Origin of the sequence: Dactylosporangium sucinum (genome assembly GCF_014647515.1) — a bacterium.
Lineage (GTDB): Bacteria > Actinomycetota > Actinomycetes > Mycobacteriales > Micromonosporaceae > Dactylosporangium > Dactylosporangium sucinum.
The window spans coordinates 57,672-288,357 of the sequence record NZ_BMPI01000001.1; the positions used below are offsets into that span (position 1 = coordinate 57,672).

139 protein-coding genes, 2 pseudogenes and 1 riboswitch (1 of these 142 running past the window's edge) are annotated in these 230,686 nt (G+C 72.8%); of the genes and pseudogenes, 57 read left to right on the forward strand and 84 right to left on the reverse strand.

The features are described from left to right. Nucleotides 1-115: the 3' portion of a ligand-binding sensor domain-containing protein gene (locus IEZ31_RS00240; protein WP_190247611.1), read on the forward strand. 1,931 nt of this gene lie to the left of the window's left edge; only the last 115 of its 2,046 coding nucleotides appear in the window; its start codon lies beyond the left edge, outside the window; its stop codon occupies nucleotides 113-115. Then, nucleotides 112-1,809, forward strand: a complete 1,698-nt coding sequence (locus IEZ31_RS00245) for a polysaccharide deacetylase family protein (protein ID WP_190247612.1) — start codon at nucleotides 112-114, stop codon at nucleotides 1,807-1,809. Before IEZ31_RS00240 ends, IEZ31_RS00245 begins: the two co-directional genes overlap by 4 nt. 63 nt (nucleotides 1,810-1,872) lie before the next feature. Here IEZ31_RS00245 and IEZ31_RS00250 read toward each other — a convergent pair whose 3' ends face one another. The 7 genes from IEZ31_RS00250 to IEZ31_RS00280 are packed head-to-tail and all read right to left on the reverse strand — an operon-like array spanning nucleotide 1,873 to nucleotide 10,632. Further along, nucleotides 1,873-2,751 carry a fumarylacetoacetate hydrolase family protein gene (locus tag IEZ31_RS00250; RefSeq protein ID WP_229833856.1) on the reverse strand — a complete coding sequence of 293 codons (879 nt, stop codon included), beginning with the start codon at nucleotides 2,749-2,751 and terminating at the stop codon, nucleotides 1,873-1,875. Then, nucleotides 2,751-4,304, reverse strand: coding sequence for an amidohydrolase family protein (locus IEZ31_RS00255; RefSeq protein ID WP_190247613.1), 1,554 nt, complete (start codon nucleotides 4,302-4,304; stop codon nucleotides 2,751-2,753). Before IEZ31_RS00255 ends, IEZ31_RS00250 begins: the two co-directional genes overlap by 1 nt. After that, nucleotides 4,304-6,460 (reverse strand): hypothetical protein, encoded by a 2,157-nt coding sequence (locus IEZ31_RS00260; RefSeq protein WP_190247614.1) that lies wholly within the window; start codon nucleotides 6,458-6,460, stop codon nucleotides 4,304-4,306. The genes IEZ31_RS00255 and IEZ31_RS00260 overlap by 1 nt, the downstream gene beginning before the upstream one ends. Nucleotides 6,461-6,464: 4 nt before the next feature. Then, complete coding sequence (locus IEZ31_RS00265; RefSeq protein ID WP_190247615.1) at nucleotides 6,465-7,301, reverse strand: carbohydrate ABC transporter permease; 837 nt, start codon at nucleotides 7,299-7,301, stop codon at nucleotides 6,465-6,467. Then, on the reverse strand, nucleotides 7,301-8,176 hold the full coding sequence (locus tag IEZ31_RS00270; RefSeq protein WP_190247616.1) for a carbohydrate ABC transporter permease: 876 nt from the start codon (nucleotides 8,174-8,176) through the stop codon (nucleotides 7,301-7,303). The genes IEZ31_RS00265 and IEZ31_RS00270 overlap by 1 nt, the downstream gene beginning before the upstream one ends. A gap of 20 nt (nucleotides 8,177-8,196) precedes the next feature. Beyond that, nucleotides 8,197-9,552 (reverse strand): ABC transporter substrate-binding protein, encoded by a 1,356-nt coding sequence (locus IEZ31_RS00275; protein WP_190247617.1) that lies wholly within the window; start codon nucleotides 9,550-9,552, stop codon nucleotides 8,197-8,199. A 6-nt stretch (nucleotides 9,553-9,558) separates the two neighbouring features. After that, nucleotides 9,559-10,632, reverse strand: a complete 1,074-nt coding sequence (locus tag IEZ31_RS00280; RefSeq protein ID WP_308429332.1) for a Gfo/Idh/MocA family protein — start codon at nucleotides 10,630-10,632, stop codon at nucleotides 9,559-9,561. Between the two features lie 128 nt (nucleotides 10,633-10,760). On the opposite strand from IEZ31_RS00280, the gene IEZ31_RS00285 reads away from it, so the two are divergent. Continuing rightward, nucleotides 10,761-12,047: an aspartate aminotransferase family protein gene (locus IEZ31_RS00285; protein WP_190247619.1), complete on the forward strand. Its 1,287-nt coding sequence runs from the start codon at nucleotides 10,761-10,763 to the stop codon at nucleotides 12,045-12,047. A gap of 40 nt (nucleotides 12,048-12,087) precedes the next feature. Here the strand turns inward: IEZ31_RS00285 and IEZ31_RS00290 are convergent, their stop codons facing one another. From IEZ31_RS00290 to IEZ31_RS00320, 7 genes are all read right to left on the reverse strand, one after another. Next, nucleotides 12,088-13,194 (reverse strand): mandelate racemase/muconate lactonizing enzyme family protein, encoded by a 1,107-nt coding sequence (locus tag IEZ31_RS00290; RefSeq protein WP_190247620.1) that lies wholly within the window; start codon nucleotides 13,192-13,194, stop codon nucleotides 12,088-12,090. A 143-nt stretch (nucleotides 13,195-13,337) separates the two neighbouring features. Then, the gene (locus IEZ31_RS00295) at nucleotides 13,338-14,579 is read right to left on the reverse strand and encodes a DegT/DnrJ/EryC1/StrS family aminotransferase (RefSeq protein ID WP_190247621.1); all 1,242 of its coding nucleotides are present in this window, start codon (nucleotides 14,577-14,579) and stop codon (nucleotides 13,338-13,340) included. A gap of 82 nt (nucleotides 14,580-14,661) precedes the next feature. Then, on the reverse strand, nucleotides 14,662-16,029 hold the full coding sequence (locus tag IEZ31_RS00300; RefSeq protein WP_190247622.1) for an L-serine ammonia-lyase: 1,368 nt from the start codon (nucleotides 16,027-16,029) through the stop codon (nucleotides 14,662-14,664). A gap of 236 nt (nucleotides 16,030-16,265) precedes the next feature. Further along, on the reverse strand, nucleotides 16,266-16,748 hold the full coding sequence (locus IEZ31_RS00305; protein WP_190247623.1) for a hypothetical protein: 483 nt from the start codon (nucleotides 16,746-16,748) through the stop codon (nucleotides 16,266-16,268). 2 nt (nucleotides 16,749-16,750) lie between these two features. Further along, on the reverse strand, nucleotides 16,751-19,900 hold the full coding sequence (locus IEZ31_RS00310) for a CHAT domain-containing protein (RefSeq protein ID WP_190247624.1): 3,150 nt from the start codon (nucleotides 19,898-19,900) through the stop codon (nucleotides 16,751-16,753). Continuing rightward, nucleotides 19,897-20,934: a hypothetical protein gene (locus IEZ31_RS00315; protein WP_190247625.1), complete on the reverse strand. Its 1,038-nt coding sequence runs from the start codon at nucleotides 20,932-20,934 to the stop codon at nucleotides 19,897-19,899. Before IEZ31_RS00315 ends, IEZ31_RS00310 begins: the two co-directional genes overlap by 4 nt. 98 nt (nucleotides 20,935-21,032) lie before the next feature. Further along, nucleotides 21,033-21,506 (reverse strand): hypothetical protein, encoded by a 474-nt coding sequence (locus IEZ31_RS00320; RefSeq protein ID WP_190247626.1) that lies wholly within the window; start codon nucleotides 21,504-21,506, stop codon nucleotides 21,033-21,035. 195 nt (nucleotides 21,507-21,701) lie between these two features. Between IEZ31_RS00320 and IEZ31_RS00325 the strand changes: the two genes are divergently transcribed. Then, nucleotides 21,702-22,871, forward strand: a complete 1,170-nt coding sequence (locus IEZ31_RS00325; protein WP_229833865.1) for a zinc-dependent alcohol dehydrogenase family protein — start codon at nucleotides 21,702-21,704, stop codon at nucleotides 22,869-22,871. On the opposite strand, the gene IEZ31_RS00330 is transcribed toward IEZ31_RS00325, so the two are convergent. Beyond that, nucleotides 22,868-23,431, reverse strand: coding sequence for a TetR/AcrR family transcriptional regulator (locus IEZ31_RS00330; protein ID WP_190247627.1), 564 nt, complete (start codon nucleotides 23,429-23,431; stop codon nucleotides 22,868-22,870). The two genes, IEZ31_RS00325 and IEZ31_RS00330, sit on opposite strands and share 4 nt — an antisense overlap. 101 nt (nucleotides 23,432-23,532) lie before the next feature. Here IEZ31_RS00330 and IEZ31_RS00335 point away from each other — a divergent pair, with 101 nt between their 5' ends. Continuing rightward, nucleotides 23,533-24,603: a saccharopine dehydrogenase family protein gene (locus IEZ31_RS00335; protein ID WP_190247628.1), complete on the forward strand. Its 1,071-nt coding sequence runs from the start codon at nucleotides 23,533-23,535 to the stop codon at nucleotides 24,601-24,603. A gap of 58 nt (nucleotides 24,604-24,661) precedes the next feature. On the opposite strand, the gene IEZ31_RS00340 is transcribed toward IEZ31_RS00335, so the two are convergent. Beyond that, complete coding sequence (locus IEZ31_RS00340) at nucleotides 24,662-25,663, reverse strand: LacI family DNA-binding transcriptional regulator (protein ID WP_190247629.1); 1,002 nt, start codon at nucleotides 25,661-25,663, stop codon at nucleotides 24,662-24,664. Between the two features lie 136 nt (nucleotides 25,664-25,799). On the opposite strand from IEZ31_RS00340, the gene IEZ31_RS00345 reads away from it, so the two are divergent. From IEZ31_RS00345 to IEZ31_RS00365, 5 genes are read left to right on the forward strand one after another with little or no spacing between them, the layout of a single operon-like run. Continuing rightward, nucleotides 25,800-27,050 (forward strand): ABC transporter substrate-binding protein, encoded by a 1,251-nt coding sequence (locus IEZ31_RS00345; RefSeq protein WP_190247630.1) that lies wholly within the window; start codon nucleotides 25,800-25,802, stop codon nucleotides 27,048-27,050. Nucleotides 27,051-27,106: 56 nt separating this feature from the next. Next, nucleotides 27,107-28,033: a carbohydrate ABC transporter permease gene (locus tag IEZ31_RS00350; protein WP_190247631.1), complete on the forward strand. Its 927-nt coding sequence runs from the start codon at nucleotides 27,107-27,109 to the stop codon at nucleotides 28,031-28,033. Further along, nucleotides 28,020-28,901, forward strand: coding sequence for a carbohydrate ABC transporter permease (locus tag IEZ31_RS00355; protein ID WP_190247632.1), 882 nt, complete (start codon nucleotides 28,020-28,022; stop codon nucleotides 28,899-28,901). The genes IEZ31_RS00350 and IEZ31_RS00355 overlap by 14 nt, the downstream gene beginning before the upstream one ends. 11 nt (nucleotides 28,902-28,912) lie before the next feature. Next, nucleotides 28,913-30,442, forward strand: coding sequence for an arabinosylfuranosidase ArfA (gene arfA / locus IEZ31_RS00360; protein WP_190247633.1), 1,530 nt, complete (start codon nucleotides 28,913-28,915; stop codon nucleotides 30,440-30,442). Nucleotides 30,443-30,476: 34 nt separating this feature from the next. Then, complete coding sequence (locus IEZ31_RS00365) at nucleotides 30,477-34,391, forward strand: alpha-L-arabinofuranosidase family protein (protein WP_190247634.1); 3,915 nt, start codon at nucleotides 30,477-30,479, stop codon at nucleotides 34,389-34,391. A gap of 78 nt (nucleotides 34,392-34,469) precedes the next feature. On the opposite strand, the gene IEZ31_RS00370 is transcribed toward IEZ31_RS00365, so the two are convergent. The 8 genes from IEZ31_RS00370 to IEZ31_RS00405 all read right to left on the reverse strand — a co-directional run bounded on the left by IEZ31_RS00370 (nucleotide 34,470) and on the right by IEZ31_RS00405 (nucleotide 44,020). Next, a complete protein-coding gene (locus IEZ31_RS00370; protein WP_190247635.1) occupies nucleotides 34,470-35,219 on the reverse strand; it encodes an endonuclease/exonuclease/phosphatase family protein in 750 nt (249 codons plus the stop codon). A 6-nt stretch (nucleotides 35,220-35,225) separates the two neighbouring features. Continuing rightward, complete coding sequence (locus IEZ31_RS00375; protein ID WP_190247636.1) at nucleotides 35,226-36,020, reverse strand: ABC transporter permease; 795 nt, start codon at nucleotides 36,018-36,020, stop codon at nucleotides 35,226-35,228. Beyond that, nucleotides 36,017-36,817 (reverse strand): ABC transporter permease, encoded by an 801-nt coding sequence (locus tag IEZ31_RS00380; RefSeq protein ID WP_190247637.1) that lies wholly within the window; start codon nucleotides 36,815-36,817, stop codon nucleotides 36,017-36,019. The genes IEZ31_RS00375 and IEZ31_RS00380 overlap by 4 nt, the downstream gene beginning before the upstream one ends. Next, nucleotides 36,810-37,778, reverse strand: a complete 969-nt coding sequence (locus IEZ31_RS00385) for an ABC transporter ATP-binding protein (protein WP_190247638.1) — start codon at nucleotides 37,776-37,778, stop codon at nucleotides 36,810-36,812. The genes IEZ31_RS00380 and IEZ31_RS00385 overlap by 8 nt, the downstream gene beginning before the upstream one ends. Before the next feature lie 67 nt (nucleotides 37,779-37,845). Next, nucleotides 37,846-39,264, reverse strand: coding sequence for a glycosyltransferase 87 family protein (locus IEZ31_RS00390; protein WP_190247639.1), 1,419 nt, complete (start codon nucleotides 39,262-39,264; stop codon nucleotides 37,846-37,848). 191 nt (nucleotides 39,265-39,455) lie between these two features. Further along, complete coding sequence (locus IEZ31_RS00395; RefSeq protein WP_190247640.1) at nucleotides 39,456-40,781, reverse strand: alpha/beta hydrolase; 1,326 nt, start codon at nucleotides 40,779-40,781, stop codon at nucleotides 39,456-39,458. A 13-nt stretch (nucleotides 40,782-40,794) separates the two neighbouring features. Continuing rightward, complete coding sequence (locus IEZ31_RS00400; protein WP_229833916.1) at nucleotides 40,795-41,955, reverse strand: bifunctional glycosyltransferase family 2/GtrA family protein; 1,161 nt, start codon at nucleotides 41,953-41,955, stop codon at nucleotides 40,795-40,797. A gap of 82 nt (nucleotides 41,956-42,037) precedes the next feature. Further along, complete coding sequence (locus IEZ31_RS00405; RefSeq protein WP_190247642.1) at nucleotides 42,038-44,020, reverse strand: glycosyltransferase family 39 protein; 1,983 nt, start codon at nucleotides 44,018-44,020, stop codon at nucleotides 42,038-42,040. Between the two features lie 272 nt (nucleotides 44,021-44,292). Beyond that, nucleotides 44,293-44,436, forward strand: a riboswitch (cyclic di-AMP (ydaO/yuaA leader). Nucleotides 44,437-44,697: 261 nt separating this feature from the next. On the opposite strand from IEZ31_RS00405, the gene IEZ31_RS00410 reads away from it, so the two are divergent. Beyond that, nucleotides 44,698-45,603 carry a hypothetical protein gene (locus tag IEZ31_RS00410; RefSeq protein WP_190247643.1) on the forward strand — a complete coding sequence of 302 codons (906 nt, stop codon included), beginning with the start codon at nucleotides 44,698-44,700 and terminating at the stop codon, nucleotides 45,601-45,603. Nucleotides 45,604-45,648: 45 nt separating this feature from the next. On the opposite strand, the gene IEZ31_RS00415 is transcribed toward IEZ31_RS00410, so the two are convergent. The 4 genes from IEZ31_RS00415 to IEZ31_RS00430 are packed head-to-tail and all read right to left on the reverse strand — an operon-like array spanning nucleotide 45,649 to nucleotide 53,023. Then, nucleotides 45,649-47,109, reverse strand: a complete 1,461-nt coding sequence (locus IEZ31_RS00415; RefSeq protein ID WP_190247644.1) for a phospholipase D-like domain-containing protein — start codon at nucleotides 47,107-47,109, stop codon at nucleotides 45,649-45,651. Continuing rightward, on the reverse strand, nucleotides 47,102-48,271 hold the full coding sequence (locus IEZ31_RS00420) for a hypothetical protein (protein WP_190247645.1): 1,170 nt from the start codon (nucleotides 48,269-48,271) through the stop codon (nucleotides 47,102-47,104). The genes IEZ31_RS00415 and IEZ31_RS00420 overlap by 8 nt, the downstream gene beginning before the upstream one ends. Then, complete coding sequence (locus tag IEZ31_RS00425) at nucleotides 48,268-51,567, reverse strand: DEAD/DEAH box helicase (protein ID WP_190247646.1); 3,300 nt, start codon at nucleotides 51,565-51,567, stop codon at nucleotides 48,268-48,270. The genes IEZ31_RS00420 and IEZ31_RS00425 overlap by 4 nt, the downstream gene beginning before the upstream one ends. 1 nt (nucleotide 51,568) lies before the next feature. After that, nucleotides 51,569-53,023, reverse strand: a complete 1,455-nt coding sequence (locus IEZ31_RS00430; RefSeq protein WP_229833919.1) for a TIGR02710 family CRISPR-associated CARF protein — start codon at nucleotides 53,021-53,023, stop codon at nucleotides 51,569-51,571. Nucleotides 53,024-53,398: 375 nt separating this feature from the next. On the opposite strand from IEZ31_RS00430, the gene IEZ31_RS00435 reads away from it, so the two are divergent. From IEZ31_RS00435 to IEZ31_RS00450, 4 genes are all read left to right on the forward strand, one after another. Then, on the forward strand, nucleotides 53,399-53,938 hold the full coding sequence (locus IEZ31_RS00435) for a DUF3887 domain-containing protein (protein WP_190247648.1): 540 nt from the start codon (nucleotides 53,399-53,401) through the stop codon (nucleotides 53,936-53,938). A gap of 2 nt (nucleotides 53,939-53,940) precedes the next feature. Beyond that, the gene (locus tag IEZ31_RS00440) at nucleotides 53,941-55,074 is read left to right on the forward strand and encodes an ATP-binding cassette domain-containing protein (protein ID WP_190247649.1); all 1,134 of its coding nucleotides are present in this window, start codon (nucleotides 53,941-53,943) and stop codon (nucleotides 55,072-55,074) included. Next, nucleotides 55,071-55,826: a hypothetical protein gene (locus tag IEZ31_RS00445; RefSeq protein ID WP_190247650.1), complete on the forward strand. Its 756-nt coding sequence runs from the start codon at nucleotides 55,071-55,073 to the stop codon at nucleotides 55,824-55,826. The genes IEZ31_RS00440 and IEZ31_RS00445 overlap by 4 nt, the downstream gene beginning before the upstream one ends. Before the next feature lie 222 nt (nucleotides 55,827-56,048). Next, nucleotides 56,049-57,098, forward strand: coding sequence for a cellulose binding domain-containing protein (locus IEZ31_RS00450; protein WP_190247651.1), 1,050 nt, complete (start codon nucleotides 56,049-56,051; stop codon nucleotides 57,096-57,098). 63 nt (nucleotides 57,099-57,161) lie between these two features. Here the strand turns inward: IEZ31_RS00450 and IEZ31_RS55950 are convergent, their stop codons facing one another. Together IEZ31_RS55950 and IEZ31_RS00465 are read right to left on the reverse strand one after the other, a co-directional pair. Beyond that, nucleotides 57,162-59,147, reverse strand: a complete 1,986-nt coding sequence (locus IEZ31_RS55950) for an ABC transporter ATP-binding protein (RefSeq protein ID WP_229833866.1) — start codon at nucleotides 59,145-59,147, stop codon at nucleotides 57,162-57,164. Next, nucleotides 59,144-59,605 carry a GntR family transcriptional regulator gene (locus tag IEZ31_RS00465; RefSeq protein WP_229833869.1) on the reverse strand — a complete coding sequence of 154 codons (462 nt, stop codon included), beginning with the start codon at nucleotides 59,603-59,605 and terminating at the stop codon, nucleotides 59,144-59,146. The genes IEZ31_RS55950 and IEZ31_RS00465 overlap by 4 nt, the downstream gene beginning before the upstream one ends. 126 nt (nucleotides 59,606-59,731) lie before the next feature. Here IEZ31_RS00465 and recD2 point away from each other — a divergent pair, with 126 nt between their 5' ends. Further along, a complete protein-coding gene (gene recD2, locus IEZ31_RS00470; protein WP_190247653.1) occupies nucleotides 59,732-61,957 on the forward strand; it encodes an SF1B family DNA helicase RecD2 in 2,226 nt (741 codons plus the stop codon). Nucleotides 61,958-62,216: 259 nt separating this feature from the next. On the opposite strand, the gene IEZ31_RS00475 is transcribed toward recD2, so the two are convergent. Continuing rightward, nucleotides 62,217-62,783: a hypothetical protein gene (locus tag IEZ31_RS00475; RefSeq protein WP_190247654.1), complete on the reverse strand. Its 567-nt coding sequence runs from the start codon at nucleotides 62,781-62,783 to the stop codon at nucleotides 62,217-62,219. Between the two features lie 189 nt (nucleotides 62,784-62,972). Here IEZ31_RS00475 and IEZ31_RS00480 point away from each other — a divergent pair, with 189 nt between their 5' ends. The 6 genes from IEZ31_RS00480 (at nucleotide 62,973) to IEZ31_RS00505 (ending at nucleotide 69,040) form a co-directional block, all read left to right on the forward strand. Next, nucleotides 62,973-63,710 carry a hypothetical protein gene (locus IEZ31_RS00480; RefSeq protein WP_190247655.1) on the forward strand — a complete coding sequence of 246 codons (738 nt, stop codon included), beginning with the start codon at nucleotides 62,973-62,975 and terminating at the stop codon, nucleotides 63,708-63,710. Between the two features lie 136 nt (nucleotides 63,711-63,846). Then, nucleotides 63,847-65,046, forward strand: a complete 1,200-nt coding sequence (locus IEZ31_RS00485) for a CdaR family transcriptional regulator (RefSeq protein ID WP_190247656.1) — start codon at nucleotides 63,847-63,849, stop codon at nucleotides 65,044-65,046. 216 nt (nucleotides 65,047-65,262) lie between these two features. Beyond that, nucleotides 65,263-66,207, forward strand: coding sequence for a substrate-binding periplasmic protein (locus tag IEZ31_RS00490; protein ID WP_229833873.1), 945 nt, complete (start codon nucleotides 65,263-65,265; stop codon nucleotides 66,205-66,207). Between the two features lie 75 nt (nucleotides 66,208-66,282). Next, nucleotides 66,283-67,038, forward strand: a complete 756-nt coding sequence (locus IEZ31_RS00495; protein ID WP_190247657.1) for an amino acid ABC transporter permease — start codon at nucleotides 66,283-66,285, stop codon at nucleotides 67,036-67,038. Continuing rightward, nucleotides 67,035-67,919, forward strand: coding sequence for an amino acid ABC transporter ATP-binding protein (locus IEZ31_RS00500; protein WP_308429334.1), 885 nt, complete (start codon nucleotides 67,035-67,037; stop codon nucleotides 67,917-67,919). Before IEZ31_RS00495 ends, IEZ31_RS00500 begins: the two co-directional genes overlap by 4 nt. Next, nucleotides 67,916-69,040: an NAD/NADP-dependent octopine/nopaline dehydrogenase family protein gene (locus IEZ31_RS00505; RefSeq protein ID WP_190247658.1), complete on the forward strand. Its 1,125-nt coding sequence runs from the start codon at nucleotides 67,916-67,918 to the stop codon at nucleotides 69,038-69,040. Before IEZ31_RS00500 ends, IEZ31_RS00505 begins: the two co-directional genes overlap by 4 nt. 29 nt (nucleotides 69,041-69,069) lie before the next feature. Here the strand turns inward: IEZ31_RS00505 and IEZ31_RS00510 are convergent, their stop codons facing one another. Together IEZ31_RS00510 and IEZ31_RS00515 are read right to left on the reverse strand one after the other, a co-directional pair. Then, nucleotides 69,070-69,957 carry a pyridoxamine 5'-phosphate oxidase family protein gene (locus tag IEZ31_RS00510; protein ID WP_190247659.1) on the reverse strand — a complete coding sequence of 296 codons (888 nt, stop codon included), beginning with the start codon at nucleotides 69,955-69,957 and terminating at the stop codon, nucleotides 69,070-69,072. A gap of 27 nt (nucleotides 69,958-69,984) precedes the next feature. Continuing rightward, on the reverse strand, nucleotides 69,985-70,437 hold the full coding sequence (locus IEZ31_RS00515; protein ID WP_190247660.1) for a VOC family protein: 453 nt from the start codon (nucleotides 70,435-70,437) through the stop codon (nucleotides 69,985-69,987). A gap of 97 nt (nucleotides 70,438-70,534) precedes the next feature. On the opposite strand from IEZ31_RS00515, the gene IEZ31_RS00520 reads away from it, so the two are divergent. After that, nucleotides 70,535-71,146 carry a CGNR zinc finger domain-containing protein gene (locus IEZ31_RS00520; protein ID WP_190247661.1) on the forward strand — a complete coding sequence of 204 codons (612 nt, stop codon included), beginning with the start codon at nucleotides 70,535-70,537 and terminating at the stop codon, nucleotides 71,144-71,146. 43 nt (nucleotides 71,147-71,189) lie between these two features. Here the strand turns inward: IEZ31_RS00520 and IEZ31_RS00525 are convergent, their stop codons facing one another. Both IEZ31_RS00525 and IEZ31_RS00530 read right to left on the reverse strand, forming a co-directional pair. Next, nucleotides 71,190-72,266 (reverse strand): glycoside hydrolase family 16 protein, encoded by a 1,077-nt coding sequence (locus IEZ31_RS00525; RefSeq protein WP_190247662.1) that lies wholly within the window; start codon nucleotides 72,264-72,266, stop codon nucleotides 71,190-71,192. A 129-nt stretch (nucleotides 72,267-72,395) separates the two neighbouring features. Next, nucleotides 72,396-75,404: an ATP-binding protein gene (locus IEZ31_RS00530; RefSeq protein WP_308429335.1), complete on the reverse strand. Its 3,009-nt coding sequence runs from the start codon at nucleotides 75,402-75,404 to the stop codon at nucleotides 72,396-72,398. Here IEZ31_RS00530 and IEZ31_RS00535 point away from each other — a divergent pair. After that, a complete protein-coding gene (locus IEZ31_RS00535; RefSeq protein WP_190247664.1) occupies nucleotides 75,388-76,146 on the forward strand; it encodes an SDR family oxidoreductase in 759 nt (252 codons plus the stop codon). The two genes, IEZ31_RS00530 and IEZ31_RS00535, sit on opposite strands and share 17 nt — an antisense overlap. A 15-nt stretch (nucleotides 76,147-76,161) precedes the next feature. Then, nucleotides 76,162-79,053 carry an ATP-binding protein gene (locus IEZ31_RS00540; RefSeq protein WP_190247665.1) on the forward strand — a complete coding sequence of 964 codons (2,892 nt, stop codon included), beginning with the start codon at nucleotides 76,162-76,164 and terminating at the stop codon, nucleotides 79,051-79,053. Between the two features lie 27 nt (nucleotides 79,054-79,080). Here IEZ31_RS00540 and IEZ31_RS00545 read toward each other — a convergent pair whose 3' ends face one another. Next, nucleotides 79,081-79,614 carry an LPXTG cell wall anchor domain-containing protein gene (locus tag IEZ31_RS00545; RefSeq protein WP_190247666.1) on the reverse strand — a complete coding sequence of 178 codons (534 nt, stop codon included), beginning with the start codon at nucleotides 79,612-79,614 and terminating at the stop codon, nucleotides 79,081-79,083. Between the two features lie 203 nt (nucleotides 79,615-79,817). On the opposite strand from IEZ31_RS00545, the gene IEZ31_RS00550 reads away from it, so the two are divergent. Beyond that, nucleotides 79,818-80,381 (forward strand): sigma-70 family RNA polymerase sigma factor, encoded by a 564-nt coding sequence (locus IEZ31_RS00550; protein WP_190247787.1) that lies wholly within the window; start codon nucleotides 79,818-79,820, stop codon nucleotides 80,379-80,381. Between the two features lie 45 nt (nucleotides 80,382-80,426). Here IEZ31_RS00550 and IEZ31_RS00555 read toward each other — a convergent pair whose 3' ends face one another. Both IEZ31_RS00555 and IEZ31_RS00560 read right to left on the reverse strand, forming a co-directional pair. Then, entirely contained in the window at nucleotides 80,427-80,945 is a 519-nt protein-coding gene (locus tag IEZ31_RS00555) for a sigma-70 family RNA polymerase sigma factor (protein WP_190247667.1), read from the reverse strand. A gap of 128 nt (nucleotides 80,946-81,073) precedes the next feature. Then, nucleotides 81,074-81,883 carry a zf-HC2 domain-containing protein gene (locus tag IEZ31_RS00560; RefSeq protein WP_190247668.1) on the reverse strand — a complete coding sequence of 270 codons (810 nt, stop codon included), beginning with the start codon at nucleotides 81,881-81,883 and terminating at the stop codon, nucleotides 81,074-81,076. Between the two features lie 321 nt (nucleotides 81,884-82,204). Between IEZ31_RS00560 and IEZ31_RS00565 the strand changes: the two genes are divergently transcribed. Continuing rightward, nucleotides 82,205-83,002 (forward strand): discoidin domain-containing protein, encoded by a 798-nt coding sequence (locus tag IEZ31_RS00565; protein WP_190247669.1) that lies wholly within the window; start codon nucleotides 82,205-82,207, stop codon nucleotides 83,000-83,002. A 34-nt stretch (nucleotides 83,003-83,036) separates the two neighbouring features. Here the strand turns inward: IEZ31_RS00565 and IEZ31_RS00570 are convergent, their stop codons facing one another. Continuing rightward, nucleotides 83,037-84,575, reverse strand: a complete 1,539-nt coding sequence (locus IEZ31_RS00570; RefSeq protein WP_190247670.1) for a S8 family serine peptidase — start codon at nucleotides 84,573-84,575, stop codon at nucleotides 83,037-83,039. 290 nt (nucleotides 84,576-84,865) lie between these two features. On the opposite strand from IEZ31_RS00570, the gene IEZ31_RS00575 reads away from it, so the two are divergent. After that, entirely contained in the window at nucleotides 84,866-85,744 is an 879-nt protein-coding gene (locus tag IEZ31_RS00575; RefSeq protein WP_190247671.1) for a hypothetical protein, read from the forward strand. A gap of 82 nt (nucleotides 85,745-85,826) precedes the next feature. Then, nucleotides 85,827-88,367 (forward strand): ATP-binding protein, encoded by a 2,541-nt coding sequence (locus IEZ31_RS00580; protein ID WP_190247672.1) that lies wholly within the window; start codon nucleotides 85,827-85,829, stop codon nucleotides 88,365-88,367. Nucleotides 88,368-88,371: 4 nt separating this feature from the next. Here the strand turns inward: IEZ31_RS00580 and IEZ31_RS00585 are convergent, their stop codons facing one another. Further along, on the reverse strand, nucleotides 88,372-90,210 hold the full coding sequence (locus IEZ31_RS00585) for a chitosanase (protein WP_190247673.1): 1,839 nt from the start codon (nucleotides 90,208-90,210) through the stop codon (nucleotides 88,372-88,374). Between the two features lie 379 nt (nucleotides 90,211-90,589). Between IEZ31_RS00585 and IEZ31_RS00590 the strand changes: the two genes are divergently transcribed. Both IEZ31_RS00590 and IEZ31_RS00595 read left to right on the forward strand, forming a co-directional pair. After that, nucleotides 90,590-92,200 (forward strand): hypothetical protein, encoded by a 1,611-nt coding sequence (locus IEZ31_RS00590; protein WP_190247674.1) that lies wholly within the window; start codon nucleotides 90,590-90,592, stop codon nucleotides 92,198-92,200. 57 nt (nucleotides 92,201-92,257) lie between these two features. Continuing rightward, nucleotides 92,258-93,502: a cytochrome P450 family protein gene (locus tag IEZ31_RS00595; protein ID WP_190247675.1), complete on the forward strand. Its 1,245-nt coding sequence runs from the start codon at nucleotides 92,258-92,260 to the stop codon at nucleotides 93,500-93,502. Here IEZ31_RS00595 and IEZ31_RS00600 read toward each other — a convergent pair. The 18 genes from IEZ31_RS00600 to IEZ31_RS00685 all read right to left on the reverse strand — a co-directional run bounded on the left by IEZ31_RS00600 (nucleotide 93,493) and on the right by IEZ31_RS00685 (nucleotide 169,324). Beyond that, complete coding sequence (locus IEZ31_RS00600; RefSeq protein WP_190247676.1) at nucleotides 93,493-145,893, reverse strand: WXG100-like domain-containing protein; 52,401 nt, start codon at nucleotides 145,891-145,893, stop codon at nucleotides 93,493-93,495. The genes IEZ31_RS00595 and IEZ31_RS00600 overlap by 10 nt on opposite strands. A 9-nt stretch (nucleotides 145,894-145,902) precedes the next feature. Then, on the reverse strand, nucleotides 145,903-146,238 hold the full coding sequence (locus IEZ31_RS00605; RefSeq protein ID WP_190247677.1) for a hypothetical protein: 336 nt from the start codon (nucleotides 146,236-146,238) through the stop codon (nucleotides 145,903-145,905). Between the two features lie 70 nt (nucleotides 146,239-146,308). Continuing rightward, nucleotides 146,309-147,130 (reverse strand): hypothetical protein, encoded by an 822-nt coding sequence (locus tag IEZ31_RS00610; protein ID WP_190247678.1) that lies wholly within the window; start codon nucleotides 147,128-147,130, stop codon nucleotides 146,309-146,311. Next, nucleotides 147,127-148,944 carry a hypothetical protein gene (locus IEZ31_RS00615; RefSeq protein WP_190247679.1) on the reverse strand — a complete coding sequence of 606 codons (1,818 nt, stop codon included), beginning with the start codon at nucleotides 148,942-148,944 and terminating at the stop codon, nucleotides 147,127-147,129. Before IEZ31_RS00615 ends, IEZ31_RS00610 begins: the two co-directional genes overlap by 4 nt. Then, nucleotides 148,941-152,267 carry a right-handed parallel beta-helix repeat-containing protein gene (locus tag IEZ31_RS00620; RefSeq protein ID WP_229833880.1) on the reverse strand — a complete coding sequence of 1,109 codons (3,327 nt, stop codon included), beginning with the start codon at nucleotides 152,265-152,267 and terminating at the stop codon, nucleotides 148,941-148,943. Before IEZ31_RS00620 ends, IEZ31_RS00615 begins: the two co-directional genes overlap by 4 nt. A 13-nt stretch (nucleotides 152,268-152,280) precedes the next feature. Further along, nucleotides 152,281-152,802, reverse strand: a complete 522-nt coding sequence (locus IEZ31_RS00625; RefSeq protein WP_190247681.1) for a YbaB/EbfC family nucleoid-associated protein — start codon at nucleotides 152,800-152,802, stop codon at nucleotides 152,281-152,283. After that, a complete protein-coding gene (locus tag IEZ31_RS00630; protein ID WP_190247682.1) occupies nucleotides 152,786-155,173 on the reverse strand; it encodes a hypothetical protein in 2,388 nt (795 codons plus the stop codon). The genes IEZ31_RS00625 and IEZ31_RS00630 overlap by 17 nt, the downstream gene beginning before the upstream one ends. Then, nucleotides 155,163-155,513, reverse strand: coding sequence for a DUF2563 family protein (locus IEZ31_RS00635; RefSeq protein WP_505661121.1), 351 nt, complete (start codon nucleotides 155,511-155,513; stop codon nucleotides 155,163-155,165). Before IEZ31_RS00635 ends, IEZ31_RS00630 begins: the two co-directional genes overlap by 11 nt. Nucleotides 155,514-155,555: 42 nt before the next feature. Beyond that, nucleotides 155,556-157,685: a hypothetical protein gene (locus tag IEZ31_RS00640; RefSeq protein ID WP_190247684.1), complete on the reverse strand. Its 2,130-nt coding sequence runs from the start codon at nucleotides 157,683-157,685 to the stop codon at nucleotides 155,556-155,558. Further along, nucleotides 157,666-158,844, reverse strand: coding sequence for a hypothetical protein (locus tag IEZ31_RS00645; protein ID WP_190247685.1), 1,179 nt, complete (start codon nucleotides 158,842-158,844; stop codon nucleotides 157,666-157,668). The genes IEZ31_RS00640 and IEZ31_RS00645 overlap by 20 nt, the downstream gene beginning before the upstream one ends. Next, entirely contained in the window at nucleotides 158,841-159,233 is a 393-nt protein-coding gene (locus tag IEZ31_RS00650) for a hypothetical protein (RefSeq protein ID WP_190247686.1), read from the reverse strand. The genes IEZ31_RS00645 and IEZ31_RS00650 overlap by 4 nt, the downstream gene beginning before the upstream one ends. Nucleotides 159,234-159,299: 66 nt before the next feature. Next, nucleotides 159,300-159,593 (reverse strand): WXG100 family type VII secretion target, encoded by a 294-nt coding sequence (locus IEZ31_RS00655; protein WP_190247687.1) that lies wholly within the window; start codon nucleotides 159,591-159,593, stop codon nucleotides 159,300-159,302. 36 nt (nucleotides 159,594-159,629) lie between these two features. Then, nucleotides 159,630-159,926 carry a WXG100 family type VII secretion target gene (locus tag IEZ31_RS00660; RefSeq protein ID WP_190247688.1) on the reverse strand — a complete coding sequence of 99 codons (297 nt, stop codon included), beginning with the start codon at nucleotides 159,924-159,926 and terminating at the stop codon, nucleotides 159,630-159,632. A gap of 53 nt (nucleotides 159,927-159,979) precedes the next feature. After that, the gene (eccB, locus tag IEZ31_RS00665) at nucleotides 159,980-161,425 is read right to left on the reverse strand and encodes a type VII secretion protein EccB (protein ID WP_190247689.1); all 1,446 of its coding nucleotides are present in this window, start codon (nucleotides 161,423-161,425) and stop codon (nucleotides 159,980-159,982) included. A gap of 10 nt (nucleotides 161,426-161,435) precedes the next feature. Further along, nucleotides 161,436-162,872: a type VII secretion integral membrane protein EccD gene (eccD, locus tag IEZ31_RS00670; RefSeq protein WP_190247690.1), complete on the reverse strand. Its 1,437-nt coding sequence runs from the start codon at nucleotides 162,870-162,872 to the stop codon at nucleotides 161,436-161,438. Then, nucleotides 162,869-166,855 (reverse strand): type VII secretion protein EccCa, encoded by a 3,987-nt coding sequence (eccCa, locus tag IEZ31_RS00675; protein WP_190247691.1) that lies wholly within the window; start codon nucleotides 166,853-166,855, stop codon nucleotides 162,869-162,871. Before eccCa ends, eccD begins: the two co-directional genes overlap by 4 nt. Next, nucleotides 166,852-168,165 carry a type VII secretion-associated serine protease mycosin gene (gene mycP / locus IEZ31_RS00680; protein WP_190247692.1) on the reverse strand — a complete coding sequence of 438 codons (1,314 nt, stop codon included), beginning with the start codon at nucleotides 168,163-168,165 and terminating at the stop codon, nucleotides 166,852-166,854. The genes eccCa and mycP overlap by 4 nt, the downstream gene beginning before the upstream one ends. A gap of 70 nt (nucleotides 168,166-168,235) precedes the next feature. Further along, nucleotides 168,236-169,324, reverse strand: a complete 1,089-nt coding sequence (locus IEZ31_RS00685; RefSeq protein WP_190247693.1) for a hypothetical protein — start codon at nucleotides 169,322-169,324, stop codon at nucleotides 168,236-168,238. A 215-nt stretch (nucleotides 169,325-169,539) separates the two neighbouring features. Between IEZ31_RS00685 and IEZ31_RS00690 the strand changes: the two genes are divergently transcribed. After that, nucleotides 169,540-170,730 (forward strand): hypothetical protein, encoded by a 1,191-nt coding sequence (locus tag IEZ31_RS00690; protein WP_190247694.1) that lies wholly within the window; start codon nucleotides 169,540-169,542, stop codon nucleotides 170,728-170,730. Nucleotides 170,731-170,763: 33 nt separating this feature from the next. Here IEZ31_RS00690 and IEZ31_RS00695 read toward each other — a convergent pair whose 3' ends face one another. Further along, a complete protein-coding gene (locus tag IEZ31_RS00695) occupies nucleotides 170,764-171,423 on the reverse strand; it encodes a hypothetical protein (protein WP_190247788.1) in 660 nt (219 codons plus the stop codon). 266 nt (nucleotides 171,424-171,689) lie between these two features. Between IEZ31_RS00695 and IEZ31_RS00700 the strand changes: the two are divergent. Continuing rightward, nucleotides 171,690-172,856, forward strand: a pseudogene (locus tag IEZ31_RS00700) (glycoside hydrolase family 5 protein); the annotation flags it as partial. Here IEZ31_RS00700 and IEZ31_RS00705 read toward each other — a convergent pair. Then, on the reverse strand, nucleotides 172,805-174,178 hold the full coding sequence (locus IEZ31_RS00705) for an alginate lyase family protein (RefSeq protein ID WP_229833881.1): 1,374 nt from the start codon (nucleotides 174,176-174,178) through the stop codon (nucleotides 172,805-172,807). The pseudogene IEZ31_RS00700 and the gene IEZ31_RS00705 sit on opposite strands and share 52 nt — an antisense overlap. 154 nt (nucleotides 174,179-174,332) lie before the next feature. Between IEZ31_RS00705 and IEZ31_RS00710 the strand changes: the two genes are divergently transcribed. Both IEZ31_RS00710 and IEZ31_RS00715 read left to right on the forward strand, forming a co-directional pair. Beyond that, nucleotides 174,333-175,061 (forward strand): discoidin domain-containing protein, encoded by a 729-nt coding sequence (locus IEZ31_RS00710; protein WP_190247696.1) that lies wholly within the window; start codon nucleotides 174,333-174,335, stop codon nucleotides 175,059-175,061. Between the two features lie 389 nt (nucleotides 175,062-175,450). Next, a complete protein-coding gene (locus tag IEZ31_RS00715) occupies nucleotides 175,451-175,780 on the forward strand; it encodes a hypothetical protein (RefSeq protein WP_190247801.1) in 330 nt (109 codons plus the stop codon). A 138-nt stretch (nucleotides 175,781-175,918) separates the two neighbouring features. On the opposite strand, the gene IEZ31_RS00720 is transcribed toward IEZ31_RS00715, so the two are convergent. From IEZ31_RS00720 to IEZ31_RS00765, 10 genes are all read right to left on the reverse strand, one after another. Beyond that, on the reverse strand, nucleotides 175,919-176,680 hold the full coding sequence (locus IEZ31_RS00720) for an SDR family NAD(P)-dependent oxidoreductase (RefSeq protein WP_190247697.1): 762 nt from the start codon (nucleotides 176,678-176,680) through the stop codon (nucleotides 175,919-175,921). 91 nt (nucleotides 176,681-176,771) lie between these two features. Beyond that, nucleotides 176,772-177,614, reverse strand: a complete 843-nt coding sequence (locus IEZ31_RS00725; RefSeq protein WP_190247698.1) for an amidohydrolase family protein — start codon at nucleotides 177,612-177,614, stop codon at nucleotides 176,772-176,774. Then, nucleotides 177,611-178,864 (reverse strand): M20 family metallopeptidase, encoded by a 1,254-nt coding sequence (locus IEZ31_RS00730; RefSeq protein ID WP_190247699.1) that lies wholly within the window; start codon nucleotides 178,862-178,864, stop codon nucleotides 177,611-177,613. The genes IEZ31_RS00725 and IEZ31_RS00730 overlap by 4 nt, the downstream gene beginning before the upstream one ends. Continuing rightward, on the reverse strand, nucleotides 178,861-179,832 hold the full coding sequence (locus IEZ31_RS00735; protein ID WP_190247700.1) for a Gfo/Idh/MocA family protein: 972 nt from the start codon (nucleotides 179,830-179,832) through the stop codon (nucleotides 178,861-178,863). Before IEZ31_RS00735 ends, IEZ31_RS00730 begins: the two co-directional genes overlap by 4 nt. Next, entirely contained in the window at nucleotides 179,825-180,811 is a 987-nt protein-coding gene (locus tag IEZ31_RS00740; protein WP_190247701.1) for a DUF4432 family protein, read from the reverse strand. The genes IEZ31_RS00735 and IEZ31_RS00740 overlap by 8 nt, the downstream gene beginning before the upstream one ends. Continuing rightward, entirely contained in the window at nucleotides 180,808-182,247 is a 1,440-nt protein-coding gene (locus tag IEZ31_RS00745; protein WP_190247702.1) for an amidohydrolase family protein, read from the reverse strand. The genes IEZ31_RS00740 and IEZ31_RS00745 overlap by 4 nt, the downstream gene beginning before the upstream one ends. Then, the gene (locus tag IEZ31_RS00750; RefSeq protein WP_190247703.1) at nucleotides 182,244-183,419 is read right to left on the reverse strand and encodes an aminotransferase class V-fold PLP-dependent enzyme; all 1,176 of its coding nucleotides are present in this window, start codon (nucleotides 183,417-183,419) and stop codon (nucleotides 182,244-182,246) included. The genes IEZ31_RS00745 and IEZ31_RS00750 overlap by 4 nt, the downstream gene beginning before the upstream one ends. Before the next feature lie 22 nt (nucleotides 183,420-183,441). Then, entirely contained in the window at nucleotides 183,442-184,293 is an 852-nt protein-coding gene (locus IEZ31_RS00755) for a carbohydrate ABC transporter permease (RefSeq protein ID WP_190247704.1), read from the reverse strand. Continuing rightward, the gene (locus IEZ31_RS00760) at nucleotides 184,290-185,186 is read right to left on the reverse strand and encodes a carbohydrate ABC transporter permease (RefSeq protein WP_190247705.1); all 897 of its coding nucleotides are present in this window, start codon (nucleotides 185,184-185,186) and stop codon (nucleotides 184,290-184,292) included. The genes IEZ31_RS00755 and IEZ31_RS00760 overlap by 4 nt, the downstream gene beginning before the upstream one ends. A 76-nt stretch (nucleotides 185,187-185,262) precedes the next feature. Beyond that, nucleotides 185,263-186,600: an ABC transporter substrate-binding protein gene (locus IEZ31_RS00765; RefSeq protein WP_190247706.1), complete on the reverse strand. Its 1,338-nt coding sequence runs from the start codon at nucleotides 186,598-186,600 to the stop codon at nucleotides 185,263-185,265. Nucleotides 186,601-186,823: 223 nt separating this feature from the next. Between IEZ31_RS00765 and IEZ31_RS00770 the strand changes: the two genes are divergently transcribed. The 9 genes from IEZ31_RS00770 to IEZ31_RS00810 all read left to right on the forward strand — a co-directional run bounded on the left by IEZ31_RS00770 (nucleotide 186,824) and on the right by IEZ31_RS00810 (nucleotide 195,459). Then, on the forward strand, nucleotides 186,824-187,672 hold the full coding sequence (locus tag IEZ31_RS00770) for a creatininase family protein (protein WP_190247707.1): 849 nt from the start codon (nucleotides 186,824-186,826) through the stop codon (nucleotides 187,670-187,672). Nucleotide 187,673: 1 nt separating this feature from the next. Continuing rightward, complete coding sequence (locus IEZ31_RS00775) at nucleotides 187,674-188,225, forward strand: CGNR zinc finger domain-containing protein (protein ID WP_190247708.1); 552 nt, start codon at nucleotides 187,674-187,676, stop codon at nucleotides 188,223-188,225. 8 nt (nucleotides 188,226-188,233) lie between these two features. Further along, nucleotides 188,234-188,992, forward strand: coding sequence for a hypothetical protein (locus IEZ31_RS00780; RefSeq protein ID WP_190247709.1), 759 nt, complete (start codon nucleotides 188,234-188,236; stop codon nucleotides 188,990-188,992). Between the two features lie 40 nt (nucleotides 188,993-189,032). Beyond that, nucleotides 189,033-190,205 (forward strand): hypothetical protein, encoded by a 1,173-nt coding sequence (locus IEZ31_RS00785; RefSeq protein WP_229833882.1) that lies wholly within the window; start codon nucleotides 189,033-189,035, stop codon nucleotides 190,203-190,205. Further along, nucleotides 190,202-191,389, forward strand: coding sequence for a hypothetical protein (locus IEZ31_RS00790; protein ID WP_190247711.1), 1,188 nt, complete (start codon nucleotides 190,202-190,204; stop codon nucleotides 191,387-191,389). The genes IEZ31_RS00785 and IEZ31_RS00790 overlap by 4 nt, the downstream gene beginning before the upstream one ends. After that, nucleotides 191,379-192,794, forward strand: coding sequence for an MFS transporter (locus IEZ31_RS00795; RefSeq protein ID WP_190247712.1), 1,416 nt, complete (start codon nucleotides 191,379-191,381; stop codon nucleotides 192,792-192,794). The genes IEZ31_RS00790 and IEZ31_RS00795 overlap by 11 nt, the downstream gene beginning before the upstream one ends. Further along, nucleotides 192,794-193,495 (forward strand): SDR family NAD(P)-dependent oxidoreductase, encoded by a 702-nt coding sequence (locus IEZ31_RS00800; RefSeq protein WP_229833884.1) that lies wholly within the window; start codon nucleotides 192,794-192,796, stop codon nucleotides 193,493-193,495. The genes IEZ31_RS00795 and IEZ31_RS00800 overlap by 1 nt, the downstream gene beginning before the upstream one ends. Nucleotides 193,496-193,745: 250 nt before the next feature. Next, on the forward strand, nucleotides 193,746-194,543 hold the full coding sequence (locus tag IEZ31_RS00805; protein ID WP_190247713.1) for an alpha/beta hydrolase: 798 nt from the start codon (nucleotides 193,746-193,748) through the stop codon (nucleotides 194,541-194,543). A gap of 127 nt (nucleotides 194,544-194,670) precedes the next feature. Next, nucleotides 194,671-195,459, forward strand: a complete 789-nt coding sequence (locus IEZ31_RS00810) for an oxidoreductase (RefSeq protein ID WP_190247791.1) — start codon at nucleotides 194,671-194,673, stop codon at nucleotides 195,457-195,459. Between the two features lie 579 nt (nucleotides 195,460-196,038). Here the strand turns inward: IEZ31_RS00810 and IEZ31_RS55965 are convergent. The 3 genes and pseudogenes from IEZ31_RS55965 to IEZ31_RS00820 all read right to left on the reverse strand — a co-directional run. After that, a pseudogene (locus IEZ31_RS55965) lies at nucleotides 196,039-196,761 on the reverse strand (AfsR/SARP family transcriptional regulator); the annotation flags it as partial. A 175-nt stretch (nucleotides 196,762-196,936) separates the two neighbouring features. Next, entirely contained in the window at nucleotides 196,937-199,681 is a 2,745-nt protein-coding gene (locus tag IEZ31_RS58105; protein WP_190247714.1) for an ATP-binding protein, read from the reverse strand. 168 nt (nucleotides 199,682-199,849) lie between these two features. Beyond that, nucleotides 199,850-200,563 (reverse strand): GntR family transcriptional regulator, encoded by a 714-nt coding sequence (locus IEZ31_RS00820; protein WP_190247715.1) that lies wholly within the window; start codon nucleotides 200,561-200,563, stop codon nucleotides 199,850-199,852. Nucleotides 200,564-201,005: 442 nt separating this feature from the next. On the opposite strand from IEZ31_RS00820, the gene IEZ31_RS00825 reads away from it, so the two are divergent. From IEZ31_RS00825 to IEZ31_RS00865, 9 genes are read left to right on the forward strand one after another with little or no spacing between them, the layout of a single operon-like run. Continuing rightward, nucleotides 201,006-202,121 (forward strand): mandelate racemase/muconate lactonizing enzyme family protein, encoded by a 1,116-nt coding sequence (locus tag IEZ31_RS00825; protein ID WP_190247716.1) that lies wholly within the window; start codon nucleotides 201,006-201,008, stop codon nucleotides 202,119-202,121. A 48-nt stretch (nucleotides 202,122-202,169) separates the two neighbouring features. Then, complete coding sequence (locus IEZ31_RS00830) at nucleotides 202,170-203,729, forward strand: ABC transporter substrate-binding protein (protein ID WP_190247717.1); 1,560 nt, start codon at nucleotides 202,170-202,172, stop codon at nucleotides 203,727-203,729. A 4-nt stretch (nucleotides 203,730-203,733) separates the two neighbouring features. Further along, nucleotides 203,734-204,735 carry an ABC transporter permease gene (locus IEZ31_RS00835; protein WP_190247718.1) on the forward strand — a complete coding sequence of 334 codons (1,002 nt, stop codon included), beginning with the start codon at nucleotides 203,734-203,736 and terminating at the stop codon, nucleotides 204,733-204,735. Beyond that, entirely contained in the window at nucleotides 204,732-205,622 is an 891-nt protein-coding gene (locus IEZ31_RS00840) for an ABC transporter permease (protein ID WP_190247719.1), read from the forward strand. The genes IEZ31_RS00835 and IEZ31_RS00840 overlap by 4 nt, the downstream gene beginning before the upstream one ends. Then, nucleotides 205,619-207,502, forward strand: a complete 1,884-nt coding sequence (locus IEZ31_RS00845) for a dipeptide ABC transporter ATP-binding protein (RefSeq protein ID WP_190247720.1) — start codon at nucleotides 205,619-205,621, stop codon at nucleotides 207,500-207,502. The genes IEZ31_RS00840 and IEZ31_RS00845 overlap by 4 nt, the downstream gene beginning before the upstream one ends. Before the next feature lie 2 nt (nucleotides 207,503-207,504). After that, complete coding sequence (locus IEZ31_RS00850) at nucleotides 207,505-208,629, forward strand: aminotransferase class V-fold PLP-dependent enzyme (RefSeq protein ID WP_190247721.1); 1,125 nt, start codon at nucleotides 207,505-207,507, stop codon at nucleotides 208,627-208,629. Next, nucleotides 208,626-209,618: a C-terminal binding protein gene (locus IEZ31_RS00855; protein WP_190247722.1), complete on the forward strand. Its 993-nt coding sequence runs from the start codon at nucleotides 208,626-208,628 to the stop codon at nucleotides 209,616-209,618. Before IEZ31_RS00850 ends, IEZ31_RS00855 begins: the two co-directional genes overlap by 4 nt. Then, on the forward strand, nucleotides 209,618-210,730 hold the full coding sequence (locus IEZ31_RS00860) for a zinc-dependent alcohol dehydrogenase (RefSeq protein ID WP_190247723.1): 1,113 nt from the start codon (nucleotides 209,618-209,620) through the stop codon (nucleotides 210,728-210,730). Before IEZ31_RS00855 ends, IEZ31_RS00860 begins: the two co-directional genes overlap by 1 nt. Beyond that, nucleotides 210,723-212,588 carry a S9 family peptidase gene (locus IEZ31_RS00865; protein WP_190247724.1) on the forward strand — a complete coding sequence of 622 codons (1,866 nt, stop codon included), beginning with the start codon at nucleotides 210,723-210,725 and terminating at the stop codon, nucleotides 212,586-212,588. Before IEZ31_RS00860 ends, IEZ31_RS00865 begins: the two co-directional genes overlap by 8 nt. A gap of 50 nt (nucleotides 212,589-212,638) precedes the next feature. On the opposite strand, the gene IEZ31_RS00870 is transcribed toward IEZ31_RS00865, so the two are convergent. Then, nucleotides 212,639-213,496, reverse strand: a complete 858-nt coding sequence (locus IEZ31_RS00870; protein ID WP_190247725.1) for a fumarylacetoacetate hydrolase family protein — start codon at nucleotides 213,494-213,496, stop codon at nucleotides 212,639-212,641. Nucleotides 213,497-213,692: 196 nt separating this feature from the next. Here IEZ31_RS00870 and IEZ31_RS00875 point away from each other — a divergent pair, with 196 nt between their 5' ends. Genes IEZ31_RS00875 through IEZ31_RS00885 form a run of 3 tightly spaced genes read left to right on the forward strand, consistent with a single transcriptional unit; the run spans nucleotide 213,693 to nucleotide 218,945 of the window. Next, on the forward strand, nucleotides 213,693-215,042 hold the full coding sequence (locus tag IEZ31_RS00875; RefSeq protein ID WP_190247726.1) for an amidohydrolase: 1,350 nt from the start codon (nucleotides 213,693-213,695) through the stop codon (nucleotides 215,040-215,042). After that, complete coding sequence (locus IEZ31_RS00880) at nucleotides 215,039-217,345, forward strand: thiamine pyrophosphate-binding protein (RefSeq protein ID WP_190247727.1); 2,307 nt, start codon at nucleotides 215,039-215,041, stop codon at nucleotides 217,343-217,345. The genes IEZ31_RS00875 and IEZ31_RS00880 overlap by 4 nt, the downstream gene beginning before the upstream one ends. After that, nucleotides 217,338-218,945: an N-acyl-D-amino-acid deacylase family protein gene (locus tag IEZ31_RS00885; RefSeq protein ID WP_229833886.1), complete on the forward strand. Its 1,608-nt coding sequence runs from the start codon at nucleotides 217,338-217,340 to the stop codon at nucleotides 218,943-218,945. Before IEZ31_RS00880 ends, IEZ31_RS00885 begins: the two co-directional genes overlap by 8 nt. Here IEZ31_RS00885 and IEZ31_RS00890 read toward each other — a convergent pair. From IEZ31_RS00890 to IEZ31_RS00935, 10 genes are all read right to left on the reverse strand, one after another. Then, nucleotides 218,902-220,080, reverse strand: a complete 1,179-nt coding sequence (locus IEZ31_RS00890) for a metal-dependent hydrolase family protein (protein ID WP_190247728.1) — start codon at nucleotides 220,078-220,080, stop codon at nucleotides 218,902-218,904. The genes IEZ31_RS00885 and IEZ31_RS00890 overlap by 44 nt on opposite strands. Continuing rightward, nucleotides 220,077-220,766: a FadR/GntR family transcriptional regulator gene (locus IEZ31_RS00895; RefSeq protein WP_190247729.1), complete on the reverse strand. Its 690-nt coding sequence runs from the start codon at nucleotides 220,764-220,766 to the stop codon at nucleotides 220,077-220,079. The genes IEZ31_RS00890 and IEZ31_RS00895 overlap by 4 nt, the downstream gene beginning before the upstream one ends. After that, nucleotides 220,759-221,970, reverse strand: a complete 1,212-nt coding sequence (thrC, locus tag IEZ31_RS00900; protein WP_190247730.1) for a threonine synthase — start codon at nucleotides 221,968-221,970, stop codon at nucleotides 220,759-220,761. Before thrC ends, IEZ31_RS00895 begins: the two co-directional genes overlap by 8 nt. A gap of 137 nt (nucleotides 221,971-222,107) precedes the next feature. Further along, nucleotides 222,108-222,578 carry a PPOX class F420-dependent oxidoreductase gene (locus IEZ31_RS00905; RefSeq protein ID WP_190247731.1) on the reverse strand — a complete coding sequence of 157 codons (471 nt, stop codon included), beginning with the start codon at nucleotides 222,576-222,578 and terminating at the stop codon, nucleotides 222,108-222,110. After that, on the reverse strand, nucleotides 222,575-223,645 hold the full coding sequence (locus IEZ31_RS00910; protein ID WP_190247732.1) for an ABC transporter ATP-binding protein: 1,071 nt from the start codon (nucleotides 223,643-223,645) through the stop codon (nucleotides 222,575-222,577). The genes IEZ31_RS00905 and IEZ31_RS00910 overlap by 4 nt, the downstream gene beginning before the upstream one ends. Further along, nucleotides 223,642-224,616, reverse strand: a complete 975-nt coding sequence (locus tag IEZ31_RS00915) for an ABC transporter ATP-binding protein (protein WP_190247733.1) — start codon at nucleotides 224,614-224,616, stop codon at nucleotides 223,642-223,644. Before IEZ31_RS00915 ends, IEZ31_RS00910 begins: the two co-directional genes overlap by 4 nt. A gap of 1 nt (nucleotide 224,617) precedes the next feature. Next, a complete protein-coding gene (locus IEZ31_RS00920) occupies nucleotides 224,618-225,445 on the reverse strand; it encodes an ABC transporter permease (RefSeq protein WP_190247734.1) in 828 nt (275 codons plus the stop codon). Beyond that, a complete protein-coding gene (locus tag IEZ31_RS00925; RefSeq protein ID WP_190247735.1) occupies nucleotides 225,442-226,377 on the reverse strand; it encodes an ABC transporter permease in 936 nt (311 codons plus the stop codon). The genes IEZ31_RS00920 and IEZ31_RS00925 overlap by 4 nt, the downstream gene beginning before the upstream one ends. After that, entirely contained in the window at nucleotides 226,374-227,960 is a 1,587-nt protein-coding gene (locus IEZ31_RS00930) for an ABC transporter substrate-binding protein (RefSeq protein ID WP_190247736.1), read from the reverse strand. The genes IEZ31_RS00925 and IEZ31_RS00930 overlap by 4 nt, the downstream gene beginning before the upstream one ends. Before the next feature lie 408 nt (nucleotides 227,961-228,368). After that, complete coding sequence (locus IEZ31_RS00935) at nucleotides 228,369-229,295, reverse strand: hypothetical protein (protein WP_190247737.1); 927 nt, start codon at nucleotides 229,293-229,295, stop codon at nucleotides 228,369-228,371. Nucleotides 229,296-229,614: 319 nt separating this feature from the next. On the opposite strand from IEZ31_RS00935, the gene IEZ31_RS00940 reads away from it, so the two are divergent. Next, entirely contained in the window at nucleotides 229,615-230,661 is a 1,047-nt protein-coding gene (locus IEZ31_RS00940) for a glycerophosphodiester phosphodiesterase family protein (RefSeq protein WP_229833891.1), read from the forward strand. Nucleotides 230,662-230,686: the final 25 nt, after the last annotated feature.

Genomic DNA, 230,686 nt, shown 5'->3' on the forward strand with positions numbered 1-230,686 from the left:
CAGCCTCACCACCCTCGCCAACGTCGGCGGCAGCTACTACCGGACCATCGCGTTCGACTCGTCGGGCCGGGTCTACTGGGGTAGCGGCGCCTCGCTCATGAGATGGACACCGTGACCGATGTTGCTCAGCCGCTCGGCGTCGTCCTGGATCCAGTCCGGGGCGGCGCCGAGCCGGCGTTCTCCGGCTACCTGACCGAGATCCTCGCCCATGTCGGCCTGCCGTACGAGGTCGTGCCCGCACCCGATCCGCGCTTCGCGCTCCTCGTGGTCACCGCCGCGGGCGACCTCGACGCCGACGCGCTGCACCCCTGGCTGAGCCACGGCGGCCGCCTGCTCCTGCTCGGCGACCCCGGCCCGCTCGCCGAGCTGGCCGCGGTCCGCGTCACCGCCCCGGTCACCGAGGGGCGTGTCGTCTTCGGCCCCGCTCCCGCCTGGGGTACTCCGCCTGACGTGCCGCTGCGCGCCTTCGGCGGTGTCCGCATGGCGCCGGCCGCAGCGGCCTCCGTCGTCGCCCGCTGGGACGACGGCAGCGCGGCGGTCACCGTCCGCCGGGTGGGCGCCGGCACCGTCATGGTGATCGGGGCCGACCTGTGCCAGTCGGTGGTCCGCATCCAGCAGGGGTGGCCGGTGCACGGCGACGGCGCGCCGCCCTCGGACAACACGTCCCCGGTCGACGACGGGGTACTCAAGGTCGACGACGGGATCGCCCTCTCGTACGAGCAGGACCGTGCCCTGCCGCCCGGCGAGGTGCTCGAGCCCGGCTTCGCGCACGCCTGGCCGCCGGAGGCGGTGGCGCCCTACTTCCACCGCCCGCACGCCGACCTCTGGCGGCACGTGCTGCTGCGCACCCTGTGGTGGCTGGCCCCGGCCCTGCCGTGGCTGGGCTACTGGCCGGCCGGCGTGCCCGCGGTCGGCCACCTGTCACACGACACGGACGGCAACGCGGACCCGGACGCGGCGGTGGCGCTCGAGACGTTCGCACGGAGCGGCGCCGCGGCGACGTGGTGCCTGCTGCCGCCGGCGCCGGGCGGCGGTCCGGCACTGTCTCCGGAGACCACCGCCCGGATCGCGGCCGAGGGGCACGAGCTCGGCCTGCACTTCGACGCGCACTCCCCCGGCCGCGGCTTCACCGAGGCGGAGCTGGCCGCCCAGCTCGCCTGGGCCCGCGCCGCCGACGGTCCCGTGACCACGAACAAGAACCACTACCTGCGCTGGGAGGGCTGGGACGACTTCTACCGCTGGTGTTCGGCCATGGGGATCCTCGTCGACGGGTCCCGCGGCCCGGGAACGCAGGGCAACGTGGGCTTCCCGTTCGGTACCTGCCACGTCGCGTATCCGCTCGGCGCGCTCCCGGTCCTCATGCTGCCGCTGCACTTCCAGGACCTGGCGTGGACGATTCAGCCGGCGATCGCGGAGGCCGTGCTCGGGCAGGTGCTGGCGCACCACGGCGTCCTGCACTGCCTGTTCCACGGCGCCAACATGCGCCTGTCCCCCGAGACCCGCCGGGCGGTCGGCGCGATCGTCGGGCTCGGCCGCTCGCTGGGCCTGCACTGGTGGACCGCGGCGCGGATCGGCGCGTGGGAACGCGCCCGCCGGGGCGTCACGCTGCGGCCCGGGCCGGGCCTGCTCCACATCGACGCCGAGCTTCCCCTGCAGGACGCCGCGATCCTGATTCCCCTCGGCGACGCCCCGGTCCCCACCGTGACGGGCGCCCCGCTGCGCCGCTCCGTCGTCCAGCGGCACGGTATCGCCCATCTGGAGATCGCGCTCACCCTGCTGCCCGGCCGCACCACGCTCCGCCTGACCTGAGGCCGGCGACACGCGGCCGGGTGCACCGGAACATCCGGTGCACCCGGCCGCGGCACCCCCCGGCTAAGGCGCTGGGACGCGGGCGTAGGCGACCGGGTTGGTGAGCGTACCGACGGATTCGACGGTCGCGACCATGACGCCGCCGTCGGGGACCGGGCCGATGCCGGAGGGCGTGCCGGTGGCGATGATGTCGCCGGGGACCAGCGTCATGCCGTCGGAGATGACCTCGATCAGCTTGCCGATGGAGAACACCATGTGCTTCGTGTTCGACTGCTGGCGCACCGCACCGTCGACGGTCAGGGTCAGGTCCAGGTTCATCGGGTCGGCGATCTCGTCCGGTGTCACCAGGTAGGGCCCGCAGGGGGCGAACGTGTCGAACGCCTTGGTCAGGTCCCACGGCTGGTTGCGTTCGATCGCCACCAGCTGCAGGTCCCGGGCGGTCACGTCGTTGAGCACCGTGTAGCCGAGCACCACCCGCTCCCAGTCCGCCTCCGGCACGTCGCGGGCGGTGGTCCCGATGACCACGGCCAGCTCGATCTCGTAGTCGAGCCGCTGGGACCGGGCCGGGCAGTGCACGGTCGCGCCGTGCCCGGTCAGCGAGGACGGCGGCTTGAAGAAGACCACCGGCTCCTGCGGTACCGCCTGCTCGCCCTCCTCGGCGTGCGCCACGTAGTTCAGCGCGACACAGACGATCTTCGACGGCGCGGGCACCGGCGACTCGAAGGTGACCTCGTCCACCCGGAGCAGCCGGTCGGCGGGGATCCCGGCCTCCACCGCCTCGCGCACCATTTTCGTGAGCGTGTCGAGGCCGAGCTCGGTGAGGACGGAAACCGGATCGTCGCCGGTCACACCGAGCCGATCCAGCCGGAGCAGGGAGTCCGGCGAGATCCGGGCGGTGAGGACCACCGGGCCGGCCCCGACCCGGACGCGGGCTAGGAACATCAGTCTCCTCCAGATGAGCATGGAATGTTGAGCAATCGGCGGGCATTGCTCGCCAGGATCAGGGCGCGTTCCGGGCCGGTCAGCTCGGCGCCGAGCACGCGCCCCAGGCCGTAGCGCTGGTCGATGACGCACGCGTCGGTGCCGTGCACGATCCGGTCGGCGCCGAGCGCGTCGACCATCCGGCGCAGCCAGCGGCCGGTCATCCACGAGCCGCAGGTCTCCGCGTAGACGTTGGGGTGCGCCCGGCAGACCTCGATGGTGCGGCGGAACCCGGTCACGGTGGCGCCGCTGTGGCCGATCAGCAGCCGCAGCCCGGGGTGGCGGGCGGCCACCTCGCCGAACAGGCGCGGATCACTGTGCCAGGTGTCGGCGAACCCGTGCCCGAGCACCGTGACGTCGTGCCGCTGGGCCAGCCGCCAGATCCAGTCGTAGCGCCGGTCGTCCATCGCGCACTCGTGTGTGTGCGGATGCACCTTGAACCCCACGACGCCGGGCAGCCCGAGCTGGCGCTCCAGCACGGCCTCGTCCTGCGGCCGGTGCGGGTCGGCGACGAGGTAGGCGTAGACCCTGCCGGGGTGCCGCCGCGTGGCGGCGACGGCCTGCTCGTTGCCCGCGATCGGGTCGGCCCAGATCCCGAGCAGGTGGGAGACGACCGTCTGCCGGGTCCCGGCCCGGTCCATGGCCGCGACCAGCTCGTCCGCTTCCTGCTGCGGCAGCCACGTGCCCGGCCACGCCCCGATGTGCGCATGCGCGTCGACGATGTCGTCCACCTGCGGGAACGTGTCGCTCACCGGGTCCGTGCCCGCGCTGGTGCCGCCGGCGGCGCCGGACGGCAGGATGCGGCGGGCGTTGGCGCCGGCGACGGCCGCGCGTTCGGGTTGCGTCAGCGCCGCGCGATGCAGCAGGAACACCGGGGCCGCGTCGTCGCGGACCGGTGCACCGGTGCCGAGCAGCACCCGGCCGGCGCCGTAGCGTCCCGCCAGCAGTTCGAGGCCGTCCTGGCCGGCGAGGTAGGAGAGGTCGACGTGCACCCGGGGACGGCGGTCGAGCACGGCGATCAGCTGGCGCAGGGTGCGGTAGCCGACACCGCAGACCACGACGTCCAGCTCCGGCGCGGCTTCGGCCAGCCGGTCCACCTCGGCCCACGACATCTCATCCTGCTCGACGAACACCGGCAGCCGTGCCGCCCGGAGCGCCTCGACCAGGCCCGCCGCCTCCGGGCCGTCCGGCGACCACGTGTGGCTGCGCGGGTACAGCCACACCGCGGCCACGCCTTCGGCGGCGAGCCGCGCCGGCAGGTCCTCCGGCGGTCCGAACTCCCCGCAGTCCAGCGGCCCGAGCACGTAGGCCGGCAGCAGGCGTTCGTCACCCGCGAGCGCTTCGCGCAGGGCGCGGTTGCCGGTGACCGGGTCGTAGCGCACGGCGAGGCTGTGCCGGACCAGGGCCGCGTCGAGACCGTGGCGGTCCAGGTGGGCCAGGACGTCGGCGGCGGTCCAGGCGGGATGGTCGTCGGTCGGCCACGGCCCGACGGTGACGTTGACGTCGACGGCCATCACGCCTCCCGCAGGTCGGTGAGCAGGCCGGCGTCGTGCGCGCGGGCCAGGAACGGGAGGTGGCCGCGCCACTCGGCGATGTCGTTGCTCAGCGCGGGGGCGGCGCCGCGGGGCCGGTACCAACGGCCGCCGCCCTGCAGCCCGGCGGCCAGCAACCGCTCGTCGCCGGTCAGGTCGAACCCGAGCGCCAGGGCCTCGCGGATCTGCGCGGACCGGTTCGCCCAGCGGTAGTCGAACCGCTGCAGGTAGATGAACGTTCCGTCGGGGTTGCGGCCGAGGTCGACCAGGGAACGGCAGCCGGCGGCGACCGCCGCCCGCACCGCCGGGTCGTCCTGCAGCGCCAGCAGGTTGGCCAGCCCGGTGAGCAGGACGGCGTTCTGCCAGGCGCAGTAGTCGTCGTGCAGGCCCAGGCGCATGAGCCAGCGGCCGTCGGCGGTCTGCGCCTTGAGCGCCTGCCGCGCGATCGCGGCCGCGGTGTCCAGGTAGGACGACTCGCCGGTGGCGCGGGCCAGGGCGGTGAGGGCGATCAGCGGCCAGCCGCTGTTGCGCGGTCCGGGTTCGGGGCGGGTCCAGCCGATGCCGTGCAGCCGGATCAGGCAGTCGCCGATCTGGCGGGCGGCGTCGAGGTACCGCTGCTCCCCGCTGATCTGGCCGAACAGCACCAGGCCCTCGGTCCACATGTGGCCGGTGTCGATCGAGGACCACACCTCGCCGGACGGGGTGCGGGCACGGACGTAGTGGACGTGGGCGCGGCCGTGCGCCCGGACCCCGCCGGCCTCGAAGGCGTTTCGGGTGCTGTGGTGGATCAGGTCGATGTCACACAGGTGGTCGGCGTAGGCGCTGGCCGAGTCGAAGTAGGCCCGCTCGCCCGAGCGCAGGTAGTGCAGCGCGAGCGCGTACAGCGCGTCGTGCTCGTTGTTGGCGGAGTAGCCGGTCCGCGGCCCCGTGGTGATGCCCTGCACGCTGTCGCCGAGGTCGTGGAAGCCCAGGGACTGGCCCGACTGGTACCACCCGAAGAGCTCCTCGCGGATGTGTGCCTCGAGGTTCGGGTAGCGCTCCGGCAGGTAGGGCAGGATGCTCGGCGCGCCGGCGGGGTCGAGCGGGTGTCCCACCAGCGGGTGGTCGAGTCGCAGCCCGCCGAAGCGGTCGGCGCCCTCGATGACCCGCACCCGCCGCGTTTTCGCCGCCCCCTGCGTGAACCGCAGCTCGCCCGCGGCCCGCGGCCAGAACCGGACGCTGACCGCGGACCCGCCGACGGCAAGGTCCGCCGGATGGTTCTCCCCGAAGCGGTGCACGACGACAGTCACCGGTCCGGTCGCGGTCTCGGCGATCACCCAGTTGGTGCCCTGCCGCCCGTGCAGCTCGGCCCACTCCCAGCGGTCGTGATACCCCGGGGAGCTGGCGTCGGTCCAGTCCGAGCCGCCGGAGACCTCGGACGTGGCGAAGATGCCCCGCGCGTGCCCGGCGCCGCGGTGCCGCAGCGTGAACGGGCCGGTCGACCGGTGCGCGGCGTCGAACGCCCCGCACAGGCCGCCGCTGATCGGCGCGGTGCCGAGCACCGCCGCCCACTCCGCGACGGCCGCCTCTTCGCCGTCCGTGTCGTTGATGAGCCGCAGGTCCACGTCGAGGTGCGGTGCGCCCGCGGTCGCGGTGACCGTGGCTGCGAACGCCCACGAGGTGCCGTACCGGCCGGTGACCTCCGCCCGGGCCAGCAGCGGTCCACTGTGGACGATCCGGACCGCGGCGCTCGTCGCCGCGTGCACCACGCCGTCGCCGTCCACCAGCTGGACGCGGTTCTCCCGCAGGCCCGCGAGGCCGCCGAGGGGGTCGAACGCGTCCGGCCGCACCGTCGCCCGTACCCGTCCCGTGTCCAGCAGCACCGAGTCGCCGTCCGCGACCGCGGTGGCCGCACGGGCCGGCGCCGCGCCGGAGCCGGTGCCGACGGTGAGGTCCGCCGACGCCATGGCGTCCAGGGTGACCGGGAAGGCCAGGGCCACCCAGCCACCCGAACGCCAGAGTTCCTGCGCGGCGACGACCGCGCCGGCGGGATCCCGGACCGTGAACGGCCCGGTCTCCCCGGCTGCCATCGGCACCCCGGCGACGACGATCTCGCCCTCGCGGGCGACGCCGACCTCCTCGCGGACGCGCAACCTCATGCGTTCATCCCTTCAACGCGCCCGCGGTGAGACCGCGGGCGATCCGTTCCTGTGCCACGGCGAACAGCACCAGCACCGGGACCATCGTGATCACCAGGCCGGCGAAGAGCTGCACCCAGTTCGCCGCGTACTGCGCGTTGACCTGGAGGCCGAGAATGCCGACCGGCACGGTCTGCGCGTCGTCGCTGGTGAGGAACACCAGGGCGAAGAAGAACTCGTTCCAGGTGGTGAGCGTGTTGAGCACCGCGACGCTGGTGACCGCCGGCATCGCCTGCGGCAGCACGACCCGGAAGAAGGTCCGGCTCGCCGAGGCGCCGTCGACGTAGGCCGCCTCCTCGATCTCCTTCGGCAGGGACGTGAAGAAGCTGATGAGAACGAACACGTTGAACGGGATCTGCGAGGCGATGTAGACCAGGATCAGGCCGTTGAGCGACCCGAGCAGGCCCAGGTCACGCAGCACGAAGTAGAGCGGGACGACGACCAGGAACCCGGGCATCATCAGCCCGCTGAGGAGGGTCAGCCGGACCAGTTGCCGCCCCGGGAAGGAGACCCGGGCCAGCACGTAGGCGGCCATCACCGACAGCAGCAGCCCGACGGTCACGCTGACCGATGTCGTGTAGAGGCTGTTGACGAAGAACCGGCTGATCTTCGCCGTGCTCCAGGCGTCGGCGTAGTTGCCGAACTCCGGCGACTTCGGCAGCGACCACGGGCTCGTGGAGAAGAACTCCGGGTTGGTCTTCAGCGAGATCATGACGCACCAGACGAAGGCGCCCACCGAGCCGAGGCAGTAGGACACCAGCGCCAGGTGCAGCGCAATGCGCCGGGAACGGACCGCCGCCATCAGTACTGCTCGCTTTCGCGCCGGGAGAACCGGTTCACGGCCAGGGTCAGGACCAGGATCGCGCCGAAGAGGACCACCGCGATCGCCGCCGCATAGCCGAACCGGCCCTCGCTGAACGCCACACCGTAGAGGTAGGTGCCGATGACCTCGGTCGACTTGAGCGGTCCGCCGCCGGTCATGGCGATGATGAAGGCGAACGTCTGCAGCCCCTGGATCATCCAGAGAATCAGCAGCGTGCGGGTCACGTCCCAGATCAACGGCCAGATCACGAACCGGAAGGTCTGCCAGCCCGACGCCCCGTCGAGCATGGCGGCCTCCCGCAGCTCCGCCGGCACCCGCTCCAGCGCGGCGGCGAACAGCATCGTCCAGATGCCCACCCCGTGCCAGACCGTGGCCAGCACCACCATCAGCATCGCCGTCGAGGTGCTGCCCAGCAGTTCGAAGTCGGCCAGCCCGTCGAGTCCGACCAGCCGCAACGCCTCGGGAACGAACCCGAACGTGGGGTTGAGCAGGAACTTCCACAGCAGGGCCGCGGTGGTGACCGACAGCGCGACCGGCGCCAGGATCAGGAACCGGTAGAACTTGCCGCCGCGGAGCTTCTGCGTGACGGCGGCGAAGAACAGCGCCGCCGGGAAGAGGATGAGCGCGCCGAGCACGGTGAACATGAGGGTGTTGCCGATGGTGGACCGGAACAGCCGGTCCGACGCCAGCTCGGTGAAGTTGCCGAGCCCGACGAAGTTGGGGACCTTGACCCCGTCCCAGTCGGTGACGGCGACGTAGAACGTGCTGAACGCCGGATAGAGCATGAAGAACCCGTAGACGGCGAGAACCGGCAGCAGGAAGGGAATCACCAGACGCCGTTTCTGGCGTTCCACGATCCCTGCCCGCTGCCGTCTCATCGCCATGAACCCCTTAACCGCGGGCCTTCTTCAGTCCGTCGTTGATGCTCTGAACGGTCGCCGCCGCGTCGGCCTGGCCGAAGAAGAGCTTCACGACCGCCTGGCCGTAGGCGTCCTTGACCTCCGCCGGCTCCGACAGGATGCCCAGGTAGCTCGGCGCGAAAGGCGTTCTCCTGCTTGAGCATCTCGGCCTGCGCCTCGAAGCCCTTGGGCGCGGCGACGCCTTCGTAGGCGGAGATGTTGCCGGTCGCGGAGACGAAGGCTTCCTGGTTGGACTTCTCCGACACGAACCGCAGCCACTCGACGCCGAGCGCCGGGTTCTTGGACTGCTTGGCCACCGTCTGCACGTTGACCCCGCCGTAGACGCCGGTCTGGTCGCCGGCCGCACCCGGGACGGTCGGGAACGCGAAGGTACCCACCTCGAAGTCGGCCGGGATGCTCTCCTTCATCTCACCGATCAGCCAGGATCCCATCAGGATCATGGCGGCCTTGCCCTGGAAGAAGGCGAGCTGCGCGGCGGTGAAGTCGGTCGACTTGAACCCGTCCATGAAGTAGCCGGAGCTGACCATCTTGTGCAGGTCCGCCACCGCATCGGCGGCGCCGGGAAGCGACGCGAAGTCCTTCTTGCCGGCGATGACGTCGAGCATGTTCTGCGTCCCGCTGCGCCGCATCAGCAGGTAGTCCAGGTACAGCTGCAGGTACGGCGCGAAGGTGCCGGTGACCGCGAAGGGCGCCACCCCGGAGGCCTTGACCTTGTCGGCCGTCTCGAACAGCTCCGGCAGCGTCTTCGGTGCGCTGAGGCCGAGCTGCTGGAAGATCTTCTTGTTGTAGAAGAACTGGATGGTGGTCACCGCTTCCGGTGCGGCGTAGTAGGTGCCGTCGGTGCTGGTGATGATCGTGCGGACCGCCGGCAGCACCGCGTCCTTCCACGCCTTGTCGAATCCGGTCAGGCTCTTGCCCATGGCGTCGCTGAGCGGCTGGACCTGGCCGGCCTCCACGTACTTCATGCCGTCCGGGTTGCCCGCCATCCGGCCGAAGAAGCCGTAGTTCACCTCCGGCGGGTCGCCCGCCCGCCACCTGGCCTGAATCTTCGGGACGTCCTGCCCGCCGCCGAAGACGAGCTTGACCTTCGCGCCGGGGAAGCGGCCCTCGAACTCCTTGGCCAGACCTTCCAGGCGCTTGTAGTCCGGCGAGCCCTCCGGGTAGAAGCTGACGACCTCGAACTCACCGGTCAGGTTGGCCGGCTTGTCGTCGCTGCTCTTCGCGTTGTTGCCCTGGGTGAAACAGCCGGTCAGCGTGAGCGACACGGCTACGGCCGCGGCGCCCAGGCGTACAAGCTTTCGTAACCTCATCGGGTCTCACTCTCCAATGTCGACAGTTACCGGCTGCCCGGTTCGCCACGACGTGTCGATCGCGGCCAGTACCTCGGTGACGTGCACCGAACTGTCCACGGTGACCAGTGGCGGGGTCTTGTCCAGCACCGCGTCCACGAAGTGCGTGACCGCGGCGGCCACGGAACCGGACGGCTTGCCGCCGACCTGGCCGGCGAGCTGGTTCCGGGGATAGCTGAAGCGGTCCGGGGTGGCGATCTCGATCTGCTCCCGCTTGCGGTCGAGGTGCACCACGGCGTCGGCGAAGATCAGCTCCAGGAACGAGTCAGTCATGGTGGGGAAGGTGTCGGGATACGTCCAGCACGCCTCGAGGGTGGCGACCGCGCCGCCGGCGAACCGGATCTGCGCCTGTACCGCGTCCGGCGTGTCGATGCCGTGCTCGCGCAGCACACCGTGCACAGCGCTGGCGTACACCCGCTCGACGCGGTCGTCGAAGTACCACAGCAGCAGGTCGAGGTCGTGGCTGGAGAGGAAGAACGACGGAGTCGTCTCGCCGGCCCAGCCGATCATCTGTGTGGGAACGAACAGGGTGTCGTTCTTGCGGGCGTAGGCCAGCACGGGACGGCGGCCGGCGGTCTGCTCGTGCGCCTGCCAGTAGGCGGGCACCCAGCGGTGGTTGAAGAGGGTCATCACGGTGACCCCGGCCGCGTTCGCGGCGTCCCGGATGCGCCGGGCGTCCGCCACCGTCGTCGCCAGCGGCTTCTCGATGAGCACGTGCTTGCCGGCCTCGATGGCGGCCAGCGCGGGCGCGGTGTGCAGGTGATCCGGCGTGGCCACGAGCACCGCACCGATGGCCGGATTCGCGGCCATCGACGGCACGTCGGAGTAGACCGGCGCGTCGCCGAGCCCGGTCACGCGGGCCGGGTCGCGGCTGACCCAGCCACCGACGGCACTGCGATGGTACGAGTCCAGCACAGCGGCATGTGTGCGCGCCATGATTCCTGTCCCCACAACGCCGACGCTCAACCGGTCCACGCCCCGCCTCCTCACTCCGCGTGCTGTCCGATGACCGTAAGTTGTGATCAACAAATGGACAAGCACGCATCATGTGATTCCAGGCGCTTTGTTGTCCTGCTGGTCCGGAGTCTTTTGCCGACCTTGACAGTTCCTGCCCGGTCCGGCCTACGGTCATCCGGCGGATATCGCGACGTAGACGGAGAGTGACATCAATGGACAGCACCGAACTGTACGAACGGGCACAAAAGGTTCTTGCCGGTGGTGTCTCCAGCGACGCCCGTCGCAGCCAGTTCGTGCCCCTGTACGTGGACCGGGCCCACGGCGCGCACCTGTGGGACGCCGACGGCGTCGAATACGTCGACTACGTGCTCGCGCAGGGCCCGATGGTGCTCGGCCACTCCGCACCCGCCGTGGTGGACGCGGTGCACCGGCAGCTCACCCGGGGTCAGGCCTACGCCGCCCAGCACGAGCTGGAGGTGACCGCCGCCGAGCTGGTCTGCCGCCTGGTCCCCTGCGCGGAGCTGGTCCGGTTCAACACGGTCGGCTCCGAGGCGGTCATCGGCTCCTGGCGCATCGCCCGGGGCGCCACCGGACGGCAGAAGATCCTCAAGTTCGAGGGGCACTACCACGGGTGGCTCGACGCGGCGCTCTGGAGCCTGCACCCGGCGCTCGACAGCGCCGGGCCGGCCCGGTCCCCGCGGCCGGTGCCCGGCAGCGGCGGCCAGCAGCTCAGCGCCGGCACGGACCTGATCATCGCGCCGTGGAACGATGCCGAGGCGCTGACCGCGCTGATGTCCGAGCACGGTCACGACGTCGCCGCCGTGGTGATGGAGCCCGTGCTGTGCAACACCGGCTGCATCGCCCCGGTGCCCGGCTTCCTCGACACCGTGCAGCGCCTCTGCCGCGAGCACGGTGCGCTGCTCATCTTCGACGAGGTGATCACCGGATTCCGGCTGGCGCCCGGCGGCGCCCAGGAGCACCTGGGGGTCGTCCCGGACCTGGCGGTGTTCGGCAAGGCCATCGCCGGCGGGCTGCCGGTCGCCGCCATCGCGGGCAAGGCGTCCGTGATGGACCTGGTGACCCGGGGCGAGGTCGGGCACGCGGGCACCTTCAACAGCAACCCGCTCGGGATGGCGGCCACGGTCGGCAACCTCACCGTCCTGGACCAGGACCGGGACCGGATCTACCCGCAGCTCTACGCGACGGGACGACGCCTCATGGCGGGCATCCGGTCCGCCGCGGCCGACGCCGGCGTGCCGATGCTCGTCGACGGCCCCGGCCCGGTGTTCCAGACCTACTTCACGGCAGCCGGCTCGGTCCGCGACTACCGCGACTTCGCCGCCACCGACCGGGCCGCCGCCGCCCGCTTCCACCGGGCGCTGTTCACCCGCGGCATCAACATCGTGCCGCGCGGTCTGTGGTTCCTCTCCGCCGCCCACACCGACGCCGACGTCGACCGCACCCTGGAGATCGTCGCCGAGGCGCTGCGCGAGGTGTGAGACCGCGGGCGGCGCGTCGCTGCGCCGCCCGCGGCACCGGCTACTCGATCCGCAGCGCGTCGAGCGCGCTCTCGTCGATCTCCACGCCGAGCCCGGGACCGTCCGGCGCGTAGAGGAACCCGTCCTCGATCCGGGGCGGGTTCAGCACGATGTCACGCGGATAGCGCAGCGGCCCGACCACGTCCGACTCGTACGCCAGGTTCGGCACGGCCACGCCGACGTGGGCGCACGCCGCCGTCGCCAGGCCCATCTCGCACTGGCTGCCCAGCAACCCGGTCAGCCCGGCCGACTCGGCGGCCGCGAACGCCTTCCACGCCTGCAGCGGCCCGCCCATCTCCACGACGTAGACGTTGAGCACGTCCGCCGCGCCCCGGCGGACGATCTCGCCGATGTCCCGCAGCTCCCAGCACGCCTCGTCCAGCAGCAGCGGTGTCGCCAGGCGGTCACGCAGCCGCGCCAGCTCGTCCAGGTCGCGCGCCGGCAGCGGCTGCTCGATGAGCTGGAGCCCGAACTCCTCCAGCGGTCGCAGCGCGGCGAACGCCTCGCCCGCCGAGCGGTAGGCCATGTTGGCGTCCACCTTGATGGCCACCCCGTCGCCGACCGCGGAGCGCACCGCCGCCACCGCCTCCCGGTCCGCTCCCCCGGGCCGGCCCACCTTGAGCTTGACGGTGCGGAACCCCTGTTCCACCGCCCACGACGCGGCGTCGGCGGTGTCGGCCGGCGCGCCCCACGGGATCGGCCACGCCATCGGGATCCGATCCCGAACCCGTCCGCCCAGCAGCCGGTACACCGGGACACCCGCCGCCTTGCCCGCGATGTCCAGCAGCGCCATCTCCACCGCGGCCCGCGCCGCGTGCGCGCCGTCCGGGGTGATGTGCAGGATTCGCTGCATCGCCAGCGCGCACGCCGACACGTCCCGCGGGTCCAGCCCCACCAGTACCGGCGCCAGGCTCCGCGCCACATCGCCGCAGAGTGCCCGCCCGACCCGGCCCCAGGACATCGCGATCTCGCCCCAGCCGACGACGCCGGCGTCGGTGTCGACCCGCACGACGCCGAACTCGCTGACGCTGATGGCGCCCTGGCTCGCCACCATCGGCACCCGCCTGGGCACCCGCACCGCGACCGCGGTGACCTCAGTGATCCGCATGCGCACCGACCCTAATCGCAGCTCCCGGCGGTGCGGCGGATTCCGTGGCACCCGCACAAGGCCCGACCCTGTGCACGACAAGAACGGTGCTCAGCCGTCCGGCACTCCGACGGTCTCAACCGCACGCGCGTCGTAACAGCTCGTCACCGGGCGGACGGCAGCGCCGCGTGCACCTTGCGCACCGCCGCGGCGATGTCGTCCACGTCGGACGTCGTGTAGCGCTCGTTCCACGGCAGCATCACCAGCGTGTGCTCGATCAGCCGTTCCGCCTCCGGGCACAGCCCGGGCGCGTAGTGCCATTCGTGCCGCGCCGGTGGGCTGGTCAGCGGGAAGCCCGACCGGCCGTAGGTCCGTCGCTGCGCGAGCGCCGGATACCGGTACACCGGCATCTTGAGCCAGCCCGCGTGCGCCGTGACTCCCTCGGCCGTCAACGCCTGTGCCCACCGCTGGTTGCCGCCGCCCGGCAGGATCAGCGGCACGACCCACCAGGCGTGCTCGTGCGGGTTCTCGGGTATCCGCACGCCCGCCAGGCCGGACACCGCGTCGCACAGCCGGGCGGCGAGCTGCTGGCGCTGCCGCACCACGCCGGGCAGCCGGCGCAACTGGACGCCCGCCACGGCCGCGGTCAGGTTGGTCATCCGGTAGTTCATCGCCAGGAAGAGATGGATCCGCCCGTCCTCGCGCGGCCACGCCTTGTCCGCGAAGAGCCGCATCCGCTCGGCCAGCCCCGCGTCCGACGTGATCACCAGTCCGCCATCGCCCGAGGTCACATGCTTGTACTGCTGCAGGCTGAAGCAGCCGACGTGCCCGTAGCCGCCCACGGGCCGGCCGCCGCCGGGCGGCCGCGCCAGGTACGCCTGCGCGCAGTCCTCGATGAGCACGATCCCGTGCTCATCGGCGAGCGCCCGCAGCTCCCGCACCGGCGCCGCCGCCCCGAAGAGGTGCACCACCACGATGGCCCGGGTGCGCGGCGACAGGCAGGCCCGCACCGACTCCACCGTCAGGTTGCCCGTCGCCGGGTCCACATCGGCGAAGACCGGCACCGCGTTCTGGGCCAGGATCGCGATGACGGTCCCGAAGTCCGTCAACGGCGTCGTGATGATCTCGTCCCCCGGCTCCGGGTCGACGGCCGCCACCGCCAGATGCAACGCCGCGGTCCCCGAGGAACAGCCCACCGCGTGCGGCACCCCGTGCAGCCGCGCCATCGTCGATTCCAGGTCCTCGAGCCACGGCCCGCCGCAGGTGGCGTTGAGCACCGCACTGTCCAGCACGGCGAGCACAGCCTCCCGCTCCTGCTCGCCGAACGTGCGCCCGCCGGGCTCGAGGACACCGGGAAACGGCCGGGTCCGCACCGGCGTGCCCCCGTCGATCGCCAATCGCTCCACCCACGGCAGGCTAGTCGCGCGCCCGTGCCCCGACAGGAGGCTTTCTTGTTCTCCGGGTGACCCTGGCTGCACCGGTGACGGCTCAGCACTCCACGACGTTCACCGCAAGCCCGCCGCGGGCCGTCTCCTTGTACTTGACCTTCATGTCGGCCCCGGTCTCCCGCATCGTCTTGATCACCTTGTCCAGGCTGACGATGTGCCGGCCGTCGCCGCGCAGCGCGATCCGAGCAGCGTTGATCGCCTTCACCGCCGCCATCGCGTTGCGCTCGATGCACGGCACCTGGACCAGCCCGCCGACCGGGTCGCAGGTCAGGCCGAGGTTGTGCTCCATCCCGATCTCCGCTGCGTTCTCCACCTGGGCCGGCGTCCCGCCCAGCACCTCGCACAGCGCGCCGGCGGCCATCGAACAGGCCGACCCGACCTCGCCCTGACAGCCCACCTCGGCCCCGGAGATCGACGCGTTCTCCTTGTACAGCGCGCCGATCGCGCCCGCGCACAGCAGGAAGCGCACCACCCCGTCGTCGGACGCGCCGGGGCAGAACCGCGAGTAGTAGTGCAGGACGGCCGGCAGCACCCCGGCGGCGCCGTTGGTCGGGGCGGTGACCACCCGCCCGCCGGCCGCGTTCTCCTCGTTGACCGCCAGCGCGAACAGGCTCACCCAGTCCATGACGCGCAACGGGTCGGTCGCGAACGGCTCCGAGCACAGCTGGCGATACAGCTCGGGAGCGCGGCGCGGCACCCTCAACCCGCCGGGCAGCGTCCCCTCGCTCGTCCAGCCGTTCTGCACGCACTCCTGCATCACGGCCCAGATCTGCAGCAACCCCGCCCGCACGTCGGCCTCCGGACGCCCCGCGGTCTCGTTGGCCAGCATCACCCCGCTGATCGGCAGCCCGGTCTCGGCGCAGTGTTGCAGCAGCTCGGCGGCGGTCGAGTACGGGTAGGGCAACTCGGTGTCCCCGGCCGTTGCCCGGTCGGCGCCGACCGCCGACTCGTCGACCACGAAGCCGCCGCCGACCGAGTAGTAGGTGCGCTCGCGCACCAGCCGGTCACCGGCGAAGGCGGAGAAACGCATCCCGTTGGGGTGATAGGGCAGCGCCTGACGCCGGTGCAGGACGAGGTCGTCCCCGGCGAACGCGACCAGGTGCCTGCCGAGCAGCTCCACCTGCCCGGCGGCGCGGACCGCGGCCGCCCGGTCGACGGCGGTGCGGGTGTCGACGGTCTCCGGACGCGCACCCAGCAGGCCGAGCACGACCGCCCGGTCGCTGCCGTGGCCGTGACCGGTGGCGCCGAGCGAGCCGAACAGCTCGGCCCGCACGCGCGTCACCTCCCCGAGCGGCCCGTCGTCGGCCAGCCCCTCGACGAACGTCCGCGCGGCGCGCATCGGCCCCACCGTGTGCGACGACGACGGACCGACACCGATCGAGAACAGGTCGAAAACGCTGATGGCCATGAGCTACGTCCGGGGCGGGATACGTCCCCGCCAGGCGGCGAGGATGCCGTCGAGTTCGGCGCCGCGACGCATGCGGGGAAGGCATTCACAGGGCGGCACGAACACTCCAGGAGGGCGTGGCGGTCGCACACACCGTATTCCAGAACCGCACCGCGGGGCGGGTCGTTCCTTGCGGTGATCGGCCTCAGGCTTGCGGTTCCGGGCTGCTGCCTGGCATCGCCCTGTGCGAAGACTGCTCAGCCGCTCCCGTCCTGGCGGAGGTACCGCAGGATCGCGGCGAGGATCGCGTCCAGGCTCTTGATGCCGCCGGCGTCGAAGCGGACCTCGAGGCTGCGGTCCTCGCCCTTGTTCGACTTCTTCACGCTCAGCCGCGGGCGCAGGATCGCGGCCGCGGCGGCGATGGCGAGGATGTCGCCGGCCAGGTCGCCGATCGGCAGGGTGCCGAGCCGGCGGACCTGCCGGGCCGCGTCGTCGACGACCGGCGCGGCGTCGGGCACCTCCGCGGCGAGGGCGGCGACGACGCCGCGCAGATCGCCGCCGGCGGCCGGCCGCACGCCCCGTGCCTCGGCCAGCTCCAGCAGGAACTCGCGGTCGGCGGCGACCTTCGCGGCCACCTCCTCGTCGGTGATCGCCACGTCGTCGGACTCGTCGAACCGGCTCACCAGATGCTGCAGCACCTGGCCGAGCTGCGCCTCGTCGAGGTCGTCCAGCGTCTCCATCGTCAGGCTCCCATCAGCTTGAACGCGGCCCAGTGGTACATGTGCCGCCACGCGTCGTCGCCGCCGGCGAGGTACAGCTCCCGCTGCGCCTCGGTGAACGCCTGGGCCTTGGACCGGCCCTCCGGTTGGCCCGGGCCGAGCCAGCGGCGGTAGAACGACTGCAGCAGGCGGGTCGAAGAGTGCAGGTCCACGTCCCACATCGGGGCCAGGACGCTGTCGGCGCCGGCCAGGAACGCCGAGCGGGTCAGGCCCCACAGCTCGTCGCCGGTCGAGGCGACCAGCCGGCCGGTGGAGCACGCCTGCACCGTGAGGTGCGTGCCGCGCATCTGCGCCTCGCCGAGCCCCGCGCCGGTCAGCAGCCCGTACTCGGCACCGGTGGCGCCCGGGGACAGCGCCAGGCCGGAGTCCATGACGTCGGCGGAGCGGCGGCGGAACTGGCCGTGGGCGAGCACGTGCAGCAGGTCGGAGCGCTCCAGCATCGAGCGGACCTCGTCGGGCGTGACGTCGCGGCCGAACCGGTCGTCGACGGCCGGACCGCACTCGCGCAGCGTGTCGGCGGCGGCGCGGTGGCACTCCAGGAACAGCGGCTCCTCCGCGGCGGCCCGCGGGAAGGTGGCGATGGCCGCGGTGGCGGGAACGGGGGCAGCGCGGGAGAAGAGGTCCACGGCCATGCTGAGGCTCGGCATGTAGCACAGCGCCGGGTTGCGGCCGGTGTCCCAGAGCTGCGGCAGGATCAGCGCGTGGACGGGGATGTTGTGCCAGGCGCCGTGCGGTGCGACGACGACCATCGGGCAGTCGCGCAGCACCGCAACGGCCGCGGTGAGCCGCCAGTTGAGCGACCGCACCGGGTCGATGAACCGCTCCGGCAGGTCGAAGGGGCGGTCGGGGTCGATCCGGCCGTACAGCCCGGTCCCGGAGAACCCGGCCTGCAGCGCGGCGACGGCCCGCTCCAGCTCGGCCCGCTCGACGGGCAGCTCCATGGAGAGCGTCTGGGCCGGGCTGTACACCGTGACGTACGTCGCGGTCCGGGTGGCGTAGAACGACATGAAGCCGCTGCCCTCGGGCAGCTGTTCGCGCAGGTCGGCGATGCGGCCGCCGACCGGCCCGCCGGCCGTGGTCATGATCTCGGCGTCGGCGCCGAACGGCTCGTCCCAGCGGTGCCGCCGGGCCGGCGAGTCCTCCCGCATCCGGCGCGTGACCTCCGCGAGCCGCCCTGCATCGGCCTCCTGGTCGAAGTCGCCCGCGGTGGCCCCGTACGTCACGACCGGGGCGCCGGTGGTCAGGTCGTGGGCCAGCCAACGGCTCTTCGCGCTCTCCACGGCGCCGGTCAGCAGCACGACCATCGGCTGCAGATGCGGATCGTCGGGCGCGTCCGTGAGGAGGCCTCGCCAGGCGCGGCACATGCGGGCGAGCGCGTCGATCGCCTCCGCGCCGCCGTGCCGCTCGCCCGGGACCGGGGTGCGCGCCTGCCGGTCGGTCATGGCGGCGATGAGCCGGCGCAGGCGGTCGGCGACCGCGAACGCGCCGAAGTGCTCGCCGTGGCGGGCCCGTTCGTCGCAGTCGAAGGCGAGCAGCGGCATGAACCGGTCCACGCCCCACTGCCCGTCCTCGGCCAGGGCGTCCGCCACGGCCCGGTCGAGCTCGGCGTAGGGCTCCTCCCCCGTCGACTCGTCGGCGGCGTTCTTGAGTGCCGCGAGCCGGAAGACGACGGCGCTGCCGCGCAGCTGCTCGTGCGCCGCCATCCGCGGGTCACCGGCCAGCCCGGCGAGGGCGTCGGCCGCCGCCCGGTGCTCGCCGAGCAGGTCCCGCAGCCGCCACCGGTGGACCGCCGAGGCCAGCACGGCCCACTCGGTGACGCCCTCCGGGTGCCGCTCCGCGAGCCGATCGGCCTCGTCCAGGTGGGCCAGCGCGCGGGTCACGACCGCCCGGTCGGCGGCGGCCAGCGGCTGCCCGGGCGGGTTGTCCGGCTCGTGGCCGGCCAGCATCGCGGCGCAGGTGGTGGCGTAGCTCAGGTGGAGGTTGCGCTCCAGCCACGGGTACCCGAACGGTGCGTCGCGGTCCAGTGCCCGCTGGTAGTGGGCCAGGGAGCGGTCGAACAGGCCGAGGTACTCGCACGCGATCGCCGCCTTGCGCAGCATCCCGCGCTCCTCGTCGAAGAGCCCGAACCGGGCGGCCAGCGCGGCGCACGCCTCCGCCACCCACTCGGCGGGGTGCGGGAACTGGTGGCGCAGCAGCGCGTCGCACACGGCCAGCCCGTCCTGCACGACGGCCCGGGCCTGCTCCGGGCCGGCCGGGCGGACCAGCCGCACGTAGTAGGAGAACGCGTCGAAGGCGTCCGCCAGGCGGCCGGGGTCGCCGCCGCCGGCGTCGTCGTCGAGGGCGTCGAGCGCGTTCGCGCGGTACCGCGGCACGTAGAAGGCGTCGCCCTCGTCCCAGTCGCCGGCGTCCTCGGCGGCCTGCTCGGGCGTCGGCGGCCACTCCACGGAGCTGACCCGGCGGACCGGCTCGTCCAGGCCGCGGCGCACGGCGATCGCGTTGCCGAGCACGTCGTCGGGTGCCACCCAGAAGTAGGTGAGCCCGTCGAACCGGTACCGCGTCAGCGACTCCAGCAGGGCCCGGCCGTACTCGGCGGTGGTCAGCCCGTCCAGCGTGGCGCGGTGCAGCGGGCTGCGCTCCCCCGGCGCGACCACGGTCTCGTTGAGCAGCACGACGCCGTCGGGGTCGGCGGCGGCGAGCGTCTCGTGGAACAGGACCCGTCGGTACTCCTCGTCGGCGTGCTCGTACCGCTCGACGGTGACGATGCCGAGCCGCCGGGTTTGGCCGGCGAAGTGGCCGACGAGCACGTAGGCGAGCAGCGGCGTCCAGGACACGCGGTAGGGCCCGCGGACCGCGACCGGGTCGCGCAGGCACCGCAGCGCGTCGGCGGCCAGGTCGGCGACGCCGCCGGGCGGGAGCCGGTACGGCAGCACACCGAAGCCGTCCTCGTCGCCGGCGACGAGCAGCAGGACGGGCGCGTCGTAGAAGCCCTGCCGCCACAGGCCGTCGAGGAAGTCCGGGGGCAGCTCGGGCGCCGGCGGGCGGGTGACGAGCACGGCGTGCCGGTCGCCCTCGGAGAGCACGACGGCGATCCGTTCGGCGGCGGCGCCCGTCATGCGCTCACGGCCCGACGCTTGGCGATCGCCTCGGCGGCGCGCGACACCAGCGGCCCGTACGGGCCGCCGTCGCGGCCCTCGGCCCGGGCGAACACGGCGCCGGCCTCGTCCAGCAGGGCCGGATCGCCGGTGTCGTCGTAGGCGACGGTCAGCGCCTGCACGAGCCCCCACGCGTGCAGCGGGAACGTCGGGTAATCGGGGTCGCTGACCGCGACGGCCGCCCGCGCCGCGTCCAGTGCCGCGGACCGGTCCCGCGGGTCGCCGCCGGCGGCGTAGCGGGAGATCAGGGCGATGCCCAGGTTGTGCCGCGCGCCGGCGAGGAACGGGTTGTCCGGCGCGATGCCGTCCACCGCGAGCCGGCTGAGCGTCACCGCGGCGTCGAGCGTCGCCGGATCCTCGTCCTGCTCGTGCCGCCGCAGCATGAACTGCCCGGCCTGGGACAGCAGGAACGGGTCTACGCCGCCCGGCCGGGCCGCGAGCGCCGGCGCCGCCCCGGCCGCCAGCTCGGTCGCGTGGCCGTCCTCCCCGCCCAGCAGCAGCGCGACCGCGAGCCGGACCTGCAGCGCCGGCCGGGCCTCGTGGGCGCGCGGGAGCATGGCGAGGGCCGTCTCCAGGGCGTTGATCGCCAGCGCGCGGGCGGCCTCGGAGAAGTCCGTCGCCGCGGCCGCCCGCAGCGACAGCGTTTCCGGGTCGGACTCGACGAGGCTCAGCTCCAGCAGCAGTCCGGTGTCCAGGGTGCGCAGCAGCGGCCAGAGCGGCTCCGGCACCAGGCGCCGGTCGGCGGCATACGGGCGGGCCAGGAGGACCGCCGCGGCGCCCAGGCCGACCTTGTCGGCGCTGGTGGTGAGGTGGCGCCGCCAGTAGAGCTGGCCGGCGAGGGCGAGCGCCGGCAGCGGGTCGGGCAGCGTGCCGGCCCGGACCCCCTCGACGATCTCATACGCGGCGACGGTGGCCTCGTCGCCGAGGACGCCGGCCGGGTCGCCGGTCCGCGCGAAGTCGTCGAGGCGCCGCCGGAGATCGTCGAGGGCGCTCACGGATGTGACTGTGCCAGATGTCGCGGCCGCTGCACAGTCACCGAACCGTCACGTTCCGCGCGCTGTCCAGGGTGGTGAAGACCGCGGCGGTCGGGGCGTCACCCTTGCAAGGTCCCCCACCGGATGTCGAGGTGGCGCAGCGGCTCAATGTGCGCGCGGTGTCGAGCGCTGGCGAATGTGAACCAGGTGCCGTCCTCGCGCGGGGTGAGCTGCGCGACGAGGCCGTTGCCCACATGGAACTCGGTCTCGGTCGATGGGACCCACCGGTTTCGCAGCGGCACGCGTCGGAGTCCATGGGTGAGCCGCCGTGCCTCCTCGGTGCTGAGGTTGGCGTTGGCGAGGTACGGTCCGCCGAACGACGCTTCGTACAGCGCGAAGAGCAGGAGGAAGGTGCTCAGGGGGATGGGGGTCGATGATCGGTTCGTCCGTCCAGTACCGATACGACACTGCCGGGTCGGTCGCAGTCGGATCGATGGCGAGCACGAAGCCGCCCTGGTTCTCGGCGCCGAACTCCAGCCAGCCGTCCTCGTCCAGGCGCAGCTCGTGGAGCGGAAACAGCGGATCTTGCTCACCGAGGATCTCCTCGCGTCCGGCCGCCGTGGCGTGGAACGCGGCGAGTGGTGCGGGAATCAGTATCCGCGGCGCCGCTGCGTGACTCTCGTCCGGCGGCACGTCGGCGTACCAGTCGGTGACGAACTCGCGGGTGGCGGCGACCGGGTCGTCCGGCAGCAGGTCCAGCCAGCTCGTCCGGGGCGGGGGTGATGGCGGTGACGGCCGCGCCGGGAGCCGGCTTCTTCGACTCCGCCACCGGTTTCGCCATGATCCGCGGCGGGAAGATCGACGTGGCGATCCTCGGCGGCACTGCTAGGAGGCGACGGAAGATGCGAGCGCTGGTATACCACGGTCCGGGCCACAAGAGCTGGGATGAGGTCGCGGACCCCACAGTTCAGCAGGACACCGATGCCATCGTCCAGGTGGACACGGTCACCATCTGCGGGACCGACCTGCACATCCTGAAGGGGGACGTGCCGGCGGTCACGGACGGGCGGATCCTGGGCCACGAGGCCGTCGGCACCGTGGCCGAGGCCGGCGCCGGCGTGAAGAACGTCCGCGTGGGTGACCGGGTTCTCGTGTCCTGCATCACCGCCTGTGGTCGCTGCCGGTTCTGCCGTGGCGGTCACTACGGGCAGTGCGTGGGCGGGGGTGGCTGGATCCTCGGTCACCGTGTCGACGGAACCCAGGCGGAGTACGTGCGGGTGCCCTTCGCCGACAACTCGACCTACCCCGTGCCCGCCGGGGTCAGCGACGATCAGGTCCTCATGCTCGCCGACATCCTCCCCACCGGGTATGAGGTCGGCGTGCTCAACGGTGCCGTGCGCCCAGCCGACACCGTCGCCGTCGTCGGGGCCGGCCCGATCGGGCTGGCCGCGATCCTCAGCGCCAAGCTGTTCACGCCGAGCCACGTGGTCGCGATCGACCTCGCCCCCGCACGGCTGGAGGCGGCCGAGCAGTTCGGCGCCGACGTGGTGGTCAACAGCGGCACCGAGGACCCGGTCGCCGAACTGATGCGGCTCACCGACGGGCTCGGCGCGGACGTCGCCGTCGAGGCCGTCGGCCTCCCCGAAACGTTCGAGCTGTGCACCCGCCTGATCCGTCCCGGCGGGCGCGTGGCCAACATCGGCGTGCACGGCAAGCCGGCGACGCTGCACCTGGAAGATCTCTGGATCAAGAACGTCACGATCACGACCGGCCTGGTCGACACGTACTCGACCCCCACCCTGCTCGGGCTGGTCGCGGCGCACCAGATCGACTCGGCCCGGCTCATCACGCACCACTTCGCCCTCGGCGAGTTCATGCAGGCCTACGACACCTTCGCCCGGGCCGGCGACACCGGCGCGCTCAAGGTCGTGCTCAACCGCACGGGGAAGGCGGCCTAGCCCGCCACTTCCGCGCGCAGCGTCGCGAGTGCGGCGTCGATGATGTCGCAGAGCCGGCGATCGTCGTCGGTGTCGAGCCATTCGGTGACGGACACGTACATCAGGGTCACCGCCGTCTCGGCGAGCAGGCCGGCCCGGAGCGGGTCGAGGCCGTGGGCGCGGAAGCCGTCCCGCGCCACCTGGGCCAGCGTCGCGCGCTTGTGCTGGTCGCGTTCGCGCAGTCCCGGGTCGGATGCCACGATCGCGCGCCGCTGCCGCAGGGCGTCCTTGCGGCCTTCGAAGTGCGTCTCGGCGACCATGCGCAGGCCCGCGACGATCATCGTCAGCGGTTCGCCGGTGGGCGCCTCGGCCATGAGCTTCGCGGCGAAGGCGGGGATCTCGGCCTCGTCCGCGAAGAGCACCTCGCGCTTGTCGGCGAAGTGCCGGAAGAACGTGCGCGTCGTCAGGCCGGCCCGCGCGGTGATCGCCGGCACCGTGGTCGCGGCGAAGCCCTGCTCGGCGAAGAGCTCGAGCGCCGCCTGCTGCAGGCGCTCGCGAGCGTCCGGTCGCCATCGGGCCATGACGGCAGTCTAGCGTGATGACATCCCGTGTCGTCGGAGGTATGGTGATGACACGGCGTGTCGTCACTGGGGCGGGCGCCGCACCAGGGCGGAGCTGTGCCATGACTGACGTGTGGATTCTCGGCGGCACCGGCCGCAGCGGGCGTGCGATCGCGGCCGAACTGCGGCGCCGGGGCATCGAGCCGGTGCTGGTCGGCCGCGACGCCGAACGGCTGCAGGCGGCGGCCGGCGGCCTGCCGACGGTGGTGGCCGGATCGGTCCGCGAGACCGCGGACGCGATCCGCAGGGAGCGGCCGGCCGTGGTCGTCAACACCGTCGGACCGTTCATCGAGACGGCCGCGCCGCTGCTGGGCGCGTGCCTTCCGGCCAGCCACTACCTCGATCTCGCCAACGATCTGGCGGCGGTGTCGGCGATCCTCGGCCGGGACGGGGAGCTGACGGCAGCCGGGCGCACGGCCGTCACCGGCGCCGGGTTCGGCGTGACCGCCACCGAGAGCGTCGTGGTGCAGCTGTGCGAGGGGCGACCGGCACCGCGGCGGGTCCGGGTCGACATGGTTCCCTCGCTAGCCGCCGAGGACGGCATCGTCGGCGACGCCCTGGCCGGCAGCATCGTGGAGGGCATCCCCGGGGTTGCGGGCGGCGGGCGGTTCCAAGGCCGCCGTTACCGCAACGGACGGCTCGCACCAGCCCGGCTCGGCGGTGACCCGATGCAACTGGTCCTGCCCGACGGCTCCACGGTGACCACCGCGAGCATGCCGCTGGGTGAGCTGATGGCCGCCCAGCGGGCCAGCGGCGCCGCGGACGTGCTCGCGGCGTCGAGCGAGGCCCCGTCCTCCCCGATCGCCCGCGCGGTGCTGCCCGTGGCGACCGCCCTGCTCGCGATCGGCCCGGTGCGCTCCTTCGCCCGGCGACGGCTGGCCGCGGTAGCGACAAAGGCCCGGCCGAAGCCCCGTGAGCACTCCTGGGGCCACGCCGTCGTGGAGTGGCCGGACGGCAGCATCCGCGAGGGCTGGCTGCGGGTCGGCGAGGCCCAGTCCTGGACGGCGACGGTGCCGGCCGAGGTGGTCCGGCGGCTGCTGGACGGGCAGGGCAAGCCCGGCGCGTACACGCCGGCGGCGCTGTTCGGGCCGACGCTCGCCGAGGCGTGCGGCGGCGAATACCAGCTCCGGTGAACCGCTGCGGGCGTTGCCGGGAGGCGAGCCACGAGCAGGCGGAACGAGCTCGCGCCGGTCAGGCCACCGTACTTTCGCGAACGACGAGGGTGAACGGGGTGACGATGTCCTGCGGGTCCTGGGCGCCGTCGTGGACCGCGGCCCGGGCGAGATTGATCGCCGCTTCGGCGATCGCCGCCTTGTCGGGGGCGATCGTGGTCAGCCGCGGCGCGGTGTAGTTGCCCTCATCGACGCCGTCGAAGCCCACCACGGCGAGGTCGCCGGGAACGCTCAGGCCGCGGTCGCGGGCGGCGCTGAGCGCGCCGACGGCGAGCAGGTCGTTGAAGCAGAAGACGGCGTCCGGGGGCTCGGGCAGATCGAGCAGGCGGCGCATGGCTGCGGCGCCTTCGGCTCGGCTGTAGGCCTCGGCCCGCACGGTCAGCGCGGGATCGGGCGTGATCCCGGCGGCCTGCAGGGCGCCGAGGTATCCGTTGCGGCGCAGCGCGGCGGTGCCGTGCCGGCCGGGCTGGTCGCCGATGGCCGCGATCCGGCGGCGGCCGAGGTCGACGAGATGCCGCGTCGCGGCGGTCGCGGCGGCCACGTTGTCGATGGCGACGTGGTGCGCCGGCGCGTGCAGGGCGCGTTCGCCGAGCAGGACCAAGGGCGTGCCCGCGGCGGCTTGCGCGAGATCGGTGGGGTGCAGGTCGATCGGACTGAGGATGATGGCGTCCACGAGCGAGCGGTGCGCCATGTTGATGACGGTCATCTCCTGATCCCGCACGCCGCCGGTCTGCTCGATGAGGACCGTCCAGTCGTGCCGTGCTGCGGCGCTCATCACCAGACCGCAGAGCTCGGCGAAGTACGGGTTGACGAGTTCGGGCACGGCGAGGGTGAGGAACCCGGTGCGGCCCTTGCGCAGGTTGCGGGCGCCGATGTTCGGGACGTAGCCCAGGTGGTCGATGGCCTCCTGAACCCGGCGGCGGTTCTCCTCCGTCACGAACGCGTATCCGTTGACCACGTTCGACACGGTCTTCACCGAGACGCCGGCGCGCGCGGCGACGTCCTTGAGCCTGGCGATCATCAACCATCCTCGCTTCCGGAACCCTGCCGAGGCCACGGTACAACGTTGTAACGAACTTCTCCAAGGGTCTTTACAACGTCGTTCCAACGATGGAACATCGCTGCAATCTCCCGAGCTGGGACGGAAGGTCGACCCTATGAGATCACCATGGAAGATCGCGGCAGTCCTCGTCGCGGGGTTGCTGACGGCGGCCGGATGTGGCTCGAACGCGGCAAGCACGGACGACGGTGCCGTCTCGCTGAGCCTGTGGACCGGGTTCACCGGCCCGGACCGCCCCGCGTACGAGGCGCTGGTCAAGCAGTTCAACGACAGTCACCCCAAGATCAAGGTCACGATGGACGTGCAGCCCTGGGACGCCATCGGGCAGAAGCTGCCCGGCGCCTGGGCCACCGGCCAGGGCCCGGACCTGGCCACGCCGAACTTCGACCCCGGCGTGCTGTTCACCTACGCGAAGACGAACTCGCTGCTGCCGTTGGACGAGGCGGTCGGCGACGGTGACGGCAAGCTCAACACCACGCTGTTCCCGAAGGCGGTCACCACCGCGTTCACCATCGACGGCAAGCTGTACGCGGCACCGGCCAACATGGCCACTCTCGTCCTCTACTACAACAAGGCGATGCTGGCCACCGACGGCGTCGCGGTACCGACGACGGCCGACGAGTTCGCCGCCGCGGCGAAGAAGCTGACCAAGACCGACGCCGGCAAGGTCACTCAGTACGGCATCTCGCTCGCCGATCACTCGACCATCCAGATGTGGCCGATCCTGCAGTGGATGAACGGCGGTGACATCGTCGACGCGAAGGGCTGCGCCACCATCGCCCAGGCCCCCAGCGTTCAGGCGCTGCAGAAATGGGCCGACCTGGTGGCCAAGGACAAGGTGAGTCCGGTCGGGCAGACCGGCTCCGACGCCGACACGCTGTTCTCAGCGAAGAAGGCCGCGATGGAGATCAACGGTCCGTGGGCAGCGGCCGGGTTCAAGGCGGCCGGGATCGACCTCGGCATCGCGGCCATCCCGGTCGGCGCCGGTGGGCCGGTCACGCTCGCCTCGACGGTACCGCTGGCGATCGGCAAGTCCACCAAGCACAAGGCGCAGGCGCTGGAGTTCCTGGCCTGGTGGACCGGCAAGACGGCGCAGGCCGCCTTCAGCGACGCGTCCGGGTTCCCACCGGTGCGCACCGACGTCACGCCGAGCAACCCGGTCGTGGCGCCGTTCGCCGCCGGGCTGCCGCACGCCCGGCTCTACCTGCCCGGCCTGAGCACCTCCGCCAAGATCGATGCCGATGTCTACGTACCGCTGATCGGCAAGATCACGCGAGGGGAGCCGGTCGAGGCGGCGGCGCAGGCCGCCGCCGAGGCGATCAACAAGATCACCGGCTGCAAGCCCTGACACGCGGGCCAGTCCACCGCGTTCGCGGTGGACTGGCTCCCCACTGGAAGGACGGCATGACCACCGCCACCCTGACCCCGGCCACCGGGCGTGCGGCGCCACCCCGGGTCCGACGCTGGATGCGCTTCAATCCGGCGTACCTGTACGTCGCGCCGAGCCTGCTGCTGATCGGCGTCTTCATCGCCGAGCCGATCGTCCGCTCGGGCTGGATGAGCCTGCACGACTGGACCGTCGGTGAGCAGACCCACACCTGGGTCGGCCTGGGCAACTACCGCGAACTGCTGGGCGATGAGCGGTTCCGCAACAGCCTGATGGTCACCGGCCTCTACACGGTGGTCGTGACGACCGGGCAGGTGCTCGGCGGTCTGGCCCTGGCGCTGTGGCTGCGGCGCACCACCTGGCTGACCTCGCTGCTGCGATCGGCGTTCTTCTTCCCGACCATCGCCTCGTTCGCCGTCGTGGGCGTGGTCTGGAAGTTCCTCCTGGACCCGCAGGTGGGTCTCGTCAACGCCTGGCTGGAGGCCGCCGGGCTGACCGGTCCGGGCTGGCTGACCGACACGAAGCTGGCGCTGCCCACCGTGATGGCGGTCGGCGTCTGGAAAGGCGTCGGCTTCGCGATGATCGTGCTGCTCGCCGCCGTGCAGGGGGTGCCGCACACGCTCATCGAGGCGGCCACGCTGGACGGCGCGGGTCGCTGGCAGCGGCTGCGCGCGGTGGTCCTGCCGGAGCTTCGCCCGGCGCTGCTGTTCACCACGGTGATCTCGACTGTCACCTCGCTGCAGCTGTTCGACCTGGTCTATGTGATGACCGGCGGCGGGCCGCTGTTCCACACCGAGTCCATCGTGGCCTACCTGTATCAGCGCGGGTTTGTGGAGTTCCGGCTGGGCTACGCCAGCGCGATCGCCTGGGTGCTGTTCCTGCTGATCCTTGCCGTGTCGCTGGTACAGCTGCGGATTGCGAGGCACGACGATGACGACCAGTGAGACGACGGCGCCGGCCGCGGTACCCGCGCGGGTGCAGGACGCGCTGCGCGTCCTGCGGCACGTTGTCCGGTACGCCGCATGGGCGGTGCTCGCCGTCGCCGCCGCCGCCACCGTCCTGCCGTTCATCTGGATGGTCGGGGTCTCCCTGCGTACGCCGGCCGACCTCTACGCCGACCCGGCCCGGCTGTGGCCGGGCCAGTGGAGCCTGGCCGGATTCCACGCGGTCCTCACGCAGTTGCCGTTCGCCCGGCTGGTCCTCAACACGTTCGTCTTCGCCGGGGGAACCACCGTCCTGCTCGTCTTCCTGGACTCGCTGGCCGGCTACGCCCTGGCCCGGCTGCGCTTCCGCGGGCGCCAGGCGATCTTCCTGGTCATCCTGGCCACGCTGATGGTGCCGTTCCAGATCACCATCATCCCCGTCTTCCTCACCCTGTTCGACCTGGGCTGGCTCAACACGTTCGAGGGTCTGATCATCCCGCGGGCCACCAGCGCGCTGGGCATCTTCATGCTGCGCCAGTTCTTCCGCACCCTGCCCCGGGAGCTCGACGACGCCGCCCACATCGACGGTGCCAACAGCTTCCAGGTCTACTGGCGGATCATTCTGCCGCTGGCGCGGCCCGCGCTGGTCTCGCTGTTCGTCATCCAGTTCATGGCCTTGTGGAACGACTTCCTCTGGCCGCTGGTCGTCTCCAGCACCATCGACATGCGGACGCTGCCGTCCGCGCTGACCCTGTTCTCCAGCCAGTCCGGCGTCGACCACGCCGCACTCATGGCCGGCGCGGCCATTTCGCTGGCGCCGCTCGCCGTGGCGTTCCTGCTCGCCCAGCGCTTCTTCGTACAGGGCATCGCCACCACCGGCCTGAAATGACCTCGAACCAGATGGGAAGTACCGTCGTGCTCAGCTGCACCGTCACGCTCGACCCCGCCTTCGGCGTCGCCGCCGTGGACCCGCGCCTGTTCGGCTCGTTCGTCGAACACATGGGCCGGTGCGTCTACGGCGGTGTGTTCGAACCGGGCCACGCCGACGCCGACACCGACGGGCTGCGTCTCGACGTGCTCAACCTCGTCCGGGAGCTCGGCATCACCGTCGTGCGCTACCCCGGCGGGAACTTCGTCTCCGGGTACCGGTGGGAGGACGGCGTCGGCCCGGTCGCCGACCGCCCCCGCCGGCTGGACCTGGCGTGGCGGTCGGTGGAGACCAATGCCTTCGGGCTCAACGAATTCATGACCTGGGCCCGTCGCGCCGGCGCAGAGCCGATGATGGCGGTCAATCTCGGTACCCGTGGCATCCAGGAAGCCTGCGACCTGCTCGAGTACGCCAACCACCCGGGCGGCACCTACTGGTCCGATCTGCGCCGGTCGCACGGCGTCGCCGACCCGCACGGGATCAAGCTTTGGTGCCTGGGCAACGAGATGGACGGCCCGTGGCAGGTCGGCCACAAGAGCGCCGACGCCTACGGAGCCCTCGCCGCCGAGACGGCCAAGGCGATGCGGCAGGTCGACCCCGGCATCAAGCTGGTCGCCTGCGGCAGCTCCAACGACCGGATGCCCACCTTCGGCTCCTGGGAGGCGACCGTCCTCGACCACACCTTCGAGCACGTCGACTTCATCTCGCTCCACGCGTACTTCGAGAAGCACGGCGAGGACCGGGCCGGGTTCCTCTCCTCCGGCCTGGCCATGGACCGGTTCATCGACGGCGTCATCGCCACCGCCGACCACGTCGCCGCCAAGCGGCGTTCCCGCAAGCGGCTGAAGCTCTCCTTCGACGAGTGGAACATCTGGTACGAGAGCCGGTTCGCCGGACACACCAACCTCGAATGGGCGCAGGCGCCGCGACTCATCGAGGACGAGTACACCGTCGAGGACGCGGTCGTGGTCGGGTCGCTGCTGATGAGCCTGCTGCGGCACGCCGACCGGGTCGGCGTCGCGTGCCTCGCCCAGCTGGTCAACATCATCGCCCCGATCCGGGCCGAACCCGACCGCCCGGCGTGGCGGCAGACGATCTTCCACCCGTTCGCGCTCACGGCCCGGCACGCCCGGGGCACCGTCCTGCGCGTCGAGCCGGTCACCCCGACCTACGACACGGCGCAGCACGGTGACGTGCCGGTCGCCGATGTCGTCGCCACCCACGACCCCGAGACCGGTCACGTGACGGTCCTCGCGGTCAACCGCAGCGAAACCGACGCCGTCACGCTCACCGCTCACCTGCGGGCACTGCCCGGCCTGCGGATCGTCGAGCACCTCGTCCTCGGCGGTGTCCCCGGCGAACTGCTGCACACCAACAACGCCGCCGACCCCGACCGCATCCAGCCGCGAACCGGCAACGCCAGCACCCTGACCGACGGCGAGCTCACCGCCGCGCTCCCGCCGGTCTCCTGGACCATGCTCCGCCTCGCACCCGCCGCCTGACCCAGGGCAGCGGACTCCCAGCGAAGGAGACGCCATGCACCGCCACCGCCCGCTACTGCGCACCCTGTCCGTCCTGTGTCTCGTCGCGGCCGTGACCGCGATCCCCGAATCGGCCGCCGCCGTCGGCGCCAACGTCATCTCCGTCGACGCGAGCGCGCCGATCGGCGTGGTCCAGCCCGGTGTCACCGGCCAGATGATGGAGTGGGCGTCCGACGAGATGAACGGCGCCTGGGCCGAACGTGTCGCCGACCGCTCCTTCGAGACGGAGCGGGTGACGTCGGCCCGCAGCACCCTCTACGACGGCTTCAACGGGTCCGCATTGGATGCCTCCCGCTGGACGCCGATGAGCCTCGACGGCGCGCCCGCCGGCACCGTCGCCGTGACCGGCGGAAGTGCGCTGGTCACCGCGGGTGCGCCGGGCCGGTACGGGATCATGAGCAACCCGGTCCCGGAGAGCCGGTACGCGACCGTGAGCGTGGAGACGAGGATCATCTCGTACACCGGAGCCAACGCCATCATGAGCGTCTACGGCGGGACCGGAGCCGGCGACTTCAGCCACTTCGCCGAGTTCGCGATCGAGGGCGGCGTGCTGAAGGTCTTCGCCGACGGCCAGCCCGCCTGGACCGGCGGCGCCGCAACGACCCCGGCCACCCTGCGCGTCGACGTCTCCGGGCTGGCCGGCACCGCCCGTACGCTCGGCTTCTACTACAACGGTACGCTCGTGCACACGCTGTCCGGCTTCACCGGCCTGCCCGGCACCTATCGCGCCTTCCTCTACGGCTGGAGTGGCGCCGTTACCGCCGACTACCTCACCATGACCCCGGACGCGACCTATGACGCGTTCGAAGGAACGGCCCTCTCCCCCCGGTGGACACCTACGCGGCTGGAAGGGGCCACCAACGGCACGGTCGCCGTCGGCGGCGGCACCCTCACCGTCACGGGCGGGCCGAACTCCCGCTACGGGGTGCTGTCGGACCACATCCGCAACAGCTCGACCGACTGGACCACGATCGACGCCCGGCTGACCGGCCTCAGCGGTACCAACGGGCTGCTGGACATCTACGGCGGCACCGGCGCGGGGGACTTCAGCAAGTTCATGGAGTTCGGCGTCGAGGCCGGCGTCGCCCGCGTCTTCACCAGCGACGGCACCGGCAACTTCACCGGCGGCGCGGTCACCCTGCCCGCCACGCTGACCGTCCAGATCAGCCCGTACTGGTCGAACGGGCGGCTGTTCCGGTTCTACCTCAACGGCACCAAGGTTCACGAACTGGCCACCCGGTTCGACGTGCCCGCACCGGACTTCCGGCTGTTCCTGTACGGCTACGGCACCTCGACGACGACCTGGGACTCCGTCAGTGTCCGGCAGGTGCACATGCTCGACCGCTGGGACAACCATTTCGAAGGCGGGCCGGGCATCAGCGCCGCATGGACCAACTCCACCCTCGCCGGCGGCTGGGGCACCTCCAGCATGTCCAACAGTGAGATGGTGATCAACGGCGCCGCGAACAGCCGCTACGGCATCATGTCCCAACCGGTCGCCGAGGCCGACGCCTACGACTACACCGTCGAGGCCAAGCTCGACTCGTACACCGGCACCAACGGCCTGCTCAACATCTACGGCGGCACCGGGCGCGGCGACTTCTCCAAGTACGTCGAGTTCGGCGTCGAGGGCGGGACGCTGCGCGTCTTCGGCGACGGTGTCGCCCCGTGGACCGGCCCGGCGATCAGCCTGCCCGTGGTCCTGCGCATCGAGGTCGGCCGGTGGACCGGCGGCGGGCGCACGCTGAACTTCTTCGCCAACGGCCGGCTCGCATACAGCCTCACCGCCACCACAGCCGTCCCGAACGGCGACTACTCGGCCTTCCTCTACGGCTGGGGCACGTCCGTCACCAAGTGGGACTACCTCACCTGGTGGCGCACCGACGGCTGGGCCGAGGACGGCTACGCCGACCAGGCCGTCTACAGCCAGGACCGGACCGGCTACAACGGCACCTACGCCCAACGCATCGACATCACCCAGCACACCACCGGCCGCAAGGGCCTCAGCCAGGGCGCCATCGCCGTCACCGCCGGCCGCGCCTACCAGGTGAGCGCCTATCTCAAACAGACCGCACTGAGCAGCCCGGTGACCGTCACGCTCGGCCCGGACGTCGGCGACAGCGCGAGCTATCCGGCGTACGCGTCCGCGACGTTCAGCGGAGTCGGCTCCGGCTGGACCAAGTTCACCGCGACCCTGACCCCGACCACCACCGACGCCTACGCGAAACTGTTCCTCGGCACCGCCGGCACCGGAACGCTGTGGATCGACATGGTCAGCGTCATGCCGCTCGACCCGGCCGAGGTGACCCTGGGCGGCTGGCGCAAGGACTTCGTCGACGCGCTGACCGCGCTCAAGCCGGGCGCGATCCGCTGGCCCGGCGGCATCATCGCCGACAGCTACACCTTCACCGACGGCATCGGCCCGCGCGACAACCGCCCGCCCATGCACTACAACCAGTGGGACGCGCTCTGGCTGACCAACGACGTCGGCACCGACGAGGTCCTCGCGCTGGCCGCAGCCCTCGCGATCCCGGTCTATCTCAACGTGAACTGGGGCCGCGGAACCCCGGCGACGGCCGCGAACTGGGTGGAGTACACCAACGGCAGCGCGGCCACGACCTACGGCGCGCAGCGCGCCGCCAACGGCCGCAGTCAGCCGTGGAACGTCCACACCTGGGAGATCGGCAACGAGGTCTGGGGCTCGTGGACGCCCGGCTGGACGTCGGCGGCGAACTACGCCGCCAGCTACAACACCTTCCGGGACGCGATGGCCGCGAAGGACCCCACGATCGCGTTCATCGCCGAGGGCGGCGACGGCACCAACAACGACCAGACCTGGAACACCACGGTCCTGACCACCTCGGGCAGCCGGATGGACCACCTCTCGGTGCACTACTACAGCCCGCAGCCGCTGCCCGCCAACTACGACAACCTGACCGTCTACCGGGCGTCGGTCGGTGCACCCACGGTCATCGGCGACCGCATGGCCACCGCCACCGACACCATCCTGGCCAGCGGCGGCGGCCGCGACATCAAACTCGCCGTCACCGAGCACAACGCGATGTACTTCAACGAGGAGCACCGCCGCACGCGGACCCTCGAAGGCGCCCTGCAGGAGGCCGGACTGCTCAACCTGTTCATGCGCCGGGCGGACGCGAACGAGCTCAACGGCGCGTCGGCGCTGGTGAACTTCTGGGACGGCAGCGCGATCCGGCTGGCCAACCGCGGCAGCTTCGTCACGCCGGGGTACCTGGTGCAGCAGCTGGCCGCCACCAAGCGCGGCCCGCTGCTGCTCGACACCGCCGTCACCGGCCCCACGTACAACGCCCCCGCGCTGGGCAACCTGCCCGCCCGAAGCGGCGTTGCGATGCTCGACGTCACGACCACACGGTCGGCCGACGGCACGAAACTGTACCTGTCGGTCGTCAACCGCGACCCCGCCGCCGTGCAGACCTCGACGATCAACCTCGCCGGCGCCGGCACGATCGGGTCGACGGCGAGCGTCGCCACGGTGACCTCGCCCGGCTACCTCGACCAGAACACCTGGCAGAACCCCGGTCTCATCCAGACCGCCACCAGCACGATCACCGGCGTCGGGGCGAGCTTCGACTACACGTTCCCGGCACACTCGTACACCGTCATCACCGTCACCATCGGCGCGAGCCCGGTCAGCGCGCCGACGATCATCGGACGGGTCACCACCACCGGCGGCGCGCCGATCTCGGGCGTCACGGTGAATGCCGGCGGCGGGCTCACCGGCACGACCGACGCCGCGGGCTACTACCGCATCACCGCACCCGTCGGTACCTACACGTTGACCGCGTCCAAGGCCGGCTACACCACGAAGGTCCGCACCGCGGTCGAAGTCTCCACCCTCGGCGCCACACCGCTACCGCTCCGGCTCAGCTGACACCGCGCCGGTGCTGTGCCGCGGCGTGCGGCACAGCACCGGCCGAAGTTGTTGCCGGCGTGCGGAGAACCGGCTGGGTCAGCTGACCGCGAAGACGGTGAGGACGGCGGCGTGGTCGGAGGGCCAGGCGTTGCCTGACGGGTCGGACTGGGACGGGGTGCCTTCCCAGAGCGCGTCGGAGGACAGGACGGTCAGCGGGCCGCGGTAGTGGATGAAGTCGATGCGATCCTGTGGTTCCGGCTCGCCCTTGTGGGCGTCGTATCCATACCCGCCGGCGAAGGTCTTGTCGACCGCGGACCAGGTGTTGCCCGGGTCGCGTGCCGGGTCGGGGTGGGCCTGGCGGTAGGAGTCGGTGAGGCCCGCGTTGGCGGGCGCTGTGGAGGTGGGCCAGGGGACGGCGCCGTACCCGCAGCGGGCGTTCGCGGCCGTCCAGTCCAGGTGTGACGGCGCGTTGAAGTCGCCCGTCAGCAGGACCGGGGTGCTCGCGGACGCGGCGAGGTCGGGTGCCATCGCGGCGAGGATGTCGTTGATCTGCCCGGTGCGGCCGGAGTAGGCCTCCCGGTCGAGCAGCTGCTGCACCGTCAGGTGGCCGAAGCACGCGTCGTAGGGGCCGTAGGGTGTGTACCCGAGGTGGGCGCTCCACAGCCGTAGCGAGCGGGAGCCGAGGTCGATCCGGGCCGCGAGCGCCGAACCGGCGACGGTGGGCGTGGTGGCGGTGATCGGGTAGCGGCTCAGCATGGCGGTGTCGGCGTTCTGGAAGTACGACCACCCGAGCGCGGTGGCGAGCGCCTGCGCCGGTTCTGCACTCGCAGCGACAGGGCTGGCCATCGCCCGCTAGGCGCTCGCGCCGGTGTACGAGCGCAGGCTGCGGCGCCAGGCCAGCGTGGCTGCGACGACCGCGCAGGCCGCCACCGCCGGGGCGAGCAGGAGCAGGTACGCGTCGAGCCGGCCCAGCAACGCCGCGGCCGGGTAGGTGGTGAGGAACGCGATCGGCACGACCGTCAGGACGGCCTGCACCGGGTTGCGGTACAGCTCCACCGGGAAACGGGACAGCTCGAGGAAGGCGAAGGTGACCCGGCCGAGCTCCTCGGCGCCCACCAGCACCACCGAGAGCGCCATCATCGTCACGGTCAGGGCATACATCAGCAGCACGGCGCAAGCCAGCAGCAGCAGGAACGAGGCCAATGCGGCCACCGACACGCCGCGGCCGGACAGCACGACCCCGGTGGTGGCCAGGCTCAGGCCCAGTACCGGGTCGAGCAGGTTGTTGACCCTCAGATGGCGCAGGCTCACCAGCAGTTGCGCGTCGAACGGCTTGGTCAGCAGGAAGTCGAGCGTCCCGAGGCGCACGTAGTCGGTCATCCGCTCCAGGTTGGGCTGCAACAACACCTGGCGTAGGCCGTTGAGAGCGAAGAACAGGCCGATGACGACGAGAACCTCGGCGTGGGTCCAACCGGCCACGGCGCCGGTGAACCGGAAATACACCGACGCGCCGGCTGCCGCCCACAGCATCCAGAACATGCTGAGCGCGACGTTGGAGACAAAATTCAGCCGGTACTCCGCCTCGCCGGCCACCGCCGCCCGCCAGCAGATCCCCAGGATGCGCGCGTGGCGTGTCCACCCGCTCATCCGGCCACCGCCTGGTAGCGGCGCACGCCGCGCCGCCAGACAATCCGGTACAGCAGGGCGAACGCCGCGAGCCAGCCGAGCCCGACGATGAAGCCGTACGCAGTCTGGCGGGCGTCGAGGCGGCCCATCAGCAACTCGATCGGGAAGCCCATCGCGGTGCGGAACGGCAGCACCACCGCCACTGTGCGCAGCCAGTCCGGCATCAGCGCCAACGGGGCGACCCAGCCGGAGGTGAACGAGCCGAGGCCCCACCACAGCAGCCACACGCTGGACGTCTGGGTACTCCAGAACCCGATCAATGCGAACGTCGACGCCATGAGCAGGCCGACCGCGTACGCCAGGACCAGCGCGACGGCGACCGCGGCCAGCCGGACCGGACCGATCGGGTAGTCCAGGCCCGGCACCAGCAGCGCGGCGATCGCCAGGGCCGGCACCAGCACCGTCAGGAACACCACCCGGTGGCCGAGGTCGCTGGTGGCGTACTGGTGGAAGGGGTGCACGGGGCGCAACAGCCGCACGGACAGATCACCGCTGCGCATGTCCGCGTCCCACTGCCACACGACGCGATCGCCGGAGAGATTCCACAGCAGTGTCGCCGCCCCGTAGTACGACAAGAAGTCTCCCGTGGTCCAGCCCGCCGGTGGGCCGCCCTCGGCCACCACGGTGAGCCACACCGCCATCGTCAGCAGCGGAAAGAAGCCGGTGAGCACCGACAGTGCGACCCGGCCCCGGTAGGTGGCTGCCACCAGCGTCGCGCTGCGCACCAGTGCGGGGTATGCGGCGAGCACGTCACGCATGGGTGAACACCGCCCGGATGATGTCCTCCACCGGAGGGTCCTCGATCGCGACGTCCTCGACCGGCAGGGTGGCCAGCAGCCGGGCCGCGACCGCGGCCGTCTCGGCGCGCGGCACCACCAAGGTGACCACCGCGCCGTCGGCGGCGGACACCTCGCCGAAGCCCACCCAGGTCTGCGCCGGGACGGCCTCGCGGAGGGTGACCCGGATCAGTCGGTGCGGCGAGTGCGCCTCGACCAGTGCGGCAAGGTCGCCGTCGAAGCGCAGGGTGCCGCGGTCGATGACCAGCACCCGGCGGGCCAGCGCGGTCACGTCGCCCATGTAGTGGCTGGTGAGCAGGACGGTGGCGCCGTATCGGGCGTTGTAGTCGCGCAGGAACGCGCGCACCGCCGCCTGGCCGTTGACGTCCAAGCCGAGCGTCGGCTCGTCGAGGAAGAGCACGTCCGGCCGGTGCAGCAGCGCTCCGGCGAGCTCGCAGCGCATCCGCTCGCCGAGGCTGAGCACCCGGACCTGCTTGGTGAGCAGCGGCTCCAGGTCCAGCAGGGTGACCAGTTCATCGAGGGCCGAGCGGTAGGCCGCCCCGGTGAGGCCGTAGATCGCCCGGTTGACCTCGAAGGCGTCGGCGGCGGGCAGGTCCCAGAACAGCGCGTTGCGCTGGCCCATGACCAGTGAGATCCGGCGCAGAAAGGCGGGTTCCCGGCGGTGCGGGGTGTGCCCGAGCACCCGCACGCTGCCGACGGTGGGATGCAGCAGACCGGTCAGGCACTTCAGCGTGGTCGTCTTGCCGGCACCGTTGGGGCCCAGGAAGCCGACGACCTCGCCCGTGGGAATCGTGAAGCTGACCTGATCAACCGCGTGGACGGTGACGTGCTCGCGATGGACGAGGGCGCGGAACGCGGCGCGCAGCCCTGGTTGTCGCCGATGCACCCGAAAGTGCTTGGCCAGGTCACGCACCTCGATCACCGCTCGACTCTATACGCGGGTGCACACCGGTCGAATCGAATTTTCCCGCTCCGACGTGGGCGGCAAGCTACGGCGTTCGGCGACCTCGCCACCGCCAACCGGAGGCCGGCGCCCGTTGGCTCCGACGTGCCTTCCGATCGGCCGGCGCAACAGCGCCTCCGGTGCGGCGCAGCAGCACCGCGCACACGATGAGGAAGAGCAGACCCACGATCGTGTACGCCTCGCCGATCAGGTGCTGCGACCACGTCCAGTGCAGCTCCGGCGCCTTGCCCGGCAGCGGAGAGTTGAGGTTCGGGGCCAGGAACACGAGTCCCTGTGGTGCCGGTCCGCCGAGCCGGCCCGACGGGGCGGGCCACGCCAAGAAGACGAACGGGACGAGAACCGCGAGGCATGTGTACCATGCCCGCGCGGACCGGCGGAGGGGGCTGGACCACCGCCGAACGGCGTCCGCCAGCACCAGCACGAGCAGGATCGCGAACACCCAGTGGTGCGTCCACGAGACCGGTGACACGAGCGCGCCGCCGAGGCACACGAGCACCGTTGCCAGGAGCTCGTTCTCAAGTGCGTGCGCGCGGGCAGCGAGCCACACCGCACTGGCGGCGACGACGACCGCACTGACCAACCAGAGTCGATCAGCCCCGTGCGTCGCGCCGACGGTTCGCAGCAAGAGACCGTGCACCGACTGGTTCGCGACGTACCACAACTGCGTTGCCTCGCCGATGCGATCGGCCGACGCGCCGATGCTGGACCAGTACTCGATCGAGTCGTGCGGCGTGGCAACGAAGCCGACGGCGATGCTCACGGCGAAGGCTCCGGTGGCGACCGCGGCCGCGCGCCACCGCCTGGTCGCCAGGAAGTAGACGATGAACAAGCCCGGGACGAGTTTGACGCCGGTCGCCAGCCCCACGCCGAGACCCTTGTACCAGCGGCGGTCCGATGTCGCCATGTCGCCGATCACCAACAGCAGCAGGACCATGTTGATCTGGCCGAACTGAAAGTTGTTCATCGTCGGCTCGAGCCACATGGCGGCCGCGGTGACGCAGGCGGCTAGGCCGGCCCGTCCCCGCCCCTTGGCGACACCGAGCATGCCGAGGCCGATCCACACAATCAGGAGCAGGCAGCACAATGACGCCGCGCTCAGCGCCTGCGCCGCCAGGTACGGCGACAGGAGCCGCATGGGTGTGAAGCAGACCGCGGCCACGGGAGGGTAGGTGAATGGGAGGAAGCCGTGCTTCAGTTCGTAGAGCGATCGCCCGTGCCACAGATCCTCGGTGCCGCGCCGATAGACGAGCGCGTCCATCCCGTTGAAGATTCTGAAATGCCTGTTGGCCCAGAACAGGGCGGCTGCCGAGACAACCAGCGCCGCGCAACCGACCGGCAACAGCCAACCGGGCGGGCGATAGACGACTCGGCGAGGTGTCGATCCCGACAGCTCGGCGGGCTCTTCGGCGCGAATGCCCGTGGTGGCAAGCTCCGCTGCGCTCACAACTCCTCCCGTTCGGCCTCCGCATCGAAGTGGCCGTGTTCCGTTCCGCCGATGAGTGCCGGGCGACCCGTCCAGCCGCCGTGCAGCGCTCGGCGACCCTTCCCGCGGACGAATGCCGCGAAACAGCGGTAGAGGATGAACGGGGCCGGGGTGAGCTTGACACCGCCGGCGATGCCGATGAGGGCGTCCGGTCAGCGAATCCCGAGGTCCTGTCCGAGCTGTGGCAGGACCCGCGCGAAGGCCGTGCGGGCGAACTGCCAGTTGTGCCCGCCGTCGCCGGTGAACTCGTGGCACGTGACACCCGCCGCGGCCGCCGCCCGCGCGAGCTGACGGGCGGTGACGATGCCTCCGGGGTCGTCGGCGCCCGCGGCGAACCAGGCGCTGACCTGGTCGTACCGGCGAGTGGCGAGCAGGTGCACGGGGTCATGGGCGCGCTCGGCGGCCGCGGAGCCGTCGAACAGTGTGTGCAGGGTCAGGCGCGGGCCGCGCAGGGTCGGCCGCGCCTCGCCGCCCAGGTCGACGAGGTGCCGGAAGACGTCGGGGTGGCGGAGCACGAGATCGGCCGCGCAGGTGCCGCCCTCGGAGAAGCCGACGACGGCCCACGTCGCGGCGTCGTGCCGGAGGTGCAGCGCTCCGGTGACGAACGCGGGGACGTCGGCGGTGAGGAAGGTCTCGGCGTTGCCGAGCGTCCCGTCGACGCACTCCGTGTCCCGGTGCGTCCCGCCGTTCTGGTCGACGAAGACGAGTACCGGCGCGACTCCATGGTGCGCGGCGGCGTAGCGGGCGGCGGTGGTCACCGCATCACCCGCCTGCGGCCACTGGCTGGTCCAGCCCGGCACGCCGGCCAGCATCACCACCACCGGCAGGTTCGGGCGGTCGGCGGTGAAGTAGGCCGGCGGCAGGTACACGTATCCGGGGCGGTGCTGGAAATGTGAGACCGTCGCCGGCATGTCGTACGAGCCGAGCACGCCCCTCTCGCGTACCTGCGGCGGTGGCGCCCGCAGCGTCCGGTCGAGTTCGCCGTCCCCCAGCGCATGCGTGTGGCCGAGGAGGTCGCCGACATTCGGCCAGACGGCGTAGGCCTGGTTGACGACCAGCAGACCGCCCGCGATGGTCAGCGGCACCGCGCACACGGCGGCGATCCGGCGGAGGAGGCCCGGGCGGGACAGCGCGAGCGGCACCCCGGCGATGGCCGCCACCGCGAGGGCGAACCAGGCGGCGAAGACCGGCGGGTAGCGGTCGCGGATCGTCGCGGTCACCCGCAGTGTCACCACCGTCGCGACGGTGAGCACCAGTGCGAAGCCCCACAGCAGCGGCAGGGTGCGCGACAGCCAGCGCGGGTCCCGGCGCGCCCACGAGCCGACCAGGGCAGCGAGGGCGAGCAGCTCGATCGCGGTGGCGGCGGCCGGGCTCAGCAGCGGTACGCCGTCGAAGAGTCCGGCGCCGGTGCCGAGGACGAGGGCGAGGAGCACCGCGACCACGGCCGCGATACAGATGGTGCTGCGGTTCAAGCTCATGGGTCACCGCCTGTCAGTGCGCGGCGCGGAATACCCACCCACGCATGAGGACGAATCGCGCCAGGGTGGCGGCGAGATTGGCCACGACGAGCACGCCCATCTCCAGGACGCGGGTCGGATGCTGGCTGACCTGGTTGAGCACGGCGAGCGATCCGCTCGTCATGCCGAGTCCCAGCACGAAGAGCAGCAGGCCCTGGAACTGGTGGCGCACGGCGTGTGCCCGGCCTCGGACGCCGAACGTCAGGCGCCGGTTGACGGCGGTGTTGCCGACCGCCGTGATGAGCAGTGCCGCCAGGTTCGCCGCCTGCGCCCCGGTGTCCGGGCGCAGGACGGCGTACAGCGCGAGATAGGCGAGCGTGCTGAGCACGCCGACGATCGCGAACCGCGCCAGCTGACGGGGCAGCCCTCGCGGTACGCCGGGGATGGGCAGCGGCAGCGACCCGCGGCCGAACTGGGCCCGCAGCGCGGTGAGGGAGGGCCGGCCGGTGATCGCCCCCTCGACCAGCCGCGCGATGCCCCTGAGGTCGGCGACGGCGGTGGGGAGGATGTCGACCCTGGAGTCCGCGTCGTCGACCCAGTCGACGGGCACCTCGTGGATGCGCAGGCCGGCGCGCTGGGCCAGCACGAGCAGCTCGGTGTCGAAGAAGAAGCCGGTGTCCCGCACGAGCGGGAGCACCTGGTCGGCCACGTCCTTGCGGATCGCCTTGAACCCGCACTGCGCGTCGGAGAAGTGGGCGGCCAGCGTGCCACGAAGCAGCAGGTTGTACGAGCGGGAGAGCCACTCACGCTTGGCGCCGCGGACGACGCGCGCGCCGTCGGACAGGCGGGTGCCGATGGCCAGGTCGGAGTGGCCGGTCAGCAATGGCGCGACGAGGGGCAGCAGCGCCGCCAGATCGGTGGACAGGTCGACGTCGGTGTAGGCCAGCACCGCGGCGTCCGACGCCGTCCACGCCGCCCGCAGCGCGCCGCCACGCCCCTTCTCGGCCACGTGGAGGACGGCCACCTCGGGCAGCTCGGCGGCCAGCGTGCGGGCGACGTCGAGCGTGGCGTCGGTACTGGCGTTGTCGGCGACGGTGATCCGGAACGGGTACGGGAACGTCCCGGTGAGGTTCGCGTGCAGCCGCCGCACGCCCGGCCCCAGGTCCGTCTCCTCGTTGTACACGGGGATGACGATGTCGAGGACCGGCGCCTGGAGGCCGGACCGGGTGTCGCGCGTCTGGGTGGTCGCGCGCGGAGGTCGGACATCGGTCACCGTCTCACCTCGACAGGTCGTAGATGGTGACGCCGTCGGTCGTGGTGGCCGGGTAGTTGTGCTGCACCCAGTCGGCGATCCGGGCGCTGTCGCTCGGGCGGGTGCCGGCCAAGACGCGGGCGAACGGATCGGCGATGAAGTAGTGGATCCGCTTGGCGGCGACGTCGCGCTGGAACTGGGCGAGCGTGGGCGTCGGGTCGGTACCGCTGAAGCCACCGACCGCCATCGCGGGCCGCCCCGTGGCCAGCTGATAGGTCGCCGCACCGCGCGAGCCGATCGTCGCGACGACCCAGGTGTACGCACCGGCATCGCGCGTCAGCAGCGCGCGCACCCGCGGGTCGGGTGCACGGTCGGCGAGCAGTCGCGCCATGCTGATCGCGCCGGTGGTGCGCCCGCCGCCTCGGATGCCCACGTCGGGCCAGGGACCGTCGATGCCGCCGCCCCGCCCGCCGCGGATGCCGGGCATAACGGGCCCCGCGGACACGAGCGGCCCGGATCGGGGCGCCGCGACGGTCTGCAGGGAGTACGCCGCCGGACCGGCGAGGACGGCGACGAGGGCGGCGGCCGCGGCGAGCGCCGGAAGCACTGCCGTCGAGCGGCGGTCGTGCCGAGCCGGGCGCGCGGACCAGGCCAGCGCGGCCGCCGCCAGCAGACCCGTCACCACGACCACGGCCCGCAGCCACGGCTGGAAGGCGGCGCTGCGGTCGAGGAGCACCCAGGACCAGGCGGCGGTGCCGGCGACCACCGCGGCCAGCAGGCGCGAGCCGGCCCGGTCGCAACGCAGTCGCCACAGGGTGTGTACGCCCATGCCGGCCAGCGCCGCGACCGCCGGGGCGAGCGCCAGCGTGTAGTACGGGTGGAAGATGCCGTGCATCAGGCTGAGGACCAGTGCGGTCACCACCAGCCACCCGCTCCACAGCACGTACGCGGCCCGCCACCGTCCGGCCTGCGTGGGTGCCGCGGCGCTCCTGCCCGCCAGCACGAAGCCGGCCACGCACAGCACCAGGGCGGCGGGGAGCAGCCAGGCGATCTGTCCGCCGGTCGTGGCGTCGAACATCCGGCCCCAGCCGGGCCCGTCGAAGCCGAGGCGCCGCCCGTCGAATCCGGCGATCTCGTTCCCGGTGAGCCGGCCGAAGCCGTTGTACCCCAAGGCCAGTTGCAGGACGTTGTCGTCGGTGGAGCCGCCGACGTACGGGCGCAACCGTGCCGGCGTCAGCTCGACGATCGCCACCCACCAGCCGGCGGACGCGACCATCGCGGCCCCGCCGAGCAGCAGCTGCCGGACCCGGCGCCCGACCGGGGTCGGCGCGAACATCAGGTAGGTGAGGGCGAACGCCGGCAGGACGAGCAGCGCCTGCAGCATCTTGGTGAGGAAGCCGAAGCCGACGCAGGCCCCGGCGAGCACCAGCCAGCCGCTGCGCGCGTCCTCCACCGCCCGCACGATCGCGTATGCGCCGGCGACGAGGGCCAGCATCAGCAGGGCGTCGGGGTTGTTGTACCGGAACATGAGCGTCGCCACCGGAGTCGTCGCGAGCACCGCCCCGGACAGCAGCGCCGCGCCCGGCCCGAACCACCGGCGCACGACCGCGTACAGCAACGCGACCGTCGCCACGCCCTCCAGCGCCTGCGGCACGAGGATGCTCCACGGGTTGAGCCCGAACAGCCGTACCGAGAGGCCGGCGACCCACAGCGCGCCCGGGGTCTTGTCTACGGTGATGAAGTTCGCGGCGTCGAACGACCCGAAGAACCACGCCTTCCAGCTGGTCGAGCCGGCCTGGGCCGCCGCCGAGTAGAACGAGTTGGCCCACCCGGACGCGCCGAGCCCCCACCCGTACAGCAGCGCGGCGACGACGAGCAGGATGGCGAGCGCGGGCCTGGCCCAGATCGGGTCCCCCTCCCGGCCGCGCAGCACGCGGCGGAAGGTCGTTGACCAACGGGATCCGACGCCTCGAGCTGTCTCGTCGACCGGCGGGAGTGCCGTGGACATGGCTCAACGGTAGCCAGCCCGCCTGTCCACACGGCCGCCGTCGCCCGTGAAGTTACTGTGAGGCAGGCCGCGATTGCACCGCTCGCCGCTGGGTATGGGAGTGGCTGGACCGCATACCCTGCGACCGGCGTCGATGCCGGCGTCCGCTGGCGCAATGCCTGCCCGCCGCGTGCCCGCTGGCACTTCCCATCAGGGGGTTCTCCTGCCGATGCAGAAACGTTATGGTCAGTGGGCTCACCGTGGATGGCCGTCGCCGCTCTCAGGGCGACGTCACGATGGGCCCGCTGAGTCGTGCTCGCACGAGCCGGGGAACCAAGCACAACTGGGGTGAATCCACGAGGCGCTCCGCCTCGAGGTAGGGCGATCTTCCCGCCCGAATCCGTCAGCTAACCCGGTAGGCGGTTTCGGAAGGAGCATCGAGTGCAGACCCTCGCCCGGCGCAACAGTCGCCGCCCCGTCTCGACCCGCGGCCAAGGAGCCGATCCGCCGGCGTAGTCCGGTCACGAGTTTCCGCGGTAGCCGCCGCGGCACCCGACGCCTCTCGTTCGGCACGCCCACAGCTCCCCCTGCACGACTGTCCATTCTGGACAGCCGGTGGATGCTGCCGTCCTCTCATGCCGAGCCCGGCTTGCCGCCGGGCCGGTGGCTGCTGCCCGGATCGGCCTGTCGAGGTTCCCGTGACGTACCCAAACCCTGATCATTCAACCACCGCACCGGCCGGCGAGACCGACGATGAGCGGCCCGGCGCCGCGCACCGGCGCGGCCCCCGTCACCTGCGGCGCGACCACCGCGGCCGGCACGCCGGGGCGGGCCGGCCGCGCATCGCGCTGTACTCGGCCGGGGCGGCCATCGCCGCCGCGGCGATCGGCGCCGTGTTCGTGTCGATGTCGTCGGCCAGCCGGCCGGATCCCGTGATCCGGGCCGACACGGTCGCGGTGGGCGAACCGGACCGCTCGGCGGCCACCGAGAACCGCGCGGCCCGCGGCGAACAGCGCAGGGCGGACCCGCCCAGCCCGCAGCCGGCGTCCTCGGCCGGCGCCCAGCCGAAGGCGTCGGCGACGCAGGCGCCTACAACGGCGGTCCCGAAGGCGGCGGTACCGACGCCGAAGGCGACATCGGCGGCACCGGCGCCCGCCGCGTCGAAGCCGACCGTGCACGCACCGGTCGGCGGGCTGACCCAGGCCGAGATGAACAACGCGGTCGCCATCATCGAGGCCGGCCAGCAGATGAACCTGCCGTCGCGCGCGTTCGTCGTGGCGATCGCCACCGCGCTGCAGGAGAGCCACCTGCAGGTGCTGGCGAACCCGAACGTTCCCGCGTCGCTGAAGCTGCCCAACGAGGGTGTCGGGACCGACCACGACTCCGTCGGCCTGTTCCAGCAGCGGCCCAGCTGGGGACCCGTCGCCCAGCTCATGGACCCGCACCAGTCCGCGCGCCTGTTCTACGCGGCGCTGGTGAAGGTCAACGGCTGGGAGCAGCTGGCCGTCACCGTGGCGGCGCAGACCGTTCAGGTATCGGCGTTCCCGGACGCCTACGCCAAATGGCAGTCCCTCTCCGAGCAGATCGTGAACGCCGTCGTGTAGGACCCGGTGCGGGACGGTCGCATTTGCCGATCGGAGGGCGGCACATCAGCGAGCGAGGAGGCGGGCCGGGCACAAGCCCCGCTTCGCCTTGCCCGCGGGCAAGCGCATCCACTGGGCGAGGTCCAGCATCGCGGCGCCGTCGCTCACCGAGACGCCGTCGGGTCGCACGGTCAGGCGCAGGGTGCCGAGCGCGACCTCGACCGGGGCGCCGGGCTGCTGGAACCACAGCGCCGGGCCCGGTGCGGCGGCCAGGGCGCGCCACAGGTCCGGCGGGCACGACACCTCGAGGGTCTCGCCGTGCGACCACGGGGTCTGCCAATGCGCGGCCAGGCCGTCGTGGAGCTGGCGGGTCGTGGGCGTCGGGATGTACCGCCGCGTCGCGCAGTCCATCGCGTGCTCGAGATAGCGGGACAGCTCCGGCAGGGCCGGCGTGCCGTCCAGCCGGGCGCCGACCTCGATCCCGGTGCCGGGGCGCAGGCCGTGCTCGGCGTCGAAGTTCGCGGAGAACAGCAGGCCGCGCTCGCCGTCGGCCACCGCGGCCTTGGCGTGGTTCAGATCGTCGGCGACGAGCTCGACGCCGAGGTCGTGCAGGAGACCGGCTTGACGGCGGTGGCGGTCGCGGTCGTTCATCGCGCGGACGAACAACCGCACCCGCACGCCGCGCGCGACGGCGGCGGCCAGCGGGTCGAGGAGCAGGTCGGGGTGCTCGTCCAGGCGGTTGAGGGAGAACGAGGCGAGCACCAGGTCGCGGCGGGCGCCGGCGATGACGTCGAGGAGGTTGCGGTGCAGGCCGGCCGCCGCAGGACCGTCCGTCCACACGACCGACGACGCCGGGGCGGTGAACGCCGCCGGTGAGCGCTCGCCGCCGCGGTCCCTGACGCGGTACCCGCTGTCGAACGACGGCAGCTCGTAGCGGCAGCCAACTGTCCACATGTGCGCGAACATCCGCGCCAGCGCCGCGACGGAGCGCGGGTCGTCGAGCACGACGCCCGCCTCGCCGACGAGGGTGAACGCGCGGGTCTCGAGGTTCGCGCTGCCGACCCAGGCAACCTCGTCGTCGACGACCACGAACTTGGCGTGGCAGTTCTCGTGGCCGCGCACCGCGATGCCCTGGTGCACCAGGGAGACGAAGCGCTTCTTCTCGGCCTCCACCTTCTGGCCGACGTCGCCGCGCTCGGCCAGCTGCGCGAGGCCCCGGCGCAGGCTGTCCTCGCTGAGCTCGCTGATGACGTACACGCCGCCGGTCAGCCTGCGTGCGGTCTCGGCGAGGGCGTCGATCAGCTCGTCGTCGCCGAGGATGAAGCTGGTGACGAAGACCTTCCGCCGGGCGTTGCGGATGAGGTCGAGCACGGCGTCACGCAGGGACGGCGGCGAGTCGCGGAAGGTGCCGCAGAAGCGCCAGCCCGACCCGTTGCCGGCCGGAGGCTCGAAGGGCCGCTGGCCGGCGCCGCGCAGCAGGAAGAAGCCCTCGTCGGACCGGGTCGCGCCCAGATCGAGGTCAGGCATAGTCGAAGTCCTCGGCCTCGCGCATGGCGTGCACCAGCGGGAAGTACCGCAGCTGCCAGGCCCGGGCCATCAGGCGTCCGCGCTCGGCCGCGTCGTGGGCGGGCACGCCGTCCTGCAGCGCCTTCTGCAGCGCGGCGTCGAGATCGATCATCGCGGCGGCCTCGGCGTCGCCGGGCGCGAGCCGCACCGCCGCCACGATGCGGGCGTGCGTGTGGCGCACCTCCAGGCCGATCGGGGCGGTCAGCAGGCCCGTCCCGGCCAGCGCGCGGGCCTGCGCGCCGTCGACGGTCACCCGCCAGCGGCCCGGCCCGTCGCGGCGCGGCGCCGGCCAGGGCGGCTCGGTCAGGCCGATCGCCCGCATGGCCGCCTCGGCGTCGCCCGGCTCGGCGGCGAGGTCCGCGGCCAGCGCCGACCACCGCGCCACGAGCCCGGCGGCGCCGCTCAGGTCGACGGTGACCGCCTTGCCGGAGCCGCAGGCGACGTCGACGCGCACGGTCGGGCGGGCGCCGTCCTGCAGTACCGTCGCGGCAACCTCGACAACTGGACACATCGGCAGGGGTGGGGTCCGGTCGGCGCCGGCCATCGCCGTCAGGGGCTCGTCGGCGCCGTCGGGCAGGCCGACCACGTTCTCCGGCAGGTTCGCCACCCGCCGCGCCGCGATCCGCTCGGACAGCAGGGTCCGCACGCTGACCCGGTGCAGGCGCTCGGGCAGCGGCGCGGCGACGGAGACCTTCGGGACCCGGCGTTCCCACTCGCCCAGCCCCTCCCCCACGACCACGAGGTCATCGGTCGTGGGCAGGTACAGCAGGTCGATGGTCGCGGTCCCCGACCGCGCGGGAGCCTCGGTCGGCCGCGCCGCACCGGTGAACGGACGCAGCGCCCCGTCGCGCCAGTCGAGCAGCGCCAGGCTGTGCAGGCGCCGCGCGATGCCGGCGAAGATCAGTGGCGGCAGGCCGGTGAACGCCTCGAACGCCTCGGCGCTCAGCCGGCCGAGGCGCTCGACCGCCGCGATCGTGAACGTGTCCACCTCGTTGAGCTCGACGGGCTCGCGGGTGGTCACGGCGACGTCGCGCCACCACAGGACGGGCAGCCGGGCCCACGTGACCTGCACGCCGGGGCGGTCGTCCGGCGGCGCGGCGGCCGCCCGCGCGTACCTGGTCACGAACCGTCCCAGTCGACGTTGACCTCCAGCACGTCCGGTGGCAGGCCGAAGAGGCCGCGGTAGAACGCCTCCGCCTCCGGCACGCCGTTGAGGGCGCGCAGGGTCGGGCGGTGGCCGACGAGCACCAGCGAGCGCCGCGCCCTTGTACAGGCGACGTTGAGGCGGTTGATGTTCTGCAGCCACGGCCCCCACCTCGGCGGCGGCACCGCCCGCGGGTTGGGCCGGCGGGTGCGGTCCTTCGGCCGGCCGAACGTGCGGCAGAACGAGATGACGACGATGTCGCTCTGCTGGCCCTGGATGCGGTCGATCGAGTCGACGACACGGAACTCGAGGTTGGGGAAGCCGGCGTACCGCGGATGGCCCAGCCGCCCGCGGATGAGCCGCGCCTGCGCGCCGTAGAACGCGAGCACGCTGATGGTGGTGCGGCCCGGCACGCCCAGCGCGCCGAGTTCGTCGTTCCAGGTGCGGCAGACCCCGGCGACCCAGTCGGCCTCGAGATGGTTGACGAAGCTGGTGGTGCCCTCCGGCAGGTCGTCCCACGGCCACGACTGGCTGGAGGTGTCCAGGAAGACCACGGGTGCGCGGAACGACGGGGTGAGCAGCGGCTGCGGCAGCAGCGGGTCGTCGGCGGGCGGCGAGACGTACTCGCCGTCGTACACCGGCATCCGCACCAGCTCCGCGATCCCGGGTGTCATGCGCCGCTGCTCGACGAGGCGCCGCCGCGGCCCGGTGTCCTCCGGCGTCCGAGCCACGCACCGCTCGAAGAGACTGCTGACCAGGTGCTCCCGCATCGACGCGAGCAGCGTGCGCTCGGGGTCGTCCGCGGCGCCGGCGACGTGCGAGATCTGGTCGGCGTACACCTTGCGGTGCGCCTCCGCCCACGCGCCGCTCGACAGCAGCCGACGCGCGATGCGGTCCACGGAGTCGACGCGGAACGGGTGCTGCTCGCGGTCGTCGAGGGCGTGCCACAGCGACGCCAGGTGCTCCACGGCGCCCCGCGGCGTGGGTGCGGCGTCCCGCTCGGCGAGGTGGATCGCGGCCATGGCGTGCACGTGGTGCTCGACGGCGGGCTCGACGTACGGCGTGAGCTGCTTCTCGTCACCGACGAGGATCCAGCGCCGCGCCCGCTGCGCCGGGATGAGAAACTCCCCGACGGTCACCTTGCTGGCCTCGTCGACGATGAGCGTGTCGTAGTCGAGGTCCCGGAAGGGCCGCGCCCCGCCGAAGCCGACCGTGGTGGTGCAGATGAGATTGGCGGCGCTGGACACCGCGCGGCGCGCGACCTCGTGTGCGTCGCTGGCCCCGATCGTGTCGAACCACATCTGCTGCACCTCGATGAGCGTCTCCAGCGCGCGCTGCGACTCCTCCAGCGCAGCCGCGGTGGCCGGGTCCGCGCGCAGGCCTTGCTCGGCCAGGCGCCCGGCCGCGCGCGTCAAGGCCCGCTCGAGCTCCGCCTCGTCCCGCTCGGCCGCGGCGATCTTCTCCCGGTCGGCGCGCTCCCGTTCGGCCATCGGCGCGAGGAACGACCCGCGTGCGGCCGCGCGCCGGTCGGCCTCCCGCTGGGCACCCTCGTGCCGGGCCCAGGCCTCCGCGCGCAGGCGCCCGAGCCGGCGTTCCCGGCCGAGCAGCCGGGCCGGCTCGCCGAGGCCGAGCGCGTCGAGGAACCGGCCGAAGGCACCCCGCGAGCGCTCCACGGCGACCCGCCGCTCGTAGGTGGAGCGCTGCTCGGCGCCCAGCCGCATCGCCTCGGCGTAGTGCATGCCGGCCGTGTGCTTCCAGTGCTCGAGGTGGGCGTCGAAGGCCCGGGTCTGGTCGGCGTGCCGCGCGGCCCGGTCGGCGGCGGTGCGCCGGGCGGCGACGGTGGACTGGCGGGCCGCTTCGTGTCGCGGTACCAACGACAGCCACGAGGCGACCGCCTCACGCTGCGCCGTCACCTGACGCAGCCGGTCCCGCCACTGCGCCATCCTGCTGTTCTCCGGCGTGCGGACCCCGGCGACCGCGCCGTCGTACCCGCTCAGCGTGAAGCGCTGCACGTCGGAGGCGACATACCGGTCGTTCCACGACAGCCGCAGCGGCAGCACACCCGGCTCGTCGGCCAGCCGGCGCAGCACCTCGTCGAGCGCGACGTGGGTCGGGGCGGTCAGCAGCACCCGCTCGCCCCGGGCGATCAGGCGGCGCGCGACCTCGGTGATCACCTGCGTCTTGCCGGTGCCGGGCGGCCCCTGCACGAGGAACGCGTGTGGCGCCGCGAGTGCGCCGGCGACCGCCTCGCGCTGTGCCCGGTTCAGCGGCCGCCCGGTAACCTCGGCGACCGGCTCGTGCGGCGGGTGCAGCAGGTCCTCCGGCCGGCACAGCAGGGTCGCCAGGGCCGTCCAGTTGCCGACGGTGCGCTCGTCCAGGAACGTGTGCAGCGCCTGCGCGTGGCGCCCGTACCGGAGTTCGCCGGTCTCCGACACGACCACCCGGGTGCCCGGCCCGAGCCGGCGGCGTGCCGTCTCGGCGTCGCGGTGCCGCTCGGGGCGGGTGAGTACCACGAGGTCGTCGACGACCTCCGCCGCTTCCAGGGTCATCGCGGCGTCCTGGTCGTCGGACGGCCACACGGTGAGCCGCCCGGCGTCGTCGCCGACCGCGAACGGCGCCGGCGCGTCGAGCCGGACGACGAGCTCGCCCGCGGCGGGGTGCTCCGCGCCGAACCACGCCGCGCCGTCGACCACCTCGCCCCGCGCGGTCGCCTTGTCGCCGAACCTGGCCTGCTGCCGGGCCAGCTCGAACAGCGCGCGCAGCGACCCGTACCGGCGGCGCGCGTCGTGGCGCAGCTCGGCCTGCCGGCGCGGGGTCAGCCGCACGCGGGTCAGCGTCCGCTCGGCCTCCCGCCGCAGCCGCCGCCGGTCGAGCTCCTGGATGAGCACGGTGAGATCGCACCGCGGCGCGGCGGCCGGGTCGTGCAGCGTCACCCGGGCCGGCTTCACCGGCACGTACCGCTCGGGCAACCGATCCCGGCGGAACGAGGCGTGGTCCAGCACCGTGATGTCGGTCCCGGTGCGCCGCCATCGCTCGACGTGCAGGCGGATCTCCAGCCGCTGCGTGCTCAGCCGGAACACGCCCGAGTCCTCCGCACGCCCGCCGAGCACCCCCTTGTGCAGCTCGTCGACGACGTCCTCGGTGGTCAGCCGGAACTGCCGCAGCCGGTGCGCAAGCGCGTCGAACGCCGCGAGGTCGAGCGCCGGCTCGACCGGCTCGCCGAACACGGTGTGCAGCTGCTCACGGAACTCGCCCAGCCACGGCCCGGCACCCATGTCAGCTCGCGCCCCGCACGAACGCCAGCTCACTCCGCGCCGCGCCCAGCTCCTCGCCCGGGCGGTGCGCGCGCCAGTAGGCCCGCAGCACCTCGTTCGCCTTGGCGTTGAGCTCCTCGGACTGGTGCTGCGAGATGAACTGCTCACCGTGCGCGAGCACCGACGCGTTGCGCGCCTTGGCGAGCCGCTCCAGCTCGCGCAGCCCGTCGACGGTGTCGAGCCCCGCCGCGGCGGCGAGCGGATCGTCGATCACCTTGAGGAGCACCGCGGCCGCGAACGGCCCAGGATTCGACGGCAGCGAGGGCCGCCCCTGGACGTTGCGGACGGCGTTGACCGTGTCGCGGTACCGCTGCGCGAGCGCCGCCCGATCGCCCGTGAGCCGGGCGTAGTCCGGCGCGTCGCACGCGAACCCGTACTTGCGCTTCAGGTGCGCCGACAGGCAGTGCTCGATGGTGCGGTACGAGAACAGGGCCGCGAAGTCGTGGCGCCCGACCCCGCGGTAGTGCTCGTCGAGCAGGCTGAACGTCAGCAGCAGCGCCCGGCTGTCCCCCGTCGCCAGCTCGCTGAGCAGCTGCAGCTGGGCGTGCACGGTGCGCACCGTCTCCTCGCTCACGTCCCGCCGCGCCGACCCGAGCGCCGCCCGCACCTGCGCGACGGCTTTCGGCATCGCGTCACGGTCGAGATCACACCAGGCCCGATACAACCCGGAAAGCGCCGCCATGAACCGCGCCAGCCCGGGCTGCACGAGCCGCTCCGCCAGCACCGCGAACCGGCTCCGCGCGACTTCGAAGTTTCCACTGGCAAACGCCTGCGTGGCGACGTCCATCTCCTGTTCGCCGAAGAGCGAGGTCGGATTGTCGAGCACGAGCATCCGATCCGACCCCGGCACGGCCTGCCGCAGCACCGGATCGTAGTCCCCATCGACATAGGACAACCCGAGGTTCAACTGCCAGGCGGCCAATGCCGCACTGGCCCCCATGACCTTTCGCCCGCCGGTAATGTCGATGTAGGCGGCGACCGGCCCGTCATGCCGCCGGGCCACGATGTCAACCTCTTCACGCACGATCCGGTAGATGCTGAGCGGATCGGTGGACACACAGGGCCGCGCAGAAAACTCCGAGGCACGCAACAATCCCCTGGCCACGACGTTCTCGTGCACGACATCGATGGTGTCCTGCGCGGCGTCGGACGTGATCAGCACCAGCCGCGCCGGCCGCAGAATCTTGAACGCCAGCACGACGGGCCGCGGCGACATCCCGGTCATGCAGATCAGCAGATCGACGCGCGGCGGCAGATCAAGCCGACTGTCCCGAGCCTGCTGCGCACAGGCATCCGCGAGGTGCTCGAGATAGTAGCGGGTGGCCTGCTCATAGGCCGATCCGTCGCCGTGCCCGGCACGGCCTTCGCTGATCTCGCGCATCTGCCGCACGTGCGACTCGATGTCACCATCGACCATCACCAACATAGCCTGCCATCAAACCTACGGCGATTCAAAACCAGTTGGATCTCACCGGCCACCCGGTGTAACCGGATCTTGATGGGCTTGTGCCGTGCCACTACTCGGCGCACGGATTGGGGGAAGCCGTGATTACGTGCGCCGCGCGTTCCTTTTCGTGCTAGAGTTCGCACGAAAAGGCGGGTGATCATGGCAGACAGCGACGCGGCGGCGTGCGAGGTGTGCGGTCGGCCCCTGGAGTCCCGGTCGGGGCCTGGGCGTCGGCGCCGATACTGTGGGGCGACCTGTCGCAGTGCGGCCCGGCGGCAGCGAGCGAATGAGACTGTCGTCAAGACCTCCTTGACAACGGAATCGCGTAAAGAGAAGCTTGACGACATGGATGTCGAATCGCCGTTGCAGGCGCTCCGGCAAGCCCTCGACGCCGTGCGTGCGGCCGAGAGCAGGCTGCGCGGCGCCGTTGACGCCGCTCGCGAGGCCGGCCACACCTGGTCGGAGATCGGCGAAGTGCTCGGCACGACGCGGCAGGCCGCCTTCCAGCGCTTCGGCCGGCCGATCGACCCACGCACCGGCACCCCGATGAACGCCGCACTGCTGCCCGGCGCGACCGAGGCCGCGGTCGCCCTCTTCGTCAACCTCGCCGAGGGCAACTGGGAGGAGGCGCGCCGCGACTTCGACGCCAAGGTCAGCGAGGCGCTGCCCGACGCGGCCTCCGTCGCCGCGACGTGGGCCGCGATCGCCGGCCGGTGCGGGCGATACGAGCAGCGTATGGGCGAGCCGATCGCCCACCAGCTCGGCGACTACACCGTCGTCGACATACCGCTGCAGTTCGAGGTCGGCGAGCAGGTGGGACGGGTCAGCTTCAGCCCCGACGGCAAGGTCGCCGGCCTGTTCGTGCTGCCTCCCGAGGCGATCTGAGGATGCGCAACCCCGCCGTCTGGCTCCCGATCGCCGCGCTGCTGCTGGCGTTCATCGTCGTCTGCTACGCGCAGCTGATCAGCAGGCCGGCCAAGTATCTGCCCAAGGCTGTCTGGGCGCTGATCATCCTGGCGCAGATCCCGATCGGTGGTGTGCTGTATCTGATCATCGGGCGCTCCGAACGGACGACTGCTGAGCCGCCACCCACCGCCACCCCGGCCCTGCCTGAGGTGGACCGGCCGCGGCCGGTCGCGACGCAACCCCCGGCCGTGCGCACCCATGCCATAACGAAGCTCTTTCCCGGCGACGTCGGCCTGCACGCTGTGGACCTGACCGTGCCGGCCCGCGGGGTGTACGGACTCGTCGGCCCCAACGGTGCGGGCAAGACGACACTGCTGTCCCTGCTCGCCGGGTTACGCCGCCCCGACGCCGGCCGGCTGTCCACCACGGCCCAGGTGATGCTGTGCCCCGACACGCCGGCCTTCGAGCCGTGGCTGACGGCGGCGGAGACGGTCGAACTGTTCCGGCGGCTGAGCCCGAACGGGACGACCGGCACCGACCACGCCCTCGCACTCGCCGGCCTGACCGCGGCGCGCGACCGGCGGGTCGGCGGCTTCTCCCGAGGCATGGCGCAGCGGCTCGGCCTCGCCGTCGTGCTCGCCTCCGGCGCCCAGGTGCTGCTGCTGGACGAGCCGACCAGCGCCCTGGACCCGCAGGGCCGCGCCGAGATCCTGAACCTCATCACCGCGCTCGGACGCGACCACGCGGTGGTCTTCTCCAGCCACATCCTCGCCGACATCCAGCGTGTGGCCGACACGGTCGGCGTCCTCCGCGAGGGCCGGCTCATCTACCAGGGCCCGGTCGACGAGCTCCTGGACAGGCACACCCGACCGAGTTGGCAGCTGCACCTCCGCGCGGGCGCCGACCGGCTCGCCGATCGCCTCGGCGGGCTCGACTGGGTGGCCGCGGTGCGGCGGCACGAGCAGGGGCTGCGCGTGGACACCACGAGTGTGCACGCCGGCGAAACGCTGCTGCCGGCGGAGATCAGCGCGAGCGGTGCGGAACTCATCGCGTTCAATCCGGTCGGCGCGGACCTGGAGACGGTATTTCTGAACCTGGTGGAGGTGCAGCCGTGAACCTGTGGCGGCTGGAGTGGCTGAGGCTGTTGCGGACCGGGCGTTGGATCGGCTTGGCTGCGGTCTTCCTGCTGCTCGGCTTCGGCGAGCCCCTGGCCACCCGGTACCTGGGAGAGCTGCTGAGCGGCGCCGCGGGCAACGGCTACATCCAGGTCACGGTGACCAAGCCGCAGCCCTCCGACGGGATGGGCGCCTACTTCGGCAACATCACCACGCTCGGCACGCTCGTCATCGTCGTCATCGCCGGCCTCGCCTTCTCGGTGCGTGCCAACCCGCCGCTCGCCGCGCTCTATCTGACCCATGTGCCGGGTCGGATCGGACTGCTGGTCCCGCGACTGGTGACGATGGCGGCCGCGGCCGCGTCGGCCAGCGTCGTTGGCGGGGTCGCGGCGGCGTACGAAACGACCCTGCTGCTCGGCGCGCCGGCCGTGCGCGCGACCGCCACCGGCATCCTGATCTCCAGTCTGGGCGCGGTCTTCGCCGTTGCGGTCACCTTCCTGGCCGCCATGTTCCTGCGCGGACAGGTGGGCACGATCGCGGTCGCGCTCGGCGCGACCTTTGTCGCGGTGCCGTTCGCCAATCTGATCCCCGGCATCCGCAACATCGGGCCCGCAGCCTTCATCGCACTGCCCAAGCAACTGCAGCTCACCGAGTGGCGCACCGACGATACCCGGGCAACCGTGGTGACGCTGCTGCTCGCCGCCGCGTGCGTGGCCGGTGGGCTGTGGCGAGCCAGCCGCTGGGAGCTGTAGACCGCCCGCGCTGGTAGCGCCGACCCGTCTTGCCCCTGCGCTGACTGTGATCAGCCTCGATCCGATGGCCGGCGTGGCGACCGGACACGGCGCTGACACCCGCGAAAGTTTCATCCCCCGGCCGTGAAAGGTTTTCGGACCGGCCTCGCCATCTTGCCGAAAAGGTTTTCGTGAACCATCCTGGCCGCACCCATCGGAGCTCGTGGATGAAAGGGGATGAGCATGCGGCGTGAACGGGTTCGCGGGCTCGTGGTCGTCGCGGCCACGGTCAGCCTCGCCGCGGCCGGGGCGACCGTCGCGACGACGGCCGGTGCCGCCGCGGCCGGCTGCCGGGTGACGTACACGGTCAGCTCGCAGTGGCAGGCGATCAGCGGCTGGACGCTGACCTGGAGCTTCACCAACGGCCAGACCGTCACCCAGGCCTGGAACGCGACCGTCACGCAGAGCGGCGCGGCCGTGACGGCGGTCAACGTGGGGTACAACGGCGCGCTCGGCACCGGCGCCAGCACCTCGTTCGGGTTCAACGGTGCCTGGAGCGACGCCAACCCGGTGCCGGCCTCGTTCCGGCTCAACAACGTCGCCTGCACCGGATCCGTCAACCCGTCGGCGAGCGCCTCGCCGTCGCGGTCGTCGTCGCCGTCCCCGTCGCCGTCGTCGACGGGCGGCACCGGCCTGGCGAACCGGACGGTCCGGGTCCTGTGGCTCAAGCCGACCGACGTTGCGTTCAACCAGCGGTACCCGGACGGGATCGCGAACGTGATGCGGGAGGCGCAGCGGTACTACCAGCAGGAGCTCGGCAAGACCTTCACGCTCAACACGACGGTCGTGGAGGTGGTCAACGGCGAGCGTGACACCAACTTCTACATCAACAACAACTGCACGTCCGCCGACCGCTACTGGTGCGTGGTCTTCAACATGCAGGCCGAGCTGCGCCGCCGACTCGGCATCAACAACCCCGACAGCCGCTGGCTCGTCGTCGGCGAGATCAGCGCCGAGGACGTCGGCAAGTCCGGCGGCGGGGCGAGCCCGGGCTGGGTCCTGCTCAGCGGTCACGACGCGGACGGCGCGGCCGGCGTCAACGGGCCGATGAACCGCTGGTACGGCGGGATGGTCCACGAGCTCGGCCACGCCTTCGGGTTGCCCGACTCGACCTCGACCGACGGCACGCCCATGTCCGCGTCGTTCTACAGCTACCCGAACACCCACTTCAGCCAGGCGCAGAAGAACGCCATCCTCAGCGGCCCGTACGGCAGCTTCCTGTCCTGGCAGTGAGGCTCGGTGGCGGCGTCCGGCCCCGGACGCCGCCACCCCGTGGCCACGCCCGGGTTCGCGTTGTCAGCCCGCGCTGAGGTCGGTGCGGCGGACGATCAGCCAGGCGGCGGCGAGGGCCACTGCGGCCAGGCCCAGGTAGCCGGCGCCGATGATCAGGTGGAAGTCGGGGATCCTGCTGCTCGGCTGATACATGATGTGCTGCTGGAGGTGGTTGTCGACGTAGCAGGAGAGCGCCGTGGTGGCACCGTTGTCGGGCGGGCAGAGGCGTTCCAACTCGGCGCCGGTGAGCTGGTGCCGGGAGGCGTCGTACAGGCCCGACGGCTGGTCGGCGCTGTAGTTGACGAAACCGCCCTTGACGATCAAGGCGTTCTTGTCCAGCAGATCGTCCGGCACGCCGAGCTGCCGGTAGCCCGACAGCGGCTCAATGAGCGTGGGAAAGCGCCACCGGACGAGCAGCATCAGGCCGATGAAGCCCGCGGCGACGCCGAACACGGCCGGGAGTGTGCGCTTGACGGCGGCGCCGAGCGCGACGCCGACCGCGAACCAGCAGATGCTGACGGCGAGCGGGAGCATCCCGGTGTCCAGGAACGTCCTGTACTGGAACAGGCTCCCCTTCGAGACGCTGGCCAACGCGTGTTCCAGGTGGTCGCTCGCGCCCGCGACGGCCGCGGTCACGGCTGCCACGAACAGGCCGAGCAGGCTCAGCTTGGTCCACAGCCAGCGGGCCGGGGAGACGTCCTGGCTCCAGGCCAGCAGCAGGGTCCGTTGCTCATGCTCCCTGGACAACACCGGGACGCCGATGAACACGCCGATCAGCATCGGCATGTACTGCACCAGCGTCAACAGCGAGGCGAGGGTGAGGGCCAGGCTGGAGGTCCCGGCCAGTCGGTCGCCCTGAGGGGACTGTTCCGGGCACAGCGTGTCGTGGCACTGGTGATACAGGTCCGTCAGCTCGTTGGACAGGTAGGTCATCCAGCCCACCAGCACGGCGGCCAGGACGAGCGTGCCGAGGAGGGTCCAGCGGTGCTGGCGCCAGGTCAGCCAGATCAGACCGGAGGCGTTGCCGTCCGGCGCGGCGGTGTGCTCCGTGCTGTCCTCGTGGTGCGTGGCGAGCCGCGGTCGGGTGGTCGGGGTCATGCTGCCGCCTCCAGGTCCCGGTGCGTCTTGGCCGATGCCTTGAGGTAGGTCAGGATCAGCTCGTCCAGGGCGACGGGTTGGGTGGTCCATCCGGGGGCGACGACGGCGTGCACAGCCGGTCCGGCCGGTCGACGAAACGACGAACGTCGACTGCCGGTCGGTGTGCTGCGCCTGGACGATCGCCCCTGGGCCCGGCGGCCGCTCCGCGCGGGGTCCGGTGAGCCGCAGGTGGCTGTCGAGCAGCTCCTCGACGTCGCCGGTGAGCAGCGGCCGTCCTGCGTCGAGCAGCAGCAGGTGGTCGCAGACGCCGCTGAGCTCCGCCACGATGTGGGTCGACAGCATCACCGTCATGTCGCTGTCGGCCGCCTCGGCCATCAGCTCGCCGGTGACGTCGGTGCGGGCCACCGGGTCGAGGTTGGACAGTGGTTCGTCGAGCAGGAGCACGGCGGGGCGGGATCCCAGGGCGACCGCGAGCGCGACCTGGGTCCGCTGTCCGCCGGACAGCTTGCCGCAGCGGCGGTCCAGGGGCACGTCGAAGCGTTCCAGCCAGGACAGTGCCCGTCGCTGGTCCCACTCGCGGTTGGTGGCCCGTCCGAAGCGGAGCATGTCGGCCGCGCTGAAGTCCCGGTAGAGGGGCTTGTCCTGGGCCAGGATCGCGACTCGGCTCCCGGCGTCGGCGGTCCCGGTCCTGCCCTTCACCATCGGGCGGCTGTTGACCAGCAGCGAGCCGGAGGTGGCCGCCAGCATGCCGCTGATGATGCTCATCAGGGTCGACTTGCCCGCGCCGTTGGCGCCGACGAGCGCGATGATGCGGTTGGCGGGCAGCCGGAAACTGCACTCCCGCAGCGCCCACACGTTGCGATAGCGCTTGCTCACGTCGCGGGCCTCCAGGGCGATGGACTGCACGCTCACGCGACGCCTTCCTTGCGCCGGGAGGCAGCGCCCGGCGCCGGCCTCCCCTGTGGCTGATCGCCGCCGGCCTGCGTCCTGCGCGCCGGGTGCTCCACGAGCACCGAGGCGAGCAATGCCTGGACGTCCTCGTCCTCCAGACCGGCGTCGCGGGCCTGGTCGAGCCATCGGGCCAGGCCGCTGCGCAGGCGGGCCAGGGCATGGGGATCCGCGTGGCCGAGCGTGCCGCTGACGAAGGTGCCCGCCCCCTGCCGCGCCTCCACCAGGCCGGACAGCTCCAGTTCCCGGTAGGCCTTCAGCACCGTGGTCGGGTTGACCGTGCATGCGGTCACCACACTGCGCACGGTGGGAAGTTGGTCCCCGGGCCGCAGCGTCCCGATCCGCAGCCCCTCGCGCACCTGCCGCACCAGCTGGGCGTACGCGGGGACGCTGCTGGACCGGTCGATATGAAAGTTGATCACCGCACGGGTCCTCTCCATCCGTCCCCGAACAGGGGCCAGATTGTTCTGGTTGAGTAGAACACTCGCTAACCAGTACCGCAAGATCCCGCACGGCCGCCTGGCGAGCCGGGCGGGTGAACAGGCACGATGGTCGCCGTGACTGCGACCGCCGCCTCGACCCGTCCGACAGGAGCCGTCCTCGAGGCGGTCCTGGAGCGGCTGACCTACGTCAACGAGGACACCGGCTACACCGTGGCCCGGGTCGCGACCAGTCGCGGCGGGGACGAGCTGCTCACCGTGGTCGGGGCGCTGCTCGGCGCCCAGCCCGGGGAAAGCCTTCGCCTCGTCGGGCGGTGGTCGAGCCACCCGAAGTACGGGCGGCAGTTCGAGGTCGAGTCCTACACCACGGTCCTGCCCGCCACGATCCAGGGCATCCAGCGCTACCTCGGCTCCGGCCTGGTCAAGGGCATCGGGCCGGTGTTCGCCGAGCGGATCGTCGCGCACTTCGGCCTGGATACCCTGCGGGTCATCGAAGAGGAACCCGCCCGGCTGGTCGAGGTCCCCGGCCTCGGCCCGAAGCGCACCGCGAAGATCACCGCCGCCTGGGAAGAGCAGAAGGCGATCAAGGAGGTGATGGTCTTCCTGCAGGGCGTCGGCGTGTCCACCTCCCTGGCGGTGCGGATCTTCAAGCAGTACGCCGACGAGTCGATCACGGTCGTGCGCACCGAGCCGTACCGACTCGCCGCCGACGTGTGGGGCATCGGGTTCAAGACCGCCGACACCATCGCCCAAGCCGTCGGCATCCCGCACGACAGCCCGGAACGGGTCAAGGCCGGCCTGCAGTACACCCTGTCCGAGGCCACCGACGCCGGGCACTGCTACCTGCCCCAGGCCCAGCTCATCGCCGACGCGGTCAAGATCCTCGACGTGCCCGCCGCCCTCACCGGCACCTGCCTCGACACCCTGGCCGCCGAGGAAGGCGTTGTCCGGGAACAGTTACCGGGCCCGGCCGGGCCGGTGACCGCGGTGTATCTCGTGCCGTTCCACCGCGCCGAGACCGCGCTCGCCGGTGCGCTGACCCGGCTGCTGCGCGACCGGGCCGACCGGATGCCACACTTCGCCGACGTCGACTGGCCCAAAGCCCTCACCTGGCTGCACGCCCGCACCGACGCCACCCTCGCCCCGGAGCAGGAGCAGGCGGTCCGGCTCGCGCTCACGTCGAAGGTCGCCGTGCTCACCGGCGGCCCCGGCTGCGGCAAGAGCTTCACCGTCCGCTCCATCGTTACCCTCGCCGCCGCGAAGAAGGCCAAGGTCACCCTGGTCGCCCCGACCGGCCGGGCCGCGAAACGCCTCGCCGAACTCACCGGCCACCCCGCCGCCACCGTCCACCGCCTGCTACAGCTACGCCCCGGCGGCGACCCGTCCTACGACCGGGACAACCCTCTCGACGTCGACCTGCTCGTCGTCGACGAAGCCTCCATGCTCGACCTCATCCTCGCCAACAAGCTCATCAAAGCCGTCCCGCCCGGCGCGCACGTGCTGCTCGTCGGGGACGTGGACCAGCTGCCGTCCGTCGGTGCCGGCGAAGTCCTGCGCGACATCCTCGCCGCCGACAACGTGCCGCAGGTTCGGCTCACCCAGGTGTTCCGGCAGGCCGCCCAGTCCGGGGTCGTCACCAACGCCCACCGCATCAACGCCGGAAAACCCCCGCAGCTGCAGGGCATGACCGACTTCTTCCTGTTCCCCTGCGACGACACCGAGGCCACCGCCGCGCTGACCGTTGACGTGGCCTGCACCCGAATCCCGGCGAAGTTCGGCCTCGACCCGCGCCGCGACATCCAGGTCCTCACCCCGATGCACCGCGGCCCCGCCGGCGCCGGCGCCCTCAACGGCCTGCTCCAGCAACAGCTCACCCCCGGCCGCGACGGACTGCCCGAACGACGCTCCGGCGGGCGGGTGTTCCGCATCGGCGACAAGGTCACCCAGATCCGCAACAACTACGACAAAGGCCAGGCCGGGGTGTTCAACGGCACCCTCGGCGTCATCACCGCCTTATCCACCGACGAGCAGACCCTCACGGTGCGCACCGACGAGGACGAGACCATCGACTACGACTTCGACGAACTCGACGAGCTCGCCCACGCCTACGCCATGACCATCCACCGCTCCCAGGGCTCCGAGTACCCCGCCGTCGTCATCCCCCTGACCACCAGCGCCTGGACCATGCTGCAACGCAACCTGCTCTACACCGCCGTCACCCGAGCGAAGAAGCTCGTGGTCCTCGTCGGGTCCCGCCGCGCCCTCGCCACCGCCGTACGCACCGTCGGCGCCGGCCGCCGTCACACCGCCCTGACGCACCGCCTCACCACCTGACCGACCTGACTGCCCCGGACAGCCGGGCTCGGGGCTGCCGGTCCTCCGCGACGCCCATCGCGAGTGGGCTGCCAACCCCGGCGCCACCGGTCCGACGGGGCTCGATGCGAGGCTTCTGTCGTCAGCGCAGCAGGTGGCGGTCAGGCTGGTCGCTACGCAGGATCAAGCTGGCAATCTTGCAAACCACTTGGGGCCCCCGGGATGCACCGCCCGCGAGCCCCAACCGGTCTACCGACGCCGTCCAACGGGTCCAGTGATCTCAGGCATTGTTGTTGATCCATGGTGCGTCGTTGATGCTGCCAGGGTTGCACGTCGTTGCCCAGGGTTGCCGGCGGCAGATTTGGAAGCGAATCTTACTGCCCTTGCCCCCATAGAAGTTCTTGCTGGAGGACTCGTAATAGTCCTTGTTGCATTTACCCCAGTTGGGAGCGCCCAGGTTGTTGTTGCACCAGCCGGATCGGTACGGCTGCCATGAGGAGCCGGTCCAGAGCCAGTTCTCCCAGTAGATGAAGGTCTGGTATGTGTCGCCGAAGGAGTCCTGGATGGCCCAGACATCGCCATTCCTGGTGAAGCAGCCCTTGGCGACCATGGTCCACAGGAACGGGGGCGGTTCCATGACCCAGTTCTCTTGGCAGTACTCGCCATTTGGGTCTTCGACATGGGCCGCCACGGCCATGTTGTCTTCGAACGGTTTCTCGAAATCCGCGGCGGCCAGAGCCTCGCCTTGCCCTCCCACGAGGACCATGAGCATGACTGCCGCTACAGCAAGTATTTTCTTCATGGCAATCGATGAAACCAGCAGGCCTCGCAGAATAGCAATGGACATCGATGTTCGGGACTGTCCGGGATTGTTCGGAACAGGCTCCGGCGCAAAGGGAACGTAGGTTCAGCGTGAGGCGCTGTCCGTCCGCTGTCCGCGGCTGTTCAAGGTCGGTCAGCCGCCGGCCAGCGCGCGGAAAGCCGCCGCACCGACACTCGGCCCTGACCGATTCCCTCCCCAGGTCAGGAGCGCACCATGACCGCTGAAACTCCCTCGCGCCGCCCCGGCCGGCCACCGATCGATCGGACGTCGCTGCGGCTGCCGGCGACGCTGCTGCTCGCGGGACAGCTGCTGTTCATCGTGATCACCCAGTTCCACGCCGGTGGGCCCGCCAACGACCACCCCGCGGTGTTCGCCGGGTACGCCGGCAGCCGGACCTGGACGGCCGTGCACCTCGGTCAGTTCGCCGCCATGGCGGTCCTGCTCGCGGGGCTGCTCGCCCTGTTCTCCGCCCTGGAGGTCCGGGCCGGCACGGCGAGATGGGCGGGTCGCTTCGGCGCCGCTTCGGCGGTGGCGACGCTGGCGCTGTACGGCGTCCTCCAGGCGGTGGACGGGGTCGCCCTCAAGCAGGCCGTGGACGCGTGGGCCGGCGCCCCGGACGCCGCACAGGCGGCCCGCTTCGCCGGCGCCGAGGCTGTCCGGTGGCTCGAGTGGGGGGTGCGCAGCTACCAGGACGTCGCGCTGGGCCTCGCGCTGCTGTTCGCCGCCGCGGTCGTGCGGGCAGCGGGACTCCCGGGGCCGATCGCCTACCTGATAGTGCTCTGCGGCCTGGCCTACCTGGCGCAGGGCTGGGTGGCCGGCGCCGAGGGCTTCACGGAAACGCAAACGATCCTGATCGTGCTGGCCTTCGCCCTGAACCTGGCCTGGATGACCTGGCTGGTCATCGTCGCCTGGCGGGTGCGGGATCGCCAAGCCCCGTCGCCGGCCGGCTGAAGGCGCAGACCGCCGGCCGAGACAATCGGGCACCCTGTGCCGGGTGATCGTGATGCAGACTCCTTCGTATGGAACGTACGAAGGAGTCCGCATCGCAGGTGACCTGGTTGTGCGGCGCGAACACCCTGGCCGCACGATGCTCACGCCGGAGCTAGCCCAGGAGATCGCCGCCAGCATCACCGCGGCGATCGGGTTCAACGTCCTGGTCACCGACCGGCAGGGCCGGGTGATCGGCAGCGCCGACCCGACCAGGGTCGGCACGTTGCACGAGGCGTCGGTGTCTGTGGTGCGGCGCCGCGCGGAGGCGTGGCACAACCCCGCGGCCGCCCGCCGGCTCTCCGGGGTGCGGCCGGGCATTACCCTGCCACTCACGCTCGGGCAGGAGGTCGTGGGTACGGTCGGCATCACGGGCGATCCCGCGGTCGTCCGGCCGTTCGGCGAGATCGTGCGGCGGCAGACCGAGATCATCCTGCGGCAGACGGCGCTGCTGCGGCTGGAGCTGCGCCGGGAGCGCGCAGTGGAGCAGTTGGTCGCCGACATCGCCAGCTACGAGGCGGGCGTGGTCGACGCCGAACCGTTGCGAACCCGCGCCGAGGAGCTGGGCTTCGTCGTGGACGTGCCGCGTGCCGTCGTCGTGGTGGCGGTGGAGCCGCAGGCAGCGGCACCGGGCCGGGAGCCGGGCGCCGACCCCGATTCCCGGCAGCTGCCGGTGCGGCTGGCCGCGGAGGTCTTCCACGCCGCCGGCGATCTGGTCGCTCCGGTCGGCGCCACGGCCGTCGCGGTGCTCGCCGACCTGGTTCCGCGGGGTGGCCCCGAGCGCTGCGTCGACGTGCTGCACGAGCTCGGCGGCGCGCTCGTGCGCCGGATCGAGCAGCGGCTGGGCGCCGGCTCCTGGGTCGGCGTCGGCGCCCCGGCCTCGGGCCTGGCCGAGCTGCCGCGGTCCTACCACGAGGCGTGGAGCGCGCTGCGGATCGGCCGGCGGATGATGCCCGGCGTGCGGGTGCACGACGCCCGCGACTTCCGGGTGTGGGACCTGCTCATGGGGATTGCCCCGAGGCAGCGCCACGACTTCCGCCGGGCGATGCTGGGCACGTTGAGCGCCCAACGCGGCTGGCCCGAGCTGCGGCGCACGGTCATCGCGCTGGTCGAGCACGGCCTGCGACTGACCGAGACCGCCGAGGCCCTGCACATCCACCGCAACACCCTGCTGTACCGGCTGAAGCGACTCTCCGCGGCGGTCGGCGCCGACAGCCGCGCCCCGCGAGTCGCGATCGCCCTGTACCTGGCGTGCCTGCTGGAGGAGATCGATCAGGTCGACGCGGCGCCGGACGGCTAGGCCCGGCACGGGCACGTTGGATCAGTCGTACAACCTCTGCCCCTTCTGAGGGAGCAGTTTCGTATCGATCGCACAATGACCGGTCGGCGGCCTGCTCATACTGTGTGCCGAATCACGCAGGCAGGTCGCCGTCGGCTCCGCCGGGATGCGACCGGACCCCGGCCACCGAGGTTCGCCTGACGTTCTTCATGCGGCAGTGGCGAGGAGTTGAGTTCGGTGACGTTGCGACGAAACAGATTCTCCCGCGCGACGATGGTCGCGGCGATGATGGGTGCTCTGCTGCTCGGCGGGTGCGGAGGGAAGGATTCCGGCGGCGCCGGCGCGGCACCGGCCGGCTGCACGCCGGCGGATGTCGACACGGTCGAACGCGGCAAGATCACCGTCGGGACATTCGCGTACCTGCCGTACATCGGCCTCACCGGGGGCAAGCTGGACGGCCTCGACGGCGAGATCCTCGCCGAGGCGGCCAAGAACCTCTGCCTCGGAGTGGTCGCCCGGGAGTCGGACTGGGACGGCGTGCTCGGCAACGTGCAGTCGCACCGGGTGGACCTCGGCATCGGCGGCATCGGCTGGGGCAAGGAGCGCTCCCAGAAAGGGCTGTTCACCGACCCTGTCTACTACTCTCCACCAGCGATCGCGGTGGTCGGCGACGCGAAGTACGCGACCGTCGAGGACTTCAAGGGCAAGAACGTCGGGACCATCAGCGGATATCTCTGGGAGAAGGCGATCAAGGCCACGGCCGGGATCGGCGCCGCGAAGACCTATCCGGACGCGGTGTCGATGTTCTCGGACCTGAACAACGGCCGACTCGACGTCGGGTTCATCGACCCGCTGGTGATCCCGTACGAGGCGAAGAAGAATCCAAGCTCGAAGTTCAAGATTTCGTACTTCGCGGAGCCGACCGACGCGCAGGTCGCCGCAGCGCCTGACCTGATCAACTACCGGCAGCTGCAGATCAGCTTCTACCTCGCCAAGGAGGCGCCGAAGCTGGAGGCCGCGCTCAACGCCGAGATCCGCAAGATGTACAGCAACGGCAAGTTGCAGGAACTGATCACCAAGTACGGCGGTGACCCGGGGCAGTTCCTCAAGCCGGCCACCTACCAGGCGCGGCTGCGCGCCGGTGTGGACCGCGATGCCGGATGGACCCCGCCGACCATCTGATCCGGTCTGCGGATCGGTTCGCCGCGCCGCCGCCGGCGCGGCGAACCGCCCACCCGGGTCTGGAGAGGAACCGACATGTTCGACTGGCTTGACGACGTGTTCCAGGTCGACTGGTCGCAATACCGCGGCGATCTGCTCGTCGGCCTGCAACACACCCTGGAGTACACCGCTCTCGGCTTCACCGGTGCCGCACTGCTCGGCCTCCTGCTCGCCCTGATGCGGACCAGCAAACGCCGGCTGCTGCGGATACCGGCCAGTATCTACACCGAGGTCTTCAAGAACATCCCGCTCATCGTGATCATCTACATGGGCTACTACGGGTTGGCCGGCGATCCCGTCAACGTCAACCTCGAGGTGCCGCAGGCGGCCGTGCTGAGCCTCGCGATCTTCTACGCCGCGTACCTGTCGGAGATCTTCCGGGCCGCCCTCGTCGGCGTCCACCCCGGGCAGCGAGAGGCCGCACAGGCGCTCGGGCTGAGCCGGATGACCACGTTCGGAAGCGTGATCTTCCCGCAGGGCGTCCGGCTCGCCCTCGCCGGCACGAACACGATGATGGTCGACATGCTCAAGTCGAGCTCGCTGCTCGTCATCATCTCCGCTGCCGAGCTGTTCCAGGTCGGCAAGTCGGCCTCCTCGGCCACGTTCCGGACCATGGAGGTCATGATCGTCATTGCGGCCATCTACTTCGCGATGTGCTACCCCCTGTCGCAGGGGCTGCTCTGGCTGGAACGGCGCATGCACGCGGGAGCCCCGCTCTCACCGCGTCGCGCCCGCCGGCTTCGCAAGGCCCGGGCCATGCTCGGCACCGCACAGGTGGGCAACGCGTCATGAACGCTGGGGAGAGCCTCACCGCGTCGAGCGCGTCGCCGTCCGGCGCGGCGCCCGCCGCCGGTACGCCCTTGGTGACGGTCGAGGGACTGGTCAAGTCCTTCGACGGCCGGGTCGTTCTCGACAACGTCGACCTGCGGGTGTGGCCGGGAAAGATCGTCAGCATCATCGGGCAGAGCGGCGGCGGCAAGACCACGCTGATGCGCTGCATCAACCTGCTGGAGCGACCGGATCGGGGCAGCATCCAGATCGCCGGCGAAACGGTGTTCTCCGGCACCAGGATCGTCTGCCGTGACCTGGCCCGGCTGCGGCAGTCGGTCGGCATGGTGTTCCAGCGGTTCCACCTGTTCCCGCACCTGACGGCGGTCGAGAACGTCATGCTCGCGCAGCTCAAGGCCGGCCGAATCAGCGAGGACCAGGCGCTGGAGACCGCGGTCCGGCTGCTGCGGCGGGTCCACCTCGCGCACCGGGGACTCGCGTTCCCCGAACAGATGTCCGGCGGCGAGCAGCAGCGGGTGGCGATCGCCCGCGCCCTGGCCCTGCAGCCCAAGGTGCTCCTGTTCGACGAGCCCACCTCGGCGCTGGACCCCGAGTCGACCCGCGAGGTACTTCGAGTGATGCGGGAACTGGCCGACGACGGCATGACGATGATCATCGTCACCCACGAAGTGCCGTTCGCCCGCCGCGTCTCCGACTGGGTCGTCTTCATCGACGGCGGCGTCATCGTCGAGCAGGGCCCACCCGCGGACGTCCTGGGCCGGCCGGCCGAGGCGCGCACCAGGGCGTTCCTGACGGCGTTCGACGAACCGCCCGCCGACGCACATTCCCGGGCGGTGGGCCCGCCGCCAGCCGCTGTCACCCGCATCGACGAGGGAGCCCAATGAAGCAGACAGTTGCCATCCTCGGCGGCGGTCACGGCGCGCACGCGATGGCCGCCGATCTCGTGTCGCGCGGCTTCTCGGTCAACATGTTCGAGATGCCGCAGTTCCGCGACGGCGTGCGCGACCTCTTCGCGACGCGGCGGATCCACGCCACCGGCGTCATCCAGGGCACCTTCGCGCTGGACAAGGTGACCGACGACATCGACGAGGCGATCGACGGAGTACGGTACATCCTCGTCGTGACGCCCGCGTTCGCCCACGCCGAGTACGCGCGGCTGCTCCGCGGCAGCGTCAGCACCGACCAGGTGGTCCTGCTGTACCCGGGCGCGTTCGGGGGCCTGCTGTTCCGCACCGTCTTCGGCGACGGCGAGTGCCCGATCGTCGCCGAGGTCAACAACCTGCCGTACGACACCAGGCTGACCGGGCCGGCCCAGGTCGCGATCTACGGCTTCAACAAGGTCAACATCGCGTTCATGCCGGCCGATCGCGGCGCCGACCTGATCGGGGAGGTACGGGCGATCCACCCCTTCGACAAGGTCTACACCGACGTCCTCGAGGCCGGCCTCAGCGTCGTCAACCCCGGCGTCCACTCTGGACCGTGCTTGCTGAGTGTCACCGCCATCGAGAACGCCGCGAAGCGGCCCTTCTTCCTCTACGAGCACGGCGTGACCCCGGCGTCGTGCCGGCTCAACGTCCAGGTCGACAACGAACGCAAGGCGATCGGCAGGCGCCTCGGCTACGCGCTCACGCCGATCGAGGACTTCAGCGGGTTGCCCGAGGGCTACTCATGGCAGGAGCTCTACATGAACCTGCACGGCAACATCGCGTTGACCCCCATCTCCGGCCCGCACGACCTCAACAGCCGGTACTTCACCGAAGACGGCCCGTACGGCCTCGTACCGTGGAGCATCATCGGCAAGGCCGTCGGCGTCGAGACCCCGGTGATCGACTCCATCATCAACATCTACAACGTCATCCACGAGCGCGACTGGTGGGCGCACGGGCGCAGCTCCGCCGACCTCGGGCTCGACGGGCTGTCGGTCGATCAGATCATGACCTACGTTCGTACGGGCAACCGCACCGCGAGCGAGGCGGATCAGTTCGGCGCGGTCGCGACCGGTTGACGCCACCGGCGGGCCGCCGCGCAAGATCCTCATGAGGGCGGGGGCGGGTTGAACCGGGAGTACCCGCCGAACGACCAGCGCATTCCGAGGCCGGCGGTGACATCGACGACCTGCTCGACCTCGAAGTCGACGAAGCGTTGGGCGCCGGGGGTCGTCGCGGCGCGGTCGGCGTCCCAGTCGACGCGGGCCCGGCCGGTCAGCTGGAGGGTGTGGCCGTGCTCCCAGTCCACGAAGAGCAGCCCGCAGCGCCCGTCGAGCTCAAGGTTGCCCAGCGTCGAGAACATCGCGTTGCCGGCGTAGTCGGGCCAGCTCAGGTGGCGCGCGCCGGTGACGGTGACAAAGCCGGGGTTGCCACCGCGGTGTGCCGCGTCGGCGCCCAGGTCCGGGGCGGTGCTGGCGATGAAGAAGGTGTCGGCCGCGGCGACCCGGCGCCGCTGCGCGGCGGAGAGCGAACCCGTGCGCCGGGCCGCCCGGGCCGTCGGGGCCGAGGGCGCGCCTTGCGGGTACCTGGTCTGCAGGTACTTCAGGCAGTTGGCGTACACCTGGTCCGTGTCGATCACCAGTCGGTCGGCGGTCCGGCGGGCCCGGCCGTTGGCTCGCATCCGCCGGCGGGTGGCCGGGTCGATGGCGAGCAGGCCGATGTCGTGCTCGGCGCCGAACCGACCGGCGAGCGGGTCACCGGCGCCGGGCAGCCGGTCGACGACGATGGTGCGCTCGCCGTCTGTGGCGACGAAACCGGGCGGGCCGGTGAGCGGGCTGGCCCAGACCGCGCCGTCGCCGTCCGCGGCGCCGATCACGACCAGCCGCTGCTCGCCGAGGAAGCGGGCGGCCACCGCCGGGACGGCCGCGCCGACCTCGCGGGCTTCGACGGCGGCGCCGGCCCGCAACCGAACCGCGCGCTCACCCGCGTGCTCCATCGCCCCTCCCGGCGCCGGCGGCGCGGGCTAGAAGAACCCGCAGGTCGGTACGGCCGGGGTCGGCGCCGGCGTGCCGTCGGCGCCGGTCAGCGCATAGATCTCCAGCCGGATGCCGTCGGGGTCGGTGAAGAACACGCCGCCGGACGAGGCGCCCTCGCCGTGCGGTACCACACCCTCGTAGACCAGGGTCGCGCCCAGTTCCCGCAGTGTGGCCTCGGCGCGCCGGACCGCCGCGATATCCGGTGCCTGGAACGCCAGGTGGTGCAGGCCCGGCAGGGCCGCCGGAAACTCACCCGTGCTCTGCTGCCACAGCGTCACCACCGGCCGGCCCTCGCGACCGAGAAAGGCGAACTGCCGCTCGCCCGCAGGCTGCTCCGCGATGACGTCGAGCTCGAAGACCCTGGTGTAGAAGGCAATCGAGCGGGCCAGGTCGGTCACGTTCAGCCCGACGTGACCGGTGTCGAGGGTGGGCGTTGCCATGCGCTACCTCCGCCAGCTCTAATGGGTCCGACCCGCAATATCCGTTAGATACGATGACATGGCTCATCGCACGCCGTCAATGGGTCACTATGGTCCTATGCAGTCGATCCGCCTCAGCGCGGGTGGGGCGCCGCTGCTGGGCGAGCCGCCCCCCATCGAGTTCGCCAACACCACCTTCGCCATCCGCGGCCGGCTGCGCGAAGGGCTGGACACGACCGGCCACCTCGCCGCCTGGCTGCGGGACATGCGCACCCGCCTTGCGGTCGCGCTCACCGACGACGATCTGGACGGCCTCACCGGCGACGACCTCGCCGCGGCGCACGACCTGCGCACCACCATCCGGGCCGTCGCCGACGCCATCGTGCACGGGCGGGCACCCGACGCGGGCGCCGTCGCCGCGCTCAACGGCCACGCGCGCCGGGCGCCGCGCTGGCGCGAACTGAGCTACGACGCCGAGCCAGGAACCGGTGAGCCGCGAATCGAGGTCCGCAGTCACGCGCGGCCCGTCGCCGCGGCGCTGTCCGCGCTGGCCGAGGAGGCCGCCGAACTGTTCGCCGGCCCGGCCCGACCCGAACTGCGCATCTGCCCCGGCCCGAACTGCGTGCTGTACTTCCTGCGCGGCAACACCCGGCGCGAGTGGTGCACACCGGACTGCGGCAACCGGGCGCGGGCGGCGCGGCACTACAGCAAGACCCGGCGACCGCGCTGACCTGAGCTACCGGCCTCGCCCAGACACCGGGACGGGCTCGCGGCTACAGGGTGTCGACCAGCGTGCGGCCGGCGGCCCGGTAGGCGTCGACCTGAGCCTGTACGGCGGCCGGTGCGACCACGTGGCCGCCGACGTAGTACACCCAGTCCACCTCCTGCCGGTAGCTGCGGACCGCCCCGGGCGGACCGATCTCGCCGTCGATGTACCAGATGTTGAAGCACAGGAGCATCGGCTGCCTCGGGTAGTACTTCCCATCGGTGGCGAACACCGCGACACCGTCGACGAAGTAGGTCACGGTGCCGGCGCCGACCTGCATCACCAGGGTGTGCCAGCCGTCGTAGCTCTGCGCCCGCACGGCGGACCTGGAGTCGCCCTTGCCCGAGCTTTCGCTGAAGGTGTACCACGTGGTCAGGTCGAGCTGCCGGCGGTTGTCGCCCCAGCCGCCGGCGGGCAGGTACTCGAAGTCCATCTCGCTGTAGGACGGGTCGTTGTCCCGGGCGAGCGGCGTGATGGTGAAGAAGGTCTGGTAGACGTGGGCGCCGGTCGGCCCGGCGGGCGCGTCGGTGAAGCGGATGCGGGTCGCGTAGGTGCCGTCGAAGAATCGTTGCCGCGTCGAGTCGATCTCGGCGTGCTCGGTCTTCGCCGCGGTGCCGTCGGTCGACGCGGTCATCAGCATGGTCCGGCCCGCGCCGCCGCCGTTGAACGTGATGGCGCTCGGCGACCAGCTCGCGCCCTGCACGCCCGGTCCACCCCTGCCGGTACGCACCGACCACACGCGGGTGAACCTCGGGTCGGACGGCCCGGTGTAGCTGAAGTCGTCGAAGAGCACGGCCGAGCCGATCGGCGCCGGGGCGGGGCCGGTCCGGGTGGCGGTTGGCCTCGCGGGCCCGGTGGTGCTGGCCACCATCGCAGGCGACGGGCCGGTGGAGGCGGCCGGTGCGCTGGGACTGCCCGATGCGCCCGTGGGGACCCGTCCGGTGCTCATCGCCCCGGTCGTCCCGCTGGGTTGCGGGGCGCCGGCGCTGTCGACCGCCATCGCACAGCCGGCCAGGCATGCGACGGCGAGCACGGTGGCGACACTTGCGGTGACGAGCCGGTGCTCGGTACTCAGACGGGACATCGACACTCCAACGACGCAGGACACTCGAGGGAGGCCACGGCCGCGCCCCAGGCGGCGACAGTGGCCCGCGCCCTTTGGGGACGAGCGCGGGCCCGCGTCGTTCAGCGCAGGCCGAAACTGTTACAAAACTCAGTCCGTTGGGGACGGCAGCCGGGACACCGCGACCGCGATCTCCACCCGCGAGGTGATCCCCAGCTTGGTCAGGATCTCGGAGACGTGGGTCTGGACGGTGCGGCGGGACAGGAACAGCCGGGTCGCGATGGCCGGGTTGGACAGCCCCTCGGCCACGAGCATCGCCACCCGGCGCTCGGTGCCGGTCAGCGCCGCCCATCCGGTGCGCGGGCGCCGGCGCTGACCGCGCACCCCGTGTCGGATGCCGAACGGGCGCAGCGCGGCCAGGGCGCGGGCGGTGTCCCAGCTCGCGTCGAGCGTCGCGTAGCCGGACAGGGCCTCGTCCGCCGCCAGCCGCGCACCGGTCAGATCACCCTGCCGAGCGAGCAGCAGCGCGACGATCTCGTTGGCATAAGCCTGATAGAGCGTGAATCCGGCGGCACCGTACGCCTCGGCCGCCTGCCGGGCCTTGCCCGCGTCGGCTTCGGCCACGCCCTCGCAGAACAGCAGCGTGCCGCGTTTGCTGGCGATCCGGGTGGACCGGAACGGTGCGAGCGCGGCCGTCACGCGCCGGATCCCGGCACGGTCGTCCACGATCGCGCCTAGCCGTGCGACGTCGGGACAGATCCGGTGCAGCGCCTGCTGCGTCAGCGGCCCGACGCCGCGCTCCCACGACTCGTACAGCAGCCGGTAGGCCGGCTCGACGCGCCCCTGCGCCTCCCACATGAGCGCCCGGGCCCAGCGCCGCCGGTAGTCGAAGAAGCCCGGGTCGATGGATTCCAGCTCGGCGCGGTACCGGTCGGGAGCGCCGCGATGGATGGTGATCAGCGCCGCCGAGCTGATCAGCCCGGGCGCCACGCCCAGGCTGTCGGCGCCCTGGTTCGCCTCGATCTCGGCCAGGGCGTCGTCCCACCGGCCGTCGAGCAGGCGGAGCGTCACCTTGCCGTTCACGTACCAGTGGTAGTAGATCCCGCCCAGTCGCTCGCTGAGGCGCATGCCGGCGTCGAACGCGTCATCGGACGCGGCGATCGCATCCAGTTCCATCAGGCAGTGTGCGCGGGTCAGGTGCGGCGCCATCGTCAGGTCGGCGCGCACCTCCTGGCCCTCCATCAGGGCCACCGCCCGGTCGGCGAGCTCCAGCCCCTCCTCGGTGCGGGCCTCGAAGAGCCGCGCGTTGGCGAGCATGTCGAACCCGTGCGCGGCCGCATACTGGTCACCGCTGCGCTGGCCCGCCGCGATGGCCCGCTCGGCCGCCTGCTCGAGCGCCGGAATGTCACCGAGGAAGAACAGGCACTGCGCGGCGAACCCGTACAGCCGTGCCGCATCGACCTCGGACCGCTGCGCGAGTGTCAACGCCGCCTCGGTCTCGGCCAGCGCCTCTTGCAACCGCCCCTGGTTGAACTGGGCATGGATGGCGAGCCAGCGCAGCTCCACCTGCTCGGGGCTGTCCGGTGCGGTGACCGCGACGGCGGCTCGCACCGCCGCTTGGGCCTCGGCGGCCCGGCCGGTCAGCAGCAGTGCCCGGACCCGCTCGACGCGGAACGCGGTGGCGAGCCGACCGTCCAGGTCGGGCACCCGCAGGGCACGATCCAGCAGTACCTCGGCCTCGTGCGGCGCTCGGGACACCAGCGTCGGGGCGGCGCCGCGGATCCAGTCGATCATCGAGCCGTCGAGGTCGCCGCCGGCCAGCAGGTGCTGTGCCACCCGTTCGGCGGGCGCTCCCACGTCGGCCAGCGCCTGCGCGGCCCGCAGGTGCAGCGCCTCCGGCACGGTCGCCGGCAGGTCACCGACGAAGGCCTGCCGGATCACGTCGTGCCGGAAGGTCAGCACGCCGGCGGAGTCGGTCAGCACCCCGGTGCCGACCGCCTGCCGCAGCACCGGGAGCAGCTCGACGACCGGTTGCTCAACGACCAGCGACAGTTCCCTGGTGGTGAAGCCGGCGTCGAAGACAGCGGCGACGGCGAGCAGGTCACGCGCGGCAGGGTTGAGGAAGTCCAGCCGGCGCAGCACGGTGTCGCGCAGCGACGAGGGCATGGTGGCACGCGCTTCCTTGGTCGCCTCGGCCACGCCGGCCGCATACCGCACGCGTCCCGCACCGCGCAGCGCCTCGGTCAACTCCCCCACGTAGAGCGGGTTGCCACCCGCCGCCGCCAGCAGCTTGAGCAGTGCGGGGCCCGGCCGGGCGGCCAGGACGTCGCCCGCGAGCCGCGCGACGGCCGCCTCGCTGAGCGGCCCGAGCCGCAGCACCCGCGCGCCGCCCACCGACAGGCTGTCGGCGAGGCTGGTCAGATCGGCGAGCCCCGCGCCACCGCGGTAGGCGAGGACCAGCAGCAGCGGCAGCTGCGCGGCCACCCGGCCGAGCCGGTGCACCATGAGCAGGCTGGACGGGTCGGCCCAGTGCAGATCGTCGAGGAACACGGCGACCGGACCCTCCGCGCACCACTCCTCCAGGACGCTCAGCATCTCCTCGACGACCAGGAACTCCCAGTGCGACATCGCCGAAGCGACGGCGCCACGCAGCGCACCGTCGCGGCGCAGCAGCTCCGAGATTCGGCCGGCCGCGGGCGCCGGTGCCAGGTCCCGCACCCCCAGGCAGGCACTGGCCACGCCGAAGGGCAGCCGCTGCTCGAGCCGCTCGGCGGCGGCGCGCAGTATCCGGTGCTGGCCGTCGGCGCACTCCACCGCCAGCCCGTCCAGCAGCGAGGTCTTGCCGGCCCCGGGCTCACCGTCAAGCAAGATCATCTGCCCCTTGCCCGAGGCTGCGTCGACGGCCGCCTTCCGGAGGAGCTCAACCTCAAGATCGCGGCCAATCAGCGCGTCGAGCGACAACCGACCCACCGTCCGCGCACAGAGACCCGCACACGGGGGCGACCGCGGTGAAGCCTCATGCAGAAGATGATGTACGCCGATAGTATGTCTGTCTACAGAAAAGTGAACTCGGAGCGTCCAGTTGGCGGATGTTTCGGCCGGACCACCCCCACACACTGCTGGAATGTCAAGCACCCCTGATATGACGCCGCAGCGCACATCACGTCATCTGGACGGCAAGGTCGCCCTGGTCATCGGCGGCAGTGGAGACATCGGCGCGGCCATCACCGGCGGACTGGCCGCGCAGGGCGCCACCACCGTCGTGGGCTTCGCCCACGACGAGGAGGCCGCGGCCGCCGTCGTCGCGAAGTCGGAGGACCACGGGGTCAAGGCCGCCGCGATCCGCGCCGACACGACCGACCCGGCCGGCGCCGCCCGCCTCGTCGAGCAGGTGGTCGAGGAGTACGGCCGCCTTGACGTGCTGGTCAACGTGCCCGGCATGGTCAGGAAGCAGTGGCTGACCCAGCTGACGGACGAGGAGTTCGACCGGCTGGTCGCGCTCAACCTCCGCACCGCCTTCCACGCGCTGCGGGCGGCCGGGCAGCATCTGGCCGACAACGGTCGCTGCATTCTCCTGTCGACCACGCTGGCGTCCGTGTGGCCCGGGCCGTACGGTGTCTACGCCGCGACCAAAGCGGGTGTGGAGACGATGGTCCGCGCGGCCGCCACCGAACTCGGCGGGCGCGGCATCACCGTCAACGCGGTCGCGCCCGGACCGATCGACAACGCGTTCTTCCGGGCCGAGGAGACGCCGGAGTCGATCACCGCGGCCGGCGGCTTCAGCCCCCTCGGGAGGCTGGGCCAGGCCGGCGACGTCGCACCGGTGGTCTGCTTCCTGGCCGGCCCCGATGCCGGCTGGATCAGCGGACAGACGATCAAGGTCAACGGCGGCATGGCCTAGGCGGCGGAGGGCGGCATGAGCTACACGGAGGTGCAGCCGGTCCTCACCGGCCGCAAGGCGGAACTGGCCGTCGTCGAGCGGCTCGTGCGGCGACTCGCCGCCGGAGCGGGCAGCCTGCTCTGGGTCGGCGGCGAGCCCGGCATCGGCAAGTCCAGCCTCGTCTCCGCCACGCTCGACACGGCCCGGGGCAGGAACTGCCAGGTCTTCGCCGCGCACGCGGTCGAGACCGGCGGCCGGTTCCCGCTCGGCGTCCTGCTGACCGCGCTGGGGATCCAGCTGCGGTCACCGGACCCGGACCGGGCCGAGATCGCCGCCCTGCTGGTGAACCGGGCGAATACCGCCACGCAGGTCTCGCGCGACGTGACCAGCGCCGTCGCGATGCGGCTCATCGCACTGGTCGAACGAGCATGCAGCACCACGCCGGTCGTGCTGGCCGTCGACGACCTGCAATGGGCGGATCCAGCCACCCTCACGGTCTGGCGCCAGCTGGCGGAACTCACCGGACAACTACCCCTGCTGCTCATCGGCGCGCTGCGCCCGGCACCCCACGCGGCGGACGTGGACCGGATGATGGCGGAGCCAGCGTCGGGGGCCGAGGTCATCACCCTCGGCCCACTGCCCGAGGACGAGGTGGCGGAGCTGGTGGCCCAGCTGGTCGGTGCGCGTCCGGGGCCGGAACTGCTCCGGCAGACCGGCCGCGCCGACGGCAACCCGCTCTACGTCCGCGAGCTGGTCGACGCGCTGCGCCGGGACGGCGTCCTGCTGCGGACCGGCGAGACGGTGGAGCTCGCCGACGCCGGCACCGACCCCCCGTCCCTCGGGGCCGCCATCGCCGACCGGCTCAGCTTCCTGTCGGCGACGGCCCGCGAGGCGCTGTCGATGGCCGCGATCCTGGGCGCCGAGTTCACCGTCACGCACCTCGAGGCGTTCGTCGGCTGGACCGCCACGGACCTGGAAGCGGCGCTGGACGAGGCGAGGTCGGCCGGGGTGCTGGTGGAGTCGGCCGATGGCCTGATGTTCCGGCACATCCTCATCCACGAGGCGCTGTACCTGACGCTCCCGAGTAGCCTACGCATCGCGCTGCACCACCAGGCGGCGCGCGTGCTGTCGGACGCCGGCGCTGCGCCGGAACGCGTGGCCGAGCACCTGCTTCTCGCCCCCGAGGCGACCGACGCGTGGGTGGTCGCGTGGGTGGACCGCTGGGCGCGGAGCCTCACCGACCGGGCCGCTCCGGTCGCGGTGGAGCTCCTCCGGCGCGCCCGCGAGGCGGCCGCCCCGGGCGCCCAGGCGGAGTCGATCGACGCCAAGCTGTGTGTGGCGCTCTACCAGATCGGCGGCCACGACGACGAGGTCCGCGACCTCGGTCACCCGCTGCTGACCCACGCCGCGGATCCCGAGATCCGGGGCCGGCTGGGCTGGATCGTGGGGTATGCCCGGCTCCGCTCCGGCCGGCACGACGACGCGCTGGCGATCGTCGAACGGGCGCTGGCCGACGAGGCGCTGCCCACGATGTGGTCGGCCCGGCTGCAGGCGCTGCGCGCGCTGGTGCAGATCACGATGGGCCGGACGGCGGATGTCGGCACGAGCGTCGAGCGGGCCGCGGACGCCGCCGCCGCGGCCGGGGACGCCTTCGCCCTCGGATACGCGCTGCACACCAGATCGCTCCTGCACTACCAGCACGGCAACCTGGCGGGGGTGCTCGACGCAGCCGACGAGGCACTGGCGATGCTCGACCAGGAGCCGGCCACCGCAGACCTGCGTCTCATGCTGCTCAGCAACCGCGGGCCCATCCTGGACTCGCTGGAGCGGCCGGTCGAAGCGGAGCGGGCGTACGCCGAGATGATCCGGGCCGCCGAGCGGTACGCGAGCCCGCCCCGCCTGGCGCAGCTGCGCCTGACCACCGCCGAGCGCTGGTACGCCAACGGCCATTGGGACGAGGCGCTGGCCGAACTGCACGCCACGGACGCCACCCTGCTCAACCGGGCTCGGCAGATCCTGCGCGACGGGCTGCTCGCACTCATCGCGATCCACCGCGACGACCGCGGCACCGCGAAGCAACTGCTGCGTGACGCGGACGACCTCGTGCTGCTGCCCGGCGAGGAATCGGACATCGGGCGCTACCTGCTGGTCGCCCACGCGCTGGCCGCGGAGCGCGACGGCGACCACAGCGCCGCGTCTCGCCGGATGCGTGCCGCCCTGATCCATGTGCTCGCCGATCCGGACGCCAACGAGCACGAGCTCTTCTTCATGCCCGACCTGGTCCGGCTCGCGCTCGCCGACGGCGACCGCGACACCGCGGCGGCCGCCGCCCGCGCCTGTTCGAGCGGCGGCGACCCCGGGGAGTACACCGCCGGGGTGCGTGCCCTCGTCGACGACTGCCGCGGGCAGTTGGACGCCGACCCCGAGTCGCTCCTCACCAGCGCCGAAGCCTACCTGCGGGTCGATCAGCCGTTCCGGCGGGCACTGGCGCTGGAGGGTGCGGCGGTGCTGCTGGCCGAGCGCGGCGAGGACACCCGCGCCCGCGACGTCGCCGCGTCTGCCCATGACACGTATCAGACCCTCGACGCCGCCTGGGACATCCTGCGGCTGGACGCCCGCCTGCGCGCGCTGGGCATCCGCCGCGGGCCGCGCGGTCCTCGCGCGCGGCAGACCACCGGCTGGGAAGCGTTGACCCGCTCCGAGCTGCGGATCGCCCGCGAGGTGGCGGCCGGGCGGACCAACTCGGAGATCGCGAACGAGCTGTTCCTGTCCAGGGCCACGGTCCAGAGCCACATCTCGCACATCCTGACGAAGCTCGGCGCGACCTCCCGGCTGGAGGTGGCGCGCGAGGTCATGCTGCGCGAGCGTGAAACGGTGTCCCCGCCGGTCGCGGTGCCCGGCACGACCCGACGGACCGCCGGCGACTGAACCCGGGCGCCCGCCGCCCCGGCCGCCTCAGGCGGTCTCGGACCGCCGCCGGCCGAAGAGCAACAACGCGCCGCCGGCGGCGAGCAGCGTCCCGCCGATGACCACGGAGACCGCCGGGGACGAGCCGGTCACCGGGAGCGTGGGCCTACTCGACGCGGGCGGCGCCGAAGCGGCGGCGCAGCTCGAACGGCCCTCGGCCGCCCCGTGAAAGCCCTTCGTGTAGCCGTCCGGCCAGGTGCCGACGTACGAGATCGACACACTGCCGTTCTTGGGGGACAACGGGTAGCTGAACGTCACCTCGCCGGGCTTGTCACCGTGCTTGGCGGCGATGGTCTTCGGCGACCGCACACCGTCGACCTCCGGCGACAGCGTCACCTTGCTGAGCGTCGCCACCTGCGGGTACAGGTTGCGCAGCGTCCAGGTGACGGTCAGGGACCCCGTGCCGATGTCGCACACGACCGCGCCCTCGACCTCGGACACGTGGGCGGACGCGGCTGTCCCCGGCACGAGCATCGCCACACAGGCCGCAGCCGCCGCGGCGGCCGCCTTACCAAGCTTCACTGGGGTCCTCCCATCGGTGGTGCCTCGAAACCGGCACCCGGACGACGGGGAACGCGACGGCGAGGTTCACGGCGATCGGGCTGAACCCCGCCGGCGTCCGGCTCGTAAAGCCGGGGACGGAGCGGCGGGCGCCGTGAGCCAGGGAGGCAGGAGACGATGGCGCGCACAACCACGATCACAGCTGCGGTGCGGCCGGCGTGAGCATGCGAAGCTCGCCGGACGACCCGCTCGTGGAGCCGTCCCCGCTGCCCGTCGCCACCGACTCGGTGCTGCGCGACCTCTACGACGCGCACGGTCCGGTGCTGCTGAACTACCTGCTCCGCCTCACCCGGGGGGACCGGCATCTGGCCGAGGACATCCTGCAGGAGACCATGCTGCGCGCCTGGCGCAACCTGGACACCCTCGTCACCGAGGTGCTGGCGGTGCGCGCATGGCTCTACACGGTGGCCCGGCGCATCGCCATCGACCACATCCGGGCGCAGCAGAGCCGGCCGATCGAGCTCGGCGACGACCGTCTCGACCAGCGCGCCGACCCGGACGACGAGGTGGAGCGGCTGCTCAATGCGGAGTCGGTGCGCCAGGCGTTGGCCTCACTGCCGGACCGGCTGCGAATCGCGCTGATCGAGGCGTACCTGCGTGAGCGCCCGGTCGCGGAGATCGCCGCGGCGCTCGGCATACCGCAGGGTACCGTCAAGTCACGCACGTTCTATGCGCTGCAAGCACTGCGCCGCGCCCTGGAGGGGCGCGGCTTCACGTTCCCCGACTGAGTCTTCCCACCGAACCGTGCTCGCCGGGGAGCCGCGGCGCGCCCGCTATGCGCCGGCACCCTCGATCGCCTCCCGCAGCGCGCGCAGCGCATAGTAGGTGCGGGACTTGACGGTGCCTTCGGGGATACCGAGAACCGCCGCCGCGTCGGCGGCGGACAGACCGCGCCGGTACACCAGGGCGATGACCGACCGGTGCTGCTCGGACAGCATGGTCATGGCCTGGCGGACGGTCTGCACCGCCACGACCCGCTCCATTTCGTCGTCTCCCGCCGCGAAGGTGGTGAGATCGGTGACCACCACCTCCTGCGGCCGGGCCGCCTTGGCCCGCGCGCTGTCGATGGCGACCCGCCGAGCGACGGTGTAGAGCCACGGCCGCAGCGACCGCACGTCCTCCGCGAGTACGTCGAGGTTGCGCCAGGCTCGCAGCATCGTCTCCTGCATGAGGTCGAGGGCGGTCTCACGGTCACCGAAGGTCAGCCGCATCAAGAACTGGAACAGCGCAGCGGCGTGCGCGTCATACAGCGCCTGCATCTTCGCGTCGTTCGCCTTCGCGGCGGTCACCATGGCGGGCCCTCCTCCTGACGGGTCGGTGTCGACCTGAGCCTCGTCGGTGAGGGGCGCGGAATCATCGGCCAACTCACGGATGTTTCCGCCTCGTTGCGGCGTGGCGGCGCGCCGTGCCCGTCCCCGGGTCACCGGCTCGACGCCGGCGGCCGCGGCTGGCTGGTCGTCGATCCCGAGTTGAACGGCACCGTCACCACGACCCCACCGTCGGTCTTCACCACCGTGAAGAAGCCGAGCCGGTCGGCGGTGACCGGCGCCTCACCACGGACCACCTGGCTGCCGCCGCCGGCGCCGGTGAACGCCGCCACGGTGAACGTCTGGCCGTCGCCGGTGACCACCAGCAGGTGGTACTGCTGCCCGGCGGTCATGCCGCGCAGGGTGGCCTGGACCGAGACCGAGGCGCTGCGGGGCGTGACCGAGATGGACGCGCTGGTGCCGAGGTTGCCGCCGGACGCCTCGGCGATCAGCTTGTGCGGCACGGGCCCCGGCGTTTCCTGCCGGCCGACACCGGCCAGCCAGAGTCCTCCCCCGGCGACCACGACCACCGCCGCCGCCACCGCCGCCGAACGCAGCGCCCACCGCCGCCGCCTGGTGTCGCGGGCCTGGCGCACCTCGGCGAGGGATACCGGGTCCGCCGTGCCGGACGGCCTCGGAGGACTCGGAGGGTCTGGCTCCGCGGACGCCGGCGCCGCCGTGAACGCCGCGGCCAGGTCCGGCGGCAGTAACGCGGCGAAGTCCTCGTCGGAGAGTAGGTCGAGGTAGCGCGGCACACCCTTGACGTAGTCGAACTCCGCCCGGCAGCCTGCGCAGACGCTCAGGTGGGCGATCACGATCGTGTGCTCGTGCTCGTCCAGCGCGTTCAGGGCATGCATCCCGAGCAGCGACGTGACATGGCCGCCGCCATCCACGACGTTCACGTCGTCGCTCCACTCATCCACGGCTACCTGCCTCCCACGAAGAGTCTTCCCGTCCTTACGATCCCCGGGCGGCACAAGTTCACGACAGGCACAGAAAGACCTCAAGAGCTTTACGTTCATCCAGGCGGTCCGGTTCGGTAGCGGTCGCACTGTTCGGCAGGCGGCGTCAGGCGTCCGGGTTTCCGGCACGGGCGAGCGCGGACCACGTCGCCCTCCGCACCGGGGACGCACGGCGGGTCCCGTGCGTTCACGAGGACGAGTCCGGTTCGGAGCTGAACCTCGGGCGCGCACCGCACGTAAAGGCTCCGGAATCGACGGAGGGCGAAACGGAGAGCGGCGGCGATGTCGACGAACCTGTCCAAGCACCGTGCCTGGAGGGCCGGGAAGGCCGGCAACCGCGTCATCGGCGGGCTGATCGTCGCCGGGGTCCTGCTGGCCGTCGGCGGTGCGTTCGGCATGGACGATCCGAAGACGCCGGCGACGAGCACCGGCCTCGAACCGGGCACCACCGACCCGGCGAACCTCGCGGCCCCGTCCGGGCCCGACCTGTCCGAGGTCGTGCCGCTGGTGCCGAGTGATGCCGCGCCGGGCGAGTCGCCCCAGCCCGGCGCCTCGCCGAACGGCGGCCCGAGCACGCCGGCCAAGCCGAACCCGACGGCCGCGCCGGCCACCACCGTCCCGACCAGCACCGCGCCGGCCACCACTGCGCCGCCGGCCACGGGGAACCTCGCGCTGCACCGGCCGGCACAGGCCTCCAGCACCATACGGAGCGCGCACGCCGCCCTCTACGCCACCGACGGCAGCGCCGACACCTACTGGGAGGGCGCGAACCACGGGCTCCCGCAAACTCTGACGGTGGACCTCGGCACGGCCGCCCGGATGGGCCGCGTGGTGCTCAGGCTCCCGCCGGCGAGCGGCTGGCCCAGCCGCACGCAGACCATCGCGGTGCTCGCCGGCCTCGACGGGTCGACCTTCAGCACCGTGACCGGCCCGGCGCAGTACACCTTCGATGCGGCGAACGGCAACGTCGTCACCCTCACCCTGCCCGCGCCGACCGCGCGGTACCTGAGGCTGAGCTTCACCGCCAACTCGCAATGGGACGCCGGCCAGGTCAGCGAGGTGGAGGTGTACGCGGCCTGACCGGTCGCCGGGCCAGGACGGACGCGGGCACCGGCTACCGGCGGAGCAGGCGCCGGCCGACCCGTCGCGCCACCGCCGCAGCACCCGTGCGGTTGCCCGCCGAGCGCCGCCGCAGCCTCACGCTGACCAGGATCGAGCCCAGGAAGCCGGCGCCCAGCACGGCCACCAGCAACAGTCCGTACGGGTCGACGCGCGTCGACGGGGGCGGCGTCGCGTCGCCCGGCGCCGCCGCGTCGAGCGGCGGGTTCAGCGCCGCGGCCGGCTGGAGGATGCCCCAGCCGTACTGCGCATGCGGCGCCTGCCCGGCGGCGTGCTGGGCGCTCTGCTGGACGCGGCGGACCACCTCGGCCGCGTGCAGGTCGGGCTCGGACGAGCGCAGCAGCGCCACCACACCGGTCACGAACGGGGCGGCGTAGTCGGTGCCGCTGCACTGCACCTGCCCGGGACCGCCGGTGCCCAGCGTGGTGATGTTCGCTCCCGGCGCGACCACATCGACGGTCCCGGGCACATATGTGGCGATCGGTTTGTCGTTCGCGTCGATACCGCCCACGTTCAGCAGGCCCGGTTGCGCGATGACGGGCGTGGCCGGGGCGCCCTGGTCGACGGTGCCCGCGTCGGCGGTCGGTGCGGGGGCGACCACCACCACGTCGTGGGCGTAGGCGTCGCTCAACGCGTCGACCACTGCCGGATCGCCGAGATCCAGCGGCCCGGGCACGTTGATCACCTGCACTCCGGCGGAAGTCGCGGTCTGGATGCCGGCCGCCACGTCATCCGGGCGCGGCCCGGCCAGGGTGGTGGAGATGCGGACCGGCATCACCATGGCATCGGGGGCGATGCCGACCAGACCGGTCCCCGGCTGCGGCTGGGCGGCGATGATGCCGGCCACCGCCGTGCCGTGGCCGAGGCAGTCGGTCCCGCTGGTGCCCCGGCCGGAGATGATGTCCGCGCCGGCCACGACGTGTCCCTTCAGCTGCGGCACCTGTGCGTCGACACCGGAGTCGAGCACCGCGACCGTGACACCTCGCCCGCGGCTGCTCGCCCACGCCTGGTCCGGCGCCAGTCGCAACTGCGCCCACGGGGCCTGCTCGATCACCACGCTCGACGGCGCGGCACAGTCGCCGGCCGGCGGCAACGCCACCGGCGTGGACGGCGCCGGGCCGGGTGAGCCCTGCGGACCGCCGGCCGGGGCCGCGCCGCCCTGTGCCGGCGGACCGAACTCGACTCCGCTCCCCGCCGCGTCCGGTGGCAGGATCAACACCCAGCCGGGCTTGATGACGGTGGGGTCGGCGAGCCGCCCTCCGTCGGGCTGCGGTCGCCCCTTGTTGAGATTGTAGATGTCGACATACCGGCGGCCGTCGCCGAGGAAGCGGGCGGCGATCGCGAGCAGGTTCTCCGGCTCGCCGCGATAGGCCGTCTGGACGACGTAGTACTTGACGCTGGCGCCCGGGGCGGCGGCCGCACCCCGCGGCCCGCTCAGCGCGCCGGCCGCGCAGCACAGCAGGGCCAGCAGCACGAGCCGAAGCCCCGGCCCGACCCGGCCACCCGATCCTGCGGCCACCGCTTCCTCTTCCACGTGCTGTATCTACCAGTCTCCGGCGCGCCGCACCACGCGGTCCGGCACCGGGCTCCCCGCTCCCGCGGCTGAGCCTCGGCGTATTGGTGTATGACGTGGCCGGCCACCCTGCCGCTCACGCCGGATCGTTGCGATGGGATAACGAACACGAGTCCGCCCGGCCGGTGACGGCCGTCGGCCCGTCGGTGAACCGAACCGCTCCCCGCACCGTCCACCCGGGCGTCGCAGATCCGCGCCGAAGGGGATGCCTCATGTTTCGCCACCCGTTGCGCTCAAGCACCTCCCGGATCATGGTGACCGCGGTCCTCACGATCGGCGGCCTGACCGGGCTCGCCGCCGTGGCCATCAGCCACGTGCTGGGATCGGCCGCCGGCAGAACCCCGGTGGACAACCGCGCGGCGGCCGATCCGTCGACGCCGTGGCGGCGCGTGGAGAAGCAGCCTGTGCCGCTCGCCGACGCGGAGCCCAGCGCCACCGCCGGCGGGGCCGGAGACCCGGGACCACCCGGTGCCCCGGTCAGCGTCGACGGCGGGTTCCCCTGGCTGCTGCACTACGGCGGCGACAACTGGCGCACCGGGTGCACCGCGGTACTGATCGGGCCACGCGCCGCACTGACCTCGGCGTCGTGCGGCACGTCCAGCGTGGCGTACCTCGGCGGGCCGCCCGGGCTCCGGCTCACCGTGGTACGGCACAACGTCATCGCGGACAGCAACGTCCAGGTCCTGCTGCTCGACCGGCAGGTGAACGCGCCGCCGGTGCCGCTCGTGCCGGACTCGCCGCCACCGGCCGGCGACATGGTGACCGCCATCGGCACCGGCTGCGAGCCGGGCGTACCGTGCCCGACGCAACCTCCGCCCCGGCTCGCCACCGGATTCGTCGTCGGGCAGAACGGCTCCACCGACCCGTGCGGCGGGGCACGGGGCGTCGGCGGCGGGCCGGTGATCTGCCTCGGCTTCACCAGTGCACCGGCCGCGCTGACGGCGTCCTCATTGGGCGGCCCTGCCCTGGCCGCGACCGCCTGGGGATGGATCCTGGTCGGGATCCAGCAGGCGACGTCCGGCTCGCCGGCCGCGGGCGGGGCCGAGCCGACCGGTCCGCCGGCGCCGTGGTTCGCCGCCTACTCCGACGTGACTCGGCTCGGCCTCGAGCAGTACGTCTCCCTGCGGTGACCCGCCGCCGGGGTCGCTGTGGAGCGCAATTCAGCCGACCGGCGGGCGGTACGTATCGGGCACAGCGCATACGATCACCGCCATGGACGAGTTGGTCTCGCGTGATGCCGAGATCGACCGCCTACGCAGCTGCGTGGCCGGCCTCGTCGACGGGGTGGGCGGGTGCGTGTGGATCGACGGTGAACCGGGGATCGGCAAGTCCGCCCTGGTGCGCCGGCTCCTCGAGATGGCCGCCGCGGCCGGCTGCCGGTCGCGCACCGGCCGGGCCCGTCCGGCGGACCACACCGCCGCCTACCGCTCGCTGGCCCGGTGCCTGTCCGCGCGGCTGCCTGCCGGCGACGCGTCGGTGGCCGCCGAGCAACGGCTGCTCGACCTGGTCGAGCGGCTGTGCGCCGGCGGCCCGGCCGTGGTGGTGCTCGACGATCTGCAATGGGCCGACGACGCGAGCCTGCTGACCTGGCGCAGGCTGGGTGAACGCACCGGGACGGCGCCGTTGCTGCTGGTCGCCGCGTGCCGGCCGGTGCCGAGGCGGCGGGCCGTCACGCTGCTGCGCCAGCACCTGGCCGACCGCCGGGCCATGATCCTGGAACCGGCGGCCCTGGAACCGGTCGCCGCGAGCACGCTGGCCACCGCGCTCGCCGGTGCGGTGCCCGGCGGGCGGTTGCGGAGCCTCGTCGACGCGGCCGGCGGCAACCCGCGCTATCTGCGGGAACTGATCGACGGCCTGGTCCGGGAGCATCGGATCCGCATCGCGGACGGCACCGCCGACCTGGTCGACGCGGGTGCCGAAGCCGGGACGACAGCGGCCGCCGTCGCCGCGCACCTCGGCTTCCTCTCCCCCGCCGTGCTGGACGCGCTGCGCGCCGCGACCCTGCTCGGCAGCGAGTTCTCCGTGCGTGATCTCAGTTTGGTCACCGGGCAGCCGGCGACCAGCCTCTCCGGCGTGATCCGTGAGGCGTTCACCGCCGGTGTACTGACCGAGCGAGGTCAGCTACTCACGTTCCGGCACCCGATCCTGATCAACGCGCTGTACGCCACGATCCCGGCCTCCGAGCGGGCCGACCGGCACCGGCGGGCAGCCACCGCGATGGCGCGCGCCGGTCTGCGCCCGGTGCTGATCGCTGCCCAGCTGAGGGCCGCCGGTGCGCCGGCCGACGAGTGGGTGCCCGGATGGCTCGGCCGGGTGGCGCCCGCGCTGACCGCGCAGGCGCCGGTCGAGGCCGTACCCGTGCTCGAGCATGTCCTGCAGCGGCCGGATCTCGACGGCGCACTGCGGTCGGAGTTGCGCTGGGCGCTGGCCCACGGACTCGTCGCGGCGGGGCGGACGCCCGACGCGCTCGGTGTCGTCGCCGAGACGCTGACCGCCGAGGCCCTGGAGCCGGTCTGGCGGGCACGCTTCGACGTGCTGCGCGCCGGACTCGCCGGGACCGCGGAGGTGCAGCCCCCGGACGGTTGCGACGACCCGCTGACGGCCGGCACCGCCCTGCAGTTCACCGCCCTCCGGCAGTTCCAGCGAGGTGCGCTGGACGCGGCTCGGGAGAGCACCGCCCAGGCGCTGCGGCTGGCCGGCGACGACGTGCGGTTGAGCGGCGTCCGGGCGGCCGCGCTCGCGGTGCGGATCCACGTGCTGACGGCGCTGGGCCAGATCGGGCCGGCCCGCGAGCTGCTGGCCGAACGTCACCCGGACACCGCGGGCCCGGTCGTCGCGGCCGGGGCCGAGCATGACTTCTGGACCGGTCGCTGGGAACACGCCGCCGGTGCACGCCTGCCCGAGCCGGGCGACGTGCCCTCACGGTTGCAGTGCGCGGGCGTGCGGGCGTTGATCGCGCTGTACCGCGACGAGCCGCTCACCGAACCGCCGCGGCTCGATCCCGGACCGGCGGACGACGACCTGGTGACGATCGCGCCGCGGCACCTGCATGCGCAAGCGCTGTGGGCGCAGCGGCGGGGCCGCCCGGACGAGGCGCTGGGCCGGCTCGCGCCGCTGGTTCGCGACGGCACCGCAGCGGCGCTGCGTCAGGTCTTCCTGCCCTGGCTCGTCCGCCTGGCCGGTGAGCACGGGGAGCCGGGCCTGGCCGAGGCGGCCGTCCGGGCCGCCGCCGCGGACGCGGCCGACGCCGCGATGCCGGTCCTGCCTGCCGTCGCGGCGCACTGTCACGGCCTGCTCGGCACCGAACCGGGCGAGGTCGCCCGGGCGGCCGACGACTACGAGCGGCTGAGCATGCCGATCCGGGCCGCGGACGCGCTGCTCGACGTGGCGCTCCTGCATGCCCGCCGCGACGAGCGCGATCCGGCGCGGGCGGCGTGGCGCGACGCGGTCACCGCGTACACCGCCGTCGGCGCGGCCGGGGCGATCCGGCACGGCAGCGCCCGGCTGGCCGAGCACGGGGTCCGCCTCCCGCCCCTGCGGCGGCGCAAGCGACCGGAGACGGGCTGGGCCGCGCTCACCCCGACCGAGGTGACCATCGCCCGGCTGGTCGCCGCCGGCCGGTCGACCCCGGACATCGCGACCGAGCTGTTCCTCTCCCGGCGTACCGTCGAGTCGCACCTGTCGCACATCATGAGCAAGCTCGCGGTGCGGTCACGCATCGAGGTGGCCAGGCTGGTGCCGGCCGAGCCCTGAGGCCTCACCGCTGCACGGCCACGTTGGTCAGGCCGCTGCCCGCGTTGAGCGCCACGTTGTCGGCGGAGACCGTCGTGGCGCAGCCCGCCTCCGTCTTGACCCAGATGCCGTATCCGGCCGCCCGCACGTCCAGCCGGTTGCCGCGGAACACCGTGCCGCAGCCCCACTGCCCTGGCTGCTGGCGCACCTGGTAGCCGTCGGACGGCGAAACCGAGCCCGAGTTGCTGGTCACCTGGTAGCCGTTGCCCCGGATCAGCACCCAGGCGCCGCCCTGGGTGATGCCGGCGCCGTTGAACGAGTTGCCGCTCAGCGTGCCGCCGGTCGTCCCCTCGTACACGGTGATCGCGCCCCGGGCGGTGTCCGGGCCGAACGTGTTGGCGGTGATCGTGTTGCGGTCGCTGCGGTCCGGGTTGCCGCCGGTGTACTGCGGCCACGCCGCCGCCGCGTTGCCGATCACCAGTCCCTGGTCGCCGGTCCGGCCGACCCGGCTGCGTTTCACCACGTTGTCCGTGCTGTTGGTCCGCAGGTGGATACCTTCCTGCCGGATGTCCTGCACGGTCAGCCCGTCGATGACGTTGCGATGCGCGCCGTCCAGCACGAGGCCCTTGGCCGCGCCGGCGATGGTGAAGCCGGTGAGGTTCCAGTGGTCCGCGGTCAGGTGGAAGCCGTACCCGCCCGAGGTGAGCACGGCGCGCGGCGAGCCGGTCAGCGTGATCGGTGCCTGGGCGGTGCCGCTGGTGGCCGCGGTGAACGCCCCGGCATAGGTGCCGTCGGCGAGTTGGATGGTCTGGCCCGGCCGGGCCGCGGCGAGCGCGGTGCGCAGGCCCTCCACGGTGGCGACCTTGACCACGTTCTGCGCCGCGCTCGGCGCGGCGGACTGGGCCGGCGCCGGCGGTGCGGTGCTCGGCGCGGAGGGGCCGGTGGACGCCGTCGGGCTGGTCGCGCCGGCCTGGCTGGGCATCGCCTCGAGCAGCACCCGGTCGTCCGCGGCGCCCATCGCCAGCGGGAAGATGACGTGGGTGACCCCGTACGGGCTGACCGCGAACGGGGTGTGCAGCTCGAGGTTGCCGCTGTTGAGCAACCCGTTCAAGGCGTCGATCCGGCCGGCCGAGGCGATCCAGCCGGCGGTGCGGCGCGGGTCGTGCGGCTGGCGCAGGCTGGCCGCCCGGGCACTGAGGAACGCGGTCAGCCAGGCTCGCTCGGTCACGCCGGTGTCCGGGGTGCCGCCCGCGGCGGCCGTTGCGGTGGTGATCAGCGCGTCCACTCCGTCCGGATCGTCCTGCGTGCCGTGCTGGATCACCGCGTCATAGAGCGCCGCGTAGCCCAGCGGGGTGCGAAGCCCCAGCCTGTGGGCACGATCCAGCGCCGGCGACGCGTGCCGCTGCTCGCCGATGTGATCCTGCGCGGCCCGGAACACCGGGTCGGCGGCGGCCTGCCGCCACGCGTCCTCGAATCCGTCGAGGTCGTTGACGTCGTCGCTGCGCGCCGCGCCCAGTGCCCGGATCGCCGGCAGATATCGAACCAGGGCGCTGGCCGGCCGGGCCCCGGTGAACTCGGCGAGCACCTCGGCGACCGCTCCACCGGCGGTGGTGAAACCGTTGCGGCCGGCGGTGAAGCCGGCACCGTCGCGGCGGTCCTCGACGTAACCGTACTGCAGCAACGCGTTGTCGAACTGCAGCACGCTCACCAGCTCGTCGATCACCGCACGCTGCTCGGCGGTGAGGGCCAGCGGAGCCGGGCGGGGCTGCCAGCGCCACAGTGTGAACGCGCCGGCTACCGCCAGGGCCAGCGCCACCAGGCCCAGCACCAGCGAACGTCGGCGCGAAGCCGGGGCGTGCGCCATCCCATGCCTCCCTCCGTACCGGCCGCACCAGGACCGAGGTGCATTACGTGGCGCGGGCCGTCCCGGTTCACCCGAGGTCGTACTCCATCGCCGGCCGGGGGCAGCAGTCCGTGCCGCTCGAGATAGTACGTGCTGGCATCGGTCCAGATGAAGACACCGGCTCTCGTCGTCCGGCACGATGACTCCCCTCACGGTGCGCTGCCCCGCTTGACGGATGCGGGGACCGAAGGTTCACAGATCACCGCGGCGTAACGATTCGCGCGGTGGCCGCCCGCCGCGGTGAACTCCCGCTCGCTCCCGATCGTCAGTCACCAGGACGGGTGCCTGTCCCGCGGAAGTGGAGGAACGGCATGAGCCGACTGTCGCCGGCGGCGACCGGATGAGAGCGGCACCCTTACCCCGATGGGCGGCGACCGCGACCGCCGCGGTGGTCCTCGCCCTCGGTCCCGCGCTGCCCGGGTACGCGCAGCCGTCGCCGGGCCCGTCCGCCGCCGTCACGAAGTACTACGTGGTCGGTCCGCCGGTCGACGGACACCGCGAGTACCTCTTCGACATCGCCGCGAGGACGCTGGGCGACGGCCGGCGCGCCGCGGAGATCTTCAACCTCAACCAGCACCGGCCGCAGCCCGACGGCGGCCGGTTACAGGACCCGACGGTGCTGCAAGAAGGCTGGATCCTGCTGCTGCCGCCGGACGCGGACGGCCCCGGGGTGCACGAGGGCGAGCCGCCGGCGATGCCGACGAGCGCCGAGGCCGACAACGCCCGCCAGGTGGCGGAAGCGACGCGGCCGGCGAGCTACGTCTCCGAGGTGAACGCGCGGGTCACGACCATTCGCATCGGGCTGCTGATGGCGACCGTCGGACTGCTCGCGGCGAGCGTGCGCCTGCTGCGCGGCGCCCGTCGCAGGCCGGACGGTGCCGCGGCCGGCCGGACCTCCGCCGGGCCCGCGCGGGTCTCCCCGCCGGTCGTGACCGAGACCGTCTCCGTCCCCGCCGCCAGGCCGGCCGACGCCGGTATCGCCGTGCCCGCCGATGTCGGCTGGGAGGCCGCACCGCACCGACCCGTGGTGCCCCGGGAGGCCGCCGCCGGGGCGACCGCCGGCCGGCCACCAGCCGTCCCCGAATGGACGCAACTGGTGCCGATGGTCGTGCAACCGGCTGCGGCACCGCGGACGGAGACGGCCGACCGGCGCGCCCCGAACCGTGCTGCCGAACATGCCGGCCGGCGCGCGGTGGAGCCGCCGGTCCTGAGCCGGCCGGGCCGTCCGCCGCTGGCGTCGGCCGGATCTGCGCCCGCCGGAGACACCCCGACCACGCCGCGCCGCCCCGCCGGACAGCCGCGTCCGCACCCTCCGGCCGAGGTACCGGCCGAGATACCGGCTGGCATGCGGGCCGCGACCGGCAGGCCCGGCTCCGCCCGCGCGGACGGGATCGACGCCGAGCTCAGCCTCGGCGACGACGTCATCCGGGTACGGTTGGCCGGCGGCCGTGGATCGGCACCGGCGATCACCTGGAGCACCGCCGGGGAGGAACCGGCCGGCGCCATGGCACCGGTCTACCTCGGCCAGTCCGAGGGACGCTGCCTGTACCTCGACCTGGCCCAGTGTCCGGACGTGGTCGCCGTGACCGGTGAACCGGACTCCCGAGAGCGCCTGGCACTGGCCATGGTCGACCAGCTGTCGGCCGGCATCCGCGCCTTCCGGGTGACCGTGGTGGGCCGGGCGATCGGCGGCCGGCCGGCGATGCACCCGTCCGGCTACCGGAAGGTGCGCCGGCTGGCCGACGTGCGCACGGAGACAGCCGGATCGGTCGAAGCCCATCTGGTGTTCTGTGACCTCGCCGAGCCGGGCGACCCCGGCCTGCTGCGCGACCTGATGGCCGGCTGCAGCGGCGTGTTGGTGCCGGTGATCGTCGGCGACGTGCCGCGAGCGCGATGGTCGCTGTCGGCCGCCCCGTACGACCGGAACATGCCAGGAATCTCCGCCAGTTAGCCGAATCTCCGCCGGCCGCCTTGCCCTGACCGGGACCGCCCCTCGATCGTCCTGGTCATGCAGGAACCGTCACCGTTCGAAGCGACCACCTCCGCCGAGCGCCACGCCCGCTACGCCCAGCTCCGCGACGCCGCCCCGGTCCGGCGGATCAGCCTGCCCGGGGGCGCCGAAGGCTGGCTGGTCACGTCCCACGACCTGGTACATCGCGCACTGACCGATCCCCGGCTCGCCAAAGGCGGCATGGTGCGCGCGGACATCCCCGCCGGCCGGCTCTCGCCCGCGACGCTGGCGGCCATCAACACCCACATGCTCAACGTGGACCCGCCCGAGCACACCCGGCTCCGCCGCCTGGTGTCCCGGGCGTTCACCGCGCGCCGGGTGGAGGCGCTGCGTCCACGGGTACAGCAGATCGCCGACCGGCTGCTCGACGACCTGTCCCGGCACGAGACGGCCGACCTGCTCGACGCCTACGCGGTACCGCTGCCGGTCGAGGTGATCTGCCAGTTGCTCGGTATCGGCAACGAGCACCGCGATCAGCTCCGGTCCTGGGCCACGGTGGTGATGACGGGGGCGTACGCGCCGGACGACTACGTGCGGGCGATCACCGAGTGGAGCGACTTCATCCGCGACCTGCTGGCGCAGAAGCGCCGCACGCCCGGCGACGACCTGCTGTCCGACCTGATCGAGGCCCGGTACGAGCAGGACGCGCTCAGCGACGACGAGCTGACCTCCACGGCATACCTCATGATGATCGCGGGATTCGACACCACCACGAACCTCATCGCCAACGGTGCCTGGTTGCTGCTGACCCATCCTGATCAGCGGGCGCTGCTGGCCAGGGAACCGCGGTTGCTCGACGGCGCGGTCGAGGAGTTCCTGCGGTACGAGAGCCCGGTCCAGAACTCCTCCATCCGTACCGCCCGGGAACCGGTCGAGCTCGGCGGCCACCGCATCGCGGCCGGCGACATCGTGGTGCTGTCGCTGCTGGCCGCCAACCGCGACCCGGCCACCTTCGCCGACGCGAACGGGCTGGACATCGCCCGGCCCCGCAACCCGCACGTGGCCTTCGGCCACGGACCGCACTTCTGTCTCGGCGCCCCGCTGGCCCGGATCGAAGGACAGATCGCCCTGCGGGCGCTGTTCGGCCGGTACCCGGATCTGCGGCTCGCGGTGGACCCGGCGGAGCTGCGATGGCGGGTCGGCTTCGCCGCCCACGCCCTGGCGGTGCTGCCGGTGCGACCGGGCACGCCGGCCGCCGCGAACCTCGTCGCCGTCGCTCCCGAGACCGGTGCTCAGCCATGACCATCGCCCTGGGCCAGCCAACCGGCGTCCGGGTGCAGCAGCGCCGGCTGCCACACCGGCGTGTGCGCGACCGGCGGAGCACCGGCGGTCGCGGGGAACCGCCGCATGGAGGTGGTCGGCCGACCGTTCAGCAGCCGGGGGCGCGGCACGCCGTACGGGTTGAACTCGACCGCGCTGAACATGCTCGTCCCGTCGCGCGGGTTCAGCCAGTACGCCCCGGGGCTGGCGAGGACCTCCGCGCCGAGGCGGTCGCGCAGCGCGGGCGCGAAGGCATGCCCGACCGACGCACCCGCCTCGCCCATGAACAGCTGGACGGCGGGGAACCGGCCCAGCTTGACCCGCAGCACGTACGCCAGGTCGGCCGGGTCGACCCGGATCCCGTCCAGGCCGTCCACGAAGCCGGTGCCGCCGTGGCCTTCCAGGTGTACGCCGACCTTGCCCGGCTCGAGCCTGGCGTTGCGGATCAGCTCCCGGCGCAGGGTGGTGCGTGACTGTGCCGCGCCGCGAACCCAGACGTGGGTGCCCCGCGGCGTCTGGATGACCTCGGTGAGCGCGAGCAACTCCTGGCGGGACACGGTCGACACCACATGCGGGACCGACTCGGCCAGCCCGGTGCCCCGGCGCACCATGCCGACCACCGGCGTGGGCCGGCCCGGGCCGGCGGGGAGCACCGCGCCGACCGCGACCGCGCCGACCGGTACGGACACCAGGTCACCGCCGGCGTCGGTGCCGACACCGGTCGGCAGCTCGACCACGATCGAGCCGGAAATGCCCTGCGGCGGCGGCCGGCGGCCGGCGAACACCTTGCCGTCCGGCCGGCCGAGCAGCCAGCGCCGCACCTGTTCCGCCGGGTCGGTCCCATCGTCCCGGATGACCACGTAGCTCGGCTCGTACACCGGCGGGACCGGCGGCTGCGGGTGGCGGACCGCGTGCATGAACGCGGTGCCGCCACCGAGCGGTGCCAAGGTGCGGATCGGTGGCAGGCCGGGCCGGTGCACCACCAGGTCGACGATCTTCGGTGGGCCGACGGTCACGCTGTGGTCGACGTACGCGAGCACCATCAGGTCCACCGCGCGCAGCAGCAGATCGGGGAAGTCGGCGCCCGGCACGCCGACGGTCACCTGCGGCACGCCGGGGCGGCTCCGCGGGGAGGGTCGCAGCGGGGCGAGGTGGTTGGCGGCCTGTGCCTGGGTCCGGATCCACAGCCCGTACGGCCGCTGGCCCACCAGCCAGTCGGCGAGCAGGTCGATCGTGCGGTCCGGCCCAAGCGTCGGGTCGGTCGGCGGCTGCGCCCCGGGCGGCCTGGCCTGCAGGCCCGACGCGAGCGACCGGAGCACCTGCCGGCCGGCCCGGTCCACCGGGTGCACCTGCCCGGCGAGGCCGGCCTCGTCCATGAGCGCCGCGGGTTCGATCTCCACCGGCCCGGTCTGCCCCAGCGCCCACCAGGCCCGGGCGAGCTGCGCGAACTCGGTCGCGGGCACCCGGGTCGGCAGCAGCGGATGCAGGATGGCCGGGCCGTACGGCAGGCCGGCCAGCCAGGGCAGCACGGAGCCCAGGTCCTCGACGTTGGCGTCCACGGTGATCCGCGGGTAGCGCGGGTCGGGCAGCCAGGCGTCCGCAACGCCGGCCAGCGGCGCCGCGACGCCGGCCGCCACCGAGAAGAGGTGCACCCCGGCCGGCGTCCGCCGCCAGGCGAGCCGGCCGAACGGCGCCGGGATCGCGGGCAGCACCGCGGGCAGCACCCCGTACCAGGCCGGTCGGACGGGGCCGCCCTTCAGCAGCCGATGCTGCGCCGCGAACGCGTCCGCCTCGACCGGGATCTTGAACCGGTACGCCGCGTACGCGACCCGTTGGCGCACCTGCCAGGATCTGGCCGCGGCCGAGCGGGCGGCCCGGTGCGGGCTGTTGGCGGGGGTGGCGGCCAGCGCGGCTTCCGCGCGCGCCGACCCGGCGCCGGCCACGTGCAACGCGTCCATCAGCGACCGCTCAACGCCCTGCCGCGGGCCGAACACCCAGCTCCACCACAACGTCGCGGCCCGGTAGCCGGCCTCGCCGGGCAGCAGCGGGCGGGCGGCGGCCGCCTTCAAGACCTCGGGGCGACCGAGGGGGAACAGCACGGCGAGGGTCGACGGGTCGCCGCCCAACCCGAACACCATCCGGTGCATCAGGTGGTGCTGCTCGGCGTGGCGCAGCTCGTGGTAGAGCGAGGACAGCACCTGCTCGACATCGATGACCTGGGCGATCGCGACCCGCCACGGTCCGCCCGAGAAACCGGCCCGGGCGTACGCCACCCCGCCCAGTTCGACGTCGACGGGGGGCACCCCGGCCCGGGCCAGCGTCTCGGTGGCCAGCTGGCGCAGCACGGCCAGCCGTGCGGCCGGAGCCATGCCCGCCCAGCCGGCGACCAGCACCGCCGCCCGTGACCGGTACCAGGCGGCGAACTCGTCGGTGTGCATGCCGACGCCGGAACCCACCTCCTCCAGCTCGACCGCCGGCGTGCGCTGGGTGACGGTGACCGTGGCCCAGCGCGCCCGGAGCCGGTCCAACAGCTGCTGCCGCGCGTCGGTACCGGCCGCCACCACACCGGCGGCGAAGCCCGGGTTCGCCTGCCAGGGCCCCAGCGCCAGCACACCGCTCACCGGATCCTCGTACAGCACCTCGAACGCGCCGGCCACCAGCGGACGCTGGACGCCGCCCTGGATCAGAACGTCCGGCGCCCCGGCGGCAGCCGCCGGCCCACGGGTGGCGGTGGCCATCGCCGGTGCGTCGATCCCGCCCCGCACGAAGGTGGCGTAGACGTACTCCCTGACCCGCGGCGCGCGCGGCGGCAGCTGCTCGTACAGCTTGAGGAATCCCGAATCGGGCCGCTCGTTGTGCCCGAACTGCAGCTCCCGGTCGAGGTCGGCGTCGGCCGCGTTCGGCGCCAGCAGGCCGAACTCGAACGCGACCTGCGGGTCGGTGGCGTCGTACCGCACCAGCGTGCGCCGGTACCAGTCCGGACGCTGGCTGGTGAGCCAGGTGTGCCGGTCCGCGGCGATCGTATGGCCGTCCGGCGCGGTCGCGGCCGGCAACTGATCCTCGGTCAGCCGGTTGACCTGCTGCCAGGTCGTGGGGGTCGGTATCATCCACTGCTTTGCCGGCTTGCGCAGCCAGCCGAGGTCGGAGAACTCCGGTCGCAGCAGGACGTGGTTGACCACCCGGTGCACGCCCTGGCCGGGCCGGAACACGGTACGGATCGTGATCCCGGCCAGCTTCTCCGGCGGTACCAGCAGGTCCGGGCCGCCCCGGCGCCGGGCGGCGCGCAGGTCCGGGCCGGGCCGGTTGCCGGGCACCCGGTCCACCTTCAGCGCGTGCCCGACCGGCACGTGCACCTCGTACAGGTGCTGGTTGGCGGCGACCGCCGGCTTGACGCTGTACAGCGGCATTGCCTGCACGCCGGCGTGGAAGCCGGACCACCGGATCGCCCGGTCCAGCAGGAGGAACGCCGTCGACGCAGCGGCCACCGGCCACGTCGGCGTGCTGTCCGGGAGACCGTCGATCTTCCACAGGCCGTGCCGGGCGCCGGCCGGGCCGGGTCCCCCGCCGCCCACCTGCCGGGCGGGAGCGGGCGGCCGGGCGGCCCGCACGGGCGCCGGGGCGGACGGGCCGGCCGTCGCGTTGACCCGGGGGTTCAGCCGGGGCAGCCACGGCCCGGACGCATCCACCGGCCCCGGCTCGCCGGGCTCGTACGGCACCGCGGCGGCGCCCTGCTCCGCCGGGTACCGCAGCATCTTCCCGGCCGACCCGGCCGGCGGGGCCAGCCGCGGGCGGGGCACCCCGAACCGGTCCAGCGCCAGGCCGGCGGCGACGCTCCTGCCGGTGCGCAGGTTGAGCCAGGTCACGTCGGGGCGGACCAGTACCGCACCGCCGGTCACGTCCCGCAGCCGGCCGCCGAAGTCGGACAGCCCGAGCTCGCAGCCCAGCAGGTCGTAGGAGACGCCGGGGCCGAGCGCCCAGTGTGCCCGCAGCACCCGGCCGAGCGTCGCCGGGTCGACCGGCCGGCCGTCCAGCAGCACCCGGCCGCCGCGCGCCTCGACGTGCAGCGGGACGTATCCGTCGCGGTACCGCGAGCGCCAGACCGCGTGCCGCTGGACCCAGCTCGACGCCTCGCCCGGGGTACGCAGCCAGACCCGCGGCCGGCCGTCGTACCCGGGCAGCACCTCGACCATCGCGGCCAGTTCGGTTTCGGTCCAGGGGCTCGCCTGCTCGTCGCGGGCGGGTGCCTCCGCCGAGCGAACCACGTAGGCCAGGGCCGCGTCGCCCAGCAGCGGTACCTCCGAACCGGACAGCACGCCGGACAGCACGACGCCGTCCAGCGGCACGTCGAGCAGGTGCGACTGCCCCGGCACCGGGACTCCGACGCCGGCCGGGAACTCGATCACGATGTCGGCGGCGGACAACTCCTCCGCCCGCGGCGGCCGGCGGGTGGTCCGCACGGTGCCGACCGGCGCCCGGAGTGCCGCCCGGACGTCCGCCTCCGGGTCGGTGCCGGTCCGCCGGACCACCCGGTAGCTCGGGCCGTCCGGCGGTACCTCGGACCCGGCCGCCCACCAGGCGCTCGCCCGGCTGCCCCGCGGCTCCCAGGGCGCGTTCGGGTCCATCGGGGACGACGGGCCGTGCGGTTCGAACGGTCGCGGCGGCCGGGTCGGGTCCGGGGAGAACAGCCGGTACCGGCCGGTCGGCCGGCCCTGCGCGTCGCGGATCGGCCGCAGCTTGCCGTCGACCAGGCCGACCTTGGTGACGACCGAGGTGCCGACGTACCGGTGGATCAGCACGACATCCTCGGGCCCGGCCGTCTCCCGCTGGTTGTGCACGGCCAGCCGCTGGGCGAAGGAGTCGTCGCCGAGGCCGGCCTGGCACACCGGCAGGATGTACTTCGAGTCGAGCTTGAGCTGGTGGCGCAGGTAACGCACCATCTCCCCGGCGTCGAGGAACCGGTTCCCGGCGAACGCCTTGCCGGCGAAGCCGTGGAAGTGCAGCCCGATGTACCCGGCCGGCGGCACGTACGCGGCCACCGCCGTGCGTTCGTTCTCGAACCTCCTGTACGCATCGGCCAGCCCCTCGGACGGCCCGTTCTGTTCCGGCAGCGTGCGAAACCAGATGGACCTGACCTCGCCGGAGGGGTTCGTGAAGATCTCTACGAGGCCGGCCAGCTCCTCCGCGCGGTACGGCGGCTGGTCGGGGTCGGGCAACGGGGTGAGGGTCGGGCTGATCGCCCGGTCGTTGACCAGCAGCGCGGCCATCGCCTGCACCTGGGCCGCGGGTGAGGAGTAGTGCCGGGTGACGTGGTCCAGCAGCGCCTGCCGCTCCGCCGGGGTCGGGTTGCTCACCCGCCACCGGCCGGCCCGCACCTCCGGCGGCTGCCACTGGTCGTGCACGCCGGTGGTCGCGGCACCGTGTCCGGTTACCGGCTCGGCCGGTGTCGCCGCGGTCCCGGCCTGCTTGACCAGGCTCAGCGCGGCCAGCATCCGGGCCTGCCAGACGGCCGGCTCCAGGGTGCCTCGGAACACCCGGATCTCGGCGGTACGGCGGTCGGGCGGGTCGAGTTGGGGCCGCCTGAGGTTGAGCGCGACGGACCGGGAATAACCGGAGGCTCGCAGCAGCCCGTGGTCGGTGGCGAAGTCGGAGCGCGGGGCCGCGTCCCACAGCGGCTGGGCATGCGCCAGGCTGGATATCCGGTTCACCTGCGGGTTGGCCGCCAGCCGCAGCAGCTGCGGCATCGACGCCTCGGCCAGCTGGTGCAGCCTGACGAACGAGCCCTTGCCCGGCTCGAACTGGCCGGTGCTGACGTGCACGTGCGCGCCGGTCAGCGCGGAGGCGACCGCACCGTACCGGTGCAGGACGGCGAGGCCCCGGGCGAAGCCGCGGCCGGTGCGCTGCCAGTGCGTCGCCGCGTTCGGGCCGCCCGGTGCCCAGTGCTGGATCGGCGAGACCAGCTCGCCGCCGCGGGGGACCGTCCAGTCGCGCTGGAACGACCAGGTGCCGGGGTGGTCCGAGTACGTCGACACCGCGTGGTACCGCTGCTGCGTCGTGCGGTTCGTCAGCCGCTCGCGCAGCAGGTCCCGCGCGATGAGCTGGATCCGCACCCGTGAGTCGATGCTGGCGAACGGATTGTCCGGCCGGCCCGGCTCGTTGGTGTCGACGTCGATCAGGTCGAACTCGATCTCCCCGCCGTACCGGATGTCCTCGGTCGGGTACTCCTCCGCGGGCAGTTCGCCCAGCAACGGGATCGGTGACAGCCCGCGCGCGATCCGGCGCAGCAGCCACTCGGTCGTGACCTGCTCCGGGCCGGCGGGCAGCTCGTCCTGCTCGTCGGCGACGCCGTCGAAGTCGGCGGTCGGCCGCTCGATCCAGTCCGGAAAGCCGGTGATCGGGTCGAGTCCCGTTCCGTCGCCGCCCGCCGGCACGGTGCCCGGTCCGTCGTCCGACGACAGGATCTCGTACGCCCGGTCCGGGGAGAGGAGTACCAGCGGCAGCACGCCGTGGTCGGGATCGGTCACGAAGAGGTCCCAGTCGTAGGCGTCGTCCCGGATCTGCTCGGACCGATCGTCGACCAGGACCGGCGACGCCTGCTCGCCCAGCTCGGCAAGGGTCTGCTGGAGGCTCTGCCGCGCCCGCGGCGGCAGCGCCATCAGCCCGCCGGCCAGCCGCCGGTACGCGTCGGCCGGCAGCATCCAGGGCCTCACCTCGGCGAGCTCGGCCAGCAGGTCGTGCCAGTTCACCAGCCGCAGGTCGACCTCGAACGGGTTGAGCGTCGGGTCCTCCTCGGCCAGCCGCCGCGCCAACGCGCTCGGCTGCGCCACCACCGATTCCGGACCGGCCGGCCAGTCCGGCTGGTCGAGCAGGTGACCGAAGCCGGCGAACGGCATCCGCCGCCAGGGCGTCGGCACCCACTCGGTGGCGAGCAACAGCTCGGCGTACCGCTCCCAGTCGGCCTCCGAGGCGGCCACCGCATCGAGCAACCGCACCGCGTTCATGATGTCGCCGGCGCGCCGGGCGTGGTCGCCGGCCGCCTCGTACGGGAACGAGCCGATCGGGGTGCCGGTCGCGGCGCGCCCGGCCGCGGCCCGTACCAGCCCCCGCGCCAGCGCCACCCGGGACCACAGCAGGCCCGGGTCGAGGCTGCCGGCGAGCGGTACCCGCAGGTTGTCGTCCGGCTGCCAGTTCACCTCCAGCGTGTACAGCCCGGGCACGTCGTGCAGGCCGCGCACCGCGTCGACCGGGGACGCGTCCGGCGCCGGTTGCCGACCCATGTCCCGGGGCGCGCCGCCCGGCGCGTGGTGCAGCAGCCGGGTCAGCGTGTCCTCGTACCCGTGCAGCAACTCGCGCAGGTGCAGGTAGGGCAGCAGCTGCGTGCCGTAGCCCGTGGTCAGGTCGAGCTCGCCGTCGGCCAGTTCCAGCCCGGCCGCCGCGACCAGGCGCAGCACCTCCGCGAAGCCGGCCCGGTAGGTCGCGGTGTCGCGCAGGTCGAAGAAGGCGAGCCGGTCGTCGGACAGGGAGGCGACGCCGGTCGCCTCGATCGCCGCCGCGATGCCGCGGTCGACCACGCCGGCCCCGCCGGGCCGTCGGACGGTGAGCTCCAGCGCGACGCGGCGATCGACCCCGTCGGCTTCGGAGTCGTCCGCCGGGCCGGACAGCTGTACGGCCGGGCCACCCGCCGCCAGCCGCTGCCGCACCCGCTGCGCGACCCGCTCCAGCCGGGGCCGGCCCGGGTCCAGCCCGGCCAGCGGCAGCCCGGCGAGGCCGTGCGTGACCACCTCGACCGGGCTGCCGACGAGCCACACCCCCAGGCGACCGACCAGCCGGGCCACCACCCCGTCGGGCACCGACAACCCGGGCACGCCCACGGTGAGCAGCGGCGACCGGGAGTACTGCCGGGGCTGCGGGGCCTGCGACCCGTGCGGGAGCAGGCGCGGCCGGACCCACAGGTTGTTCTCCCCGACCACCGACAGGACCCAGTCCTCGCCCAGGTCGTACCAGCCGGGCCGGTGCTCGACCTCGACGAGCCCGTCGGCGAGCAGCCACCCGGGCGGCTGCGGCGCCGGGTAGAAGTGGAACTCGGTGGCGACGGCCTCCGGCATCGGCCGGCCCCGCCCGTCCACGGCGTGCACCCGCGTGCCGGCGGCGGGGCGCCGGGTGAGCCCGGAGACCGGCACCGCGACCGGCCCGGCACCGTGCTCCCGGCCGCGCCGCGCGGCGAGGGCGGCCGCCTGCCCCGGGGTGATCGGCGTGGTCGGGCGCAGGTCGAGGATGGCGTGGTCGCGGACGAACGCCGGGAGCTGGGCGAGCACCGTGAGCGCGTCCTCGGCGCTCACCCCGACCGCGGTCAGCCGCAGCCGCGACAGGTGCGGTACCGCCGGTACCGCCGGCACCGGCGCGCCGTCGGCGACGAGCAGCAGCCCGGACCGGTGCACGGTCAGGGTCGTCCCGCCCGGCGCGGACACCGACCCGTCCGGGACGATCCGTTCCCATCGGGGCGCCAGCGGGCCGGCCACCAGCAGCCGGCGCATCAGTGCGTGCGCGTCGGCGGCCCGGACGTCCACGCTGGACAGCGCTTCGCGGGCGGCCCGGCGCTCGCGAAGCGCGCCTTGCAGGTCCGCCTCCGCCGCGGTGTCCGAGCTTTCCGTGGCCTCCGTGGTGTCCACGGTGGACATCAGCCGGTCGACCCGGTCCTGTGCCGTGGCCAGCCGCCGGACGGCCTGGCTCACGGCCCTCCCCGCGCCGGTCCCGGACGGCGCCGCCGCCTCCCACCAGTCGACCGCGGCGGCGTACCCGGGCGCGCCGCCGTACAGCGGTGCGGCGAACGCGGCGCGGACCACCGCGCGGGTGGCGGGCGAGCCGTCGCCCCACCCGGCGAGTGCGGCCAGCTCGGCCGGGCTGCCCGCCCAGCCCGCGAGCAGGCGCAGCACCGCGAACCGCTGCTCGGCCTGGCGCAGCGCGACGAGCAGCTCGGCGACCAGCGCGCCCGCGTCGAGGCCGCCCGGCCCGCCGGACCGGGCCGGCAGCACCAGCTCCCAGCGCTCCTCGTCGAAGGCCACCGTCCGGTCGCCGCGCCCTCCGGCCCGGACCGCGGGCGCCGGGATCCCGGCCAGTGCGGCGGTCTGCGCCGTCAGCGCCCGCACGGCCGCGATGCGGTCCGCGTCCGGCGACCGGTGCAGCGCGTCGAGCGTCTCCTGGGCGAGCTGCCGGTACCAGGCCAGGGCCTGGTCGCTGCCGAGCCCGACGGCCCGGCCGTGGTCACCGCCGGGCGCCGGGGCCTGCGGCGCGACGGTCACCTGGTAGCCGGCGCTCGCCAGCCGCCCGATCAGCCAGGACTGCCAGTCGACCGGCGCCGTGGCGGTGCCGGCCGGCGCCGGGTTGGCCTGTGGCGGGTCGAGCACCAGCCGGGACCGGCCGTGTGCGTCGGGCGGGCCGACCTCCCGGACCACGAACGCGCCGTCGATCCGCTCGGCGGGCTGCGCGGCCCCGGTCAGCGCGTCCGCGACCGGCGGCCCCGGCGGCAGGTCCGCTTCCCGCTCGGCCAGGTCGCGCCGGGTCAGCCGGCCGTCAAGGGCCTCGTGCGGGCGGCCCACGTACAGCACGTCGCCCGGGGCCAGCGCGGGCAGCGGCATCCGCCAGTACCAGTTGAGCAGGCCGGTCCCCGGGGTGGCCGCGGGCCCGGCGCGCAGATGCCCGGCCAGGTCGGCGTCCGGCTTGCCGCGCAGGCCGGCCTGGAACGCCACCCGCGGATCGGTGCGGCTGACGTGCAGCATCAGCCCGAGGTCGGGGCCCAGCCGGCGGGACGGCCGGTCCGGTGTCGCCGCCCCGGCGGTCGCGGGCCGGTGCAGCTCGTCCAGGGCACTGCCGATCAGCGGGTGTTCGGACACCAGCTCGTCGGAGCTGCCCGGCTGGTACACCTCGGTGATCCTGACCTGGCCCAGGGCGGCGCGCGGCACCAGCAGGTCCTGCCCGGCGCGCCGGGCGCCGGCCAGGTCGGCTTCGGTGTGCTTGGCGGGGCCGGTCCGCGCCGCCGGCCCGACCGGGTCGGCCGCGCCGGGCTCGACCCGCACCTCGTACAGGTGCCACGGCCCGTCGCCGGTCATCCGCTGTACCGGCTTGGTGGAGTACAGCGGCAGGGCGTCGGTGCCCGTGCGGAACCTGGTCCAGTCGTCGATCGGCGCCCGCAGCAGCAGGAACGCCCGCTCCGTGCGGGCGGAGCCACCGCGGGCGCCGGCCCGTCCGGGGAAGACCCGGTGGGCACGCTGGTTCGACGTCGAGGTGCCGCGCGGTGTCCAGCGCAGCCCGGCGTCGATCGACGCGGTGTGCGGGTGGATGCCTTTGTACCGGCGGACCGGCGCGCCCGGCCGGGCGGGAAGGTCGACGAACCCGCCGGACGGTTCGCCGTTGCTCAGCCGCGGTCGCAGCGTACGGCCGATCACGTCGTACCGGGTGACGAGTGTGACGCCGCTGCCCTCCGCGATGAGCGTGATGCCGTCGGCGGCGACCACCCGCCGGCCGCGCGCGTTGAGCTGCTCGGCGAACGACGGCCCACCGCCCGGCGGCGGCGCGGCGATCTCGCACACCGGCAGGAAGATGTCCTCGGTGATCCCGAGCTCGGCCAGGAACCGGTGCACCACCTCGGCCGGCAGCGGCCGCCCGGCCAGTGACGCCGCGCCGTCGCCGCCGTCCATGTGCACCGCGACGAAACCGGCCGGGACGTGCGCGCCGGACACCGCGCCCAGCGCCCGGTCGTACTCGACCGGGTCCTCCGCCCGGGCCAGCCGGAGCCAGACCGCGCGCACCGACCCGTCCGGGTGAAGGAACACCTCGTACGCGCTGTGCAGCTCGCCGACCGTCCACGGCGCCGCGCCCGGCTGGGCGGGAACCGGGCCGGTTGCCGGCGTCGTCCGGCTCGACCGGCCGGCCAGGCGGGCCAGCCGGTCCAACCCGTGGAGCGCCCGGCCCCAGGATGTCCACTGTGGATAGTGAAACACCTTGGCCCGGGGTTTGCCGGACATGCCGACGGAACCCAACGTACCGACGGCAGCCTGCGGTATTGCGGTGCCGCCCGCCCGGTGCGGCCGCTCGATGGTCGGCGCCGGCACCCGGCTGCCGCGCGGGTAGACCGAGCCCGCCGGCACCGACGGCGCGTCGCGCTCCGCCGGGTAGTAGTCGAAACCGCCGGTGAGCCAGCCGTCGCGCTGCTCCCACCGCACCGGGAGCAGCGGCTTGCCGGAACCGTCGAACTGGACCCGGGCTGAGCCGTGGCCCCGGCCGCCGGCGAACCCCCACGAGTCAAACTTGGTCGCGAGGGTCGGCGCCCCGATCCGGTTGCGGAACCGCGCCGCGAAGGAGGTCGGCCCGCCGCCGACCCCGCACATGTCGAGCAGGTATCCGGCCGGGTTCAGCCGCAGATCGTGGCGCAGGTAGTCGGCGAGGAGCTCCGGCGACACCTCGCGCCCCTGGATGACCGCCTTCCCGTGTCCAGCGTGCCCGGTGACGACCAGGACGCCGGGCAGCCCCGCGGTCGCCACCAGCGAAGACGACCGCTCGGCCAGCCTGACCGCCTCGGCCGGGCTGCGCAGCCACACTCCGGTGACCTTGCCGGTCCGGTCCCGGATCAGCTCGACGAGGCGGGGCATCTCCGCCCGGGTCCACGGCGAGCGCCGCACCTCCCGCCAGGTGGCGATCCCACCGGTCCCGGTCGCCACCAGCGTGCCGGCCGGCACGTGCGCCACGGCGCCGGTGGTGACGTGGACCGGACCGTCGGCAGCCAGGACAGGCCAGCTGGCGGCGTGCGGGTAGCGGCTCATGAACGAGCCGGGTCCGCCGGTCCACAGGGAGCCGCCCAGCCCGGCCAGCCGGACCCGGGCCACCGGCTCAGGCGTCGTCGCGGCGAGCCGGTCGATGACCCGCTGGAGCATGTCCGGGGCGACCGCCCGCCCGCCGATCAGCGGCGCGGTGGTGCCGTCCGGCAGGGTGGTCACCGGGAAGACGAGGGTCAGCGTCTGGGGCTCCTTGCGGACCTGGCGCACCGCGGCCCGCTGCGCGTCGACCTCCGATGCCGGCTGGCCGGGCCGCCAGAACCAGCGGCCGGCGCCGATCGGTTCACTGGCCGCCAACAGCAGTTCCTCGACCTCGCGGTCGGTCAGCGCCCACCCCGGCGGCAGTGGCGGCCGGTCCTGCCGGCGGGGCGCGCCGGTCACATAGTCCGCCAGCGTCCCGCTGTACCGGGTGTCGGTGCCGGTCAGGTCGCGCAGCAGCAGCGCCGACACCGACCGGTCGGTCGAGTTCACCGCGATGCGCCACAGTGCGTTGGCCGGCAGCAGCACCGCCGCGTCGTCGCCGTCCGGCAGGATCGCCGCGCCCGGCGGCACCGCGACCTGCAACAGGATCCCCGGCCGGAGCCGGGCGGCCACCGGCGGGCGCAGCGAGCCGCGGACGTACCCGCCCGGCGGCAGGTCGAGCCGGCGTCCCCGGCGCACGCCGTCCGCCGACAGGCCGGGCAGGAACACGTACACCTCGGGCAGCGTCCGGCCGTTGACGCTCACCTCGCGGGGCAGCCGGGCGCCGTGGTCGAGCTCGACCGTGCGGCGGGTCGGCTGGATGGTCTTGGCCCACCACGGCAGCTGCGGCGGGGCCTGGTGCTGCGGCAGCGCGGCCGGCGCGGCGGCGGACTGTACCCCGGCGATCGCGAAGCTGCCGTTGACCAGGTGCAGCGCGGCTGCCTCGGTGGCCGCGTCCGACTGTCCGGCGACCATGATCTCCAGCGCTCCGGTCGCCTCCGGATCGAGCTGCATGAGGAGGCGATAGGCGTGCTGCCAGGCATCCCGCGGCACGGGCTCGCCCGGGGTGCCGATCACGATCGTCGCGCCCTCGGCCCGAGCCGGCAATTCGGTGATCCGGTCCCGGGCCGCCGCATCGGGGTCCGGTTCGTGGATCCAGATGCCTGCTCCGACCAGCTCTGCCACCGTCGCCGGCTCGTCCGGTTCGTCGGCCAGCCGCACCATCGACGGGTCGGCCTCATCGACGCTCGCCCCGGCGAACAGCCAGGTCGACTGCGGCAGCGTGACCGCCACCGCGCCGCTGTCGTCCCGGTACTGTACGTAAGGCTGCCAGGGCGATTGTGGCTCGCCGCCCAGATCCTGCCGCAGCCGCTCGCGGGTCGACCGTTCGGCCTGCTCCGCCGCCAGCCGGGCCACGTCGGCCACGCCGCGCGGCTCGCCGTCCACGACAATGCGGGCGCGGTCGCGCGCGTCGGTCAGCACCGCGTCGTGCACCCGGATCGCGTCGGCCCGGGCCTCCGCGTCCACCCGGTCCCGGGCCGCCTCGGCGGCCTGGACCTGGCCGACGAACCCGGCCACCATGAGGAGGTCGCGCTGTCCGCCGGGGTCGGTGGGGACCATGCGCAGCGCGTCCCGGCGCACCCGGTCGAGCCAGGACCGCGCCCGGCGCAGCGCGGCCCGCGCCCGGCCCGGGTACCCGCCGCCGGCCGCGACCAGCGCCTGTTCCGCCTGTTCAGCCGCGAGCTGGGCAAGTCGCAGCCGCTCGCGTACCGCGCTGGTCGTTTCCCGCCCGGTGTGCCTGAGCCAGGCCAGGTGCACGATGAGATCCTCGTCGCGGGCGGCGGCCTCGAGCGCTGTCGCGTCGCCACCGCCGGTCAGCGCCGCCACCTGCCGGGCCTCGTGGGCGGCATCCCGCATTTCCGTGGTCTCGCCGCCGGCGAGCACCTGCCGGGCGATGGTTGTCACGTCCGCGGTGAGCACCGTCAGCCGGACCAGTTCGGCCAGGTCCTCCCAGGATGCGGTGCGCCCGCGCGGGCCGGTGACCCGGGTCAGCAGGGCGGCGACCCGTTGCCGCTCCCGGGCGCCGGCGAGGACCGCCCGACCGCCGCGCCAGTTCACCGCGTCCTTGACGCCGTCCAGATAGGCCACCCGCTGCACGGCCTCGGCCAGCGGGCGGACGGGGCGGTACACCGACTCCAGGACCGCCGCTTCGGCGTCGGCGCGGCGCTGCCGTACCAGCACCTCGGCCGAGCCCTGACCGGACGGGCCGTCGTCGCCGGTCAGGGTGCGCAGCACGGCCGCCTCGTCGGCGCGGCGCTGCACGGTCTGCACCCGCAACCGCACCGCCGGATCGCGCTCCGCGTCGTCGAGCACCCGCCGGTACGCCTCGTGCCAGGCGACCGCGGCCTCGCCGGCGGCCGCCTGGAAGGCGTACCACCGGGAGAGTGCGGCCGTAACCAGGGCGACCGCGTCGAGGTGCGCGACCGCCCCACCGGTCAGCCGCCGCCTGACCCCGGCCAGCTCCCGGGCGGCTTCGGCCCGCACCGGTGGCGTGCTGTCCGGCGCGGTCTGCCGCCGCCGCAGGCCGACGAGGTGCTGCCAGACCTCCAGGACGTCGGGGGTGAGCACCAGCCGGAGCAGCGCCAGGTCGATCGCGCCCCGTTCGGCGTGCGCGACGGTGGTGCCGGCCGCGCCGGAGACGGCGGCCAGCTCGGCGACCTCGTTGTGCGCCTGTTGCACGAGCCGCTGGTACCCGCCGTCGCCCAGCGCTTCGCGGACGGCGTCCACCTGGGGCGTGGCGGCGAGCGCCTCGACCAGGTCGGCGGGCAGCCCGTCGGCCAGTGGCTGCTGGGCGAGGATCGCGGCGAACTCCGCTGCCGCCTGCTCGCCCGCCTGCGCGCCGGTGTCGTTCGGCCGATCGGCGGTCAGGTCGCCCAGCGTACCGTCGAGCGGCGCCTTGACCAGCCGGTGCGGCAGCGGGCCGCGCTGCAGGCCGCGGACCACGAACACCTCGTCCAGCCGGTCCAGCGGCAGCCGCACGCCGTGCCGCTGCGGTTGCGGATCGGGCACCGGGAGCCCGCCCGGCACCCGTACCTCCAGGACGATGTCGAACCGGCCCACCGCCTCCGGCTTGACGAAGCGAACCGGCACCCCATCCGGATCCGCCGGGACCCGTACCGCCCGGTGCCGCAGATTGTCCACAGTGGACGGCAGGTGCCGGTCGCCGGATACCACCACGTACCCGGTGAGGTACCCGCTGCGGGTGGGCGTCGCGGCGCCGTCCCGTCGCAGGGTGACGGTGAAGCCGTACCCGTTGGCGGCGGCGAGCTCGGCCAGCTCGGCCGCGGCCCGTTCGGCCCGCTCGCGACCGAGCGCCGGGTGCAGCCGGGCGAGCCGGGCCTTGGCCGCGTACGTGCGGGTGTGCCAGTCGATCGTCACTTCGGCGACCCGGTGCCAGTCGCCGTCCGGCGCCGGTACCGGGAAGGCACCCGCCGGGGCACCGCCGCCGGCGGCGGCGAAGACCGCGCCGAGCAGCTGCGGGGTCCCGGTGGCCAGCAGCTCCAGGCCCCGCTCGCGCAGGACGCTCGCCGACCAGCGGACCTGGTGCCCGCTCGGCAGGCCGGTGGACTGGGTCCGGTGCCGCAGCACGGTACGGCCGGGCCGCAGCCCGGTGCCGGCCTCGATCGAGCTGGCCAGCTCCCACTGGTCCGCCACGTGGGCGAGCACGTCGTCGATCAGCTGGTTCAATGCCCAGCCGTCCAGCCCGGCGTACGCGGCCGCCCACGGCTCGGTCCGCAGCCGGGCGACCAGCGCGCCCCGGTGCTCCGGCCGCTCGGCGGTGCCGGCGGCCGGGGTGGGCGCGGCCGTCGCCGAGTGCGGCTTGTCCGTCGCGACCGGCACTGCGCCGGACGGTCCGGGCGCGAGGTCGAGCTGCCGGCCGTACGCCCGGTGCAGCGCCGCCAACTGGTCGAGCCGTCCGAGCGCCCGCGCGATCGGCTCGGTGGCCGCGCGGACCGGGGCGAGCACCCGCTGCTTCGCCGCCTGCATCGCGGTCCACGCCTGCTCCGCCGCCGGGTACGAGTCCGCGAGCGTCTCCTCCGCGGCGGCAGCGGCCGCGCGCAGGTCCGCGTCGGTGGCAGCGGACAGGGCGAGCTTCGGGTGCGTCCGCAGGTACTGCGCGCGGGCCAGGTCGGCGGCGGCCCGGGCCGCGTCCTGGTGCCGGGCCAGGAATTCGTCGATCTGCTCGCCCAACGCGCTCTGGCTGATGAGCCAGGCGGTCGACCGCAGCGCGGATCCGGTCAGCGCCTCGGGCGGCAGCATCTCGTCGCGCTGCGCGAGGTACGCCGCGCGGGCCTGCTGCTCCGCCGCCGCGGCGGCCGGGTTCTCGGTCGCCCGTGCGGTCGCCGCGGTCCAGGCGTCGTGCTTCGCGGTCAGCTGCGACGCGGCCAGTTCCGCGTCGCGCCGGGCGTCCCGCTTGGCCTTCGCCAGGTCCTCGCCGAGCGCGAGCGTGGTGGCCGCCGACGTCAGCTCGTCCAGGTCGCCGTACCCGGCCCGGGCCAGGCCCTGAGCCTCGACGCGGGCCTGCGCCATGGCCGGCGAGTCGGCGCCGAGGTACGCCCCGGCCAGCGGCTGCACCGGAGCGCTCAACGCGCGCAGCCGGACCAGCTCGACCACCTGCGCGGCGTCGTCCACGTCGAACGCGGCCAGCCGGGCGAGGGCGTCGCGGTAGAGCTGCTGCAGGACGGACGGGCCGGCGAGGTCGGCGAGGAGGGGCCCGAGGTACGTCAGGTACGCGGCCCGGGCGACCTTGTCCGCCGCAGCGTCCCGGCGCTGGTCGAGGATCCGCCGCAGCGCGTGGTGGGCGGCCGGATCGGCATCGGCGACCGCGGGATCGCGCTCGTCCGCGCTGGTGACCGAACTGATGTCCGAGCCGATGTCCGAGCCGATGTCCGAGCCGGTGTCGCGGCCGAAGAGCGCTTCACCCACGACGGACATCGCCGCGATGGCATCGCTCACGGCCGATGCGATGGTCGCCTTCCACCCCCGGTGTTGCCACGGGCCGGGGTGCGCCGCGGCGCGGGCGGCGCTGAGTCCCTCGAGGGGCGGCTGGGCCGGCTGGTCGGCGTCCGGCTGACCGCCGGCGGGCAGGTACAGGCGGAGGGTGCCGGTTGCCTGCGGTACCAGCCGCAGGCCCTGGGTCACGGCGGCCTGGCCGAAGTACATCGCACCGTCGTGCGGGCTGACGAACAGCGGTTCGCTGGAGGCCCAGGTCGGGATGGTGTGCGCGTCGGCGAACGCCTGCGCGGCGGACTGCTCGCACGCCAGCAGGACGGCCGTCGTGGCACCGTCGGTCCGGGCCTGCGCGATCGCGCTGTGCAGCTGCGCCCCGCCCAGGGCCACGCCGCCGTCGACCCCGTGGCCGTGCACCACGACCACGCGGCTCGCGTCGGGCACGGAGACGGCGAGCCGGCGCTGCACCGCGGCGGCGATCACCGGGTCCGGCGACATGCCGACCCACAGCTGCACGGCCTCACCCGGCCCGCCGGTGCGGGTCACCGCCGTCTGGGTGGTGCCGCCGACGGCGGCGGCCGCGACCGCGTCCAGCAGTGACTCGATCCGTTGGTGCAGGTCGCTGAGGCGATCCAGGTCGGGCGCCGCGAACCCGGACTGCCCGAGCCGGTCGGTCATGTCGTCGACGAGGCCGCGCATGCGCGTGGTGAAGGCCGGGACGAGGCCTGCGCTCAGTCCCCCCGACAGATCCTGGAAGCGGCCCAGCTGCCGATCGAACACGGCCTGATGGGCGGCGACCAGCGCATCGAACTCCGGCTGGGACAGCTGCGCGGCGGGTGCCTCGCCCGGCATCAGCAGCTGAGCCACCGACCGGGGCGGGTCACCCGTCCGCAGCGGCAGCACCATGTAGTGCGTGCCGGTGTAGAACACGTAGCCCACCGGGGGCCGCGCGGGGCCGATGTGGTTCGGGGCATCCGGCCCCAGCACCGTCAGCGGCAGGTCCCACAACCACGCTGCCAGCATCGGCACGCGGTCGCCGGTCTCGCTGTTCCACGCACCCAGCCGCCGGATCAACGCCAGGTGGGCCGCCTGCCGTTGCCGGCGCAGCTCGGGGGTCGCCGCGTCGACGACGTCCGGGAAGAAGTGCGCCAGCGCGGCATCCCCGTGCCCGGGGTCCACGTCGAACGCGTCGAAGGACCGCTCGAGCGCGTCGGCCAGCGCGTCGCGGGCACCTTGAATGTCGTCGGCCGACGGGGTTACGAGGTCGCTGATGCCGGTCAGCGGCAGCCGCGAGCCGAAGCCGATGAGCATCGTGCGGAAGAAGCAGTCACCGTCGGCGGGAACGTCGACGGTGTCGGCCCGGTACCGCTGCCGGAGCGTCCGGTACGCCCGCAGGTTCGCCTCCCGCGCCATGGCGTGGCGCCGCAACCGGCCGGCCCGCTCGGCGGCGAAGTTGGCCACGAGCGCCGCGGCGGTCCGGCCGGCCTCGTCCGCCGGCCCGTCAGGCCGACCGGCCGAGGCGGACTGCGCAGACGACGACGGCAGCGCAGACGACGACGGCGGCGCGGACGAGGACGGCGGCGCGGTCGGCGGCGGCGACGGGCTCGGTTCGGTCGCTGCCGGGAGCGGCCTGATGCGCGCGGGCTGCGAGAGCTCGCCGAGCCACCATCGACCGCCGCTGTCGCCGATGCTGAGCAGGGCGGCCGCCTCGGGCGGCAGGCTGACGACGTGGTTGGTGACCGCGTCGCCGTCACGCTCGCGGCGGAGCCTGGTCACCGTGGTGACGCGCCGGGCGAACTCGGGATCGGCGGCGATGTGCCGCAGCACCGCGTTCCACACCGCCGCCGGGTTCTTCTGCCGGCGCACGACCGGATCGACGAGGTTCAGGTAGAGGTCGCCCTTGCGGTTGTGCAACTGCCCGAAGAGCGTGTTCACGATCTGCTTGACGACGAGGAGGGTCTGCTGCCGGGTCGGCGCCGGGCGGACGCGGGTGTGCCCGGGATCGCCGATCCAGCTCTGCGCATTGAGCGACGTGATCCGCAACATCGGCAGGTGCGCCACGCTCGGCAGGCCCAGGACGGACGCCAGCGTCCGGAACACGGCCGGGCCGGTGCGGACGATGGTCTCGTACCGATGGGCGGCGTTCTTGGCCGCGAACGTGGCGGCCTGCGCGTCGGTGTACCTGTTCGGGGTGGCGTCGACGTCGACCCAGACGTACTTGTAGAGGTCCCGTTGCGGCAGGCCGTAGTGGCGGCGCAACTGGTGCAGGACCAGGCGCGCGACGGGGTGAAGGGGCGGGAACACCAGCACCCCGTTGTTGACGATGGGTTGGGCGTTGTCGCTGCGGTTCTGGGCCGCCCAGCCCTGCTCGGAGTTACCCACCTGCTGCAGGTAGTGGGCGAACCGGCGCAGGAAGACGTTGTCGCCGTCGGTGTAGATGCCACCGAACACGAACATGATGGCCTTGCGGAGGATGTCGCTCGCCGCGGCGAAGGCCGGCCCGTCGTTCTTGTCCATCTCGAACCAGAACAGCTCCCGCAGCCACGGCTCGGCCATCAGCGGCAGGAGCTCGTGCACGCTGACCAGCAGTACGCCGCTCCGGTCGGCCCAGGTGACCATGTCCCTGATCTCGGCCCAGCGGTCGACCCCGTTCGCGGGAGGCCCGCTCGACCTGGCAGCCTCGATCTCTTCGGCCGTCACGTCCGTCCACAGCGCGACGCGGCCCCAGCCCCGGACCCGCCGGGCCCAGGCGGCCAGCGACGCCCGGAAGGCACCCATCCTGCCGCGCCCGGTCAGGGGACCGCCGAGCCAGATGCTGTGCACGAGGTGCGGGTACGTCAGGCTGTCGGGCAGTTGGGTGGACGCGAACCCGGCCACCGGGTTGTCGGCCCAGCGCCGGTTGCGGCGGGTGGCCACGGTGACGGTACCGTCGTCCGCCAAGAGCGCGTCGGGCGTGATCCGGCCGGGGCGCCGCCGGCCGTGGTTCACCGCGACCGCGTCGAAGAACGCGACCGACTTCTGCGGTGGCAGTGCCTCCAGGTTCACGCCCGTCAGGTGGTCCGGCACCCGGTCGCGGCCCCGCAGCCCGAACAGGTCGTGCCCGACGGACGCCTGCCGCTCGGCCCCGGTGAGCGAGTCCGGCCCGCCGGGCTGCTCGGGCACCCGGGCGCGGGTCAGTTCGGTGCCGAGCCAGTCGGCGGTGGCCGGGGTCGTGTCGGGCGCCGGCCGGGTCTCGGTGACGTCGGTGACCTGCGGGCCGACGACGGTGAACGCGGTCCACAACCGCGTGTCGGACCCGTCGGCGGGTTCGACGCGCGGGTGCCCGCCGGCGCCCGGCCGCACCCGGCCGACCGCGCCGATGACCGTCTCCGTCCCGCCGGTGAGGCGGGCCAGCTCGCGCCCGACCTGCGCCGCGTGGGCGTCGACCCCGCCGACGCCGGCGTTCGTCGTCGTCAGCAGCACCGGCCGGCCGGGCGTGAAGGCCGGCGCGGCGACGACCGCCAGCGCCACATCGCGGGGCGTCAGGTTCTCGGCCTCGACCACCGTCGGCGGCGACGCCGTGCCGGCCAGTCCGGCGCTGGCCAGGTCGAACTTCAGGGGGGTGGTGAAGCGGGACCGGTCGACCAGGACCAGCGGCGCCGAGGTGGCGGGAACGGTCAGCCTGGTCCCATTGACCACTATGGACGGTGACAGGTGGTCGGGCAGCGGGTCCAGCAGCCGGTCGACGTGGTCGCGCAGGGAACTTGGTAGCTCCGCGCCGGCGGTAGCCGCGCCGGTCGTCACCAGGATTCGCGGCGAGTGCGAGCGCGCAGGCAGGTCCGCGGCGACGGCCCGGCCCGGCGCACGGTCCGGGCCCGTGGTCGGGTGCAGCCACAACCCGTCCGGCAGCTGGGTCGCCGCCCAGCCTGGGGCGATCTCGAACTCGCCACCAGCGACGCCGCTGATGTTGCGGGCGGGCGGCAGGCCCAGCGGGGTCTGCTGTTCGGGCGGGACGTACAAGCCTCGCTGGAAGTGGAACCAGACCGCCAGCTCGGGGAAGGTGGGCGTGTCGAGGCTTCCCCCGGCACCGACCGCGAACGCCTCGGAGCTGGCCGGCAACGTCGCCATGGCGGTCCGGGGCACCGAGACCACCGGCCCGCCGGGGCCCAGGTCCGGCCAGATGGCCTCGCCCCGCTCGCCCGTCCACCCGGCCAGCGCGGTGGCCCAGCGCTCGGCCTCGGCGACGGTCACGGTCCCGGTCGTCGGGTGCAGTTCGAGCGTGATCGCCCGGGCCAGCCAGGCCGGCAGGGTGGCGTACAGCTGTCGCACGGTGTCCAGACCGACGGCCGGATCGACCGTCAGCAGCAGCCGGGCCGGGTGGCGGGCGTCGGTCGCGCCGACCGTGGCCGGCACGGCGCCACCGTCCGCGGTGAGGTGCCAGCCCAGCGGGGTCTCCGACAGCGCGTACCCGGCCGGCGCGGACAGGGTGGGCAGGACCCGCTCCGCGCGCAGCACCGCGGCCGGCAGCGGCGGCAGCGGCAGGGAGCGCTTGCGGGCGATCAGCGTCCGTGCCCGGACCTCGGCCTCCGCCGGGTTCACGGACAGCCCTTGTACGAGCGCCGTGATGTCGGCGTCGGACGCCCGGTGCAGGCGCTGCGCCTCCCGCCACCACGCCACGGCGGGCATCCCGTTGAGCAGCTTGGCCAGGCCGTCGCTCGTGCTGACCTTCGTCCAGTCCGCCGGCCGGCGCAACCGTGGTCCGAGGGTCAGCGTGTCGCGTGGCTGCGGGACCCGGACGGCGCCGTTGGACGACGTGACGAAGGCACCCGGCCCCACCACCACGCCCGCGTCCAGCAACAGATCGACGCCGACGCCGTCGTACACCGACCGCAGCAGTGCGGGATCGTTCTGCAGCTCCTCGACGTCCAGGTCCGCGTGGCCCGGTTCGGCCTGGATGGCCAGCGCCACCTGGTGGTCCGGTGCCGGACCCTCGCCGTCGAGGTCCACACCGCCCGCGCGGACGGCCTGGGCCTGGAGCGCCGGTACTCCCGTGAGCGCGTACAGTCCGGCGACGACGAGGGCGTCCACGACGAACTCGCGGTGCGGCGACGCGACGACGTCCCAGCGCCGCAGCTGCTCGTCCTGGTAGGTGCCGTCGGACCGGGGAGTCATCTGCCGGGACAGCTGAACCAGGCCGCCGTCGTAGTCGGAGAGCTGGCCGTCCAGCGACGTGTCCAGCGCCTCGCCGGGCGCCTGGCCGCCCTCGACCACCACCTTCGACCAGTGCTCGTGCGGCAACCAGACGCGGGTGCCGTCCGGGTCCTCCGTGCCGGCCCCGACCGGCACGGAGACCATCAGCCAGTACCCGGGCTGTGCCGGATCCGGTGGCTGGAGCTGGGCGTACACGCCGTTGCCTTGGACCGTCCGCTCACCCCGCAGCAGCCCGCCCGCGGTGACCGGCGTCGCGGCGTTGCCGTCGACGCGCACCCACACGTGCGGGTACGCGTACCGGCGCAGCGGCCGGTCGCCGACCCGGTGCAGCTCGACCGGAAAGTCGAAGCCGTTGTCCTGCTTGAACTTCTCGACAAGGGCGCGGCGCTGCCGTGCCGCGGTGAGGTCGAGCGCGTTCTGCGTCGCGACCTGGTGCCAGTTGATGACGAGCCGCTCGACGTCCTGCCAGGAGCGTTGGTGGTGCTGCTGTACCTCCATCACCATGTTGGCGTTGCCGTTGGTCTCCTGGCCCTTGACCGCGGCCTGTCTGCGGTCGATGCCGTGCCGGTGCCCGGTCACGGCGGCCACGCCCAACTCGACCAGTTCGGTGTGTCCCTGCGCCACCAGCCAGAAGAGGTTGGTGGCCGCCCGCACCGGACCCTTGTCCATCCCGGACTTCGGCGCGTAGGTGGCGTAGGCCCTGGACCTGGGCCTCCAGTGCACGACGTAATCGCCGTAGTGGGCGTCGGACCCGCGCTGCTGGAACGGTGAGATCAGCGCCGCGTAGCCCGGCAGCACGTCCGGATGCTCCGGCACGTACGTCAGCCCCGTCGCGCCGGCCTGTCCCTTCGGGGTGAGGGCCGACGGGTAGCCGAGCTGCCACTCGGCCTTGCCCCGGTGCCGTTGAAGGTAGTTCTCGCCAGGGGCGCCCGCCAACTGCCATCGGTTGATGAAGCTGGCCCGCGGCAGCATCGCGGCGAGCTGCCACCCCGTGAGCCGTACCTCGTCCGGTTCCCGGGGGTGCTCCGGCGGCAGGACGTCGCGGACGCGGATCACCTGGCTGCCGTCGCGGACCAGCACCTCGTCCAGCCGGAACCGAATCGGCTCGTCGAACTGGAAGTTGCTGACGAGCAGCGTCGAGTTGCGCAGGTAGTGGACCGTGTCGTCGACGATCTCCTCGATCCGGTCGTCGTCGAGCTCGGAGAGTGCGGGCGACATCCCTTCGACCTGCCGGAGCGCGGCCTCGTGTGCCTTGGCGTAGTCGTCCACCCCCTGCCAGAACGCGTACGTCATCGCCCACAGCTGATCGGGCGTCAGGCTCGCCGGGTCGGGCACGCCGGAGCCGAACGCACCCAGCCAGTGCAGCGCCCGGCGGGCCCGCGTGAGCTGTCCCTGGGCAGCATCCTGGAGCGAACGCCGACCTGCGACGGTCACGCTCGGCCGCGTGGGCAGACGGAACCACGTGGCGACGGTGGCGCCGTCGTCGAGCCGTGTCACCGCGGTCCCGACGGCAAGTTCGGCCAGGGCCTCGATCATGTCCTGCAGTGCCCGCCGCGCGGCCATCGGCCCGCGGGTCGACAGGATCCCCAGCACCTCCACCTCGAAGGCGCCCGGGACCGGCGCCGGGTCCTTGGCCGGCTGCTGCGCACCGATCCGCGCCCGACGATGACCGACGTACCGCACGACCGCGTACGCCATCGCGATGCCGGCGGCGGTCACGACCGCGACCGGTACGTAGATCTGGAGGGGCACCGACTTGCTGGGCTCCGGCGACTGTTGCATCGCGCTCCAGATCGCGTTCGCCCACTGCGACGGGTCGGGATACGCACCGATGAACTGCCAGCCGGCGATGCCGCGCAGCGCGGGAAGGCTCCGACGCAGTTCCGCGACGTCGCGGTCCGCCGAGTGGGTGGTGACCGGCCGGAGACTGGCGCTCTCGATGCTGGTGGAGCCGACGGTGATCAGCGTCTTCTCCGGGTCGGTGATGCTGGCGTTGAACGGAAGAAGGCCCACGTCCCAGATGACGTGCACGAAGTCGACGTCCGCGCTGACCTGCTCCAGCTCATCCGTCACCGCCGGCAGCTCGATGCGCGGCCGGTGCGTCACGCTGATGGTGAAGTTCGGGCCGAAGGAACCGCGAAGCGCGGGCATCAGCTGCCGGTACCGGAGGGCGGGCGGACGCGCGGCGCCGTTGCGGAAGACGTCGAGGCCGCCGAAGGCGCGTTGCCGCAGGAAGCCTTCGAGGAGCTGGTACAGGGCGGGAAAGATCTCCTCCGCCAACCGCTCGTCGATCGGCGCGTACAAGTAGGCCGCGCCCGGAGCGGTGAGCGGACCGGACGTCATCCCGCCCAGCATGGCGCGGACGTTGAGCCGCCCGCTGAGCGCGGCAAGATCCGTCCACAGTTGGTCGAGCTCGGACGAGTCAACCGGGCTGTCACCCAACCAGAGGCTGGGGCTGAGGAACTGCGGCTGGTCGGCGCGGAGCGCGGTCTCGTTCACCTCGAACCGCAGCGGCCCCACGAGCAGGTCGGTGACCTTCGTCTGAGCCGGGAGGACGCTCGGCGACACGTAGCTGTGGGTGCCGTTGCGGAGCCAGGGGTGCACCCAGGAGTCGGTGGCGTTGCGGCGGGCCTCGTAGTACATGACCAGCCGGTCCCACGACGGCGTGTCGCCCGTGCCCGTGTCCCGTGCGCCCAACGCCCGCCGGTGCGCCCCGACCGGCAGCGGCGCGCCGCTGGTGGCGGAGAGCGCCGCCAGGCCCAGTGACGCGATGCCGAACAGCCGGGTGCGCCAGCCGACCGTCCGTCGCCGGCCGTTGCCGGACGCGCGGCCCGGTCCCGGCACGCTGGCGGGACCGGGTGTCGGGCCGAGGGCCACCCGGGCGAGCCACGAGACGCCGCTGACGACGTTGCTCCACATGAGCGCCGCCGACGACGCGACCTGGGGCGTGGGCGGCGGCGCGCTCGTTGCCTGCCCGGTGACGAAGTCCGCGAGGACGCCGTCGACCGGGCGCTGCCCGCCGGAGCCGGGCCAGCGCCAGACAGCCGCCGAGACCTTCACCCGGCCGAGGGCGGTCACCGGCAGCAGCGCGTCGCCGCGCCGGTCCAGCAGCGCCGCTCCGGCGGGAACGGTGACCCGCCAGGCGTACTGGCCGGGCTTCAGGCCCGCCGGCACGCCCCGGGTGACCCGCACGTACGCCGATCCGGGTGCGGAGAGCACGCCGTGGCGCAGCACGTCCGACCAGCTCGCGGCCCGTACCGGCGCGACCACGTACCGGTGTTGCAGCGGTTTGGTGTTCACCACGTTGAACCGCCGGTGGTCCGGCTGTCCACGATGGATGGTGGCCCCGGCATCGGTCGCGTGGGCCGGGGCCGGGGAGAGGCGCGGCAGCCATCGGGCCGCGGCGTCGGGCGTCGCACCCGCCGGGAAGACCGACCCGCCCGCGACGGGTTCCTCGCCGGGCCGCCCGGCGTAGACGAGGAACGGCGTGGGCTCGGCGAGCCGCGGCGTAAGGCCGACCAGACTGAGCGGCGCACTGACCACCTGGCCGTTGTGGGCGTCGACCCAGACCAGTGACGGGGACGCCGAGACCTCCTCCAGCGTGCGGCTGCGCAGGTCCGTCGGGAAGCTTCCCAGCGCCGCCTCGCACACCAGGAGGCGCAGCCGGCCGGTCACGCCGTACGCCTGAAGCACCTGATGCAGCGCCTGGGCGCTCGCCAACCCCGGCCCGACGCCGACCCGCCCGCCCCGGCCGTGCGCGTGCACCGCCACCACGCCGGGCTCCGGTCGGTACCGGGTGACCGCGAGCCGCTGGGTCAGGCTGCGCGACTCGGCCTCGGTCCGCAGCCAGACCGCGTAGACCCCGTGCTCATCGGCGAAGACCTCGGTCATGAGCGCGAGGTCGTTGGCCGACCAGTGGGCGGCCTCGGGGCCGGGAACGGTGGGGTGCGGTGGTCCGGCGCGGTGCCGCAGCGACACCAGCGCCGCGTCCGCGTGGCCGTCGGTGCCGACCGGGTGCCGCAGGACCTGGTCGACCACGAGGTCGGAGGCGGCCGCACCGGGCGGGAACTCGACAATGACCGCGTTCGCCGGGACCTCCGGCAACACCGGCACGGCGCCGTCGCCGGGCGGCAGGCTCGTGCCGAGCCCGGCCAGCCAGGCGGTCACCTGGTCCCGGGCCGGGACCCCGTCCTGGGGGACGAAGACGGCGTACCGCGGGCCGCCCTCGGCCGCAGTGCCGTCCGCCACGGGTACCGGCTGAGACTGCTGGAAGAGTGGCGCGTAGTGGCCGCGTTGCTGCCGTCCGATCCGGGTCTCGTCGTAGTGGATGAGCAGGATCGGGCCGCGGTCCTGGCCGAGGGCGGGGTCCTGCCCGTAGCCGCCGGCCACGCCGGGCGTGCTGCGCACCACCGCGAACCGCACACCGAAGTGCTGGCCGACGAGGCCGAGGAAGAAGTCGTCGTTCGCGTCCTGGGGCCGGCTCCGGTCGAGGTCGTGCAGCACCCGGTTGGTGGGAAATCGCCGTCGCAGGTGGGTGACCAGGTCGGCGGTGCTGCGCAGCGAGTAGCCGGGTTGGCCCTGCAGCAGCTGATGCATGGTGTCGAGCAGGCACCTGGCCGCCCCGAGTCCGCTGGACCTGCCGAGCGTCAGCCAACTGGGCAGCCGCGGTACCGCCAGGCCCGGCTCGACCAACCGCAGACCTTCGCCCTCGTCCCACTCCCACAGGGCGTCGGCCGCGCGCTGCTGCTCCTGCTCCTGCCGGCTGGCCAGCGTGCCCACGTCGCTCGGCCGCGCCAGGCCCTGCGGCGACGGCCCGCTCATCCGGGCCACGCCGCCCCTCCTCGGCCGCGGCACGGGTGCGGCGTGGCCTCGCCCGAGGCTCGCCAGCGTCATTTCGCCGAGCAGGTACTCGACATCACGGTGCAGGTCGCTCGCGAGATCCAGATCGGCCGCGGGATCCCGGGCGTCGGCCGGGTCGAGGGCGGCCCGCACCGATTCCAAGCGCGTGGTCAGGCTGCGCACCAGCTCGTCCATCCGGCGGTCGAACGCGCGTGCCCGGCCCGGGCCGAGGGCGCCGACCAGGTTCTCGTACCGTTGTCGCTGCCAGGTCAGGGTCGCCTCGAAGTCGGCGACGAGCTGCACGACCTGTTGCTGGGTGAGCGTGGCAGGTTCGGCACCGTCCGCGCGCAGCAACTGGGTGTACGTCTGCACCTGCTCGGTCGCCGCCGGCGCGACGGCCAGGTAGTGGGTTCCGGTGTAGAAGACGTACCCGACCGGTGCGCTGCCGTCGGGACCGACGTGGGTGGGGGCGTCCACGCCGAGCAGGGTCACCGGCAACCGCCACAGCCGGGCGGCGACGGCCGGGATGTAGTCGCCGGTGCCGGACTGCCAGTGCCCCAGCTGCCTGATCCGGGCGACGTGCCGGTCCTGGATCTCGCGCCGCGCCTGCGGTGTCGCGGCGTTCACGACGTCGGTGAAGAACCGCGCGAGGTCCGCGTCGGCACTGTGCGGGTCGAGGTTGTACGCGTCGAACGCCGCCTGTACCGCGTCGGCGACGTTGTCGCGCGCGGCCTGCAGGTCCGCGTCGGTCGGCCGGTCGAAGCTCGTGATCCCGGCGAGCGGGAGCCGCGCGCCGAAGCCCAGGAACATCGTCCGGAAGAAGCAGTCGCCGTCGGCGCGCACATCGCGGGTTCGCTGCTCGAACTGCCGCCGGACGCGCCGGTAGCGGGTGACCTCCGCCTCGCGCGCTTCCTGGTGGGCCAGCAGCCGTTCGTCGCGCTGCCGTTCGAAGCCGGCCACCCGCGCGGCCACCTCCGGGTCGAGCGTGGGCAGTCCCGTCTGGTCGGCGCTCGGTGCCGAGGCCGGTTCGAGCGCTCCGAGCGGTCCCGATCCAGCGGTCGTCGACGTCGGTGCGGCGCCGACGGGGCCGCTGGTCGACCGGTACCGTGAGGCCCGGCTCCCGGTGCCCGGGGGGCTGCCGGTCCGCCGGGGCCCGCTCGTCGCGACCACCGGGACGAGGCGGCCGGCCGACGTCGCCGAGTCGGGCACGGTCACCGCGGCCGCCAGGATGCCCACCGCGTCACCCGGGCCGAGCGCGCGCCCGTCGCGGGTCGACACGAACGCCGAGACGTCGCGGGCGAGCCCGTTCGGAAACTCGACGATCACCGCGCCGTCGGGCAGGCTGTCGGGGTCGGGCGGTGTGCTCGTCACGCCGACGATGCCGGCACCGTGCCGGCCGAGCCAGTCGCGGACCTGCTGCACCGGGTCGGAGCCCGGTGGGGCATGGACGACCGCGTATGCCGGTCCGGGGACCCGGGGCAGCGCATCCGTCAGGTCGTCCAGCCCGGCCAGCGCCTCGGTGTCCACGGTGGCCTGGTTGAGGTGCAGGTACGCCGCGCCGATCAGCCCGTCCGGCACGTGTACCGGCAGGCCCAGCCGCGCCCGGAGGTCCGCCACCAGGCCCGTCATCGCGGCGGCCGCCCGGTTGCGCAGCGCGCGCAGCCCGACCGGCGCGGCCCCGGTCGACGGCGGGTAGGCGGCGACCGGCCGGCTCGCGCCCGGCGCGAACCGGATCAGCGGCACCCGGTCGGACTGGTGGGTCGCGGCCAGCACCTCCAGCGCCTCGGCGCCGAGGCCGTCCGCGGGCACGTAGGTCGCCGGGCCGTACGTGATCCCGGCCTGCGCCAGGTGACCCATGACCTCGGCGTACCGGGTGCCGGTGAGCCGCCGGCCGGTGGCCGCGTCGCGTAGGTCGAACAGGGCCGGCTCGGGCGGCGTCGGGACCGCCTCGCCGGTGTGCTCGACGTCGTAGCGAACGCCGTCGACGACCTCGATCGCGTGCGGGTCGGCGGCCAGCCCGCGCAGCGCCCGGACGAACTCCTCGGCCGTGCTCGACGGGGCGGGCGGCAGCGGGCGGCGGTGCCGGTCCGCCCACGCACCGCCGGGCGGCAGCGGCGCCGGTCCGGTGGTGGTGGGTGCCGTCGTCGGCGCCGGCATGACCTCGATCACGACGCCGAACCGGTCGGCGGCCTCGGCGAGCACGGCCTGCTCGTGGGCGCCGATGCCGTAGTACAGCTCGACGGCTTCGGGGCGCAGCGGCGCGTCGGCGTCCGGCGGGGCCGGCACGCCGGCGTCCAAGAACGAGGGCGCCTCCGGGCGCGATCGGAGCTCCCACTCGTCGGGCAGGCGCCCGGGCTGCCGGCTCGCCTCGATCGCCGCGGTCACCGGCGGCGGCTCGGCGGTGGCGCGGCGCGACGGTACGCGCGACGGCGTCGCGCTGTCCGGCGGGGTCGGACGGAACCGCACCGAATCGCGGCGTCCCGACGAGGATGGTCGTGATCCGGTCGGGCTGCCGTGCCGGCCGTTCGCCGGGGCGGCGGGGATCGGCGGCGCCGGTTCGGTGGCCTCGGGCGGCGCGGCCGACTCGATCGCCGGCTGGTCGGACGGGGCGTCGAGCTGGGGCAGGCCGGGTTCGTCCGGGCCGAGGAGGATCCGTTCGGCGTCGTCCGGGAACATGTGGAACAGGACGCGCATCGTGATGGCCTGTCCACCGGGCTGCGGCTGCCAGGTCCCGGGCATGAGCCAGTTCTGGCGCCGCTCGACGCTGCCGAGTTCGACCGTGAGGTCCGCGGCGACCAGGACCGTGAGGGGGGTGGTCGCCTCGTCGCTGCCCGGCTCGGGCGCCCGGAAGCCCTGCTTGATGTGTGACTCCATCCGGGCGTCCAGGAACGTCGAGGACGGGCCGTGCCCCATGCCGCTGCCGAAGCCCATCGACTGGGTCGAGCCGGCGGTCAACGGCGAATCGGAGATGCCGGTCTGCTCGCCGAGCCCGGGCTTGAAGTACTGACCGGCCTCCGTGGACGAGACCGCGGCGGTCGAGCGTTGCTGCTTGCGGTAGAGCCCGAGGTGCATCCCGCGCACGAACCGCACGAACGTCGGGTCGGACAGTTCGCCGCGGACCCGCAGGCCGCCGATCACATCCTGCCAGACGCCGGGCTCGAGCAGACCGGAGAACTCGTATCCGTCCTCGGAGAGGATGGTGTCGATGTTGTTGCGGATCGAGTGCGCGCCGATGAACCACGTGACGACCTCGCCGTCCGTCGCCGCGGCGTCGACCCGATCATGGTCCGCGGTCTGTTGCGCGGCGGTGGACAGCTGTTCCAGGCCGAGGACGACCTCGACGTAGTACATCTGCGGGAGCTGGAATGTCCCTCTCCGGGAGAGGTTGAGCGTGAGGCCGGGCGGGACGACCAGTTCCCGGGCCGTGCGCCAGGTGAGGAACCCGTCGACCGTGAGCTGCTCGACCATCGGCCGTGGGGCACGTACCGGCGTGGTGACGGAGTCGAGCGCGCGGACGTAGGCATTGTTGACGTGGCGCCGGCGCATCGGGATGCGCTCGACCCGGACGGACATCCGCAGGTCGATGCGGAACTCCGCGTTGCCGCTCCAGTTCTGGACCGTCATCGTCTTGGTCACCGTGTCGACGACCTGGGTCAGGTTCTGGCCGCCCCGGTTCGATCCGGCTTCCAGCACGCCGGTGGTCGCGCGGGGCTGGGGGCCGCCACCGACGCCCACGGACCCGCCCCTCGCATTGATCCAGGCTTGGAGCGCGGAGCTGCTGTACGTGATGTTGTTGTACGCCTGGTTCTCGATGCCGCCCCTGTCGAGCGCGCCGAGCGGGGTGAACCCCAGGATCTCGGACAGCTTGATGGTGATCTTGATGATCTCCGCGCCGGCCAGGTACCGGGTGTTGACGAAGCGGAACTCGAGACCACCGGCGGCCAGGCTGTCCACCAGCGCGCGGACGCCGGCGGTCGTCGTCGTGTCGGCCACGGACCGGATGAGGTTGAGCTGCTTCGCGACCCGTCGTACACCGGCGAGCTCGGGGGCGACGTCCGACAGCGCCGCCTTCACCACGTCGATCAGCAGCGTCTCCAGCTCGAACCGCTCGACCGTGCCGAACCCGAAGGCCCGGTGCGTCAGCACGTAGTCGGGCAGCCGCCACTCGCTCATGGGGGTCGGACGGTTCCTGGGCAGTACCGAGAGCAGACCGTGCCGCCGGACCTGCTCCTCGGCGAAGCCGCGCACGTCGAGCTGGAGCTCGGCCGGCTCAGCGGTGATCTCCTCGACGGGCGTGGCCCCGCGCGGGTGCCCACCGTCCACATCGGCCGGCGCGGCCCTGGCCAGGTCGGCCGGGGTCGGCCGGGGAAGTCGGCGCCGGAGCAACAGGTCCGCGAAGGCCTGGGGCAGGTCGACGGCGCCCTGCAGGTACGCCGTGGTGAGCAGGTCGGCCAGGCCGGCCGGCATCGTCCAGGCGGGACCGCCGCCCAGCACACCCGCGAGTGCGCCGAGGACGTCGGGTGCGGCGAAGGCGGGCGGGAGGGAACCGCTCACTACCTGCGAGTGCACCGCGGCCGCGGTCTGCGCGTCGATCGGCACGCCGTCACCGAGGCCGAGATCCCGGCCCCGCGACATCAGCCGCGCCGCCACCGGCGTCGTCAGGGTGAGCCGACCGGCCTCGTACTCGGCGATCGCGGCCCGATGCTGTGCCGCGTGCAGATCGAACTCACGCCGGCCGTAGGCCAGCACGAGCGCCTGCACGACGTCGTCGGCGAGCCGGACCTCGGGGGCGGCGAGGCCCAGACCCGCCACGTGGCCGGCGAACAGCGTCGCGACGGTGTCCGGGTCCAGCAGGCGCTCGCCGTCGTTCATCGGCGTGTTGCCGGCGAGGTGGTCGCGCAGCGTCGCGTTGATCTCATGGGCCGTCACCGTGGTGAGATCGCCCGCGGCGACGGCGGCGGTGACCTCGGCCGACCGCAGCCGTGCCGCCTCGGGGGTGAGGTGCCGGTCCTCGGCCGCCGCGACCGTGGCCAGGGAGAGCCGCAGGCCATCGCGGGCCGTGGCGTGGAACTGGAGGATCCGGTCGACCGTCTCGTCGGAGAGCTGACGGCGATCGGGCGGGCGCATCATCTCCCGCCAGAGCGCGTCGTCGACGACGTCGTCGGGCATGTCGAGGTGGTCGAAGGCGTAGAGACGCAGCGCATCGGGCTCCCGCAGCCAGAACCAGTACCCGTCGGCCGACGAGATCTGTTGCACCGTGACCGGCCGCTGTCCCTGGTAGATCCAGATGCGGGTGGCGGCCAGGGCCCTGGCCCAGAAGTGCGCGTCCGCGCTGAACCAGTAGCCGATGTCGAAGTAGAGCGAGATCCGCTCGAGCGCGGAGGCCGTGGTCCGCCCGGTCGACGATCCCTGCCTCGTGCCCGTGACCTTCGAGATGGCGGCGCTGGGCTTGACGTTGTCCTCGACCGCCGCGCCCTCGAAGGACGCCTCGAAGCCGACGCCCTGCTCGTTCGTGAACGCCTTGCCCGCGCGCCGGCCGGCCCGGTTCATACCGAAGCTGATGCCACCGCCGACGAACTCGCGGCCGCTGCGCGCGCGGAACCGGGGCCGGCCGAGGCCGAGCCTCAGCCCGAGGGTCGCGACCGCGTCCAGGAAGATGCCCGCGTCGAAGATGTCGAGCTCGTAGAACTCACGCATCTGCTCGGCGTGCGAGCGGACGTTCTCGAGGTGGACGAACGCCTGCAGCATGTTCCAGGCCGCGGTCGAGCGCCGGGTCAGCCGGCCGGGCAGCATCTCGCGGAAGACCAGGTCCAGGCTCTGCACGTCGATGGTGTCGGTCATCACGAAGCCGACCTGGGAGAACACGTCCGGGTCGCCGGCGACCGCCGGCTCAGCCGCCCCCTGGGGAAGTGACTGCGGGTGGTCGGTCGTGGTGTGCGTCGGGAACCAGATCGAGACCGCGCGATCGCCGAGCACGTACTGCGCCGTCGGGGTGTCGGCGCCGCGCGGGAACACGTCGACCGCCAACGTGACCGCGAAGACGAAGTTGTCGGCCGGGTCGTGCGTCTCCAGGAGGCCCACGTTGTTGGTGGTCGTGCCACCGGACACCGAGTTGGTCGTGGACCAGGTCCACTTGCCGGTCCAGCCGGGAAGGGTGAAGTTGAGCGCCCGCCCGAGGAAGAGGAACTTCAGGATGAGGCCCAGGCTCAGGCTCACCTGCCGGGAGGTGGCGAGTTCGCGGCCGCGGTCGGACGAGTCGGAGGAGATCGGCAGGTACACCAGGTTGAACCCGGTCGAGCCCCACCGGTAGCGCCACCGGTCGCGGTCGAGCGCGACGCGCACCACCAGCTCGATCTCCTCCCCCGTCGGGCTGGTCAGCACGATCGGCACACCGTGCTGCATGGCCGGTTCGAACTGGGCGATCAGCCCGACCCTGGACAACGTCGACTGGAGCTTGAAGAGATTGTCGAAGCGGCGGGCCTGGTCGCGCCGATCCACGTCGGTCGACGGCCGGACGAACCGCCCGTCCGGATGCCGGCGCGGGAGGAATCCCCGCGTTTCGAGGTCCGCCCGTACCATCTCGAGCAGTTCGTCAGCGCCGGAAATGTCGTCGACGTTGGTGAAACCACCGAGTCCCTTGCCGGAAGTGACCAGCACCGGCGGGTAGCGCCGGGACCACAGCGGCGCGTGGGCCGGCGCGTCCAGCGCCTCGACGTCCTCCCAGTCGAGCACCGACGACCCCGACGCGTTCGGCGGGGCGGTCGCGTCCACGGCATCGGTCGGCGGTGCCGCCAGGGCCGACTGCCGCTGGTGGTACTCGAGGAAGATCGCCGCGCGTTCGGAGTTCACGCGCTCTGCCCGCAACCGTGCGGACGCCGTGACGGGATAGCCGAGCCGGACCGCGTCGAGCTCGCGCACCCGTAGCTGCGCGCCGCCCGGGATGGGCGTGGTGTGGCGGCGGATCCAGCCCTCTCCCGTGAACGGCTGGAACTCCAGCGTGCTCGTGTAGCTGACCTGGTAACCGGCCGAGAAGTTGGCCCACCGCCCGACCTTCACGCCCAGCCCGATGCCCCCGGCGGCGTAGGAGAACGTGTCGTCGCGCTGCAGTTGCCCGCCGACCCGCGCGCCCACGCCGATGTCGAACCCGAGCCCGGCCAGCGCCTCGAGAGCCGGCGCGAACAGGCCGCCGCCGAACACGAGGCCGGCCTTGATGCTGTTCGTCCGCGAGGACGACGCCGACGCCTGGGCCGAGTCGACGAACACCTCTTCGAGCAGGCCCTTGTTGCTCGATGTCCCCCGCGGCCGCAGCCCGGTGATGGTCGTGTGCTGGCGCAGGATGCCGAGGACCGTGCCGGTCTCGTCGATGACCGGGGTCCAGAAGCCGTGCGGTCGCACGGCGTGTGCCAGCCCCGCGGCCTGCGCGGCGCCGGTGAAGGCGCGCAGGATGGCCCGGACCGGGCTGCCCAGCTTGGCACGCTCGGCGCCGACGAGATCGACCGCCGCGGCGAACAGCTCCTCACTGCCGAAAGCACGCTCGACCGAGATGTTGTGGGGCAGGTCGTACTTCGGCCGCGTCGACGTGTCGTGCTGCGGCGACGCCTCCGCGTAGTAGAGCGGCGTCCACAGCGACAGCCCGTTCGGGATCGGCGTCGCGGGCAGGGGCAGCGTCTGGATCGAACCGTCGTTCCCGGTGCGGATCACCTCCGTCCGCCACACCACGTCCCAGTCGACCAGGACCGAGCGGCCGCGGTTGTCCGTCACCTGGCTCGTGAACGCGGTCGAGTCGGACGTCTGACCCATCGCCGGCTTGTTGGCGCTCAGCACGACGCTGGGCACCACGGACACGCCCGGTAGCACGGCGAACGGCAGGGCGATCGGGATCGGCCCGCCGAGGCCGATCTCCATCGAGGACTGCGTGTTGCGTGAGGCCGGGTGCCAGGTCCCGTCATGCGTCCCGCTGATCACCTGCTGCCCGTGCCGGCCCGAGCCCCGGTGCGGTCGGGGGTTGCTCACCACCAGCGAGAGTCGCACCTCGACCGCGCTCGGACCCTCGCCGAGATCCAGCACGAGCGACGTCGGCGGCAGCGACGGTTCGTTGGCCAGCCGGGAGTACCCGATCATCAGGCGGGTCTCGAACTCGACCTCCGACGGCACGAGCTCGGCAGGCAGCACGGCGAGCAGCTGCCGGCGGATCTCCGGCGCGCCCTGCAGGAGCTCCGGGATGCCGAACGGGACGAATCGTTCGGGCTCGGTGTCGGTGAGCCATCCGACGATCTGGTCGAGGTCGCGCCCGCCGGTCTCCTCCGGCAGGACCAGCATCACCTCGGTGACCGTGGTGACCACGTCCCGCAACGCCTTGCCGGCGATGCGAACCGCGTCCTCCGCGGTCCACTGCGTGCCCTCCAGGGCGAGCAACGGCATGGCGATCGACGTGACCGGGGCGCCGGCCGCGGCGAGAATGTCCGGCTCTCCCTGTGCGATCGCGGCGAACACGCCCACGTACGCGTCGTAGAGCGCGTCCTGCCGGCGCCGGACCGGCGTGGGTACCTGGACGACGAGACCGGTGCCGCTGTGGTCGAGTCCCCGCTCGGCGAAGAGCGCGGCGCCGCCCGGGGCCTCCCAGGTCGGGTAGGGCACGGCCTCGACGACCGCGTTGACGTTCTGCCGCCGCACGTCGCCCCGGACCAGTGTGACCGTGAACGGCGACAGCGATCCGGGCAACCGCAGCGGTGGCGGCATCGCCTCGCGGGGGCGGGACGTGGTGCGTGCCTGACCGTGGGGGCGCCGCCGCGGCGGTCCGGCGCTGGGCTGCCCGGTCGACGTCGGCGGCGCGACCGCGACGAGGTCGGCCGCGGCCAGGATCGTCGGCTTGCCGTCCAGCGTGAGACCGACGACCCGGGGATTCGACGCATGGTTCCCGGTCCGCAGGTCCGGCACGGCCGACCGGCGCGTGACCACCTGCGCTCCGGCCCGGTCCGAGGCGTCGAGCAGCGCCGTGACGCCGAGCGGCGACGCCGGCCCGGGACCGCTCGACGGTGCGAGCGGGAAGAGCCGCAGGCGCGACCGGGCCCGCGCCGACAGGCCGGCGACGACGTCGACCTGCGCGCCGTCGAGGTCGCCGATGTAGACGTTGACCGCGTCCGCGGGGGCCGGGACCGGCGGCGGTTCTACTGTGCCGGCCGTGCCGCCGTCCACGTCCAGCACGATGCCGGAGCGCACGGTGGTCAGCACGAACCCCGGCGGCGCAGTGGGGTACGCCTCGTCGGGCCGGCCGGACACGTGTCGCCGGTGCACGCCGCTGGCGTACCGGCCGAGCACCCGGAACTCGCCCACCGGGGCGATCAGTTCGAGCTGCTCGCGCTCCGCGAGGTGCTGGGCGAGCGACAACTGGCCGCCGTCGCCGGCGCCCGCCCGGTGCAGCCACACCCGCCCGCGCCGGGCGCCGAGCAGCACCGACAGCGGCTCGAACGCCTGCAGCAACAGGTCGTCGGTCACGTCGGGCGTCGTCACCACGCGGATCAGGTCTTCGCCGGCGGAGGCGACCTGGTCCACCACACTGCGCGCGTACCGCAGCGCGCGCGACGTGTCCGCCGTGGACGCCCTGGCGGAGGTCCCGTCGGCCCGGCGGATCAGCACGGCGTTGTCGACGACCTCGGCCACGAGGTTGCCCGGCAGGTAGTACACGCCGGTCTCGGGATCCAGCCGCGCCCGCGCGCTCGGACGGGCCCCTGCCCAGAGGTACTCGCCGGTGGGCGGCGCGACGCCGACCGGGGCGGCCCGCATCGGCAGCGCCGCGACGCCCGCCGCCGGCAGCTCCACCGTGAGCGCCGAGACGAGGTCGGAGCCGAGCACAGTCGACGAGTGCTCACCCAGGAACACGATCCAGTTGCCGAGCCGGAGCCGGCCCGGCTCGCGCCGATCCAGGGCGGTGGCACCGCCGGTACGGGCGGCGACGATCCGCGGCGCGCGGGGGTCGCCCGGGAACTGCACGGCATCGTCCGCGGTCGCGACGACCCGGATCGGCCGGCCCTCCAGCCGGCTCAGCTCGGCCGCCAGCCGGGCCGCGTATGCGCTGCCGGTTGCGGTGGGGTCGGTCGGGTCGGGCGGGCGCCCCTGCCCCGCGCCGCCCACGACCAGGACGACCACCTCCTGCCCGGCCCACGTCGGTGACCCGACGATGCGTTCGGCCGCCCGCTGGACGTCGAGCAGGTCCTCGCCCAGTCGCAGCGCGTCGAGGGTCTGGTCGTAGTGACCGGCCACCGTGTACGCGCCCGAGAACTCGGGGAGCGCCTCGGCTGCCGCGAACGCCTCGACGGAACCCTCCGGGCCCGGCAGGTACGCCCCGGACCGCAGCGGCACGCCGTGGGGGGTGAGCGACTCGTGCCGCTCGCGGACGAAGCTGTCCGCCTTCGCCAACGCCGTCTGCGGATCCACGAGCAGCTCGGCCGCCCCGTCGAGCCGGAAGGCCAGCTCCATCTTGCCGCCCGCGACCGGCTTCGCCAGCACGCCGAGGGCGGCGAGATCGAGCTCACCGCGGACCCGGTGCGCGTCCACGGTGAGGTGGACGACCAGGCCCGAGCCCACCAGCAGGTACGGCAGTTCGCGGTCGGTGACCTGACCGACGCGGGACCGCGTGGTCGCCGAGTGGCGCGTGGTGCGGCGGTGCTCGACGCCGAGCGCGGCGTTCGTGCGCAGGACCGACGTGGTGAGCGGATGACCGTCGGCCGCCGGACCGTCTCCGAGGAGGTCGCCGAGCAGGCCGAACGCCGCGGCCGAACTGAGCTCCAGCCCGTCTGCGTGCCCGCTGGACTGTTCGGTGGTCGAGCGCTGCTCGCCGAAGCTGTGCGCCTTGATCCGGGAGGGTACGAAGTCCCGGGCCTTCGCGTCGTAGAACGAGTAGCGGATCGCCACCTCGCCCTGCAGGTCGGTGAACGCGCCGTCGCCGGAGAGCAGCGCCGGCGGGTCGTAGCCTTCGGACCGGACGGCGCGGTGCGCGTGGCCGGACAGCGACGGACCGGACAGCACGCGTCGCAGCGCGTCGATCGGCCGGCCGCCCCAGCCGAACAGCTTGGCGACGGCCTGGCTCCGTTTGCCGTTGCTGGCCGGCTGCTCGCCGGAGAGCACGGACATGACGTTGTCGAACAGTGCCCGCGCGGCCAGCGGGTCGACCGCGGCGAGCAGCACCTTCCGGTCGGCCAGGTCCTGCGGGGTCACCTCGAAGGGCTTGCCGTCGGGCGGCGGCGGTGGCCGGTCGGCGTCGGTCAGGGCCGCGTCGACCTGGCCGATCGGGAACGGCGACGAGGAGAACTCCGCAGCCGCGCCGGCGACCGCCGCGGCGGCCTCCTGGACGCCCGGGAGTGCCGCGGACGGGATCATCACGACCTCGGTCAGGTCGGCCTCGCCCAGTCCCGGACCGGTGCCGGGCTCGGGGATGCCGCCGCCAGGCGGTTGGTGGCGGTACGGGCGCCACAGCAGCGTGCCCAGCAACCCGAGCGTCAGCGTGTTGAGCAGCGTGGACGGTTTGGTCGTCCGGACCACCTCGACGGTGATCCTGGTCGTGCCGGCGTACCGGTGCCCGAACCCCGTGAGCTCGACGAGGTCCTGCCGGCCGGCGGACTCCTCGACCGCACTGTGCTGCACATGGGACAGTCCGAGGTGGGTGGCGGTGGCGCCGCCCGATGCGAACGCGGCCGGGCCGCCGGGCTGGGGTGCGTTGACGCCGAGGCCGGCCTGGTTGCCGGCCTCGCGGCCCCGGCCGGACGCGCGCATCCGGTTGCGGATGGCGGTGCGCAGCCGGCCGACCGACATGTCCGGGACGTCGTCGACGTACCGGTAGCCGGACTGACGGGTGGCCCGGACCACGAGCTGGACGCGCTCGCTGCGGTTGGCCGCGTCGGCCGACGGGTGCAGCACGATGCCCGGCCCCAGGAGCTGCTCGGACATCGACTCGAGGGAGCCGAGCTGCAGGAGCGCGTTCAGGTCGGCCGGCAGCCGGCTGTCGGACAGTTCGTTGTGGACGCCGCCGGCGCCGTCGGAGGCGAGCACCCACTGCGACGTGAGCAGCTCGGGCGCCCGCCGGCGCAGCAGTTGCTGCGCGGCCGCCTGGACCGGGCCCAGCCCTTCGGCGGTGTGCTGGTCGGGTGCGGCGAGGAGGCGTTCGGTCACGGCCACGCCCGGCAGCCGGCCCGGCGAGATCGTGGCGGGCACCCCCGGCGGTGGGTCGGCCGGCGGCGCCGGCTCCGGCCGCAGGAGCGACAGCCCCTGGTCCACCACGACGAACCGGGTGCTGCTCCGCGGTCTGCCCCGATACACCGCGTTCTCGCCGCTGATCTCCGCGGTCAGCCGGAAGACGAGGTTCGCGCGGTGCTCGGTGTGGACCGCCTCCGGCTGGCTGAGCCAGCGACCGGCGCCGACCTCGTCCACATCGGACACCGAGACGCTGCGGGTGTTCTCCGTGACGCGGCCGTAGCCGAACCAGGCCACCTGCACGGGAGTGCCCGGCGACTGGGTCTCGCTTGCCTGGTCGACGTCGCCGATGCGGATGACCACCTTCCGGGCGGCGTGCCGGGCCGAGCCGGACTCGACCTCGCTCCGGGAGTCGAGCAGGTCCGCACGGCGCAGCGTGACCTGGCCGGCGCCCGGCGCCAGCCCGAAGGCCTGCGCCTGCACGGTGATGCGGGCCCGGGTGTCCACGAACCCGCCCGGCGTCAGCGTCTCGAACTCCAGCGCCGCCTCCGTGCCCCGCATCCACTGCCCGGCGAGCTGGTCGGGGTTGGTGAGCAGCTCGGCGGCGGCCTGGATGGAGCTCTCCGACACACCGGTACCGGCGAGCATGTCGGCCAGCTCACGGGCGAGCGCGGCGGTGCCCAGGACGTCGGTGACGATGTCCTCGCCGGTGACGCCGGCGCGCTCACCGAGCGCCTGCTGGACGTCGTTCGGCAGTACCGGCCGGGGTGCGCGCCGGGGCGGGGTCGGTGCGGGCGGGCCGTACCGCGGCGCCGGCGCACGCACGGCCGGCGCGGGCGTGATCTGCACCGCCGGCACCGAACGGGCGGCGCCGATGGAGCGGATCTCGGCCGTCGAGACCGGTACCGTGGGCGCGAGCGACTCCGGCATCACGAACCGCACGCGGCCGTCCCGGACAACGTCCCGCATGCGTCTGGTCCCCGGGCTCGGCCGGGTCTCGTCGGCCGGCACGGCGGCCCGGAACTGGTTGCGCAGGCTGTTCAGCAGCGCCGCCAGCAGCCCGCCCGACGTCGTGCGCGGCGTGAACGTGACCTCCACCTCGACGACGTAGTCCAGGTCGTAGTCGAACGTGGAGAGCGGCCCCTCGTAGGTGCCGCCGCGGCGCCCGGTGCCCTGGAGACCGACCCGGCCGGTCCGCGACCGGGTCCACAGCCGGCTGCGCAGGCCGCCCAGGCCGATGCTGCGCAGCCAGCGCGTCACCCGGCCGAACGGGATCGCGGCGACGGCACCCACCGCGTAGCCGAATCCGCCGGCGAGCGTGTCGGCGCCGGCGCTGCCGGCCGAGTGTCCCGGCAGCAGCCGGAGCGTGCCCCGCTCCTGGCGGCCGATCCGGGGGTCCCCGCGCCGCACCGGGAACACCCGGACGGTGACCACCTCGTCGCCGCCCGGCACCGACCGCGTCCGGCGGTAGCGCGCCCCGGCACCCGTGAGCGCCCGATCCTCCGACGGCGCCGCCCCGGCGGCGGACCCGTCCGGGTCGGCCTCGGCGAAGAAGGCATTCTGGTTGCCGAGCAGCGCGTCGGTCGAGAAGTCGGCGGCCAGCTCGCGGCGCAGCTGATGCCGGTCGAGCGCGGTCGGTGGCGACAGCCAGGGTGCGCCGCGTCGCAGCGACTCGACCGAGTCGAGAATCTTGTCGACCAGCAGCTCCGACCCGGACATCAGGTCCGCCGTCGCCGAGCCGAGGCCGCGGCCGGTGGCGAGCCCGATGGGTTCGAACCGGCCGGTCGGCTCGCCGTCACCGTCCACCGCGGGAGACCGGGACGGTTCCGGATCGGCCAACCCGCGGACCATGGCCTCGAACCGGGCCGCCTCCGGCTCCGGAATGTGCAGGATGAGCACCCCGTCGGCGAGCACCGGCGCTCCGGAGACCGAGGCCGCGGTGGCGGCGACCTCCGCACTCAGGTCGGCCGTGACGCGGTACACGGCCACCGGGCCCTCGTACTCGGACCGGTTCCATCTTCCTGCGCCGACGGACGCCTGGGCCTCGACCTCGCCGCTCGTGCGGACGGTGAGCGCGGCATGGGCGTTGAAGCCGGCGAGGTCCCCGGCGGAGTCCGACTCGGCGCCGAACAGCGGCCCGCCCTTGACGTACGGGTTGGCCGATACCGACGTGCCGTACGCGTCGGTCGTGAGGGCCGACGCGTGCCCTCGGGAATCGGTGACGAGCGGGTGCTCCCGGGTGTCGATCCGCTGGATGCTGCGGGGCACCGCCGTGACGTGGAACGCGGCCTCCTCGCGGTGCCGCCCCGACGGGAAGACCGGCGTCGGCACGCCACCACCGAGGAGCTGGGTCCCGTTCGCCACCATGGTCCGCTCGCTGAGCGCGTCGGTCACGCTCTCCTCGAAGCGCTCGCCGGCACCCTCGAAGTTGCCGAGGACGTTGCTGGCGAGCCGGTCCAGGCCGGACACCGACTCGACGGCGGCGGACACCGACCCCAGCAGCCGGCGCAGCCGTTCCCGGGCCGCCGGACCGGTCGGGGCGGGCACCGGGATGACCTCGCCGGCGTCGGCCGACTGCCCGACGGTGTGCTCCACCGGCACGCTGAGCACCACGCCCGCGTCGCCGACCGGCTGGTTCGCCGTCAACGCCTCGGCGGGCGAGCCCGCCGGCGGCTCGATCGTGACCTGCCACTCGGCGCCGGTCAGGCGGAACCAGGACTCCTCGCCGGAGTACCCGATCGACCGGGTCGCGCTCGCGGACACCGACCGGCCCGCCTCGTGGGTACGCCTGGCCTCGGCCTCGATCGCCAGGCCGGCGCCGACGTTGCCGGGGGCCGAGCCGCCGGCGAGCGCGATCTGTACGCCGTCGATCGGCAGGACGCCGCCGGTGATGCCGGTCGAGGTCGAGGCGTGCGCGGCGCCTGTCTCGTGGGTCGCCTCGACGGCCACGCCGGGTGCGCCGCCGGTGGCGGCGGGCGGGCCCGGTTCGGCGAGCTGCGATGGCGGCAACGGATCGGCGGAGGCGGGGTCGCCGAGCCGGAGCGCGACGGTGACCCGGTAGGCGAGGCCATGCCGGTCGTGCAGCGTCAGCCGGAGCCCCCGCGCGCCGGCCAGCCGCTTGGCCGCCTCCTCGCTGCCCAGCGCCGTGAACCGTCGCACAAACCCGGCGCGCAGCTGCGCGTCGATCGCACTCTGCTCGTCGTCGCCCAGCCGGCCCCGCCCGGGCAGGCCCGCCGGTCGCGCGGCGACAGCCTCGTCGGCCAACCCGTCCGTGTCTGCGCCGTCGAGGCGGTGCCGGCCGATGCGCTCGATCCGTCCCCGCTCGCCCCAGCCGTGACCGGCACGGGCCGCCCCGCCACCAGCGGTGGACGTGAGGCCGGCGGGCAGCCGTCGCGCCGAAGCGGCGCCCGGCTGCCCGCCGGCGGCCGTGCGAAGCTCGGCGATGCGCCGTTGCCTGGCGAGACGGCCGGCCGCGGCGATGAGCATGGCCTCGGTGGCCGCGTTCTCACCCGTGACCCGGCGGCCGGCCCGGGTCGCCGCCACCTCGGCCCGCACCCGGACGGCCTGTACCCGCTGGCGCTGGAGCTCGGCCAGGCGCACCTCACGCAGGGTGCCGGCGACGGCGGTCCAGTAGCCCGCGGGGTCGGTACCCACCGGTGCCGTGAACGCGTCGACGAGCACGCTGAGGTCCCACGTGAGCGACTCCGCCTCCGCAAGCTCGGCGTCGATCTCCGCCAGCGCGGCCGCGTGCTCAGCGACCAGAGCGTCGGCGGTCCCGGCCCGATGGGCCGCTTCGGCGAGATCCTCGATCCGCATCGAGGCGGCCGCCGACCCGGGCCGGACGAGCTGGTGCCAGTTCGGGTCGTGGGCGGCGGCGGTTCGCGCCGCCTGCTCGACCTGTTCCCGCGCGGCCCGGCCGGCCTGGGCGTACCGGCGTCGCGCCTGCGGCTCGCGGAGGCGTTCGTGCAGCCGCTTGGCCTGCGCGAGCCACGCGGTGTCCTCCGTGGATGGGGTACCGCCGTCGGCGACGAGGGCCACGATCGCGGCGACCCGCCCCGGCGCGTCCTCGGCCTGGGCGGCGTCGATGCGGGCCAGCTCCCGTCGGCGGGTCTGTGTCTCGGCGAGCAGCCCCACCGCGGCCGCGATGCCGCGCAGCCGCTCGGGCTCCTCGGCCTCGGCCCGGGCACCCGCCCGCTCGACCTCGGCCCATTGGTCGGGGCTCAGTGCCGGCGGCCGGGCCGCGTCGAGCGGCTGCGCGTCGTGGCTGCCGTACCGCGCCCGCTGCGCCAACGCGCGCTGGTAGGCACGGTTCCCGGCGGTCTGGGCCGCCGTGCGGACCGGGACCAGCCGGCCGTCGAGCTCCGCCGTGCCGGTCTCCAGGGTCTCGCGGAGGACGTCGTCGTGTGCCCGCCCGGCCCGTTCCCGCGCTTCGTCGAGGACCGCGTCGCGGGCGCCCAGCGCCGCCTGGACGCGGGCCCAGAACTCCGCGGTGGCGCGGAGTTCGCCGGCGTACGCCCGGTCGCCCGCCACGCCGAGCACGAGCCGCTGCTGGGCCGCCACGAAGTTGCGCCACGCCTGCGGTCCGGCCGCCGTCGCCTGCTCGTGGTCCCGCCGGAGCTGCTCGCGGGCCCGGTCGATCTCGGGCTGTCGCCGGCGGACGGCCGCGGCCACCTCGTCGAGGAGCGCGTTGGTCGTGGTGGCGTTCTCCAGCCCGAACCGGTCCGGCGGTTGCTGGGCGAGCCCGGCGAGGACCCGCTCGAGCTCCTGCTGGGCGGCGAGCTGCGCGGGTGTCCAGCGCCGGCTGGTCCAGGCCGTGTCGGCGCCGGGTTGGTCCGAGGGGCCCGGGCGCAGCTCGTCTCCGCGAAGGTGGTGGCGGATCGGGGTGAGCACCTCGCGCAGCACGTTGAGCTCCGCCAGGTCGCCGAGCACCTGATGGGTCGGTTGGCCCTCGCCGTCCTGGTACGGCGCGGCGAGCTTCGCGTCGACGGCGGCGCGGGCCGAGGCGCCCGCGTCGTTGGCCTCCGTCGAGGTCAGCGCGACCGCCGCGGAGATGGTCCGCAGAAACTCGACCAGGTGCGCGGCCCGCGCCCGGCCGCGAGCCGGGGCCAGGACCGTTTCGGTGACGGCGTTGTACGCGCGGCGCCGCTCCCGGTGCGCCTGGGCCCGCAGGGCGTCGGTCGCCGGTGCGGGGGTCGGCGGCGGCGCCAGGAGCTCGTCGACGGTGGCGCGCTCGGCGCTCGCCCGGGCGTCGTCGATCTCTTGCGCGTGGTCGTCGAGGTATGCCCGTACGGATTCCCGGTACGCCGCGTGGTAGGCCTGGGCCGCGCTGGCCCGGGCACCCCGGTACACGCCGTCCAGCCGTACCGCCCGTGCGAGCCCGGACGCGGCGTCGCCCATCGCAAGGATCTCGCCCGGCGTCGCGTCATTGGTCAGTCCGAGCGGCAAGGCGGCGATCGCGGCCAGGTGACCCGCGACATCGTCGCCGTTGAGGTCGTCGAGCACGTCGAGCACGTCCGGCACATGCGCGTCCGGCAGCATCACGTCCGTGCCGGCAACCACGCCGAGCCCGCCGCCGGCCTGCCCGAACGCCTCGGCCAGCGCGGCGCGGGCCGCCTGGGCGGCGAGGGCGAGGGCGGCGGGCCGGGCGCGGCGCACGATCTGCTCCCGCGTCGCCTGCGCCGCCGCCTCGCCGGCCTCGCGGACCAGCTCCGCCTGCTCCGGCGTGGCGACCTGGAAGCGCGCGTCGTGCGCGGCGCGGCGCAGCTCCCCGGGATCCGTCATCGTCCGCCGGTAGGTCTCACCGGCCAGCCGGGTGGCGTCGGCGACGTCGTCGTTCTGGCGCCGTTCCCAGGCCCAGAACACCTCGCGCAACGCGAGCTGCTGCGCCGCCGACGGCCCGGCCGCGGCCAGCACCGCGTCGCGGAGGGCGAGGTACGCTGCCCGGTCCGCGTCCGACTCCTGCGCGCGGTCGTACGCGTCCAGGACGTCCTGGCGGGCCTGCGCCGCCCGTGCCTCAAGCCCGCCGCCCCGGACGAACCGCTGCTCGTACACGGCCTCCCACAGCATCGCGCGTACGGCGGCGTCGCGCTCGGCGGCGTCGCCGCCGAACGCCTCGGCGGCCTCCCGCCGGGCCTCCACCATGAGGGGCGTGTCGCCGCCCGCGGCCAGGGCGTCGATCAGCGGTTGATGGTGCGCCGAAAGCTCGTTCATCAGGGCGAGGGCCGCGACCTCGTTGGCGGAGAGCGCGTCGGGGTCGCTCAGGCCGGCCGCCGCCCTCGCCTGCGCCGCGGTGAAGTACTCGTGCGGGGTGGCACCGGTGAGCGCGGCCTGACCCAGCCGCCGCAGGTACGCCTTCGCGCCCTCCGTCCGGGCGCGCTCGTCCAGCACGCGGTGGGCCAGCACGGCCGACTGCGCCTCGGACAGTTGCGGTGGGCGGTTGTCGAGCAGCCGCCGGTGCGTCGCCGCCGCCCGGGCCCGAGCCTCGTTGGCCGCCGCGACCTCGGCGGCCGACAGCACGGAGGCGCCATCGCTCGACATCGGCCCGGTGGCGCCGCCCGATCCCGTCGCGTCCGCGGTCACGGGTGGGCGGGCCAGCCCCCGGGCCTGCGCGACCAGTGCCACGGCCTCGGCGAGGGCCGCGGCCCGCGCGGGGGTCAGCCGGGCACCGCCGAGATGGTGCCGCGTCAGCTCGTCGTAGCGCTCCTGGGCGGTGCGCACCTGCGCCGCGACCGCCGGAACCCGCTCGATGCCGTATCCGGGGATGAACGAGGCCCAGAGCGCCACCTGCCGCTGGGCGCGCCTGGCCCGCCGCAGCGCGACCTGCGCGGCCCGGAACTCCGCGGCTGCGGCCTGCGCGGCGGCCTCGGCGGCGTCGCGGGCCGTCAGGACCTCGCGGGCGAACGCGAGCTGGGCGGCCGTGTCGGCGAGGTCCGGCACGTCGTCGGCGGCGGTCCCGGCCCGCTCGGCCCAGTCGGCGACCTGTTCCCGCGCGGCCAGCATCGCCGGGGTGAGCCGGCCGTACTGCACACCGGCGAACCGCGCCAGGGGCCGCAGCCGCTCGATCGTGTAGACCAGCGTCACCAGCTGGTCGGCGTCCTCCGGGGCGACCGCGAGCGCGTCGCGGTACGCCTCCCGGGCGACCAGGTTCAGTTCGGCCTGCGGTTGCGGCTGCGGGCGGGCGCGACGCAGCTCGTCGATGCCGGCCGTCGCCTCGGCCCGGCGCTGCGCCGATTCCGCCAGGCTCCGCTGGAAGGCCAGCTCGCCGGCCAGCTCGACCGCGCGGTCGTCGTCGAGCGCCTGCTGCGCATCGGGCGGCGAAGCCGGACCGGTGTCGCCGTGCGCGGCCGCCATCGGTACGGGTACGGGTACCGGCGCGGGATCGGTCGGCACCGGCGCGGGATCGGCGAGCTGCTGCTGTCCCGGCTGCGCCACCGCGACGAAGCCGCCGAGCGCGGCGCCGTGGTGCAGCACCGTGATCGCTGGGCTACCGGCCCGGCCGGCCGACCAGAGGTGGCCGTTCTCGCGGACCACGTCGAGCCGCACCTCGAGCGCGTGGGCGGCGAACTGGACGATGAGGTCCGCCTCGCGGCCGCCGGGCCACCACCCGGCCTGTCGCAGGTTGTCGGCGAGCCGCTGCGCACCGGCGGCGTCGAGGCCGTGATGCCGCCAGAACGGCTGGTTGCGCCGATACAGCAGGGGAATCTGGTCGGCCACGAAAGCGCGCAACGCCGCGAGCGTCGGCGGCCGGAACGGCTGCGGACTCCACGGTGGACGGGCCGCCTGGTCCGCCGCGCGGCGGCTCATCACCCGGTACACGTACGGCGCGGCCACCGCGACGATCGACTCGAACAGACTGTCTGCGCCGTCGGCCACGTCGACGAGCGAGTCGGCCTGCGGTTGGAGCCGGTCCAGTGCGTCCTGCTGGGCCGGTGAGATCCGGGCCTCGACGGGGATCGGCGTGGCGGACGCCTTCCGCAGGCTCTGCAGGAGGGCCGGTGCGCGGAGCTGGGCGATCCGGGCCGCCGTGGGTGGTGCGCCGGAGGGCCGGTGGACGGGTGGCTCCTCCGCCGATGGCACGACCTGCGACGCAGTGACGGGGACACTGCCGTACGGCACGTCGTGGACGACCGGGCCCGACGCTGACACCGCCTCGATGAGGCGCAGGTGGCGTTCGGGCAGCGGGGCGTCGAGTGCGATGTCCGCGCCCATCAACCCGCCGCCGTGGACGGCCGGGCTGGCGGCGGAGCGGCGGAACACGGTGTCCGGGTCGGCGTGCTCGTCGGGCAGGCCGACGTAGTGCAGCACCTCGTGGACGAGGACGCCCGGCGCCTCGTCGAGGTGCAGCCGCCGCTGGTTGGCCGGCAGCCCGTCGGCGACGGTGCGGTGCAGATCGACCGCGTACGGGTGGGTGGCGTCCTCGGTGAGCTCGACCCGGACGTGCAACTGGTCGCCCGACCCGGGGAGCCGGTAGCGCCGGTTGACGTGGTCGTCCAGCAGCGCCTGCAGGTCGGCCTCGAAGCTCGCGACGTCTGCGCCGGTGACGTCGGCCATCGGCCGGATCGGCAGCGGGACGGTGAGCTCCCGTACCCACAGCCCGCGGCGCGGCTGCATGCGCCGGACGTCGGCCCGGATGTACGTCGCGGCGCCGGCGAGGCGGCCGGGGCGGCGGCCGCTCTGGTCCCGGTCCGGGTCGAACCGTTCGGTGCGCACCCGCGCCCCCTGCTGCGGGCGCAACGGTGCCCACTCGCTGTCGTCGGCGAAGATCCGCGATGCGGCCCGCTCGGCGTGCAGGACCCGTTGCTCGAACTGATGGAGTACCGCCGCACGCAGGGCCTCGGACCGCTCGGGGACGTCGGCGTCCAGGAAGGCCAGCAGGGCCTGTACGGCCGCGGCCGGCGCCTCGCCGGTGGCTGGCTGCGTCTCGGCGGCCGGCTGCGTCTCGGCGGCCGGCTGGTCGAGCGCGGTGATGGCCGCGCGGGCGCGGCGGCGCAGGCCGACCAGCCGGGCATGGTTGTCCTCGGCCTCGCTCGGTGTGGGCGCGACGACGGACCGCCAGGACGTGGTGGCCGCCTCCAGCCGGGACAGCGCGTCGTAGTGCCGGTCGAGCCACGCGTCGTCCAACTGTTCGGGGGCGGTGGCCGGCAGACCGGTCTCGTCCGCGTGGGTACGGGCGGCCTCCCACTCCTGCCGGGCCGGGGCGAGCCGGTGCCGCAGCGCCTCGGCGTCGGCCTCGGGCAGTCCGGCCGTGGCCGCGGCGTCGCCGATCTCGGCGTACAGACGGTCGTGCCGTTGGGCGAGATCATCGGGGTCGACGCCGTGCAGCCTCGTGTACAGCCCGACGACCCACGCGTGGTCGATGCCGCGCCACGCCTGCTGCAGTTCCGTCAGCGCGTCGTGTACCGCGTCGGCCGCACCCCACACCCGGTCGCCCACGGTGGAACCGATGGATGTGGCGGCCAACGCGGCGAGCGCGCGCCGGCCCTGGTCGAACGCGGATTCGAGCCGGGTCGCGGGCGCCGGCGGCGCCCCCTCGCCGGCCTGCTGGAGCAGTTCGACCGCCTCGGCGTGGTACTCCTCGAGGTCGCGCAGGGCTTCGAAGCGACTGGCACGCACCGCGTTGATGCCCGCCCGGATGGCCGGAGCAGACTGATCGAGGGTGCTGACGAAGTGGCGGCGGGCAGCCAGGACCGCCTGCTGATCGGGTCGGATGGCGTGCTGGTCGAGGCTGCGCCGGTACCGGGTCAGGGCGCGGTCCAGCGCGGCGGCCGCGGCGCCGGTGTCGGCGTCCGCGCCGGCCGCGAGCACGCGGCGGACCGTCGTGACCCGGGTGTCGGCCCGGTCGAGGTCGGCCCGCGCGGCCGCGGTCCAGGCCGCGTCCATGGTGGACGTGACATGCGCCTGCCAGGCGTCCCAGGCGAGCATGGCGGTGAGCGGGTAGGCCGCGGCCGCGGCCGCGGTGAGATCGGCGCCGAGCTCGTCGAACAGCTCCCGTGCGGCGCGTTCGTGCGCTGACCACAGCGCGCCCGGGTCGGTCCGGTCGGCGTGGCCCGCACTGCCCTGGTCAGGGTCGGAGTGGTCGACGAGCCAACGGCGTAGGCCCTCCTCGAACCTCCAACGCAGCGCGTGCAGCTCCAGCCCCCAGCGCCGCTCGTCGTCGCGGTCGTCGTCGGTGTCGTAGTCGTTGAGCGTCGCCGTGTCGCGGTCGTCGAGAATCTGCTCTTCGGGCTCGGCGCCGACGAGGGTGTCCGAGCCGCTCGAACTCGCGAGGCTGGCCGTGTCGCCGTCTGAACCTCCGTCCGTGCCCTCGTCCGTGTCTTCGTCCGGGTCGGCCTTCGCCGTCGCGTCGGCGTCGGGTCCGCGGCCAGGGTAGGGGTTGGTGTCCTCGGAGGCGTCGATGACGGTGTAGCCGGCGGCCTCGAGCTGCCGCCGCGTGGTCTCCGCGGCATCGACCGGGTGCCCGAGCATGGCGGCCCCGGCGAACCGGTGGTTGGGGACCCAGTCGTCCACGATCAGGGTGTCGCCGCGCACGGCCAGGATCGGCAACCCGCCCGCGAGGAACCGGCTGGGCACCTCGGCCGGGGTGCGCACCGGCGGGGTCGCCTGGTTGCTGCGCTCCTCCAGCGCACCCGGCAGGTACGCCGCGTAGACCACCTGCATGGGGCGCGGCCGGTCCAACCGGCCGCCGGGCTGCGCCCATCGCAGCGACCGCGAACCCCGCAGCCCCCGCGCGAAGGCCGCCCCGGCGGAGGTGGCGTCGACCCGCAGCAGCGGCGCGGTGGTCCAGTCCTGGCGCTCGTAGTAGGTCAGATGCTCGCCGGACCGGGGCGACTGCACGCCGTACACCAGCGGCAGGCTCCCGGTGCGGGGCCGGTACCGTCCGGTCAGGCGCTGCCCCACCCAGTGGTGCCCGGCCAGTCCGGGCGCCAGGTTCTGCACGGCGGAGTTGAAGTTGGCCAGCGCCCGCCGGCGGCCCTTCACGTCCCAGTACGCCCCGAAGAATCCCCGGGTCCCACCCAGCAACCCGGACCGCGCCCGGTACACCGTGGAGATCACCACGCGATCCAACGCGTCCGGCATGACCATGCGGTCGTACCCGCCGGCCAGTGCGTGCCGGACGGCCTTGCCCAGGGTCGAGTCGCCGACCCGCCGCGCCGCCCGGGCCACGTCCCGCGGGTTCGTCAGGTCGATGACCGCGTCGGCCGGCACCTCCACCTTGGCCAACGTCTGATATCCACCGACGACCGGCGGCTTCTCGCGATACAACCCGAGACTGCCCAGCGTGAACGCGTCGTGGGGCGTGCCCGACAACGGCCGCTCCAGCAGCACGTACAGCGACACGGACCCCGTCGCGGCCGGGCTCGTCGTCGCGGCGGACGGCGTCGTTCCCGCCTTGCCGGGCAGGGACGTCGCGGTCGACGGGTCGTCCGCGGTGTGCCCTTCGCGTCGGTGCGCCTCCGCGTGCCAGGCGACCGCCTCCCACAACCGGCCCTCCGACAGGTCGGCCACGTCCGTGCGGAACATCTCGGCCGAGCGCACATCGAACCGGTTGGCCTCGAAGGACCCGGACGTGGACGACCGGACGACCTCGATCCCGTCACGCGCCGCCGCCGACAACCGCGCGTGCGCCGCCTCGAACTCCAGCCTCGCCGACCGCACCTGCGAGGCGACCTGCGGGTCCAGCGTCACCGACCCCGACGGGGCGAGCGACCCTCGGTTGGAGTCCACCAGTCCGGTCAGCACGCCCCAGCTACGGTCCGCCTCGCGGACGACCGCCGCGTCCACGCTGGGCAGCCCGCTCACCTGCGCCCACGTGCCGGAGAAGGGCTTCACCCGGTCGACGAACGCCACATCCGCCCGGAATCCGGACCCGTTTCCGGCCGCCGGCGCCGCGACGGTCGCAGCACCGCCGCCGGGCGTCGTCGTCAGCGCCGCCGGCGTCGACACGGCCGACGTGATCGGCGGGGCCGGCGGCGTCGGCGCGGTCGGCGGCGTCACCGGCGTCGGCGACGTCACCGGCGTCGGCGACGTCACCGGCGCGGCCACCTGCTGAGCAGCCGGCGCCAGCGGATCCGAGGTGACCCCGCCCGAGGTGGCCCCGCCCGAGTTGGACTCCGGCGCCGTCGGGCTGAACGCCGTTGAGCCCGACCCGACGCCGCCAGTCGCCGGCCCGTCACCGCCGGCCACCCCGGCACCGCCGCTGGCTGGCCCGGCGCCGGTCCCGGTCGAGACCTCGGCGCCCTGAGCGGTGCCGGTGGGAGCGGGAGCGCCGCCGGCGCCGGAGCCTTGCGCACTCGGGGGTGGCGACTGCATGGTCGGTGCGGCTATCACCGTCGGTCCGTCGACCGGCGCCGGCCCCGTTGCTGGTTCGGTGGTCGCGGGCGGGGCGGCCGCTGAGGCCGGGGACGAGGGCGGTACGCCGGTGTCCTCGCTCGGCCCGGCCGGCAGGGCGGCGTCGGGATGCGGCGCCTTGGGCAGCGCGATCGACGCGAACAGGTTCTTCCAGTTCGTCAACGGCATCGCGTTGGGCATCCGCCGGCCGAAGACCTTGTTCCCGTGCTCCACCGGCCCCTCGGCCAGGCCGCCCGACAGGAACCCGCCGATGATCCCCCGCGGCCCGTCCGAACCCATGAGCTGGTCGGCGATGACCTCGGGCAACGCCTCGATCAACGACTCCTTGATCATCGTCGCGATCAGCGTCCTGCCGCCGGGCAGGCGCCGCGTCCAGCCCAGCCCCCACCCGATCGCACCGCCGAGCGCCCCGAGCCCACCCATGAACAGGGTCGATTCCTTGTCCCAGCTGCGGCGGTGCCCCATCAGCAGCTCGATCAGCTGTGCCAGCCCGTCGATGCCGGCCAGGAACGCGAAACCGAAAACGATCGACTCCAGCAACCGCACCAACAACTGGATGGCCAGCTGCTGGAAGGTCTTCGTCACGGCCGCCGCCGCCGGCGCGCTCGCACCCATCGTCCACACCGTCGTGAACAGCAGCTTCAACAGGGTCGCGAACAGGATGGCGGCCATGATCAGGATGACCAGCTTCGTATGTTCGACCTTCAGCGCCACATCCTCCAGCGCCGCCGCCACCTCCTCGACGCTGTTGCGCAGGGCCGGCAGCGTCGATCCGGCCCCGTCCACCAGCTGTTCGAGGTACGAGATGGCCGACTCCACCCCCGGCCCGCGCCCCGAGGCGCGCAACTCGGTGATGGCGGCCTGCACCTCTCCCACCAGGTCGCCGAGGTCTGCCCCCAGCCCGCGCCAGGCCGCCGCCAACGAGCGCAGCCGGTCCTCATCGACGTCCGGCCAGTCCTCGCCCACCGTCAGGTAGACCCACGGCACCAGCTCCGGCGGAATGGTAATGGTCACGACGATGCCCTACGACCGGTTGGCTTCCTCGGTCGCATTCACGTTGTGCGATGCCACCGAGAACTTGGTGCCGGCTTCGTCGAAGCCGTCGACGAGGTCCTGCAGCAACAGGATCAGGTCGTTGTAGGGCTGGCGGTACTGCGCCTCGATCGTCTGCCCCATCGAGTCCGAACCCCACGCCGGCCCGATCTGCACCACCCGGGACTGGAACGTGCGCAGGGCCTTGGCCACCGTGTCGGAGGGGACCTGCAGGTACTCCGAGATCGTCCCGAGCGCCTCGGCGTCGACGACGATCGGACCGATGCCCGGGATCCCCGAGCCTGGGGTGGTGCTCTTGCCAGCCATACAACGCTGACGGAACCGTCGGGTCACCGGTTCATTTCTTGTTTGTTACCGGGTTCCCGGAGCCGTCAGGTCAGGCGCGGGCGCACTCGATCGACACCTGCGCCGCGGCGTGCCGGTCGGCGGTGGAGGTTCCGCGGTTGGTCAGCTTGACGCCGATCCGGCCGTCGCTCAGCGGGTAACGCCCGGCGGGAACCCATCGCCCGCGCTGTGCCGGTTGGTCGATCGCGAAGGAGCCGATGACGGTGGGATCGTCACGGCCACGCGTCACAAGGTAGGCGGTCGGCCGGCCGGCGGCGTCCTGTGACCGCTCGACCTTCGGCACGTACACGAACACGTCGCAGCTTGCGGCCGTCATGCCCCGCGGCGCGAACCACCACAGCACCGAGGTACCCGGGTCGTCCTGGCTCGTGCCCGACATCGGTACCGCCCAGAAGACGCCCGCGCAGCCCGCGCCGCTCCAACCGCCGCGCCTCGTCTGCGGCACCGAACCGGCCGGGTAGACGGCGAGGTGACCTGCCTCGCCGGTGGCCCGGCACCCCACGCCCGCCACCGCCGTGAAGCGCGCCGGCGCGCGGGACGACGCGGCGACCGGCGTGGCATCTCCGGCCGGCCACAACGGCGTCTGCCGCGCCCGCGGCGGCATGGACGGCGCGGTGCGGGTGGGCGCGGGCGCCGACACCGCCGGCGCGTCCCGCCGCGCCGGTGCACGCTGCCACGCGCCCACGGCCCCGATGATGACGACGACGGCGACGGCGCTGCCCAGCACCCCGGCGCCCCGGTCGCCCAGTCGCTGCGGCCACGACCAGCCGCCGCGCGGAAGCGCGCGGCGCAGCCGTCGGCGCCGCGCCCTCGCGCTCGGTGTGCGGTGCCGGCGCGCTCGCGGCCACCTCACGGCGCGGACCCGGGTCGCCACCGCGACGGCGCTCGCTCGGTACGAGTGTCGGCCTCGGAACCGCCCGGGCGGTCGCGCGGTCGCGCCGCCGCCTCGTCGGATCCGGGTCGTGCGCTCCGCGCGATGTCGTCAGGCACGGCGATCGCCACGTCGCCCGCGGGCACCCCCGGCGGCCGACTTCCCGCCGCCGGCGGATGCTCCGCGGGGGACAGCTGCGTCGCCCGCTCCTCGGCCCACCACCACCGCTGCTCGGCCGGCACCGGTCGTAGGTTCGGCCGCGGCGGCGCCCCGCCCGACGAGGAACCATCCGGTTCGTCCCAGGACGGCGTCCGGCGCAGTGCCTCGACGAAGGAGAGCAGCCCGGCCAGGTCCCGGTCGGCCGGTGCGCCGGGGAACGGGTCGCCGTCGTCCGGCTCGACGGCCTCGCCGGCCTCGGGCAGCTCGGAGAACGGCACGAGGCCGCGCTCGCGTCCGGTGGTACGCAGCAGCCAGATCTGCCCGTCGGTCAGCCGCTCCTGCACCTTGGCGGCGGCCCGGACCATCCGCGCTCCGGCGTCGTCCGCGACGGCGATCCGCAGGCTCGCCCGCGCGTCGGCCGGCAGGCTCCGCAGCAGACGCACAACGGCGCGCCACGGCGGCCGGTCCTGCGGCGCGTCGGGCCCGCCGACGACGACCGTGCAGTAGTCGGCGTCGAGCGGAAGCTCACGCACGGCGGTCGCGCCGTCGACGCGGTCGATGGTGTGGATCCACAGGCCGGCCTCGACCACCTCGACCATCCACCGGTCGTTGAGCGCGAGCTGGGCCGGGCCCAACGGCAGCAGGTTGTCGCCCGGTGCCGTCCACTTGTGGACCCGCGCCCCGCCGTACGGACGCCAGGCGAGCTCGACCGCGAACGGGCGCCAGCCGGGAACGCCGTCCCGCCGTACCGCGACGACGTGCCGCCCCTCGCCGAACAACTGCAGTGGCAGCCCCGTGCGCACGCGCAGGGTCTGGTTCGCCGCCTCGGACCCGATCTCGCCCAGCCGGCCGTCCGCGACCGGACGGTCGCCGTACGGCGCCAGGACGAGGCGCTCCCGCAGTGCGGTCGGCAGGGCCGCGACCAGCTGCCGGACCTCTGCCGCGGCGAGCGGGCGCTCCCCGGGCCGGGACACCACCAGCGCGGCGTCGGCGTGGTGCATCGGCACCGCGAAGATCAGGTCGTCGGGGTCGACCGGCCCCGGGCGGTGCAACCACAGCCCGCAGGGGACGTCCTCGACGACGACGCCTCCGCCGGGTCCGAGCTGGGACGGCGGGATCTGGTCGAGGTGCCGTTCCCATTCGGGCTCGGGAAACCGCCGCCCGAGCTGCTGCGGTTCGCGGCCGGGACGGAAGCGCCACCATGAGCCGCGCCCGGCCGGCCGGTGGTCGGCCTCCGGACGACCGTGACCGTTGCTCGCGGCGACGAACAGCGACCCGTCCGGCAGGCAGAGCAGGTCACCGTCGGCGGCGATGACCTCGACGCCGAGCCCGTCCGCCAGCTCCTGCGCCGGCGGGCGACCGCCGCGATGCGACGCGCCGGCAGCGACCAGCCGCACCGAGTCCCACCGGATCGGCACCCAGGGACGCAGCTGCTGCAGCAGCGCCGGAACGAGGGCGGAGGTCAGCCGCGACATGACGACCGCGATCCGGTCCTCCTCCGCCTGCACGCGCTTGGCCACCGCGCGGGCATCGGCCCGGTCCCCGCCGCGGACGGCGGCGACGAGGCAGTGGCCAACCTCGTCCACGTGGAGGCGGGCCGGCCGGTCCGGCGCGGCGATGCTCGACGAGGTACTCATTTCGGCAGATCCTCGGGAAGGAGCAGGGTGAGATCGTCGGTGGTCGGCGAGGCCAGCGTGGCGATCCGGCCCGCCTGGCGGCGGATCAGCACGTCGAGGACCTGCCGGGCGTGGCGGCCGTTGCCGAAGGAACGTCCGCGCTCGATCCCGGCGAAGTACCGCTGCAGAGCGCCCAGGGTCCTCGGTTCACAGCTGTAGCCGGCGTGGTCCGCGTGCTGGCGCACGATGGTGACCAGCTCGTCGGCGGTGTAGTTCTCGAACTCGATCCGGGTGGAGAAGCGGGACGCGAGACCGGGGTTGCCGGCGAGGAACGTGGCCATCTCGGCGGTGTAGCCGGCCGCGATCACCACGACCTCGTCGCGGTGGTCCTCCATCAGCTTCACCAGCGTGTCGATCGCCTCGTGCCCGAAGTCGTTGCCGCTCTGGCCGGACCGGGACAGCGTGTACGCCTCATCGATGAACAGCACGCCGCCGCGAGCGCGGTCGAACACTTCCTTGGTCCGGATCGCGGTCTGTCCGATGTACTGGGCCACGAGATCGGCCCGGCTCACCTCGATCAGCTGACCCGTGGCGAGGACGCCGAGGGCGGCCAGCAGGTCCCCGATCAACCGCGCCACGGTGGTCTTCCCCGTGCCCGGCGGGCCGGCGAAGATCAGGTGCCGGGACACGGACGGTACGGGCAGGCCGGCCGCCTGACGGTGCCGGGCCGCGGCGAGCAGGTTGACCAGGTCCGTGACCTCACGCTTGACGTTCTCCAGACCCACCATCGCGTGCAGGCGGTCGAGCAGCGCGGTGACGTCGCCGCCGCTGGCCGTGCTGGCGCCGGCGCCGACGCCCGACGACGTGGGGGTACCGAGATCCGCGGGCAGCAGTCGCATCAGGTCCTGCGGTGAGGTGCTCCCGGCGACGTCCAGCCGTTGCGCCTGACGCTCGACCATCTCCTCGAAGACCTTGCGGGCCGTGCGAGCGTTGCCGAAGTTCTCGTCGCGTGGGATCCGGGCGAAGTACGCCTGCAGCGCCGACCGGGTGCCGTACTCCAGCGTGTAGTGATGGGTGCGGCAGAAATGCTCCACAATGGTCACCAGCTCCTCGGCGGTGTAGTTGTCGAAGTCGACCGTCCTGGTGAACCGTGACTGCAGGCCCGGGTTGGAGCGCAGGAAGCCCCGCATCTGGTGCGGGTATCCGGCCGCGACGACGACCACGTCGTCGCGATGGTCCTCCATCAGCTTGACCAGCGCGTCGATCGCCTCCCGGCCGAACGAGTGGCCGCTGGCCTCGTAGTCCGACGCGAGCGCGTACGCCTCGTCGATGAACAGCACACCACCCAGCGCCTCGGTGAACTTCTCGGTCGTCTTGATGGCGGTGCCGCCGACGTGCTGCGCGACCAGGTCCGCCCGGGAGACCTCGACCACGTGGCCCTTCGGGAGCACACCGAGCGACGCGAGAATCCGCCCGTACAGCCGGGCGACGGTCGTCTTGCCGGTGCCCGGAGGCCCCGCGAAGACGAGGTGCCGGCTCATCGGCGGGCCCGGCAGGCCGAGCGCGCCACGGCGCCTGGCGAGCTGCTGCAGGCTCACCAGCGACGCCACCTCACGCTTGACCGAGACGAGCCCCACCAGCTCCCGCAGCTCCGCCAGCAGCGAGTCCGTCGACTCGACCAGGACGGGTACGGCCTCCGCCGAACCGGGCGGCTCGGGTGCGCCACGCTCGGCGGTGGCCCGCTTCGGATACACATCGGCCGCGCCGTTGCCGGTGCTGGTCAGGTTCTCCACCGTGAGCCGGGGACCCGGTTCGGGCTGGCGGACGCCCGCCCCGCCGTTGCCACGTACCGTGCAGTCCCGGATCACGATCGGTTGGTCGCTCTCCACCTTGATGCCGTCGGCCTCGTTCCCGCTGACCGTGACGCCGGTCAACTGCCCGCGGGCCTCGCTGTCGAAGCGAACTCCGTCGCCGCCGCTGTCGCGGACCGTCGTACGCTCGAGGGTCGCCTCGGCAAGCCGCTCCACGACGATGCCACCCGTGCGCGCCTCGGCCACCTCACTGTCGCGCAGCACGCACCGGCCCAGCTCGCCGACCAGCAGACCCACGTCGTCGCTCCCGGTGATCCGGGAGCCGTCCAGCTCCGGGGCGCCTCCGTCCGCCGCGTACACGCCGGCGTGGCGGGTGTCGGCGATCTCGGCGTCGGCGATGCGTCCACGGCCGTTCTCCCGGACCAGCACCCCATGCCCCTGGCAGCCGTGGATGCGCAGCCGCCGCAGGACGGGGTTGCCGCCGGAGCCGATCCGGACCCCGTGCTGGCGACACTCACGCAGCTCCACGCCGTCGAAGGTGCCCGCCGAACCCTCGACCACCACCAGGGCCGCGTCGACGGCGCCGGTGACGGTCAGGTCGGAGAACGAGGGGTCGCTACCACCGCCGACCCAGATCGCGGCCTGGGAGCCGCCGGTGACGGTACAGCCGGAGAAGGAACCCCGCGAACGCCCGACCAGCCTGATGGCGTGACCACGGGCGCGCGTGAACCGGGTGTCCCGCACCACCGGGTCGGCCCCGTCGGCGAGCAGCATGCCGTCGCCGGCGGTCTCGGTGACCTCGCAGCCGTCGATGCTCGCCCGCGCGCTGCCGGCGACGAAGATGCCGACGTCGGACGTCTCGTGCACGGTCGTGTCCACGATCCGGGTCGTCGCCTGCTTGTCCAGCGCCACCGCGGGGCCGCCGGTGCGGGAGATGTCGCAGCCCTTGACGCTCCCGCGCGCGCCGTCCGTGCCGCAGATGCCGTTGCCCTGCGCCTCCGTGATCGTGCAGTCGCGCAGTACCAGGTCGGCGCCGGACCGCAGGACCACGCCGGACGTACCCAGGCGCTCGATCTGGCACCGGTCCACCGATCCGGTCGCGGCGTCGACCGCGACGATGCCGGCGCCCACCTCGTTGGTGACCCGACAGTCGGTCATGACGACCGACGCGCCGCCACGCACGAAGACGGCCGCCGGCGACTCGGCGTTGATCTCGCAGTTGTCCAGTCGCAGCCGGCCGGTCACGACGTCGACCGCGGCCGATCCGGTGTCACGATGGCGAAGCACGAGCCCGGAGAGGGTCGCGGCCTCCGTTCCCATGTGGACACCGGAGCCGGCCGGAGGAGCGATCAGCACGCTGCCCCGGCCGTCGCGAGCCGTGATGGTGACCGGCACCGACAGGCTCAGGACCTCCTCGTACTCGCCGGGCAGGACGTCGATGATGGCACCGCTCTCCGCCGCGGCCAGTGCGTCGGCGATGTGCCGATGACATCCTGGCTCGCTCGGTGACACGGTGTGCACGCGCCGGTTCACGCCATCCGCTCCCCTACGCCTCGTCCCCGCCCGTGGCCGTGGCTGCGGGCGGTACCGGATCGGTGGCATCGTGGGTGGCCGGCGGGCCGGCCGCGCCCGAGCCGCGCCGGTGGCCGAGGCTGGCCTCCATCGAGCCCAGCAGGTCCACCACCGACTGCGGCAGCGTGACCGCGTCCGTCACCGCCGCTCCCCAGTCGAACCGGCCGCTCACGATGTCCGCGACGTCGGCCCCCTCGGGGAGGCTGTCGCTCACCGACTCCAGCACGGCGGTCCGCGCGGACTGCTGGGCCTGCCGGATGGTCGCCACGACGATGTCGGCCAGTTCGGCCGGCGCGAGATTCCGGTAGCTGGTCCCGTGGAACGTGAGGCCGGTGATGTCACCGCGCGCGTCGACCGTCACCGAGACCTGCCGGCGGGCGGACCGGGCGGATCCGGTCACCTCCTCGATGCTGTCGTGCAGCCGGCTCAGGCTCGCCTTCTGCTTCTCGATCTCGGCCATGACCTCGTTCAGCATCGCCTCAATGCCAGGGCGCATCGTCATCCTCCACGGTGGGCTCGACGGCGGCGGGTCGGCCGAGCGCCGAACCGGCGGCCGAGACGGGCTGGGTCCAGACGCCGTCGGACTCGGTCAGCCGCGTCTGGCTCCGGTACGGCTCGTCGTCGTTCGAGCCGTCGAAGGGGTGCGCCGTCATGACGGCCCGCGGCCCGCGCCGCTCGTCGGTCGTCGGCGGGCGCCACCGCACGGCCGGGGATCGCGGCGTCTCCGGGCGCCCGGGCGAGCCCGCACTCCACCCGGCGCCCAACGGCGCGCCGCCCGCGAACGCGCCGACCGGCGAACCGGCGGGTGGGGGCGCCGCCACCGCGCTCATCGTCGGCATCGCCGCGGCCGGCACGGCAGGCGCGCCGACGCTCGTCAGCACCGTGCCCGGATCGTCGGTACCCGCGGTGACGTTGAACTGCGGCAATCCGATGCCCGAGGCGGCGAACGTGCCGTCCCCGGTCGGGTACGCGGTCTGCGACGAGATCGGCGTGAGCTCGCCCGGGGGAGCCGGCGCGTAGGCGGCGGCCGCCGCGGGGGCGCTGCCCGTTGCCATGGTGTCGTAGCCGCGACCGGCACCCAGGGCGATGTCCGGCTTACCGTCGCCGTTGAGGTCGATGCCACGCACGCCGTTCGCCGCCGTGACCGTGGGCGCGTCCTTGAGGATCTGGCCGTCCTGGCCGATGTCCGGCCGCCCGTCACCGTTGACGTCGACGCCCGTGACGCCGTCGACCGTGACCAGCTTCGCGCCGCTGAGGGGCCGGCCCCGCATGTCGAGGTCGGCGACCCCGTCACCGTCGACGTCCAGTCCACGTACGCCGTCGTGTTCGACGATCGGGGCGTCGGGCAGGACCTGCCGGTCGAGCAGGATGTCGGGATCGCCGTCGCCGTCGACGTCGACCCCGATCGCACCGTTGTCACCGGTGGCGAGCGCGTCGTAGCTGAGCAGCTCGCCGTTGCGGCCGATGTCCGGTACGCCGTCGCCGTTGACGTCGACGCCCCAGAGCCCACCCGACTCCACCAGCTTGGCGCCCGGTAACGGCCTGCCGTCGAGCCCGATGTCGGGCACGCCGTCGCCGTCGACGTCGACGCCCCACACCTGGTCGGTGCCCTGTACCAGCGGCGCCCCGGGCGAGATCGGCCCGTTGAGCTTGAGGTCGGGACGCCCGTCGTCGTTGACGTCGACACCGAAGCCGTCCGTGCCCTTGGCCAGCGGCGCGTCCTTGAGGATCTCGCCGTTGGGTCCGATGTCCGGCTTCCCGTCGCCGTTGACGTCCAGGCCACGCGTGCCGTCCGGCCCGTCGACCAACGGCTTGCCCGGCAGCGGTTTGCCATCGGTGCCGATGTCGGGCTGGCCGTCGCCGTCGACGTCGATCCCCTGCGTGCCGTCGGGCGTCTGCGTCACGGGTGCGCCGGGGAGCACCGGTGACCCGGGATCCGACGTGCCCGGCGATGAGGGATCGCCACCGGATCCGCCGCCACCCGGCGACTCACCGCCGCCGGACGGTTCGCCCCCGCCCGAGCCCGACCCACCCGGGTCCGACCCACCAGAGCCCGACCCGCCCGGATCTGAGCCACCCGGGTCCGAGCCCCCCGGGTCCGAGCCACCCGGATCTGAGCCACCTGGGTCCGACCCCCCAGCGCCTGACTCGCCCGGGTCAGACCCACCGGCATCCGAACCGCTCGTGTCTTCCCCGTTGGTGTCTTCCCCGCTGGTGTCGCCGCCCTGCGTGTCCTCGCCCTGAGTGTCACCGCCACCGGATTCATCGCCGCTGGTGTCGTCACCCTCGGTGTCGTCGCCGTTGGCGTCCTCGTCGCCGCCGCTGTCGTCGCCGTTGGTGTCCTCGTCGCTCGCCGTACCGTCGTCTCCCCCGGAGGCGTCCTGCGTGGACGGGACCTCCTCAAGGGCGTCCTTCGCGGAACGGTACGCCGTGGCGAGCGTGTTGAGCACTCGCTGCGCCTCCTGGTTGACCTGCGCCTGCGCGGCCGTCTTCTGCTCCGCGGTCAGCTTGTCCCAGTACGCCTGCAACTCCTGGATCTCGCGTTGGGCGTTGGCGAGCGCGTTCTTGGCGTACTCCATGGCGCCCGGGTACCGCGCGACCACGGTGGCGGTCGGCCCGATGTACTGCTTCGTCAACTCCTGGACGAACTCGGAGAACGCGGTTGCCCCCGCGCCCTGCCAGTGGTCCTTTGTCACCACCCGGCTCGTGTCGGCACTGACCGCGCTGACGACCCCTTCCAAGGTCTTCCGGACGGCGTCGAACGCCGACTTGGCCCGGTCGAAGCTGTCGACCTTGCCTGCCATGATCGCCTTGACGATGTCGGCGAGGGAGAGGCCCGAATAGCTGGGCGCCATGTCAGTCGCCACCGATTCCGGGCAGCTTGGCCGTCACCCCGTCGATCAGGCCCTGCAGGTCCGCGGCGGTCAAGTTGTTCTGCGCCTCGGTGTTGGTGGCGTTCTTGGCGACCTGCGCGAGCTTCTCACCGATGATGCCGAGGGCGTCGGCGAGCCCCTTGAGGTTCGTCTCCAGCTGGGTCTTGCGATCCGTTACGAGCTTCTCCAGTTCGTCGGCGTCGAAGAAATCGCCGGCGACCACGGCCACCTTGGCCAACTCCTTGACCCCGTGGTCCTCCACGTCGGCCTTCAGCTTCGTGAACGCTGTGGCCAACTCGCCGATGGTGTCGGCGTCATACACAATCTCGGCCATCGCCAAGGTCCCTTCCGGACTCGTACTGCTCGTGACTTCCGGCTACCCGTGTGCCCGGCCCGGCGGAACGACACCGATCGTCGGGCGTTGACCCGGCCGCCGGCCCCGCGACGGGCCGGTCTTCGCCGGGTCTTCCCACTCATCGGGAGTCTCCTCGTCGTCGACCGGACGGCCGAGATGGCTGACCGGTTCACGGCCCGGGTCCTTCCAGACTTTGTCGTCCTCCATGAGCCAGGTCTGGCGTTCCCGTTCGTCCTTCTGCTGGCCGCCCATCCCGCCCATCCCACCCATCCCGCCCATCGGCGGGTACATGGGCGGATACATCGGTGGGTACGACGACGCCGCGGCTGCGACCTGCCCGGTCTCGGCCACACCGGTTCCCGGCACCGCGGCGGTCACCGGCACGCCCGGGAAGCCGGAGCCGGATGATCCGCGCAGGCCGTCGCCGGGCCGCACCACCTGGTCGCTGAGGTCCGGCGCCCCCGGATGGTCGAACAAGCTGCTGCCGGGCAACCGCTCGCCGCCCAGACCGAAGTCGGGGATGCCGTCGCCCGTGGTGTCGAAGCCGGTCGTACCGTCCGGCCCTGTGACCAGCCGGGTGCCCTCGGGCAGTCCGCCACCGGGCAACGCCCGACCGTCGAGGCCGACGTCCGGCACGCCATCGCCGTCCAGATCGATGCCGCGCGCTCCGTCCGGTCCGGTGACCAGCCGGCTCCCCTCCGGAAGTCCGCCGCCGGCCAGCGGTTGGCCGTCCAGGCCGAGGTCGGGCACGCCGTCGCCGGTGACATCGAAGCCGGTCTGGCCGTCCGGCCCGGTGACCGGTCGATAGCCCTCCGGGAAGCTGCCCTCGGCCAGCGTCCGGCCATCCATCCCCAGGTCGGCGACGCCGTCGCCGTCGACGTCGATGCCCTGCGTCCCGTCCGGCGACCGTACGACGCGGCTTCCGGGCGGCAGCCCGCCGCCCGGCAGGGCTTGTCCGGTGAGGCCGATGTCGGGAACACCGTCGCCGGTGACGTCGAACCCCGTGCCGTTCTGACCGGTCACCGGGCGAGGCAGCCCGGTGCCACTCCCGGGCAGGTCCGCGCCCGGGAGTCCGCCCGTCGGTACACCACCGCCCGGCAGCCCGCCGTCACCCGTAAGCCCGCCACCGCCCGGAAGTCCACCGCCGCCGCCTGGAAGCCCGCCGCCGCTCGACAGGCCGTCGGGGAGTCCCGAACTCGACATGGACGGACCGCCCGACGGCGCCCCGATGTCCGTCTTCGGCAAACCACCGAAGTCGAGCTTCGGAAAGTCCCCGAACTCAATCTTCGGCGGCGTGTTGCCGGTCGCGCCGGGGCCGGTGCCGGCGGGCGGCGGGAAGTACGGACTTGGCGGTACCGACTGCAGCTCGCCATAGATCGACATGTACGCCTCGGAGAGCCGGCCGACATTGGTGTCCAGCGCCTGCTTGGCCGGGCCGAGGACCCTCGCGTCGATCCACGGCCGGTACCGGCCGGCCTCCTTCGCGAGCTCGGCCCGCCAACCGGCATGGTCGAACCACGAGTTGCCCCATTGCACATGCCAGTACTTGAGCGTCCGGCTGGTCTTGCCCTTGCCGCCCATCAGATAGGTGTACTCCGTCCAGAAGATGTCGTGCCATCGCTGGCGGAAGTCGCTCTGGATGCGGAAGTGCTCCAACTGGGCCTGTCGTTGGGCACTCTCGATGGACCTGGTCAGGGTTTCGTAGCCCCGGCCGCTGGGGTGGCGCGGGCCGTAGGCGACGCTGAGCGCGAGATTCAGCCACCGGTCCAGACCGTCGAGCACGCCGTGGACCGCGTTGTGTGCCGGCCCCTTCCACGTCTTGTCCACGGTGGCCGAGTTTCGCCGCAGCACCGTGTCCTGGAACTCCGCGAGGCCGGCTCCCACCAGGCCGAGCCCCTCGGCGGCGTGCGCGGCGTCGTCGCCGTTGGCGCTGGCGAACCCGGTGGGGAGCGCCTTCGTCGGGTCGACGCCGTTCACCGTGTACGTGCCAAGGCCGCCGTTCGCCTCGACATCCTCCTTCACGGTCGGCTTGGTGTCGTAGAAGAGGAGGAACGAGGTCTCCCAGAGCAACTTCCACAGTTGCCAGTTGCCGTAGAAGAGGAAGTCGAGGTCGTAGTCGACATTGTCGACCTCAATCGGCAGCAGGGCCATCGGCGCTCTCCGGAGCGGGGGGCACGGGCCGGCCGATCGCACCGTCCGCGGCGGACGGACCGGTCCAGTCCTCGTCCCCGGTGAGTGACGTCGTGCGCTCGCGACGCCGGTCCCCGGCGGCCGCGCCGTACTGCGACCACAGCGGCGGCACCGATCCACTTCGGACGGAGACATGGGCGTCCGGCGCACGCGTGTAGCCGTCCGAGCCCAGCCCCGGGAGGCGCCCCACCGACGTGAGGACCGACCGTCGCTGCGACGCGGCGCCACCACCCCCCGGCGCCGGCGTGCCGCCGTAGCCGGCGCCCAACCCGGGCACCAAGGGCGCCTGCGGCGCCGGATCGATCGGCGGGGACGCCGGTAGCGGCGGCAGGGATGCGGTGCCGCCGAGCGGGCCGGGCAATCCGGTCAGGATCGTCGAAGGGTTGCCGGACCCCGACGTCAGGGCGAAGCTCGGCAGGCCGAGGTCACCACCGGGGGAAGACCCGCCCGCGAACGCCCCGGGCGGACCGCCGAGCAGGCTGTACGAGCCGACGGCCGGCACGCCGGGCACGTCGCCGTCCGAGCCTTCGCCGCCGGCCGCCCCGGCTTCTTCGCCGCCGGGCACGTCGTCGCCGGCGGACCCATCGCCGTCGGCACCGGCGCCGCCGTCACGCTCGGCGTCCTGTCCGGCCCCGCCGTCGCCGGCGATGTCCGCCGGTGTGGCCGGTATCGGGGCGAGGCTGCCGCCGGCAGTTCGGTACGCCGCGGCGAGCCGCTCCAGAATCGCCTGCGCGCCGGCGTTGATGGTCTCCTCCGTGACCGTCCGCGGCTGGGCCGCGCGGACGCTCTGCACCCAGCTCGCGTACTCCTGGATCTCCGACTGGGCGGTGACGAGCGCGTCGCCCGCGGCGGTCAGCGCGCCGCCGTACGGGCCGAGCGGTTTGGCGGTCTCCCCCACGAACGCGACGAGGTCGCCGACGATGCTGCCGAAGGCGGTCGACGCCGGCCCGTTCCAGGAACGCCCCGAGCCGATGACGCCGTCCACGCTGCTGGAGACGTTGGCGCTCAGCGTCTCCAGCGTGTCGACGACCTTGTCGAACGCCGCCGCCGCGGTCGAGAAGCTTCCGGGCTGACCCGCCATGATCGCCGGCAGGATCTGGTCGAACGTGACTGGGTTCATGGTGCCGCTCCCTTCGTTGGGTCGAGCCCGTCGCCGCCGACGAGTTTGGTGACGCCTGGGAATTTGGTGCTCAGCGCCTGGATCAACTCGTCCACCCGCTGAGCGTCGTCCTGGTTCAGTTCCTCGCTGGTCTCGTACTTCTGGGCGATCGTCACCAGGTTCTGCCCGGTCCAGTAGACGGCGTAGCGGAGATCTTCGATAAATGTCACGTACTCTTTGATCCGGTTCTCCCACTGGGCCTTCAGGGACGACCCCGCGTCGAGCAGACCGGGAGTGATCTTCAGAAGCCGAAGCTTGCCGGCGTACGTCTGGAGCCGGTCAGCGGCGTCCAGATAGGACGATGCGACCCTCCGCAGCGCGCCACCATCGGGCGCGACGACGTCGACCATGCTCCAATCACCTCATCCTGCAGGTGCCGGCTCCCTTGCCGCCGGCGGCGGCAAGGGAGCATCGCGTCACCACATCTTCGTGATGGTGTTCTCGGTGTTAAGGATGTTCTGGACGATGCGGTCGAGGGCCGGCGCCGCCTGCGTCGTCAGGATGCTCACCATTTCGTTGATCAGGTTGTTCCAGGAGAGCTTGTACTGCGCGTAGGCGTCCTGGTCCTGGCCGGTCCACAGCTGCAGGTAGTTCTGCAGCGCGCTGTGCAGCTCGTCCAGCTGCCCCTGGATCGCGCTGCCGCTGCTGAGGATGTCCTGGACGACACCCTGGACCTGCGCGGGGTTGATGGCGTATGTCGGCTGGCTCATGTCGGGCCTTCCCTTGCTGGTTGACGTCGGTGGTTGTCAGACCGGAATGGAGCCGGCCTCGCTGACGTTGGTGTCCTCGGTCTGAGCGACCTGCTGGGCACTCGTGTTGAGGCGTTCGGCCATGCTGTCGAGGTCGTTCACGATCGTCTGCGCCTTCTGCCGCCAGGACTCCATCGAGTTCTTGAAGGTCGTCGAGGAGCCGGCCATGAACTGCATCTGGTCGACCTCGCTCATGACCCGGGCAATGATCGTGGTGATGTCGCTCTTCGTCTCGACCATGAGCGCGGCCGAGCTCCGCATGGCCTCCGAAGGCGCTGACAGTGGATAGCCCATGAGGTCTCCTCCTCGTGTTGGTGGGCGGCGTGGTGACAGTGGTGACGGTGGTGCTAGCCGGGGGCGTTGGACGTGGTGACGGGGATGGTGGCCTTCGCCGTTTCGGGATCGAGTGACGGGCCGACCGGGATGAGATCGAGGAGCGCGGCCGGCACCGGGACGGGTGTCGCGGCGCCGTAGCCGAGCACCTCGGCCACGCTCGTGCCGGCCAGTGGGTAGCGCACGCCGGTGTCGACGAGCAGGTGCAGCGTCCCGTCGGCGACGCCCGGTGCCGGCTGGTCCCGCATCAGCAGACCGGCGCTTGGTTGCACGACGACCCGGTCGGCCAGGCGCGGTTCCCGCACCGCGACCACGGCCGGCGTCTCCGGCACGGCGGGCGGCTCGCCCAGCGCGATGCGCGCCGTCGGACCGTCCTTGGCGTCCACGGTGACCTGCAGGCACGGCGCCGTGCCCGGGGCCGGCTGTGCGAGCGCTGGTGGGGCTGCGGGGTGCAGTGGGTTGACGGTCTGGTCGACGGACATCGGCGCGCCGGCGAGCGCCGCCGGGGTCAAGGGCAGCGCCCGGACCTGTCCGCCCGGGTATGCCTGGGCCGTGCGGGGGTCGACGAGCAGCAGCGCCGCTCCGGTGGCGGTCACCGGTGAGAGGCCGTCGGTACGGACAAGATAGTGCTGCCCGTCGGGCTGGCCGGCGACCGCCTCGGTGAGCTTGAACAGTTGCCCGACCTTGCTCGCGGTGCCGCCGATGACCGGGCCGGGACGGCCCCGCCCCGGCGTGTCCGGTGCGGCCAGGTCCGGGCCGGCGGGAACGACGTCGAGCCACGCCCACCCGACCGGCTGCTGTGCCGCCGAGGCGTACCCGAGAACGCTGAGCTGGGCGGCGGACGAGATGCGCAGCCGGCGGTTGTGCCAGGCGAGGTACACCTCGCCGGCGGGCGAACGGACCAGGAGGCCGCGCCCGTCGTCCAGGGTCTCGCCCTTGGCGGTGGCGCCCACCCAGAGCGTGACGTGGGTCTTGACCGCTCCGGCCGAGTCGGTGCGCGTGGTCGAGCACACGAGCCACTTCGTGCCGTCGAGGGAGTCCACCTTGGGCAGATGGTCGGGGGCGGCCTCGATGCCGACGGGCAGGCCGTGCGGAACGTCGGCCAGCGAGTTGCCCGAGACCTGGACGACCGTCGGCTCACCGCCGAGCAGCAGCCGGGCGGAGGTGTAGTTCGCCACCGGACGGAGCACGCCGTCGAGGTAGACGTACCTGGATCCCGTCTCCTTCTCGACGATCAGCGTGCCGGGGGTCTTCCACTTGGTGTTCCCGCCCGGAACGATGTACCCGTACACGCCGCACGCCGCCACGGCCAGTGCCCCGAGGACGAGCCCGCAGACCCAGCCGATGACGAACCGGCGGTTCGGGGTGTGCGGCGAGTCCGGTTCGGCCCGGAGCATCGCCGAGACGAGCCGGCTCATCACGAAGGAGTGCGCCTGTACCTGGTCGCGTCGCGTCTGCATGTCGAAGTCCCTATCCGGCCAGCGCCCGGGCCCACTGGTAGGCGTCGAACAGCGCCAGCAGCAGCACCATGACGACTCCTGCCGCGAGGTACTCCGCGACGTCTGCGATGCGGCCCCAGTACGGCAGCAGCCGCCGCCCCGGAAGGTGGCGGGATACCGCGAGCAGGCTTCCGGCCAGGAACACCAGCCCCGTCAACGCCAGCAGGCGCCGCATGGCATCCGGGTTCGCGGCGAACTGGACGGCCATGAGGGTGAGGCCGGTGACGGCCGGCAACAGGGCGGAGATCCGTTGCCAGGCAGAACTCAGCCCGCGGGCGCGGATGAGCAGCACTGCGCTGATCGCGGCGACCAGGCCGCAGGCCACGCCGCCGCCGTGCTCGACCAGCACGGCAGCGGCCACCGTCACCACGGCCCCGACCGCGACCGTGATCGCGGTCAGGTACGCGTCCGCCACCGCCGCACCGGCCATGAGCTGCTGCGCCGGGTAGGGCTCGATGTCCTCGGCCAGGTCCGCCGCGCCGGTGGGCAACTGCGGCAGCCGCAACCGCGCCAGGCGGAAGGCGATGGACGGGGTGAGCGTGCTCAGGACGAGCACCAGGGCGGCCACGCCGCCAGCCGCCCGGACCGGCGTCAGCCCCAGGGTGACCAGCAGCGCCCCGAGCGCACCACTCGCGCCGATGAGCCACAACGCGAGGAACACCGGCTGCTGATGGCCGATGACGGCCACGGCGAGCACGGCGGCGCCGGTGGCCGCCGCGAACGCGGCGAGCGCCTGCGGCCCGGCACCGGTGTCCGCGGCGACCGGGCCGGGCACCAGGTATCCGGCCAGGCCGGCGAACGGCAACGCGGCCAGCCCGCACACCAGCGCGGCCCACGCATCGTCCAGGGCCCGCGAGAACATCGTGGCGGCGACGACGAGCACACCCGCGACGGCCGCGGCCACCCAGCCCCGGGGAGTGAAGGCGGGATCCAGCAGCAGCGCGAAACAGACGAGGAGGACCACGCCACCGAGCGCCACGAACAGGCCCCGGGTCATCGAGTCGCGCCAGCGGTCCGGCCGGGAGCGCACACCGGTGGCCAAGCCGTAGATGAGGTCGTCGAAGTGCACCGGTGGCAGTTGCCCGTCCCGCGGCCGCAGGTACAGGGTCTCGCCGTCGTGGATCTGCAATGCCTCGGGCGTCGACTCCTCGTCGAGCGGCCCGCTGCCGAGCCGCTGGAGGACCCAGTCCTCCTCCCCGGTCAGCCCCCGGCCGCGTCCCCGGCCGTTCGCGGGCGCGTCGGCGGCACCGTCGGCGCCGGGACGGCCGGGGGCGCTGACGGTCGTCGCGCGCTGCACGAGAACCGGCAACAGGTCGCAGATCGGTACGGTCATCGGCAGCGCCAGCTCGAGGGTCCGGTAGGGAGTCACCAGCACTACCCGGCAGAGGTCCGCGGTCGGCGCCGTCATGACGCACCCGGACCCGGCGGCATGAGCCCGGCCTGCACCAGCGCCGTCCCGGAGAACCGGCTGATCCACTGCGCCCGGCCGGGCGGAAGGGTGAGCGGTTTGGTACCGCCGAGGAAGGCGTACTCGTCGCGCGGGCACGAGAACAGCAGCCCGGGCGTGCCCAGGTCCCACATGCGGCGGAGCACCTGATCGTTCATCGCGCGCATACCACCGGACGTGCTCCGGGCGACCACCACGTGCAGGCCGATCTCGGTGCCCTGGGCCAGCAGGCCGACCAGCGCCTCGGCCGGGTTGATCAAGCCGGTTGCCACCAGTTCGTGATCGTCGATGAGCACGAAGATCCTCGGTCCGCTCCACCAGTCGCGGCTGGGGAGCCGGTCGGGTGTGATCTCCGGCCTCGGCACCCGCTCCCTGAGCACCGGGGCGACCTGCGCCAGGGTCTCCTTGAGCTGCTCGCCGGAGAGCACGTAGCCGATCTGGTAGGCCGGCGGCAGCAGGTCCTGCAGTCGGCGCCGCGGGTCGACCACCAGGACTCTGGCCTCTTCGGGCGTGAACCTCGTGGTGATGGCGCGGAGGAACAGTCGCAGCAGATTGCTCTTTCCGCTCTGGTGGTCGCCGAAGGCGATCAGGTGCGGCGTGACCGAGAAGTCGTGCCATACCGGCTGCAACGTCTGGTCGTCGACGCCGAAGGCGACCCGCAGGTCCCCTTCGGGCGGCGGCAGTTCGTCGACGTCGAGCTGCCGCGGCAAGAGACGGACCGGCGGGGCCACCGGCCCGGACCAGTGGTCACGCACGGCGGCCGCCAGCGCGGCCTGGCCTTCGGCCAGGTCTTCGACGGTCGACAGGCCATCGATGCGAGGTATCGCCGTCAGGTAGTGGTACTGGCTCGGTGTCATGCCTCTTCCCGGGATCTGTGGGACGTCGCGCGCCTTCCTGAAGTCGATCTCGGACTCCATCGGGTCGCCGAGACGCAGCTCCAGGCGGGTCTGCAGGACGTCCCGCAACCAGGGCCGGATCTCCGACCAGCGACCCGCCCCCACCACGAGGTGCACGCCGTAGGTCAGCCCTCGGCTGGCGATGTCCTGCAGGCTGTCCTCCAGCGCTTCGTACTCCTGCCGCAGCGTGTACCAGCCGTCGATGACCAGGAACACGTCTCCGTACGGATCGTCGACCTGACCGAGCGCCCGCTGGCGCCGGTAGGCGGCCATCGACTCCACCCCGTGCTGGTTGAACATCGCTTCCCGCGCCGCGAGCAGACCGAGCACCTCGACCACCGTGCGGGTGACCCGCTCCCGGTCCCGCCGCTGGGCGACGCTGCCGACGTGGGGCAGGTCGGCGAGCGACGCCAGGCCGCCGCCACCGAAGTCCAGGATGTAGAACTGGACCTCGACCGGCGTGTGGGTCAGCGCGAGCGCCGTGATGAGCGTTCGCAACAGTGTGCTCTTGCCGGTGCGCGGGGCGCCGACCACGGCGACGTGGCCCTTGCCGCCTTCGAGGTCGGCGATGAGCGGGTCGCGGCGCTGGTCGTACGGCCGGTCGACCAGCCCGACCGGAACCCGGAGGTTGCCGTAGGGTGCGCCGAAGCCTCTGGCCGGATCGACGGTCAGCGCCGGCAACAGCTGGTCCAGTGTCGCCGGGTCGTCGAGCGGCGGCAGCCACACTCGGTGGGCGGGCGGGCCGGCATCACGCAACCGGTCGACGATCACCTGCAGCACGGTCTCGGTGGCCGGCGCGTCCTGCGGTTCGGCCGGGCCGTCCGTCGGCTCCTCGTCCCGGTCCGGCCGGTGGAACGGGACGACGTAGCCGGCCTCGAACGGCAGGACCCGGGTTTCGCCGGCCGGGCGCGCTCGCCGCCGACCGGGCAGTGGGCACGGCCCGGACACGTAGGCCCCACGGAACTTCACCAGGGTGGTGGTGTCGGTGCGCAGGTAGCCCGTGCCCGGCGTCAGCGGCTGGTCGTAGCAGTCGGTGGTGCCGATCACGCCACGCGACTCCATGCCGGAGTACATGCGCAGACCGATGCGGTACGACAAATGGGTTTCGAGGGTGTGGATGCGCCCCTCCTCGAACCGCTGCGACGCGAGCAGCAGGTGCACGCCGAGCGAGCGGCCCAGCCGGCCGATCATCATGAAGAGCTCGCCGAACTCGCTCTTGGACGCCAGCAGCTCACCGAACTCGTCCACGATGATGACCAGCGTCGGCAGCGGTGCCAGCGCGGCTCCGGTCGCGCGTGAACGCTCGTACTCGTGCCGGGACGTGAAGCCGTGCCTGCGCAGCAGTTCCTGACGGCGTACCAGTTCGCCCTGCAGGGCGTCTTGCATCCGGTCCACGAGCGGCAGTTCGTCGGCCAGGTTGGTGATGAGCGCGGACACGTGGGGCAGGCCGTCGAGGCCCAGGAAGGTCGCGCCACCCTTGAAGTCGACCAGCACCATGTTCAGCGCTTCGGACGAATGCGTCATCGCCAGCGCGAGCACGATGGTGCGGATGAGCTCGCTCTTGCCCGAGCCGGTGGCGCCGATGAGGATCCCGTGCGGGCCCATGCCACCCTGGGCCGACTCCTTGATGTCCAGTTCCACCGGGCGGCCGCGCTCGTTGACGCCGATCGGCACCCGCAGCTGCTCCCACGGCGAACGGGTCTGCCACAGCGCCTGGGGCTCCATGGACCGCAGCTCCGCCACCCCGAGCAGTGAGGCCAGGTCCGCGGTGACGGCGGTCGCGTCACTGGCCCGGGCCGCCGCGCCGAGCCGGTACGGCGCCATCAGCCGGGCGAGCGCCCGAGCCCGTACCAGGCTCAGCTGGTCCGGCCGGCCGATCGTGACGCTCTCCTCCTCACCGGCGCGCGTCAGGCTCACCCGCTCCACCTGCTCGCCCCGGATCCGCAGGCGCAGCGTGGTGGCGGCACCGTCCCACGGCAGGCTGCGATCGACATCGATGGCGATGACGTTGCGGTACCCCGGACCGGCCAACCGGGCCGTGCTTGGCAGCGGCGCGTCATCGAGCACGACGACGAGGAACGGCTCGGTGCTCGTCGGCGCCGCACCCACCTCGAACCGGCCGCGCTCGTCGAGCGCCTTGCCGCCCAGCATCCGGTCCAGATCGGAAAGGGTGTCGCACACCATGCGGGCCGAGCCGACCGCGTCGGCCTCGTCGGGGTGCTGCGCGTGCGGCAGCCATTTGACCCAGTCCCAATGGCGTAGGCGGTCGGCCGCCGCGTACACGGTGATCCGCAGGTCGTCCGGGGCGTGGAAGGTCGCGAGTTGGGCCAGCATCGCCCGGACGAGCGCCCGGTTCGTGACCGGGTCCCCGTCCAGGCTGATCTTGGCGAACCCCCTGAGGTAGACCGCGACCGGCATCTCCTCGATCGTGGTGTACGCGCGCAGGAAGCGCCGCAGCCCGCTGGCGCACAGCGGCTCCAGGTCCTCGACCGGCTTGGTCTGCGGCGCCGCCAGCTCGAGCGCCAGCCGCTGCTGGCCCAGGCCGATGCGCACCTCGGCGAAGTCGGCGTGGTTGGCCCGCCGCTCCCAGAGCCGGTCGGTCGGGACCACCGCCCACAACCGGGCCGGCTCGGGATGCGTGAACAGCACGGACGTGCGCTGCTTGTCCAAACTGGACCTCACCTGCCGGCGGACCTGGCCCAGGTACCTCAGGTAGTCGCGGCGCTCCCCCTTGAGCCGGCCCTTGCGTTCCATCCCGGACCGGACTCCCCAGGCAACCCCCATGATCAGGAAGGCGACGAGCATGATGCCGCCGGCGATGAGCATCATCGGGTTGTTCAGGCTGCGCATGCCGCTGAAGCTGTAGAACATCAGCATCATCGCCGCGGACCCCGCCATCATCGGCAGGTAGAACAGCATGTTCAGGCCCGCACCGCCGCCACCGACGCTCTCCGGAAGGGTCGGCGGCTCCTGCAGGGGAAACTCGCCTTTGTCGATCTGTGGAGCGGGTCGGCGGGGAGCCCGGGCAAGCTGCATGGTCGCGCTCATCGCGCCCCGCCCCTTTCATCAGTGGAGAAGGAATCGTCAAGGTGACCGGAGGGGCGCCAGCGGCGGCGTGTGCCACGAGGGACGACGCTGCCGAGCACGACCGCACCCACCACGGTGACCACCGTTACGGCGGCGAATCCGATCGCGGCATCCCGGGCTCGGGTGTCCTGCGGTGCCACCAGGACCGGCGAGACGGCCGGCAGCGCGGTCACCGTCACCGCCGCGCCCTGCTCATCCGGAAGGATCGCGGTGACCGCCCGGTACGGGTTCACCACCCCCCACCCGACCTCGGGGTTGGGTGTCCGGCCGGCCGGATGGTCGGCGGTCAGCTCCAGCCGGCGCTTGACCGCTGCCGCCGACAGCCTGGGGTGGTAGGCCCGCACCAGGGCCGCCGCCGCCGCCACGAACGGGGTCGAGTAGCTCGTTCCGTTGTCGACCAGATGACCCGGGGCCGCCCGGCTCAGGCTCACCACGTTGACGCCCGGCGCGACCAGATCCACCGACGCGCCGACCTCCGAGAAGTTGCTCCGCCGGCCGTCCTGACCGATCGCGCCGACCCCGATGACCTCCGGGAACGCGGCCGGGTACGCCTTGGGATTTCCCCGCTCGAACTCGTTCGACGCGGATGCGACCAGCAGGACGTCGCGGGCCTGCGCGTACTCCACCGCGGCGCGAAGCTCCGCGCTCGCCAGGAACGCGCTCGCCGAGATGTTCACCACCCGCGCCCCACCGTCGACAGCCAGCCGGATGGCCCGGGCCAGGCCCGACGACGTGCCGTCACTCGGTCCGTTCGCCTGCCGGACGGGCAGGATCGTGACACCGGGTGCGATCCCGGTCATGCCGGTGCCGGTGCGGGGAGCCGCGCCGATGATGCCGGCGACGAACGTACCGTGACCGTAGCAGTCCTGGTCGGCCGTGCCCACGCCGTTGACCACGTCGACGCCGGCGAGGACCCGCCCGGCCAGCTGTGGCACCGACGCGTCGACGCCGGTGTCGATGACGGCGACAATGACGCCACGACCGGTCGTCAGTGGCCACACTCGTTGCGGCGCCATCCGCTCCTGTGTCCACGGCGTGCCCGGCAGCATGGTGTCCGACGGTGTCGTGCACCGGGCCGGGTCCAGCGGGCCGCCGGGGCGGGCCGGATCCGGAACGGGGCCGGCCGACCCCGACGCCGCCATCACGTTGCCCGGCGTGGCCACCGGCACCATGGACACCGGCACCGGGGCGGCGCCTCCGGTGAGGGCGAACACCGCGACCACGCCCGTGGCACCGACGAGGGTGAAGGACGCACCCACACGTCTGCGCACGCTACGTCCACCTCCTCGGGAAACACGGGTCAGCTGCGGGGACTTGCGCGAGGCTTCCGGCGACGTGCGGTCAGCCGTACGTCCACACCGGCTCTTCGACGGCCGGCTCCTGAAGCGCCACCAGGGCTCGGTGCAGCGCCGCGCCGTCGACCTCGGCGACGACGTAGTCACGAGACCGGATGTGCGCGACCAGCTCCGGATCCGGGAGCATGGCGTACCGCTCCAGGTAGTAGGTCGTCGCCTCGTTCCATATGTACGTGCCGTCGGTGAGAAAGTTCATCGGGACAGTGCCCCGCAGCGTCGGGTCGACGACGTCGTCCATGCGCGCGGCGGTCACCAGCAACGGCTCACCGCGACGCAGGTACGCCAGCAACTGCTCGCGCTCCGTCTCCGCGGCCGCCGGATGGTCCGGACTCATCCGGGGCCCGGTCTCGGGGTCCACCTCGTCGAAGAGCACGGCGATGCGCACCCCGGGGTCCTCGCTGCTCGACCACAGCAGCGCCGCATACGCCCGCGCCAGGCGCTGGTAGCCGGGCAACTCGGCCCTGGTCGGGTAGACCTCGACCCGTGGAACCGCCGCACCGGCCGCGCGGAGCGCGGTCTGTAGCCTGCCCGTAATCGCGACCAGGTCGGCCGGGTCCCGCACTTCGACGACGTAGACCCGCTCGGGTGGTGGCCACGGCGCACCGTCGCCGGGGAATCTCCACGACCGCCACAAGGCCAGGGCATCCGGCTCGGCGGCGACCGCCTGCGCGACGGCCTGATCGATGTCGTCCTCGGGCTCGGTCCGCCCGCGGGACGGTGCAGCGGACTCGTCCGCGTCGGTTTCCGGTTCACCGGCGAGATAGGCGTCGACGGCGGCCCGGCCCGGCAGGAACCCGAACATCGGCATCTGATCGTCGTCGGCGAGCTCCACGGTGGACAGTGCCGACCGATCCAGGCCGCGCGCGGCGAGCAGCTCGTCCAGCAGTTCGACGTCCGGCGAGGCGAGCGGCGTGCGCTGCGCGAGCACCGCGTGGACGAGGGCGTGACCGACGTCCAGCTCGCGCCCCTCGGCGAGCCAGGTGCGACACTGGGCGATGAGCTCGTCCGGCAGCGTGCCGGCCAGGCGCAGCAGCATCCAGTGGCTCGCGCTCCGGCGACCCTCGACACCGACCATGGTCGCACCTCCTCACGCCGGGAGAGACCGCCTCGCCCTGCACCCCCTGACGACCCCGCGATGGCCCCGGTTCACGGGAATCTCAGAAATTTTGTAACGCTCCGGCCGCCCTGAACCTCCGCAGGTCACCGCGCGTCAACGAGGCGACGGGTCGTGGTGCGCCCGTGCGTGACGACCTTGATGTGGACCTGGATGTGGACGCTGGAGGATGCTGCGTGGCTCGGCTGTTGCCAAACCTGTTGCCAACCATCGCCTGGTCGGGCGTCATCATCACGACGGCGGCGGGCTGCGCTGCCGATCCGCGGTCGGCCCTGCGGCCCGGGGTGGGCGGGCTCGGCGCCGTCCTGACCGTGGCGGGCCTCTGCATGCTGGCGGCCAACTGGAGGCAGAGCCGGCGCCGGCGGCGAGAGCAACTCGCTGCGTTCGTGCAGCCGACCCCGCAGTACGGCCGGCCACCGGATCCGGCACCGGCCCACGCCGGCGAGCAGCCATCGCGGCGAGAGCCGGCGAGTGCGGAGCGGCCCGAGCGGACGGTGGGCGGGACGGCCGAGCGCGGCCCGGGGCCGACGCCCGAGCCGATACCCGAGCTCGGCCCACCGGCACGTGCCCCGGGCGTCCTCGCCGGACTCGTCGAGCGTCCGTACCGGATCACGATGGCCGGGGATGACGCACCCGCTGACGACACCGGCCCGCCGACGGCCCAGTCCCCTCGGCTCGCCTCCGTGGCGCCGGACGACGGTCCGGTCGAGCTGTCCATCGAGGTCGGCCTTGACCGGGTGCGGGCGCGACTGGAGGGTTTCCGCGCCGCACCGTCGCACGACCTGTCCGGAGCGCGGATCTACGTCGGCGAGTCCCCCGCCGGCCCGCTGCACCTCGACATCTGCCGATGTCCTGACGTGCTGACCATCACCGGTCACGCGGCCGCCCGCGAGCGGATCGCCAGAAGCCTGCTCGATCAGTGCGATCACCTCGCGGCAACGCTGCGGGTCGCGGTGGTCGGGCGGCGCCTGGCGCGCCCGCCCGGTCACATCGGCGGCGACGAGCCGGACTCCGCCGACCGGCACCACGTCGTGGATCGGCTGGACCAGCTTGCGCCGCACAACGACCCGACCACACCGCTGCTGGTGTTCTGCGCGGCCGACGACGCCGACGAGGCGCGACAGCTACGCCGCCTCGTCGAGGAGTCCCGCGGCATTCTCGTGCCAGTGGTGATCGGCGACATTCCACCCGCGCGGTGGTCGCTGCATGCCGAGCCCAGCTCCCCCGCCACGCCCTCCAGCACGGCGGCCCTCGATCGCGCGGACGCTGTCCCGGCGTCATCGGATACCCGGCCGGCCGACCACCGCGTGCTCCGCGGCTCCCCGCCCCGACGCACGCGGACGATCTGGGTGGCCCCGGACGAGTGAGCCCACCGGCCGGTCTCGACGGGCTCTGCGGTGTCATCCGGCCGGAGACCGGGATGCCACAGTCGCCGCCGGTGCCGGCCGCTCGTCCAGTCGTCCCACCAGCCGATCCGACGGCTCGGCCCGAAACGGTGCCTCGCCGTCGTCGCGGGCGAGCGCGTCCAGCGCCAGCCGCCGCCCCACCTCGAAGACCGTTACCACACCTTCGAACGGTTCCAACTCGGGCAGGTCCAGAGAGGCGAGGGTGCCGTCGCCGAGCTGCACGAGCACGAGGACCGCTTCTCCGACCGACCCAACGGGACCGTCGCCGGCGTCGCCGGTGACGCCGCGAGCGTCCTCCGCGAGCCTGATCAGGCTCGACGCGCTGGACACGCGGTAGTCACGGCGTTGCCTGACGGAGATCACCGATGGATGAGGGTCGGCCTGCGTGACATGGCCGTGCTCGTCCGGGAACGTGGGCTCGGTGGTGGTCGGATCGATCCAGTCCACTTGCCAGGGCGCGACCTCTCCGTACGCCTCGAGGAGCACCTCTGCGTAGCGGTACGTGGCATTGTTGAGCGCGACATAGGCCCGCCACAGCGCCTCATGATCGCGCACGCCGCTGGACTCGCCGGCGGCGACGGCCGCGAGGTGGTCCCGGGCCGCCACAACCACGTTCGCGAGAGCGGTCTCGACTCTGAGGTTCACATGACCCATGACGGCCCGATCCCAGCGGCGGTTCGCGCCGGTTTTCAACGCGCTCGCTCCGTGGCCCACCTCTCGTGAACCGACCGCGGAGACGGCACGTCACCACGTTGACATCCGTACCGTCACCAACGCCGCAGGAGTCAGTAATGCGTTCCGGCTTGCGTACCAGGCGCCTGGCGGCGAGCGGTGCCGGCCTCGCCAGCGTCGCCGTGCTGCTCGTCGCGTGGCTGCTCGTCCCGAGCCACCGGCCGTCACCGTCGGGTCCCCGCGCGTCGGGTGCGTCCGAGGGTCCCGCTCGCCCCCCGTCGAGCAGCGCGACAACCATGCCACCCGCAGCCTCACCGACGACCAGCCCGCCACCGTCGCCGAGCCCGTCGACCTCGCCTCGTCCCACCGCAACCGGAACGGATGCGACACCCCCGCCGGTCGTGCGCAACACGACACCGGTCGCCGCGAACGGCCGGTTGCGCGTTTGTGGAACCAAGCTGTGCAACCAGTTCGGAACGCCGATCCAGTTGCGGGGCATGTCGACGCACGGCATCCAGTGGTACAGCCAATGCGTCACCCACGCATCCGTCGCCGCCCTCGCGAGCGACTGGCACGCGGACGTGCTGCGCATTTCCATGTACGTCCAGGAGGACGGCTACGAGACCGACCCGCGGCGCTTCACCGACCTGGTCACCAGATACGTCGACCTGGCCTCCGCAGCCGGCATGTACGCGATCGTGGACTGGCACATGCTCACGCCCGGTGACCCGAACCGCAACCTGAGCAAGGCCAAGGCGTTCTTCACCGAGGTCGCGAGCCGCTACGCGGGCAAGCCCAACGTGCTCTACGAGGTCGCCAACGAGCCCAACGGTGTCTCCTGGCCGGCGATCAAGTCGTACCACGAGCAGATCATCCCGGTGATCCGGGCAAAGGACCCGCAGGCGGTCGTCCTGCTCGGCACCCGGGCGTGGTCTTCGCTCGGCGTGTCGGACGGCGCGAGCGAGTCGGAGATCATCGCCAGTCCGGTGTCGGCGTCGAACATCATGTACACGTTCCACTTCTATGCGGCCTCGCACGGCGCGAACTACCTCACCGCGCTCTCCCGGGCCGCCGACCGGATCCCCGTGTTCGTGACCGAGTTCGGCACGCAGACCGCGTCCGGAGACGGTGGCAACGACTTCTCCACGTCTCAGCGCTACATCGACCTCATGGCCGACAAGAAGATCAGCTGGACGAACTGGAACTACTCGGACGACCACCGATCGGGTGCGGTGTTCAAGCCGGGCACGTGCGGCGCCGGTCGCTTCACGGACTCGGCGAGCCTGAAGCCGGCCGGAGCGTGGATACGGGAGCGGATCCGCCCGGCCGGCCAGGGTCTCAACGCCGCGCCGCGCCCGGCCGCTCAGCCGAACGGGTTGCCGGCATGGGTCAACGTCTCCCAGGCCAGGAAGTAGTTGGCGCCCGCCGGTCGGCGGCCGGAGACGAGCTTGCCGGTGTTGGGCAGCGCAAGGCCGAGCACCCCGTGGTAGTGGTTGTAGGCGACTTCGAGCGTGCTGCCCAGGCCGGTAGCGACGGTGCCGCCGCAGAGCCAGCCGGGCACGGGATCGCCCAGATCCAACCCGGCGTGGAACTCGAGCGCCGCGGTCAGCCGCGGACGGATCTCGGCGTACAGGTCCGTGCCCTGGATCCAGGCGGTGGCCGCGATATGGCCGGCGGCGGAGAACCCCCAGCCCGTGTGGCCGAAGTCCCGGCACGTCTCCTGGCTGAGACCGTCGACATAGCGCCCGGGGTTGTGCCAGTAGGACTCGACCTCGGCCGGGGTGTCGCGGTGGCTGCCCTGCGGCCCGCGCGGCCGCGGCCCATCGATGGTCAGGTAGATGTACGCGGGGATGCGGGCACGGGTGAGGGCGAGGGCCTTGAGATACGACGCCCGGTCGTCGAGGAACACCGCGATGCTGACGGCGGCGTCCATCTCGATCAACTCGTGGTTGCCGTTGCTGTTCGGTTCGCCGACCACCACGACGGAGAGGTAGACCTCCCGAAGCATCCGGCTGAATCGCTCCAGTTGCTCCGCCGGCCAGCGCCGGTACGTGTAGCGGATCAGCTCGCCGGCCCGCGCCCAGGACACACCCGACCAGCCAGCTTGAATCTTCGCGTTGCTGTTGGTGTGGCTTCGCACCACGCGTGCCCACGCGTCCATGACGGCGGTCGCCTTCTCGGCGTAGCGCTCGTCGCCTGTGAAGTACCACGCCAGTGCCAGCGTGTAGGCGGCGAGCGCGTCGTTGCGTTCATCCGTGCAGCCGTGGTTCGGGTTCGACTTCGATCCGCACTCGACGGTCGCGCGCGGCTGCGGCATCCTCGACAGCGAAGCCAACGGGCTCGCCATCATCGCGTCGAAGGCCGCACGCCACGGTTGGGCTCCCGCAGCGAGCCGCTCGCGGACGAAGTTGAGCTGCGGCGCGCTCACGAACACCCCCGGGTGGACGAATCCGCCGCCGCGGGCCACCGGCGCGGTGACACCCGGCGTGGCCGGCACGGATGCCGAGGCGACCGGTGACGTCTCGGCCGAAGGGCCCGGCGTCAACGTCGGCGGCACGATCCGGGCCGGCGCCGCCGACTCCGGCGCCCGGGCCGACGGCTGCGGTCCGGCGGCGGGGGCCGACCTCGTCGACAGCAGGGCCACCAACACGACGCCGGTGATGAACAGCGCTCCGCACGCGAAGAGCACATCACGCAGGTGTCGTCGTCGGGTGACGTACATTCCCATGACGGACATTCCTCCCATCGTGGATCCGGGCAACGGCTCCGACCGATCCGCTGACGAGCGGGCGTCCCGCGCGGTTCACGGCACGTGCGACCAGTTCGGTTGAACCCTGACCACATCCGTGCGTCATAGCGAGCGGGAGATCTGTCCGACTGAACGGAGGCACATGTCGCATCACCGTGCGGAACTGTTGCGGCGCAGCAAGGCCGCCATCCTGATGCTGGTCATCGGCGTAGCACTGATGATCAGCGCCGGGTATGTGCGCACAGGGACCGGCGCACCCGCCGACCGGGCGGCAGCCGCGGAGCGGTCCGGGGACACCGATGACGTCTGGAGCGATCCGACGGACGTGCCGACGCCGCAGACCAGCAGCTCGCCGCCAGCATCCCCGAGCCCGTCGCCGTCGATGACCAGTCCGTCACCGAGCCCCGCACCGACATCCCCGTCGGCCTCACCGACGGCCCCGGCGCCGAGCGTCAACCTCGCGCTGCACCGTCCGGCCACGGCAACGAGCGAGGTCCGGACAGCGAACGGTGCGTCCTATGCCACCGACGGCAACGCCTCGACCTTCTGGGAGGGAGCGAACCACGGCCTGCCGCAGAACCTGACCATCGACCTGCAGGGGTCCTACCCGGTGACCCGAGTTGTCATCAAGCTGCCCCCGCTGGCCAACTGGCCTGCCCGGACCCAGACACTCTCCGTGCTCGGGAGCACCAACGGCACGACCTTCACGACCGTCAAGGGTTCGGCGGCGTACGCGTTCGGCTTCACCGGAGGCAAGCACGAGGTCACGATCACGGTGCCGCGCAGCACCGTCCGATACCTGCGTCTCGCGTTCACGGGCAACTCGACCTGGGACGCCGGCCAGGCGAGCGAGGTGGAGATCTACAGCTGACCCCGGCATCGCCGGAGCAACCCCGCTCCTCGTCGGTCGGGACCCGGTATCGTGAGCCCAACTGGGCCCCGCCCCGCGCGCTGGCGACCGGGTCCGCCGCCCTGCGCCACGCCGAAAGCGGCGGGATCCGACCGGCACGGGTCAGGTCGCTCACCTACGCATCCCACAACGTCTCACGCATCGAGATGAGCGCAGTTCCTTCCGCACCCGTATCCATAGTCATGTCACCAACAGCAGTTGCGGCGCGCACCGAGAAGACCATCAGCCGGTACTGCCTCCCCTGCACCTGGGCCGAGCGGACACGGCAGGCTCCGTAAGACGCGCAGGGACTTGTGCCGCGTTCACTCCCGCCGTGAACGCCCCCGGTCCACCCAACCGTAATCAGGGACATGGGTATCGGGATTGCGCAGGGGTTGCTCAAGGAACGGTCGCGACTTGTCGTGATCATGGCAGAGGCGCTCTTCGTGTCGGCGCTGCAGCCGTCGCAGCACCCCACCACGCGCGAGATCTGCATCGCGGCAGCGAATGAACTGGGCAAACGCGGGGTGGCGGGATGCGCGGCAGCGGTAGCCGCCGAGTTCGGCGACCACCCGCTCGAGGCCATCGCCCGGATGCGGTGGGCACTGCGCGTCGCAGCGGACTGCCGCAACGGTCGTCAACCAGGAATCTCGCGCGAACGGGGCGATCGGCATCGTCGACGCCTGGACCGGGTTTCCTGAGGCGCTCACCAGCGCCCGGTTCGAATGGGCGACGAGCGGGCGCCGTCACCCGCGGCGTCGGATGCGGCGGTGACCTTCGATCGCCGGTGGGCTGCGGCCGGTTGCTCCGCCGCGCAGGCCGGCACGTAGCCGGGCGCGTCAGCTGGGTCCGAGCTTGACAGGCAGGCGGAGGCTCTGGGCGCCACCGTCGACGGGTAGCACCGTGCCGGTGGTCGACGCGGAGCGCGGGCCGGCCAGGTAGCAGATCGCCTCGGCCACCTCCGGCGCGCTGACCAGCCGGCCGATGGGCTGGCGGGCCCCCAGAGCGGCGAGTTCGGCGACCGGATCGGCCGCCCGAGCCAGCAGGCGCTGGACCCAGGGCGTGTCCGCGGTGCCGGGAGCCACACAGTTGACCCGGATCCCCTCATGGACGTGGTCGGCGGCCATCGCCAGGGTGAGTGAGAGCAGGGCGCCCTTGGTTGCGCTGTAGAGCGCCCGCTGTGGCAGGCCGACCGTGGCCGCCATCGACGAGGTGATGACCATTGACGCCGCCGGCGAGGCGCGCAGGGCCGGCAGGCTGGCGCGGGCCACGCGGACCACGCCGAGCAGGTTGACGTCGAGGACGCGCCGCCACTCGTCGAGGTCGTTGGCTTCGACCGCGCCCTGGGCGCCGATGCCGGCATTGTTGATCACGACATCGAGCCGGCCCAACCCCCGTTCGACCGCCGCGACCGCCGCGGTGACCCCCGCGTCGTCGGTGACGTCGCACTGCACCGCGAGGAACTCCGGACCGATGCCGTCGACGTTGAGATCCAGCACCGCGACTCGGGCGCCCCGCTCAGCCAGCAACCGCGCGGTGGCGAGCCCGATCCCGGAAGCCCCGCCGGTCACGATGGCAGCCAGGCCGTCGAACTCCTTCATTTCTCCTCCTCATCATCATCGCTGTACCTGCGAGCGGACCGTGGGGTCATGCGGACTCCATCAGCGGCGCGTGCTTGGACGGAACGCGAGTTCACCGTCTCCTCGCCGCCAGCAGGCGCCGAAGGTTGTCGCCCATCACCAGTTGCCGGGCAGCTACGGAGAGGCTGCCCAACTGCCGCAGGTCGCGACATTGTTCAAAGCTGACGTACTCGAGAGCCGGAGCGAAATCGGAGCCCCAGAGGCAGCGAGTGGCGCCGAAGTCCCGCAGGCAGGCGGCAACGAACGGCGTTGCCGCGTCGTACGGGTACGCGGTGCGGGGCTCGGCGACGGCGTACAGCCCCGATATCTTCACGAAGCAGTTGGGGTGTTCGGCGAGCCGAAGCAGCGGCTCCAGGCGCCTCCTCGCCACCTCCGCACTCGGCGCGACCGCGTACCGCCCCGGTAGGCCGAGGTGGGCGAAGAGGAAGGCACAGTCCGGTGCCGAGCTCGGCAGGCCGGCCAACTGCTCGACCGCCTCCGGCGTCGCGTTGATGGACACCACGGCGCCCGACCGATCGCACTCGGCCCAGAACTCAGCCGGCCAGTCACGGACCGTCCGGCCCGCCGGGGTGTCGGCCGCGTAGATCGAGATCCCGATGTGACCCGCCGCGAATATCGCTCGGGCCATGGCCGCTGACGGACGTCCTCGGGCCGCGACGTAGGCGGTGGTGTGCATCCAGTCGCGCTCGGCTGCGAGGGTCCGGATGTAGTCGTTGTTGCCGCTGGCGAAGTCCGCCCCCGCAAACCCGACGACGAGGGCGTCGCCCACGGCCGAGCTGGTACGGATCCGTTCGTAGGCGGCGACCTCACGACCCGCCCCGGGAACCGGGGACCGTGCTTCGCCCGGGTATCCGGTGGCGAAGAAATGTACGTGGGCATCGGCGAGGAGGCTCACCGCTCGACGCCGCAGTAGCTGAGCACGATGTGGGCGTAGATTTTGGCGGCCTCGTGGATCGCCTCCCGGCTCACGAACTCGTTGGGACCGTGGGCATACGTCAGGATGCCGGGACCGAGCGATGGCAATGTCGGCACGCCGGCCCTCTCGAACCAGGGCGCATCCGTCGTGCCGGGGAAGCTCGACAGCGGGACCTCGGCGCCCAGCACGGTACGAGTCGCCGCGACGGCGGACGCGGCCAGTGGATGGTCCGCGGCCAGCGAGGCACTCGGTATCCAGCTCAGCACGTCGTCGTACTCGACGGAGACCTGCGCCGGGCCGGCGCCGTTCATCCGTTGCGCCCAGTCGTCGAGAAACGCGCGGACCTCGCCCTCCGACATGCCCGGCACGATGCGTAGGTCGCAGCCGAACGCCGACTCGCCCGGTACGACGCCGTAGAAGACACCGCCGCCGGCAGTGACCGCAATGTTGGCGGTTGGGCGCAGGCCGTCGCGTGGCTGTGCGATGGGCGCTGCGGCAAACTCGTCACGCAACTGCAGGATCAGGCGCGCCATCTCGACGTTCGCGTTCACCGACGGCATGCGGTCGGAGAGGCTGCTGTGCATCTGGGTGCCGTGCACCCTGACCTTGAAGCAGCACAGGCCGCGGGAGACCAGGTGGATGCCCTCCCAATCCCGGGTCCAGCCGGACGGCTCGCCGATCAGCGCCGCGTCGACATCGGTGGCGATCCGCGGGGCGAGAAACTTCGCACCGAAGGTGGCCCCGGCTTCTTCGTCGGCGACCAGCGCCAGCAGCACGTCGCCGGCGAGGTCGATGCCGCACGCCCGGATCGCCGCGACGGCTGTGATCATCGCGCCGACGCTGGCCTTCATGTCGCTGGTCCCGAGGCCGTAGACCCGATCGCCGATGATGGTGGCGGTGAGCGGCTCGGATCGCCAGACGCTGCGAGCGTCACCAACGGGCTTGGTGTCGATGTGACCGCAGAGCAGCAGCCGTTTGCCACCGGGTGTACCGGGGATCCGCACGAGGAGGTTGGGCCGTTCGGGGACGAGGGCGTGAGTCTCGGCCTCGGGCAACCCGAGGCGGCCGAGCTCCGCAGAGAGAAAATCGCAGATCGCGCGTTCGTCACCGAACGGCGGGATCTGGCTGTTGATGGCGACCATCTCGAAAACGAGCGCCTCCAGGTCGGCACGCCGCCGGTCCAGTTCAGCCTCGACCGTGGCGTACGCCTTCGTCACCGCTTCGTTCATGACGGCACCTCCAGGACATCGATCGGCGTGCCACCGGCCGCGCCCGAGGCGACGATCGCATCGGCGACAGCTACGGCGTGGGCGGCCTCGGCGAAGCTCACGAGCGGCTCGACGTCGTCGCGCAGCCACCGGAGAAAGTGAACGATCTCGGCGTCCAAGCCCGGCGCATCAGCCGGCGGCGCACTGGCCCACGGCCGCTCGCGTGACTGCCCGTAGAGCACCGCGCCCGTGGAGTTGACCCGCAGCCGGGCCACGCCCTCCTGCCCGTAGACCTCCAACTCGTCCTCGACGGCGGCATCGTCGGGCAGCAGCCAGGACGTACGGATCGAGCTTCCGACGCCCGACGCCGAGAACAGGTGCGCCTGGACCAGGCTCGCCGGATCCCCCTCGACCGACGCGACGACCCGCCGGATCGGCGAGCCGGTCAGCCAGGCAATGAGATCGATGTCGTGGATGCCGGTCATCCGCGCCGGGTGGACATCGGCGTAGAGCCGCTGGTGGTCGCGGGTCCGGCTGCGGCCGGCCGCGACTCCGAGCACGGGGCCGATGCGTCCGGAAGTGATCTCGGCTCGCAACCGCTGGTGCAGCGGCTCGAAGCGCAGGACGTGCCCCGGCAGGATCCGGGACCGGGCAGCGGCGGGCAGCAGCGCCAGTTCCGCGGCCGTCGTCGCGATCGGCTTCTCCAGTAGCACCTTGCGCCCGCGCAGCGTCGCCTCGCGAGCCAGCTCCACATGCGACGCGGCGGACGTGACGACGGAAACGCCGTCGACCGGCACCGCGTCGAGGAGATCCACGCCGTTGGCGAACGAGGCGGGGACGCCGAACTCCTCGGCCGTCCGACGCGCGAGGCCACCATCGCGATCGGCGACCGCGGCAATCCGCGCACCGGCCCGCACATAGGCCTGAAGGTGCGCCCGCCCGAACGCGCCGAGGCCGATCACGGCGACCGTAGGCCCTCGATCAGCCATCGAGTGCCCCAGACCTCATCGCGGACACCATCGTGACCGCGTCCGCGGCGTCCAGCGCACCGAACTCGACGGTGCACGTGAACTCGTCCCCTGGACTCACTTGTCGCACGTTTCCCTTCTCAGTCTCTCGCCGCACGCCCTCTGCCTCGGCCGTCGCCGGTAGCGCCAACCCGAGTGCGTCCTGGTCGCCGTCGCGCACGAGCCAGCGCAAGGCATGGTCGAGTTCCGCTGGGCGGTGACGGACGAAGTCGGCCCCGCCGGCGGGGTGCAGCTGCAGTGCGTGCGCCCAGCCGTCCGCGTCCGCGGTGGGGTGGCGCGTGGTGACCCGCTCGGGATCGACCGGCCGGCCAGGTTCGATCGTCTCGATCCCCAACGAGTCGATCAGCCGCGCGCCGTCGACCGGGGCGAAGTTGACGTGTGCGAGGTACATCAGCGGCATCGGGCGGTGGCCGATGTTGCGCACGCACATCCGCGCGGTGAGCCGGGTGCTGCCCTCGCGCACGGTCAGCCGTGGGGTTGCGAGGTAGCGGTTGCCGAACGCGGTGGCGTGCTCATAGGCGCCGGTGAGGGTGAGGAACCTGCCGTGCGCGTCCGATCCGGCCACGAGCTGCGGCTTTCGATACGGGGCGTTCGGTAGCTCGCCGTGCTGCGGGTGGTGGTCCCCGGGGCCGGGGTTGCCCATGGCCAGCGCTCCGCAGTGGATGAACAACGCACCGTAGGTGCCCAGGTAATCCTGAGTGGGCTGCGGCTCATCGAACATGGAGCGCATGGTCAGCTCCCGCCCGCCAAGCCTGGCCCGCCACACCTGCTGGCCCTGGAACGGCAGCAACTCCAGCTCCGCGGTGCCATGCCGGATGGTGAGGCCGCACACCCCACTGCCGTAGCGGAACGTTGCCGCCGACAGGTCGCCGTGGCGTACCAGGACCTGCGGGGCCCGCCCAAAGGTCACCGGTTCGAGCTCGATCGTGACCGCGCTCATCGCTGGGGCCGCCGGGTCGGGGTGTTGGGGGTGACGGTGCGCTCCATCCGCCGCAGGAGCGCTTGTGACGCCGCGCGAACCTCCCGGAACAGCTCTCGCTCGGCGACGCGGCGGAAGGCTCCGTGTTCCAGCACCACGGTCCCGCCGACGATGACGGTGTCGACGGACTTCGAGCCCGACGAGTAGACGAGGTTGCGTGTCATGTCCGTTGTGGGGACGAGTTCCGGCCGGTCCAGCGTGTGGATCACGATGTCGGCCTTCTTGCCCACCTCCAGCGAGCCGATCCGCTCGGCCATCCCCACCGCCCGCGCGGCCCCGCGGGTGGCCATGTAGAGGCCGTCCTCGGCGGTGAGGTAGGTCCGGCTCTGGTGCGCGTCGCGCGCCCCGAGCACGGCCAACGTGATCTGCCGGAACAGGTCGAAGCTGTTCGACCAGTTCGGCGAGTCGGACCCGAGAGCGATGTTGGCGCCGCGCCGCCACAGTTCGGCGTGGCGGCCGTGCAGGGTGCCGCCGTGGCCCCACATCATCGATGCGGCCGGAGCCCAGGCGATGTTGACCCCGGACGCGAGGACGACCTCGACTTCCGCGTCGGTGAGGTGGTTCACGTGAGCGAGCGTGACGTCACCGTCGAGCAGTCCGAGTTCGTGCAGGCGGACCATGGGGTCGGCGCCGAACCGGCGGCGATCCGCCGCGGTGTCGGCCGGGCTGTAGGACTGGTGCATGTTGAGGACGACGCCGGCAGCCGACGCCACCCGCTTCGCTTCGAGCAGCAGGTGTTCGCTGGCGGTTCCGAGACCGAGCACGGCCACGTGCCCGCGAACAAGGCCCTCCTCGCCATTGCGGGACAGTTGCGTACCGAGACTCGCCAGTGCCTCATCCAGTGACTGCGGAGTGCGCGCGAGCACCGGCCGGTCGTGCGCCTGGTCCTCGGTCGTGCCCATCGCGAAGCCGTGCGGCTGGTCCCAGATGAACGCGTCCCCGAGCAGCGCTCTGATCCCGACGTGCTCCGCCGCCGCGGCGCCGCTGTCCGGCGAGAGGATCGTCCCCGCCTCGAGGAAGCACGTCGTGCCGTTGCGGATCATCTCCACGGCGGCCAGCGCGACCGACAGGTACTCGTCCTCGTCGCGCACCTGGTTGTAGAAGACGCTCTCGAAGCTGTCGAACGTTTCGTCCTCAGGCATCTGGTCCGGCAGCGCACCACGGAACAGCTGGTACGAGGCATGGAGATGGGCCTCGACGAGTCCTGGATGGACGGGTCCGCCGGCGGCGTCGATCTGCGCGGTCGCCGTGAACTGTGCCGCCACGTCCCGGTCGGCGCCCACCGCGACAATCGTGTCGTCGACGACCGCCACGGCGCCGTCCTCAAACTGGGTACGGTCGTCGTCCATCGTGATGACGTGGCCATGCCGCACCATGAGATCGGCGACTCGGCTCATGACGCATCCGCTCCCCTGGGACGACGCGGGTCGGTCGATGCCGGCCCCCGCACCGACTCCAGCGCGGCCAGCAGGCGGTCGATGTCCGAGTCGCCGTTGAACAGGTGCAGCGAGAACCGCAGCCTGCCGTCCCCGCCCCAACAGTGCACGGCGTGGTCGGCGAGATCCGCGGCGAGGTCGGCGCCGTTCTGCGCCCTGATGGTGACGTTACCGGCACGGTGCGCGCCGTCGGTCGAGGTCAGCACTTCCCAGCCGCGCTCGGAGAGTTCGCCGACCAGTCGGCCGGTCAGGGCGAGGACGTGCTCCTCGACCTCCTCCGGAGGGAACTGCAGGAGCCAGGCCAGGGACGCGTCGAGGCTGTAGATGCTGGGGTAGGACGGCAGTCCGACCTCGAAGCGTCGTGTCGTGGAGTGCAGGTCGTAGCGCTCCATGCGATCGTCGGTGAAGATCTCGCCCACCGATCGCCAGCCCACGGCCGGGGGTTCCGGCAGTGGCCGGCGCGCCGCGTTCCACGCCAGGATACCGAGACCATGGCCGCCGAGCAGCCACTTGTACGAACTGCTGATCACCACGTCGACCAGGTTGCCGGGGACTCGGACGACGCCGAGCGACTGCGTCGCGTCGACCAACGTCAGCGCACCGACCGCCTCCGCGGCCTTGGTGATCGCGGCCAGATCGTGGCGCCAGCCGGAGAGGTAGCTGACGTGGCTGACCCCGACCACCTTCGTCCGGTCGTCGATCAGGTCCGTGATCGAACTGGTCGGTACGTCACCGCCGACCGCCGGCGCCACCCGGACGTCGACCCCACGGGAGACCCAGCGCAACCAGGGTTGCACCATCGATGGGTACTCCATCGCATTGAGCACAACGTTGTCGCCCGGAACCAGCGGGACGCTTCCGACAACGAGGTTGATCGCCTCGCTGGCGTTGGACACCAGCGCGACCGACTCCGGCCCGAGCCCGAGCAGCGCGGCGAGCCGCCCACGCAGCCGTTCCTCCACTGCGGCGTGCGCGGCGCGACCCGCCTCGGCGAGCCCGCGATTGTTCAGGTATGCCTGAAATGCCGCCTGCTGCCGGGCCAGCGGTGGCCCTTCCGCACCGGTGTACAGCCAGACCTTCCCGTCGAGTTCCGGGATGTCCTCGGGACGGCTGAGCGGCGCTCTGGGAGTCAATGCCTGTCGCTTTCTGAACGTGTCATCGGAACCCGCCGAGCGAGATCCCCTTGTTGATGGACCGGTGGAACACGATGTACACCACAATGATCGGGACGGTGGCCATCGCAAGGCCCGCAAACATCGGGCCGAGGTTGCTGACGAAACGCCCCTGGAACGAGAGCAGCCCGAGCGGAATCGTCTGTGCGTTCGATGAGTGCAGGAGCACCAGACCGATCTGCGTCTCACCCCAGACCCAGATCAGGTTGAGCAGCCCGACCGCGCCGAGTGGACCGGTGGACAACGGCAGCACCATGCGGAGAAAGGTCCCGATGTGCCCCAGCCCATCCATGGCGGCGGCCTCGCGGATGTCCTCCGGAAAATCCAGGAAGAACGCGTGCAGCACCAGGACCGTGGTCGGCAGGCACAGCAACCCGTAGAGAACACCCACGGCGCTTGGGCTGTTCAGTGTGCCGAGGATGTTGAAGGCCTGGAAGAAGGGGATCAACAAGGCGATGGTGGGCACCGTGGTCGCGATCAGCGGCACGAGCATGGCCCGCCGCCGCCACTTCGGGGGCAACGTCGCGGTGAAGTACGCCGCCAGCGAGCCGAACGCGGTCGATACGGCCAATGCGACCGCCGCGACGAGCACCGAGTTGCGGGCGTACAGGCCGAAACCTGCGGTACCGGACGGGCCGGCCCACGCGTCGGGGAAGTTCTGGGGAACCCAGTCCCCGGAGAATCCGAGGGGGTCGTTGTAGATGCTTGCCATCGACCGCAGCGACAAGAGGATGATCTGCACGAACGGCACGACGATCAGCAGCGTCCAGACCAGCTTGAGCAGCCACGACGCGCCCTTGCCGGCGCCGTTTCGCAGCTTCAGCGAAGGCTTCATACGGCGCTCCGGTTGGCGAAGCGCAGGCCGACCAGCCCGATCGCGACCAGCACCACGCTGGTCATCACACCGAGCGCCGCCGCCTCCCCGAATTCGAAGTTCTGGAAGGCGTCGACATAGAGGCGCACAGGCAGCGTGTTCGTCGCCTCCGCCGGGCCGCCCTTGGTCATGGCCCATACCGTCGTGAACGAGTTGAAATTCCAGATGAGTTCGAGCACGGTCACCATCGCGAGAACAGGCCGAATCAGCGGCAGCGTGATGTGGAACGCCTGGCGAGCGGCCCCTGCGCCGTCGAGCTGGGCAGCCTCGTAGATCTCCGGGGCGATCCGTTCGATCGCGCCCACGATGAGCAGGAACGGGAACGCGACGCTGGCCCAGATCGTGACCGCGATGACGACGTAGATCGCGTCTTGGGGCGACGCCAGCCAGGCGTGCGTGTCACCGAGTCCGACAATGCCGAGCAGGCCGTTCACTGCCCCGGACACCGGCTGCAGGGCGAACGCCCAGAACACCGCGACGGCGGTGCCCGGCGCGATTGCCGGGAGGAACCAGATGATCCGCAGCACCGTGGCGAGGCGCCCCCGCCGCACCGACATCGCCGTGACGGTGGCGAGGATGACGATGCCGGCCGCGGAGAGCAGCGTGTAGAGAACGGTAACGCGGACCGAGGAGTAGAAGGTGGGATCGCTGAACAGCGCGTCGTAGTTCCGCAGGCCAACCGGTTCGGCCTCGCCGACGCCGAACCAGGTCGTGAACGAGAGCCGAATCGTGCCGATGAACGGCACCAGAAACACGATGACGATCCCGACCAGCGCCGGAAGGCTGAGCATCAGCGCCAGGGGCCAAGGGACCTTGGCGGTCGTGCCGCGCCGGCGAAACGCACGAGGGGTCACAGTCCACAACAGCTTTCTGGGATGGACCGCCGGTGGCCACTCGTGGCGACCGGCGGTATCTGCGGTGCGCACAGGATCAGGAACTCGACCTGAGCTCATCCCGAATGCCGTTCAACGCCTTGCCGATCTCCGCGGAGCTCATCGCGCCGGTGAACAGCTTCTCGATGTACGGGTCGGTCGTTCCCAGCTTGGCGGGGACGATCGACGCCCACCCGTCGCGGGTCCCATTCGCGGCGCCGTAGCTGAGCAGACTCATTTCGTTCGCCGGCTTTCCCTCGGTCAGCAACGAGGTGGGCAGGTCGATAGCGGGCGCGGCACCGCCGCTCCATTTGATCGCCTTCGCCTGGTTCTCCTTGTTCATCAACAGCTTGAGGAACTCCTTCGCGATGGCAGGGTTCTTCGCCTGTTTCGGGATGGCGAGGGTGTTGCCCGCGTAGTTCACCGGGAGCGTCTTGGCACCGGGGTTGATCGGCGGAAGGAACAGGAAGTCCAGATCCAGGTCCGTCTTGCTCGTCTTCTTTGCGCCTGTCGGTGACAGGTCATGGCCCATGAGCATCCCGGCCTTGCCCGAGGCGAACAACGCGTTCGTGGTCGGTGAATCCATTCCGAGGGTGCCGTCCTGGAAGACCTTGTTGTCGTACATCTCCTTGAGCCGGTCGAGCACAGCGGTGAACGACTTGTCGGTGTAGTCGACCGTGATCGGGACCTTCGCGTCGAAGTTGTTGACGAAGTTGTTCAGCTGATCCGTCGTCGCCGAGGTCGGCAGCAGGCTGTCCAGAATCCACGTCAGGTGGTAGTTCGACGCACCGCCGGCCGCCAGCGGCTGGAACCCGCCGGCACGAAGAGCATTGGTGATCGTCAGCAGGTCGGCCATCGTCGCGATCTGGTGGTCGGCCGGGACCGAGATGTTGAGCTTGGAGAAGATCGCCTTGTTGTACCAGACGACGCCGTAGAGGGTGCGGCTGTAGGAGACGACGTACGGGTGGCCGTCACTGGCCTTGAGCGAGTTCGCCAAGTCCTTGCCATACCCGTTCTCCAGGTCGTCGGCCGCCCACACGTCGTCGAGCGGGATCAGCTGCTTGGCCTTGAGCAATGTCCGGTACGGGGGCAGGTTGGTCGGTATGTCCGCCACGTCCGGAGCGGCGTCGGAGGTGACGACCTGCAGGTTGGTCGAGGTCTCCTGCTCTCCGGTCAGTTCGTCGTACCTGATCTGCAGACCAGGCAGTTGCTGCTGCAGTTGTGCGCCGACCTCCTTGAAGACCGGAAGGAAGTAGGCGCTCCCCTGCACGACAAGGGTCTTGCCGGCGCCGCTGAGCGGCTCGGATGAGTCTTCGGTGCCGCCGTCGGTACACGCGGTCAGGGCCAACGACGCCGCGAGCGCGGCGACGCCAGCGAGGTAGGAGCGTCTCTTCACAGGTCTGTCTCCTTAAGGCTTGCTTGACAACAACTGAGCTCCTCAGGTGCACCCGGATACGAACCTCGCCCCGCGTCATGACCGTAAGCACGGTTGCTGAGTACGGAGAACATAAGGCGCCAGGGTAGGAGCGTCAAGCACGAGCAAATGCCCTTTGGTCCTTACGAAATTCGGCACATGAGCAAACATGACTACGGCGCTTACGTGCGCTATGGTCTGCGGCATGCGCGCCCCCGTCCACGTCGTTGAGCGGGTCCCCCCGGAGACCGTCGCGTTCGACGTACTTACCCGTGACGAGCTGAACTCGGCCGCCGCCGCGACGACGCTCGTAGTTCCCCTCGGCTCCACCGAACAACACGCCCACCACCTTCCGACGCGCACCGACGCCGCGTGCGTGAGCGCCATCGCGCACCGATCCGCCCGACTGGCCGCCGGGCATGTGCCCGTCCTGGTCGCGCCGACGCTGCCGTTCGGCTGCGCGCACCACCACCTGCCCTTCGGCGGCACCTTGAGCCTCACCACCTCGACCTACGTCAACCTGCTGTGCGACCTGGTCGGCGGTGCTGTGCGCGAGGGGTACCGCAGCGTGGTGCTGCTGAACGGCCACGGCGGCAACGACTCCGCCATCCGCCTCGCCGTAGACCGGATCGTCTATGAGGAACGGCTCGATGTGCACATCGCCGCGGCGTCGTACTGGGTCCTCGCGGACGACGTGTTACGTGCGCACGGGTTCGTCTCCCCGGGTCACGCCGGACACTTCGAGACATCGCTGATGCTCGCGCTGGAGCCGGACCTCGTCCATCTCAACCGCCGCGCGACGGACCCCACCGAGTGCACACCGCTTGGCCGCCCGGACATCCCGGGGGCGTCGATCCGCCGATCGGGCCTCTGGGAGGCGAGCGACGGACGAACGGACGACGCAGCCAAGGCCACGGCCGAACTCGGTGCTGTCCTGGTCGACGAGATCGTCGCCGTCGTCGCCCAGTTCCTCGTGCAGTTCCACCGGTCCACACCGGCCGGCGGAAGCGACGTTGCTCGTGCGTTCATCTCCAGTTCCCCCGCGGAGGGCTGACATGGTGACCTCGCGGCACCACCTCGACCATGTGCTCGGCACCATCACCACGCTGGTCAACACCAGCCCGAACGTGAGCGGGACCGAGGAGCTGCCCGACGCCGAAGCGCTGCGCAGATTCGTCACCGAGCGGATCATCACCGAGGTGGCGCCTCCGACGAACGCCGATGTCGAGCCGGTGCATCGCGTCCGAGCCCGGCTGGCCGCGATCTTCGTCGCGCCGGACGACCAGGCCCGCAATCGACTGATCAACGACGCGCTCGCCAACGCGACTGTTACACCGCGCGTCGTCGAGCACGACGACCTCGGCGTACACCTGCACTTCTTCCCGCCCTACGCATCGCTGGCCGAACATCTGAACGCCGACTGCTCGATGGCGCTCGCCTTCCTGCTCGTGGCCGGTGAGGCGGGCCGCTTGCGCGTCTGCGCGGCACCGGACTGCAACCGGGTGCTGGTCGACTTCTCTCGCAACCGGTCGCGGGCGTACTGCGACAGCCGCACCTGTGGCAACCGGGTCAACGCCGCCGCCTTCCGCGCACGCCAACGCAGCTAGGAGCACACATGACCCAACCCGTCACACATCGAAGTGGCGCCTACCGGTACCTGCCCGGTGGCGCGACGTTCTCGAACGGTCTGGCCGTCGAGGCCGGCTTCCGGATCGTCGAGTGGGAGTTCGCCACGCCGCAGCCACTTGAGATCGCCTTCGATCGGGTCGGGCGGGAACTCGCCGCCCACGGCTGGGGCTGGGACGCCCTGGCCGGTGTGGACCTGCGGTCGCCGGTGCCGTTTGATCCCGAGGGCTTCGCGTCCTTCAACGCGTACTACCTCGATCTGCTCGGCCGCTACTACCCCCTGAGCGAGGGCGAGCCCAGTCCGCTGACCCGAACGAACGTGGCGCCCGTCGCGTCGTTGCTGGACCAGCCGTCGGTGCGCGCGGTGCAGATCGTGGAGCCGGACCCCGCCGCCGACGGCGCCGACTTCGTGCTGTCCGGGGTGGCCGAGATCCGTGGTGCGCCCGGTCCGGAGAACACCGTCGCCTACCGCGACACAAGCATGGCCGGCACGCGCGCGAAGGTCGATTTCGTGGCTGGTGAGCTCGCCGAGCGCCTGCGCGCACTGGGCCGCTCCACCGACGATGCGCGCATTGTCGACGTGTACGTCGCGCAGCCTCCGGACTGGCTGCAGTCCGTGCTGACCGGCACGTTCGGCTCCATCGCCCAGTACGGACTGCACCACTGGCCCGCCCGGCCACCGGTGGTCGACCTGGAGGTCGAGCTCGGCTGCAAACGCCTCTCCGCACGCGCGATGCTGACGGCATAAGGAGAACAGAACAATCATGAGCAACCGACCGCGCGTCGCCGTGCTGTGCACGGTCTACTTCAAGGGCTCCCATGCCGATGTGATCGTCGGGCGTCTGCTGGACGGGTACCGCTTCGGCGGCGCACACCAGGAGGCGCGGATCGAGGTGGCGTCGGTGTACCTTGAGCAGCTCGGTTCGCATGACTTCGAGCCCATCTCACGCACCGACATCGGCACGGAAACACTGCGCGCCCACGGGATTCCGATGTTCAAGTCCGTCGGCGAAGCGATCTCCCTCGGCGGGTCAGGCGTGAACGTTGACGGTGTGCTGATCATCGGCGAGCACGGCGACTACGGATGGGGCGAGTTCGAACAGAAGCTCTACCCTCGGCGGCGGATGTTCGACGCCAGTGTGGCGGCCATGGTCGCGGGCGGCCGGACCGTGCCGATCTTCGTCGACAAACACCTGGCGTGGAGCTTCACCGACGCCGCGAGCATGGTTGCCGACGCCGAACGGCTGGGCATCCCGCTCCTCGCGGGCTCGTCCCTGCCGCTCGCCTGGCGCACCCCCACCGGTGCGAACTGGCCCTACGACGCGCCGATCTCCGAGGCTGTCGTCGCGGGAATCGCGGCGACCGAGCCCGGTTGCCGGCCGACCGAGATGAATGGCTTCCACGATCTGGAATTCGCCCAGGCGCTGCTGGAACGCCGAAGCGGCGGCGAAACGGGTGTCGCAACCGTCACGGCGGTGACCGGCGCGGCCGTGGAGCCGGCGATCGTGCTACGGCTCGGCGGCTCGGACCTGTTCGCCGCCGCGGTCGGCGCCCTGGGCATCGACACCGACGATCCGATCGGCTTCGCCCGCAGCTGCGCGAACGACCTGTTCCTCATCGAGTATGTCGACGGCACCTCGCTGACGGTGGTGAACTTTGATCTGCACGCCTACCGGGCCGCGATCGCCGTCCGTGGTCCCGACAACACGGTCGTGACATCACCCTGGCTCGACGAGCCCGACCACGGGCACTTCACGTTCCTGGTCCGACAGATCGAATCCCTCGTGCTCACCGGCATCAGCCCGTATCCGGTGACCCGGACGCTGCTGACCACCGGAATGATAGAGGCCGCGCTGAGGTCCCGCCGCGAGAAGCGGCTGGTCCCGACACCGCACCTGTCGCTGAACTACATCGCGCCGCAGGCGATCCCGGACACCGGCATCGACGAAGACCGACCATGAGCGTCCCCACCGCGTTCTCCTACCGGGAACTCGGCCTGCGGCCCGTGGTGAACGGGCTCGGCCCGGTGACGAGGCTTGGTGGCCTGCCGCTGTCCGACACGGTGATTGAGGCGATGCGCTGGGCGGTGGCCACGAACGTCCGGATGGACGAACTCCAAGAGGCGGTGGGGATCGAGCTCGCGCGCCTGCTGAACGTCCCGGCCGCATACGTCACGAGCGGGGCATTTGCCGGACTGACGCTGGCTGCGGCGGTCTGCGCGGTCGGAGGCGACTCTCGCGGCGTGGACGAGCTGCCGATCACCGGCGCGCGCTCCCGCGTGATCGTGCAGATGGCCCACCGCGATCCCTACGACCATGCGATCACAGCGGTGGGTCTGCGCCTTACTGAGATCGGATATCCCTACTCGACGCGCACGCACGAGCTCGCGCGGGAGCTTGACGACACGGTCGCGGCGGTGCTCCACCGCCTCGGCGGAAACGGGGACGTGCTGCCGTTGCGGACAGTCGCCGAGCTGAGCCATGCCGCGGGTGTCCCGGTGATCGTCGACGCCGCCGACTACATCCCGCCGATCTCCCGGCTGCGGCAGCTGCTGGACGACGGGGCGGACCTGGTCGCGATCTCGGGAGGCAAGTCGTTTCGCGGCCCGCAGGCGTCCGGGGTGCTGTGCGGGCGAGCGGACCTCGTCCGTGATGTGGCGCTGCACCACCTGGACATGGACCTGCGAGAGGCGACGTGGCAGGCTTCCGACGTCACCGGGCTGTGGCCGACCGGGGGGCGCGAGGGCATCGGTCGCGGGATGAAGGTCGGCCGCGAACAGATCATCGGCCTGCTCGTCGCGGTCTGCGAGCATGTCGCGGAACCGGATCGGTGGGCCGGCCACTATGCGGCCGAGCTCGCCGCGTGCGAACGGGCATTGACGACTTGCGACACCTTGCGGGTGACTCGCGGGCACAACACGTTCATGGATGTCACCACCCTTGCGATCGATTTCTCCGCGACGGCGATCAGCGCGGATGAGGTTGCGCGGCAACTGGACCGGGGAACGCCGCGCATCCAGCTCAGCGAGCAGGACGCGTGGCGCAACGTCCTGATCGTCAACCCCTTGGGACTCGCGGCCGGTGAGGGCGCTCAGATCGGCGAACGGATCGTGAGTGTCGTCCAGGCGGCATCAGATGGGACCTGACAGCGAGTCACGCCTGTCACTGTTGCGAGGCCCGTACCGACTGGCCAGTTGGAGCATCTGCGCGCTTGTCTCGCTCAACGCTTTCGAAGGGATGGGTGTAGCGGCCGCGCTGCCCAGCGCGGTCGGCGACCTGGGTGGTCTCGCCGACTACGGATGGGTGTTCACGGGGTATCTCGCCACCAGTGTCATCGGTATGGCGAGCGCCGCGTACCTCTGCGACAAACATGGCGTGCGCGTCACCATTCTCACCGCGGCGGCGCTGTTCATCGCCGGCCTTCTGCTCGCCGGAACCGCGACGGCGATGCTCCCGATGATCGCCGGACGAGTCATCCAGGGTCTCGCCGGCGGCGGCCTGATGACAACCGTCTATGTCATGGTCGGCGCCCTGTTCCCGGAGGCGTTGCGACCACGGCTGTTCGCGGTGATCTCGTTCTGCTGGGTGATACCGGGTATCGTCGGCCCGACCATGTCCGGCGCGCTCACCGAGCACATCGGCTGGCGATGGGTATTCCTCGGCCTCGTTCCGGTCGCGGTAGCAGCAGCGGCACTGTTGCTGCCTGCGTTGCGAGCCGTCCGTCCCGCCGCGCCCCGGACCGGCAACGCCAACCCGTCCCGCATCCGCAGCGCCGTTGCCGTCGCAATCGGCATCGGCTGTGTCGAGCGCGGCGCACAACATCCTGGCGCGGCTACGCTGCTGGCCGCGGCAGTGGGGGTCGCGGCCCTCGCCTGGGGACTTCGGGGGCTCCTGCCACGGGGCACGGCGACCGCCCGGCCGGGGATTGGTGCGCCGGTTGCGCTGCGCGGCCTGACGGCTGGGGCGTTCTTCGGTGTCGAGTCGATCTTGCCGCTGATGATGGCGACGCAGCATGGCCTCGGTCCCTTGCAGGCCTCGATTCCGCTCGCCTGCGCGGGATTGCCCTGTGCGATCAGTTCGTGGTGGCTGGGCCGCGTGACCGGGCCCGATGCCCTCCGACGTCGCATCCGACTGGCGCGCTGGGGGCTCATGATGGTCTGTTGCGCGAATGCGTCCCTCATCTGGCTCAGCCAGCCGACGGCGATGAGCTGGCTGATGAACCCGATGTGGGTGCTGGCCGGTTTCGGCCTCGGCCTCGCGATACCGACCGCGAACGTGCTGGTGCTCGAACGGACCACCGAGCATGACCGAGCCGCCGACGCATCCGCGCTGCAAGTTGCCGACACCACGATGAGCAGCCTCACCACCGGCGCATCCGGAGTCCTGGTCGGGTTGGCGACTCGTGGCTTGCTGGGATACTCGGCCGCCTTCGCTGCGATTGGGCTGTCCATGGCGGCCCTTGCCCTGCTGGCCGCCGTCGTCGTGGGCCGCCTCAGGGTCCACAGTGGATTGTTGCCGGGCGGGGCGCTCATCGATGGGCGGTTCAAATAGTGGAGGATGACGTGGAAGAGACGCGCGCGAGGGTTGCCGTCGTCACCGGCGGGGCAAGCGGCCTGGGTCAGGCTTGCGCCGCCCGCCTCGCTCAGGACGGCATCAACGCCATCAGCTTCGATGTGTCGGCTGGTGCCGACGTGGTGGTCGACGTCGTTGACCCGGACGCGGTCGCCCGGGCCGTCGCGGCGGTCGGTCCGGTCGACATCGTCGTCAACAGCGCCGGCATCGTCGGGCCCAACAAGCCGCTGTGGGAGGTGAGCGACGGCGAATGGCGCGAGACGTTCGCGGTCAACGTGACCGGCACCTTCAACCTGTGCCGCGCGGTTGTTCCAGCGATGCGCGACCGGGGGTGGGGTCGGATCGTCAACTTTGCCAGTATGGCCGGCAAGGACGGCAACCCGAAGCTGTCCGCCTACTCGGCGAGCAAGGCGGCCGTAATCGGACTGACCAAGTCGTTGGGCAAGGAGCTGGCGACGACCGGGGTACTGGTCAACGCGATCGCGCCCGCCGTGATTCGGACGCCGATGAACGAACGCACGGCACCGGCGGTGCTCTCCGGGCTGACCAGCCAGATCCCGATGGGCCGGCTCGGCCGCCCGGAGGAGGTGGCGGAGTTGGTGGCCTGGCTCGCCTCCGACCGGTGCAGCTTCTCCACCGGCGCCGTCTACGACATCAGCGGCGGACGGGCAACGTACTGACGCCTCGCTGGTTCCGTCTTGCCCGCGCCCGCCAGAGCGCACCGAAGCTGCCAAGTTTTCTTCCACAAAATGCCCACTGGGCACGGCCTACGGTACTGAGCAGCCGACCGTAGGAGGGGCGCGCACACCTCGCAGCCGGCTCGCACGCGGTTGCCGCCTCGCAGCCGACGGCGGCCGTCGACCTCATGCTCACCGCCGGACACGTGCTGGCGTGAGCCCGTCAGGAAACCCACGCATCGGGAGAGCCGACATGCCAACCGGTAGCACCGTCCTGTTCATCCACGGTCTGTGGCTGCACGCCAGCTCGTGGGACCCGTGGATCGACCTGTTCCGCACGGCCGGCTACCAGCCGGCGGCGCCCGGCTGGCCGGGCGACCCCGAGACCGTCGAGGAGGCCCGGGCCGACCCGGAGGCCATCGCCGACCACGGCATCGACGACGTCGTCGCGCACTATGCGAAGATCATCGACGGGCTGGCCGAGCGGCCGATCCTGGTCGGGCACTCGTTCGGCGGCATGATCGCCCAGAAACTGCTGGGGCAGGACCTCGCCGCCGCTGCCGTCGCGATCGACGCCGCCCAGATCAAGGGCGTGCTGCCGCTGCCGCTGTCGGCCCTGCGCTCCACGCTGCCGGTGTTCCGCAACCCCGCCAACAGGCACCGGGCCGTGACGCTGACGGCCGAGCAGTTCCGGTACGCCTTCGGCAACGCCATCTCCGAGGAGGAGTCGCTGGAGCTGTACACACGCTGGACGATCCCGGCTCCGGGCAAGCCCCTGTTCGAGGCGGCCGCCGCGAACTTCGACCCGCACTCGCCGGCCAAGGTGGACACCGCCAACGAGATGCGCGGCCCGCTGCTGCTGATCAGCGGCGGCCGGGACCACACGGTGCCCGAGACGGTCACCCGCGCCACCCTCAAGCAGTACCGTCACTCCGACGCGGTCACCGACCTCATCGACTTCCCCGACCGGGCCCACTCCCTGACGATCGACCACGGCTGGCGCGAGGTGGCCGACACCTGCCTGTCCTGGCTCGGTCGCAACGGCCTGTAGGGGCCACCGGCCGCGACGGCGCTCATCGCCGCCGCCGCGCGCCGTCCAGTGAGCCTCGGCGGCAGGGCCCCGTCGGCTGGGCGTCCTGCCGCCGGACCGGCGGCCAGCATCGACCGAAGGAGAGCGCATGGACCTGCACCTGTCAGGTACGACCGCCCTGGTCACCGGGGCGAGCAAGGGCATCGGCCTGGCCATCACCCGGGGGCTCGCCGAGGAGGGGGTCACGGTGGTGGCCGCCGCCCGCACGGCCGGCCCCGAGCTGACCGAGCTCGCCGCGCGCGCGGCGGTCCACGTCGTGCCGTCGGACCTGTCGACGCCGGACGGCCCGGCCCGGCTGGTCGACGCCGCCGTCGCCCTGACCGGCGGCCTCGACATCCTGGTCAACAACGTCGGGGCGGTGCAGCCCCGCACGGGCGGCTTCCTGTCGGTGACCGACGAGGACTGGACCGCGACGCTGACCATCAACCTCCTCGCCGCGGTCCGCACGACCCGCGCGGCGCTCCCGCACCTGCTGGAGCGCGGCCGGGCCAGCGTCGTGACGGTCAGCTCCGTCAACGCCGTCCTGCCCGACCCGCTCGTCATCGACTACAGCGCCGCCAAGGCCGCGCTGTCCAGCTTCTGCAAGGCGCTGTCCAAGGAGGTGGGTCCGCGGGGCGTCCGGGTGAACACCGTCAGCCCGGGGCCGGTCTCGACCGGGCTGTGGCTCGGCACCGACGGGGTCGCCGCGACCGTCGCCCGCGCCGGCGGTCCCACGGCCGAGGACGTCGCGCGGCAGGCCGCCGGCGCCGCGGTGACGGGCCGGTTCACCCGCCCGGAGGAGGTCGCGGACCTCGTGCTGCTGCTGGCCAGCGACCGCTCGGCCAACGTCACCGGCGCCGACTTCGCCATCGACGGCGGGCTGGTCAGCACCCTCTGAGCTCAGCCGGCCGGCGGCCGCCCCGATCCGGCCGGCCGGACGCGAACCGGTTCGGCGTCGGCGTGACCCGGCGACGATCACCAGGCAGCCCGCGGAGCCCGGCAGCAGCGGGCGCACCTGCGCCAGGTCTCGGGCGTTGTCCAGCACGATGAGCACCCGGCGGCCGGCGACCCGGGTGCGGAACAGCGCCGCGCGGGCGTCGGCGCCGGCCGGGATCTCCTGGCGGCCGACGCCGAGGGCGGTGAGCATGTCGTGCAGCGCCTCGCCGGGCGCGACCGGCGGGCCGGCGGGGTCGAAGCCGCGCAGGTTCACGTAGAGCTGGCCGTCGGGGTACCGGCCGGCCACCTGGTGGGCCCAGTGGATCGCGAGGGACGTCTCGCCGACGCCCGCCGTGCCACCGATGGCGGTAATCACGAGCGCGTCGGGCGCCGCCGCCCGCGGCGGATGCGACGCCAGCGCCTGCGCCGGCTCGGCCCGGCGGCCGACGAAGATGGGCAGGTCGGCCGGCAGCTGGGCCGGCGGTGGCGGGCCGGCCTCCGCGCCGGGGCCCGGCCGCGCCGCGCGCCGCAGCACCTGGTCTCGGGCCGCCTGCAGCGCCACGCCGGGGTCGAGGCCCAGGTCCTGCGCCAGGCCGACGCGCACCCGCTGGTAGTGCTCCAGCGCCGCGGCCGGGCCGCTCGCTGCGGCGAGCAGGAGCACGAGCCGGGCCTGCAGCGGCTCGTCCAGGGGCGCCTGGTCGGCCGCCCGCGCCACGGCGGGCAGCAGCCGGTCGGCGACGCCCGCGGCCAGCGCCGCGTCCGCCGCCGCGCGCACCACCGCGAGATGCTCGCGCTCCACCGCGACGAACAGCGGATGGGCCCGCACCTGCGGGCCGACGCCGCTGGCGACGGGGCCCTGCCACAGGTCGAGGGCGTCGGCGAACAGCCCCGCCGCCGCAGCGCTGCCGGCGTCGGCGGCCCGGGCTCGGCCGACCAGCCATCGGTACCGCACCAGGTCGGCCGCCTCCGCGTCCACCGCGAGGCGGTAGCCACCGGCGGAGCGGATCAGCCACCGCCCGGCGGCGCGGCTGGGCAGGCCGGGTTGCAGCGCCCGGCGCAGCCCGCCGACCCCACGGTGTACCGCGTTGACCGCGCTCAGGGGCGGCTCCGTTCCCCACATCGCGTCCACGATCTCGGCCAGGCTGGCCGGCTGGCCGGCGCGAACCAGCAGCACCGCCAGCAGGGCCCGCTGCTGCGGGCTGCCGAGGTCGATCTCACGCTCCCCCAGCCGGGCCCGCACCGGGCCGAGCACCGTCAACCACATCCGCTCGCGCGTCAACGCGCTCACCGCCCGCTCCGTATCGAACCGATCCCGCCCGCACCTCTCAGCCGCAGGTTAGGACGGGCGCGGACGGGCCCGCGTACGTCACATGACGGTTCCCGGCCGCGGCCGGCCAGGGGGCTCTGGGCGACATGTGGTCAGCAGCCGGGCGGAGCGCTCAGGCCGCCTGCGGGTGGAGGGCGGTGCGCAGCGCGGCGCGCGAGCTGATCCCGAGCTTGGGGAAGATCCGGTGCAGGTGCGAGCTGATCGTCCGGTGTGACAGGTAGAGCCGCTCGCCGATCTCCCGGTTGGTCAGGCCGTCGGCGGCCATCTGGGCGATCTGCAGCTCCTGCGGGGTCAGCTGCTCGCGGGCGGCGGGGATCCGGCGGCGGATCGTCTCCCCGGAGGCCCGCAGCTCCTGCCGGGCCCGGTCGCTCCACGGGATCGTGCCCAGCGCGTCGAACGTCTCCCCGGCCGCGCGCAGGCGCCCGCGGGAGTCGGCGGCCCGCCGCTGGCGGCGCAGCCAGCCCCCATAGGCGAGCTGGACGCGGGCCCGGGCGAACGGCCACCGCACCAGGTCCGCCCGTAGTGCGTCCTCGAACAGCGCCTCCGCGTCGGCGTCGGCGGCCAGCAGCGCCCGCGCGTAGCGCAGGCCGGCGTGCAGGGCCGGCGAGGGCGTCACCCGGGCCACGTCCTCCAGCTGCGCCACCACGTCGGCGACGGGCCCGCGGTGGCCGCCGCGCACGGCCGCCTCGACCAGGTCGGCGACGGCGAAGCAGCGCAGCGCCGGATGGTAGGCGGGGTCTGCGGGGTCGTACATGCGGCTCAGGTGTTCATACGCCTCGGCGGGGCGGCCATCGGCCAGCGCGGCCAGGCCGCGGGCGTGGCAGACGGTCGCCAGCACCGGCCGGGCGGCCACCCGCAGCGCCGCCCGCTCCGCCTCGGCGGACAGGGCCTCGCCCTGGTCCCAGTCCCCCCGCAGGGCGGCGAGCAGGGCCTGGGTCACGCGCGCCGTGGCGTACATGATCGGCTGCGCCGTCTCGCGGCTCAGCCGGGCCGCCTCCTCCGCCGCCGGGATGGCCACGGCCAGGTCGCCCAGGTGCGCCGCGCCCCACGCCTGCGTCGCCAGGCACCGCGCCAGCAGGCCGAGACGGCCCTCCGCGCGCAGCTGCGCGATCGCGGTGGCGCTGAAGCCGACCGCCAGGTCGAACGCGCCCACCAGCAGCGCGGCCTCGGCCCGGCGGGCCGCCCGCCCGTGCCGGCTCGGATGCGTGGCCAGAAAGCGCAGGTGGTCGACGACGACCGCACCGGACTCGATCGGCGCGGCGAACGCGAGGACGGCCAGCCGCCGCCCGTCGTGCGCGTCGACCGGCAGCCCCTCGGCGACCCGCACGACCTCGTCGCGCATGGCCGCGCCGGGCTCGGTCCAGAAGCAGCGCAGCGCCGCGCCCCACAGCAGCTTCAGCGCGAGGCCGGCGTCGCCGTCGGCCGCGGCCCGCTCGGCCAGGTCGGTCAGCGACCGCGCTCCGGCCGGCACGTCGCCGACGCCGTCGTCGAACCGGCCCCGGATCCATGCCATCCGCGTGCGCTGCCGCGGCGTGAGCTCCGCCGCCGCGCCGGTGTCCAGCAGCCCGGACACGAGGTCCGGGCGGCCCAGCTCGAAGGCCAGCTCGGCGGCCCGCAGCAGCCGCTCTCCGCGCCGCTGCGGGTCGGCACTCACCTCGGCGGCCCGCCGCAGCGCGGCCACGGCAGCCTCCACGCCGCCCCGGCGGCGGGCGCGCCCGGCCGCGGCCTCCAGCTCCGCCGCCAGCTCCTCGTCCGGCCCGGTCATCGCGGCCGAGCGGTGCCACACCCGGCGGTCCGCGTCGTCGGTCAGCAGTGCCGCGAACGCGGCGTGCACCTGCCGCCGCGGCCCGATGCCGGCCCGCTGGACGACCGCCGAGCGCATCAGCGGATGCCGGAACGACACCCGCGCCCCTTCGACCTCCAGCAGTCGCGCCTGGACCGCCGGGCCGAACGCCTCCACCGTCGGCGCCTCGCCGCCGAGCAGCGCGGCGGCGGCGAGCACCTCCGAGAGCACCTCGCCGTCGCTCAGGGCGGCGACCAGCAGCAGCTGGCGGGTCGCCGCCGGCAGCGCCGACACCCGGGCGGCGAAGGCATCCTCGAGCCGTCGCGTCAGCGGCAGCGGCCCGATCGGGGCCACCCCGTCGCCGACGTCCCGCATCGCGATCGGCAGCTCGACCAGGGCCAGCGGGCTGCCGGCCGACTCGGCGAGCACCCGCTCCCGCACCGCCTGGCGCAGCGCCGGGGCGCCCGCGTCGAGCAGCGCCGCCGCGGCGTCGTCGTCGAGCCGGCCGACGGCGAGCTCGGGCAGCCCGGCTCCGTCGAACACGCTGCGCACGCCCTCCCGGACCGCCACGAGCAGCCCCATCGGCTCGAACTCGAGCCGCCGCGCGACGAACACCAGCACGTCGGCGCTGGCCCGGTCCAGCCAGTGCGCGTCGTCGACCACCAGTAGCAGCGGCGCGTGCGTGGCAGCCTCGGCCAGCAGGTTGAGCGTCGCCAGCGCCACCAGGAACAGGTCCGGTGCCGCGGCCTCGGTCCGGCCCAGCGCCGCCAGCACCGCGGCCCGCTGCGGCGCCGGGAGGCCGTCCGCGTGGGCCAGCACCGGGCTGACCAGCTGGTACAGCCCCGAGTAGGTGATCTGTGTCTCCGACTCGACCGCGGTCGCGCGCAGGACCCGAGCGCCGGCCGCCGCCGCGCGCCGCTCCGCCTCGGCCAGCAGCGCCGACTTGCCGATCCCGGCCTCGCCGCGCACCACGACCGCGCCGCCGCCGTCGCGGATCCCGGCCACGCGCGCACCCAGCACCGCGAGCTCAGGCTCGCGGCCGACGAGCGGCGCGGCGTGACGGTCGGGCAACATGGCCCACATCATCCCCCACCGCGCGAAGCGTCCGCCGGGCCGCCACAGTGCGCCGGTGATCTCGGCACGGACGGAGCGGGCCTGCTCCGCAGCCCGGCAACATCCGGGCCTCGGAGACCACAACCCGGCGCACGAGCCCTACGGGTTCAGCGTCGGCCGGCGACCGGGTCAGGCGGGTGTGGCGCTGGCGGGTGTGGCGTCGTCCGACGTCATCAGGTCGTCCGGCGCGGAGGCGAGCAGCGCGTGCGTGGTGTAGGAGATGTGCCGGGTCAGTGCGGCCTCGGCCTGCTCGACGTCGCGGGCGAGGACCGCGTCGCGCAGGGCGCGGTGCTCGCCCGCGATGTCGCGGGTGTCCTCGCCGCCGAGGTGGCGCGACCACCGGCGGTAGAGCTCGGCGGCATCGCGCAGCGAGGCGGCGATGTCGCGCAGCCGCCGGCTCGGGCAGCCCTCGAGCAGGGCCGCGTGGAACGTGGCGTGGGCGGCGGCCCAGTCCTCGTTGACGGTCGGCGGCTGGGTCGACGCGAGCTCGGGCGTGCGGTCGAGGGTGTGGTACGCGGCGACGAGGCGTGACTCCCAGGCGATGTCGCCGTGCGTGATGGCGTGCCGCAGGCACAGCGTCTCGATGTCGATGCGTGTGCTCGTCAGGTCGCGCAGGTCCTCCTCGGACACCTGCGTGACCCGGAAGCCGAGCTGCGGCTCCGACAGCACGAGGCCCTGCTCGACCAGGCGGGACAGCGCCTCGCGGAGGACGCCAACGCTCGTGCCGTAGCGGGCGCCGAGCTCGGCGAACGGCAGCCGCTGACCGGGGAGGAGTCGTCCGGTCAGGATGTCGCCGCGGAGGTTGGTGTAGATGCGCTCCGCGCGGGTTTCACTGCGTGGCATGGTTGACAGTCTAGGAGAATCTTGAGACATCGGCACATTGTCGAAATCGCCGCATGTTGTCGAACGCCACCGAGGGCCATCCGGACACGCTCACCAGCGGCAGCCACCTGGCAACCGTCCACCAGCGGCACGGCGGCGGCCCGCGCCGGACTCCCCGCCGCCGCGGCCGTCCGGCGCCGATACGCGGTTCAGTGTGCACGCAACCGCGCCGCCGCGGGTGCCCGCCCACCGTCGCCAATCCGACCAACCCCGCGGTACCGCTAAACCCGGCGAATGACACGGTACCGGAATCTTCTCGGCGGGCGGCAGCCCGCGAATGTGGCCGGAGATGTAACAGATCACCGCTGAGATTCGAAAATGTATTGACACCTCGAATAGGCGTTGAACATACTCGGCGATCAAGGGGCCTGCCAGGCATCTTCACCGACGAGGAGCGTGGGCGATGGCGATCCAGCGGGTCGAAGTGTTCCGGCTCCGCCAACCGGTCACGGCGGCGGCCGGTCCGTCCGGCGCCACCTACCACGAGCGGCGCAGCATCCTCGTCCGGCTACGGGACGACGACGGCCTCGACGGCTGGGGCGAGACCTACGCCCGCGCGGGCGTCGCCGCGACCATCGAGGAGATCGGCGAGCTACTCGTCGGGCGCGACGCCAGCGACGCACGCCCGCTGATCGACGAGCTCCGGATCGCGACCGCCGATCAGCTCGCGCTCAGCGCGATCGCGATCGCCCTTGACGACCTGCGCGCCCGCCGGCTCGGCGTGTCCGTCTCCGCCCTCTACGGCGGCCGCCGGCGCGACAGCGTCCGCGGCTACGCCTCCAGCGGCGGTTACGTCGAAGGCGTCGACCCCGAGCGCAGCTGGCCCGACGAGGTCTCCGCGGCCGTCCGCGACGGCTTCACCGCGTGCAAGATCCGCATCGGACGGTTCGCACCCACCCGCGAGCTGCCGATCCTGGCGAACGTCCGCCGCCTGGTCGGCGACGAGGTTGATCTCATGGTCGACGCCAACGGCGCCTACGCGGTGCCCCGCGCCCGTGAGGTCGCCCGGGGCCTGGCGGAGCTGCGGTTCCGGTGGCTCGAGGAGCCGCTCATCCGGCACCGCGGCGGGCTCACGTACCCGGGGTACGAGCACCTCGGCGGGCTCGACATCGCCATCGCCGCGGCCGAGGGCCTGGAGACGCGGGGCGCGTTCGACGCCTTCCTCAACCGCACGCCGGTCGACATCGTCCAGCCCGACGTCGCGATCTGCGGCGGCATCGGCGAACTGCTGTTCGTCGCCGACCTCGCGGCGTTGCGCGGTCGGCAGTGCGTACCGCACGCCTGGGGCGGCGCGGTGCTCCTGGCCGCGACCCTCCAGGCGATCAGCCTCATCCCCGAACCGTCCGAACTGGTCGGGCCGGACTCCCCACTGCTCGAGGTGGACCGGTTCGACAACCCGATGCGCACCCGGCTCGCGAGCGAGCCCTTCGCCTTCGCCGCCGGTCGGATGTCCATCCCGGACGGCCCCGGTCTCGGCATCACGGTCGACGAGGACTTCGTTCGACACGCGGCTGGCTGACCGGCGCAGCACCCACCAACGCATGAACTGAGGCGATCGGAGACCCCCATGACGAATCTGATCAATCGGCGGACGATGTTGAAAGCGGGCGCCGGAGCGGCGCTCGGTGCAGGACTCTTCGGGCTCTCCGCGTGCGGTGACGACGGCACGCCGTCATCGTCGTCCAGCGGCGCGGCCGGCACGCCCAAGCGGGGCGGCACGCTGCGCTGGGCGGTTGCCGCCGGCAACGCGACCCAGGTCGCCGACCCGGCCAAGGCCAGCGGCACGATGCCGCTGCTGATCGCGACCAACTGCTACGACACGCTGGTCCGCGCCGACGAGAACTACCAGCTCACGCCCGCCCTCGCGACCGAGTGGGAGTCCACCCCCGACGCGCTCACGTGGACGTTCAAGCTGCGCCAGGGCGTGAAGTTCCACGACGGGAGCCCGCTCACGGCGCAGGACGTCGTCTACTCGTTCAAGCGGATCCTCGACCCGGCACTCGCCGCCGTCGGCCTGGCGCAGATCGGCCCCTACCTGCAGCCCTCCGGCATCGCGGCGGTCGACCAGAGCACGGTCAAGCTGACGCTGACCAAGCCCAACGCCTTCATCCCCGTGCTCGTCTCGGCGGCCGGCTTCAGCATCGTCAAGGACGGCACGACCGACTTCAAGGCCGGCAACGGTACCGGGCCGTTCACGCTGACCGGCTTCGACGCCGCCGCGCGGACCTCCCTCGCCCGCTTCGACGGCTACTGGCAGGACGGCAAGCCGTACCTCGACGCGGTACAGATCGTGGTCATCGCGGAGGACGCCACCCGGCTCCAGGCGGTGACCTCCGGCAGTCAGGACGTCGTCGACAACATCACCGGCGCCAACACGCTGCTGCTCAAGGGCAGCGTCGAGCCCTACATGCTCAAGAACGGCGGCTGGGTCGGCCTGACCATGTTCGGCGACACCGCCCCGTTCAACAACCAGAAGATCATCCAGGCCATGCAGTACGCCGCCGACCGCAAGAAGATCATGTCGGTCGTGGCGCCCGGAATCGACATCGTCTCGCCGGACATCCCGATCCCGCCGGCCGACCCCTTCTTCCCGTCCGGCCTGCAGCCGCGGCCCTACGACCCCGACCGCGCCAAGGCCCTGCTGAAGGAGGCCGGCGTCAGCGGCACCTTCGGGTTCGACGTCTACGCCTACGAGGGCGACAAGCTCGACACCGCGGTCAGCTTCAAGAGCACCGCCGAGGCCGGCGGCATCAACGCCAACGTGATCACATGGCCGCACGCCACCTTCTTCACCGACATCTTCAAGAAGAAGCCCGCGATCGGCATCAGCGTGGCGCGGCTGCACGTCTCGCAGGCCCTGCCCCGGCTGTACGGCAAGGGCGGCGACCTCAACATCACCCACTTCTCGAACCCGCAGTTCGACGAGCTCGTCGCCAAGGCGACCGCGACCACCGACCAGGCGCAGCAGAAGAAGCTCTTCGGCGACGCGCTCGCGATGGTCAACGACACCGCGGCCAACGTGATCCCCGGCTGGGAGGGCCAGGTGTACGGCAAGAACCGCAAGGTGCAGGGGCTGTCCGCCGCCAACGGCGCGCACATGTACCTGGCCGGCGCCTACCTCGCCTGACCCCATGACACAGACCGCCGCACAGGCCGGGCGCCCTCGCACACGCAGGGCGCCCCGCCGCCTGCCGTACCTCGTCCGCCAGCTCGGCACGCTCGTGGTCACGCTCTTCGCGATCACCGTGGTGATCTTCGGGCTGACCGCGATCGCCGGCGACCCCGCCCGCGACATCCTCGGCCAGTACGCCACCGACGCCCAGGTGACCGCCTTCCAGCAGATCCACGGCCTCGACAAGCCCGTCGTGGTGCGCTACCTCGACTGGCTCGGCGGGCTCTTCCGCGGCGACCTCGGCATCTCGTACCAGTCCAACGGCCCGGTCTGGGACGTCATCTCGCCCCGGCTCGGCCCGTCCGTCGTGCTGGTGCTGTTCTCCTGGCTGCTCACCGTCGTCGTCGCGGTGCCGATCGGGCTCTACTCCGGCGTCCGGCTGCGTGGCCGCCGGGACGCGTCGCTCACGTTCCTGACGCTGATTGTCGCGGCGTTCCCGGAGTTCGTGCTCGGCCTGATCCTGGCCATCGTGCTGGGGATCTGGCTCGCCTGGCTCCCGGTCGACTCGACCGCGGTCAGCGCCGGCGGCCTGTTCGACAGCCCGACGGCGTACGTGCTGCCCGGCATCACCATCGCGCTCGGCACGGTGCCCTACATCATCCGCCTGATGCGGGCCAACGCCCGCGAGGTGGCGTCGGAGACCTACGTGCGGGCGGCGGTGCTGCGCGGGGTCACCGAGCCGTCGCTGTCCCTGCGGCACATCCTGCCCAACGCAGCCCCGCCGGTGGTCACCGCGCTGGGCCTTCAGTTCGCCGGTCTGATCGGAGGCGTGGTGGTTGCCGAGACCCTCTTCGGGTTCCCGGGCATGGGCCAGTTGCTCGCGCAGTCGGCCGCGTCACGCGACGCGCCCGTCGTCGAGGCGCTCGCGTTGATGATCGGCGCGCTGTTCGTGATCGCCAACCTGGCCGCCGACGCGATCGTCGTCTACGTGACCCCGAAGCTCCGGGACGCAGTTCGATGAGCGCCGACATCCTGCGCACCGTCACCGCGGGCGACGTCGCAGCGCCCCGCCGGCGCGGGTGGCGCAGCTTCCTCGCCATCCCGCAGGGCGGCCTCGGCGTCGCACTGCTCCTGCTGCTCCTGCTGCTGGTCGTGATCGGGCCGTTCGTCGCGCCCGACACGCCCAACGAGATCAGCGACCAGCCCATCCTCGGCCCGTCCGCCGAGCACTGGCTCGGCACCGACGCCTACGGCCGCGACATCCTCAGCCGGGTGCTGCACGGCGGCGCCTCGGTGATCCTCCTGCCGCTGGTCGCCGTCTCCGCCGCCATGGTGGTCGCCACGCTCGTCGGCCTGGTCTCCGGCTACCTCGGCGGCAAGGTCGACGCGGTGGTCACCTGGGTCATCAACATCGCCCTGGCCATTCCGTCGTACCTCGCGGTCCTCGTCGTCGTCGCGGCGTTCGGCGGCGGCGGCGCGGTGGTGGTCACCGCGGTCGCGGTGGTCTACGCCCCCTACATCACGCGGGTGATCCGGTCGTCGACGCAGGCCATCGCGCCACGCGAGTTCGTGCTGGCCGCCCGCGCGCGGGGCGAGTCGCTGGGCTGGATCCTGTTCCGCGAGATCACCCCGAACATCGGGCCGACCCTGCTCGTGGAGATCGCGCTGCGCTTCACGTACGCCATCATGTTCATCGCCTCGCTGAGCTTCCTCGGGCTCGGCGTGCAGCCGCCCAGCTCCAACTGGGGCGTCATGGTGGCCCAGAACCGCACGCTCCTGCTCGTCTCGCCGGTCGGCGTGCTCGTGCCCGCGCTGCTGATCGGCGTGCTGGCGATCGCGGTCAACCTCATCGCCGACGCGCTGACGCAGTTCTTCGGCGACCGCATCCACGAACGGCTCATGGTATGACGGCGCAGGCCGCGCGGGTGACCGCGCAACGTGACGGCGACCTCGCGGCGGACGGCCTCTCCGTCGGCTACCGCTCGCGCGAAGGGCTGACCCAGGTCCTCGCCGACGTGTCGGTGCGGCTGCGGCCCGGGCGGATCCTCGGCCTGGCCGGCGAGTCCGGATCCGGCAAGAGCACGCTCGCGCTGTCCCTGCTCGGCTACCGGGTCGCGGGCCAGGAGACGCTCGCCGGCCGGGTCGCGTTCGACGGCCAGGACCTCGACCGCGCCTCGATCAAGGAGCTGCGCAAGGTCTGGGGTGCGCGGCTGGCGTACCTGCCGCAGGACACCGCCACCTCGCTCAACCCGGCGCTGACCGTCCAGCGGCACTTCGTCGAGGTGCTCCGCCGCCACCGCGGCCTCGACACGGCGACGGCCGTCCAGCGCAGCGCGGAGTGGCTCGGCCGGGTCGAGATCCCCGAGCCCGAGACCGCGCTGCACAAGTACCCGCACCAGTTCAGCGGCGGCCAGCAGCAGCGCGTCGCGCTCGCGCTGGCGCTGTCGGTCGAGCCCGAGGTCCTCATCCTCGACGAGCCGACGACCGGCCTCGACGTAGTCACCCAGGCTCATGTCAACCGGCTGATCGTGGCGCTCGCCCGCGACGCCGGCATCGCCGCGCTCTACGTGAGCCACAACCTCGCGCTGCTCGCGACCGTCTGCGACGAGCTGGCCATCATGTACGCCGGCCAGGTCGTCGAGCAGGGCGTCGCGGCCGAGGTGTACGCGGCGCCGCGGCACCCGTACACCGCCGCGCTGATCGGCGCCGTGCCGACGATCGCCTCGGACCGGCCGCTGCACGGCATTCCCGGCATCCCCCGCCCGTCCGTGCCGGTGCACGTCTGCGGGTTCGCCGAGCGTTGCCACCTGCGCCAGGCGGCCTGCGACGTCGACGTCCCGCTGGTCATCCTCCCCGGCGACCGTGCCGCGCGGTGCGTCCGCCTCGACGACCTCCCGCCGTTCGTCCCGGCCGCCGAACCGGCCCCCGCCACGGCGGCGGCACGGCCGGCGGAGGGACCGGCGCCGGCGGCCGGGACGGCAGGCGACGCGATCCTCGCCGTCGACGGTGTCGGCGTCGTCTTCGCCCGGCCCGGCTCGGGCGAGCCGTTCGTGGCCGTCGACGACGTCTCGGTGCGGGTACCGGCGGGCCGTGCGCTGGGTATCGCGGGCGAGAGCGGCAGCGGCAAGTCGACGCTGCTGCGGGCGATCGCCGGCCTGGTGCGGCCGTCGTCGGGCACGATCACCTATCGCGGTGCGGCCCTGCCGGGGCTCGCCGGGGAGCGTCCCGTCGCGCTGCGCCGGGCGATCCAGATCGTGTTCCAGAATCCCGACGCCACCCTCAACCCCCGGCACACCGTCTACCAGTCGCTCGAACGGCCGCTGAAGCTGTTCCGGCCCGACATCGCCCGGCGCGACCGGCGCGACGCGGTCGCCGCGATGATGCGCCAGGTGCGGCTCTCGCCGGACCTGCTCGACCGGTTCCCGCGACACCTGTCGGGCGGGCAGCGCCAGCGGATCGCGATCGGCCGGGCGCTGCTGGCCGAGCCCGAGGTCCTGCTCTGCGACGAGGTCACCTCGGCGCTCGACGTGTCGGTCCAGGCGTCGATCCTCGAGCTCCTCGTGGGCCTGCGGGCCGAGCGGGAGCTGACCGTGGTGTTCGTGACCCACGACCTCGGCGTGCTGCGGGCGGTCGCGGACGAGGCGATCATCCTGCAGCACGGGGTGATCCGGGAAGCGGGGCCGACCACGCGGCTGCTCCGGGCGCCGGCGCATCCGTACACGATGGAGTTGATCGCGGCGGTCCCCAACCCGGAGCGGGCCGCGGAGTTTCTTGGTGGAGGGTCCTGACCGTGCATCCCGCCGCTCGTGCCGAGTTCGCGCCGCTGCCCCGCACGTACCTCAACACCGCCGGGTACGGGCTGCCCACCGCCGGCACCGTCGCCGCGCTGGAGGGCGCGCTCGCCGCGTGGCGCGACGGGTCGGCGGACTGGGTCAATGACTGGGACGTCAAGGCGGAGCGGTGCCGGGTCGCGGCCGGCCCGCTGCTCGGCGCACCGGCCGACGAGATCGCGTTGCTGCCGGCCGTCTCGGTCGGCGCGGGCGTCGTCTTCGGCTCGCTGTCGCCGGGCGACGAGATCCTGACCGCCGAGGGCGAGTTCGCGTCGGTGCTGCTGCCCGCGCTCGTCGCGGCCCGCCACCGCGGTGTCGGCGTCCGCCAGGTGCCCTTCGACGCGCTCGCCGCCGAGGTCGGCCCGCGGACCACGCTGGTGGCGACGAGTCACGTGCGCTCCAACGACGGCCGGGTGCAGGACCTCCCCGCGGTCGCCGGCGCGGCGCGCGCGGTCGGCGCCGCCGTGCTCGTCGACGCCACGCACGCGGCCGGCGTGCTGCCGGTCGACGCCGAGGCGCTCGGCCTCGACTACGTCCTCGTCGCGGCGTACAAGCACCTGCTCTGCCCGCGCGGCGTCGCGCTGATGCGGATCGCCCGGGAGCGGTGGGACAGCGTGCCGCCGGCCGTCGCGTCGTGGCGGTCGGCCGGCGACGCGTACGCGCACTACTACGGCCCGACCCTCGCCGACCTCGCCGGTACGGCGGCGCGGTACGACGTCTCGCTCGCCTGGCACGCCTGGGTCGGCGCGGTTGCGGCCCTGGAGTTCCTCGTGGGCGTGCCGGCGGCCGAGCGCCGGGACTGGTGCGTGAGCCTCGCCAACGAGACGGCCAAGCTGCTCGGGCTGCCACCGACCGGCTCGTCGGTGCTCGCGGTCCCGGTGCTGGACCGCGACGCTGCCGCCGCCGCGCTGCGTGCGGCCGACATCGTCACGTCGGTGCCGCCGCCGGCCGGCACCGGCACCGGCGCTCAGGTCCGCCTCTCCTTCCACCTCTACAACGACATGTCCCAGGCCCGGCACGTCGCCGACGTGCTCGCGCCGTTCGTCCCGCAACACCCGCAGAGTTCCGGAGGTAGCCCGCAATGAGTTCGGTCGTGCAGGTCGAGTACGTCGGCGATCTCGCGCCGTACGACGACGAGGTGGCCGCCCTCGCCGAGGTCGGCGCCGATCTGACCGTGATCCGTGCCGCCGACGGCGATGCCCTGGTCGACGCGGCGCGCGACGCCGACGTGATCTGGCTCGAGTGGACGCCGCACCTGACCCGCGACGTCCTGGCCCGGTTGCCGCGCCTCGGCCTCGCGATCCGCTGGGGCGTCGGCTACGACCAGTTCGACGTGGCGGCGGCGACGGAGCTCGGCATCGCGGTGGCCAATGCGCCGTCGTACTGCACCGAGGACGTCGCCGAGCACGCGCTCGCGCTGCTGCTCGCGCTCTCCCGGCAGGTCGTCCACCGCGACCGCCAAGGCCAGCAGGGACTGTGGCGCCACGGGCCGGCACCGCACCGGCGGCTGGCCGGCAGCACGGTGGGCGTGATCGGACTGGGGCGGATCGGCGGCCGCGTCGCGCGGATCGCGTCCGCGTTCGGCGCGAACGTGCTCGGCTACGATCCGGTCGCGCCCACGATCGACGCGCCCGTGCGCCGCGTGGACCTCGAGGAGCTGCTGCGCGAGTCCGACTTCGTCAGCGTCCACGTGCCGCTGACCGAGACCACCCGGCACCTGTTCGACACCGGCACGCTCGCGCTGATGCAGCCGCACGCCGCGCTGGTCAACACCAGCCGGGGCGGCATCGTCCGGCAGGAGGCGCTGGTGGAGGCGCTCGACGCCGGCCGGCTGGGCGCCGCGGCGCTGGACGTGTTCGAGCAGGAGCCGCTGCCGGCCGACAACCCGTTGCGCGGCCGCGACAATGTCATCCTGACCCCGCACGAGGGGGCCAACTCGCCGCAGGCGCTGCGTGACCTGCGCCGCGAGGTGTGCGGCGCCACCGTCGAATGGCTCCGCACCGGCTGGGCCGCCTCGATCGTCAACCCGCAGGTCCGCCCGCACGCGCGTGGCGTCGCGCAGGGGGCACGCTGATGGCGCGCCGGGTGCTCGCGCAGGGCGGCGAGATCATCCTCAGGGAGGTGCCGGATCCGACGCCCGGGCCCGGTGACGTGCTCGTCCGCCCGCGCTACTCGGTGATCAGCCCGGGCACCGAACGGTCGATCGTCCGGGCCACCCGGACCAGCGTGGCCGAGGCCCACGAGTACCCCAACGCGGCGTACGAGTGGCGCACCATCCGCTCGGGCGGGGTGCGCGGGCAGACGCGGATGCCGCAGATGCCGCCGACCGACGCCGCGTCGCTCGGCTACAGCCTCGCCGGTACCGTCGTGGCGGTCGGCGACGACGTGCTCGACCTGCGGCCCGGCGACCGGGTCGCGTGCAGCGGCAGCCAGTGTGCGTACCACTGCGAGCTCGTCGCCGTGCCGCGCAACCTGACGGTTCCGGTGCCGGAGGCGGTCCGGCTGGAGGCGGCCGCGCACGTCACCCTCGGTGCGGTCTCCATCGAGGCCCTCCGGCGGACCGGGTGCCGCTTCGGCGAAACCGTCGCGGTCTTCGGCAGCGGCATGCTGGGCCTGCTCATCGCGCAGCTGGCGGCGTCGGCCGGCATCTACGTGGTGGCGCTCGACACCAACACCGAGCGGCTCGCGCTCGCGACCGCGCTGGGTGCCGTCGCGACGCTCTCCGACACCGGCGAGGATGGGCTCGCGCGGGTACGGGCGCTGACCGGCGGGTTCGGCGTCGACGCGGTGATCGTGGCGGCCGCCGACCCCGGCAGTACGCTGGTCAACTTCGCGTTCGACCTGCTCCGCCCGGGCGGGCGGGTGGTGGCGCTCGGCGACTTCGGCATGGACCTCGACCGCAAGCGGTTCTTCGCCGCACAGGCCACGTTCGTACCGTCGGTCGCCTACGGCCCCGGCCGCTACGACCCGGTGTACGAGGAGAACAACGTCGACCTGCCGGTCAACGCCGTCCGCTGGACCGAGAACCGCAACATGGGCCACTTCGTTCGCCTGCTCGCTGAGGGACGCCTCGACCTGGCCGCGATGCAGGCGGTACGCGTACCGTTCGCCGACGCGCCCTCGGCCTACCGCGCGCTGTTCACCGACGACTCCCCGCTCACGGCAGTGCTCGACTTCGGTGACTGACGAGTGGAGTGTCGACCTGCGCTGGCTGGACGACCCGCGGCTGTCGCCGGCCGGCGACCGGGTGGCGTACGTCGAACGCGCGCTCGACCACGCCGCCGACGCCGTCGCGTCCCGGGTCGGCGTCGTGCCGGCCGGCGGCGGGCCGACGACCTGGTTCGGCGAGGGCGCCGCGCCGCGCTGGTCGCCCGACGGCCGCCGGTTGGCGGTGTGCCGTGGCGCCGCGCTGTGGCTGGTCGACACGGCGACCGGCGCGGCGCAGCGGCTGGCGACCGCCGACGGCGGACAGGTGACGGAGCCGGCCTGGTCACCGGACGGCACGCGGCTGGCGTTCACCCACGTCGCGCTGGTCGAGTCGCCCGACGGATCCCGGGTCGACGGCCGGGCCGGCCTGTACCGGCGCCACCGGCGCATCCGGGTGGTCGACGACCGAGGTCGTCCGCTGTGGACGGTCACCGGCGACGCGTACGGACCGCAGTGGTCACCGGACGGCGGGCGGCTGGGCTTCCTCACGACCCGGTTCGGCGCGCGGCCCGACCTGTGTCATGTCGACGCCGCCGCCGGGGCGGACCCGGTCACCCGGATCACCGACGGCGCGGGTCCGGTCCGCGGCTTCGCGTGGAGCCCAGACGGTGGCCGGCTGGCCTACCTGAGCCACCGGCACGGCGACGCCGGCGACGTCAACCTGCGCCTCTGGCTGACCGACCGCGCCGGGCACGCCCCGGCCGACCTGACCGCCGCGTGGGTGCACGGCCTCGGCAATCCGGTGCGCGGCGACGACCCGCGCGGCACCGGCGACGCGCCCGTCGTCTGGTCGGCGGCGACCGGCCGGATCTACGCCGAGGTCGCGGTCGGCGGGCGCGGCCCGCTCGCCTGGTTCGCCCCGGTGTCGGGCACCGACGGCCTTGCCTTCGACGGCGCCCACGCCTGCCTGTCCCCCACCGCCGGCGGCGGCCGGGTCGCGTTCGTGCGCAGCGACGCGGCCAGCCCGGGCGACGTCCACGTCGCCGACGAGGCGTCGGGCCGCTCGCGCGCGGTGACCGACGCCAACCCCGACGCCGCGCGTCGCGCCCTGCCGATGGCGCCGCTGTCCGTGCGGGCCGGCGACGGCGTCGCGATCGACGCCTGGCTGACCGTGACGCCCGGCGACGCGACCCGGCCGCTGCTGGTCAACGTGCACGGCGGCCCGCACGGCGCGGTCGGCTGGCGGTACACCGCCGAGGTCCAGCGGCTGGCCGCGCGCGGATACGCGGTGCTCACCCTCAACCCCCGCGGCAGCCAGGGCTACGGCGAGGCGTTCGCCACCGCCATCCGCGGTGACTGGGGCGGCACCGACTGGTCGGACGTGTGCGCGGCGGTCGACGCCGCGACCGCGCTGCCCACCGTGGACCCACGGCGCACGGCGATCTGGGGGGTCAGCTACGGCGGGTTCATGACCCAGTGGGCGGTCGCGCACAGTACCCGGTTCGCGGCCGCGGTCAGCGAGAACGGCATCAGCGACTTCGTCGCGGCCTGGGGGGCGGGCGCCGGTGCACCGACGTTCTGGGACCTGGCGATGGGCGGAAGGCCGTGGACGTCGCCGCGGTTCGTGGACCGGTCGCCGCTCGTGCACGCCGACCGCATCGCCACGCCGCTGCTGCTCGTCCACGCCGAGCACGACCAGGTGTGCCCGGTGGCGCAGAGCGAGCAGATGCACGCGGCGCTGCGCACCCTCGGCCGGGACGTCGAACTCGTCCGCATCCCGGGCGAGGGGCACCTGATGAACCTGCACGGCCGCCCGTCGAGCCGGGCCCGCCGGGCCGCGGCGGTCGACCGCTTCCTCGACCGCCACCTGTGCCCGGACCCGCGGGAGGCCCGGTAGCCGCGCCCGTACACCCCGAGGAAGAAAAGCCCGCCGCGGCGCGGGACCGCCTAGATGGCGGCGTGCACCGAGTCCACGCACCGCTGGCGGATCGCGCCGATCCGCTCGATCGTGCTGACCACCTCGTCGCCCGGGCGCAGGTACACCGGAGGCGTCCGTCCGGAGCCGACGCCGTCGGGCGTGCCGGTGAAGATGAGGTCGCCGGGCAGCAGCGTGCACACCGCCGACAGGCGCGACACGATGCCCGGCACCGAGACGATCATGTCGCGGGTGCGGCCGGACTGCATCAGCTCGCCGTTGACCATGCATTCAAGAGCGAGGTCGTCGACGTTGTCGAACTCGTCGAGCGTGACGAGCCACGGACCGGTCGGGCCGAAGCCGGGGAACGACTTGCCGAGGCTGAACTGCGGCGTCTGCCCGAGTGTCTGCACCCGCCGCTCGGAGTAGTCCTGCCCGACCGTGAGCCCCGCGATGTGGCGCCACGCGTCGTCGACGGAGACGCGCGTCGCCCGCGTCCCGACCACCGCGACGAGCTCGACCTCCCAGTCGACCGTGTCGCCGGGGATCGGCAGGTCGCCGTGCGGGCCCGTGATGCACGTCGGGAACTTGGTGAACGTGACCGGGACCTCGGGGATCTCGTAGCCCGCCTCGAGCGCGTGCGCCCCGTAGTTGAGGCCGATCGCGAAGACCTGCGCCGGTCGTGGCGACGGGGCGCCGAGCGTGGCCTCGTCGATGGGTGTGACGTCAACGGTGTCGTCGAGCGAACCGGCCCATGCCCGGAACTCGGCCCAGCAGGGGTACACCGCGGCCGGGTCCGCCAGGAACCGGCCTCCGCTCGCCCGCTCGACGTCGATGCCGCCGGCCTCCGTGACGATGGTCAGCCGGCCGTCGACGTTCGCGATCCGCATGTGCCGCTCCTTGCTCACCGAGGGGCCGGCCGCCGGCCCGCTACAGCATCACGCCGATGTGTTCGACGAGTCAATAGATTTTCGAAAACGTGCCGACTGTTCCTTGAGTCGACCCAAGAACGAAAGCTAGTCTGTGGCTCGAACAGGCTCGGGCAACGACCCGATCGGCGCACGGACTCCACCCGAGAGGCAACCGATGGTGACCGAATCCCCGCAGGAGGCCGCCGGCCGGGCCCGCGTGGTCCTCAACGACCTCGACCTGGTCCTGCCGGCCGTCGACGCGCTCTACCGCGACCTACACGCCAACCCCGAGCTGTCCGGCGCCGAGGCGCGCACGGCCGGCGTCATCGCCGAGCGGTACGCCGCCGCCGGCCTCGCCGTGACCCCGGGCGTCGGCGGCCACGGCGTCGTCGGGGTGCTCGCCAACGGGGCCGGGCCGGTGGTGGCCGTGCGCGCCGACTTCGACGCGCTGCCGATCGCCGAGGACACCGGCCTGCCGTACGCGAGCACCGCCGTCGCCACCCGCGCCGACGGCACCACCGTGCCGGTCATGCACGCCTGCGGTCACGACCTGCACACCGCGAGCCTGGCCGGGGCCGCACAGCTCCTCGGCGCCCGCCGCGAACTGTGGTCCGGCACGCTCGTGCTGATCGCCCAGCCGGCCGAGGAGTCGATGCAGGGCGCCAAGGCGATGCTCGCCGACGGCCTGTTCCGCGGGGACGGCCGTTTCCCACGCCCGGACGTCGTGCTCGCCCAGCACTGCGCCATCACGCGCGCCGGGATGGTGCACCACCGGCCCGGGCTCGCCTACTCGGCGTGCCGCAACTTCCGGATCACCATCCACGGCAGCGGCGCGCACGGCGCGGCCCCACACTGGTCGGTCGACCCGGTGGTGCTCGCCGCCCAGACCATCGTCATGCTGCAGACGGTCGTCTCACGCGAGGTCGACCCCGACGAGATGACCGTGCTGACCGTGGGCTCCGTCCACGCCGGGACCCGGCCCAACATCATTCCGGCCGAGGCGGTGCTCGAGGTCACCCTGCGCGGCACGTCCGAGGCGGTGATGGACCAGCTGCAGGCCGCGATGGAACGGATCGTGCGCGGCGTCGCCGAGGCCGGCCGGGCGCCCCGGCCACCCGACATCGAGCTGCTTGAGCAGACCCTCCCGGTCCGCAACGACGCCGACGTCACCGCCCGGGTACGGGCCGTGCACGCCGACCTCTTCCCGTCCGGCGACATGGTCGACCTGCCGTGGCCCAACAAGGGCAGCGAAGACTTCGCTTACTACGGCGAGCCCGGCGACGGGCGCTACTACGCCGGCCCGGCGATCCCGGTGTCGATGTGGTTCTACGGCAGCACCGCGGCCGACCTCTGGGACGCGGCGAGCGGCGACCTGCGCGAGCGCATCGCCCGGATGCCCGGCCAGCACACGCCCTTCTACGCACCGGACCGGCTGCCCACGCTGCGCCGCGGGGTCGAGACCCTCGTCGGGGCCGCCCTCGCGTTCCTGCCCGCACCGGTGCCGGCCCAGGGAGATCCGGCATGATCGACGCGTTGCGCGCCATCGAACGGCGGGTGCTCTGGCTCGCCGTCCGGATGGTCGACGCCGCCAACCGCGAGCGCGACACCGGCGACGGCGTGAAGGTCGGCGGCCACCAGGCGTCGTCGGCGTCGCTGGTCTCGGTGCTCACCGCCCTCTACTTCGCCCACCTGCGCCCCGCCGACCGGGTTTCGGTCAAGCCGCACGCCGCGCCGGTGTACCACGCCATCCAGTACCTGCTGGGCAACCTCGACCGGTCCTATCTCACCCGGCTGCGCAGCCGCGGCGGGCTGCAGGCGTACCCCTCGCGGACGAAGGATCCCGACGGCGTCGACTTCTCCACCGGCTCGGTCGGGCTCGGCGCCGCCGCGCCGCTGTTCGCCGCCGCGACCCGCCGGTACGTCGACGCCCACTTCGGCCCGCGCGAGGCGGCGCGCTTCGTGGCGGTCATCGGCGACGCGGAGCTCGACGAGGGCAGCGTGTGGGAGGCCGTGGCCGACCCCGCGACCGCCGGCCTCGGCAACGTGATGTGGGTCGTCGACCTCAACCGCCAGTCGCTCGACCGGGTCGTGCCCGGCATCCGCGTCGCACAGTGGGCAGCGCAGTTCGCCGCCGCCGGATGGCACGTGGTCGAGGTCAAGTACGGCTCCCGCCTGCGCGCCGCGTTCGCCCGGGAGCACGGGCCGGCCCTGCGCGACTGGCTCGACCGGATGCCCAACGAGCGCTACCAGTCGCTGTTCGGCATCGACGGCGAGCCGCTGCGCAAGCAGTTCCTCGACGGCGCGCCCGCCGAGGTCGCCGCGGCCGTCGCCGACGTGCCCGACGCCGAGCTCGCCGGGCTCCTGCAGGACCTCGGCGGCCACGACATCGAGGCGCTGCTGCGGGCCTACGCCGAGTGTGACCGCGTGACCGACCGGCCGAGCGTCGTGTTCGCCTACACGGTCAAGGGCTGGAACCTCCCCGCCGCGGGCCATCCGCGCAACCATTCGGCGCTGCTCAGCGGCGACCAGATCGACGCGCTGCGCGCTTCGACGGGCCTGACCGTCGCGACGGAGTGGGACCGCATCGATCCCGCGACCCCTGCGGGCGCGATCGTCGCGGACCGTGCCGCCGCGCCGCCGCGGCCGGCACCGCCGGGTCCGCGGGCAACGGTGCCGGCGCGATCGGGGGTACGGGTGGGGCAGCGGGCGTCGACCCAGGAGGTCTTCGGCCGGGTGCTCACCGACCTCGCCCGCGACCCGGCGGTCGGCCCACACCTCGTGACCACGGCACCCGACGTGGCCACCTCGACCAACCTCGCCGGCTTCATCAACCGCACCGGGATCTTCCACCCCGACGAGCGCACGACCTGGTCGTCGGACCCGATGCTGCGCTGGGTCGAGGGCCCCCGCGGTCAGCACATCGAGCTCGGCATCTCCGAGATGAACCTGTTCATGCTCCTCGGCCAGCTCGGACTGGCCGGCGAGCTGTCGGGCCAGCCGCTCCTGCCGGTCGGCACGGTCTACGACCCCTTCGTCTGCCGTGGCCTCGACGCGTTCATCTACGCCGCCTACAGCGGGGCCAGCTTCGTCGTCGCCGGCACCCCGTCGGGCGTCACCCTCGCGCCGGAGGGCGGTGCGCACCAGTCGACGTTGACCGCCTCGATCGGCCTCGAACTGCCGGGCGTCACCTTCGCCGAGCCGGCGTACGGCGCCGCCCTCGACTGGCAGCTCTGCGACGCCCTCGGCGCGGTCGCCGAGGGCCGCGGCGCCTTCTACTTCCGGCTCACCACCCGGCCGATCGACCAGACGCCGTTCGAGGCGGCCCGGGCCCGGCTCGGCGACGCGGTGCTGCGCCGCCAGGTGCTTGCCGGCGCCTACCGGCTGCGCGACGGCGGCGACCAGGCCGTCACGGGCGCGCCCGTCGTGTACCTGGTCGGCAGCGGCGCGGTCCTGCCCGAGGTGCTCGCGGCCGCCGACGAGCTGACCGACGAGGGAATCGCGGTGCACGTCGTCGACGTCACATCGCTCGACCGGCTCTACGCCGGCTGGCGGGCCGCCGTGCGCGACGGCATCCGCAGCGCGCGCGTACCGGCACTGCCCGGCGCGATGCGCACCGTCTTCGCCGGCCGCGCGCCGCTGGTGACCGTGCACGACGCGGCCTCGCACACCATGGCCTGGCTCGGCTCGGCGCTCGGCGTGCCGTGCGTGCCGCTGGGCGTCGACGGCTTCGGCCAGTCCGGTACGGTCCACGACCTCTACGAGATCCACGACCTCCAGCCGGGCGCGATCGTCAACGCGGCCCTGTCGGCGTTGAGCCTCCATGGCTGAGCCCCGCCACCACGACCTCGTGCTCACCGGCGGCACCGTCGTCGACGGCCGCGGCGGCCCGGGGGTGCTCGCCGACGTCGCCGTCGACGGCGACCGGATCGCCGCGGTCGGCGCGCCCGGCGCCTTGGCCGGCCGCAGGACGCTCGTCGTCACGGGCAAGGTCGTCAGCCCCGGCTTCATCGACATCCACTCGCACGCGGACTTCACGCTCGCCGTCGACGGCCGCGCGCAGAGCAGCGTGGCGCAGGGCATCACGACCGTGGTGACCGGCAACTGCGGGCACGGCGTCGCGCCGGTCACCGACCGGTCGGCCCCGCTGGTGCCGACGAACATCCCCGGTTGGCGGGCGGAATGGGACGACCGGCAGACCTGGCGCACGTTCGCGGACTACCTCGACGCGCTGCGCGGCCGCGGTGTCGGCGTGAACGTGCTCCCGCTCGTCGCGCACGGCGCGCTGCGCCTTGCCGTCGCCGGGTTCGAGACGCGCGCCCTTCGTCGCGCCGAGCTCGACCGGATGCGGGGCATGGCCGCCGAGGGGATGGACGCCGGCGCGATCGGTCTGTCCACCGGGCTCGAGTACGCGCCCGGCCTGGCCGCCGACACGGCGGAGCTCATCGCCGTCGCCGGCCCGGTCGGGGAGCGCGCCGGCCTCTACGCCTCGCACTGCCGCAACCGGACGGACCGGATCGTCGAGGCTGCGCAGGAGGCGGTCACGGTTGCCGGGCGTACCGGGTGCCGGCTGCAGCTGTCGCACTTCGTGCGCCGGCCGACCGCCACCGACCGGTCGCTGTTCCACCGCGCTGTCGACGTGGTCCGGGCCGGCCCGACCCGGTCGCGGCTCGACGTCTTCCCGTTCCCGCACGGCCCGACCCCGCTGCCGACCTTCGTCGTGCCGATGTCGATCCGCGACGCACCGCGCCGCGAGGTGGCCCGCCGGCTCGCCGACCGGAGCCTCCTCGACGACCTCGACCAACGGTTCGTCGACGCGCTCGCGTCCGGCGTCGCCGCGACCTGCTACCTCGCGTCCGACGGTGGCGACGGTACGCTGGTCGGCCGGTCGCTCGGCGACCTCGCCGGCGAGTGGGGCATGTCGCTGCCCGAGGCGGTGCTCGAGGTGCTGCGCCGGGCCGACGTCGACTTCTACGACGCCGTGGTCGTCGAGCGCGTCTTCGACGACGCCGACCTGCGGTGGGCGCTGCTGCAGCCGGACTTCCTGGTGATGGGCGACGGGCTGACCGGCGCGCTCGACGGACCCCTCGCCGGGCACGCGATGTGCGCCTCCGACTGGGGGTACGCGCCGCAGATGCTCGGCCGCTTCGTCCGCGGCGAACGCCTGGTCCCGATCGAGCAGGCGGTCGCCCGGATGACGGCGGAGCCGGCGGCGCAGCTCGGGCTCACGGACCGGGGCGTGCTCTCCGCGGGCTACCGGGCCGACATCGTCGTGTTCGACCCGGCGCGCGTCGGCACCGCGGTGCGGGAGGACGCGCTGATCAGCATGCCCGCCGGCATCGACGAGGTGCTCGTCAACGGTACCGCCGTGGTCAGTGCGGGCCGCTTCACCGGTGCGCTGCCGGGGACCGTGGGACACCGCCCTGGATGACCTGCCGCACCCGGCGCAGCGCGGAGATGTCGGCGAGCGGGTCACCGTCGACCAGGATCAGGTCGGCGACCTTGCCCGCCTCGATCGTGCCGATCCGGTCGGCCAGTCCGAGGTTCGCCGCGGCGTGGCGCGTCGCGGCGACCAGCGCCTCGGCCGCTGACAGCCCGATCCGCGTCATCAGCGCGATCTCCTCGGGCAGCCCGCCGTGCCGGTTGAACGGCGTGCCGGCGTCGGTGCCGGCCGCGAACCGCACACCCGCCGCGTGCGCCCGCCGGAAGCTGGCCTCGCGGTCTGCGACCACCGCCTCCGACTTGGCCCGCAACCACGGCGCCAGCCGGTCGCCGGACGCGAGCGCACACTCCACGCCTGCGAGCGTCGGCACCAGGTAGACGTCGTCGCGGGCGAGCAGCAGCTCGATGGCCTCGTCGTCGAGGTAGAAGCCGTGCTCGACGGAGTCGACGCCGGCCCGCAGCGCGTTCTTGATCCCCTCGTTGCCGATCGCGTGCGTCGCGACCCGCAGCCCGGCGTGGTGCGCCTCCTCGACGAGGACCTTGAGCTCCTCCGGCGCGTACGCCGTGCGACCGGCCGTGACGCCCGGCGTGAGCAGCCCGCCGGTCGACATCACCTTGATGAAGCCGGCACCCTCCTTCGCGGCCAGCCGGGTCGCCTTGCGCACCTCGTCGACGCCGTCGACCTCGCGGCCGAGGAAGTAGCCGTGGCCGCCGGTCATCGTGATGACGAGCCCGGCCGCCTGCACCCGGGCGCCCTCGACCAGCCCGTCGTCGACGGCGCGGGCCACCTCGATCGCGACGCCGCCGAGCGCGCCGCAGTCGCGTACGGTCGTCACGCCCGCGTCGAGGTGGGCCAGCGCGTTGCGGACGGCGTGGATGGCGGCGCGGGTCGGGCTGTCGCCGGTCATCTGGGCGATGATGTCGGTCGTCGCGGTCGCGCACAGGTGGGTGTGGCAGTCGATCAGGCCGGGCAGCAGCGTCATGCCGCTGCCGTCGACGATCGTGGCGTCGGGCGGTGCCGCCGGCCCGACGGCGCTGACCAGTCCATTGTGGATGGTCACGGTCGCGTCGCGCACGGTGCCGTCGACCGCGTCGAACACCCGGGCACCGACAATCCCGATCATGTTTCCTCCAGCTCGCCCAGGTGGTCGTCCATCACCGCGGCGATCCGGCCCGGATCGCGGCTGCGCAGCGCGCGCAGCGTCTCCTCATGGATGTGCACGGTGTGGGCGTAGTCGGTGTACTGCTCGTCGAACCCGTCGAGGAGGATCGCCAGCTCCTCCATGATCTGGTGGGAGTAGAGGGCCAGGCGGGGGCTGCGCGCGGCGCGGGCGATCTCGTAGTGGAACAGGTCGTTGGCGCGCACCCACTCGGCCGGCCTGCCGCGCGCCGGGCCGAGCATCGCGATCGCCTCCGCCATGGCGGAGAAGTTCTCCTCGGTCGCCCGTTGGCCGGCGAGGCGGGCCAGTTCCTGCTCGACCGGGTGGCGGGCCTCGGTCAGCTCGGCGAGCGTCGCGCGGTGACCGGTCCGGGAGAGGCCGAGCACGTGGGTCGGCACGATCGCGGTGGCCACCACGATGCCGCCGGTGTGACCGCGCCGGACCGTCACGACGCCCGCGTCGGCGAGCAGGGTGATCGCCTCGCGGACGGTCGGCCGGCTGGTGCCGAGCATGACGGCGAGGTCGTCGATGCTGGGCAGGCGGTCACCCGGGCGGTAGCGGCCGCGCCGGACCGCGTAGGTGATCTGGTCGACCACGTCCTCGTGCAGCCGCCCGCCGCGCACGGGGACGAACCCGCGGTCGTCAGCCAAGACCGACCACCGCGCGCACGGCATCGAGGGTCGGTGCGACCTCCGGGAACGCGGCGCCGACCGACGTCGCGGTCTTCAGGCCGCTGCCGGTGACCACGTGGACGACCCGATCCCCGGGTCCGATCAGCCCCTCGGCCCGGGCCCGGCGGACTCCGGCGATCCCGGCCGCGGCGCCCGGCTCGGCGAAGACGCCGGCCAAGGTGCCGAGCATCCGCGCCGCGTCGAGGATCTCGTCGTCGGTGACGGTGAGGAACGCGCCGCCGCTGGCCCGGACGGCCCGCAGTGCCTTGACCGCGTTGCGCGGGGCGCCGACCGACACCGAGTCGGCCACGGTCCGCGCCGGCACCGGCACGATGTCCTCGCTGCCGCGCTCCCACGCGCGGGCGATCGGCGCCGCGCCCGCCGGCTGCACGGCCAGCAGCCGTGGCGACCGGGGCAGCCGCATCTCCGCCAGCCCCTTGCCCAGCGCGGCCACCGTGCAGCCGTCGCCGACCGCGACGCTGACCCAGTCGGCGCCGGCGTCGCCGAGCTGGTCGGCGATCTCGAGCCCGCAGGTCTTCTTGCCCTCCATGAGGTACGGATTGACGGCGCAGTTGCGGTCATACCACCCGAACGCGCGGGCCGCCTCCTCGCACAGGTCATAGGCGTCGTCGTAGCTGCCGCGCACCAGCATGACCCTGGCGCCGAACGCGGCGAGCTGCGCCAGCTTGCCGACCGGCGTCGACGCCGGCACGAAGATGCGCGCGGTCAGGCCGACGGCGGCGCACGCACCGGCCAGGCTGGACGCCGCGTTGCCCGTGGAGGCGCAGGCGACGTCGGTGAAGCCGGCATGCGCGGCGAGCTCCACCGCCAACGCCGAGGCGCGGTCCTTCAGCGACCCGGTCGGGTTGCGGCTCTCGTCCTTGACGAGCAGCTCGGCCACACCGAGGTCCGCGGCGAGCCGCGGCGCCGGCAACAGCGGAGTCGCGGTGAGGTAGCCCGACGGCAGCCGCCGAGGCCCGGGCGGCAGGGGAAGCCGAGCACGGTAGCGGTCGAGAGGATCGCTGCCGGCGCCCGACCGCGTCCCGTCGCCGGGCGCGATCACGTCGAGGATGCCGGTGAGGCCCTCGTGGCGCGGGCAGACCGACGCGTCGACCGTCGGCCGGTGGGCGGCCCCGCACAGCACACATTGCAGCTCGACCCGCAGCAACCCGGTATCCGTCACCGATCCATTGGACGACGCCAAAGAACAAACGTCAAGATGTTTGCTGTTTGCCGTCATCGTCGACCGCCGTCGCCCCTGAGGACCCGTACGCCGCGACCCGCTGGGTCCCCCTCGGCCCCACCACGCCGCGGCACGGCTCAGCGCACCGCGTTGCGCCAGATGATTTTCGTCGGCGTGATGCGGATGACGACCCGGTCGTTGTCGGCGTTGATCCGGATCCAGCGGACGGTCGCCTCGTCCTCGTGGAGGTACTTGAGCAGCACCGGCCACGACTCGTCGCGCACGGTCGGGCCGTCCACGATCTCGGCGATGCCGAAGAGGGTCACGTAGGTGCCGCTGAGCTGGTCGTCCACGCAGACGCTGACCCGTGGGTCGCGGCGGATGTTGCGCACCTTCAGCGTCCAGCCGGGGCTGCTGATCCGCATGACCTGGCCGTCCCAGTGGTACCAGGCAGGCGTGGCCTGCGGGCTGCCGTCGGGCCGGTTGGTGGCGAGCACGGCGTTGCGCATCCGCGCCAGGAAGTCGGCCATCTGCTCGTCACCGAAGGCGAACGTGGGCGGGGCGGCGGCTGCGGTGCGAGGTACCTCGGCGATCTCGAACTGGCTCATCCGGAACTCCCTTCGACGGGTACGGGGACGTGGCGTCGGCGGGTCGGCGCATCGGGCGCCCGGCCGAGCGGACTGGCCGCCAGCTCCCGGCTGAAGTGGCAGGCGGCCGACTGGTCCGGCCCGACCACCCGCAGCACGGGCTGATCGGTACGGCACCGCTCGGGCTGTCCGAGCTGCGTGTAGAGCCAGCACCGCGGGTGGAAGCCGCAGCCGGGCGGAGGCGTGATCGGAGACGGCAGGTCACCGGTGAGGACGATGCGTTCCCGCACCCGCTCGGTCTCCGGGTCGGCCACCGGCAGCGCCGACACCAGCCCGCGCGTGTACGGGTGGGCGCACGCGGTCAGCAGCGCGCCGGCCGGTGCCTCCTCGACGATCCGGCCGAGGTACATCACCGCGATGCGGTCGCTGACGTGGCGGACCACGGCCAGGTCGTGGCCCACGAACAGATAGGTCAGGCCCAACCGTGCGCGCAGGTCGACCAGCAGGTTGAGCACCTGGGCCTGGATCGACACGTCGAGGGCGGACACCGGTTCGTCGAGGACGAGGAACGAGGGGTTCACGGCGATCGCGCGGGCGATCGCGACCCGCTGCCGCTGGCCGCCGGAGAGCTGGTGCGGGTACCGCTGGGCGAGGTCGGACCGCAGGCCGACCAGGTCGAGCAGCTCCCGGACCCGGGCCGGGCGGTCGCGGGGTGGCAGCAGGCGGTGCACCGCGAGCGGCTCGGCCAGGATCGCGCCGATGCGCTGCCGGGGGTTGAGCGAGCCGTACGGATCCTGGAACACGATCTGCGCCTCGCCCCGCAGCTGGCGCAGCCCCCGGCGGGGCAGGCTCAGCACGTCCCGCTCGCCGATGCGGACCCGGCCGGTCGCCGGTACGAGGCGGAGCATGGCCTGGCCGAGCGTGCTCTTGCCGGAGCCCGACTCGCCGACCAGGCCCAGCGTCTGCCCGGCCGGGATGGTCAGGCTGACGTCGTTGACGGCGGTCAGGGTGCCCGACCGCCGGCCGGGCAGGCCGGCGCCGGTGCGGAACGTGACCCGCAGGTGTTCGACCTCGACCGTGGCGCTCATCGCAGCCATCCTTCGGGTTCGGTGGCGTGGCAGCGTGCGTCGTGTCCGGTGCCACGCCGGCTCAGCGCCGGTTCGTCCTGCCGGCACACCGGCCGCGCGTGGCGGCAGCGGGGAGCGAAGTGGCAGCCCTCGATGGCCGTGCCGAGGTCGGGCGGGCCGCCCTCGATCGGGATCAGGCGTTCGTCGTCGGAGAGCGTCGGCAGCGCGTCGAGCAGGCCCCAGCTGTAGGGCATCTTCGGCGTGTAGAACAGGTTGTCGACGGCACCGGTCTCGACGATCTGGCCGGCGTACATCACCGCGATCCGGTCGCAGATCCCGGCCGCGATGCCCAGGTTGTGGGTGATCAGCAGGACCGCGGTGCCGGTCTCGCTGCTGAGCTCCTGGATCAGCTCGAGGATCTGTGCCTGGATCGTCACGTCCAGCGCGGTGGTGGGCTCGTCGGCGATGAGCAGCCGCGGCGTGCAGGAGAGCGCGATTGCGATCATGACCCGTTGCCGCATGCCGCCGCTGAGCTGGTGCGGAAAGTCGTCAAGCCGCAGCCGGGGGCTCGGGATGCCGACCCGGGCCAGCAGCTCGGTGGCGCGTTCGCGGGCGGCGCGGCGGCTGAGGCCGAGATGCTGGCGCAGCGGTTCGGCGACCTGCATGCCGATGGTGTAGACGGGGTTGAGGCTGGTCGACGGGTCCTGGAAGACGAAGCCGATCCGGTGCCCGCGGATGTCGCGCATGCCCGCCTCCGGCAGCGCGAGCAGGTCCCGCCCGTCGAAGAGGATCTCGCCGCCGGTGACCCGGGCGTCGGCGGGCAGGATCCTGGCGATGCTGCGCGCGGTCATCGTCTTGCCGCAGCCGGACTCGCCGACCAGGCCGAGGGTCTGCCCGGCCTCGATGCTGAAGCTCACGTCCTGCACCGCCCGGACCGGAGCCGGACCGGAGCCGATCTCGGTGGACAGCCGGTGCACCTGCAGCAGGGCCATCTCAGTCTCCTCCCGGCCGCGACGTCGGGTCGATGAGGTCGCGCAGGCCGTCGCCGAGCAGGTTGAGGGCCAGCACCACCAGCGCGACGGCGACGCCCGGCACCACGGTCAGCCACCAGCCGAGCCGCATGTAGGCCCGGGCGTCGCTGAGCATGACGCCCCACTCGGGGGTCGGCGGGGCGGCGCCGAGGCCGAGGAACGACAGCGCGGAGCCGATGAGGATGGCGGTCGCGATGGTGGTGGTGGTGAGCACGAGCATCGGCCCGAGGATGTTCGGCAGGACGTGCCGGAGCAGGATCCGCCGGTGGGTGCAGCCCATGGCGACGGCGGCCTTGATGTACGGGCGGACCAGCACGCTGAGCACGGAGGCGCGGGCGACCCGGGCGAAGACCGGCACGGTGGCGACCCCGACCGCGATGATGACGTTGGTGACGCTGCCGCCCAGGATCGCCACGATGCCGAGGGCGAGGAGCACCGCCGGGAAGGCCAGCAGGATGTCCATGAACGCGACGGCACCGAGGTCGACGGCCCGGCCGAAGTAGCCGGCCAGGCAGCCGACGGTACCGCCGACGACGAGTCCGAGGAAGACCGCGAAGAGGCCGGTGGCCAGGGTGAGGTGGCCGCCGGCCAGGATCCGGCTGAAAATGTCGCGGCCGAACTGGTCGGTCCCGAACGGGTGGGACCAGCTCGGGCTCTCCAGGCGGGCCAGCGGGTCGAGCGCGGTCGGGTCGTGCGGCGTCGTGACCATGCCGACGACGCTGGCCATGAGGACCACGACGAGCAGCACCGCACCGATGACGAAGCTCGGGTGCCGCAGATAGCGCTTCATGACGGCTTACCCCCGTGCCGGATGCGCGGGTCGACCACGGTGTACAGCAGGTCGACGACGAGGTTGACCAGGACGTAGCTGACCGTCGCGAACAGGACGGTGCCCTGCACGATCGGGAAGTCGCGGTTGGTGATGCCGGACAGCAGCAGTTGCCCGATCCCGTGCCGGGTGAAGATGGTCTCGACGACGACCGCGCCGGCCAGCAGGTTGCCGATCTGCAGGCCGACGATGGTGAGCACCGGGATGACCGCGTTGCGCATGGCGTGCACGCCGATGACTCGCCGCTCCCGCATGCCCTTGCTGCGGGCGGCGACGACGTAGTCATGGTTGAGCACCTCGAGCAGCGAACCGCGCATGAACCGGGCGATGATGCAGGCTGCCCCGATGGCCAGGGTCACCGCGGGCAGGATGATCGCGCCCGGCCGGTCGGCGCCGATGGCCGGCAGCCACCGCAGATTCACCGCGAACAACAGCAGCAGGACCATGCCGAGCCAGAACGTGGGCACCGACAGGCCCAGCGTGGCCAGGCCCATCAGCGCGGTGTCCACCTTGGACCCGCGCTTGAGCGCGGACACGGTGCCGACGAGCGAGCCGAGGAGCACCGCGATGACCATCGCGGCCAGCATGAGCTGGATGGTCTGCGGGATGTTCTGCAGGACGAGGTCGAGCACCGGCCGCTGGTAGCGGTACGAGTAGCCGAGGTCGCCCTGGAGCGCCCGGCCCATGAAGCTGACGTACTGGTCCCACAGCGGGCGGTCGAAACCGTACTGGGCCCGCAGCTGCTGGCGGGTCTCCTCGCTCACCGGCACGTCGCCGACGACGGCCGTGACCGGGTCGCCCGGGGTGAGGTACAGGCTCAGGAAGACCAGTCCCGACACCCCGAGCAACACGGGGACCAACAGCGCGATGCGCTGAAGGATGTACCGTGTCACGGCTTGAGCCAGACATCGGCGTAGTAGGGATACGCGAGCACGTTGGTGTGCAGGTTGCCCACCCTCGAGCTGACCCCGTACAGGAAGGCGCCCTGGTAGATCGGGTAGATCAGCGCCTTGTCCATGATCGTGGTCTGCAGCTCGCCGAGGATCTCGTGGCGCTTGGCGACGTCCGTCTCGACCGTCTGCCTGCTCAGCAGGTCGTCGATCTGCGTGTCCTTGATGCGGGACCAGTCGAACCCGCCGTAGTTCTTGGAGCTGTAGAAGAGCTGGATGCCGGACGCGTCGCTGTCGACCAGGCCGGTGATGCCGCCGGTGCCCTCGCCCTTGCCGTTGGCGTCGGTCGCGGCGGCGGCGGCGCGGATGTCCACCGACACGTCGAAACCGAGCGGCTTGAGCAGGCCCTGGACGCCGGTGGCGATCGGGTTGAACTGCGCGTGCGTGATGATCTTCAACGCGAGCCGGGTGCCGTTCTTGCTGCGGAAGCCGTCGCTGCCCATCGTCCAGCCGGCCCCGTCGAGCAGGCTCTCGGCCTTCGCCTTGTCGTACGGGTACCTGCCCTCCACCGCCTTCGTGTAGCCGACGGTCCGCGGGGAGATCGGGCCCTCGGCCGGGGTGTAGATCCCGAACAGGGCGGTGTTGATGAGGTCGGTTCGGCTGATCCCGTACTGGATCGCCTGCCGGACCGCGAGATCGTCGGTCGGGGCGCGCTCGGTGTTCAGGAACAGCGCGAGCGAGCCGCCGCTCCACGGCGCGGCCACCATGGTCAGGTCGGAGCCCTTCTTCTTGAGCAGGGAGAAGTCGGCCGCCGGCATGTTCCAGGCGATCTGTACGTCACCGCTCTGGACGGCCGCGGACCGCGCCCCGTCGTCCGGGACAATCTTGAAGATCAGCTTGTCCAGGTACGCCTTGCCCTGGTGCAGGAACGACGGCCCCCAGGCGTAGTCGGCCGTGCGCTGCAGGGTCACGTGGTCACCGGTCACCCACTCCACGAACGACATCGGGCCGGTGCCCACCGGGTGCTGGCCGTAGCTGTTGCCGTACTTGGCGACCGCCGCCGGGGACACGATGGCCAGCCAGTGCTGACTCAGGGAGTTGAGCAGCGACGGGAAGGGCGTGGCGTACGTGAGCTCGACCGTGGCCGGGTCGACCGCGGTCACCGTCTTCAGCGGGCCGAGCTTGGCCCGGGCGACCGGCGACTTGAACGAGGAGTCGAGGATCCGGTCGAAGTTGAACTTCACCGCCGAGGCGTCGAAGTCGGTGCCGTCCTGGAACTTCACGCCGGTACGCAGCTTGAAGGTCGTTTTCAGGCCGTCGGACGAGGTCGTCCAGGACGACGCCAGCCCGCCGACGTACTCGCCGTTGGCCGGGTTGAGCCATACCAGTGGGTCGTAGATCTGCATGAACACTTGGTGCGCGGCCGCCTGGGCGGCGCCGGCCGGGTCGAGGCTGTCCGGCTCGGCGGAGAGCGCCACGCTCAGCGTGCCGCCGTCGACCGGCGTGCCGCCGCCCTGGTTCTCCTCGGCGGGACCTGAACCGCACGCGGCGGCGGTGAGCAGCACGGCCACGCCGCCGATCACCATCCGCCGAAGTCTGAGCCACGAGGGAGCTGACATTCTCCAGAACCTCCTCGTCCGAGCCGCCGTGGGATCGGGTCGGCCCCGACCCCGCTCCGTGCGCCGACGGAGGCGGCCCGATGTTCGATGACGAGAAGCTACTGTGAACATAAGGCGGCTTCAAGACATGCTCGGCTAAATTTCGAAAATGATCGGCGTGATCTCGCATCTCATCGGCGACGGCGACAGGCGAGCACTGGAGTTTGTGGGTGAAGGTCCACCGAGTGGCGATGCACCGCTTCCGTGGCGTTCTGTCCGGCCCGGTGCACCTCGACGGAAATGCCCTACTGGTGCGGTCCGACGGCGGCGCATGAGCGACGGCCCGGCCCGCGTCGAGCTGGATGCCCTCGACGCGAGCCGGGGCCGGATGCGCGTTCAGCCGCGGTACTGGTTGCGGGTGTAGGCGAGGCTGAACGCCCCCAGGTTGGTGTAGTACCGCGACACCAGGTACGCCGGGTCGCTCGCGATGACGCCGGCCTGCAGGTCACTGCCGTCGTTCAGGTCGTCCCAGGCCCACGGGGCGTGTGCGGCGTTGGGCTGCCAGTCGTCGCCGGCGAACGCGCCCCAGCTCGCATACGGCGGGTTGCTGTTGCGCCGCTCCCACGGCCCACCCGGGCCGAAGATGTCGACGAGGCGGTACCGCGCGTTGCGGTCGTTCGGCCCCGACGGGACCGCGCCAGCGGTGCGGCTGGGGTAGTACACGACGCCGTCGCCGCCGGGGAACGACCCGCCGGACCAGTTGTAGCAGCCATGCCCCTTCGACTCCTGCGACGTGGTCGGGTGCGCGGCGCCGTCGAAGGACTGCATGAGCACCGTGCCGTCGATGTTCTCGCGCCCGGAGGTGTAGGTGCCGCCGGTCGGGACGTAGGAGTAGAAGTTGTCGTGGGCGAGCGTCACCATCGCCTCGAGCGTGCCGGTGCCGCCGTCCTTGCGCACCGTGAGCAGCAGACCCTCCATGTCGTTCTCGTGCGGGAAGAAGGTCTTGTAGTCGCGGGCGTGGTAGTAGGCGTAGACGATGAACCAGTGCGTGCCGGTCTCGACCACGGAGTAGTAGACGGTCCCGACCAGGCCGGACGCGAACGCGTCGAGGTTGTTCCAGTTGTTGCGCGTGTTCCACTCACCGTCGTAGTCGACGGGCGCCAGGTAGTCGGCGCGGTAGGTGCTCGCGGTGTCCTGGTAGTGCACCGGCGCCCACCGGTACGCCAGTTCGGCATCGGTGACGGCCGCGTGCGCGGCGCTCGCCGGAGCGACGATGGTCGCCGCGACGAGCAGAACGGTCGTGACAGAGCGCCACAACTTCACGGGGTACTCCCTCGGTTCATCCGGGTATCGGAGGCAACCGGAGCGTAGGCATCGAACATTGATGGCGGTCGACGCGAACATAGCGATCTTCGTACGCGCCGTCGTCCTTACGCCTCGCGCACGGCCGAGCGAGCGACTTCGGTAGCCTGTCGAGCCTGTCCGCAGCCACCCGGACACGCTGAGTCCGCCCGCAGAGAACCGTTCCGCAACGTTCATAGGCCCATCACGGCATGGCCACGACGGTACCGAGCCGCCCGCTTAGCGTCGTGACGTCAGTGAATCCAACGATTGAGGTTCTATGTTTCTGCGCCATGTATTGGTGAGCCTGGCCGTCGTGCCCGTGCTCGCCGTGCCGGCAGTCGCCCACGCCGCATCCACCGGCCACCCCGGAGTGTTGCCGCAGAAGACGCACTTCGACCTGCAGGCCCACCGCGGCGGCATCGGTATGACGACCGAGGAGTCGCTTGAGGGGTTCGGCAAGGCGATGCGCCTGGGGGTCAGCACGCTGGAGCTGGACACGCACGTCACGAAGGACCAGAAGGTCGTGGTCAACCACGACCGTCAGATCAGCGCCCAGAAGTGTCGCGACACCGCGCCGGTCACGGCCGGCGACCCGATGTACCCGTACGTCGGCAAGTACATCAAGGACCTGACCCTGGCCCAGCTCAAGACGATGGACTGCGGATACCAGCGGCTGCCCGACTTCCCCGAGCAGGAGGTGATCAAGGGCTTCCGCATGGTCGAGCTCAAGGACGTTCTGAACCTCGTCAAGAGCTACCACGCCAAGCAGATCAAGCTCAACATCGAGACCAAGGTCGAGGCCGGCGCGCCCGAGCAGACCGCGCCGCGCGAGCTGTTCGTCCGCCGGGTCTTCGAGGAGATCCGCGCCTCCGGCATCGAGGACCAGGTCACCATCCAGTCCTTCGACTGGGGTGCGTTGAAGGAGATGCACCGGCTCGCGCCGAAGTGGCCGCTCGTGGCCCTGACGAACTACGACTTCCTGCAGGTCGGCAAGCCGGGCGCCTCGCCGTGGCTCGGTGGCATCGACGCTGACGACTTCGGGGGCGACTTCGTGCGGGCGGCCGCCTCGATCCCCGGCGTCACGGCCCTCTCGCCCGTGTACGGGTTCCCGCAGAACGGCAAGATCGGTGACCCGAACTTCCGGTTCTACCCCGATGCGGCCATGGTGCAGGCGGCGCACGACCGGGGCCTGAAGCTCATCCCGTGGACCTGTGACGACCCCGCCACCATCGAGGCGCTCATGGACATGGGTATCGACGGCATCATCACGAACTACCCGAACCGTGTCCGGCAGATCATGGCGGAGCGCGGCATGCGACTGCCGAAGGCGTACAACCCGCGTTGATGCCCGCCCGGGGTATCCGGGCGCT

Excerpts from the sequence above, each read along its gene's own strand:
- IEZ31_RS00250 (WP_229833856.1), bottom strand. The coding sequence starts at position 2,751 with ATGTTCCTAGCCCGCGTCCGGGTCGGGGCCGGCCCGGTGGTCCTCACC.
- IEZ31_RS00255 (WP_190247613.1), bottom strand. The coding sequence starts at position 4,304 with ATGGCCGTCGACGTCAACGTCACCGTCGGGCCGTGGCCGACCGACGAC.
- IEZ31_RS00260 (WP_190247614.1), bottom strand. The coding sequence starts at position 6,460 with ATGAGGTTGCGCGTCCGCGAGGAGGTCGGCGTCGCCCGCGAGGGCGAG.
- IEZ31_RS00265 (WP_190247615.1), bottom strand. The coding sequence starts at position 7,301 with ATGGCGGCGGTCCGTTCCCGGCGCATTGCGCTGCACCTGGCGCTGGTG.
- IEZ31_RS00275 (WP_190247617.1), bottom strand. The coding sequence starts at position 9,552 with ATGAGGTTACGAAAGCTTGTACGCCTGGGCGCCGCGGCCGTAGCCGTG.
- IEZ31_RS00285 (WP_190247619.1), top strand. The coding sequence starts at position 10,761 with ATGGACAGCACCGAACTGTACGAACGGGCACAAAAGGTTCTTGCCGGT.
- IEZ31_RS00290 (WP_190247620.1), bottom strand. The coding sequence starts at position 13,194 with ATGCGGATCACTGAGGTCACCGCGGTCGCGGTGCGGGTGCCCAGGCGG.
- IEZ31_RS00300 (WP_190247622.1), bottom strand. The coding sequence starts at position 16,029 with ATGGCCATCAGCGTTTTCGACCTGTTCTCGATCGGTGTCGGTCCGTCG.
- IEZ31_RS00305 (WP_190247623.1), bottom strand. The coding sequence starts at position 16,748 with ATGGAGACGCTGGACGACCTCGACGAGGCGCAGCTCGGCCAGGTGCTG.
- IEZ31_RS00310 (WP_190247624.1), bottom strand. The coding sequence starts at position 19,900 with ATGACGGGCGCCGCCGCCGAACGGATCGCCGTCGTGCTCTCCGAGGGC.
- IEZ31_RS00330 (WP_190247627.1), bottom strand. The coding sequence starts at position 23,431 with ATGGCCCGATGGCGACCGGACGCTCGCGAGCGCCTGCAGCAGGCGGCG.
- IEZ31_RS00335 (WP_190247628.1), top strand. The coding sequence starts at position 23,533 with ATGACTGACGTGTGGATTCTCGGCGGCACCGGCCGCAGCGGGCGTGCG.
- IEZ31_RS00340 (WP_190247629.1), bottom strand. The coding sequence starts at position 25,663 with ATGATCGCCAGGCTCAAGGACGTCGCCGCGCGCGCCGGCGTCTCGGTG.
- IEZ31_RS00345 (WP_190247630.1), top strand. The coding sequence starts at position 25,800 with ATGAGATCACCATGGAAGATCGCGGCAGTCCTCGTCGCGGGGTTGCTG.
- IEZ31_RS00350 (WP_190247631.1), top strand. The coding sequence starts at position 27,107 with ATGACCACCGCCACCCTGACCCCGGCCACCGGGCGTGCGGCGCCACCC.
- IEZ31_RS00355 (WP_190247632.1), top strand. The coding sequence starts at position 28,020 with ATGACGACCAGTGAGACGACGGCGCCGGCCGCGGTACCCGCGCGGGTG.
- arfA (WP_190247633.1), top strand. The coding sequence starts at position 28,913 with ATGGGAAGTACCGTCGTGCTCAGCTGCACCGTCACGCTCGACCCCGCC.
- IEZ31_RS00365 (WP_190247634.1), top strand. The coding sequence starts at position 30,477 with ATGCACCGCCACCGCCCGCTACTGCGCACCCTGTCCGTCCTGTGTCTC.
- IEZ31_RS00370 (WP_190247635.1), bottom strand. The coding sequence starts at position 35,219 with ATGGCCAGCCCTGTCGCTGCGAGTGCAGAACCGGCGCAGGCGCTCGCC.
- IEZ31_RS00375 (WP_190247636.1), bottom strand. The coding sequence starts at position 36,020 with ATGAGCGGGTGGACACGCCACGCGCGCATCCTGGGGATCTGCTGGCGG.
- IEZ31_RS00380 (WP_190247637.1), bottom strand. The coding sequence starts at position 36,817 with ATGCGTGACGTGCTCGCCGCATACCCCGCACTGGTGCGCAGCGCGACG.
- IEZ31_RS00395 (WP_190247640.1), bottom strand. The coding sequence starts at position 40,781 with ATGAGCTTGAACCGCAGCACCATCTGTATCGCGGCCGTGGTCGCGGTG.
- IEZ31_RS00405 (WP_190247642.1), bottom strand. The coding sequence starts at position 44,020 with ATGTCCACGGCACTCCCGCCGGTCGACGAGACAGCTCGAGGCGTCGGA.
- IEZ31_RS00415 (WP_190247644.1), bottom strand. The coding sequence starts at position 47,109 with ATGCCTGACCTCGATCTGGGCGCGACCCGGTCCGACGAGGGCTTCTTC.
- IEZ31_RS00425 (WP_190247646.1), bottom strand. The coding sequence starts at position 51,567 with ATGGGTGCCGGGCCGTGGCTGGGCGAGTTCCGTGAGCAGCTGCACACC.
- IEZ31_RS00430 (WP_229833919.1), bottom strand. The coding sequence starts at position 53,023 with ATGGTCGATGGTGACATCGAGTCGCACGTGCGGCAGATGCGCGAGATC.
- IEZ31_RS00435 (WP_190247648.1), top strand. The coding sequence starts at position 53,399 with ATGGATGTCGAATCGCCGTTGCAGGCGCTCCGGCAAGCCCTCGACGCC.
- IEZ31_RS00440 (WP_190247649.1), top strand. The coding sequence starts at position 53,941 with ATGCGCAACCCCGCCGTCTGGCTCCCGATCGCCGCGCTGCTGCTGGCG.
- IEZ31_RS00450 (WP_190247651.1), top strand. The coding sequence starts at position 56,049 with ATGCGGCGTGAACGGGTTCGCGGGCTCGTGGTCGTCGCGGCCACGGTC.
- recD2 (WP_190247653.1), top strand. The coding sequence starts at position 59,732 with ATGGTCGCCGTGACTGCGACCGCCGCCTCGACCCGTCCGACAGGAGCC.
- IEZ31_RS00475 (WP_190247654.1), bottom strand. The coding sequence starts at position 62,783 with ATGTCCATTGCTATTCTGCGAGGCCTGCTGGTTTCATCGATTGCCATG.
- IEZ31_RS00480 (WP_190247655.1), top strand. The coding sequence starts at position 62,973 with ATGACCGCTGAAACTCCCTCGCGCCGCCCCGGCCGGCCACCGATCGAT.
- IEZ31_RS00485 (WP_190247656.1), top strand. The coding sequence starts at position 63,847 with ATGCTCACGCCGGAGCTAGCCCAGGAGATCGCCGCCAGCATCACCGCG.
- IEZ31_RS00495 (WP_190247657.1), top strand. The coding sequence starts at position 66,283 with ATGTTCGACTGGCTTGACGACGTGTTCCAGGTCGACTGGTCGCAATAC.
- IEZ31_RS00500 (WP_308429334.1), top strand. The coding sequence starts at position 67,035 with ATGAACGCTGGGGAGAGCCTCACCGCGTCGAGCGCGTCGCCGTCCGGC.
- IEZ31_RS00505 (WP_190247658.1), top strand. The coding sequence starts at position 67,916 with ATGAAGCAGACAGTTGCCATCCTCGGCGGCGGTCACGGCGCGCACGCG.
- IEZ31_RS00510 (WP_190247659.1), bottom strand. The coding sequence starts at position 69,957 with ATGGAGCACGCGGGTGAGCGCGCGGTTCGGTTGCGGGCCGGCGCCGCC.
- IEZ31_RS00515 (WP_190247660.1), bottom strand. The coding sequence starts at position 70,437 with ATGGCAACGCCCACCCTCGACACCGGTCACGTCGGGCTGAACGTGACC.
- IEZ31_RS00520 (WP_190247661.1), top strand. The coding sequence starts at position 70,535 with ATGCAGTCGATCCGCCTCAGCGCGGGTGGGGCGCCGCTGCTGGGCGAG.
- IEZ31_RS00525 (WP_190247662.1), bottom strand. The coding sequence starts at position 72,266 with ATGTCCCGTCTGAGTACCGAGCACCGGCTCGTCACCGCAAGTGTCGCC.
- IEZ31_RS00535 (WP_190247664.1), top strand. The coding sequence starts at position 75,388 with ATGACGCCGCAGCGCACATCACGTCATCTGGACGGCAAGGTCGCCCTG.
- IEZ31_RS00540 (WP_190247665.1), top strand. The coding sequence starts at position 76,162 with ATGAGCTACACGGAGGTGCAGCCGGTCCTCACCGGCCGCAAGGCGGAA.
- IEZ31_RS00550 (WP_190247787.1), top strand. The coding sequence starts at position 79,818 with ATGCGAAGCTCGCCGGACGACCCGCTCGTGGAGCCGTCCCCGCTGCCC.
- IEZ31_RS00555 (WP_190247667.1), bottom strand. The coding sequence starts at position 80,945 with ATGGTGACCGCCGCGAAGGCGAACGACGCGAAGATGCAGGCGCTGTAT.
- IEZ31_RS00565 (WP_190247669.1), top strand. The coding sequence starts at position 82,205 with ATGTCGACGAACCTGTCCAAGCACCGTGCCTGGAGGGCCGGGAAGGCC.
- IEZ31_RS00575 (WP_190247671.1), top strand. The coding sequence starts at position 84,866 with ATGGTGACCGCGGTCCTCACGATCGGCGGCCTGACCGGGCTCGCCGCC.
- IEZ31_RS00580 (WP_190247672.1), top strand. The coding sequence starts at position 85,827 with ATGGACGAGTTGGTCTCGCGTGATGCCGAGATCGACCGCCTACGCAGC.
- IEZ31_RS00585 (WP_190247673.1), bottom strand. The coding sequence starts at position 90,210 with ATGGCGCACGCCCCGGCTTCGCGCCGACGTTCGCTGGTGCTGGGCCTG.
- IEZ31_RS00590 (WP_190247674.1), top strand. The coding sequence starts at position 90,590 with ATGAGAGCGGCACCCTTACCCCGATGGGCGGCGACCGCGACCGCCGCG.
- IEZ31_RS00595 (WP_190247675.1), top strand. The coding sequence starts at position 92,258 with ATGCAGGAACCGTCACCGTTCGAAGCGACCACCTCCGCCGAGCGCCAC.
- IEZ31_RS00605 (WP_190247677.1), bottom strand. The coding sequence starts at position 146,238 with ATGGCTGGCAAGAGCACCACCCCAGGCTCGGGGATCCCGGGCATCGGT.
- IEZ31_RS00615 (WP_190247679.1), bottom strand. The coding sequence starts at position 148,944 with ATGAGTACCTCGTCGAGCATCGCCGCGCCGGACCGGCCGGCCCGCCTC.
- IEZ31_RS00625 (WP_190247681.1), bottom strand. The coding sequence starts at position 152,802 with ATGCGCCCTGGCATTGAGGCGATGCTGAACGAGGTCATGGCCGAGATC.
- IEZ31_RS00635 (WP_505661121.1), bottom strand. The coding sequence starts at position 155,513 with ATGGCCGAGATTGTGTATGACGCCGACACCATCGGCGAGTTGGCCACA.
- IEZ31_RS00640 (WP_190247684.1), bottom strand. The coding sequence starts at position 157,685 with ATGGCCCTGCTGCCGATTGAGGTCGACAATGTCGACTACGACCTCGAC.
- IEZ31_RS00645 (WP_190247685.1), bottom strand. The coding sequence starts at position 158,844 with ATGAACCCAGTCACGTTCGACCAGATCCTGCCGGCGATCATGGCGGGT.
- IEZ31_RS00650 (WP_190247686.1), bottom strand. The coding sequence starts at position 159,233 with ATGGTCGACGTCGTCGCGCCCGATGGTGGCGCGCTGCGGAGGGTCGCA.
- IEZ31_RS00655 (WP_190247687.1), bottom strand. The coding sequence starts at position 159,593 with ATGAGCCAGCCGACATACGCCATCAACCCCGCGCAGGTCCAGGGTGTC.
- IEZ31_RS00660 (WP_190247688.1), bottom strand. The coding sequence starts at position 159,926 with ATGGGCTATCCACTGTCAGCGCCTTCGGAGGCCATGCGGAGCTCGGCC.
- eccB (WP_190247689.1), bottom strand. The coding sequence starts at position 161,425 with ATGCAGACGCGACGCGACCAGGTACAGGCGCACTCCTTCGTGATGAGC.
- eccD (WP_190247690.1), bottom strand. The coding sequence starts at position 162,872 with ATGACGGCGCCGACCGCGGACCTCTGCCGGGTAGTGCTGGTGACTCCC.
- eccCa (WP_190247691.1), bottom strand. The coding sequence starts at position 166,855 with ATGAGCGCGACCATGCAGCTTGCCCGGGCTCCCCGCCGACCCGCTCCA.
- IEZ31_RS00685 (WP_190247693.1), bottom strand. The coding sequence starts at position 169,324 with ATGGTCGGTGTCGAGGGTCGCCGGAGCGCGAGCCACTGGATGCTGCTG.
- IEZ31_RS00695 (WP_190247788.1), bottom strand. The coding sequence starts at position 171,423 with ATGGGTCATGTGAACCTCAGAGTCGAGACCGCTCTCGCGAACGTGGTT.
- IEZ31_RS00705 (WP_229833881.1), bottom strand. The coding sequence starts at position 174,178 with ATGTCCGTCATGGGAATGTACGTCACCCGACGACGACACCTGCGTGAT.
- IEZ31_RS00710 (WP_190247696.1), top strand. The coding sequence starts at position 174,333 with ATGTCGCATCACCGTGCGGAACTGTTGCGGCGCAGCAAGGCCGCCATC.
- IEZ31_RS00715 (WP_190247801.1), top strand. The coding sequence starts at position 175,451 with ATGGGTATCGGGATTGCGCAGGGGTTGCTCAAGGAACGGTCGCGACTT.
- IEZ31_RS00720 (WP_190247697.1), bottom strand. The coding sequence starts at position 176,680 with ATGAAGGAGTTCGACGGCCTGGCTGCCATCGTGACCGGCGGGGCTTCC.
- IEZ31_RS00730 (WP_190247699.1), bottom strand. The coding sequence starts at position 178,864 with ATGAACGAAGCGGTGACGAAGGCGTACGCCACGGTCGAGGCTGAACTG.
- IEZ31_RS00735 (WP_190247700.1), bottom strand. The coding sequence starts at position 179,832 with ATGGCTGATCGAGGGCCTACGGTCGCCGTGATCGGCCTCGGCGCGTTC.
- IEZ31_RS00740 (WP_190247701.1), bottom strand. The coding sequence starts at position 180,811 with ATGAGCGCGGTCACGATCGAGCTCGAACCGGTGACCTTTGGGCGGGCC.
- IEZ31_RS00745 (WP_190247702.1), bottom strand. The coding sequence starts at position 182,247 with ATGAGCCGAGTCGCCGATCTCATGGTGCGGCATGGCCACGTCATCACG.
- IEZ31_RS00755 (WP_190247704.1), bottom strand. The coding sequence starts at position 184,293 with ATGAAGCCTTCGCTGAAGCTGCGAAACGGCGCCGGCAAGGGCGCGTCG.
- IEZ31_RS00770 (WP_190247707.1), top strand. The coding sequence starts at position 186,824 with ATGCGCGCCCCCGTCCACGTCGTTGAGCGGGTCCCCCCGGAGACCGTC.
- IEZ31_RS00775 (WP_190247708.1), top strand. The coding sequence starts at position 187,674 with ATGGTGACCTCGCGGCACCACCTCGACCATGTGCTCGGCACCATCACC.
- IEZ31_RS00780 (WP_190247709.1), top strand. The coding sequence starts at position 188,234 with ATGACCCAACCCGTCACACATCGAAGTGGCGCCTACCGGTACCTGCCC.
- IEZ31_RS00790 (WP_190247711.1), top strand. The coding sequence starts at position 190,202 with ATGAGCGTCCCCACCGCGTTCTCCTACCGGGAACTCGGCCTGCGGCCC.
- IEZ31_RS00795 (WP_190247712.1), top strand. The coding sequence starts at position 191,379 with ATGGGACCTGACAGCGAGTCACGCCTGTCACTGTTGCGAGGCCCGTAC.
- IEZ31_RS00805 (WP_190247713.1), top strand. The coding sequence starts at position 193,746 with ATGCCAACCGGTAGCACCGTCCTGTTCATCCACGGTCTGTGGCTGCAC.
- IEZ31_RS00810 (WP_190247791.1), top strand. The coding sequence starts at position 194,671 with ATGGACCTGCACCTGTCAGGTACGACCGCCCTGGTCACCGGGGCGAGC.
- IEZ31_RS58105 (WP_190247714.1), bottom strand. The coding sequence starts at position 199,681 with ATGTTGCCCGACCGTCACGCCGCGCCGCTCGTCGGCCGCGAGCCTGAG.
- IEZ31_RS00820 (WP_190247715.1), bottom strand. The coding sequence starts at position 200,563 with ATGCCACGCAGTGAAACCCGCGCGGAGCGCATCTACACCAACCTCCGC.
- IEZ31_RS00825 (WP_190247716.1), top strand. The coding sequence starts at position 201,006 with ATGGCGATCCAGCGGGTCGAAGTGTTCCGGCTCCGCCAACCGGTCACG.
- IEZ31_RS00830 (WP_190247717.1), top strand. The coding sequence starts at position 202,170 with ATGACGAATCTGATCAATCGGCGGACGATGTTGAAAGCGGGCGCCGGA.
- IEZ31_RS00835 (WP_190247718.1), top strand. The coding sequence starts at position 203,734 with ATGACACAGACCGCCGCACAGGCCGGGCGCCCTCGCACACGCAGGGCG.
- IEZ31_RS00840 (WP_190247719.1), top strand. The coding sequence starts at position 204,732 with ATGAGCGCCGACATCCTGCGCACCGTCACCGCGGGCGACGTCGCAGCG.
- IEZ31_RS00845 (WP_190247720.1), top strand. The coding sequence starts at position 205,619 with ATGACGGCGCAGGCCGCGCGGGTGACCGCGCAACGTGACGGCGACCTC.
- IEZ31_RS00855 (WP_190247722.1), top strand. The coding sequence starts at position 208,626 with ATGAGTTCGGTCGTGCAGGTCGAGTACGTCGGCGATCTCGCGCCGTAC.
- IEZ31_RS00860 (WP_190247723.1), top strand. The coding sequence starts at position 209,618 with ATGGCGCGCCGGGTGCTCGCGCAGGGCGGCGAGATCATCCTCAGGGAG.
- IEZ31_RS00870 (WP_190247725.1), bottom strand. The coding sequence starts at position 213,496 with ATGCGGATCGCGAACGTCGACGGCCGGCTGACCATCGTCACGGAGGCC.
- IEZ31_RS00875 (WP_190247726.1), top strand. The coding sequence starts at position 213,693 with ATGGTGACCGAATCCCCGCAGGAGGCCGCCGGCCGGGCCCGCGTGGTC.
- IEZ31_RS00880 (WP_190247727.1), top strand. The coding sequence starts at position 215,039 with ATGATCGACGCGTTGCGCGCCATCGAACGGCGGGTGCTCTGGCTCGCC.
- IEZ31_RS00885 (WP_229833886.1), top strand. The coding sequence starts at position 217,338 with ATGGCTGAGCCCCGCCACCACGACCTCGTGCTCACCGGCGGCACCGTC.
- IEZ31_RS00890 (WP_190247728.1), bottom strand. The coding sequence starts at position 220,080 with ATGATCGGGATTGTCGGTGCCCGGGTGTTCGACGCGGTCGACGGCACC.
- IEZ31_RS00905 (WP_190247731.1), bottom strand. The coding sequence starts at position 222,578 with ATGAGCCAGTTCGAGATCGCCGAGGTACCTCGCACCGCAGCCGCCGCC.
- IEZ31_RS00910 (WP_190247732.1), bottom strand. The coding sequence starts at position 223,645 with ATGAGCGCCACGGTCGAGGTCGAACACCTGCGGGTCACGTTCCGCACC.
- IEZ31_RS00915 (WP_190247733.1), bottom strand. The coding sequence starts at position 224,616 with ATGGCCCTGCTGCAGGTGCACCGGCTGTCCACCGAGATCGGCTCCGGT.
- IEZ31_RS00920 (WP_190247734.1), bottom strand. The coding sequence starts at position 225,445 with ATGAAGCGCTATCTGCGGCACCCGAGCTTCGTCATCGGTGCGGTGCTG.
- IEZ31_RS00930 (WP_190247736.1), bottom strand. The coding sequence starts at position 227,960 with ATGGTGATCGGCGGCGTGGCCGTGCTGCTCACCGCCGCCGCGTGCGGT.